General features: G+C 61.9%; 227 protein-coding genes and 7 tRNA genes (2 of these 234 running past the window's edge). 122 read left to right on the top strand and 112 right to left on the bottom strand.

The genetic code is table 11. From position 1 onward, the window contains the following. Positions 1-732, bottom strand: the 5' portion of a protein-coding gene (locus ACFOGH_RS01980) for an inositol monophosphatase family protein (protein ID WP_380071374.1). Its footprint begins 84 nt before the window's first position; 732 of the gene's 816 nt are visible here — the first part of the coding sequence; its start codon is at positions 730-732; its stop codon lies beyond the left edge, outside the window. A 62-nt stretch (positions 733-794) separates the two neighbouring features. Continuing rightward, positions 795-1,358 carry an elongation factor P gene (efp, locus tag ACFOGH_RS01975; RefSeq protein WP_380071373.1) on the bottom strand — a complete coding sequence of 188 codons (564 nt, stop codon included), beginning with the start codon at positions 1,356-1,358 and terminating at the stop codon, positions 795-797. A 216-nt stretch (positions 1,359-1,574) separates the two neighbouring features. Here efp and ACFOGH_RS01970 point away from each other — a divergent pair, with 216 nt between their 5' ends. After that, positions 1,575-1,901, top strand: a complete 327-nt coding sequence (locus tag ACFOGH_RS01970; protein WP_054004612.1) for a DUF6280 family protein — start codon at positions 1,575-1,577, stop codon at positions 1,899-1,901. A 93-nt stretch (positions 1,902-1,994) separates the two neighbouring features. Here ACFOGH_RS01970 and ACFOGH_RS01965 read toward each other — a convergent pair whose 3' ends face one another. From ACFOGH_RS01965 to ACFOGH_RS01950, 4 genes are all read right to left on the bottom strand, one after another. Next, positions 1,995-2,786, bottom strand: a complete 792-nt coding sequence (locus tag ACFOGH_RS01965) for a hypothetical protein (protein ID WP_380071372.1) — start codon at positions 2,784-2,786, stop codon at positions 1,995-1,997. A 189-nt stretch (positions 2,787-2,975) separates the two neighbouring features. Continuing rightward, a complete protein-coding gene (locus ACFOGH_RS01960; RefSeq protein WP_380071371.1) occupies positions 2,976-4,370 on the bottom strand; it encodes a TolC family outer membrane protein in 1,395 nt (464 codons plus the stop codon). A 76-nt stretch (positions 4,371-4,446) separates the two neighbouring features. Further along, positions 4,447-5,085 carry a protein-L-isoaspartate O-methyltransferase family protein gene (locus ACFOGH_RS01955; RefSeq protein ID WP_380071370.1) on the bottom strand — a complete coding sequence of 213 codons (639 nt, stop codon included), beginning with the start codon at positions 5,083-5,085 and terminating at the stop codon, positions 4,447-4,449. A 181-nt stretch (positions 5,086-5,266) separates the two neighbouring features. Further along, positions 5,267-6,241 carry a hypothetical protein gene (locus ACFOGH_RS01950; RefSeq protein WP_380071369.1) on the bottom strand — a complete coding sequence of 325 codons (975 nt, stop codon included), beginning with the start codon at positions 6,239-6,241 and terminating at the stop codon, positions 5,267-5,269. 154 nt (positions 6,242-6,395) lie between these two features. Here ACFOGH_RS01950 and ACFOGH_RS01945 point away from each other — a divergent pair, with 154 nt between their 5' ends. After that, positions 6,396-6,569: a hypothetical protein gene (locus ACFOGH_RS01945; RefSeq protein ID WP_380071368.1), complete on the top strand. Its 174-nt coding sequence runs from the start codon at positions 6,396-6,398 to the stop codon at positions 6,567-6,569. 138 nt (positions 6,570-6,707) lie between these two features. On the opposite strand, the gene ACFOGH_RS01940 is transcribed toward ACFOGH_RS01945, so the two are convergent. The 9 genes from ACFOGH_RS01940 to ACFOGH_RS01900 all read right to left on the bottom strand — a co-directional run bounded on the left by ACFOGH_RS01940 (position 6,708) and on the right by ACFOGH_RS01900 (position 15,111). Beyond that, entirely contained in the window at positions 6,708-8,327 is a 1,620-nt protein-coding gene (locus ACFOGH_RS01940; protein ID WP_380071367.1) for an AMP-binding protein, read from the bottom strand. 41 nt (positions 8,328-8,368) lie between these two features. Then, positions 8,369-8,770 (bottom strand): RidA family protein, encoded by a 402-nt coding sequence (locus ACFOGH_RS01935; RefSeq protein WP_380071366.1) that lies wholly within the window; start codon positions 8,768-8,770, stop codon positions 8,369-8,371. Continuing rightward, positions 8,767-9,177 carry an acyl-CoA thioesterase gene (locus ACFOGH_RS01930; protein WP_380071365.1) on the bottom strand — a complete coding sequence of 137 codons (411 nt, stop codon included), beginning with the start codon at positions 9,175-9,177 and terminating at the stop codon, positions 8,767-8,769. The genes ACFOGH_RS01935 and ACFOGH_RS01930 overlap by 4 nt, the downstream gene beginning before the upstream one ends. After that, a complete protein-coding gene (locus ACFOGH_RS01925; protein WP_380071364.1) occupies positions 9,177-9,626 on the bottom strand; it encodes a cupin domain-containing protein in 450 nt (149 codons plus the stop codon). The genes ACFOGH_RS01930 and ACFOGH_RS01925 overlap by 1 nt, the downstream gene beginning before the upstream one ends. A 35-nt stretch (positions 9,627-9,661) precedes the next feature. Beyond that, positions 9,662-10,798, bottom strand: coding sequence for an acyl-CoA dehydrogenase family protein (locus ACFOGH_RS01920; RefSeq protein WP_380071363.1), 1,137 nt, complete (start codon positions 10,796-10,798; stop codon positions 9,662-9,664). Between the two features lie 62 nt (positions 10,799-10,860). Further along, complete coding sequence (locus ACFOGH_RS01915) at positions 10,861-11,670, bottom strand: enoyl-CoA hydratase family protein (protein WP_380071362.1); 810 nt, start codon at positions 11,668-11,670, stop codon at positions 10,861-10,863. Then, positions 11,667-12,095 (bottom strand): MarR family winged helix-turn-helix transcriptional regulator, encoded by a 429-nt coding sequence (locus tag ACFOGH_RS01910; RefSeq protein WP_380071361.1) that lies wholly within the window; start codon positions 12,093-12,095, stop codon positions 11,667-11,669. The genes ACFOGH_RS01915 and ACFOGH_RS01910 overlap by 4 nt, the downstream gene beginning before the upstream one ends. Beyond that, positions 12,092-12,832, bottom strand: a complete 741-nt coding sequence (locus ACFOGH_RS01905) for an SDR family NAD(P)-dependent oxidoreductase (protein WP_380071360.1) — start codon at positions 12,830-12,832, stop codon at positions 12,092-12,094. Before ACFOGH_RS01905 ends, ACFOGH_RS01910 begins: the two co-directional genes overlap by 4 nt. Further along, a complete protein-coding gene (locus tag ACFOGH_RS01900) occupies positions 12,829-15,111 on the bottom strand; it encodes a bifunctional salicylyl-CoA 5-hydroxylase/oxidoreductase (RefSeq protein WP_380071359.1) in 2,283 nt (760 codons plus the stop codon). Before ACFOGH_RS01900 ends, ACFOGH_RS01905 begins: the two co-directional genes overlap by 4 nt. A gap of 103 nt (positions 15,112-15,214) precedes the next feature. On the opposite strand from ACFOGH_RS01900, the gene ACFOGH_RS01895 reads away from it, so the two are divergent. The 4 genes from ACFOGH_RS01895 to ACFOGH_RS01880 all read left to right on the top strand — a co-directional run bounded on the left by ACFOGH_RS01895 (position 15,215) and on the right by ACFOGH_RS01880 (position 19,734). Continuing rightward, positions 15,215-15,973 (top strand): enoyl-CoA hydratase-related protein, encoded by a 759-nt coding sequence (locus ACFOGH_RS01895; RefSeq protein WP_380071358.1) that lies wholly within the window; start codon positions 15,215-15,217, stop codon positions 15,971-15,973. Beyond that, positions 15,970-17,085 (top strand): 3-hydroxyacyl-CoA dehydrogenase, encoded by a 1,116-nt coding sequence (locus ACFOGH_RS01890; RefSeq protein WP_380071357.1) that lies wholly within the window; start codon positions 15,970-15,972, stop codon positions 17,083-17,085. The genes ACFOGH_RS01895 and ACFOGH_RS01890 overlap by 4 nt, the downstream gene beginning before the upstream one ends. A gap of 5 nt (positions 17,086-17,090) precedes the next feature. Then, positions 17,091-18,215, top strand: a complete 1,125-nt coding sequence (locus ACFOGH_RS01885; protein WP_380071356.1) for an aminotransferase class V-fold PLP-dependent enzyme — start codon at positions 17,091-17,093, stop codon at positions 18,213-18,215. A 232-nt stretch (positions 18,216-18,447) separates the two neighbouring features. Then, positions 18,448-19,734, top strand: coding sequence for an O-acetylhomoserine aminocarboxypropyltransferase/cysteine synthase family protein (locus tag ACFOGH_RS01880; RefSeq protein ID WP_380071355.1), 1,287 nt, complete (start codon positions 18,448-18,450; stop codon positions 19,732-19,734). A 120-nt stretch (positions 19,735-19,854) separates the two neighbouring features. Here ACFOGH_RS01880 and ACFOGH_RS01875 read toward each other — a convergent pair whose 3' ends face one another. Next, on the bottom strand, positions 19,855-20,541 hold the full coding sequence (locus ACFOGH_RS01875; RefSeq protein ID WP_380071354.1) for an SIMPL domain-containing protein: 687 nt from the start codon (positions 20,539-20,541) through the stop codon (positions 19,855-19,857). 171 nt (positions 20,542-20,712) lie between these two features. On the opposite strand from ACFOGH_RS01875, the gene ACFOGH_RS01870 reads away from it, so the two are divergent. Then, complete coding sequence (locus tag ACFOGH_RS01870) at positions 20,713-23,751, top strand: hypothetical protein (RefSeq protein ID WP_380071353.1); 3,039 nt, start codon at positions 20,713-20,715, stop codon at positions 23,749-23,751. On the opposite strand, the gene hppD is transcribed toward ACFOGH_RS01870, so the two are convergent. Then, positions 23,752-24,837 (bottom strand): 4-hydroxyphenylpyruvate dioxygenase, encoded by a 1,086-nt coding sequence (gene hppD / locus ACFOGH_RS01865; RefSeq protein ID WP_380071352.1) that lies wholly within the window; start codon positions 24,835-24,837, stop codon positions 23,752-23,754. A 132-nt stretch (positions 24,838-24,969) separates the two neighbouring features. Here hppD and ACFOGH_RS01860 point away from each other — a divergent pair, with 132 nt between their 5' ends. Together ACFOGH_RS01860 and ACFOGH_RS01855 are read left to right on the top strand one after the other, a co-directional pair. Further along, positions 24,970-25,425 carry an Lrp/AsnC family transcriptional regulator gene (locus tag ACFOGH_RS01860; protein WP_380071351.1) on the top strand — a complete coding sequence of 152 codons (456 nt, stop codon included), beginning with the start codon at positions 24,970-24,972 and terminating at the stop codon, positions 25,423-25,425. 58 nt (positions 25,426-25,483) lie between these two features. Beyond that, positions 25,484-27,445 (top strand): cation:proton antiporter domain-containing protein, encoded by a 1,962-nt coding sequence (locus ACFOGH_RS01855; RefSeq protein WP_380071350.1) that lies wholly within the window; start codon positions 25,484-25,486, stop codon positions 27,443-27,445. 58 nt (positions 27,446-27,503) lie between these two features. On the opposite strand, the gene ACFOGH_RS01850 is transcribed toward ACFOGH_RS01855, so the two are convergent. From ACFOGH_RS01850 to ACFOGH_RS01830, 5 genes are all read right to left on the bottom strand, one after another. Further along, entirely contained in the window at positions 27,504-28,013 is a 510-nt protein-coding gene (locus ACFOGH_RS01850) for a CarD family transcriptional regulator (protein WP_380071349.1), read from the bottom strand. A 290-nt stretch (positions 28,014-28,303) separates the two neighbouring features. Next, positions 28,304-28,642, bottom strand: a complete 339-nt coding sequence (gene fdxA, locus ACFOGH_RS01845) for a ferredoxin FdxA (RefSeq protein WP_380071348.1) — start codon at positions 28,640-28,642, stop codon at positions 28,304-28,306. 48 nt (positions 28,643-28,690) lie between these two features. Beyond that, positions 28,691-29,008 (bottom strand): RNA-binding S4 domain-containing protein, encoded by a 318-nt coding sequence (locus ACFOGH_RS01840; protein WP_380071347.1) that lies wholly within the window; start codon positions 29,006-29,008, stop codon positions 28,691-28,693. Beyond that, on the bottom strand, positions 29,009-31,900 hold the full coding sequence (locus ACFOGH_RS01835; protein WP_380071346.1) for a helicase-related protein: 2,892 nt from the start codon (positions 31,898-31,900) through the stop codon (positions 29,009-29,011). 15 nt (positions 31,901-31,915) lie between these two features. After that, positions 31,916-32,431, bottom strand: coding sequence for a tetratricopeptide repeat protein (locus ACFOGH_RS01830; RefSeq protein ID WP_380071345.1), 516 nt, complete (start codon positions 32,429-32,431; stop codon positions 31,916-31,918). A 108-nt stretch (positions 32,432-32,539) separates the two neighbouring features. Here ACFOGH_RS01830 and ACFOGH_RS01825 point away from each other — a divergent pair, with 108 nt between their 5' ends. Then, positions 32,540-32,827 (top strand): SCP2 sterol-binding domain-containing protein, encoded by a 288-nt coding sequence (locus tag ACFOGH_RS01825; protein WP_380071344.1) that lies wholly within the window; start codon positions 32,540-32,542, stop codon positions 32,825-32,827. Next, entirely contained in the window at positions 32,824-33,756 is a 933-nt protein-coding gene (locus ACFOGH_RS01820; RefSeq protein ID WP_380071343.1) for an alpha/beta fold hydrolase, read from the top strand. Before ACFOGH_RS01825 ends, ACFOGH_RS01820 begins: the two co-directional genes overlap by 4 nt. 56 nt (positions 33,757-33,812) lie before the next feature. On the opposite strand, the gene ACFOGH_RS01815 is transcribed toward ACFOGH_RS01820, so the two are convergent. The 4 genes from ACFOGH_RS01815 to ACFOGH_RS01800 are packed head-to-tail and all read right to left on the bottom strand — an operon-like array spanning position 33,813 to position 37,738. Beyond that, on the bottom strand, positions 33,813-34,538 hold the full coding sequence (locus tag ACFOGH_RS01815; protein WP_380071342.1) for a proteasome-type protease: 726 nt from the start codon (positions 34,536-34,538) through the stop codon (positions 33,813-33,815). A 27-nt stretch (positions 34,539-34,565) separates the two neighbouring features. Then, entirely contained in the window at positions 34,566-35,375 is an 810-nt protein-coding gene (locus tag ACFOGH_RS01810; RefSeq protein WP_380071341.1) for a transglutaminase family protein, read from the bottom strand. Next, positions 35,375-36,322, bottom strand: coding sequence for an alpha-E domain-containing protein (locus tag ACFOGH_RS01805; protein WP_380071340.1), 948 nt, complete (start codon positions 36,320-36,322; stop codon positions 35,375-35,377). The genes ACFOGH_RS01810 and ACFOGH_RS01805 overlap by 1 nt, the downstream gene beginning before the upstream one ends. A gap of 3 nt (positions 36,323-36,325) precedes the next feature. Next, positions 36,326-37,738, bottom strand: a complete 1,413-nt coding sequence (locus tag ACFOGH_RS01800; RefSeq protein ID WP_380071339.1) for a circularly permuted type 2 ATP-grasp protein — start codon at positions 37,736-37,738, stop codon at positions 36,326-36,328. Between the two features lie 222 nt (positions 37,739-37,960). Between ACFOGH_RS01800 and ACFOGH_RS01795 the strand changes: the two genes are divergently transcribed. Next, positions 37,961-39,802, top strand: coding sequence for a M3 family oligoendopeptidase (locus ACFOGH_RS01795; RefSeq protein ID WP_380071338.1), 1,842 nt, complete (start codon positions 37,961-37,963; stop codon positions 39,800-39,802). A 122-nt stretch (positions 39,803-39,924) separates the two neighbouring features. On the opposite strand, the gene ACFOGH_RS01790 is transcribed toward ACFOGH_RS01795, so the two are convergent. The 5 genes from ACFOGH_RS01790 to ACFOGH_RS01770 form a co-directional block, all read right to left on the bottom strand. Then, complete coding sequence (locus ACFOGH_RS01790; RefSeq protein WP_380071337.1) at positions 39,925-40,914, bottom strand: Gfo/Idh/MocA family protein; 990 nt, start codon at positions 40,912-40,914, stop codon at positions 39,925-39,927. 74 nt (positions 40,915-40,988) lie between these two features. Continuing rightward, the gene (gene pssA, locus ACFOGH_RS01785) at positions 40,989-41,783 is read right to left on the bottom strand and encodes a CDP-diacylglycerol--serine O-phosphatidyltransferase (RefSeq protein WP_380071336.1); all 795 of its coding nucleotides are present in this window, start codon (positions 41,781-41,783) and stop codon (positions 40,989-40,991) included. Next, positions 41,780-42,499 (bottom strand): phosphatidylserine decarboxylase, encoded by a 720-nt coding sequence (locus ACFOGH_RS01780; RefSeq protein WP_380073947.1) that lies wholly within the window; start codon positions 42,497-42,499, stop codon positions 41,780-41,782. Before ACFOGH_RS01780 ends, pssA begins: the two co-directional genes overlap by 4 nt. Before the next feature lie 87 nt (positions 42,500-42,586). Further along, complete coding sequence (rpoH, locus tag ACFOGH_RS01775; RefSeq protein WP_380071335.1) at positions 42,587-43,483, bottom strand: RNA polymerase sigma factor RpoH; 897 nt, start codon at positions 43,481-43,483, stop codon at positions 42,587-42,589. Positions 43,484-43,755: 272 nt separating this feature from the next. After that, on the bottom strand, positions 43,756-44,847 hold the full coding sequence (locus ACFOGH_RS01770; protein ID WP_380071334.1) for an RluA family pseudouridine synthase: 1,092 nt from the start codon (positions 44,845-44,847) through the stop codon (positions 43,756-43,758). Here ACFOGH_RS01770 and ACFOGH_RS01765 point away from each other — a divergent pair. The 9 genes from ACFOGH_RS01765 to ACFOGH_RS01725 all read left to right on the top strand — a co-directional run bounded on the left by ACFOGH_RS01765 (position 44,846) and on the right by ACFOGH_RS01725 (position 55,214). Further along, a complete protein-coding gene (locus tag ACFOGH_RS01765) occupies positions 44,846-45,163 on the top strand; it encodes a DUF6476 family protein (protein ID WP_380071333.1) in 318 nt (105 codons plus the stop codon). The genes ACFOGH_RS01770 and ACFOGH_RS01765 overlap by 2 nt on opposite strands. A gap of 74 nt (positions 45,164-45,237) precedes the next feature. After that, entirely contained in the window at positions 45,238-46,998 is a 1,761-nt protein-coding gene (locus ACFOGH_RS01760) for a response regulator (RefSeq protein ID WP_380071332.1), read from the top strand. 85 nt (positions 46,999-47,083) lie between these two features. Beyond that, positions 47,084-48,517 carry an amidase gene (locus ACFOGH_RS01755; RefSeq protein ID WP_380071331.1) on the top strand — a complete coding sequence of 478 codons (1,434 nt, stop codon included), beginning with the start codon at positions 47,084-47,086 and terminating at the stop codon, positions 48,515-48,517. A 180-nt stretch (positions 48,518-48,697) separates the two neighbouring features. Beyond that, complete coding sequence (locus tag ACFOGH_RS01750) at positions 48,698-49,765, top strand: ABC transporter ATP-binding protein (protein ID WP_380071330.1); 1,068 nt, start codon at positions 48,698-48,700, stop codon at positions 49,763-49,765. A 4-nt stretch (positions 49,766-49,769) separates the two neighbouring features. Then, the gene (locus tag ACFOGH_RS01745) at positions 49,770-50,681 is read left to right on the top strand and encodes an ABC transporter permease (RefSeq protein WP_380071329.1); all 912 of its coding nucleotides are present in this window, start codon (positions 49,770-49,772) and stop codon (positions 50,679-50,681) included. After that, positions 50,671-51,474 (top strand): ABC transporter permease, encoded by an 804-nt coding sequence (locus tag ACFOGH_RS01740; protein ID WP_380071328.1) that lies wholly within the window; start codon positions 50,671-50,673, stop codon positions 51,472-51,474. The genes ACFOGH_RS01745 and ACFOGH_RS01740 overlap by 11 nt, the downstream gene beginning before the upstream one ends. 58 nt (positions 51,475-51,532) lie before the next feature. Then, positions 51,533-52,555 carry an extracellular solute-binding protein gene (locus ACFOGH_RS01735; protein ID WP_380071327.1) on the top strand — a complete coding sequence of 341 codons (1,023 nt, stop codon included), beginning with the start codon at positions 51,533-51,535 and terminating at the stop codon, positions 52,553-52,555. A 36-nt stretch (positions 52,556-52,591) separates the two neighbouring features. Continuing rightward, positions 52,592-53,617, top strand: a complete 1,026-nt coding sequence (locus tag ACFOGH_RS01730; RefSeq protein WP_380071326.1) for an extracellular solute-binding protein — start codon at positions 52,592-52,594, stop codon at positions 53,615-53,617. A gap of 187 nt (positions 53,618-53,804) precedes the next feature. Continuing rightward, positions 53,805-55,214 carry an amidase gene (locus ACFOGH_RS01725; RefSeq protein ID WP_380071325.1) on the top strand — a complete coding sequence of 470 codons (1,410 nt, stop codon included), beginning with the start codon at positions 53,805-53,807 and terminating at the stop codon, positions 55,212-55,214. Here the strand turns inward: ACFOGH_RS01725 and ACFOGH_RS01720 are convergent. The 3 genes from ACFOGH_RS01720 to ACFOGH_RS01710 form a co-directional block, all read right to left on the bottom strand. Beyond that, on the bottom strand, positions 55,209-56,174 hold the full coding sequence (locus ACFOGH_RS01720) for a Stealth CR1 domain-containing protein (protein ID WP_380071324.1): 966 nt from the start codon (positions 56,172-56,174) through the stop codon (positions 55,209-55,211). The two genes, ACFOGH_RS01725 and ACFOGH_RS01720, sit on opposite strands and share 6 nt — an antisense overlap. Beyond that, on the bottom strand, positions 56,171-57,064 hold the full coding sequence (locus ACFOGH_RS01715) for a glycosyltransferase family 2 protein (protein WP_380071323.1): 894 nt from the start codon (positions 57,062-57,064) through the stop codon (positions 56,171-56,173). The genes ACFOGH_RS01720 and ACFOGH_RS01715 overlap by 4 nt, the downstream gene beginning before the upstream one ends. 76 nt (positions 57,065-57,140) lie before the next feature. Then, entirely contained in the window at positions 57,141-58,238 is a 1,098-nt protein-coding gene (locus tag ACFOGH_RS01710; RefSeq protein WP_380071322.1) for an acetoin utilization protein AcuC, read from the bottom strand. A 168-nt stretch (positions 58,239-58,406) separates the two neighbouring features. Between ACFOGH_RS01710 and ACFOGH_RS01705 the strand changes: the two genes are divergently transcribed. Genes ACFOGH_RS01705 through ACFOGH_RS01695 form a run of 3 tightly spaced genes read left to right on the top strand, consistent with a single transcriptional unit; the run spans position 58,407 to position 60,025 of the window. Further along, a complete protein-coding gene (locus ACFOGH_RS01705; RefSeq protein WP_380071321.1) occupies positions 58,407-58,907 on the top strand; it encodes an NUDIX hydrolase in 501 nt (166 codons plus the stop codon). A gap of 51 nt (positions 58,908-58,958) precedes the next feature. After that, a complete protein-coding gene (locus ACFOGH_RS01700) occupies positions 58,959-59,387 on the top strand; it encodes a DUF1178 family protein (protein WP_380071320.1) in 429 nt (142 codons plus the stop codon). After that, positions 59,387-60,025 (top strand): SDR family NAD(P)-dependent oxidoreductase, encoded by a 639-nt coding sequence (locus ACFOGH_RS01695; RefSeq protein WP_380071319.1) that lies wholly within the window; start codon positions 59,387-59,389, stop codon positions 60,023-60,025. Before ACFOGH_RS01700 ends, ACFOGH_RS01695 begins: the two co-directional genes overlap by 1 nt. A 20-nt stretch (positions 60,026-60,045) precedes the next feature. Here ACFOGH_RS01695 and ACFOGH_RS01690 read toward each other — a convergent pair whose 3' ends face one another. Continuing rightward, the gene (locus tag ACFOGH_RS01690; protein ID WP_380071318.1) at positions 60,046-60,369 is read right to left on the bottom strand and encodes a 2Fe-2S iron-sulfur cluster-binding protein; all 324 of its coding nucleotides are present in this window, start codon (positions 60,367-60,369) and stop codon (positions 60,046-60,048) included. Between the two features lie 234 nt (positions 60,370-60,603). Between ACFOGH_RS01690 and ACFOGH_RS01685 the strand changes: the two genes are divergently transcribed. The 3 genes from ACFOGH_RS01685 to ACFOGH_RS01675 are packed head-to-tail and all read left to right on the top strand — an operon-like array spanning position 60,604 to position 62,228. Then, positions 60,604-61,140, top strand: a complete 537-nt coding sequence (locus ACFOGH_RS01685; RefSeq protein ID WP_380071317.1) for a peptidoglycan-binding domain-containing protein — start codon at positions 60,604-60,606, stop codon at positions 61,138-61,140. Next, the gene (locus ACFOGH_RS01680) at positions 61,137-61,778 is read left to right on the top strand and encodes an HD domain-containing protein (protein WP_380071316.1); all 642 of its coding nucleotides are present in this window, start codon (positions 61,137-61,139) and stop codon (positions 61,776-61,778) included. Before ACFOGH_RS01685 ends, ACFOGH_RS01680 begins: the two co-directional genes overlap by 4 nt. A 3-nt stretch (positions 61,779-61,781) precedes the next feature. Then, positions 61,782-62,228: a hypothetical protein gene (locus tag ACFOGH_RS01675; protein ID WP_380071315.1), complete on the top strand. Its 447-nt coding sequence runs from the start codon at positions 61,782-61,784 to the stop codon at positions 62,226-62,228. A 267-nt stretch (positions 62,229-62,495) separates the two neighbouring features. On the opposite strand, the gene ACFOGH_RS01670 is transcribed toward ACFOGH_RS01675, so the two are convergent. The 5 genes from ACFOGH_RS01670 to rpiA form a co-directional block, all read right to left on the bottom strand. Further along, complete coding sequence (locus ACFOGH_RS01670; RefSeq protein ID WP_380073946.1) at positions 62,496-63,947, bottom strand: Do family serine endopeptidase; 1,452 nt, start codon at positions 63,945-63,947, stop codon at positions 62,496-62,498. A gap of 531 nt (positions 63,948-64,478) precedes the next feature. Beyond that, positions 64,479-65,375 carry a protease modulator HflC gene (hflC, locus tag ACFOGH_RS01665; RefSeq protein ID WP_380073945.1) on the bottom strand — a complete coding sequence of 299 codons (897 nt, stop codon included), beginning with the start codon at positions 65,373-65,375 and terminating at the stop codon, positions 64,479-64,481. Then, positions 65,372-66,541 (bottom strand): FtsH protease activity modulator HflK, encoded by a 1,170-nt coding sequence (gene hflK, locus ACFOGH_RS01660; RefSeq protein WP_380071314.1) that lies wholly within the window; start codon positions 66,539-66,541, stop codon positions 65,372-65,374. Before hflK ends, hflC begins: the two co-directional genes overlap by 4 nt. An 87-nt stretch (positions 66,542-66,628) precedes the next feature. Further along, complete coding sequence (gene gor / locus ACFOGH_RS01655; RefSeq protein WP_380071313.1) at positions 66,629-67,990, bottom strand: glutathione-disulfide reductase; 1,362 nt, start codon at positions 67,988-67,990, stop codon at positions 66,629-66,631. 371 nt (positions 67,991-68,361) lie between these two features. Continuing rightward, positions 68,362-69,150, bottom strand: a complete 789-nt coding sequence (rpiA, locus tag ACFOGH_RS01650; protein WP_380071312.1) for a ribose-5-phosphate isomerase RpiA — start codon at positions 69,148-69,150, stop codon at positions 68,362-68,364. A 131-nt stretch (positions 69,151-69,281) separates the two neighbouring features. Here rpiA and ACFOGH_RS01645 point away from each other — a divergent pair, with 131 nt between their 5' ends. From ACFOGH_RS01645 to ACFOGH_RS01630, 4 genes are all read left to right on the top strand, one after another. After that, on the top strand, positions 69,282-70,610 hold the full coding sequence (locus ACFOGH_RS01645) for an Nramp family divalent metal transporter (protein ID WP_380071311.1): 1,329 nt from the start codon (positions 69,282-69,284) through the stop codon (positions 70,608-70,610). 274 nt (positions 70,611-70,884) lie between these two features. After that, entirely contained in the window at positions 70,885-71,523 is a 639-nt protein-coding gene (locus tag ACFOGH_RS01640; protein ID WP_380071310.1) for a glutathione S-transferase family protein, read from the top strand. Positions 71,524-71,537: 14 nt separating this feature from the next. Next, positions 71,538-72,917, top strand: a complete 1,380-nt coding sequence (locus tag ACFOGH_RS01635; RefSeq protein ID WP_380071309.1) for an L-serine ammonia-lyase — start codon at positions 71,538-71,540, stop codon at positions 72,915-72,917. Between the two features lie 231 nt (positions 72,918-73,148). Continuing rightward, positions 73,149-74,069: a DMT family transporter gene (locus tag ACFOGH_RS01630; RefSeq protein ID WP_380071308.1), complete on the top strand. Its 921-nt coding sequence runs from the start codon at positions 73,149-73,151 to the stop codon at positions 74,067-74,069. Here the strand turns inward: ACFOGH_RS01630 and ACFOGH_RS01625 are convergent. Then, positions 74,008-74,676, bottom strand: a complete 669-nt coding sequence (locus tag ACFOGH_RS01625; protein ID WP_380071307.1) for a thiamine diphosphokinase — start codon at positions 74,674-74,676, stop codon at positions 74,008-74,010. The two genes, ACFOGH_RS01630 and ACFOGH_RS01625, sit on opposite strands and share 62 nt — an antisense overlap. A 233-nt stretch (positions 74,677-74,909) precedes the next feature. Here ACFOGH_RS01625 and ACFOGH_RS01620 point away from each other — a divergent pair, with 233 nt between their 5' ends. Beyond that, positions 74,910-77,327: a hypothetical protein gene (locus ACFOGH_RS01620; RefSeq protein WP_380071306.1), complete on the top strand. Its 2,418-nt coding sequence runs from the start codon at positions 74,910-74,912 to the stop codon at positions 77,325-77,327. A gap of 86 nt (positions 77,328-77,413) precedes the next feature. Here ACFOGH_RS01620 and ACFOGH_RS01615 read toward each other — a convergent pair whose 3' ends face one another. Both ACFOGH_RS01615 and ACFOGH_RS01610 read right to left on the bottom strand, forming a co-directional pair. Then, positions 77,414-77,659, bottom strand: a complete 246-nt coding sequence (locus tag ACFOGH_RS01615) for a DUF2842 domain-containing protein (RefSeq protein WP_380071305.1) — start codon at positions 77,657-77,659, stop codon at positions 77,414-77,416. Between the two features lie 69 nt (positions 77,660-77,728). Then, positions 77,729-79,021 carry an adenylosuccinate synthase gene (locus ACFOGH_RS01610; protein ID WP_380071304.1) on the bottom strand — a complete coding sequence of 431 codons (1,293 nt, stop codon included), beginning with the start codon at positions 79,019-79,021 and terminating at the stop codon, positions 77,729-77,731. A gap of 135 nt (positions 79,022-79,156) precedes the next feature. On the opposite strand from ACFOGH_RS01610, the gene ACFOGH_RS01605 reads away from it, so the two are divergent. The 21 genes from ACFOGH_RS01605 to ACFOGH_RS01505 all read left to right on the top strand — a co-directional run bounded on the left by ACFOGH_RS01605 (position 79,157) and on the right by ACFOGH_RS01505 (position 97,479). Further along, the gene (locus ACFOGH_RS01605) at positions 79,157-79,552 is read left to right on the top strand and encodes a DUF6524 family protein (RefSeq protein WP_380071303.1); all 396 of its coding nucleotides are present in this window, start codon (positions 79,157-79,159) and stop codon (positions 79,550-79,552) included. Next, entirely contained in the window at positions 79,552-79,932 is a 381-nt protein-coding gene (locus ACFOGH_RS01600) for a VOC family protein (RefSeq protein ID WP_380071302.1), read from the top strand. The genes ACFOGH_RS01605 and ACFOGH_RS01600 overlap by 1 nt, the downstream gene beginning before the upstream one ends. Then, complete coding sequence (locus ACFOGH_RS01595) at positions 79,932-80,312, top strand: VOC family protein (protein ID WP_380071301.1); 381 nt, start codon at positions 79,932-79,934, stop codon at positions 80,310-80,312. Before ACFOGH_RS01600 ends, ACFOGH_RS01595 begins: the two co-directional genes overlap by 1 nt. Before the next feature lie 191 nt (positions 80,313-80,503). Then, positions 80,504-80,956, top strand: a complete 453-nt coding sequence (secG, locus tag ACFOGH_RS01590) for a preprotein translocase subunit SecG (RefSeq protein WP_380071300.1) — start codon at positions 80,504-80,506, stop codon at positions 80,954-80,956. Positions 80,957-81,109: 153 nt separating this feature from the next. After that, the gene (locus ACFOGH_RS01585) at positions 81,110-82,753 is read left to right on the top strand and encodes a CTP synthase (protein ID WP_380071299.1); all 1,644 of its coding nucleotides are present in this window, start codon (positions 81,110-81,112) and stop codon (positions 82,751-82,753) included. Between the two features lie 167 nt (positions 82,754-82,920). Beyond that, positions 82,921-83,265 (top strand): hypothetical protein, encoded by a 345-nt coding sequence (locus ACFOGH_RS01580; RefSeq protein WP_380071298.1) that lies wholly within the window; start codon positions 82,921-82,923, stop codon positions 83,263-83,265. Between the two features lie 172 nt (positions 83,266-83,437). Beyond that, positions 83,438-84,367, top strand: coding sequence for a hypothetical protein (locus ACFOGH_RS01575; RefSeq protein ID WP_380071297.1), 930 nt, complete (start codon positions 83,438-83,440; stop codon positions 84,365-84,367). 28 nt (positions 84,368-84,395) lie between these two features. Beyond that, a complete protein-coding gene (locus tag ACFOGH_RS01570) occupies positions 84,396-85,172 on the top strand; it encodes a 23S rRNA (adenine(2030)-N(6))-methyltransferase RlmJ (RefSeq protein WP_380071296.1) in 777 nt (258 codons plus the stop codon). A gap of 230 nt (positions 85,173-85,402) precedes the next feature. After that, complete coding sequence (locus ACFOGH_RS01565; protein WP_380071295.1) at positions 85,403-86,293, top strand: PhzF family phenazine biosynthesis protein; 891 nt, start codon at positions 85,403-85,405, stop codon at positions 86,291-86,293. 39 nt (positions 86,294-86,332) lie between these two features. Continuing rightward, on the top strand, positions 86,333-86,770 hold the full coding sequence (locus tag ACFOGH_RS01560) for a tellurite resistance TerB family protein (RefSeq protein WP_380071294.1): 438 nt from the start codon (positions 86,333-86,335) through the stop codon (positions 86,768-86,770). Then, entirely contained in the window at positions 86,767-87,540 is a 774-nt protein-coding gene (locus ACFOGH_RS01555) for a phosphate/phosphite/phosphonate ABC transporter substrate-binding protein (RefSeq protein WP_380071293.1), read from the top strand. The genes ACFOGH_RS01560 and ACFOGH_RS01555 overlap by 4 nt, the downstream gene beginning before the upstream one ends. Before the next feature lie 102 nt (positions 87,541-87,642). Then, positions 87,643-88,422 carry an ABC transporter ATP-binding protein gene (locus ACFOGH_RS01550; protein WP_380071292.1) on the top strand — a complete coding sequence of 260 codons (780 nt, stop codon included), beginning with the start codon at positions 87,643-87,645 and terminating at the stop codon, positions 88,420-88,422. 38 nt (positions 88,423-88,460) lie between these two features. Continuing rightward, positions 88,461-89,180, top strand: a complete 720-nt coding sequence (locus ACFOGH_RS01545) for a transporter substrate-binding domain-containing protein (protein ID WP_380071291.1) — start codon at positions 88,461-88,463, stop codon at positions 89,178-89,180. 54 nt (positions 89,181-89,234) lie between these two features. Next, on the top strand, positions 89,235-90,116 hold the full coding sequence (locus tag ACFOGH_RS01540; protein WP_380071290.1) for an ABC transporter permease: 882 nt from the start codon (positions 89,235-89,237) through the stop codon (positions 90,114-90,116). Next, the gene (locus tag ACFOGH_RS01535; protein ID WP_380071289.1) at positions 90,113-90,940 is read left to right on the top strand and encodes an ABC transporter permease; all 828 of its coding nucleotides are present in this window, start codon (positions 90,113-90,115) and stop codon (positions 90,938-90,940) included. Before ACFOGH_RS01540 ends, ACFOGH_RS01535 begins: the two co-directional genes overlap by 4 nt. 145 nt (positions 90,941-91,085) lie before the next feature. Beyond that, complete coding sequence (locus tag ACFOGH_RS01530) at positions 91,086-92,423, top strand: glutamine synthetase family protein (RefSeq protein ID WP_380073944.1); 1,338 nt, start codon at positions 91,086-91,088, stop codon at positions 92,421-92,423. A gap of 96 nt (positions 92,424-92,519) precedes the next feature. Continuing rightward, positions 92,520-93,212 carry a type 1 glutamine amidotransferase gene (locus tag ACFOGH_RS01525; RefSeq protein WP_380071288.1) on the top strand — a complete coding sequence of 231 codons (693 nt, stop codon included), beginning with the start codon at positions 92,520-92,522 and terminating at the stop codon, positions 93,210-93,212. Between the two features lie 35 nt (positions 93,213-93,247). Beyond that, a complete protein-coding gene (locus ACFOGH_RS01520; protein WP_380071287.1) occupies positions 93,248-94,603 on the top strand; it encodes a glutamine synthetase family protein in 1,356 nt (451 codons plus the stop codon). A gap of 3 nt (positions 94,604-94,606) precedes the next feature. Continuing rightward, entirely contained in the window at positions 94,607-95,908 is a 1,302-nt protein-coding gene (locus ACFOGH_RS01515) for an NAD(P)/FAD-dependent oxidoreductase (protein ID WP_380071286.1), read from the top strand. A 179-nt stretch (positions 95,909-96,087) separates the two neighbouring features. Next, positions 96,088-97,305 (top strand): DegT/DnrJ/EryC1/StrS family aminotransferase, encoded by a 1,218-nt coding sequence (locus ACFOGH_RS01510; RefSeq protein WP_380071285.1) that lies wholly within the window; start codon positions 96,088-96,090, stop codon positions 97,303-97,305. A gap of 99 nt (positions 97,306-97,404) precedes the next feature. Continuing rightward, positions 97,405-97,479 (top strand) — tRNA-Gly (locus ACFOGH_RS01505). 102 nt (positions 97,480-97,581) lie between these two features. Here ACFOGH_RS01505 and ACFOGH_RS01500 read toward each other — a convergent pair. Further along, positions 97,582-98,556, bottom strand: a complete 975-nt coding sequence (locus ACFOGH_RS01500; RefSeq protein ID WP_380071284.1) for a GlxA family transcriptional regulator — start codon at positions 98,554-98,556, stop codon at positions 97,582-97,584. 201 nt (positions 98,557-98,757) lie between these two features. Here ACFOGH_RS01500 and ACFOGH_RS01495 point away from each other — a divergent pair, with 201 nt between their 5' ends. Further along, entirely contained in the window at positions 98,758-99,588 is an 831-nt protein-coding gene (locus tag ACFOGH_RS01495) for an alpha/beta fold hydrolase (protein ID WP_380071283.1), read from the top strand. 78 nt (positions 99,589-99,666) lie between these two features. On the opposite strand, the gene ACFOGH_RS01490 is transcribed toward ACFOGH_RS01495, so the two are convergent. The 6 genes from ACFOGH_RS01490 to ACFOGH_RS01465 form a co-directional block, all read right to left on the bottom strand. Further along, a complete protein-coding gene (locus ACFOGH_RS01490; RefSeq protein WP_380071282.1) occupies positions 99,667-100,665 on the bottom strand; it encodes an ABC transporter ATP-binding protein in 999 nt (332 codons plus the stop codon). A gap of 1 nt (position 100,666) precedes the next feature. Continuing rightward, entirely contained in the window at positions 100,667-101,698 is a 1,032-nt protein-coding gene (locus ACFOGH_RS01485) for a Gfo/Idh/MocA family protein (protein WP_380071281.1), read from the bottom strand. Beyond that, entirely contained in the window at positions 101,695-102,534 is an 840-nt protein-coding gene (locus ACFOGH_RS01480) for a carbohydrate ABC transporter permease (protein ID WP_380071280.1), read from the bottom strand. Before ACFOGH_RS01480 ends, ACFOGH_RS01485 begins: the two co-directional genes overlap by 4 nt. Positions 102,535-102,543: 9 nt before the next feature. After that, on the bottom strand, positions 102,544-103,461 hold the full coding sequence (locus ACFOGH_RS01475; protein WP_380071279.1) for a carbohydrate ABC transporter permease: 918 nt from the start codon (positions 103,459-103,461) through the stop codon (positions 102,544-102,546). Between the two features lie 84 nt (positions 103,462-103,545). Then, entirely contained in the window at positions 103,546-104,805 is a 1,260-nt protein-coding gene (locus ACFOGH_RS01470; RefSeq protein ID WP_380071278.1) for an ABC transporter substrate-binding protein, read from the bottom strand. Between the two features lie 34 nt (positions 104,806-104,839). Next, entirely contained in the window at positions 104,840-105,736 is an 897-nt protein-coding gene (locus tag ACFOGH_RS01465) for an N-acetylmuramic acid 6-phosphate etherase (protein WP_380071277.1), read from the bottom strand. A gap of 158 nt (positions 105,737-105,894) precedes the next feature. On the opposite strand from ACFOGH_RS01465, the gene ACFOGH_RS01460 reads away from it, so the two are divergent. The 5 genes from ACFOGH_RS01460 to ACFOGH_RS01440 all read left to right on the top strand — a co-directional run bounded on the left by ACFOGH_RS01460 (position 105,895) and on the right by ACFOGH_RS01440 (position 109,825). Continuing rightward, entirely contained in the window at positions 105,895-106,776 is an 882-nt protein-coding gene (locus tag ACFOGH_RS01460; protein ID WP_380071276.1) for a BadF/BadG/BcrA/BcrD ATPase family protein, read from the top strand. Further along, the gene (locus tag ACFOGH_RS01455) at positions 106,773-107,549 is read left to right on the top strand and encodes a GntR family transcriptional regulator (protein WP_380071275.1); all 777 of its coding nucleotides are present in this window, start codon (positions 106,773-106,775) and stop codon (positions 107,547-107,549) included. The genes ACFOGH_RS01460 and ACFOGH_RS01455 overlap by 4 nt, the downstream gene beginning before the upstream one ends. Beyond that, complete coding sequence (locus ACFOGH_RS01450; protein WP_380071274.1) at positions 107,546-108,571, top strand: SIS domain-containing protein; 1,026 nt, start codon at positions 107,546-107,548, stop codon at positions 108,569-108,571. The genes ACFOGH_RS01455 and ACFOGH_RS01450 overlap by 4 nt, the downstream gene beginning before the upstream one ends. Continuing rightward, positions 108,568-109,704, top strand: coding sequence for an N-acetylglucosamine-6-phosphate deacetylase (gene nagA / locus ACFOGH_RS01445; RefSeq protein ID WP_380071273.1), 1,137 nt, complete (start codon positions 108,568-108,570; stop codon positions 109,702-109,704). The genes ACFOGH_RS01450 and nagA overlap by 4 nt, the downstream gene beginning before the upstream one ends. 46 nt (positions 109,705-109,750) lie before the next feature. Continuing rightward, a tRNA-Gly gene (locus tag ACFOGH_RS01440) sits at positions 109,751-109,825 on the top strand. Between the two features lie 67 nt (positions 109,826-109,892). On the opposite strand, the gene ACFOGH_RS01435 is transcribed toward ACFOGH_RS01440, so the two are convergent. Then, positions 109,893-110,174: a DUF2218 domain-containing protein gene (locus ACFOGH_RS01435; protein ID WP_380071272.1), complete on the bottom strand. Its 282-nt coding sequence runs from the start codon at positions 110,172-110,174 to the stop codon at positions 109,893-109,895. A 132-nt stretch (positions 110,175-110,306) separates the two neighbouring features. Between ACFOGH_RS01435 and ACFOGH_RS01430 the strand changes: the two genes are divergently transcribed. Next, positions 110,307-110,380, top strand: a tRNA-Cys gene (locus ACFOGH_RS01430). A 38-nt stretch (positions 110,381-110,418) separates the two neighbouring features. Here ACFOGH_RS01430 and ACFOGH_RS01425 read toward each other — a convergent pair. Together ACFOGH_RS01425 and ACFOGH_RS01420 are read right to left on the bottom strand one after the other, a co-directional pair. Beyond that, positions 110,419-111,060, bottom strand: a complete 642-nt coding sequence (locus ACFOGH_RS01425; RefSeq protein ID WP_380071271.1) for a trimeric intracellular cation channel family protein — start codon at positions 111,058-111,060, stop codon at positions 110,419-110,421. Positions 111,061-111,186: 126 nt separating this feature from the next. Beyond that, the gene (locus ACFOGH_RS01420) at positions 111,187-111,360 is read right to left on the bottom strand and encodes a hypothetical protein (RefSeq protein WP_380074018.1); all 174 of its coding nucleotides are present in this window, start codon (positions 111,358-111,360) and stop codon (positions 111,187-111,189) included. Between ACFOGH_RS01420 and ACFOGH_RS01415 the strand changes: the two genes are divergently transcribed. Next, positions 111,310-111,555 (top strand): (2Fe-2S)-binding protein, encoded by a 246-nt coding sequence (locus ACFOGH_RS01415; RefSeq protein WP_380071270.1) that lies wholly within the window; start codon positions 111,310-111,312, stop codon positions 111,553-111,555. The two genes, ACFOGH_RS01420 and ACFOGH_RS01415, sit on opposite strands and share 51 nt — an antisense overlap. Then, entirely contained in the window at positions 111,503-111,988 is a 486-nt protein-coding gene (bfr, locus tag ACFOGH_RS01410) for a bacterioferritin (protein ID WP_380071269.1), read from the top strand. The genes ACFOGH_RS01415 and bfr overlap by 53 nt, the downstream gene beginning before the upstream one ends. Positions 111,989-112,104: 116 nt before the next feature. On the opposite strand, the gene tdh is transcribed toward bfr, so the two are convergent. The 8 genes from tdh to pdxH all read right to left on the bottom strand — a co-directional run bounded on the left by tdh (position 112,105) and on the right by pdxH (position 118,474). Then, a complete protein-coding gene (gene tdh / locus ACFOGH_RS01405; RefSeq protein ID WP_380071268.1) occupies positions 112,105-113,130 on the bottom strand; it encodes an L-threonine 3-dehydrogenase in 1,026 nt (341 codons plus the stop codon). Beyond that, positions 113,127-114,317 carry a glycine C-acetyltransferase gene (locus ACFOGH_RS01400; RefSeq protein ID WP_380071267.1) on the bottom strand — a complete coding sequence of 397 codons (1,191 nt, stop codon included), beginning with the start codon at positions 114,315-114,317 and terminating at the stop codon, positions 113,127-113,129. The genes tdh and ACFOGH_RS01400 overlap by 4 nt, the downstream gene beginning before the upstream one ends. Before the next feature lie 148 nt (positions 114,318-114,465). Beyond that, a complete protein-coding gene (locus ACFOGH_RS01395) occupies positions 114,466-115,026 on the bottom strand; it encodes a helix-turn-helix domain-containing protein (RefSeq protein WP_380071266.1) in 561 nt (186 codons plus the stop codon). Between the two features lie 104 nt (positions 115,027-115,130). Beyond that, entirely contained in the window at positions 115,131-116,540 is a 1,410-nt protein-coding gene (locus ACFOGH_RS01390; RefSeq protein WP_380071265.1) for a protein adenylyltransferase SelO, read from the bottom strand. Positions 116,541-116,655: 115 nt separating this feature from the next. Beyond that, positions 116,656-116,732: transfer RNA gene (locus ACFOGH_RS01385), tRNA-Pro, on the bottom strand. A gap of 41 nt (positions 116,733-116,773) precedes the next feature. Further along, on the bottom strand, positions 116,774-117,250 hold the full coding sequence (locus ACFOGH_RS01380) for a DUF192 domain-containing protein (RefSeq protein WP_380071264.1): 477 nt from the start codon (positions 117,248-117,250) through the stop codon (positions 116,774-116,776). After that, the gene (locus ACFOGH_RS01375) at positions 117,226-117,753 is read right to left on the bottom strand and encodes a cold-shock protein (RefSeq protein ID WP_380071263.1); all 528 of its coding nucleotides are present in this window, start codon (positions 117,751-117,753) and stop codon (positions 117,226-117,228) included. Before ACFOGH_RS01375 ends, ACFOGH_RS01380 begins: the two co-directional genes overlap by 25 nt. A gap of 118 nt (positions 117,754-117,871) precedes the next feature. Further along, entirely contained in the window at positions 117,872-118,474 is a 603-nt protein-coding gene (gene pdxH / locus ACFOGH_RS01370; protein WP_380071262.1) for a pyridoxamine 5'-phosphate oxidase, read from the bottom strand. 96 nt (positions 118,475-118,570) lie between these two features. On the opposite strand from pdxH, the gene fabI reads away from it, so the two are divergent. From fabI to trpE, 9 genes are all read left to right on the top strand, one after another. Further along, positions 118,571-119,407, top strand: coding sequence for an enoyl-ACP reductase FabI (gene fabI, locus ACFOGH_RS01365; RefSeq protein ID WP_380071261.1), 837 nt, complete (start codon positions 118,571-118,573; stop codon positions 119,405-119,407). Positions 119,408-119,429: 22 nt separating this feature from the next. Beyond that, positions 119,430-120,044, top strand: coding sequence for a LysE family translocator (locus ACFOGH_RS01360; protein WP_380071260.1), 615 nt, complete (start codon positions 119,430-119,432; stop codon positions 120,042-120,044). Positions 120,045-120,118: 74 nt separating this feature from the next. Continuing rightward, positions 120,119-120,637 carry a xanthine phosphoribosyltransferase gene (gene gpt / locus ACFOGH_RS01355; RefSeq protein WP_380071259.1) on the top strand — a complete coding sequence of 173 codons (519 nt, stop codon included), beginning with the start codon at positions 120,119-120,121 and terminating at the stop codon, positions 120,635-120,637. Positions 120,638-120,723: 86 nt separating this feature from the next. Further along, the gene (locus ACFOGH_RS01350) at positions 120,724-121,263 is read left to right on the top strand and encodes a hypothetical protein (protein WP_380071258.1); all 540 of its coding nucleotides are present in this window, start codon (positions 120,724-120,726) and stop codon (positions 121,261-121,263) included. 141 nt (positions 121,264-121,404) lie between these two features. Continuing rightward, complete coding sequence (locus ACFOGH_RS01345; RefSeq protein WP_380071257.1) at positions 121,405-121,914, top strand: DUF2127 domain-containing protein; 510 nt, start codon at positions 121,405-121,407, stop codon at positions 121,912-121,914. A gap of 315 nt (positions 121,915-122,229) precedes the next feature. Continuing rightward, entirely contained in the window at positions 122,230-123,408 is a 1,179-nt protein-coding gene (locus ACFOGH_RS01340; protein ID WP_380073943.1) for an aminotransferase, read from the top strand. A gap of 37 nt (positions 123,409-123,445) precedes the next feature. Then, complete coding sequence (locus ACFOGH_RS01335) at positions 123,446-124,294, top strand: ribonuclease E inhibitor RraB (protein ID WP_380071256.1); 849 nt, start codon at positions 123,446-123,448, stop codon at positions 124,292-124,294. Positions 124,295-124,382: 88 nt separating this feature from the next. Next, positions 124,383-126,260, top strand: coding sequence for a peptidylprolyl isomerase (locus ACFOGH_RS01330; protein ID WP_380071255.1), 1,878 nt, complete (start codon positions 124,383-124,385; stop codon positions 126,258-126,260). A gap of 30 nt (positions 126,261-126,290) precedes the next feature. Continuing rightward, positions 126,291-127,799 (top strand): anthranilate synthase component I, encoded by a 1,509-nt coding sequence (gene trpE / locus ACFOGH_RS01325; RefSeq protein ID WP_380071254.1) that lies wholly within the window; start codon positions 126,291-126,293, stop codon positions 127,797-127,799. 207 nt (positions 127,800-128,006) lie between these two features. Here the strand turns inward: trpE and ACFOGH_RS01320 are convergent, their stop codons facing one another. Beyond that, the gene (locus ACFOGH_RS01320; protein WP_380071253.1) at positions 128,007-129,482 is read right to left on the bottom strand and encodes a divergent polysaccharide deacetylase family protein; all 1,476 of its coding nucleotides are present in this window, start codon (positions 129,480-129,482) and stop codon (positions 128,007-128,009) included. Between the two features lie 177 nt (positions 129,483-129,659). On the opposite strand from ACFOGH_RS01320, the gene ACFOGH_RS01315 reads away from it, so the two are divergent. The 6 genes from ACFOGH_RS01315 to lexA all read left to right on the top strand — a co-directional run bounded on the left by ACFOGH_RS01315 (position 129,660) and on the right by lexA (position 134,502). Then, entirely contained in the window at positions 129,660-130,247 is a 588-nt protein-coding gene (locus ACFOGH_RS01315) for an anthranilate synthase component II (RefSeq protein WP_380071252.1), read from the top strand. Beyond that, entirely contained in the window at positions 130,244-131,257 is a 1,014-nt protein-coding gene (gene trpD / locus ACFOGH_RS01310) for an anthranilate phosphoribosyltransferase (protein ID WP_380071251.1), read from the top strand. The genes ACFOGH_RS01315 and trpD overlap by 4 nt, the downstream gene beginning before the upstream one ends. 7 nt (positions 131,258-131,264) lie before the next feature. Next, positions 131,265-132,077 carry an indole-3-glycerol phosphate synthase TrpC gene (trpC, locus tag ACFOGH_RS01305; protein ID WP_380071250.1) on the top strand — a complete coding sequence of 271 codons (813 nt, stop codon included), beginning with the start codon at positions 131,265-131,267 and terminating at the stop codon, positions 132,075-132,077. After that, complete coding sequence (gene moaC, locus ACFOGH_RS01300; RefSeq protein ID WP_380071249.1) at positions 132,074-132,565, top strand: cyclic pyranopterin monophosphate synthase MoaC; 492 nt, start codon at positions 132,074-132,076, stop codon at positions 132,563-132,565. The genes trpC and moaC overlap by 4 nt, the downstream gene beginning before the upstream one ends. Further along, positions 132,562-133,737 carry a molybdopterin molybdotransferase MoeA gene (locus ACFOGH_RS01295; protein WP_380071248.1) on the top strand — a complete coding sequence of 392 codons (1,176 nt, stop codon included), beginning with the start codon at positions 132,562-132,564 and terminating at the stop codon, positions 133,735-133,737. The genes moaC and ACFOGH_RS01295 overlap by 4 nt, the downstream gene beginning before the upstream one ends. Positions 133,738-133,815: 78 nt before the next feature. Then, positions 133,816-134,502, top strand: coding sequence for a transcriptional repressor LexA (gene lexA, locus ACFOGH_RS01290; RefSeq protein ID WP_380071247.1), 687 nt, complete (start codon positions 133,816-133,818; stop codon positions 134,500-134,502). Here lexA and ACFOGH_RS01285 read toward each other — a convergent pair. Continuing rightward, positions 134,496-136,613: a ComEC/Rec2 family competence protein gene (locus tag ACFOGH_RS01285; RefSeq protein WP_380071246.1), complete on the bottom strand. Its 2,118-nt coding sequence runs from the start codon at positions 136,611-136,613 to the stop codon at positions 134,496-134,498. The genes lexA and ACFOGH_RS01285 overlap by 7 nt on opposite strands. Before the next feature lie 76 nt (positions 136,614-136,689). On the opposite strand from ACFOGH_RS01285, the gene gltX reads away from it, so the two are divergent. The 3 genes from gltX (at position 136,690) to ACFOGH_RS01270 (ending at position 140,261) form a co-directional block, all read left to right on the top strand. After that, positions 136,690-138,090: a glutamate--tRNA ligase gene (gene gltX / locus ACFOGH_RS01280; RefSeq protein ID WP_380071245.1), complete on the top strand. Its 1,401-nt coding sequence runs from the start codon at positions 136,690-136,692 to the stop codon at positions 138,088-138,090. Between the two features lie 74 nt (positions 138,091-138,164). Beyond that, positions 138,165-139,460 carry a citrate synthase gene (locus ACFOGH_RS01275; protein WP_380071244.1) on the top strand — a complete coding sequence of 432 codons (1,296 nt, stop codon included), beginning with the start codon at positions 138,165-138,167 and terminating at the stop codon, positions 139,458-139,460. Positions 139,461-139,538: 78 nt separating this feature from the next. Further along, the gene (locus ACFOGH_RS01270) at positions 139,539-140,261 is read left to right on the top strand and encodes a heparan-alpha-glucosaminide N-acetyltransferase (protein WP_380071243.1); all 723 of its coding nucleotides are present in this window, start codon (positions 139,539-139,541) and stop codon (positions 140,259-140,261) included. 81 nt (positions 140,262-140,342) lie between these two features. Here the strand turns inward: ACFOGH_RS01270 and aguB are convergent, their stop codons facing one another. The 3 genes from aguB to ACFOGH_RS01255 form a co-directional block, all read right to left on the bottom strand. Further along, the gene (aguB, locus tag ACFOGH_RS01265; protein ID WP_449248435.1) at positions 140,343-141,212 is read right to left on the bottom strand and encodes an N-carbamoylputrescine amidase; all 870 of its coding nucleotides are present in this window, start codon (positions 141,210-141,212) and stop codon (positions 140,343-140,345) included. 54 nt (positions 141,213-141,266) lie between these two features. Next, on the bottom strand, positions 141,267-142,346 hold the full coding sequence (locus tag ACFOGH_RS01260) for a DUF2235 domain-containing protein (protein ID WP_380073942.1): 1,080 nt from the start codon (positions 142,344-142,346) through the stop codon (positions 141,267-141,269). Positions 142,347-142,422: 76 nt separating this feature from the next. Next, a complete protein-coding gene (locus ACFOGH_RS01255; protein WP_380071241.1) occupies positions 142,423-143,568 on the bottom strand; it encodes a type III PLP-dependent enzyme in 1,146 nt (381 codons plus the stop codon). Between the two features lie 223 nt (positions 143,569-143,791). On the opposite strand from ACFOGH_RS01255, the gene ACFOGH_RS01250 reads away from it, so the two are divergent. Both ACFOGH_RS01250 and ACFOGH_RS01245 read left to right on the top strand, forming a co-directional pair. After that, positions 143,792-144,223, top strand: a complete 432-nt coding sequence (locus tag ACFOGH_RS01250) for an Lrp/AsnC family transcriptional regulator (RefSeq protein WP_380071240.1) — start codon at positions 143,792-143,794, stop codon at positions 144,221-144,223. Positions 144,224-144,313: 90 nt separating this feature from the next. Beyond that, positions 144,314-145,075: a VOC family protein gene (locus ACFOGH_RS01245; RefSeq protein ID WP_380071239.1), complete on the top strand. Its 762-nt coding sequence runs from the start codon at positions 144,314-144,316 to the stop codon at positions 145,073-145,075. A gap of 78 nt (positions 145,076-145,153) precedes the next feature. On the opposite strand, the gene ACFOGH_RS01240 is transcribed toward ACFOGH_RS01245, so the two are convergent. Next, positions 145,154-145,774, bottom strand: a complete 621-nt coding sequence (locus tag ACFOGH_RS01240) for a DUF3592 domain-containing protein (protein WP_380071238.1) — start codon at positions 145,772-145,774, stop codon at positions 145,154-145,156. A gap of 62 nt (positions 145,775-145,836) precedes the next feature. On the opposite strand from ACFOGH_RS01240, the gene ACFOGH_RS01235 reads away from it, so the two are divergent. From ACFOGH_RS01235 to ACFOGH_RS01225, 3 genes are all read left to right on the top strand, one after another. Beyond that, on the top strand, positions 145,837-148,878 hold the full coding sequence (locus ACFOGH_RS01235; protein ID WP_380071237.1) for a valine--tRNA ligase: 3,042 nt from the start codon (positions 145,837-145,839) through the stop codon (positions 148,876-148,878). Positions 148,879-149,047: 169 nt separating this feature from the next. Beyond that, positions 149,048-149,377: a DnaJ family domain-containing protein gene (locus ACFOGH_RS01230; protein WP_380071236.1), complete on the top strand. Its 330-nt coding sequence runs from the start codon at positions 149,048-149,050 to the stop codon at positions 149,375-149,377. Between the two features lie 141 nt (positions 149,378-149,518). Further along, a complete protein-coding gene (locus ACFOGH_RS01225; RefSeq protein WP_380071235.1) occupies positions 149,519-150,622 on the top strand; it encodes a pyridoxal phosphate-dependent aminotransferase in 1,104 nt (367 codons plus the stop codon). Here ACFOGH_RS01225 and ACFOGH_RS01220 read toward each other — a convergent pair whose 3' ends face one another. The 3 genes from ACFOGH_RS01220 to gatB all read right to left on the bottom strand — a co-directional run bounded on the left by ACFOGH_RS01220 (position 150,623) and on the right by gatB (position 153,420). Continuing rightward, positions 150,623-151,021: a DUF4177 domain-containing protein gene (locus ACFOGH_RS01220; RefSeq protein WP_380071234.1), complete on the bottom strand. Its 399-nt coding sequence runs from the start codon at positions 151,019-151,021 to the stop codon at positions 150,623-150,625. It abuts the gene before it with no gap. A gap of 156 nt (positions 151,022-151,177) precedes the next feature. Beyond that, positions 151,178-151,804: a glutathione S-transferase family protein gene (locus ACFOGH_RS01215; RefSeq protein WP_380071233.1), complete on the bottom strand. Its 627-nt coding sequence runs from the start codon at positions 151,802-151,804 to the stop codon at positions 151,178-151,180. 104 nt (positions 151,805-151,908) lie between these two features. Beyond that, complete coding sequence (gene gatB / locus ACFOGH_RS01210) at positions 151,909-153,420, bottom strand: Asp-tRNA(Asn)/Glu-tRNA(Gln) amidotransferase subunit GatB (RefSeq protein ID WP_380071232.1); 1,512 nt, start codon at positions 153,418-153,420, stop codon at positions 151,909-151,911. A 179-nt stretch (positions 153,421-153,599) separates the two neighbouring features. On the opposite strand from gatB, the gene ACFOGH_RS01205 reads away from it, so the two are divergent. Then, a complete protein-coding gene (locus ACFOGH_RS01205; protein WP_380071231.1) occupies positions 153,600-154,175 on the top strand; it encodes a transglycosylase SLT domain-containing protein in 576 nt (191 codons plus the stop codon). A gap of 358 nt (positions 154,176-154,533) precedes the next feature. On the opposite strand, the gene pepN is transcribed toward ACFOGH_RS01205, so the two are convergent. Beyond that, on the bottom strand, positions 154,534-157,095 hold the full coding sequence (pepN, locus tag ACFOGH_RS01200) for an aminopeptidase N (RefSeq protein ID WP_380071230.1): 2,562 nt from the start codon (positions 157,093-157,095) through the stop codon (positions 154,534-154,536). A 280-nt stretch (positions 157,096-157,375) separates the two neighbouring features. On the opposite strand from pepN, the gene ACFOGH_RS01195 reads away from it, so the two are divergent. Both ACFOGH_RS01195 and ACFOGH_RS01190 read left to right on the top strand, forming a co-directional pair. After that, positions 157,376-158,854: an FAD-binding domain-containing protein gene (locus tag ACFOGH_RS01195; RefSeq protein ID WP_380071229.1), complete on the top strand. Its 1,479-nt coding sequence runs from the start codon at positions 157,376-157,378 to the stop codon at positions 158,852-158,854. Next, positions 158,854-159,015, top strand: coding sequence for a DUF2256 domain-containing protein (locus ACFOGH_RS01190; RefSeq protein ID WP_380071228.1), 162 nt, complete (start codon positions 158,854-158,856; stop codon positions 159,013-159,015). Before ACFOGH_RS01195 ends, ACFOGH_RS01190 begins: the two co-directional genes overlap by 1 nt. Positions 159,016-159,024: 9 nt before the next feature. Here ACFOGH_RS01190 and ACFOGH_RS01185 read toward each other — a convergent pair whose 3' ends face one another. Genes ACFOGH_RS01185 through ACFOGH_RS01175 form a run of 3 tightly spaced genes read right to left on the bottom strand, consistent with a single transcriptional unit; the run spans position 159,025 to position 160,288 of the window. Next, positions 159,025-159,480 carry an SRPBCC domain-containing protein gene (locus ACFOGH_RS01185; RefSeq protein WP_380071227.1) on the bottom strand — a complete coding sequence of 152 codons (456 nt, stop codon included), beginning with the start codon at positions 159,478-159,480 and terminating at the stop codon, positions 159,025-159,027. Further along, positions 159,477-159,950, bottom strand: coding sequence for an SRPBCC family protein (locus ACFOGH_RS01180; protein WP_380071226.1), 474 nt, complete (start codon positions 159,948-159,950; stop codon positions 159,477-159,479). The genes ACFOGH_RS01185 and ACFOGH_RS01180 overlap by 4 nt, the downstream gene beginning before the upstream one ends. A gap of 2 nt (positions 159,951-159,952) precedes the next feature. Next, positions 159,953-160,288, bottom strand: coding sequence for an ArsR/SmtB family transcription factor (locus tag ACFOGH_RS01175; RefSeq protein WP_380071225.1), 336 nt, complete (start codon positions 160,286-160,288; stop codon positions 159,953-159,955). A 195-nt stretch (positions 160,289-160,483) separates the two neighbouring features. Between ACFOGH_RS01175 and ACFOGH_RS01170 the strand changes: the two genes are divergently transcribed. Then, on the top strand, positions 160,484-162,631 hold the full coding sequence (locus ACFOGH_RS01170; protein ID WP_380071224.1) for a malate synthase G: 2,148 nt from the start codon (positions 160,484-160,486) through the stop codon (positions 162,629-162,631). A 72-nt stretch (positions 162,632-162,703) separates the two neighbouring features. Here the strand turns inward: ACFOGH_RS01170 and ACFOGH_RS01165 are convergent, their stop codons facing one another. Further along, complete coding sequence (locus ACFOGH_RS01165) at positions 162,704-162,955, bottom strand: BolA family protein (protein WP_380071223.1); 252 nt, start codon at positions 162,953-162,955, stop codon at positions 162,704-162,706. A gap of 72 nt (positions 162,956-163,027) precedes the next feature. On the opposite strand from ACFOGH_RS01165, the gene ACFOGH_RS01160 reads away from it, so the two are divergent. Further along, positions 163,028-163,660, top strand: a complete 633-nt coding sequence (locus ACFOGH_RS01160) for a DnaJ domain-containing protein (protein WP_380071222.1) — start codon at positions 163,028-163,030, stop codon at positions 163,658-163,660. A gap of 21 nt (positions 163,661-163,681) precedes the next feature. On the opposite strand, the gene ACFOGH_RS01155 is transcribed toward ACFOGH_RS01160, so the two are convergent. The 3 genes from ACFOGH_RS01155 to msrB form a co-directional block, all read right to left on the bottom strand. Next, positions 163,682-165,346, bottom strand: coding sequence for a glycosyltransferase family 4 protein (locus ACFOGH_RS01155; protein ID WP_380071221.1), 1,665 nt, complete (start codon positions 165,344-165,346; stop codon positions 163,682-163,684). Next, the gene (locus tag ACFOGH_RS01150) at positions 165,343-166,146 is read right to left on the bottom strand and encodes a hypothetical protein (protein WP_380071220.1); all 804 of its coding nucleotides are present in this window, start codon (positions 166,144-166,146) and stop codon (positions 165,343-165,345) included. The genes ACFOGH_RS01155 and ACFOGH_RS01150 overlap by 4 nt, the downstream gene beginning before the upstream one ends. A gap of 86 nt (positions 166,147-166,232) precedes the next feature. Beyond that, a complete protein-coding gene (gene msrB / locus ACFOGH_RS01145) occupies positions 166,233-166,688 on the bottom strand; it encodes a peptide-methionine (R)-S-oxide reductase MsrB (protein ID WP_380071219.1) in 456 nt (151 codons plus the stop codon). A gap of 198 nt (positions 166,689-166,886) precedes the next feature. Between msrB and cobS the strand changes: the two genes are divergently transcribed. The 4 genes from cobS (at position 166,887) to ACFOGH_RS01125 (ending at position 172,051) form a co-directional block, all read left to right on the top strand. After that, positions 166,887-167,861, top strand: a complete 975-nt coding sequence (cobS, locus tag ACFOGH_RS01140; protein WP_380071218.1) for a cobaltochelatase subunit CobS — start codon at positions 166,887-166,889, stop codon at positions 167,859-167,861. A 70-nt stretch (positions 167,862-167,931) separates the two neighbouring features. Continuing rightward, the gene (cobT, locus tag ACFOGH_RS01135; RefSeq protein WP_380071217.1) at positions 167,932-169,803 is read left to right on the top strand and encodes a cobaltochelatase subunit CobT; all 1,872 of its coding nucleotides are present in this window, start codon (positions 167,932-167,934) and stop codon (positions 169,801-169,803) included. A 64-nt stretch (positions 169,804-169,867) separates the two neighbouring features. After that, a complete protein-coding gene (locus ACFOGH_RS01130; protein ID WP_380073941.1) occupies positions 169,868-171,673 on the top strand; it encodes an aminopeptidase P family protein in 1,806 nt (601 codons plus the stop codon). Positions 171,674-171,718: 45 nt separating this feature from the next. Further along, positions 171,719-172,051 carry a DUF427 domain-containing protein gene (locus ACFOGH_RS01125; RefSeq protein ID WP_380071216.1) on the top strand — a complete coding sequence of 111 codons (333 nt, stop codon included), beginning with the start codon at positions 171,719-171,721 and terminating at the stop codon, positions 172,049-172,051. 275 nt (positions 172,052-172,326) lie between these two features. Here ACFOGH_RS01125 and ACFOGH_RS01120 read toward each other — a convergent pair whose 3' ends face one another. Beyond that, a complete protein-coding gene (locus ACFOGH_RS01120; RefSeq protein WP_380071215.1) occupies positions 172,327-172,743 on the bottom strand; it encodes a SufE family protein in 417 nt (138 codons plus the stop codon). A 118-nt stretch (positions 172,744-172,861) separates the two neighbouring features. Between ACFOGH_RS01120 and ACFOGH_RS01115 the strand changes: the two genes are divergently transcribed. Then, positions 172,862-173,311, top strand: coding sequence for a hypothetical protein (locus ACFOGH_RS01115; protein WP_380071214.1), 450 nt, complete (start codon positions 172,862-172,864; stop codon positions 173,309-173,311). Positions 173,312-173,408: 97 nt separating this feature from the next. On the opposite strand, the gene rnd is transcribed toward ACFOGH_RS01115, so the two are convergent. The 3 genes from rnd to purM form a co-directional block, all read right to left on the bottom strand. Then, positions 173,409-174,566 carry a ribonuclease D gene (gene rnd / locus ACFOGH_RS01110; RefSeq protein WP_380071213.1) on the bottom strand — a complete coding sequence of 386 codons (1,158 nt, stop codon included), beginning with the start codon at positions 174,564-174,566 and terminating at the stop codon, positions 173,409-173,411. A gap of 218 nt (positions 174,567-174,784) precedes the next feature. Beyond that, positions 174,785-175,372, bottom strand: coding sequence for a phosphoribosylglycinamide formyltransferase (purN, locus tag ACFOGH_RS01105; RefSeq protein WP_380071212.1), 588 nt, complete (start codon positions 175,370-175,372; stop codon positions 174,785-174,787). After that, positions 175,369-176,430, bottom strand: a complete 1,062-nt coding sequence (purM, locus tag ACFOGH_RS01100; protein WP_380071211.1) for a phosphoribosylformylglycinamidine cyclo-ligase — start codon at positions 176,428-176,430, stop codon at positions 175,369-175,371. Before purM ends, purN begins: the two co-directional genes overlap by 4 nt. Before the next feature lie 132 nt (positions 176,431-176,562). Between purM and ACFOGH_RS01095 the strand changes: the two genes are divergently transcribed. Next, positions 176,563-176,635, top strand: a tRNA-Ile gene (locus ACFOGH_RS01095). A gap of 8 nt (positions 176,636-176,643) precedes the next feature. Here the strand turns inward: ACFOGH_RS01095 and ACFOGH_RS01090 are convergent. From ACFOGH_RS01090 to ACFOGH_RS01045, 10 genes are all read right to left on the bottom strand, one after another. Beyond that, positions 176,644-176,862, bottom strand: a complete 219-nt coding sequence (locus ACFOGH_RS01090; RefSeq protein WP_380071210.1) for a hypothetical protein — start codon at positions 176,860-176,862, stop codon at positions 176,644-176,646. A 31-nt stretch (positions 176,863-176,893) separates the two neighbouring features. Further along, complete coding sequence (gene rpoD, locus ACFOGH_RS01085) at positions 176,894-178,888, bottom strand: RNA polymerase sigma factor RpoD (protein WP_380071209.1); 1,995 nt, start codon at positions 178,886-178,888, stop codon at positions 176,894-176,896. 119 nt (positions 178,889-179,007) lie between these two features. Continuing rightward, positions 179,008-180,981: a DNA primase gene (gene dnaG, locus ACFOGH_RS01080; protein WP_380071208.1), complete on the bottom strand. Its 1,974-nt coding sequence runs from the start codon at positions 180,979-180,981 to the stop codon at positions 179,008-179,010. Between the two features lie 161 nt (positions 180,982-181,142). Further along, the gene (locus ACFOGH_RS01075) at positions 181,143-182,291 is read right to left on the bottom strand and encodes an amidohydrolase (protein WP_380071207.1); all 1,149 of its coding nucleotides are present in this window, start codon (positions 182,289-182,291) and stop codon (positions 181,143-181,145) included. Further along, on the bottom strand, positions 182,291-182,821 hold the full coding sequence (locus tag ACFOGH_RS01070) for a sarcosine oxidase subunit gamma (protein ID WP_380071206.1): 531 nt from the start codon (positions 182,819-182,821) through the stop codon (positions 182,291-182,293). The genes ACFOGH_RS01075 and ACFOGH_RS01070 overlap by 1 nt, the downstream gene beginning before the upstream one ends. Continuing rightward, positions 182,814-185,735: a sarcosine oxidase subunit alpha family protein gene (locus ACFOGH_RS01065; protein ID WP_380071205.1), complete on the bottom strand. Its 2,922-nt coding sequence runs from the start codon at positions 185,733-185,735 to the stop codon at positions 182,814-182,816. Before ACFOGH_RS01065 ends, ACFOGH_RS01070 begins: the two co-directional genes overlap by 8 nt. A gap of 1 nt (position 185,736) precedes the next feature. Further along, on the bottom strand, positions 185,737-186,003 hold the full coding sequence (locus ACFOGH_RS01060; RefSeq protein WP_380071204.1) for a sarcosine oxidase subunit delta: 267 nt from the start codon (positions 186,001-186,003) through the stop codon (positions 185,737-185,739). Between the two features lie 12 nt (positions 186,004-186,015). Continuing rightward, the gene (locus ACFOGH_RS01055) at positions 186,016-187,266 is read right to left on the bottom strand and encodes a sarcosine oxidase subunit beta family protein (RefSeq protein WP_380071203.1); all 1,251 of its coding nucleotides are present in this window, start codon (positions 187,264-187,266) and stop codon (positions 186,016-186,018) included. Between the two features lie 123 nt (positions 187,267-187,389). Next, a complete protein-coding gene (locus ACFOGH_RS01050) occupies positions 187,390-187,830 on the bottom strand; it encodes an EVE domain-containing protein (protein ID WP_380071202.1) in 441 nt (146 codons plus the stop codon). Between the two features lie 74 nt (positions 187,831-187,904). After that, positions 187,905-189,338: a Glu/Leu/Phe/Val family dehydrogenase gene (locus ACFOGH_RS01045; protein ID WP_380071201.1), complete on the bottom strand. Its 1,434-nt coding sequence runs from the start codon at positions 189,336-189,338 to the stop codon at positions 187,905-187,907. 366 nt (positions 189,339-189,704) lie between these two features. Between ACFOGH_RS01045 and ACFOGH_RS01040 the strand changes: the two genes are divergently transcribed. The 15 genes from ACFOGH_RS01040 to ACFOGH_RS00970 all read left to right on the top strand — a co-directional run bounded on the left by ACFOGH_RS01040 (position 189,705) and on the right by ACFOGH_RS00970 (position 202,541). Beyond that, positions 189,705-191,330, top strand: a complete 1,626-nt coding sequence (locus tag ACFOGH_RS01040; protein ID WP_380071200.1) for a pilus assembly protein TadG-related protein — start codon at positions 189,705-189,707, stop codon at positions 191,328-191,330. 354 nt (positions 191,331-191,684) lie between these two features. Continuing rightward, a complete protein-coding gene (locus tag ACFOGH_RS01035) occupies positions 191,685-193,367 on the top strand; it encodes a TadE/TadG family type IV pilus assembly protein (protein WP_380071199.1) in 1,683 nt (560 codons plus the stop codon). After that, positions 193,364-193,897 (top strand): TadE/TadG family type IV pilus assembly protein, encoded by a 534-nt coding sequence (locus ACFOGH_RS01030; RefSeq protein ID WP_380071198.1) that lies wholly within the window; start codon positions 193,364-193,366, stop codon positions 193,895-193,897. The genes ACFOGH_RS01035 and ACFOGH_RS01030 overlap by 4 nt, the downstream gene beginning before the upstream one ends. A 9-nt stretch (positions 193,898-193,906) precedes the next feature. Then, positions 193,907-194,467 (top strand): TadE/TadG family type IV pilus assembly protein, encoded by a 561-nt coding sequence (locus tag ACFOGH_RS01025; protein ID WP_380071197.1) that lies wholly within the window; start codon positions 193,907-193,909, stop codon positions 194,465-194,467. A gap of 123 nt (positions 194,468-194,590) precedes the next feature. Then, a complete protein-coding gene (locus ACFOGH_RS01020) occupies positions 194,591-195,502 on the top strand; it encodes a pirin family protein (RefSeq protein WP_380071196.1) in 912 nt (303 codons plus the stop codon). Between the two features lie 321 nt (positions 195,503-195,823). Next, positions 195,824-196,051 (top strand): hypothetical protein, encoded by a 228-nt coding sequence (locus ACFOGH_RS01015; RefSeq protein WP_380071195.1) that lies wholly within the window; start codon positions 195,824-195,826, stop codon positions 196,049-196,051. A 73-nt stretch (positions 196,052-196,124) separates the two neighbouring features. After that, positions 196,125-197,414, top strand: coding sequence for a homoserine dehydrogenase (locus ACFOGH_RS01010; RefSeq protein ID WP_380071194.1), 1,290 nt, complete (start codon positions 196,125-196,127; stop codon positions 197,412-197,414). 194 nt (positions 197,415-197,608) lie between these two features. Next, on the top strand, positions 197,609-198,574 hold the full coding sequence (glpX, locus tag ACFOGH_RS01005) for a class II fructose-bisphosphatase (protein WP_380071193.1): 966 nt from the start codon (positions 197,609-197,611) through the stop codon (positions 198,572-198,574). 102 nt (positions 198,575-198,676) lie between these two features. Continuing rightward, positions 198,677-200,419 carry a single-stranded-DNA-specific exonuclease RecJ gene (gene recJ / locus ACFOGH_RS01000; protein ID WP_380073940.1) on the top strand — a complete coding sequence of 581 codons (1,743 nt, stop codon included), beginning with the start codon at positions 198,677-198,679 and terminating at the stop codon, positions 200,417-200,419. Positions 200,420-200,468: 49 nt separating this feature from the next. Then, positions 200,469-200,543 (top strand) — tRNA-Glu (locus ACFOGH_RS00995). Between the two features lie 104 nt (positions 200,544-200,647). Beyond that, the gene (locus tag ACFOGH_RS00990; RefSeq protein ID WP_380071192.1) at positions 200,648-201,442 is read left to right on the top strand and encodes a lytic murein transglycosylase; all 795 of its coding nucleotides are present in this window, start codon (positions 200,648-200,650) and stop codon (positions 201,440-201,442) included. A gap of 54 nt (positions 201,443-201,496) precedes the next feature. Beyond that, positions 201,497-201,571 (top strand) — tRNA-Glu (locus tag ACFOGH_RS00985). Positions 201,572-201,763: 192 nt separating this feature from the next. After that, on the top strand, positions 201,764-202,123 hold the full coding sequence (locus tag ACFOGH_RS00980) for a hypothetical protein (RefSeq protein ID WP_380071191.1): 360 nt from the start codon (positions 201,764-201,766) through the stop codon (positions 202,121-202,123). Between the two features lie 11 nt (positions 202,124-202,134). Continuing rightward, positions 202,135-202,323, top strand: coding sequence for a hypothetical protein (locus ACFOGH_RS00975; protein WP_380071190.1), 189 nt, complete (start codon positions 202,135-202,137; stop codon positions 202,321-202,323). A 17-nt stretch (positions 202,324-202,340) separates the two neighbouring features. Further along, a complete protein-coding gene (locus tag ACFOGH_RS00970; RefSeq protein WP_380071189.1) occupies positions 202,341-202,541 on the top strand; it encodes a hypothetical protein in 201 nt (66 codons plus the stop codon). Between the two features lie 69 nt (positions 202,542-202,610). Here the strand turns inward: ACFOGH_RS00970 and ACFOGH_RS00965 are convergent, their stop codons facing one another. The 10 genes from ACFOGH_RS00965 to ACFOGH_RS00920 all read right to left on the bottom strand — a co-directional run bounded on the left by ACFOGH_RS00965 (position 202,611) and on the right by ACFOGH_RS00920 (position 209,914). Next, positions 202,611-202,997: a hypothetical protein gene (locus tag ACFOGH_RS00965; RefSeq protein WP_380071188.1), complete on the bottom strand. Its 387-nt coding sequence runs from the start codon at positions 202,995-202,997 to the stop codon at positions 202,611-202,613. Beyond that, positions 202,994-203,812 (bottom strand): hypothetical protein, encoded by an 819-nt coding sequence (locus ACFOGH_RS00960; protein ID WP_380071187.1) that lies wholly within the window; start codon positions 203,810-203,812, stop codon positions 202,994-202,996. The genes ACFOGH_RS00965 and ACFOGH_RS00960 overlap by 4 nt, the downstream gene beginning before the upstream one ends. After that, the gene (locus ACFOGH_RS00955; RefSeq protein ID WP_380071186.1) at positions 203,715-204,077 is read right to left on the bottom strand and encodes a hypothetical protein; all 363 of its coding nucleotides are present in this window, start codon (positions 204,075-204,077) and stop codon (positions 203,715-203,717) included. The genes ACFOGH_RS00960 and ACFOGH_RS00955 overlap by 98 nt, the downstream gene beginning before the upstream one ends. Next, a complete protein-coding gene (locus ACFOGH_RS00950) occupies positions 204,074-204,349 on the bottom strand; it encodes a hypothetical protein (protein ID WP_380071185.1) in 276 nt (91 codons plus the stop codon). The genes ACFOGH_RS00955 and ACFOGH_RS00950 overlap by 4 nt, the downstream gene beginning before the upstream one ends. A gap of 109 nt (positions 204,350-204,458) precedes the next feature. Then, the gene (locus ACFOGH_RS00945) at positions 204,459-204,680 is read right to left on the bottom strand and encodes a hypothetical protein (protein ID WP_380071184.1); all 222 of its coding nucleotides are present in this window, start codon (positions 204,678-204,680) and stop codon (positions 204,459-204,461) included. 1 nt (position 204,681) lies between these two features. Further along, positions 204,682-205,287, bottom strand: coding sequence for a hypothetical protein (locus tag ACFOGH_RS00940; protein WP_380071183.1), 606 nt, complete (start codon positions 205,285-205,287; stop codon positions 204,682-204,684). A 260-nt stretch (positions 205,288-205,547) separates the two neighbouring features. Continuing rightward, entirely contained in the window at positions 205,548-207,632 is a 2,085-nt protein-coding gene (locus ACFOGH_RS00935) for an AAA family ATPase (RefSeq protein ID WP_380071182.1), read from the bottom strand. Positions 207,633-207,736: 104 nt separating this feature from the next. Next, the gene (locus ACFOGH_RS00930) at positions 207,737-208,045 is read right to left on the bottom strand and encodes a helix-turn-helix transcriptional regulator (RefSeq protein WP_380071181.1); all 309 of its coding nucleotides are present in this window, start codon (positions 208,043-208,045) and stop codon (positions 207,737-207,739) included. Positions 208,046-208,148: 103 nt separating this feature from the next. Then, entirely contained in the window at positions 208,149-208,487 is a 339-nt protein-coding gene (locus tag ACFOGH_RS00925) for a hypothetical protein (RefSeq protein ID WP_380071180.1), read from the bottom strand. Between the two features lie 104 nt (positions 208,488-208,591). After that, positions 208,592-209,914 carry a tyrosine-type recombinase/integrase gene (locus ACFOGH_RS00920; RefSeq protein ID WP_380071179.1) on the bottom strand — a complete coding sequence of 441 codons (1,323 nt, stop codon included), beginning with the start codon at positions 209,912-209,914 and terminating at the stop codon, positions 208,592-208,594. 283 nt (positions 209,915-210,197) lie between these two features. On the opposite strand from ACFOGH_RS00920, the gene ACFOGH_RS00915 reads away from it, so the two are divergent. From ACFOGH_RS00915 to ACFOGH_RS00895, 5 genes are all read left to right on the top strand, one after another. Continuing rightward, positions 210,198-211,079, top strand: coding sequence for a LysR family transcriptional regulator (locus ACFOGH_RS00915; protein WP_380071178.1), 882 nt, complete (start codon positions 210,198-210,200; stop codon positions 211,077-211,079). A gap of 108 nt (positions 211,080-211,187) precedes the next feature. Beyond that, positions 211,188-211,598 (top strand): DoxX family protein, encoded by a 411-nt coding sequence (locus ACFOGH_RS00910; protein ID WP_380071177.1) that lies wholly within the window; start codon positions 211,188-211,190, stop codon positions 211,596-211,598. Between the two features lie 21 nt (positions 211,599-211,619). Further along, positions 211,620-212,429, top strand: coding sequence for a VOC family protein (locus ACFOGH_RS00905; protein ID WP_380071176.1), 810 nt, complete (start codon positions 211,620-211,622; stop codon positions 212,427-212,429). Between the two features lies 1 nt (position 212,430). Then, positions 212,431-213,366: a glutathione S-transferase family protein gene (locus tag ACFOGH_RS00900; protein ID WP_380071175.1), complete on the top strand. Its 936-nt coding sequence runs from the start codon at positions 212,431-212,433 to the stop codon at positions 213,364-213,366. After that, a complete protein-coding gene (locus tag ACFOGH_RS00895) occupies positions 213,363-213,962 on the top strand; it encodes an alpha/beta hydrolase (RefSeq protein WP_380071174.1) in 600 nt (199 codons plus the stop codon). Before ACFOGH_RS00900 ends, ACFOGH_RS00895 begins: the two co-directional genes overlap by 4 nt. Here the strand turns inward: ACFOGH_RS00895 and ACFOGH_RS00890 are convergent. Continuing rightward, positions 213,959-214,432: an Lrp/AsnC family transcriptional regulator gene (locus tag ACFOGH_RS00890; RefSeq protein ID WP_380071173.1), complete on the bottom strand. Its 474-nt coding sequence runs from the start codon at positions 214,430-214,432 to the stop codon at positions 213,959-213,961. The two genes, ACFOGH_RS00895 and ACFOGH_RS00890, sit on opposite strands and share 4 nt — an antisense overlap. 269 nt (positions 214,433-214,701) lie before the next feature. Between ACFOGH_RS00890 and ACFOGH_RS00885 the strand changes: the two genes are divergently transcribed. The 5 genes from ACFOGH_RS00885 (at position 214,702) to ACFOGH_RS00865 (ending at position 218,553) form a co-directional block, all read left to right on the top strand. Then, positions 214,702-214,926, top strand: coding sequence for a hypothetical protein (locus tag ACFOGH_RS00885; protein ID WP_380071172.1), 225 nt, complete (start codon positions 214,702-214,704; stop codon positions 214,924-214,926). A gap of 74 nt (positions 214,927-215,000) precedes the next feature. Further along, on the top strand, positions 215,001-216,122 hold the full coding sequence (locus ACFOGH_RS00880; RefSeq protein ID WP_380071171.1) for a sulfate ABC transporter substrate-binding protein: 1,122 nt from the start codon (positions 215,001-215,003) through the stop codon (positions 216,120-216,122). A 4-nt stretch (positions 216,123-216,126) separates the two neighbouring features. Further along, positions 216,127-216,960, top strand: a complete 834-nt coding sequence (cysT, locus tag ACFOGH_RS00875; protein ID WP_380071170.1) for a sulfate ABC transporter permease subunit CysT — start codon at positions 216,127-216,129, stop codon at positions 216,958-216,960. Continuing rightward, positions 216,953-217,822, top strand: coding sequence for a sulfate ABC transporter permease subunit CysW (cysW, locus tag ACFOGH_RS00870; protein ID WP_380071169.1), 870 nt, complete (start codon positions 216,953-216,955; stop codon positions 217,820-217,822). The genes cysT and cysW overlap by 8 nt, the downstream gene beginning before the upstream one ends. Positions 217,823-217,833: 11 nt before the next feature. Next, a complete protein-coding gene (locus tag ACFOGH_RS00865) occupies positions 217,834-218,553 on the top strand; it encodes a sulfate/molybdate ABC transporter ATP-binding protein (RefSeq protein WP_380071168.1) in 720 nt (239 codons plus the stop codon). A gap of 13 nt (positions 218,554-218,566) precedes the next feature. On the opposite strand, the gene ACFOGH_RS00860 is transcribed toward ACFOGH_RS00865, so the two are convergent. The 5 genes from ACFOGH_RS00860 to ACFOGH_RS00840 form a co-directional block, all read right to left on the bottom strand. After that, a complete protein-coding gene (locus ACFOGH_RS00860; RefSeq protein ID WP_380071167.1) occupies positions 218,567-219,511 on the bottom strand; it encodes a diguanylate cyclase domain-containing protein in 945 nt (314 codons plus the stop codon). 51 nt (positions 219,512-219,562) lie between these two features. Beyond that, entirely contained in the window at positions 219,563-220,150 is a 588-nt protein-coding gene (locus ACFOGH_RS00855; RefSeq protein WP_380071166.1) for a heme NO-binding domain-containing protein, read from the bottom strand. A gap of 135 nt (positions 220,151-220,285) precedes the next feature. After that, the gene (locus ACFOGH_RS00850) at positions 220,286-221,845 is read right to left on the bottom strand and encodes a trimethylamine methyltransferase family protein (protein ID WP_380071165.1); all 1,560 of its coding nucleotides are present in this window, start codon (positions 221,843-221,845) and stop codon (positions 220,286-220,288) included. Positions 221,846-221,968: 123 nt separating this feature from the next. Continuing rightward, positions 221,969-222,655 carry an HAD family hydrolase gene (locus tag ACFOGH_RS00845; protein WP_380071164.1) on the bottom strand — a complete coding sequence of 229 codons (687 nt, stop codon included), beginning with the start codon at positions 222,653-222,655 and terminating at the stop codon, positions 221,969-221,971. 62 nt (positions 222,656-222,717) lie between these two features. Next, positions 222,718-222,999: a DUF3572 domain-containing protein gene (locus tag ACFOGH_RS00840; RefSeq protein ID WP_380071163.1), complete on the bottom strand. Its 282-nt coding sequence runs from the start codon at positions 222,997-222,999 to the stop codon at positions 222,718-222,720. Positions 223,000-223,133: 134 nt separating this feature from the next. On the opposite strand from ACFOGH_RS00840, the gene ACFOGH_RS00835 reads away from it, so the two are divergent. Continuing rightward, positions 223,134-224,525 carry a diguanylate cyclase gene (locus ACFOGH_RS00835; protein ID WP_380071162.1) on the top strand — a complete coding sequence of 464 codons (1,392 nt, stop codon included), beginning with the start codon at positions 223,134-223,136 and terminating at the stop codon, positions 224,523-224,525. A gap of 6 nt (positions 224,526-224,531) precedes the next feature. Here the strand turns inward: ACFOGH_RS00835 and ACFOGH_RS00830 are convergent, their stop codons facing one another. The 4 genes from ACFOGH_RS00830 to ACFOGH_RS00815 all read right to left on the bottom strand — a co-directional run. Next, positions 224,532-225,050 carry a periplasmic heavy metal sensor gene (locus ACFOGH_RS00830; protein WP_380071161.1) on the bottom strand — a complete coding sequence of 173 codons (519 nt, stop codon included), beginning with the start codon at positions 225,048-225,050 and terminating at the stop codon, positions 224,532-224,534. Between the two features lie 3 nt (positions 225,051-225,053). After that, the gene (locus tag ACFOGH_RS00825) at positions 225,054-225,392 is read right to left on the bottom strand and encodes a hypothetical protein (RefSeq protein ID WP_380071160.1); all 339 of its coding nucleotides are present in this window, start codon (positions 225,390-225,392) and stop codon (positions 225,054-225,056) included. Then, the gene (locus ACFOGH_RS00820) at positions 225,392-225,988 is read right to left on the bottom strand and encodes an RNA polymerase sigma factor (protein ID WP_380071159.1); all 597 of its coding nucleotides are present in this window, start codon (positions 225,986-225,988) and stop codon (positions 225,392-225,394) included. Before ACFOGH_RS00820 ends, ACFOGH_RS00825 begins: the two co-directional genes overlap by 1 nt. Positions 225,989-226,142: 154 nt before the next feature. Next, positions 226,143-226,556, bottom strand: the 3' portion of a protein-coding gene (locus ACFOGH_RS00815) for an EF-hand domain-containing protein (RefSeq protein ID WP_380071158.1). It continues 189 nt past the right edge of the window; 414 of the gene's 603 nt are visible here — the last part of the coding sequence; the start codon falls outside the window, past its right edge; its stop codon occupies positions 226,143-226,145.

The raw sequence follows: 226,556 nt of genomic DNA, 5'->3' as shown, positions 1-226,556 counted from the left end.
CGCCAGATCATAGGCGGCGCCGTCCAGAAACCGCGCCACGCCGCCCGCCGCCTGCACTGCCAGCACGCCCGCCGCATGGTCCCAAGGATGCGGATGCGGCCCCGAGATCACGAATTCCACATGCCCCTGCGCCATCAGCCGATATTCATGGCAGGAACAGCGCAAAGACGTGACGCGCCCATAGGACAGCCCCGCAAGCACCGCCGCACGCTTCCGCTCTGGCCCAAACAACCCCACCGGAATAAAGCCGCACATCTGCGCCGCGTCGCTGACGCGTGACACCGTCAACACCTGCGCCCGGCCATCCGCCTGCACAAACCGCGCAGGCCCGCCCGCCGTGACCTCAACCCAGTCATCCAACAGAGGATCATACAGCAAGCCATACTGCGCCGCGCCATCGCGCACCGCCACCGCGATCATGCCAAAATTCGCAAGCCCCTTGGCAAAGTTCCAGGTGCCATCCACCGGGTCAACGATCACCTGCCAGCCCGGCCCCGCCATCGCATCGCGCAAAGCCGGATCGGCAGCCACCGCCTCTTCGCCCAACACCCGCGCCTCGGGCCAGCTTTGTGCCAGGGCGGCGCCAATCATCGCCTCGGCCTCGGTATCGGCCACCGTCACCAGATCGGCAAAATCGGTTTTCTGCACCACCTCGCCCGCGCCCAACGCCCGAAACCGTGGCAACACCGCAGCCTTGCCCGCCGCCCGCACCGCCTGCAAAACCTGATCCATCACGCCCCCCAAAGAAAAGGCCGCCCCAACAGGACGGCCCCGATCACCCAAACAGCGCAGCCTTACGCGCGTTCCGAATATTCCATCAATTCGGTATGCACGATGATTTCCTCATCCGGGCCAATGAACGGCGGGATCATGATGCGCACGCCGTTGTCCAGAATGGCCGGCTTAAAGCTGTTGGCAGCCGTCTGACCCTTCTGCACCGGCTCGGTCTCGACAATCTTGCATTTTACCTTTTGCGGCAGCGTGACGTTCAGCGGTTCTTCACCGAAATAGTTCACGGTCGCCATCATGCCATCTTGCAGGAACGGCCGACGGTCGCCCAGCAGTTCGGCATCAATCTCAACCTGCTCATAGGTTTCAGAATCCATGAACACCAACCGTCCGTCGGTTTCATACAGGAATTGCTGGTCTTTGTTCTCCAGCTCGACGCGTTCCACCTTGTCTTCCGAGCGGAAACGCTCGTTCAACTTGCGGCCATCGCGCAGGTTTTTCAACTCTACTTGCGCGAAAGCACCGCCCTTGCCCGGCTTGACATGGTTGACCTTGACCGAAGCCCAAAGCCCCCCGTCATGTTCAATGATGGTGCCCGGTTTGATTTCGTTTCCGTTGATCTTCGGCATTTGTGGCAAAACCTTGTCAAAAGGTTGAAGTGTGTGAAGCGCTCCCTATATATCGAGTTCTGCTTCCAAGCAAGACGACTAGATACGGTAGCCCACTTTGCCAGCCATGCCGTTAGCGCATGACAGATATGCGAAAGTTAGCCCCCCGAATCGTTATCAAAACGTTACAAGCGCGGAAGTTACGGAAATACAAGAGCAAGAAAAAAGGACAATGTGATGTTGGATACGGTTGACAGCACAGCCTTCAACTTTGAGCAAGGCCAGCGGGCGCGCAAGCTTTTTGCGGCGGTGGTTTTGGCTGCTTTGGATGATGCCATTGCAGATGACAAGAAATACGGCAACGGCCCTGATCAGATCGCCCGTTGGGCACGTTCGCGCGATGGCCGCGAAGTGTTGTCCTGCTCGGGCATCGACCCGAACGAACGTGTCGTCAAGGGCTTGATGGAATTCGTCTCGAAAGGCGTGCGCACCTCGGTGGCTCTGTCGCGCGAGGAATCCGAGCGTCGTCATGCGCTGGAATTGGAGCATGCAGAAGCGGCCTAAGCCGCCCTGCCCCCAGTTAACAAACAAACGCGCCCTTGGGCGCGTTTTTTATTGTGATCATTCTAGGCTTTGGTTCGCGCGCCCTAGGTCCGCTTATTCAAATTCCTGCGCCGCCAGCGCCCGTGCGATCTCGGCGCGCACCAGTTTGCGGATATTGCGGGTGATCCGCTCACCCATCTTGCCCGCCAGTTCCTCGCGCAGCATGTCGCGCACCAATTCGCGCAACACATCTTCGTCAAACCGCATCCCCTGATCGTAGGCGTCATCCGCGTCGGCATCGGATTGGGCCAACTCGGCCAGCACGCTGGCCTCAGCCGCATCGGCCCAGACCGGATCAGGCTCGACCGTGCCTTGCAGTGGTGCTGTGCTGGCGATGTCATCATCATCCTGCGCAGCCTCTACCGCCTGTGCCCAAGCCGGTGTTGGCGCGGGTTCTGCCGGGTGATATTCAAAATGGTCGGTCGGGGTGGCATCAGCCACCTCGCTATCCTCGGCAAAGGCCTGTTCCATCGGCAATGCCCAAGGGTTTGCCGCTGCCACATCCGCAGCCAGATCCGGCTGCGGCGCCGTATCGCCTGTCTCGGCTTCCCAGTCATCCGGGCTTTCATCCACCGCAGCCCCGACGCTGGCAACAACATCGCCCAAACCACCACGCGGCGCGTCCATCAGATTGCTGCGCGGCACCGCCACGAACATCGGCATCGTATCCCCTGCAGGAGCCTCAGCCGCAGGCCCGGTCTGCACCACGCGCAGCGCAGGCGTCAGAATCAGTTTGTCCCCCGCGACCGCCACAGGTTTCGGCGTAGGCCGGGTTTCGTCCGACACCAGCCTGCGGATAGAGGACAACACATCTTCAATCTCGGTCGAACTCAACGGCTCTGACATCAGCGGCGCCCTACACGTTTCAAACTGCGGTATTAACGATCAGTCTAGCGATCAAAGCTGCACAAGACAAGGAATTGGCGCAATAGCGAGAACGATCAAGCGGATAGAGTGCCAAGCAGTTTAACGAAAACGGCCCCCGCACCGCATCCGGGCAGGGGCCGCATTCAGGGTCGTGGCGAAAAAGCCGGCTTATCTGCCGATCTTTTCCAGAATCTTGTCCAGTTTCTTGCCACGGGTCGAGGTCAGCGGCGCTTTCTTGACCGCGTTGTAATAGGCTTCGGGATCATAGGTGGTGATGCCCAGATTCAACTGCTCTGCCGTCAACTGCCCCATGGTGGAAAGCAGTTGATAAACACCGACATAACGGCTGGCCTCTGATTGCAGCTTGGCCGCGCGTGCGTTCAGCAATTCCTGCTCAGCGTTCAGCACATCCAGCGTGGTGCGTGCGCCCAAGGTCGCTTCCTCGCGCACGCCGTCAAACGCCTTTTGCGCCGCCGTCACCTGCAAGCCACCAGCCTGAATCGACGCTTGCTGCACCATCACGTTCGACCACGCTTGGCCCACGCCTTCCGACACATCAACCACCGCCTGCAACTGCGCCGCAGCCGCGGCTTCCTTGCCCGCCAGCGCCTTGCGATACAAAGCCGAGCGTTCGCCACCCTGATAGATCGTGTCGCTGAACTTGATCCCCGCGACGGTATTGCCCGTGCCCGTCCGCCAATCCTCATTGACCGTCAGCGAACTGCTGACCGTCGGCAAAAACGCGGCTTCGGCGATCTTCACACGAATATCCGAGATTTTCACCTCATGCCCGGCTTGCTTGATCACCGGATGGTTGCGCACCGCAATCGCGCGCGCAGCCTCTTCCGATTTCGCAGCATAAGGCAGCTTCGGCAGACCTGCCAGTTTGCCCGGATAGTGGCCAATCGCCGCCTTGTAACGCTCGCGCGCGACTTCCAAAGCACCCTGCGCTGCCGCCAGCCCTGACTGCGCCGCAGCCCGCCGCGCTTCGGCCAAGGACACGTCGGTCAACGTGACCTCGCCCACATCAAACCGATCTTTCGCGGCCTGCAATTCCTGGGAAATCAGCCGCACGTTGGATTCGCGCAGCGCCACAATCTCCGCCTGAAGCCGCATATCGACATAGGCCGACACTGCAGCCAGCAGCACCTGCTGTTCGACATTCACCAAAGCCTCGCGCGTCGACAGCACACTTTCCCGCGCCGCATCGACCGCCATCTTGCCGCGCCCACCGGCATAGATCAGGAAAGAGGCCGTCAGTTGCGCCGAAGCGTCGGTAGATTCCGTGTAGAACGGCCCCTGAACGCCGGTAAAAAGGCTATTGGTAAAAGCGTTGTCCAGCTTGGTCCAGGTCGCCTGCGTCGAGAACGCGATCACCGGGCGCAACTGCGCCAAGGCCACCGCCGCATCTTCATCCGCCGCCCGCAACACCGCTTGATTTTTATCCAGCAGATGCGAGGTTTTATAGGCCGAGATCAGCGCATCCGCCAAAGTCTCGGACCGCGCGGCGGGGGCCGCCACCATTGCCGCCGTCACCGCCACTGCTGTCCAGAACTTCTGCATCACGTCCTCATATATAGCTGCGCTTTGTGCGCTTGTTGTCAGCGGCGAGACCATAGCCCGCCGCCACGTCTATGCTTTACAAAGCAAAGGCCGCAGCCTTTGCAAATCCCGGCAGCACCGGGGCCGTGGCGTTAAAGCTGAAGCGCCAGTTCACCCGCCCATCGGATTTATGGCCAATCTTCACCGCGCCAAGAGCGCCCTGCATGAAAATCGCGGCAATCCGGCCACCTTCAGCCAGTTGCGCCAGCAGCGTCTCGGGCACGTCCTGCACACCGCCTTCGATCAGGATCACGTCATAAGACCCCGCCGCACCCGACTCCAGAGGCCCGGTCACAACGCAGACATTGCCGGCACCCAAAGTCGCCTGCGCAGCACCCGCCAGCCCTGCATCAGACTCGACCATAACCACCGAAGCCGTCATCTGCCCCAGCACGGCCGCGCCATAGCCCAGCCCGCCTGCAACATACAAAGCGCGATCAGTGGGTTGCACATCCAGCGCATCCAGCATCTTGGCCAAAGTGCGGGCTTCCACCATCACCCGACCGTTGCCGATTTCAAGGTTCTCACCGACATAAGCCGCTTCCGATTTCGAATGCGGCACATAGGCCTCACGCGGCACCGCGAGCATCGCCGCAATGATGGGAAATTTCGTAACATCCGAGGGGCGAACCTGAGTATCGACCATCATCACGCGGCGGGCAGAAAAATCGCTCATATGGCTAAACTCACCAGTCTAGTTTGCGTCTTATTCCTCTTGCCACATCTGATCAGACAGAGCAACGCCCCATCGCATCCGCCCACCGAAAGTGATGATCTGCGGCAATTAAAGCGGTTTGTTTTCAATCGGAATCAGATTGAAAGCAAACCAGGGCAGCACCGCCTGTAAATGTTGCACTCTAGCGTGCTGTCATGCCACCAAACCGGGCACCGGCCCAACTCGCCGCCCGCGTGCCCAATTCCTTGAACTTGTCAGTCGCGCTTTCCAACTTGCCGCGCCAGACCGGATCAGGCTGCTGGCCTTCAGTGACTTTGAAAAACACCTGCAACAGACAGGCAATCGCAAAGGGCTCAATCAGCGCCGCCTTCACCGCCCAGGCAAACAGAATGGCAAAAACAAAGCCGCCCGCCGACCATGATCCGGGGATCATGTAAACCACCAGCGCCGCGGGTGCCAACATCAGCAGAAACACCACAAACGACAGCCCATAGCTGAACAAGGTCAACCAAGCCGCATTGATCAACAAGGGCCGCGCGTTTTGCGCATAAAGCACCAACCCATCCTGCGCCGAACTCCACGGATTTTCGGCGCGCGTCTTGATGCCATGCGCCAAAATCACCTCATCCACCAGCCCGACCGCCACTTTCAAATAGGCGCGCACCACGCCCATCATCTGATCCAGTCCGGGGATCGGCAAAAAGCCCAGAATACCCTGCATCAGCCCCGTAATCACGCCGACCACACCCTTGATCAGCTTATCCAGCGCAAACAAAGCTGAGGCCTCGCCAAACCGCGCCTTCACCACAGCCGTCGCATGCTCAATCTGCCCACGTCCACCCGGCACCTGACCGCCCTGCATGATCTCGACCATCACCGCGATATGGCCTGCCTTCACGATGTAAAGAATGTAGTCGCGCACAAAGAACAGCACGCCCGCCGTCGCCGAAAAGCCGATCAGCCCACCGTAAAACGTCGAGTTGATCTGAAAATCGCCGTCGCCAAAGGCACCCACGCCCCAGCCAATCCCCGCCCCGGTGCCCGTCACCAGAATGAACGCCACCGAAATGCCAAAATACACCAGCACGCGGAACAGCACAAAAGGTGCAGTCTTGCGCATCAGGCCAAGCGCCTGCGCCATCGAAAAATCCCACATATGCGTCTCCAAATGAACTTCCTGAAACAGCTTCAGAATTTGCCGGGTGCGCCCACAATGCAAGAAAATTTATCGGCGGCGCGGACAGATGGAAACCGCACATTAACCAATCGCCCGCCATCCTGTCCGCATCACGCCTTGACAGGAGAATCCGATGCCAAGCCTCAGCCCCGCAGATGAGCTGTCCGAAATCCGCGCCACCCTCGCGCGCCTGAAAGCCCGCGAAGCCAGCCTTGCTGCCGCATTGGAACAAGCCGCGCAAAATCCCCACATCCCCGCGCCCCGGCCCGGATGGCCGATCCGACGCGCCGCGACGGATCTGCACTGAAGGCACGCCAAAATGGCAGCCATTACCAGCCAACCACAACATGATGTGGAAATTGCCGCGAAATGCGCCCAAAAGCACAAGTCATTCCCAGATGGGAAGCGTTTTGGGCAACAGACGGCGCCCAGACCGTCTGCGCCCTCAGTCCCCGTCGCGCAGGCGGAAGCGTTGGATTTTCCCGGTTTGCGTCTTGGGCAAGGCCGCCACGAAATTCACCCTGCGGGGATATTTGTAGGGCGCGATCACGCTTTTCACATGGTCTTGCAGCGCCTTGATCATCACCGCATCGCCCGCGCAACCCTGCGCCAGCACCACATGCGCCTCGACAATCTGGCCGCGCTCTTCATCCGCCCGCCCGATCACCGCACATTCCAGCACGGCGCTGTGCGACAGCAACGCCGCCTCCACCTCTGGCCCCGCGATATTGTAGCCCGCCGAGATGATCATATCATCCGATCGCGCGGCAAAATGGAACCGCCCGTCCTCATCCTGCCAGAAACTATCGCCGGTCAGGTTCCAGCCATCCCGCACATATTTCTCCTGCCGCGCGTCGGCCAAGTAACGACAACCCGTTGGCCCCCGCACCGCCAAACGCCCCACCTCGCCACGCGGCAATTCCGCCATATCCGGCCCGACGATACGCGCCTGATACCCGGTCACAGGCCGCCCGGTGCAGCCGGGGCGATGGTCCTCAAAGCGGTTGGTCAGAAAGATGTGCAGCATTTCCGTCGCGCCAATGCCATCCAGCATCGGCTTGCCGGTCTTGGCGATCCATTCCTCATAAACCGGGGCGGGCAGAGTTTCCCCCGCACTGACAGCGGCGCGCAACGATGACAAATCCGCCCCCTCGGCCATCGCCTTCAGCATCACCCGGTAAGCCGTGGGCGCAGTAAAACACACCGTCGCCTTATGGGTCTGGATCAACTCGATCATATTGCCCGGCGTCGCCTGCTCCAACAGCGCCGCCGCCGCGCCAAACCGCAACGGAAACACCGCCAGACCGCCCAAGCCAAAGGTGAAGGCCAAGGGCGGCGAGCCCACGAACACATCCTCGGGCACCACATTCAGCACCTCACGCGCATAGCCATCCGCGATGATCAGAATATCGCGGTGAAACGCCATCGCCCCTTTCGGCTCGCCCGTCGTCCCCGATGTAAACCCGATCAGCGCCACATCATCGCGCCCCACTTTCGGCGCCACAAACCGCACCGGCTTTGACAAAGCCGCGCGGTCCAGTTCCGCATCATGGTTCGCCGTGCCGTCAAACCCCACCACGGTTTTCAGAAACGTCGAGGTTTTGGCGCAACTGACCAGTTCCTCCATCAACCGCGTATCGCACAAAGCCAGCGCGATCTCGGCCTTGTCAACAATCTGGCCCAACTCGCCCGCCCGCAGCATCGGCATGGTATTGACCACCACCGCCCCCGCCTTGGTGGCCGCCAACCAACATGCCACCATCGCCGGATTGTTGGCCGAGCGGATCAGCACACGATTACCGGGCTTCACCCCGTAATCTTCGACCAACACATGCGCCAGCCGGTTCGACCAATCGGTCAGCTCCTTATAGGTCCGCTGCCGCCCGTTACCGATCAAGGCGGTATGATCGCCAAAGCCCTTTTCCACCATCCGATCGGTCAATTCGACCGCCGCGTTGAGGTATTCGGGGTAGTCAAACCCGTCCAGCAGGAAATCCGGCTGCTGATCCGCAGGCGGCAGCCGATCACGGGTGAACGTATCAATATGGCCCGTTGGTCCCAGCATATTCAGTCCTCCCAAACCTTCCTGCTTCATCTTGCCCCGCATCACGCTTGCGGAATAACCGCCGTCGCTTCGATCTCGACCTTGGCGCGATCCTCAACCAAGGCCACCACCTGCACCAGCGCCATCGCCGGATAATGCCGCCCGATCACCGCCTTATAGACCGCACCCAGACCCTTGAGGTTGCCCAGATATTCCTGCTTGTCGGTGACATACCAAGTCAGCCGCACCAGATGCTCGGGCTTGGCCCCGGCGCAAGCCAGCACCTCGACAATCCCGCGCAGCGCCGTTTCCACCTGCCCAACGAAATCGTCGGTTTCAAATTCCTGATCCGCGTTCCAGCCGATCAGCCCGCCGGTGAATACCATCCGCCCAGAAGCCGCCATGCCGTTGGCATAGCCCTTGGCGGCCTTCCAGTTTCTCGGATGCAAAGCCTCGTGGCTCATGCCGCGCCCTCCATATATGCCGCCATCCGCGCCCGCATCGGCTCGGGCCAGGCGGCCGATTTCATGCCCTCGATCCACACCAGCACCAGCGCCACCCGCAGCCGCAATTCCGCGCCCATATGGCCTTCGATGCGCAAGCTGACCGAGGATCGCCCCAGCTTTTCGATCTGCAGCGAAAACAGCACCTTGTCGCCCAACCGCGAAGGCGCGACAAATTCCGCGTTCAGCGAAACCGTCGGCACCCCGTTGTTTGCATCGCGGTGCATCGAGGCAAAACTGCGCCCCACCACATCGTTGAAAAAGTTCTCAACGACCGAGTTTGTCATCTCGAAATAGCGCGGATAAAACACGATCCCCGCCGGGTCGCAGTGGTTGAACTCAATCTGGGTGAGGCGCTGGTAGCTCATCAGTCATTGGCCTCAGGCGGCAGGAAATCCACATCATGCGCCGCCGAGGTGGCCACCACTTCGGGAATATCGGTCATGTTGTGCAGCTTTTCGAACAACGCCTCCAGCTTGCCCGCAGGCGAGACCCAGAACAGCGCGCGGCACGGCTTGTCGGATTTGTTGAAATAGCCATGCGGAATCCCCCGCGGCATCCGCACCAGATCACCGGCTTTGGCGGTCTGCCATTTGCCATCCAGCTTCAACTCAAGCTGGCCTTCCTGCACCAGAATGAACTCATCCTGCGTGTGATGGATATGCACCGGCACGAACTGCCCGGCCTCGCTGTTGGTCTCAAAGCTGTAGGTGCTGTCGCACGAGGCTTTGGGGAAATAGCGTTGGCCCAGAATGTTCAGCATCCGGCCATGATAGGCCGCGCCATTCGCGGTGATACCGCCGTCAAGATCTGCCATTTTAGTCCTCCCTGAATGAACACAAAATTATCAACCTAGCCCAGAATGCTGCGGGCAATCACCACCCGCTGCACGTCCGATGCGCCCTCATAGATGCGCAAAGCCCTGATTTCGCGGTAAAGCGCCTCAACCACCACGCCATGCCGCACGCCGTCGCCGCCATGCAGTTGCACCGCCATGTCGATCACCTTCTGCGCGGCCTCGGTGGCGTAGAGCTTGGCCATCGCCGCCTCACGGCTGACCCGCGCCGCGCCCTGATCCTTGACCCAAGCCGCGCGGTAAATCAGCAAGGCCGCCGCATCAATCTGCAACGCCATATCGGCAATATGCCCTTGCACTATCTGCAATTCAGCCAGCGCCGCCCCCTGAATCCGCCGCGATTTCACCCGCGCCAAAGCCTCATCCAGTGCCCTGCGCGCAAAGCCCAAAGCCGCAGCCCCCACGGTGGATCGGAACACATCCAAGACCGACATCGCGATCTTGAAGCCATCCCCCGCTCGCCCGATCAGCGCGGTTTCCGGCAGGATCACATCCTGCAACGCCAGATGCGCCAAAGGATGCGGCGCGATCACCTCAATCCGCTCCACCACCCGCAGCCCCGGCGTGTCGGCGGGCAGCAGAAACGCCGACAACCCCTTCGCCCCCGGTGCCTCACCCGTGCGGGCGATGATCACATAAACATCGGCAATGCCGCCGTTCGAGATATAGATCTTCTCGCCATTCAGCACCCAACCGCCCTGCCCGCGCACAGCCAATGTGCTGGTGGCCGCCACGTCCGAGCCCGAGGCAGGCTCGGTCAGCGCAAAACCCGCAATTGCCGCCCCCGCGCGCGTCCGAGCCAGCCATGCGCGTTGCACATCGCTGCCAAACAGCGACACCGCCCCCATGCCAAGCCCCTGCATGGCAAAGGCAAAATCCGCCAGCCCATCATGCCGCGCCAAGGTCTCGCGGATCAGGCACAAGCTGCGCACATCCAGTTTTTCGCCAATCCCGGCACCCGAATGCTGCAACCACCCGCCCGCGCCCAAACCAGCCACCAGCCCCTTGCAAGCCGCATCCACGTCGCCATGATCCACCGGCAGATTTTCCCCGGCCCAAGCGTCCAAAGCCGCCGCCAAAGCCCGATGACGGTCCTCAAAAAACGGCCAACTCAGGAAACTTTCATCCGACACGGTTCATCCTCTCTGCTCAAATATCCCGGGGTCCGGGGCAGCGCCCCGGGGCTTGCCCAGCCTCAATCCCCGGCAAACACCGGCTTTTCCTTGGCCACAAAAGCGCGATACGCCCGCTCAAAATCCTTGGTCTGCATGCAGATCGCCTGCGCCTGCGCCTCGGCCTCGATCGCCGCAAGCAGCCCCATATCCCATTCCTGCAAAAGCTGAGTCTTCGTCACGCCATGCGCAAACGTCGGCCCCGCAGCCAATCGCCGTGCCAGAACCAAAGCCTCGGCTTCCAGATCGGCGCTGTCATGCAAAGCATTCCAGAAGCCCCAACGCTCGCCCTCAGCCGCCGTCATCACCCGGCCGGTATACAGAAGTTCCGCCGCCCGCCCCTGCCCGATGATGCGCGGCAGCATGGCACAAGCACCCATATCGCAACCGGCAAGCCCGACCCGCGTGAACAGAAACGCGCATTTCGCCTCTGGGGTCGCCAGCCGCAGATCGGCGGCCATCGCCAAAATCGCCCCCGCCCCAACGGCCACGCCATCCACCGCCGCAATCACCGGCTTGCCGCAGGAAATCATCGCCTTGACCAGATCGCCGGTCATCCGGGTGAACGCCAGCAAATCCTTCATCGGCAAGCCGATCAGCGGCCCGATGATGTCATGCACATCGCCGCCCGAGCAGAAATTGCCGCCATTCGACGCCAGCACCACCACATCAACATCAGCCGCATAGACCAGATCGCGGAACAGATCGCGCATCTCAGCATAGGACTCAAACGTCAGCGGGTTCTTGCGTTCAGGCCGGTTCAGCCGCAGCACCGCGACGCGCTCGGACACTTCCCACAGAAAATGCAATGGCTTGCGATCCGCGAGTTTCATTTGCCCATCCTTTTCAAAATCTCGGTCAAAGCGTCCAGATCAGCCTCAGACAAGCCGCCGAACAGCCGATCCACCGCCCGCTCATGATCGCTTGCCAGCCCTTCGAATTGCGCCAGCCCCTCGGGCGTCAGGGCCACAAACACCGTGCGGCGGTCCTGATCGGATTGCGTCCGCCGCACCAAACCGTCCTTTTCCAGCCGGTCCACCACCGCCGTCGCATTGCCGTTGGAAACCAGCAGCATCCGCGAAAGCTCTGACATCGTCACGCCATCCCGCCTGCGATACAGCGCCGCCAGCACGTCAAACCGTGGCAAGGTGGTGTCATGCTTCACCCGCAAAAACTCGCGCAGATGGCTTTCCGACGCGCGCGTCACCCCCAGCATCCGGATCCACATCTTCAGCCGCCGCTTGGAAAGCTCGCTCACAATTCGCCTCCCGCAATCGTCAAAGCTTGCCCGTTGACACCTTCTGACCCCGGCCCACAGAGAAACAGCGCCATCGCGGTGACTTCCGACGGCGCAATCAGCCGCCCCTGCGGGTTCATCGCCGCCAGCACCGCCCGCGCCTCCACCAGCGATTTCCCGGTCTTTTCCGCAATCACCTCAACCGAGTGATCGGTCATCGGCGTATCCAGAAAACCAGGGCAGATCGCATTCACCGTCACCGGACGCTTGGCAATCTCCAAAGCCAAAGACCGCGTCAGCCCCACCACGCCATGCTTGGCCGCCGCATAGGGCGCGACCTTGGCATAGCCTTTCAGCCCCGCCGTCGAGGCGATGGAAATCAACCGCCCCCAGCCCTGCATCTGGTTCAACCCGTCGCGCAGGGTTAGAAAAACCCCGGTCAGATTGACCGCGATCATCGCATTCCACTGCGCCAGCGAGGTTTTCGCCATCACTGTCGAATCCGCCGCCCCGGCATTGGCCACCACCACATCGCAAACACCCGCCTGCGCGAACATCGCGCGGACCGAGGCTTCATCCGTCACATCCGCCTGCACCGCGCGTATCCCCGGCGCGCGCGCCGCCACCGCCTGCAAGGCGTCCAACCGTCGCCCAGCGATCACCACCTCGGCCCCTGCGCCAGCAAAGCCCAGCGCGAGGTTTTCCCCCGCACCCGAGCCGCCCCCGGTGATCAGCACCCGCTTGCCAGACAGCGTCATACGCGAATAGCCCCTTCCGATTTCTGCACCAGCCGCCGTGCCTGATCGCGGCCCGCCAGATAAGGCTTCGGCCATTCGGTCGCTTGATCGCCCAAGGCCACCGATTGATGCAGCGTCCAATAGGGGTCCGACAGATGCGCCCGCGCCAAGCACACCAGATCGGCGCGACCGGCCAGCAAGATCTGATTCACCTGATCCGCCTCGGTGATATTGCCCACCGCCATCGTGGCCAAGCCAGCCTCGTTCTTGATGCGGTCGCTGAACGGCGTCTGGAACATCCGGCCATAGATCGGCTTGGCCTCGGTGCTGGTCTGCCCCGCCGATACGTCAATGATATCCGCGCCTTCGGCGGAAAACATCTGCGCAATCTCCACCGCTTCGGCGGGCGTCACCCCACCTTCGGCCCAGTCATTTGCCGAGATTCGCACCGACATCGGCTTCTGCCCCGGCCAATAGCGCCGCATCTCGCGGAACACTTCCAGCGGATAGCGCATGCGATTTTCCAACGACCCGCCGTATTCATCCGTCCGCGTGTTCGACAGCGGCGAGATAAACGACGAGATCAGATAGCCATGCGCCGCGTGCAATTCGATCATATCAAAGCACGCCGCCTCGGCCATCTCGGTCGATTTGATGAACTGGCGCAGCACCGTGTCCATGTCGTCGCGGTCCATCGCCTTCGGCACCTGATTGCCCGCCTGCCACGGAATCGCCGAGGCGCTCAGCAGCGGCCAGTTGCCCGACACCAGTGGTGCATCGGCATCCGCCCAGCCAACTTGAGTCGAGCCCTTGCGCCCCGCATGGCCAATCTGGCAGCAGACCTTGGCCTGCGTCTCGGCGTGGATGAAATCCACAATCCGCTTCCAGCCCAGCATATGCTTTTCCGAATACAAACCCGGACAGCCGGGGGTGATGCGGGCATTGGCGGTCACACAGGTCATTTCGGTATAAACCAGCCCAGCCCCGCCCTTGGCGCGTTCGGCGTAATGCACGAAATGCCAATCGGTCGGCGTGCCTTCCACTGCGCGATATTGCGCCATGGGTGACACCACGATACGGTTTTCCAGCGTCATACCACGCAGTTGAAACGGCGTGAACATCGGCGCGCGCCCCGGTTTGCCGCCATATTGCGCCGCAAACCAATCCTCGGCCGAGCGCAGCCAAGCCGGATCGCGCATCCGCAAGTTTTCATGGCTGATCCGCTGGCTGCGCGTCAGCAGCGAATAGGCAAACTGTGGCGCGGGCATATCCAGATAGCGCTCGACCTCCTCGAACCACTCAAGGCTATTGCGCGCCGCCGATTGCAGCCGCAGCACTTCCACCCGGCGTTCGGCCTGATAGCGTTCAAACGCCGCCTGCATGTTGGGTTCCGAATGTAGATACTCTGCCAAGGCAATCGCGCTATCAAACGCAAGCCTTGTGCCCGAGCCGATCGAGAAATGCCCCGTCGCCGCCGCATCGCCCATCAGCACGACATTTTCGTGATACCACTTCCCGCAAATCACCCGTGGGAACTGCATCCACACTGCCGATCCGCGCAGATGCGCCGCGTTCGACATCAACTCATGTCCGCCCAGATGGCGCGCAAAGATCTTGCGGCAGGTCTCTACCGTTTCCTCTTTGCTCATCGCCTCAAAGCCCCACAGATCCCAGGTGTCGGGGTGGCATTCGACGATGAAGGTCGCGGTATCATTGTCAAACTGATAGACATGCGCCCAGACCCAGCCGTACTCGGTCTTCTCGAAAATGAAGGTAAAGGCGTCGTCAAACTTGGCATGGGTGCCCAGCCAGACGAATTTGCATTTGCGCACATCAATATCGGGCTGGAACACATCGGCATATTCGCGCCGCACCACACTGTTCAATCCGTCAGTCGCCACCACCAGATCGTAGTCCTGCCGGTACTCCTCTGCCGTCTTGAATTCTGTCTCAAACTGCAGATCGACGCCCAATTCCCGTGCCCTGGCCTGCAGCAGGATCAACAGCGCCTTGCGCCCGATGCCGGCAAAACCATGCCCGCCCGAGACCGTGCGCACACCGTTATGCACCACCGCAATATCATCCCAATAGGCAAACTGGCTGCGGATGGCATCGGTGCTGACAGGGTCGTTCTTTGCCATCCGCCCAAGGGCATCATCCGACAGCACCACGCCCCAGCCAAAAGTGTCATTGGCCCGGTTACGCTCCAGCACCACGACCTCATGCGAGGGGTCGCGCAGCTTCATCGAGATTGCAAAATACAGACCCGCCGGACCGCCGCCCAAACACAGAACCTTCATCGCCAGCCCTCCTAGATTTCCTCCAGCCTGCCACCGCGCCAAAACAATTTCAAGCTTGAAATTTCTCGCTTGAAATTTTCCCAAGCTGCCGCATAGTGCGCCCATGGAAACCCTGATCCTCACCCCGCATGACCTCTGGCTTCAGATCACCCTGAACCGACCCGAGGCCAAGAACGCGCTGAACACCGCAACGCTGGCGGCGCTGGCGGCAGCGTTGCAGGCGGCCACAGCCGATGCCAACATCCGCGCGGTGCTGCTTCACGGGGCCGAGGGCAATTTCGCCGCAGGGGCAGATATTACCGAGATCGAAGGCAAAACCAGCGCGCAAGCTGCCACCGATCCGCGCAAGGTGCATTGGGCCGCCATCCGCGCCTTCCCGAAACCGCTGATCGCCGCAGTCGATGGCTTTGCCCTCGGCGGGGGTCTCGAACTCGCCCTGATGGCCGACCTGATGATCCTTGGCGATAGCGCCAGACTCGGCCTGCCCGAAACCAACCTCGGCCTGATCCCCGGCGCGGGCGGCACGCAGCGGCTGTTGGCCCTTGCTGGCCGCGCCCGCGCCAGCCGGATGATCCTGAGCGGAGAGATCATCGACGCCGACACCGCCCACGCCTGGGGCATCGCCGCCTACCGCGCCACAGGTGCAGCCCTGCCCGACGCCATCGCACTGGCCGAGAAAATCGCCCTCCGCGCCCCCCTCGCGCTGCAAGCCGCCAAAGCCGCCCTCGTGGCCGGAGACGAATCCCCCCGCGCCTTTCCGCTTGAGCGCGCAGGGTTTGAGGCGCTGATGGACACCGCCGACAAAGCCGAAGGCATCGCCGCCTTCCGCGCCAAACGCAAACCCCAGTTCAAAGGCCAATGATGCATCCGACCATCGGCATAATCGGTCTTGGCACAATGGGCCTTGGCATCGCGCAAGTCTTTGCCCAAGCTAGCTTTCCCACCATCGCCACCGACGCCCACGCCCCTGCCCGCGACTCTGCCCGCACCCGGATGGAGCAAGCCCTGACCGCCCGCGTCAGCGCCGGAAAACTTAACCCAGAGGCCCGCGACGCCACCCTGAACAACCTGCACATCGCCGAGTCGCTCACCGATTTCGCCGCCTGCAGCCTGATCATCGAGGCAATCGTCGAGCGCGCCGACGCCAAACAAGCCCTATTCGCCGAACTCGAAGCGATCATCCCGGCCACGACGATCCTCGCCACCAACACTTCCTCCATCCCCGTCGCCACCATTGCCGCCACCGCCCAAACCCCAGACCGCATCCTCGCCCTGCATTTCTTCAACCCGCCCACCGCGATGAAGCTGGTCGAACTCGCGCCCCACGCAGGCACCGCCCAACATCACATCAACATCGCCCGACAACTGACGGAAACCGCAGGGAAAACCGTCATACAATGCCCCGACCGCCCCGGTTTCATCGTCAACCGCTGCGCGCGCCCCTATTATGGCGAGGCGCTGGCGCTCCTGTCCGAAGGCCACAAGGCCGCCGAGATTGACGCCGCCATGATGGCCGCAGGCTACCGGCTTGGCCCCTTCGCGCTGATTGATCTGATCGGCGCTGACATCAACCTTGCCGCCACGCAAGGCATGTCTGCCGCGATGCAAAAGCATCCGCGCTATCACGTTTTTCCGATCCTTGCCGCACAAGTCGCCTCGGGCGATCTGGGCCGCAAGACCGGGCGCGGCTTCATCTACCCCGCCGAGACCACGCCCGCGCCCAACCCCGACATTGCCCTGCGCATCGAAAGCACCCTGATCAACGAGGCCGCATGGCTGCTGGCCGAAGGCGGCACGACCGAACAAGGCATTGATACCGCCATGAAACTCGGCCTCAACTTCCCGCGAGGCCCGTTCGAGGCCCTTGCCCTGCACGGCCAGAACACCGTGTTGCAAACCCTGCAAAACCTCGCACAAAAAGCACCCGAGGCGCTAAAACCCCGCTACGCCCCCGCCCCCTATCTGATCCGGTGAACCCCATGTCTGAAGCCTATTTCCTCTATCATTCCATCGGCATGTATCCCGGTAAAACCGAAGATCTGGCGGCAGCGATGACCGAATTCGCCGGCGTCTGGGGCAAGCCCGATGACAGCCAATGGGCATATGCGCTTGGCAAACGCCAGAATTTCATCGACCGCTGGCGCGCGATCCTGAACGCCCCTGCGCAGTCGATCACCGCCACCGAAAACGTCACCGCCGCCTTTCATGCGCTGCTAAACTCGCTGCCCGAAGGCCATTTGAACGGCCGCAAGGTTCTCGTCGGGGCCGATTGCTTCCCGTCGAACCATTTCCTGTTGAACGGCATGGCCGAAAAATACGGCTTCACCCTGCATACCGTGCCACTGCGGCAGGGCATGGGTTACGTCGAGGATGACGATTTCCTCGACGCCTGGACGCCCGACGTTGGCCTCGCGCTGCTGACATGGGTGTCGTCGCTGACCTCGCATCGCATTGATCTCAAACGCATGGTGGCGCATGGACGCCGCATGGGCAGCCTGATCGGCACCGATATCACCCAAGCCGCAGGCCTGATCCCCTATGATGTGCTGGCACCCGAGGTTGATTTCACCATTAGCACCTCGCTGAAATGGATGTGCGGCACCCCCGGTGCAGGGATTCTTTATGTCAGCCCGCGCCTGACCCCGCATCTACATCCCGAACTGCGCGGCTGGTTCTCTCAGGCCAACCCGTTCAACTGGGATATCACCGCCTTCCAATACGCCCCCGACATCCGCCGCTTTGACAACGGCACCCCCGGCACCATGGCGGCCCTCGCCAGCCTGCCCGCACTGGATTGGCATAGCACCCAAGATCAAACCGCCCTGCTGGCCCACAACCGCCGCCTGACCGCCAAGCTGATCGAGGCCGCCGACGCGCTGAACCTGACCCTGCTCACCCCGCGCGACCCGGAAAAACGCGGCGGCTCGATCATGCTGCGGCTGCCTGACAGTCACCCCGCGGCCGAAGTCGTCACCGCCCTGCGCGCCCAAGGCATCACCACCGACGCGCGCAGCCAGACCCTGCGGCTCTCACCCGGCAATCTGACCACCATGGCAGGCACCGAGACGCTGATCGCCGCGCTGACAAAACTGCTGCGCCGCTAGCCATTCATCTTGGCAAAATACTCCCGCCGGAGGCTTCGACCCCGCCGCCAAAGCCCCCGGCACAGAACAAAAATCATCCGCCAAACCCTTAGCAAAGCCTAAACGCCTAAAACCACCCCATTGAAAAACAACAATTTTCCAAACGGTCCCAACTTGGGACCGTGACATTCTTTCCCGTTGCCCTGTTCTGCTGGTCGGCCTACCCTGCGCCCATTCATTCAGGGAGGATACCATGACCCAACCCCTCGGCTTCGACACCCTCGCCATCCATGCCGCAACGGCCCCCGACCCCGCCACCGGCGCGCGGCAGGTGCCGATCTATCAGACCACGGCCTACGTTTTCCGCGACGCCGACCACGCCGCGAAATTATTCAACCTGCAAGAAGTCGGCTATATTTATTCCCGCCTGACCAACCCCACCGTCTCGGCCCTTGCAAACCGCGTGGCCGCCCTCGAAGGCGGCGCGGGCGCGATCTGCTGCTCGTCGGGGCACGCGGCACAGATCATGGCGCTGTTCCCGCTGATGGGGCCGGGGCTGAACATCGTCGCCTCGTCGCGGCTTTATGGCGGCACCATCACCCAGTTCAGTCAGACCATCAAACGCTTCGGCTGGTCGGCCAAGTTTGTGGATACAGACAATCTGCTGGCCGTCGAACACGCCATCGACGCCAACACCCGCGCAATTTTCTGTGAAACCATCGCCAACCCCGGCGGCTATGTCAGCGATCTCGACGCTCTCGCCCGCATCGCAGACCGCGCCGGGATTCCGCTGATCGTGGACAACACCACCGCCACGCCGTATCTCTGCAAACCCATCGAGCATGGCGCGACTTTGGTGGTGCATTCCGCCACCAAATACCTGACCGGCAACGGCACGGTGACGGGCGGCGTGGTGGTGGATAGCGGCAAGTTCGACTGGTCGGCGAATGACAAATTCCCCAGCCTCAGCCAGCCCGAACCCGCCTATCACGGCCTTGCCTTCCACCCTGCCTTGGGCAGCATGGCGTTCACTTTCCACTCCATCGCCGTCGGTTTGCGCGATCTGGGCATGACGATGAACCCGCAAGGCGCGCATTACACGCTGATGGGGATCGAAACCCTTGGCCTGCGGATGCAGCGGCACGTCGAAAACGCCAAGATCGTCGCGGATTATCTGGAGCAAGATCCGCGGGTCGAGTTCGTAACTTACGCGGGGCTGAATTCTTCGCCCTACCGAAAACGCGCCGAATCCATTACGCCGAAAGGTGCCGGGGCCCTGTTCACCTTTGCGGTGAAGGGCGGCTACGACGCCTGCGTCAAGCTGGTGGATAACGTGAAACTGTTCAGCCATGTTGCCAACCTGGGCGACACACGCAGCCTGATCATCCACCCGGCCTCGACCACCCATCGCCAGCTTGAGGAAGCAGCGCAGATCAAGGCGGGGGCCGCGCCGAATGTCGTGCGCCTGTCGATCGGGATTGAGGACGTGCGCGATATCATCGCCGATCTGGATCAGGCCCTGACGGCCGCAACGGCCTGAATGGCAAAGCCCAGACCTGAGGGTCTGGGCCTACCATTCGTGAAAGACGCCCGCCGGGGGCTTTTGAGACCACTCTCGGATGCCTCCGGCGGGGATATTTAAGGACAGATGAAAATCAGGTCACTCTGCGATCTGATAGGTGATCGTGACCGAGGCCGTCATGCCGATCTGGCCCGAGGCGACGGGCACGGCGGCGGCGGATTTTTCATCGCGGAACATCGGCATCGGCGCGCCATAGCCCGCGGCCTCGGAAATCGCTTCGATCTTGCCCAGTTTGACGCCAGCAGCGGCGGCCAACAGTTCGGCGCGGGCCTTGGCATCGGCAACGGCAGCCTTGCGGGCCTCGTCCTGCACCGGGCGCGGCGATGCCAGATCAAAGGTGATGCCGTTCAGCGTATTGGCCCCATCGGTGATACTGGCATCCAGCACGCTGCCCAACTTGTCCAATTCCCGCACCCGAACGCTGAGCATGTTCGACGCCACATAGCCCGCGATCTTCGGGGTTTGCCCTGCGTCATAACCCACCCAATTCGGGTTCAGCGACAGGTTCGAGGTTTGCAGGTCACGGTCTTCGATCCCGGCAGATTTCAGCCGGTCGATCACCGCTTGCAGCGCCTTGGAATTGGCCGCCATCGCCTCGGCGGCTGATGCGCCATCGGTGGTGACACCCAGCGCAATCGTCGCCATGTCGGGCGTGACCTGAACCGTGCCTTCGCCCGTGACGGTGATCACATTATCGGCAACCGCCGGAGCGGCAAGGGGCAGAGCAAGGGCAGCAGACAACAGCAGGGCATTGAGAACACGCATGGGAACCTCCAAAAGTTATGCGTCTTAGGTGTAATGCTATGACGCGGGCCGCAAGCCATTCCTTGGTAGCGCCTTGCGTTTTTCTTTCCTTCGGCAAAAAGCTGCTATAGGAAGGGCCAAACCTTGCGGCGCGCGTTTCCTGCGGTGCCCTCCTTGTGCTAGATGCGTGAAATGAAACCAGCTTTTGCACTCGACTTCCGGGATGAAACCATCAGTTTGCTGCACCGCTCGGGCGGGGGCTGGCAGTTGGTGGGGGCCGTTCCGCTTTATACGCCCGATCTGACCGAGGCTTTGGGCTATCTGCGGGCGACAGCGCTTGGCCTGTCGCCGCGCGGGATGACCACAAAGCTGGTGATCCCGAATGATCAGATCCTGTATCTGAACGTCAATGCTCCGGGGCCTGATGAGGATGCACGGCGCGCACAGGTGGCGGCCGCACTGGAAGGCCGCACGCCCTATGACGTGGCCGATCTGGCGTTCGACTTTACGGGTGCAGGCCCCGAGGTGCAGGTGGCGGTGATCGCAAAAGAGACCTTGGCCGAGGCCGAGGCTTTTGCGGCGGAACATCGGCTGAACCCGATTGCCTTCGTTGCGGCCCCCAGCGCCGATAGTTTCGCGGCAGAGCCGTGGTTTGGCCTCTCATCGATGGCCGCTTCGTTGATGCCCGACGGCGCCGAGGTCGAGCGTGATGCTACCCCAGTTGCAATCGTGGCCCGCAGTTTCGCGGCAGCACAACCGGTTGAACAGCCCCCTGTGCCAGTTGTAGAGCCGGCGCCAGAGCCCGAACTTCCGCCGGTGCCAGAGCCCGAACTTCCGCTGGTGGTTCTGCCAGAAGATACGGCTGTTGCGGCAGAACCTGCGGTGGCCGAGCCTGTCGCAGCCGAGGTTGTTCACGAACCCGAACCGCCCGCCGAAATCATCCCCGCGCCCGAACTTGGCCAACCGGACGGTTTTTCACATGCCGAGGCGGTCGAGCCGCAGACTTATGACGATGCCCCCGACGAGATCGCCCCGCCGGTTGCCGTGGCCGAGGAAACCTGGCTTCGGCCAGAGCCGCCGCAGCAGGGCAAAGGCTTTGACCGCGTTGATGCGCCTGCATTGGATGACGACAATGCCCTGATCGCCGATCTGGCGGACACATTGTCATCGCCCATCGTCCAGCCCGCCCCGCCCCCGCCACCAGCCCCGCCGACGCGCAAGCCGGTGGTCGAGGTCGAAGAAGCCCCGATGGCGCTGGATGTCAGCGATGACACGCCCGACGCAGAAGAGGCAGAACCGCAAGGCGCGGATGTGATCCGGGCGGCGATTTCGGCCAAAACCGCGCGGGTGATTGATCCGGCGATTGCCGATGATCTGCCGCCGATGCCGCCCGCTGCGGCGCTGGGGGCGTTTTCCAGCCGCAGGCAGGCCAATGATCCGGTGTCTGGCAAGGCCCCGGCCTTGGGCGCCGCCAAACCTGGTGTGCAACGCCCTGCCGGAGCCAAACCATTGGCAGGGGTGCAGGGCATTGGCGCGCCAAGTCTGGGTCAAACGGCTGTCGGGGCGCCGCGCCCCGCTTCGGCCAAGCCAGATCTGACGGCAAAGGCGGCAAAACCCGGCAAATCCGGGCTCCGCGGGCTGTCGTCATTGGTCACTGCGCCAGCAGCGGCTGCAACGGCCAAGCCACGCAGCAAGGTTGCTATTCCTTCGGCCCTGCCACCTGTCAAATCGGCCGATCCAGCCGCCGCAGCCGTGGCAAAGCCACAGGCCAGCCGCACCAATGCCGGGGGCTTTGCAGCCCGTCCGCCGGTGCGTGGCAAGCCGCGTTACCTAGGCCTTCTGCTGACAGTGGCATTGCTGTTCTTGCTGGCAATGATTGCCGCTTGGTCGTCTTATTCCTTGGGCGCTTGGAACGACAGCACCACCGACCCAGTGCAAGTCGGCAGCGATGGCGGCGCGGGAAGCGACCTCTCGGCCACAGATGTGCCGGACGCCAATGACGAGATGCTGGCCGATATGCAGGACCCCGAAGCCCTGTCCGACACGGCCTCGGCCAGCGATCCGACGGTGCCGCAGTCCGACGAGGTAACGTCGCCCGAGGCTGCCGATCTGGCCGCTACTCCGCCCGAACCTGCTCCGGCGTTGGATGTTGCGACGGAAACCACCGCGCCCGTTAACCCGACAGCGGGCACCGATGATGAGATTTTCCTCGCCTCGATGGATGCAGCCCCGGTCTCGCCCGACCCGCTGACGCTTGAGCAACCCGTGACGCAGAGCGATCAGATGCCTGCCGCACAGCCTGCACCGCCGCCCTATGGCACGGTGTATCAATTTGCCGCCAACGGCACCATCACACCCACGCCGGAAGGCGTCATCACCCCCGAAGGCGTTTTCCTGCGTGCAGGCAAGCCTGCCCGCGTGCCGACCGCGCGGACCGAGGCCGTTATCGCAGCTGCAGCCGCAGCACGACCCGAAGTCGCAGCGGCTGTCGCCGAAGCCGTGGCCAGCGCTGGTGCAGCCCCCGCCGTTTATGCCGATCCTGCCTTGGCCGGTAAAAAGCCGAAAACCCGCCCCGCAGACCTGAAGCCGCCGGCCGATGCAGACCAAGGTGCGTTGGCTCCGCAAACCGATAGCCGTCTCGCAGGCCTGCGCCCGGCTGCGCGCCCCGACAGCATCCTTGTGGCCGGGCGTCAAGCACAACAGGCTTCGGCTGCGGCCTCGCTGACCGCACAAGCCGAGATGGCCAATCAGGCGGCAAACACGTCAAAGCTGGCGGTGGCGATCAGCCGCAAACCCGCCGCCCGCCCGCGTGATCTAAGCCGCGCCGTCGAGGCAGCAGTAGCCGCCGTCGCGCGCGAAACTCAGCCAGAGCCGGAACCCGCCGCCCAACCGCAGCCAAAACTGGCCGCGATCCCCGAAAAAGACGCCAGCCCCGAAGCTGATGGCGAGCCCGAAGTAGCCTCTGCCGCGCCGAAAATCCCGACCAAGGCGACCGTGGCGAAGCAGGCGACCTTCAAGAACGCGATCAACCTGTCAAAGCTGAACCTGATCGGGGTTTATGGCACGCAATCAAAGCGTTACGCGTTGGTTCGCACCGCGGCAGGCCGTTACAAAAAGGTCCGCGTCGGCGATACGATTGATGGCGGTGGCCGCGTGGCAGCCATCACGGCAACCGAAGTGCGCTATCAGAAAGGTGGCCGTCTGGTCGCCCTGGCGATGCCAAAGGGCTGATCAGCCAGCCTTCAGCACACCGCGATCAATCTGATCCTGTTCGATGCTTTCGAACAGCGCGCGGAAGTTGCCCTCGCCAAAGCCATCATCGCCCTTGCGCTGGATGAACTCGAAAAAGATCGGACCGATCACCGTTTTCGAGAAGATTTGCAGCAGAATCCGCGTTTCGCCGCCATCCACCACACCCTCACCGTCGATCAGGATGCCATGCTTGGCCATGGCATCCAGCGGCTCCTGATGCCCGACCACCCGGCTTTTCGACAGCTCATAGTAGGCCATCGGCGGCTTCGGCATGAACTTCAGCCCGCGCGCAGCAATCTCGTCAGTAGCGGCGTAAATATCCTGCGCACCGACCGCAATATGCTGAATCCCCTCGCCGTTATAGCGCTTCAGATATTCCACAATCTGCCCGGTCTCGCCTCGGTCCTCGTTGATCGGGATGCGGATGCGCCCACAGGCCGAGGTCAGTGCGCGACTGTAGAGACCCGAGTGCTTGCCCTCGATGTCAAAAAACCGGATCTGCTTGAAGCCAAAGATGCGGCCATAGAAATCAAACCACTTGTCCATATTGCCCTTGTGGACGTTATGGGTGAGGTGATCGAGGTAATAGAAGCCCACGCCTTTCGGCTGATCATCGGTGAAGGTGAAATCGCCATAGGGATTGGTGTCGCCGTATTGATCGACGAAATAGATCAAAGAGCCGCCAATGCCCACAATCGCTGGAACCTCTAGCGCCTTGGCACCCTCAAACGGCTCTGCGCCATGGGCAATCGCATGGGCAAAGGCATGCTGCGCATCGACCACGCGCCAGCCCATCGACGGCGCGCAAGGCCCGTGCAGATCGACAAAACGGCGGCCATGGCTGCCGGGGTCGTCGTTCAGAATGTAAGTGATGTCGCCCTGCTGCCACAACTCGATCGCCTTGGTCTTATGACGGGCGGACAGGCTGTAGCCCATACGGGCAAACAGTTCGCGCAGTTCTTGCGGATTGGGATGCGCGAATTCAACGAAAGCCATACCATCGGTGCCTGCCGGATTGGCGGCACTGATGCTGGCTTTGGCGGTGGAATGCGGAAACGGCCCCATGGTATTCCCCTTTTGACTGCGTTTCGTCATAATAACGCATTAGTGACACGGTATTTGCGCGTAGTTGGATTGTATTGCGCCGATCTGCGCGCGATACACGCGGAATATCAGAATTTGACGCGAGAAACCCGCATGCTGGACGCTACCGACTCACGTCTGCTGGCCGAGATACAGGCCAATGCGATGCTGACCGCGCAGGAACTGGGCGAAAGGTTGAACCTGTCGCCCAGCCAAGCTGCCCGCCGCAGGCAACGGCTGGAGGCCGAGGGCTTTGTGACGGGCTATGCCGCCCGGCTGTCGCCTGCCAAGGTTGGGCTGACGGTGCAGGCGTTTGTGCAGGTGCAGATGGCCACCCATTCGCCGGATGCCGCGCGCAGTTTCGGCACGCTGCTGGCCACCTGCCCCGAGATCGTCTCGGCCTGGACGCTGACCGGAGAGGCCGATTATCTGCTGCGGGTCTGGTGTGCCGATTTGCCGGATCTGAATCGGGTGATCCATCAGCTTTTGCTGCCGCATCCGGCGGTGGCACGGGTGCAAAGCCAGATCGTGATGGATCAGTTCAAGGCCGACGCCCCCCTGCCGACCTGAGCCGATTGCTATCAAATTCGTTGTTCCGCCCCTGTTATTGATTGTCTGAAAGTCCGTCATGGAAAGTTTTCTGCTGCAAGCCTCGATCTACCTCGGCACCGCGGTTTGCGTGGTGCCTTTGGCGGTGCGTCTGGGGTTGGGCTCGGTGCTGGGCTATCTGGCCGCCGGGATCCTGCTGGGGCCGATTCTAGGCATTGCAGGCACCGAAACCGCCGATTTGCAGCACTTTGCCGAGTTTGGCGTGGTGCTGATGCTGTTCCTGATCGGGTTGGAGTTGGAGCCGCGCTCGTTGTGGGAGATGCGGCACAAGCTGCTGGGCATGGGTGGCGCGCAGGTGATGCTGACCACCGCAAGTGTATCAATAATCCTGATCTGGTTTGGCATAACGCCGGCGGTGGCACTGATTTTGGGAATGATGGCCTCGCTGTCGTCCACCGCGATTGTTCTGCAAACCCTGTCGGAAAAGAACCTGATGCGCACGCAAGGGGGCCGCTCGGCGTTCTCGGTGCTGCTGACGCAGGATATCGCGGTGATCCCGATGCTGGCGATTATCCCGCTGTTGGCCCTGCCCGACCTGTTCAGTTCGCGGGCAACGGTGTTCGGCGTCTCGAACCCGCAGGATGTGGTGGAACATGAAGCGACTTCGGCACTGATCAGCACGGTGCAATCGCTGCCGGGCTGGGGCGCAGGCCTGCTGACGCTGGCGATTGTCGCGGGCATCGTGCTGGCGGGCCATTACCTCAGCCGTCCGATCTTTCGCTTCGTGCATGCCGCCAAACTGCCCGAGATGAGCACCTTCATCAGCCTGCTGATGGTCTTGGGCATCGCGTTTCTGATGATGCTGGTCGGCCTGTCGCCCGCCCTTGGCACCTTTGTGGCGGGCGTAGTTCTGGCCAACTCAGAGTTCCGCCATCAACTCGAGGCTGATCTGAAGCCGTTCAAGGGCCTGCTATTGGGGCTGTTCTTCATGACCGTCGGCGTTGGCATCAACTTCAAGATGCTGGCGCGCGAGCCGCTGACCGTGCTGGGCCTGACTTTGGGCCTTATGCTGCTAAAGGCGTTGATTCTGGTGGCGATTTCCTTCGTTTTCAAACTGAAACGCCAAGATCGCTGGCTGTTCTCACTGAGCTTGGCGCAGGGCGGCGAGTTTGGATTTCTGATCGTCAGTTTTGCGCGATCGGAAAGTGCTTTGCCGCTGGCTGCGGGGCAAATGGGGCTGCTGGTGATCAGCCTGTCCATGCTGCTGACGCCCCTGCTGTTCATCGGCTATGATTGGCTCAGCGCCCGCTTTGCCCATCGCACCCCCGACCAAACCCCGGATGAGATTGACGAAAAGGGCCGGGTGATCATCGCAGGGATCGGCAGGTTCGGCCAAGTGGTCAACCGTTTGATCCGCACCTCTGGCATCCCGACGGTGGTGCTGGACAACGATATGACCACGATTGAAACCATGCGCAAATTCGGTGTGAAGGGCTTTTTCGGCGACCCCGCCCGCCCCGAACTGCTGGAGGCCGCAGGGCTTGCCGAGGCGCAGGTGATCGTGATTGCGGTGGACGACAGCGATACCGCGACCCGCATCGTGCGCTACGCCCGTTCGCGCCGCTCGGACATTCACATCGTCGCCCGCGCGCGCGACCGCGTGCATGTGTATGAACTGTATCAGGCCGGCGCCAATGACATCGTGCGCGAAACCTTCGACAGCTCGATCCGCGCGGGCCGCTATGTGCTGGAAAACATGGGGTTTTCCGAATACGAAGCCGCGAAGGTTTCTCAGGCCTATTTCCGGGTGGATCGCGGCGCGATGCGCGATCTGGCTGAGGTCTGGGTGCCAGGCCAGCCCACCCATCTGAACGAGGCCTATATCGCGCGCGCCAAGCAACTCGACCGCGATCTGGAAATCGCGCTGATGGAGGAATTGCACGAGGTCAAACCAATGGCCGCCGAAGAACCGCCCGAAGTGCTGCAAGCCATGCTGTTCCCCGATATGGAACCCCACAGCGAAAAGCCCGCCGAGCATTGAAAACCGCAATGAAAAAGGCGGCCCCGCAGGACCGCCTTTTCCGAAAACTTACGTCCGATCAGGCCGCGCGGCCAACCAGCACATCGCCGACTTTCTTCTGCGCACCAGCTTCATCCACGCCGGAAACCGCCGCCACTTCGCGGGTCAGACGCTCCAACGCCGCCTCATAGAGTTGACGCTCGGAGTAGGACTGCTCGCGCTGATCATCGCTGCGGTGCAGATCGCGCACCACTTCGGCAATCGCCATCAGATCGCCCGAGTTGATCTTTTGCTCATATTCCTGCGCCCGACGCGACCACATCGCCCGTTTGACGCGGGCCTTGCCCTTCAGCGTATCCAGCGCCTTCGTCACCAGATCGGGAGACGACAACGACCGCATCCCCACATCGGTGGCCTTGTGGGTCGGAACCCGCAGCGTCATCTTGTCTTTTTCAAACGAGATCACGAACAGTTCCAGCACAAAGCCGGCAACTTCCTGTTCCTCGATCGACACAATACGACCGACGCCATGGGCAGGATACACAACGAACTCATTCGGACGAAAATCAGGCTTCTTCGATTTGGTCATTCAGTCGCTTCCTCGGCAGGAACCTGTTCCGCAAAAAACACAACCGTTCCGGGAAATCACCCCGATCAAACGGCTTTGCTTTTTGACTAGATTTTCACCCCAAGCGAGCAGCTTTGAGGTTTGTGCAGGCATCCGTGTTTATTTGTAACCAATGTATAACACAAAAATGCAACGATTCCAATCGCCGAGAAAGATCAACTCCTTGGCATTACAGGTTGGAATCACAGTGTTTTTGCCATCAGGCCCAAATTGGCAACGCAGCTATGCCGAATCAGCGACAGTGCAGCGCCTCAGTTGCCCTGCCCCGGTGCTTCCGAGAAATACTTCTCGCGCTTGCCGGTTTCGCCGTCACGTTCTTCGTAACCCGGCAGCGGGTCTTTCTTGGTCACGATCACCGGCCACATTTCCGAATATTTCCGGTTGAATGTCACCCAGGCATCCATATCCGGCTCGGTATCCGGGCGGATCGCATCGGCGGGGCATTCGGGCTCGCAGACGCCACAGTCGATGCACTCATCCGGGTGGATGACCAGCATGTTCTCGCCCTCATAGAAGCAATCCACCGGGCACACTTCGACGCAATCGGTGTATTTGCAGGCGATGCAGTTGTCGATCACAACGTAGGTCATGGGGCAGGCTCCTATTTCCGCGCCGCCTTACTACGAAAGTGCTACGGATCATTCAAGCGGTGCATCGGCGGTTGGCGCAAGATCGTGGTAAAGCAGTTGCGCTTCCTGCGCGGGGCCACGGCGATCTGACAGCGCCAGCACCCGGATGACACGTATCGCCCTGCCCTGCGGAAAGGTCAGCGTATCGCCTTCGGCCACGCCATGCCCCGGCTTTTTGCAACGCTGTCCGTTCAGCCGCAGATGGCCGGACTCGATCACTTCAGCAGCAAGTTCGCGGTTCTTGAAGAACCGCGCCGCGAACAGCCATTTGTCCAGCCGAAGTTTCGGCTGGACATCTTTTGAGGGTCTGGCCCCCGGCCCCGCCAATCAGAGCTTTGATTTCAACGCCATCAAAGCGGCGAAGGGGTTATCGGGGTCGATCGGCTTTTCGGCGCGCGGTGGGCGCTGTTCGTAGGTTTTCGGCTTGTTGTCACGCTCGGGCTTGCCGCCATGCGGTTTGTTGCCCTTGTAGCCTTCGCCCTTGCCATCGCGACGCGGGCCACGATCAGACTTTTCGCCTTCGGGGCGAGGTGCGCGATCAGGACGCGGGCCGCGATCCGCCTCGCCTTCCTTCTTCGGACCGCGATCTTGCCGCGGGCCACGATCCGGGCGCGGGCCGCGCTCAGTTGCGGGCGCATCGGCGCGTGGGGCGCGTTCCGGGCGCGCGGGGCGTTCCGGGCGGGGGCGCGGTTTCGGTGCCCAAGTGAAGGTGTAGAACGACTCCATCTCGGGGGCCGCTTCCGGGTCAGGCTGCACGAAAGCCGATTCGCCTTCGGGGATCGGTTGCACCGGCGCATCCGGATCAACTGCGACCGGAACCGGCGCCGCCTTGACCTTCGGACGCTCGGCCTTCTCGCCCTTATAGCCCAGACCACCCATCAGATCGCTGAACTGCTCCAGCGTCATGCCGGTGATCGACAGCATATCCGGCGTGGCTTCAAAGCCTGCGCGGCTGTCTTTGGTCCGCAGGATATCGGCCAGACGCTCCAGCATATCAATGCGGATCGCGCGCGCCCCTGCCGGATGATAGCCCGCCAAAGTATAGTGCATTTTCGGCACTGCCGGAATGTTCGGGATCGTCACCAGACCCGGAGGCGGGCTTTCGGGAAATTCATCCAGACCATTCCACAGCGACCACAACACCAGACGCAACCGCGTCGGTGCCGGTTTCAGCAGCGCAGGCAGGAACACGGTGAACTGACCAAAGCGCACGCCATGCTTGCGCAAAGCGCCGCGCGCTTCCTGATCCAACTCTTTGACTTCGTTGGCAATCGTCTCACGCGGGATCACGCCCAGCCCTTCGACCAGACGGAAGGCAAAGCCGCGCGCCAACCCGGTCAGGGTCTCATCGCGGCCCATCGCCAGCAGCGGCTCAAAATTCGCGGCCACCTTGCGGTCGATGAAATGCTGCAAACGGCGGCGCACCTTGTCTGCGACATCCGGGCCAGCCTCGTCATCAACGAAAGCCTCAACCGTTGGGCGCGCAGGTTCTGCACCCTTCACCAGCTTGCCCATGGCTTGGGTGCCCCACATCAGGCCGCCCTGCTCGGTGAAATCCAGCTCGGTATCGGGCGCGTTGTAGAACCTATCCGCCCGCAGGTGGAATTCGGGTTTCAGCGCCGCAAACGCCGCTTGCCGCAGCGTGGCGGCTTCCTCGGTTGATCCGGTCGCATCCTGACGGAAACGGAACCCCTCAAGACGGCCGACGAATTCGCCTGCAACCGTCACTTCGCCTTTGTCATTCACCTCGGCCACGAGGGTCTCCTTCTGCTTCAACCGCCGCATCAGCACGGACGTGCGCCGGTCAACAAATCGTTGCGTCAGGGCTGCATGCAGCGCATCTGACAGTCGGTCTTCTACTGCACGCGTCTCGGCGCGCCAATGGCTTTCGTTGTCCACCCAGCCCTTGCGCTGCGCAACATAGGTCCAGGTGCGGATATAGGCCAGCCGTTTCGAGATGGTATCAATGTCGCCGCCCGCTTTATCTATCCGCGCGATGGCCTTTTCCAGCCAATCCGACGGGATACGGGTTTGCGCAAGGCCCTTACCGGTCAGAAAATCAAAGATGCGGGCCAGCAAGGTGACGTGCTCATTCCCCGCCGCATTGCGGAAATCGGGGATGCGGCAGACCTCCCACAGCAGTTTGATCCGCTGCGGCGTGTTCAGCTTTTCCTTTACCTCGGACAGTTCCGACAGATATTTCAGCGCCAGCACATCATCGGCGTCGCGCGCCCGCGCCAGCCATTTGTTCTGTGTCGGCGCTTCAAGGCTGCGGATCAGCCGCTCTACGCTGCCGAACTCCAGATCATGATTGCGCCATTCCAGTTTGCGCACCGGATCAAAGCGATGCTCTTGAATGGCCTCGACGGTTTCCTCGTCCAGCGGGCGCACTTCGCCCGTCACCCCAAAGGTGCCATTCTCCTGATAGCGCCCCGCGCGACCTGCGATCTGCGCCAATTCCTGCGGATAAAGTGCCCGCATCCGCCGCCCGTCGAATTTTGAGGTCGCCGCAAAGGCGATATGCTTGATATCGAGATTAAGCCCCATGCCAATCGCATCGGTCGCCACCAGATAATCCACATCGCCGTTCTGATACAACGCCACCTGCGCATTGCGGGTGCGCGGTGAAAGCGCCCCCATCACCACCGCACAGCCGCCCTTGGTGCGGCGGATCAATTCGGCAATGGCATAGACATTTTCAACAGAAAACCCGACGATGGCCGAGCGTTCGGGCATCCGGCTTATCTTTTTCGAACCTGTGTAGGTCAATTCGGAAAATCGTTCGCGCTTGACGAACTGCACGTTATTGACCAGCCCAGCGATGGCGGGCCGCATGGTTTCAGCGCCCATGAACAGCGTTTCATGCAGACCCCGCGCCCGCAGCAGACGATCGGTGAACACATGCCCGCGCTCGGGGTCGGCGCAAAGCTGGATCTCATCCACAGCAACGAAATCCGCGCCCAGATCCAGCGGCATCGCCTCAACAGTGCAGACCCAATACTGCGCGCGGTCGGGCACAATCCGCTCTTCGCCCGTCACCAGTGCCACCACAGACGGCCCCCGGCTGGCGACGATACGATCATAAACCTCGCGCGCCAGCAGCCGCAGCGGCAGGCCAATCACCCCGGTGCGATGCCCCAGCATCCGTTCAATCGCGTAATGGGTTTTCCCGGTGTTGGTCGGCCCAAGCACCGCCGTCACCTGTCCGGCAGCCATCATATCCTTGGCCCTGCCCTATAGGTCTTTGCCCTGAAGCTCGGTTTCGATCCGGCTTACCGCTTCCACCACCCCCGGCGCATGGGGATCAATCTTTAACGTGGCCTTATAAACCTCCAACGCCTGCGCGGGCTTGCCCAGTTCTTCAAAGATCGAGCCCAAGCCCGACAACGCCCCGAAATGCCGCGGATTCAGCGTCAGCACCTTGCCGATATCTGCAATCGCCGGGCCAAACTGCCCGAGTTGATAATACGCCGTCGCCCGTGCATTCCAGCCCTCGGCGAAATCCGGCGCGTGATCGACCAAGGCCGTCAGATGCTGCACCGCCACATCCGGCTGGCCATTCGCCATCGCATCCTTGCCGCGTTGCAACAGCAGATCCATCGCCGGAGAGCCGGATTTCGACCATTCCATCCAGATATCGGATTCGATCTGGCTTGCCTCAGCCTCATCTGCCTTTTGCAGCCGCGCAAAAAGATCGTCCAGCTTGTCGGTTTGCGCGGCAGCGGGAAGGCATGACCACAAAACCAGCATAAATGCCGCAACGATACGATTGTGTAACGATGGATGCGCTTTCATAAGGGTATAGGTAACGCAACGGGCGGAAAATTCCAGCCCCGCCGGTTCAGACAGGAGAATGTGATGAGCGATGTGATCTCAACAGCCGTGGCGGCGCTGGCAAAGAAGCTGCCGAACGGCTTTGACGGCGTGGCAAAGTTCGTGCTGCTGGGCGAAGGTGCGATCATGGTTGATCCAAACGGCGCTCGCGCGGGCGATGAGGATTCGGACGTGACCCTGATTGCCGAGCCGGAAGTGTTTCAGGCGATGCTGGAAGGCGATATGAACCCGACCACCGCATTCATGACCGGCAAGCTTAAGGTCGAAGGCAGCATGGGCCTTGCCATGCAGCTTGGCGCGGCAATGTCGTGAGCGACGCGCCACTCTACGACATCGCCGAAGGCCCGGACGGTGGGCGCGGCTTTTGGCTGACGGCCGCCGATGGTGTGCGGCTGCGGGTGGGTCTGTGGAGCCACCCCGGCGCGCAAGGCACCGTGCTGCTGCTGCCGGGGCGCACTGAATATGTCGAGAAATACGGCCGCGCCGCCACTGATCTGCGCGCGCGCGGTTTTGCCACGCTGGTGATCGACTGGCGCGGTCAGGGTCTGGCCGACCGCGCGCTTGACGATCCGATGGGCGGGCATGTCGGGGATTTTGCCGAGTATCAGCTTGATTTCGATGAAATGGTCGGCTTCGCCCGCGCCCAAGGCCTGCCGGAACCCTATTATCTGATGGCGCATTCGATGGGCGGCTGTATCGGTCTGCGCGCTTTGATGCGGGGCGCGCCGGTCAAGGCCGCCGCCTTCTCGGCGCCGATGTGGGGCATCCTGATCGCCGCATGGATGCGGCCGATGGCGGTGGCTCTGACGACCGCCTCGCGCTGGTTCAAGTTTGACAGCCGCTACGCGCCGGGCACCGGAGCGAAATCCTATGTGCTGACCGCCCCTTTCACCGGCAACACCCTGACCACCGACGCCGAGATGTGGGACTACATGCGCCAGCAGGCGCTGGCCCACCCCGAACTCGGCTTGGGGGGCCCCAGCCTGGGCTGGCTGAAAGCCGCGCTGGGGGAATGTCACGCACTGACCCTGCTGCCTGCGCCGAACCTCCCGGCGCTGACCGCCTTGGGGTCGCAGGAAAAAATCGTCGATACCGCCCCAATTCATGCCCGCATGGCAGGTTGGAAAGGTGGCGCCCTTGATCTTTACCCCGGTGCCGAACACGAAGTGCTGATGGAGCGTCTTGCCGCCCGCACCCGGTTTTTCGACAGCACCACAGCCCTGTTCCGCGCGCACCGCTGATCGCGCGCGGATTTTGCACAAAATCCGCCACGATTTCTGTGCAGAAATCGGCGTGCCTACAGCGTGATCTGCGTAAACCCGTCGCGCAGCGCCTTGGACCAAGCCTCTGACATCGCGCGGAAACTTTCATCACCGGCCTCGATCCGCCGCTTACGGCTGACCCGGCAGGCGTCTTTCTCGATCACGCAAAGATCCAGCGGCATCCCCACCGAAAGGTTCGACCGCAACGTCGAATCCATCGACAGCAGCACCGCCTTTTCGGCATCGGCCAGCGAAGTCGCAGGCTTCACCACCCGGTCCAGAATCGGCTTGCCATATTTATGCTCGCCGATCTGCAAAAACGGCGTGTCCTCGGTGGCTTCGATGAAATTGCCTTCGGGGTAGATCAGAAACAAACGCATCGCCCCGCCGCGCCGCTGCGCTGCCACCAACATGCTGGCCGAGGCCCCCTGATTCATCGTGGCCATTTTCTCGTCGATCTCTTGGCGCACCAGCGACAGCATATCCCCGATGATCGAAGCGACCTTCAGCATCGTCGGCGCTTTCATGATCGATGTCGTCTCGGTCGCGTCAGGATCGTCAATCGCCTCACGCAGCCGCGCCAGCGTGGTTTGTGTCACCGACAATGATCCGGCCGTCACAATCGAAATCACCCGCTCGCCGGGTTCTTCAAAATGGAACATCTTGCGATAGGTCGCGATGTTGTCCAGTCCCGCATTGGTGCGGGTATCTGACAGCAACACCATGCCCGCATTCAACAAAAGCCCGACGCAATAGGTCATCACATTCTCCGCATGTCCGGGCGGACCCTATTGCTCCTGCGTCTGGACCGCAACCGTCACCGACAGGATTTCCGACCCCGATCCACGCGAAATTCCCCGGATCGGCGCTGCATCTTGTGCATCCAAGCCAGAACCCAGCCGGATATAGCGCGCATCCGGGCAGCACTGGTTCGCCGGGTCAAAGCCGATCCAACCGATGCCGGGCACGAACAACTCGGCCCAGGCATGGGCGGCCTCGTGATCCAGTCCGTCCTGCCCCGATTGCAGATAGCCCGAGACATAGCGCGCCGGAACGCCACCCACCCGCGCCGCCGCAATCAGTGCCTGCGCGTGATCCTGACACACGCCCTGCCCCTGCGCCAAAGCTTGCGCCGCCGTGGTCTGCACGCGCGTCGCCCCCGGCGTATAGACAATCGCCGCCGAAATCGCCTCTGACAAAGCATGACAACCCGACAGCGGCGAATCCGCCGCCGCGATGATCTGGCCAAGCTCGGTCAGCGCTGCATCCGGCACAGTGGCATCAGTGTCGCGCAGATAGGCTTCGGGTGGCACAACCTCGCGATGACCGCGCAAAATCCCGGCCAGATCCGTGGTTTGCACCAGCCCCTTCACCCGCACTTCGATCTCATCCACCGGGCCAGCCACAGTCCAGCCCTGCACCCAATCGCCCGCCCCATCGCGAAACGCGCTGCCCATGGTGCCGCCGGTCATCGTCACCGACCAATCCAGCACCTTCTGGCCGTCAAACTTCGACGGCATCAACCGATGGCTTTGCACCACGCCGCGCACCGGGCGGTCATAGCGGTAATGCGTGACATGATCGACGCTGAGCAGCATTATTGCATGTCCCCCGACAGATACGAATTATGAATGATCGCGCCCAAGCCAGCGGCCTCGCCGATGAAACGAGTCAGAAACTCGTGCAGACCCTCGTCGAAAATCTGATCTGTGGTCTGGTTCTCCAGATCGCTCAGCAACCGTGCCGCCACCGCCTGCGCCTCGGTTTCACGGCCATAAAGCTTCGCCAACCGCCCGAGATGGTTGTTCATCCCCGCCACGCAGGTGATAAGGCTGCGCGGACATTGCGGGTTCAAAATCAGGAAATGCGCGATCTTGGCCGAGGTGATCTCGCCGCCATAGGCCCAATGAAACGCGCGATTGGCCGACATCGCCCGCAGCAGCATCGCCCATTGGTCATTGTCGAGGCCACTTCCGACGTAATCCGCCCGTGGCAGCAGCACGTAGTATTTCACATCCATCAGGCGTGCAGTGCTGTCGCCACGCTCCAGATAATAGCCGATATTCAACACGTTATAGCCGTCATTGCGCAACTGCGTCGCATCAATCGCACCACGCACCATCGCCGTGTGCCGCATCACCCAATCGGTCAGCCGCGAGAGTTCGCGCACACCCGTCTGCGCCTCGATCTGGCGCAACTCTTGAAACGCGGTGTTCAGCGCATCCCAGACCTGCGTCGTCAAAGCGGTTCGAACGATGCGGGCATTCTCGCGCGCATTGGTGATGCAGGACGCCACCGAGTTCGGGTTATCACGGTCGAAAAACAGATAGGACTCGATCTGCGCCTGCGCCGGTGCGCCATATTTCGCGACATAACCATTGGCATTGCCGCTGGCGCGCAGCAGGCTGTCCCAATCGTTGCGATAGCCCTGCGCCGAGGGCAGCAGCGAAATCCGCGCGCCCACTTCCAACAGCCGCGCCGCGGTCTCGGCACGCTCCATATTGCGGGCGATCCAGTAGAGGTTGTCGGCGGTTCTTGAAAGCATGATTTACTCCGCCAAAACCCAAGTATCCTTGACCCCGCCGCCCTGCGACGAGTTCACCACCAAACTGCCTTCCCGCAACGCCACCCGCGTCAGCCCCCCCGGCACCAGTTCAATCCGCTCGCCCACCAGACAATAGGGCCGCAAATCGACATGGCGCGGTGCGATGCCTTCCTCGACAAAGGTCGGCGTGGTGGAAAGCGCCAGCGTCGGCTGCGCGATGTAATTGCTTGGGTCCGCCATGATCAGCGCGCGAAACTCCTCGATCTGCTGCTTGGTCGATTTCGGCCCCACCAGCATCCCATACCCGCCCGAGCCGTGGACTTCCTTCACCACCAGATCGCCCAGGTTCTCGGCCACATATTTCAGGTCCGACGCATCACCGCATTTCCATGTCGGCACGTTGTTCAAAATCGGTTCTTCGCCCAGATAAAACCGCACCATTTCCGGCACATAGGTATAAACCGCCTTGTCATCGGCCACCCCCGCCCCCGGAGCCGAGCAGATCGACACCCCGCCCGAGCGATACACATCCATCAGCCCCGGTACACCCAGCATGGAATCGGGGCGGAAGCACAGCGGGTCAATAAACGCATCGTCCAAGCGGCGGTAAATCACATCCACCCGCTTCGGCCCCTCGGTGGTGCGCATATAGACGAACGCGCCATCGACGAACAAATCCTGCCCCTCGACCAGTTCCACCCCCATCAAGTCAGCCAGGAACGAATGCTCATAATAAGCCGAATTGAAATGCCCCGGCGTCAGGATCACCACCGTCGGATCACGGTCGCATTTCGCAGGCGCCACGCTCGCCAAAGTCCGGCGCAGCTTGTCAGGATAGCTGTCGATCGGCGCAATCCGGTTTTCGCGGAACAGATCGGGGAACATCCGCATCATCATCTCACGGGATTCCAGCATATAGGAAACCCCGGATGGCGTGCGGCAGTTATCCTCCAGCACATAGAACTCACCCGGCCCGGTGCGCACGATGTCGATGCCAACGATATGAGAATACACGCCTTTCGGCGGAATAAACCCGCAGACCGACTTTTCATAAGCGTCGTTCTGATAGACCAGCTTGCCGGGGATACGCCCAGCCCGCACGATCTCGCCGCGCCCATAGACATCGACCAGAAACGCATTCAGCGCCCGCGCCCGTTGCTTGATGCCGCGCTCCAGCTTCGCCCATTCATGCGCTGTAAACACCCGCGGGAACATATCGAACGGGATCAACCGATCCGGGTCGCCACCCTCGCCATAAACGGCAAAGGTGATGCCGATGCGGCGGAACAAAGCCTCGGCCTCGGCCTGCTTGGCCAGACGGACATCGGCGGGCATATCCGCACTCCACCCTTCCAACCCGGCATAAGGCGGTCGCACCGCGTTATCCTGAAACATTTCGTTGAAATAAGGGGTCATGCCGTGCCGCCTTTTTGCGCTGATTGATACAAGTAAAGGCCGCCGATTTTGCGCCGTAAAGGGCAGAAGATTGAAAGCGCTTCGATTTTTGCGCATCCGCCCGAAAACGCCGCAAAACACCGCCTAAATTTTAGGCAAACCGCTTTGAACACCTTTCCGCGCGCCGCCTTGCACAACCCCGGCATTGCCCCCTAAATACATCCAACAACAAAAGAGGTTCCCATGTCGCATCCCCTGCTCCGCCCCGGCCACAAATCGGCGGTTTTTGACGCCCGCATCGGCTCGAACACATTTGGCGATCTGCCCGACTGGGATCTGAACGACCTCTACACCGCACCAGATGCGCCGGAATTGCAGCGCGATATGGCTTGGCTGGAACAGGCCTGCGCCGATTTCGCCGCCCAATACGAAGGCAAACTCGCCACCCTGACCGCCGAGCAAATGCTGGCCTGCGTGCAAGCCTATGAAGCGATTGACGTCACCGCTGGCCGCATCGGCTCTTATGCGGGTCTGCGCTATTACCAGAACACGATGGATTCGGACCGCGCCAAGTTCATGGCCGATGTGCAGGACAACATCACCAACTTCACCACGCCTTTGGTGTTTTTCAGCCTTGAATTCAACCGGCTAGAGGATGCCACGCTGGCTGGCATGACCGCCTCGAACGCGGCCTTGGCCCGCTACACCCCGGTGTTTGAACGCATGCGCGCCATGCGCCCGCACCAGTTGTCGGATGAGATGGAGAAATACCTCCATGACGCCAGCGTCGTCGGCTCCTCCGCCTGGAACAAGCTGTTTGACGAAACCATGGCGGGCCTGATGTTCACCGTGGCGGGCGAGGAAGATGAACTGAACCTTGAAGCCACGCTGAACCTGCTCACCGACCCGGACCGCTCCAAACGCGAGGCTGCCAGCCACGCCCTTGCCGCCGTATTTGACAAACATATCAAGCTGTTCGCGCGCGTTCATAACACGCTGGCGAAGGAAAAAGAGATCGAGGACCGCTGGCGCAAGATGCCCAGCCCGCAGTACTCGCGCCACTTGGCCAACCATGTCGAACCCGAAGTGGTCGAGGCCCTGCGCAATGCCGTCGTCGCCGCCTACCCCAAACTCAGCCACCGCTATTACAAGCTGAAGGCCAAATGGATGGGGCTGGATCATCTGCAAACCTGGGACCGCAACGCCCCCCTGCCCACCGAGACCCCGCGTCTCGTGAACTGGGCCGAGGCCACCGAAACCGTGCTGTCCGCCTATGCCGCCTTCGATCCGCGCATGGCCGAGATCGCCAAGCCGTTCTTCACCGATGGCTGGATCGACGCAGGCGTGAAACCCGGCAAGGCCCCCGGTGCCTTCGCCCACCCCACTGTCACCACCGTTCATCCTTATGTCATGCTGAACTACCTCGGCAAACCCCGCGATGTGATGACGCTGGCGCATGAACTGGGCCATGGCGTGCATCAGGTGCTGGCCGCAGGGCAAGGCGAACTGCTGTCATCCACCCCGCTGACCCTCGCCGAAACGGCATCGGTGTTTGGCGAGATGCTGACCTTCCGCAAACTGCTCGACGCCGCCAAGACCCCGGCCGAGCGCAAGACCCTGCTGGCAGGCAAGGTCGAGGATATGATCAACACCGTCGTCCGCCAGATCGCCTTCTACGATTTCGAATGCAAACTCCACGCCGCCCGCGCGGAAGGCGAACTTACCCCCGATGACATCAATGCTTTGTGGATGAGCGTTCAGGCGCAAAGCCTTGGCGATGCTTTCGAATTTGCCGACGGCTATGAGACGTTCTGGGCCTATATCCCGCACTTCGTCCACTCACCGTTCTACGTCTATGCCTATGCCTTCGGCGACGGTCTGGTGAACGCGCTTTATGCCGCCTATGCCGACGGCCTGCCGGATTTCCAAGAAAAATACTTCGACATGCTCAAGGCTGGCGGCTCGAAACACCACAAAGACCTGCTGGCCCCATTTGGCCTCGATGCATCTGACCCCAAATTCTGGGACAAGGGCCTGTCGATGATCGCGGGCTTCATCGACGAATTGGAGGCGATGGAGGGCTAAGGCGTAATCACTACATATAGTGGTTCTCGCCACTTTTGGCACAAGTCCATCCCAGCTGGGAAGCGTCCGAATTCACGAAAAAGCCGGCCCAGATCGCTCTGGGCCGGCTTTGAAATGTGATCTTACAGGCTGATCTCTACCCCAACCCGATACACCGTATCCATCATCGCCTGTGTGCCCTTCACAAACTCCAGCGGGCACGGATAGGCCGCGCCTTCGCGGATGGAACGGCCAAACGCCTCAACCTGCAAGACATAGTGGTTCGAGGTCGGGAAGCGCACGGTTTTCACTTCATTGCCGTTCTGATGCAGTTCAATCTCGGCAATGTCGTTGTAATTGGCGTTGAACGGGCCACCATCCAGCCGGATCATGCCCTTGTCACCCTGAAACACCACCGTCTGCCGGTTATAAAGCCGCATCGACGTCATCGAGCTATAGGTGAAGCGGCCATGGGGGCCATCCATGATGCCCGCCACCTGCGCAAACGTATCCACGCCATTTTCCAGCACCAGCCGCGCCGAAATATCCACGGGCTCTGATCCGGTGACAAACCGCGCCGAACCAAAGGTATACACCCCAATATCACGCAAAGACCCGCCGCCCGCATCGGGCCGGTTGCGGATGTTGCTCATATCCTCAAGGCAGAACGAAAACGCCGCATCGACATGGCGCAACTGGCCGATCTCGCCCGCCTCCAACCATTTCTTCGCCAACTGCCACTGCGGATGATGCACGATCATATAGGCCTCAGCCGCAAGCAACCCCGAGGCATCACGCGCCGCAATGATCTGGTCAATCTCGCTGGCCTGCATCGAAATCGGCTTTTCGGTCAGCACGTGCTTGCCCGCCGCCAGCGCCTTCAGCGACCATTCCACATGCATATGGTTCGGCAGCGGGATGTAAACCGCGTCAATCGACGGATCGGCCAGCAGCGCCTCATAGGTCGGATGCACCGTCAGGCTGGGGCAAAACGCCTGAAACCCGGCGGCCTTCTCGGGGCTGGATGTCGCCAAAGCCGCCAATTCGGCGCCTTTGGCGGCATGAATGGCCGGGGCCATCTGCTCTTTTGCGAAATTCGCAGCCCCCAGAATACCCCAACGCACTGGCTTCATGTCGATCCCCTTTATGTGATGCCGCCACGTTAAACTGCGACGCTTGTTAGCGCAATCACATACGCTTGGGGCAATTACGCCTCGGGGCCAGCCTGTTCATTGGCGGGGCGCGGCTTTTTGATAAAGCTATAGGCCAGCGCGCACAGATAGGCGCAATCCACCAGCGCCAGCGTCGTCCAGGGATAGGTCAGCAAGGCCGCGACCAACCCGACAAAGGCCAGCAACACAAAGCTGACATTCTCGGCATAAATCGTCGCGCGCTTGAACGACGGAGTGCGAAACCGCCCAACCATCAGCGCCCCCACAATCGCCATCCACAGCGCCACCAAGCCAGTGGCATGCGGCTGCCCACCGTCGATGGCAAAGGCCAGAAACATCGGCAGCATCACCAGCAATGCCCCCGCGGGCGAAGGCACGCCCTGAAAGCTGTTGGAGTCATTGTCAGGCTGCCGATTGCCAATGTTGAACCGCGCCAACCGCAACAAACAGGCCACGGCATAGATCAGGCAGGCAATCCAACCCTCGGCCCGCATCCCTTGCAGGGCCCAAAGATAGGTGATCAGCGCCGGGGCCACGCCGAAATTCACCAGATCGCACAGGCTGTCCAGCTCTGCGCCCATATCGGATTCGCTCTTCAGAAACCGCGCAAGGCGGCCATCCAGCCCATCCATCACCGCAGCCGCGATGATCAGCGCCACCGCAAGGCCAAACCGGCCCTCAATCGCAAAGCGCACCGCCGTCAGCCCCGCACAAAGCGCGGCAACGGTCATGAAGTTGGGGATCAACTGCACGATATGCAGCTTCTTGCGCGGACGTCGCCCGTTTTTCGGCGCAGGGTCCACAGGGGCTGGTCCCACAGGCATCGTCATTCGCGCACTGCCGAACGCCGCAGCATATCGCGGTCCAACTCGGCCAGAACGGTCTCACCGCCCACCATGGTTTGCCCCAGCGCCACCAAAGGCTCTACCCCATCAGGCAGATAGACATCCAGACGCGAGCCAAACCGGATCAGCCCAAACCGCTCACCGGTGCGCAGCGACTGGCCTTCCGACACAAACGGCACGATCCGGCGCGCAACCAACCCTGCAATCTGCACCACGATCAGCTTGCGACCATCCGGCAGTTCCAACAGCAACGAGTTACGCTCGTTATCCTCGGATGCCTTATCCAGCGAGGCATTCAGAAATTTGCCGGGGCGATAGGCCATTTTCAAAATACGCCCCGCGATTGGCGCGCGATTCACATGGCAATTGAACACCGACATGAACACCGAAACCCGCGTCAACGCATCATGCCCGGCCCCAAGTTCCGGCGGCGGCACCGCGCGTTCGATCAGGCTGACGACGCCATCAGCAGGCGAAACAATAAGCCCCCGCCCCTGCGGCACCGAGCGTTTTGGATCACGAAAAAAGTAATAGCACCAAACGGTTGCACCCACACCTAACCAGCCCAACGGATCCCAAATCCAGAACAGCACAAGGGTTATGACGGCAAAGATACCGACAAACTTGTAGCCCTCGCGGTGCATAGGTTTCAGGAAGGTTTCCAGCATGGTCATTGAATGCGCCCTTTTATGGCTCGGCAGTTTGATCAGACTGTCTAGACTCTGCGCAGGGGCGGCGCAACCATTGGGCGCAGGTTACGCCCAATGGTTCTTGAAAACGGGCTGCAATCAGGCCGGAACGACCATGCCCTTGCCCAGCGCCAACGTGCGCATGCGTTCTTGCAGCTTTTCAAACGCCCGCACCTCAATCTGGCGAATACGCTCGCGGCTGACGCCGTAGCTTTCCGACAGTTCTTCCAGCGTAACCGGGGTTTCGGCCAGACGGCGCTTCATCAGCACGTCTTTCTCGCGGTCGTTCAGCGCCGACATCGCCTGATGCAGCAGGTTCATCCGCATATCGAACTCATCGCGCGCTTCATAATCGCCGGCCTGATCGCTGTCTTCATCCTCCAGCCAATCCTGCCATTGCGTGCTGCCCTCGCCATCCGAGCCAACCGTGGCGTTGAGCGAGGCATCGCCGCCGGACAGGCGCCGGTTCATGTCGATGACTTCGCTTTCCGACACGTTCAGATCGGTGGCAATGCGCGCCACGTTCTCGGGCCGCAGATCGCCTTCTTCCAAAGCGCCAACCTTGGCTTTCGCCTTCCGCAGGTTGAAAAACAGCTTTTTCTGCGCCGAAGTGGTGCCCAGCTTCACCAGGGACCACGAGCGCAGGATGTATTCCTGAATGCTAGCGCGGATCCACCACATCGCGTAAGTCGCCAGACGGAAACCTTTTTCCGGGTCAAACCGCTTCACCGCTTGCATCAGGCCGACATTCGCTTCGGAAATCACCTCGGCCTGCGGCAGACCGTAACCCCGATAGCCCATGGCGATCTTGGCGGCCAAGCGCAGGTGGCTTGTGACCATCTTGTGTGCTGCGGTGCTGTCCTGATGATCGACCCAGCGCTTCGCCAGCATGTATTCTTCTTCGGGTTCCAGCAGCGGGAATTTGCGGATTTCCTGCATGTAACGGTTCAGCCCCTGTTCAGGGCTGGGTGCTGGCAGATTAGCATAGGTGCTCATGTGTGACGCTCCCTCGTTGATCCGGTGCAGTTTCGCCCCCGGACAGGCGGATTTATGTATGCCAAATGCCGACTTCAAGCATCCTGAACATAACTTGTTTAACGAAACATGGTTCCGGTTCCGTCGCAGCGAAAGGTTTGTAACATTCCGGTCACGGCAATGTCAGATCACTGCCGCCGTGGTCATCCTCTCTGCCTAAATATCCCCGCCGGAGGCTTCTGCTGCCAGCCGCGAAAGCCCCCTGCGGGGATATTTACGCGAAGAGAAAAGCCTCAGACCTGTCCGCTGCCCAAAGCTGCCAGCAGATGCTGCATGTCGTCGGGCAAGGGCGAGGTAAATTCCAGCATCTCACCCGTCACCGGATGCTCGAACCCCAAGGTCGCCGCGTGCAGCGCCTGACGTGGAAAGCTGTTGCCCAGCTCGGCCACTTCGGGCCCGAACAATTTGGGCGATACCTTTTTCTTGCCGCCATAGGTCTGGTCGCCGATCAACCCATGTCCGGCATAGGCCATATGCACGCGGATCTGATGCGTGCGCCCGGTCTCCAGCCAACATTCCACCAAGGCAGCACCCCCACGGAAATCCTCCATCACCCGCGCCCGTGTCACCGCATGGCGGCCCGAATGCCAGACAACCGCTTGCCGCTGCCGGTCGGTCTTGTGACGCTCCAGATGTGTGGCGACCTTAAGGATGCCGCCAGCCTCAAAACTTATGCCCTGAAGCCCGCGCAGGCGCGGATCATAGGCCGAGGGCACGCCGTTCACCACCGCCAGATAGCGGCGGTTGACGGTATGGGCCTCAAACTGCGCCGCAAGTCCGTGGTGGGCGCGGTCGGATTTCGCAACCACCAGCAGCCCGGTGGTGTCCTTGTCGATGCGATGCACAATGCCGGGGCGACGCTCGCCGCCGATGCCCGACAGCGTATCGCCGCAATGGTGCAACAGCGCATTCACCAAAGTGCCCGAAGGTGTGCCGGGGGCCGGATGCACGACCATGCCCGCCGGCTTGTCGATCACGATCAGATCGCCGTCTTCCCAGATCACATTCAGCGGGATGTCTTCCGGCAGGGTCGCCACATCCACCGCCGGGGCCAGAACCAACGTGTAAACATCACCCGGCTTGACCTTGGTTTTCGGGTTCGTCACCGCAACGCCGCCAGCCAGCACATCGCCGTCTTCGATCATCTTCATCAAGCGAGAGCGTGAAAGTGCCGCATCCTCTGGAACTGCCGCCGCAAGCGCCTTATCAAGACGCGGGGCTGCGTCTTCACCAATCACCACAACCAGATGGTTGCCGCCTGCCAGTTCGGCGCTGTCCAAAGCGTCATCGTCCACAGCGTCTTCGTCTTCAAAAGGGTTCGCCATGTCTGACACTCCGATCGAGCCGGGCTTGCCGCCCTCGCTCCGCTTGCTGAAAGGTCTGGTGATCGTGCTGATGATCACCATGATCGTCGGTGTCATAACCGTGGTCGCCCTGCTTGTCACCCGTATGCCGAACGCAAACACCGCAAGCCCCGCCCTGCCCGCCAGCCTGCAAATGCCTGCGGGGACGACCGCCTCGGCGATCACCCAAGGCAGGGGCTGGATCGGGGTTGTCACCAACGACAACCGCCTGCTGATCTTCACGCCACAAGGCGCGCTGCAACAGGAAATCACCATAGCGCCGCTTCCCACACCCTGAAGCCCAGCTTGGCCTTGACCCGAACCCATGTGTGATCTTTGCTGAAGCATCACGAGTGTAAGGATGCCCGCGCGATGAGTCTGTTGCGGAAATGGATGCCGGATGCGGATGCCGCAGCGCAGATCAGCAGTCAGTTGCAGGTTCTTACCGCGATGGAGCCCGCGCGGCTAATCAGCACCTCTATCGCCTTCGCGCTGATGGCGCTGTTCCTTCCGCCTTGGTTTGTGCTTGCGGCCTTTGGGATCGACATCGCGCTGGAAGGGCTTAGCCTGCAATTGCTGCGTGGGCTTGATCCGGCGATACACAAGCGCCGCTACCGCTCAGCAATTGCGGCGGTGTTTTTCACCGAAGCCAATTACGCCTTATGCTGTGTGCTGGTCTGGCAGCAGGATACCGAGTTTGCCAAGGCGGCGGCGGTAGGTCTGCTCAGCATGACGCTGTTTCAGCTTAGCACCGTGCGTGCCATCCACATGCCATTTGGGTTGGCAGGTCTGATCGCGGCCATCTTGACAGCACTGCTCGGCAACGGGTTTTACTGGCTTGAACGTCACAACGGTGTGGGCTTTGCCGCCTCATCCATTGCGCTGCTTGCCGCGATTTCCTTTGCCTTGCGCGCCATGCGATCAAACAACGCCCTGCATCTTGAAGTCAGCCGCCGCGGCCTGCGTGCCGATGCGGCCAACCGCGCCAAGGGGCGGTTTCTGGCCCAGATGAGCCACGAATTGCGGACACCGCTGAATGCGATTGTCGGCATGGGCGAGGTAGAGCTTATGCACACGCAAAGTCCGCAGACTCAGGCGCGGATGCAGACCCTGGTGGGGTCAGCAATGGATCTTGCCGCCATTCTGGACGACATCCTGCAAATGTCGGCAATTGATGAAAACCAATTGCCCATGCGCCCGGTCGCGGCCCGCCCGAGAGAGGTCATCGAGGCCACCGTCGCCTTGTTTCAACCGGTTTTTGCCAAAGCGGGCCTCTGGCTAAAGCTGGAATTTGCCACCCCTCGCATGCCCGATGGCCGTCTATCGCCAGAGCTTCCCGACGCGGCTGTGTTTGATCCACAGCGCTTGCGGCAATGCCTGTCGAACCTGCTGTCGAACGCGTTGAAATTCACTCAAGCGGGGGGTGCCACGCTGCGGGTCAGCTACCGCGACAATCCTCGTGGCTCTACCGCCAATCCTGCCAGTGGCCAGTTGCAGATCGATGTGGCCGACACCGGCCAGGGCATCCCCGAGCATGAACGCGATCTGGTGTTTCAACCGTTCCAGCGCGGGGCAAGTGCGCATAGCGGGTCGGGATTGGGGCTGGCGATCAGCCGTGCGATTGCGCAGCAGATGCAGGGCGATCTCGAACATCTGCCCAGCCAGACCGGCGCGCTGTTCCGGCTGACCTTGCGCATCCAGCCCGTCACCGCCGCAGCCGCCACGCCCGAGACGCAGCGCGCGCTGGCGGGTCAGCATATTCTGGTGGTTGACGATATCGCCACCAACCGGCTGGTGGCCGCCACCTATTTGCGTGGCATGGGGCTGGGCGTCGAAGAGGCCGACGGCGGCGCGGCAGCCTTGCAAGCCATCGTCGCGCGTCGCCCCGATCTGGTGCTGTTGGATCTGCATATGCCGGGGCTTTCAGGCATTGAAACTCTGACGCAGATCCGCAACCTGCCGGGGCCGCACCTGCCGGTGGTGGCGATGACGGCGGATGTCTCGGCGGCAGGGCGCGCGCTGTATCTTTCGGCGGGGGTCGATGGCTATCTGACCAAACCGTTGACGATGGAATCGCTGCGGCTTGGCATTGCCAAGCACCTGCCGACCGCCAAGACCAGCGCCGCCACATAGGCCATTCGCGACATGGCCTGCCGCGATGGGCGCGACACTCGCGCAGAACCAGCGTCAACTTGACCAAACAATCAGGAGAATCGCGATGATAGGGGATCTGGGCGCAGAAGACGCCACCGCATTGGCAGCCATGGTCGCATCGGGCGAAGTCTCGCCCACCGGATTGCTGGACGCCGCCCTTGCTGCGGTCGAGGCCCGAAATCCCGCGATCAACGCCGTGGTGATGCTGCAAGAAGACGCCGCCCGCCGCGCCATTGCCGCAGGTCTGCCGCGCGGCCCGTATCGCGGCGTGCCGTTTCTGTTGAAAGATCTCGGCTGCGAGGCGGTGGATTTCCCCGGCCACAATGGCTCGCGCCTGCTGATGAACACCACCTACGCCCGCGATTCCGCGATATGGGAGCGTATGCGCGCCACTGGCGTGGTGAACTTTGGCCGCACCACCAGCCCCGAAGGCGGCGTCGGCACCGTGACCGAGGCTGCGGTTTACGGCGGCCCCACCCGCAACCCGTGGAATCTGGACCATACCTCGGGCGGATCATCGGGTGGGGCGGGCGCTGCGGTTGCCGCCGGGATCGTGGCCTTCGCGCATGGTTCGGACGGCGGCGGCTCGGTCCGCATCCCGGCGTCAAGCTGTGGGCTGTTCGGCTTCAAATCCACCCGCGCCCGCCTGCCCGATGGCCCCTATGCGGGCGAAGGCTGGGCTGGCATGGCGATTGACGGCTTTCTGACCCGTTCCGTCCGCGACACCGCGATCATGCTGGATGCCTGCGCCGGCCCCGACCTTGGCGCGCCCTATGTCGCCCCGCCCTTGGCCCGCAGCCACGCCGATGCGATCAGCCGCCCGCCGCGCCGCCTGCGCGTGGCTTTGTGCGATACCACCTTTACCGGGGCCGCCATCGACCTCGAAGTGGCCCAAGCGGTGCGCGATACCGCCAAACTGCTGGAAAGCCTTGGCCACCATGTCGAACCTGGCCGCCCGACCGCAGATGTCGAGATGATGATGCGCGCCTGGACCGATATCGTCGGCGTTGGCACCGCTTTGTCGATCCAGAAGTCGCTGAACGGCCGCGCGCTGACCCCTGATCTGGTTGAAGGCATCGGTCGGTCGGCCTGCGCCTATGCCGCAACCCTGCCCCCCACCCGCTATCTCGAAGCGGTGGGTGAGATTCACGCCTTTGGCCGCCAGATGGCCGGCTATTTCGCAGGCGGCCCCGACATTCTTCTATCCGCCACCCTCGCCGAGCCGCCCGCCCGCGTTGGCCGCTATCACCACGACCGCGATGATTATGTGAACTACCGCATCGGCCCCGGCGGCATTTTCTCTTACTCGCCGTTCTGCGCGGTGTTCAACGCCAGCGGCCAACCCGCCGCCTCGCTGCCCTTGGGCCAATCTGGCAGCGGCCTGCCGATCGGAATTCACCTCGCCGCCGCCTATGGCTGCGATGAAGAATTGATCGCGCTTTGTGCAGAAATCGAATCGGCAGCACCTTGGAAGACACGTCGCGCCCCGATGGCTTAAAGCCCGCCTAAGCCTAGAAAAGCCTAAGCCTTTGCGAGCGTTATCAAAGTGCCACCGTGTTAGGCATTCGCACAACCTGAGCGGCATCTGCCCGTTCTTTCGGCAGATCGGGTGAAGTTTATGTTGCGCCGAGGCTTTGCAGCGGCCCAATATGATCAAAACCAACGGGAGCGAGTCACCTTGAGCCAACAAAACGCCGTCGAGGCCCGTAACGCCGTCAAAGCCTTCGGGCAGGGCGATACCGCCGTGCGCGCCCTGAATGATGTGTCGGTCGAAATCCGCAAGGGCGAGTTTTTTACCCTGCTCGGCCCCTCGGGCTGCGGAAAAACCACCCTGCTGCGCCTGATCGCAGGGTTTGAGATGCCAACCTCGGGCACCATCCTGCTGGAAGGGCAAGACATCACTTACCTGCCGCCGAACAAGCGCCCGGTGAACACGGTATTCCAAAGCTATGCGCTGTTTCCGCATCTGACGGTGGCGCAGAACATCGGCTTTGGCCTTGAAATGCAGGGCCGCCCCAAGGCCGAGGTCAAGGCCACGGTGGACCGCATGCTCGCACTGGTGAAATTGGAAGCCATGGCATCCCGCAAGACCAGCCAGCTTTCCGGTGGCCAACAGCAACGTGTTGCCTTGGCCCGCGCGCTTGCCCCGTCACCGAAAGTGCTGCTTCTGGACGAGCCTTTGTCGGCGCTCGATCTGAAACTGCGCCGCGAAATGCAGGGCGAATTGAAACGGCTGCAAACCGAAACCGGTATCACCTTTATCTTCGTGACCCACGATCAGGAAGAAGCCCTGACCATGTCGGACCGCATCGGCGTGATGTCGGCGGGCAAGCTGCAACAGGTCGGCACCCCGCGCGAGATTTACACACGGCCTTTGAACCGCTTTGTCGCCAGCTTCATCGGCGAGACAAACTTCGTCCCCGCCACCTCGAACGCAGGCCTGCTGACGCTGGCAGGCGGCTATCAGATCCCGGCGCCGCCTGCGACCAAATCCGGTGCTGTCACCGTCACCGTCCGCCCCGAGCAGGTGAAGCTAACCCCCACCGCCGAGCCGGGCAGCCTGCCCGCCACCGTGCGCGGCGTGGTCTATATGGGCACCGACATGAACTATCAGCTTCACCTCGCTGATGGCACCGAGATTGAGGCCTGCGTGGTTTCCGACGTAACCGGAGAGGCTGCCTTGGCCGCCGGTCAGACCGTGGGTGTCACCTTCACCCCCGGCTCTGTGCAAGTGCTGGAGGATTGACACCATGAGCGCCGCTGAAGAAGCCCAAGCCGCGCAATCCGTCCGCAATGGCTGGTTGCTGTCCACCCCGGCACTGGTGATCCTGACGCTGTTCGCTGTCGGGCCGCTGATGATCGTGGTGGTCTATTCCTTCCTTGCCCCCGGCCAATACGGCAATGTCGAATGGGCATTCTCGCTGGATGGCTGGCGCGGCATCCTGTGGACCAAGGACATCTTTGATGACACCTGGGGCATGGCCGATGCCAATGTCACGATCTTCTGGCGCTCGATCAAACTCTCGGTGCTGACCACCGTGCTGACCTTTGCGGTGGGCTTTCCAACCGCTTGGTTCATCGCCACAAGGCCTGCGAAATCACGGGCGTTGTGGTTGTTCCTGATCACCATTCCGTTCTGGACCAACCTGTTGATCCGCACCTATGCCATCAACGAGGTGATCCGCAACGAGGGCCTGCTGAACACCGTGCTGATCAAGCTGGGTCTGATCTCGGAACCCCTGCGCATCATCTACACCGACACCGCCGTGTTCATCGGCATGGCCTATGTCTATCTGCCGCTGATGGTGCTGCCCTTGTTCGCCGCCATCGACCGCTTTGACATGCGCCTGCTGGAAGCGGGCTATGATCTTTACGCCAGCCGGATGCAGGTGCTGCGCCGGGTGATCCTGCCCATCGTCAAACCGGGGATCATTGCAGGCTCAATCCTTGTGTTCGTGCCGTCCTTGGGCGCTTACGTCACCCCGCGCGTTCTGGGCGGCGGCAAGCAGATGATGATCGGCAACTTCATTGATCTGCAATTCGGACAGGGGCGCAACTGGCCCTTGGGGGCCGCCCTGTCGCTGACGCTGTTGATCATCGTGACAGTGGCCCTGCTGATCTATGTGAAATACGCCAATCGGGATGTGTCCAATGGCCACTAAAACCTTCTCTGTCTCGACCCTGCCCGGCTTCACCGCCACCGCCATTATCGTGTTCGTCGCGCTCTATCTGCCGATCCTCACGTTGGTGGCCTATTCGTTCAACGCCAGCCAATCGGTGGCGATCTGGGGCGGGTTTTCGTGGGATTGGTATGTGAAGGCGTGGAACAATGACGCCGTCAAGGATGCAACCCTGCGCTCGCTGTTGATCGCGGTGTTTGCGGCTGTGATCTCGACTGCGGTGGCCACAATGGCGGCTTTGGGCACAACACGGCGCAAGGCATTCAAGGGCCAGACATTCATCTATGTGATGATCAACCAGCCGTTGATGGTGCCCGAAATCGTCACCGCAGTTTCGCTGCTGATCCTGTTCGGCATGGTCAAACAACTGACCGGGATTCAGGGCATCGGCTATGTGATCTTCGCCCATGCCGCCTTCTGCATCCCCTTCGCCTACCTGCCGATCCGCGCCCGGCTGGAAGGCATGGACCTCACGCTGGAAACCGCCGCCGCCGACCTTTACGCAACGCCGTGGCAAACCTTCCGCCATGTCACCCTGCCGATCCTGCTGCCGGGGGTGATCGCAGGCGCGATGCTGGCCTTCGTGATCAGTCTGGACGATGTGGTGATCACCGAATTCGTCAAATCCGGCGGCCAAGACACCCTTCCCACCTATATGCTGGGCCAGATGCGCCGCCAATTAACCCCCGAAATCAACGCCATCTCGTCAATGCTGCTAGCGCTGACCATCGTGCTGCTGACCGCCTTCTTCCTGCTGACCCGCAAAGACGACTGACCCAACAATAACAATCCTCGCCCAACATCGGAGCCTCCCCCGTATGAACCTTGCCCCTATGAAAAAGCCCCTGCTTGTCGCCCTGCTGCTGACCACCGCCGGACCTGCCCTTGCCGAAGGACAGTTGAACCTGTTCAACTGGGGCGACTACACCTCGCCAGAGCTGCTGGAAAAGTTCAAGAAAGAGACCGGCATCACCGTCACCGTAACCGATTACGACAGCAACGACACGGCCCTCGCCAAGGTTTCGGCAGGCGGGTCGGGCTTTGATCTGGTGGTGCCCTCGGCGCATTTCGTGCAGATCTATGTCGAAAAGGGTCTGATCCAGAAGCTTGACCTGTCGAAACTGCCGCACCACGGCAACATCGCGCCGGAATGGATGGATGTGGAATGGGACAAGGGTCGCAACTACACGATCCCGTGGCAATGGGGCACGACCGGGATTTCCGTGGACACCTCGGTTTACAAGGGTGATCCGAACACCTCCGAGCTGTTCCTCAATCCGCCGGAAGAGTTGAAGGGCAAGATCAACGTCGTGCCCGAGATGAACGAAATCGTAGGGCTTGCGGTGATGTGGGCGGGCGGCAAGCCCTGCACCGAGGATGTCGCCATCCTGAAAAAAGCCCATGACGCGCTGATGAACGGCAAACAATACTGGACTTCGATGGACTACGGCACCACCGAACACATGGCCAATGGCGATTGGGCGGCAAGCGTCAACTGGTCGGGCGAAACCTTCCGCTCACGCCTGAAAAACCCCAATGTAGTCTATGGCTATCCGAAAGAGGGCTATCCGCTCTGGATGGATTCGGTGGCGCTGCTCAGCGATGCGAAGAACGTCGATGAGGCCTACAAATTCCTCGATTTCATCAGCCTGCCAGAAAACGCCGCGCTGATTTCCGCCTTCGCGCGCTATCCCAACGGCATCAGCGGCTCGCAGGAATTCATGCCACCTGACATGGCAACGGCACCCGAGGTCAATATCCCGGCTGAATTCAAGGCGGCTGGCCATTTCATGCCCGCCTGCTCGGGCAAGGCTTTGGAATACATGACCGCGATCTGGACCGATCTGCAAAAATAACCACAAGAAACCAGCCAAAAACCAAGGGAGACGACAATGAAACACCTGATCTCTGCCACCCTTCTGCTAATGGCCAGCACCACGCTGGCCTCTGCCGAAGGCCAGTTGCAACTGTTCAACTGGGGCAACTACACCTCGCCGGAACTGCTGGAAAAATTCAAGAAAGAGACCGGCATCACGGTGACTGTAACCGATTACGACAGCAACGATGCGGCTTTGGCCAAGGTTGAGGCTGGCGGTTCAGGTTTTGACCTTGTGGTGCCCTCGGCCAACTATGTGCCGATCTGGGTGGCGAAAGATCTGATCGTGCCGTTGGACGACAGCAAACTGCCGCACAAGGGCAATATCGCGCCGGAATGGGTAGATGTGGCTTGGGACAAAGGCCGCACCCACACGATTCCGTGGCAGTGGGGTTCGACCGGCATCGCCGTGAACACCAAGGTTTATGGCGGCGACATCAACACCTCGGCAGTCTTCCTGAACGTTCCGGACGAGTTGAAGGGCAAGATCAACGTCGTGCCTGAAATGAATGACGTCGTGAACCTTGCGCTTTGGTATGTCGGCGGCGAGCCTTGCACCGAAGATACCGAAGTGCTGAAAAAGGCGCGCGATGCCCTGCTTGCGGCCAAGCCTGACTGGCTGTCGATGGATTACGGCGCCACCGAAAAAATGTCGAACAACGACTGGGCGGCAAGCGTGAACTGGAACGGCTCGACCATGCGCATCCGTCTAGCTAACCCGGATGTGAAATATGGCTATCCGAAAGAAGGCTATCCGCTGTTCATGGACTCGGTTGCGCTGCTGAAAGATGCCAAGAACGTTGAGGAAGCTTACAAGTTCCTCGACTTCATCATGGTGCCAGAGAACGCGGCAATGATCTCGTCCTTTGCGCGCTATGCCAATGGCATCTCGGGGTCGGATGCGTTCATGCCGGAAGACATGAAAACCGCGCCGGAAGTGATGATCCCGGAAGAGTTCAAGGCTTCGGGGCATTTCCTGCCGACCTGCTCGCCGAAAGCGCAGGAATACATGACTGCGATCTGGACCGAGCTTCAGAAGTAACCTGCGTGATATGACAGCGATGCGGGGGCGACAGCCTCCGCATCATTGCTTTACTGCCCTGCTTGGAGGGGGCTTTGGGCCCCCTCCAAGCCTCCCCGACCATCCCCCCAATCTGTCTCACAGACTCACACCATTCCCTCACCCCCTACCCCCTCTCCCCGAGCCACCCAGCACACAGGATCACCACATGGCGCTGCATGAAATGTCGGCCTCCGATCTGTCGCGCATGATCGCCGCGCGCAAACTCGCGCCTTCCGAGGTGATGGCGGCGCATCTGGCGCGGATGGATGCGGTTAACCCTGCGGTGAACGCGGTGATCTCGCGGCGCGACCCAGATGAGTTGCTGGCAGAAGCCAAGCGCGCCGATGATGCAAAGCACTCAGGTTGGCTGCATGGCCTGCCCTTGGCGGTGAAAGATCTCTGCGCCACCAAGGGCCTGCGCACCACCTATGGCTCGCCGCTGTTTGCCGATTTCGTGCCCGCGAAGGACGATCTGCTGGCCGCCCGGATGCGGGCTGCGGGGGCGATCTTTGTCGGCAAGACCAACACGCCGGAATGGGGCCACGGTAGCCATTCGTTCAACCCTGTGCATGGGGTGACGCGCAATCCCTATGATCTGGCTGTCACCGCTGGCGGCTCGTCGGGTGGCGCTGCGGCGGCGCTGGCGGCGCGGATGCTGCCGGTTGCCGATGGCTCGGATATGATGGGGTCTTTGCGCAATCCCGCAGCCTTCTGCAACGTCTATGGCTTCCGCCCTTCGTGGGGGCTTGTGCCGGGCGATGCCGAGGGCGACACCCATCTTGCCACCCTCGCCACCGAGGGCCCGATGGCGCGCACGGTCGAGGATATCGCCAATCTGCTGACCGTGCAGGCCGGGGTGAACCCTGAAGTGCCGTTTGGCCGCGAGGGCCGCGATTTCGCCCGCGCGCTGGACACCGATCTGCGCGGCAAGCGCATCGCCTGGGCGGGCGATTGGGGCGGTGCTTACCAGTTCGAGCCCGGTATTCTCGACCTCTGCGAAACCGCCCTGCGCGTCTTCACCGATCAGGGCGCGAAGGTCGAGGCCATCGCCCCACCCTTCCCCGCCGAAAAGCTGTGGCAAGCCTGGACCACCCTGCGCGCCATGCTGAACGCCGGTGGCATGAAGGCGCTTTATGATGATCCGACCAAAAAGGCGCAACTGAAACCCGAAACCCAATGGGAGATCGCGCAGGGCCGCAATCTGACCGCGCAAGCCGTGTATGAGGCCAGCACGATCCGCAGCCGCTACTACGCCCATATGGCCCGCCTGTTCACCAAATATGACGCGGTGGTGCTGCCCACCGCCCAAGTCTGGCCGTTCCCGGTGGAATGGCGCTGGCCGCAGACCATCAACGGCACCGCGATGGACACCTATCACCGCTGGATGGAAGTGGTGATCCCGGTCAGCCTGATTGGCCTGCCCGCGCTGAATGTGCCCGTAGGTTTTGGCGCAAATGGCCTGCCGATGGGGATGCAGATCGCGGGGCCGGTGGGGGCGGATGCGCAGATTCTGGCGATCGGCCAAGCCTATCACCGCGCGACCGACTGGCCCAGCAAACGCCCAGCCCCGCTATAATATCCGGCGGCGCAGGAAGGCGAGAATATCCGCCTGCACCTGCGCGCCCGCCTGATCCAGACTGTTGACGCAGATGAACAAGGCATTTTCCCGCGCCTCGGCCTCGGCGATTTTCTCGCGTACCCGCTGCGGTTTATCAACATCGGCGCGGAAATACACGGTGTTGTCCGAGGGCGCGATCACCGCAGTCCCCGCCGCCAGCTCCAGATGGTTGGCAAGGCTTGCCGGGTTGAACTGGCTGCCATGGCGGAAGCGGGGTGCCATATTCGCCTCGATCACCCCGGGATGCGCGGCCTGAAACCGCTGGAAGGTCGATCGCCGCAGCGGATGCGGCGTGTGGCCGATGCTGAAAAACCGCAAGCCCCAGCCCACCAGCCGAGCTGCCCGCAACTGTTGCAGTTTGAACCCCACCGGCTGCCAATTCTTGCCGCGCCGCTTCAACCGCCCCACCGCCAGTTGCAGCAGCGGCACCAGCCCATAAGCCCGCGTCATCCACTGCCCGCGCAGCACCGGGCCTTTCTCGGTGAAGAAATCCGCCTGCTGCACCGGGCGGATCAAAAAGAAATCGTCGTTCAGATACAGATAGCGCTCGGCAAGATCGGGGATACGGAACAGCGCAGTTTCAATCGTGCGCCCGGAAAAGATCGGCAGCAAATCCTCATGCCCCGCGTAGATCACACGATGATCGACGATGCGCACCCGGTCCTGCATCGCAGGATCAGCCCATAACTCGGTCACAACGCTGGGAATTTGCCCATCCGTCACGATATGGATCCGCCGCAGCCACGGCGCAAACTTCAGCAGCGCCAGCAGACTGAAGCGAATCTCATCGCGGCTGGCAAAGCGCGTGGCCTCGACGCCCGCCGCACCAAACCCCGGATCGAACGCGCGACGCTTGGCAACATGCGCGGGGTCTTCGCCATCGACCCAAGTCAGCACCGCATCGACGGCCTCGCTCACAAGACAGCCCTCAGCCGCTCCGGGATCACCACCACCGGCGGCCCCGGCAGCGGTGCGGGCTTGTTCCAGGCCAACAACCGGCGCCTCCAGGTCAAACGCTTGCGAAAGCCATCAAACAGCGGCGCACCCTCCACCGGAGTGGCGGCTTCCACCATGCGGAACAGGCTTTCGCGGCGCTGCATATGCGGGCCCCAGCCTGCAGCGATCAGGTTCGGGTCATTGGCGCGGCCCATCGCGGTCTCATAGTCAATCATGCCAAAATGGAACACGAACAGATCGGGCGAAACATGGAAATTCCGCCGCTTCACCCGATGCAGCCCCGCGCCCCATGTCACAGGTTTGAACGCCAGCACCGGCTTGGTATAGGCGTTTGACACCACCGCCACCCGCCTTTGCGCCAGAAACGGCTGCGCGGGGTCAATCGCAGGCTCAGATTTCAGATGCTGCACCACATCCAGCCCCAGCCCCGACAGCGTCGAAGTCCGCACCTGATGCCCCTGAATGAAATCATTCAGGCTGCCATGCCGCGCCGGGTCTGCCACCAGAAACTCATCGACATCGGTCGCGATCACCGCATCGTAATCATAGCGCCACAAAGTGCGCGCCAGATCAGAGATTGCGCGGCTGCGGTTATGCTCCATCACCACGCGGCGCAGCGGCACATTGCTGACCTCTGCCGCCCAATCGCGGTGGCGCAGATGCAGAAAGTTCACGCCGTCAAAGCCCTGCGGGATCGTCTCATCCAAGCCGTCGATGATCACGAACAGCGCCTGCCGCCCGAAATTGCCGCCGTAGTAGTCGATCCATTTGCGCAAGAAGATCCGGTCATTGCGCACCGTCGTGATGCAGGCGACCTTCATGCGCGGCTCGGAAATGGCAGGGTCTGACACGGGTTTCTCCGGCTAGGGTTGCCTTGGCTTTAGCGCAAGGCCGCACATTCCGCAATTCCACCCGCCAGACCCCGCCTCACGCCCGCGCCAAAACCGCCATTCGGTCCCGCAATTCCGGCCTTATCGGCCCCTCGCGCGGGGCATCGCGCAAACTCGTCAGCAGCGCAGGCGCAGGTGGGGGCCGCCCGCCACCGCCCCAGCTTAAGCCCCGCAGCACCATGTGCGCGGCCTCTGGCAGCAACTCGGGCACCGTCTGCCCCGAAAGTTCCGCCCAGAGCAGCGCCCAGCACCGCCCCACCGACCACGGATTATAGCCGCCACCGCCCAACAGCATCAGCCGGGGCGCCATCGCCCGGATCGCCCGCAAGGCCTCGACATAGGCGTTGTTCGACAAAGCCAGCCGCGACAATGGGTCTTCCAGCAGCGAATCCGCCCCAGCTTGCAGCACGATAACCTGCGGCGCAAAGGCTTGCAGGCGCGGCAGGATCATCTCATGTAGCACCAACCGCGCCTCGGTATCATTATACTGTGCTGGCACCGGCAGATTGACGCAATTACCTGCCGCCACCCCCAAAGCCCCGGTAAAAGGCCAACGTGCCTGTTCATGCACCGAGATCAGCAGCACCTCGGGCACGCCTGCAAAAGCAAACTCTACCCCGTCGCAATGATGCGCATCCAGATCGACATAGGCCACCCGCAGCCCCATCCGCCGCAAGGCCATGATCGCCAGCACCGGATCGTTCAGATAGCAAAACCCGTTGGCGCGATCCGGCATGCCGTGATGCGTCCCGCCCCCCGGCACATGCACCGATCCGCCCTCGGCCAGCAACTCTGCCGCGAGCAGAACGCCCCCCGCCCCGGTCGCCGGGCGGCTGTAAATCTGCGCGAACACCGGATTGGACAGGGTGCCGATGTGATGCCGCGCCATCGCCTCGGCCGAGATTGTGCCTGCCTCTGCCGCTTGCAACGCCGCGATGTAATCGGCACTGTGAAACGCCCGCAACGCCGCAGGCTTGGCGCGCGGGCTGCTGCGGTATCGCCCCTCCAGCCAGCCCAAGGCGCGGCCGAGATCCATCACCGTCGACACACGTGGCACCCGCAACGGATGCGCCCCGCCATAGCTGGAGCCGCGATAAATCTCTGATCCGATGAACAACGCGGCACCCGCCACCATTTCCGCCCTTTTTGCTCGCCGTCACTGAATTGTAACGGTTTTGTAACAGCTTTTGACCAAACCTTGCACTGCACCGCTATGCAACCAACCTATGATATGCGATAGACATTGTTGAAAGCGGCTCTGAAGAACCGCAGCAAACAAAGTACGAGTTGAAGGCCGATGCAGATGAATCAAACCCTCCCCATAGCGCCCCCGGACGCCACAAAATCCGTGCCGCGCCAATATGGCGCGATTTGCTGGCGGATGCACCGTGGCAAGGTCGAGGTGTTGTTGATCACCAGCCGCGACACTGGGCGCTGGGTGATCCCGAAGGGCTGGCCGATGGAGAACCGCTCGCCCGCGCAGGCCGCGCGGCAAGAGGCTTGGGAAGAGGCTGGCGTGCGTGGCGACATCGCCGAAACCGCCATCGGCGGCTTCAACTATGTCAAACTGCTTAGCCCGACCCGCAGTTGCGAATGCGCGGTTGAGGTGTTTGCCCTGCGCGTGTCGGAACTGCTCGACAAATTCCCCGAACGCAAGGAACGCCGCCGCAAGTGGTTCGCCGCCGAAAAAGCCGCCCGCAAGGTGAACGAGCCGCAACTGCGTCAGGTCTTGCTGACCCTGAACAGCCAGTTTGCCGACGGCCTGCTGGCACCAGTGCCCGAGCAAGCGCTTGCCACCGCTTGAAAAACGGCGCAGCCTGATTAGGTAACACCCTATCCTCGCGCTGGCCCCGGCATGATCCGCTATAATCTTCGATGCAGCAAAGACCATGGTTTCGAAAGCTGGTTTCAGTCCGCTGAAGCCTATGAAACCCTGCTGTCCGCAGCCCAAATCGCCTGCCCGGTCTGTGGCGACAGCAGCATCGAGAAAACGCTGATGGCCCCCGCCGTGCGCCCCGCGCGCAAGGCGGGCGAGGCCAAACCAAAACTCAGCGAACCCACCAGCGAAATTGAGGCCGCCATGGCCGAATTGCGTCGTCAGGTCGAGGCGAACTCGGATTACGTCGGTCTGAACTTTGCAGCCGAAGCCCGCCGCATGCACGAGGGCGAAATCGACCAGCGCGCGATTTATGGTGAGGCAAAGCCCGAAGACGCCCGCGCTTTGCTGGAAGACGGCGTGCCCGTAGCACCCCTCCCCTTCATGCCGCGCAGAAAGGCCAACTGATGACCACGCTGATCACTGGCGCAAACCGTGGCATCGGCCAAGCGCTGCTGCACCATTATCAGGCCGCAGGCGCGCAGGTGATCGGCACCAGCCGCAAGCCCACGCCCGGCCTGCGCGTGCTGGATGTGACCGACGCCGCAGGCCAGCGCGCCTTGGGCCAAAGCATTGATGCGCTTGATCTGCTGATCTGTAATGCCGGGGTCTATCCCGATCGCGGTCAGCGGCTGGATGATGGCTATGCGCCCGAACTTTGGGCCGAAGGCTTTAACACCAACGTGGTGGGGGTGTTTCTGACCATTCAAGCCCTGCTGCCCGCCCTGCGCCGCGCAAAGGGCAAGATCGCGATCATCTCGTCGCAAATGGCATCAGACACCCGCGCGCCCGGTGGCAGCTATATCTACCGCGCCTCCAAGGCCGCGGCGCTGAACTTGGGCCGCAACCTCGCCACCGATCTGAAACCGCAAGGCATCGCGGTGGGCATTTACCACCCCGGCTGGGTGCAGACCGAGATGGGCGGCAGTGGTGCCGACATCACCGAGGCACAATCCGCGCACGGCCTCGCCACCCGCTTCGCCGCCTTGTCCTTGGCGACGACGGGTTGCTTTGAAACATGGGACGGGCAGGCGCATCCGTTCTGAGCGGCGCGCCAGCCCCGGCTTCAGATCTGCTTTTGCGGCATCTGCACGCGCAAGCCATCCAGCGCATCGCTGACCTTGATCTGGCAGGTCAGGCGCGAGGTGACCTGATCAGGCTGCCAGGCGAAATCCAGCATGTCTTCTTCCATCGCGTCTTTCTTCGGCAAACGATCCACCCAAGCCGGATCGACATAGACATGGCAGGTCGAGCAGGCGCAGGCGCCACCGCAATCGGCCTCGATGCCCGGAATACCGTTGTCGCGCGCGCCTTCCATCACCGTCAGGCCATTCGCCACGTTGACCACGTGTTCCTTGCCACCGAATTCGACATAAACGATCTTTGCCATGCTGCATTCCCTGTGTCTTGCTATAGCGCATATTTTCGCCTTGCGGCTCTGACGCCGACATAGGCCAAAGCCGCAGCATTTGCCAGTGCAGCGCCGTCACACTGCGGTGCAATTCCGTCAACCGACCGCATCGCTTCCGCAAGCCTCTGCCTAGGCATCTTTGCACAGCCCGGGTTTGCGGTTAAGCTTGTCGCAACATGGCCCGGCGCAACCGGGGCGCAATATGGGCATGGCATGATTTTTCGTCTGATTTTGGGCTGCGCGGTTCTGGCGCTTGGCGGTTGTGGCCCGCAGGTCTCGGTGCAGGCCCCTTCGAAGAGCAATCTGTCCGTTGATATTTTGCGGCTGAAAGAGGGTCAGCAACCGCCGCAATCCGATGGGGCCTGCTGGGCGAAAGACACCACGCCGGCGGTGATTGAAACCACCACCGAACAGATCATCGTCACCCCAGAGCAGCGCGATGCCGCGGGCAAAGTCACCACCCCCGCCGCCTATCAGACCAAAACCCACCAGCGCCTGCTGCAAGATCACGAGGAGGTCTGGTTCCGCGCGCCTTGCCCGCAGGATATGACGGTAAACTTCGTGGCGACCTTGCAACGCGCCCTGAAAGCGCGCGGCTATTACCTTGCCCCCGTCACCGGCGTCATGGATGCCACCACCACCGAGGCCGTTCGCCGCTTTCAGGCCGAGCGTGGCCTCGACAGCCCGGAACTTTCACTTTCTGCCGCCAAGGAACTTGGCATCATCGCAACGGATATCGCAAAACTATGACCCTTGCCGCAGCCCAAAGCCGCTATGAAGCCGAAGTCAGCCGCCAATGGGCGGCGCATCCTGCCGATGGCGCGCATGATCTGGGCCATCTGCGCCGGGTCTGGGCGCGCGCGCAACTGATCGCCTTTGACGAGCCTTGCGATATGGCCGTGCTGCTGGCTGCCTGCATGTTTCACGATCTGGTCAACCTGCCGAAATCACACCCCGACCGCGCCCGCGCCTCGACCCTTTCGGCCGAGGCCGCCTGCCATTTCCTGCGGCAAGATGGCTTTCCCGAAGACAAACTCTCGGCTGTTGGCCATGCCATCGCCGCGCACAGCTTTTCGGCGGGGATCAAACCCGTCACCACCGAAGCCCGCGTGCTGCAAGACGCCGACCGGCTTGAGGCTTTGGGGGCCATTGGCATCGCCCGGATGTTCCATGTGTCGGGCGCGATGGGCGGCGGGCTGTTTCACGCCGATGATCCGATGGCGCTGCACCGCCCCTATGACGACCGCGCCTATGCGCTGGACCATATCGAAACCAAGCTGCTGAAAATCGTTGAGACGATGCAAACCGCCCCCAGTCGCGCCATGGCGACTGAGCGTGCCGAATGGATGCTGTCATTCCGGACCCGGCTTTTGCACGAGATCGGCTAAGCCATGCTGGCCCGGTTGTCGCTGCGCTTTGTGCTGATCCTGTTCTTGACCGGCGCTGCCACCATCGCCCTTGTCACCATGTTCGAGGCGATGATCCGCGCCAGTTTAAGCTTTGGCACCGCCCTCGTCGTGGTCTTGCCGCTGTTGGTCGCCGCGCGGTCTTGCGGCGCGGCTTGGGTCGCGCACAACCAATCCCCCGCCGGAGCACGCCCCGCCCTGCGCTATGGCGCGTGGTTTGCGCTGGTGGGGCTGATGGCCTACGCGGTTTTTGGGGCGGCGCAGCGCCTGTCGCTTGGGATCGACCCTAGCGAAACTGCGCGCATGCTGGCCGGTCGTCCGCTGACTGCAGGCATAATTGCGGTGCTTGCGTATGCGACCTTCGCCTTGATCACCTGCACCGGCTTTGCCTTGGGCGCACGCGCGCAGGGGCGGTTGCTGCCGCAGCGGTAGCCCGTGGGCAGGTTGTGTCCCGCACCGCTGGCTGATCCGGCGGCGCTTGGCAGGATGATGCCACTTCCATGCTGCATTTTGTCTTCCCATCTGGGAATGACTTGTGCTTTTCACCGATAGAATCCGCGAATTACACAACATATAGTGTTGTCGCCTTGAAAGTGCGGTTTTGTGGCCAGTTGCTGCGATGTGCCACAAAGCAAAATGCGCGCCCTGTGGGGCGCGCATTGCATGAGCATTTTCGTCGCTGGTTGTGCAGCGTCAGGCCTACTGAACTGACAGCGCCACAAAGCGCGGATCACCCTCCCGCCGCACCAGAAGCAGGATCGACTTGCGCCCCGCCGCCTTGGCCTCGGTCAGCCGGTCTTGCAGATCGTTGATGCTCATCACCTTCTGCTGCCCGGCCTCGACGATCACGTCGCCGGGGATCACGCCTTTCTCTGACGCTTCAGACGCGCCATCGACATGGGTGACAGCCAAGCCGGTGGCCCCCGGTGACAGTTTCAGATCCTTGGCCACCTGCTCATCGACCGGCACCAAGGTCAGCCCCAGCACTTCCGCCTTCTTCGGCTCGACCGGGGTGTCTTTTTGCGCCGCTGGCACAGGCTTGCCAGCCTCATCGGTCTCACGACGGCCCAGCTTGATCTGCAAGGTTTGCTGTTTGCCGTCACGCAGCACCACGGCGGGCACTTCCTCGCCAATCGGGCTGTCGGCGACGGTGCGGGTCAGGCTGCGGACATCGGTGATTTCCTTGCCGTTGAAGCTTTGGATCACGTCACCCGCCAGCAAGCCACCCGCCTTGGCCGGGCCATCCGGCACATCGGTGATCAGGGCACCCTTGGCTTCGGTCAGACCCATGGCTTCGGCCACATCCGGCGTCACATCCTGAATCCGCACGCCGAGCCAGCCGCGCCGCGTCTCGCCGTATTGCTTGAGCTGATCGACGACATGCGACACCACGTTCGACCCCATCGAGAAGCCGATCCCGATCGAGCCGCCGGTCGGCGAAAGGATCGCGGTGTTCACACCCACGACCTGCCCGTCCATATTGAACAGCGGACCACCCGAGTTGCCTTTGTTGATGGCGGCATCGGTCTGGATAAAGTCGTCATAGGCACCGCTCAACTCGCGCCCACGGGCCGAGACAATCCCGGCCGAGACCGAAAAGCCCTGCCCCAGCGGGTTGCCCATCGCCATCACCCAATCACCAACCCGCATCTTGTCGGAATCGCCGAAACCCACAAACGGCAGCGGCTCGGGGCTATCCACCTTCAACAGGGCGATGTCGGTTTTAAGATCGGTGCCAACCAGCTTGGCTTTCAGCTTTTTGCCCGAGAAGAATTCGATCTCGATATCATCCGCGCCCTCGATGACGTGGTTGTTGGTGACGATATAGCCATCCGCAGAGATCACGAAACCCGAACCCAAAGCCTCAGACCGCTGCGGCTCGTTGTTGCCTTGGCCGTTCTGGTCCATGAAATCCTTGAAGAAATCTTCAAACGGGCTGCCGGGCGGCACCATGGGCGAGCCATCGGTGGCCGAGGCCACCATCGACGAGGTGGTGATATTGACCACCGAAGGGCTGATCTGCTGTGCGAGATCAGCAAAACTGTCAGGCGCAGCAAAGGCCATGGCCTGATGCGCAGGGCCGGTGGCCAGCGCCATCGTCAGACCAAGACCCAAGGCCAGAAGCAACCGGGGACGCTTAGGTGCAACCATGGCCGGAACCGTCAGCGCACGCGCGGGGGATAGGTGAAGCACGTCCGAACTCCTTTTCGTATAGCGGGGCGCGATCCACATCGCCCGCCCCATCGGATCACATCCGCATAATCATTTATGGGCCAAATTGCGCAATGCAAACCAGATCGCGCGGTCTCAACCCTACGTGAATGAATTTGTCACCGACGTGAGGCCCAGCGCAAGCGCCATCGGCATCATGCGCCAATCACCGCCATGAAATGGAAAGGGCTGGTGCGGCGCACCGGCCCTCTTGTTGGCTGGGGCAGAGGTGAGGTTCGGGCGGAAACAGGAAACGCATTGCGTTTCCCCGCCCGCGTGTGCGGCTTGAACGTGAAGTCAGATCAGCGAGAAACCCGGTGAGGCCAGCGCCTGACCCGGCGGGCGAGGAGCGCCCGCCGAGGGCGGGGCGGGCGCTGGCCGGGCCTTTGGGGCCCGGCGGTTTCGGCTACACCCGCACCGCGTGGCGAAGGTGAATGGCGATCCACCCAAGCAAGCCTTGCAGTTGCCCAGTTACTGCGCCGGGGCAGCGGGGGCGGCAACCGGGGCTTTCTCGGTGCGCAGATAGTCGAAGAACTCGCTATCGGGCTGCATCACCATCGACGAATTGCCCGCCTGCAAGGCCCGCTCGTAAGACGTGAGCGAACGCGTGAAGGCGAAGAACTCCGGGTCTTTGCCGAAAGCCTCGGCATAGATCGCGTTGCGTTTGGCGTCAGCCTCACCGCGGATCACCTCGGCCTCTTTGCTGGCCTGCGACACGATCTCGACCTTGGAACGCTCTGCGGCTGCCCGCACGCGCTGTGCGGCCTCGTTACCGCGGCCAATCTCATCCGCCGCTTCGCGATCCCGCTCGGCCCGCATCCGGGCAAAGGTGGCCTCAAGGTTCTGCTCGGGCAGGTCGGTGCGGGTCAGGCGCACGTCGATCACGTCCACACCCAAGCCCGCCGCCTTTTCGCGGCTGTTGTCGCGGATCTGGTTCATCAGCAAGGTGCGGTCTTCCGACAGCACCTTCTGGCTGTTCACCCCACCCAGAACCTCACGGATTTCGGCGTTGATGATCTTGTCAAGGTTGCTGCGCGCAGCATCAACCCCGCCAGACCCCACCGCACGGCGGAACGCTTCCAGATCGACGATCCGCCAGCGCGCAAAGGCATCGACCACCAGGCGGCGGTCATCCAGCGGCGTCACTTCCAAGGGCTGCGTCGGCAGGCCAAGAATACGGTCGTCATAGCGGAAAACTTCCTGCACGAACGGAATCTTGAAGCCCAAACCGGGCTTGTCGACCACCTGCTTGACCTCACCAAACTGCAAGACCAGCACCTTTTCGCGCTCGTCCACGATGAACACCGACGACAGCAGCAAAGCCCCTGCCAAGATCAGACCGGGAAGAATGTAAATCGCACGCATCAGTTTGACCCTCCGGCAGGGGTTGCAGGTTTGGCCAGACCCTCCAGCGGCAGGTAAGGCAGCACGCCCTGCCCATCCTTGCCCGAGACGCCATCAAGGATCACCTTGTTCATCCCGCCCAGCACTTTCTCCATGGTTTCCAGATACATCCGCTTGCGCGTCACCTCTGGCGCCTTGACGTATTCAGCATAGATCGAGCTGAACCGGCTGGCTTCACCCTCGGCGTTGTTGATCACCTGCGCGCTGTAGCCGCGCGCATCTTCCAGCAACTGCGCCGCTTGCCCGCGCGAGGCTGCGCCAATCGTGTTGGCATAGGCGTCGGCCTCTTTCTCCAGACGATCGCGCTCTTGCTGGGCGGCCTGCACCTTGCGGAAGCTGTCGATGACTTCGCGCGGCGGATCGGCTTTGTCAAAGTTCACCCGGATCACGTTGATCCCGGCATCATAGCTGTTCAGCGTGTTCTGGATCGCCGTCGTCACCTCAGAGGCAATCACCCCCCGGTCACGGTTCAGCACCGGAGACAGTTCCGACCGCGCAATGATGTCGCGCATCGCCGATTCAGAAACCGCGCGGATGGTGTCTTCGGGGTCGGCAAGGTTGAACAGGAATTTCGCCGGATCGCTGATGTTCCAGACCACCTGGAACTCGATATCGACGATATTCTGATCGCGGGTCAGCATCAGGCCATTGTCCAACTCGCCCGCAGCGCCATTGCCGATATCGGTGGTGCGCTGTTTGCGGGCCTCGACGATTTCGGCGGTCATCACCGGCCAGGGCGCGAAATGCAGGCCCTCTTCGGTGACACCGCTGAACTTGCCCAGCATCAGCGTCACAGCCTGTTCTTCCGGCTTCACCGAATAGGCCGACGACCAGACCCAGACGCCCAGCGCCACCAGCACGCCCAGCGCGATGCCCTGCTTGGAAAACATCGGCCCCGCGCCGCCCGGCCCCGCCGGACCGCGACCGCCATTTCCACCCCGCCCGCCCATCAGCACGCGCAGGTGTTCCTGACCCTTTTTCACCAGATCATCAATTTCCGGCATCTGCGGGCCTTCGCCCGGCCTACGCCCGCCGGGGCGCTGACCATTCCGGTCCTCTGGCCGCTGGCCGTTCCGGTCTTCACCGCCCGAACCGCCATTTCCGCCCCAAGGGCCGCCGCTACCCGCCATTGATAAACCTTTCGTTCTTTTTACACTGTCCCTGAATTGGGCACGCGGCGCGGAAAATCAAGCAGATACACCGCGCAAATTGCCGCATCACACCTGTCGGGTTGGCTTTCGCATTGTCACTAGTTCTTCCGACACCGTTGGATGCACCGCTACCGTGCGGTCAAAGTCGGCTTTTGTCGCCCCCATCTTCACCGCAATCGCCGCAAGCTGGATCATCTCACCCGCCCCCGGACCGACAATATGACAGCCGAGAACCCGCTGCGTTGCCTGATCCACCACCAGCTTCATCAGCACGCGATCCTGCCGCCCCGCGAACAGGGTTTTCATCGGGCGGAAGCTGGCCGAGAAAATCTCAATCGGCCCATTGCCCTTGGCGGCTTCCTCCGACAGCCCCACCGAGCCCAATTCGGGCTGGGTGAACACCGCCGAGGCCACCAGCTCGTGGTCGGCCTTGGTCGGCACGCCGCGAAACACCGTATCGGCAAAGGCATGGCCTTCACGGATCGCCACCGGCGTCAGGTTGATCCGGTCGGTCACATCGCCCACCGCATAGATCGAGGGCACTGCGGTTTGCGACCACTCATCCACCACCACTTGGCCCCGCGCGCCGATCTCAACGCCCAAAGCCTCCAGCCCCAAACCATGCGAGTTGGGTTTGCGGCCCGTGGCATAAAGCACCAGATCAACCTCGCGCACACGGCCATCCGTGCCATGCGCAAGGATCGCCTCCGCGCCCTTTTCCAACCGCGCCACATCGACGCCGCATTGAATATCAATGCCCCGCGCCACCATCGCCGCCGCAACAAGGCCGCGCGCCTCGTCGTCGAAGCCGCGCAAGATCGACGCACCGCGATACATCATCGTCACCTGCACACCCAAGCCATGCAGGATGCAGGCGAATTCGCTGGCAATATAGCCGCCGCCCACCACCAAGGCGCGCTTGGGCAAGGCCTCCAGATGGAACATCTCATTCGACGTGACCGCCAGTTCCGCCCCCGGCACCTCCGGCACAAACGGCCGCCCGCCGGTGGCGATCAGGATATGCTTGACGCTGAACTCCTCGCCCGAGGCCAGACGCACCCGATGTGGGTCCACCACCACGGCGCGTGTGTCATAAATCGTGACGCCCGCATTCATCAGCGTGCTGCGATAGGCCCCTTCCAGACGGTCCAACTCGCGATCCAGCGTGCCGCGAAACCGTCCCCAGTCAAACGCGCCCAGCGTTGCATCCCAGCCATAAGCGCGCGCGTCCTGCACCTCCGAAGGGTATTCCGACGCAAACACCATCAGCTTTTTCGGCACACAGCCGCGGATCACACAGGTGCCGCCCATCCGGCTTTCCTCGGCCAGCGCCACCTTCGCGCCACCCTCGGCACTGGCAATCCGCGCCGCCCGCACCCCGCCCGAGCCACCACCGATGACGAAAAGATCGTAGTCAAAGCCAGCCATCGCGCCCTCCAGAAACCCGGCCCATCTATTCCACGCTTCAACGGGCTTTGCCATACGCAGCTAAGCATCGGCGGCGCGATTTGCGAGGGGCGCGTATGGCGCAGACCAGAGGCCCCGGATCAAGTCCGGGGCGGCGTGGGGTGGAGTGACGGGGGCCATCGCCCCTGTCAAAGCGCAACGTTTCGGCCCTACCCCCGGTGGTCAAAGCCACCGGGCAGCGCCCGCCCCGCCCTCGGCGGGCGCTTCTCGCCCGCCGGGTCAGGCGCTGCCCTCTGACAATGGTGCTTGAAGCGGTTTACAGAACAGGTTCCCACATGGCCGGGGCCGATCCTCCCCCGGAGGATCGCCTGTTCCCGGCCAAAGAGATCGCCCTATTCCCCCAGATCGACGAAAATATTATCCGTCGGGGCGAACAAGATCTGATCATCCGTCTCGGATCCCGAGTTGATGTCGCGCACCGTCACCCGGCCATCGCCGTGGCCGATGATCACGATATCGCAGATATCAATGAACAGCCCGTTCTCGACCACGCCCGGAATCTGGTTCAACACCAGTGCCAACTGCCGCGGATTGCCGATGCGCTTCAGATGCAGGTCCAGAATATAATTGCTCTCATCCGTCACCAGAGGCCGGTCGCCGTTCATCCGCAATGTCACATCGCGTGCCAGCACATCCATCGACACCAGCATTTCTTCGACCAAAGCCTTCGAGGTCTGCCAGCCAAACGGAATGATCTCGATCGGCAGCGGAAACGCGCCCAGTTGCTGCACTTCCTTGGCGGCATCGGCGATCACGATCATCTGGTCGCTGGCGGTTGCGACAATCTTTTCCTGCAACAAAGCCGCACCGCCGCCCTTGATCAGCGCGAGCTGCTGATCAAACTCATCCGCGCCGTCGATGGTGATATCCAGCCATTTCGCCTCATCCAGCGAGGTGACGTGAATCCCCACCTGCCGCGCCAGTTCCGCCGTGCGTGTGCTGGTTGGCACGCCGACAATCTTCAGCCCCTCCTCGCGCACCCGCTCGCCCAGACAGCGCACCATCCACGCCGCCGTCGAACCCGTGCCCAAACCCACCTTCATGCCGTTTTCGATAAAATCCACCGCCCGTTTGGCAGCGACGAATTTGGCTTTGTCGATGGGGGAAAGGTCGGCTGGCATCTGCGGCTCCTAAGTCTGTTGCGCCCTTATAGGCAAAGCACAGCGATGGGGCGAGGGGGGAATCACATGGTGCTTGACAGAGTCCATCGCAAAGCTACATTGCGAATAATTCTCAATATCAGAAAGTCGCCATGCCCCCGCCCTTCGATCTTTCCAACGATTGGAAACAACCGCGCGGTGATGCCGCGCTTGCCGATGTACATCGCTCGGTCAACCTGCCGAAAGGCGCCTGGCGCCGCTTTGCCGCCTTCTTGGGCCCCGGCTATATGGTGGCAGTGGGCTATATGGACCCCGGCAACTGGGCGACCTCGCTCGCCGGTGGGTCGAAATTCGGCTATACGCTGCTGGTGGTGGCGCTGATCTCGAACCTGATGGCCATCGTGCTGCAATCACTCTGCGCGCGGCTTGCCATCGCTTCGGGCCGCGACCTTGCGCAAGCCTGCCGCGACGCCTACCCGCGCTATATCTCGATCCCACTGTGGCTGGCGGCTGAAATCGCCATCATCGCCACCGACATCGCCGAGGTGATCGGCACCGCCATCGGCCTGAACCTGCTGTTTGGCATTCCGCTGGAACTGGGCGTGTTGATCACCGCGCTGGATGTGTTCCTGATCCTGTGGCTGCAAACCAAGGGCTTCCGCTGGCTTGAGGCCTTCATCATCACCCTGCTCGGCGTCATCGCGGTGTGCTTTGGTTTGCAAATCGCGATGGCGGATCCGGTCTGGTCAGACGTGATCAAAGGCTTCGCCCCCACCACCGAAATCCTGCGCAACCCCGAGATGCTCTATCTCGCGCTGGGGATTCTCGGGGCCACGGTAATGCCACATAACCTCTACCTGCATTCCGCCATCGTGCAAACGCGTGCCTATGGTGACAGCGTCACCGAAAAGCGCGAGGCGCTGAAATTCGCCACCATCGACAGCACCGTGGCGCTGACCTTCGCGCTGTTGATCAACGCTTCAATCCTGATCCTTGCCGCCGCCTCGTTCAACACCGCAGGCCAGACCGAGATCGCCGAACTGGGCGATGCACATCAACTGCTTGGCCCCCTGCTCGGATCAGGTATCGCCCCCAGCCTGTTCGCCATCGCGCTGCTAGCCTGTGGTCTGAACTCCACCGTCACCGCCACCCTCGCAGGCCAAGCGGTGATGGAGGGCTTCCTGCAAATCCGCCTCGCGCCGTGGCTGCGCCGCCTGATCACCCGCGCCATCGCCATCATCCCCGCCGCCGGAGTCACGCTTTACTACGGCAGCGCGGGCACAGGGCGGCTGCTGATCCTGACGCAAGTGGTGCTGTCGCTGCAACTCTCCTTCGCCGTGGTCCCTTTGGTGATGTTCACCGCCAACCGTGCCAAGATGGGCGCCCTAGCCGCCCCACGCTGGCTGGTGGCGCTGGCCATCCTGATCGCGGCGGTGATCATCGCGCTGAACCTGAAACTGCTGTGGGATTTCATTGGGTAGTGGCAAGCCAAACGCTCAAACAAGATTAAAATTTGCGTCCCGCCCCGGCGGCCTCGACCTTTCAGGTCTTGGCCGCCAAGGCAATTTCATCTTGGCTTAAATACTCCCGCCGGAGGCTCCTCTGGCATATGTCGGATGCCTCCGGCGGGAGTATTTAAGCCAAGATGAAACACAAGGCCGGCAAGCCCGCGCCGCTGCGCACCAAATTGTGTCGGTTTCTGCATGGTGTCCGCGCCGCCTTGCGCCATACTGCCGCGAAACCAAGGAGAGCGCGATGTATATCCTGCACCACACGCCAGACTCGGCAGCCCTGATCGTCCGACTGGTGCTGGAAGAGTTGGGCCTGCCCTATCAGATCGCGCCCATCGACCGCGCAGGCGGCGCGCTGGATAGCCCAGCCTATCGCAAGCTGCAACCTTTGGGCAAAATCCCCGCCCTGCAAACCCCGGATGCGACGCTGTTTGAAACCGCAGCGATCCTGCTGCATCTGTCGGAAGTTACCGGCAAACTCGCCCCCGCCCCCAACACGCCCGAGCGCGGGCCGTTTCTGACGTGGCTGTTCTTCACCTCGAACAACCTGCATCCGGTGGCGATGAACTATTACTACCCCGAGCGTTTGGCAGGCGCCGAGAACGCCGCGGCGGTGAAGGCGATCGCGGCCGCACAGCTGAAATCGCTGGTGGCGACGTTGGAAAACATGGTGGCGCTCGACGCCCCCGACTGGCTTTCGACCAAACCGTCGATCCTTGGCTATTATGTCGCCGTGCTGATGCGCTGGCTGGCCGAACCCTGCCCCGCCAGCGACCATCCCGCGCTGCACAAGATCCTGCTGGCGCTTGAGGCCACCCCCGCCGCGCAAACCTGCGCGCAGGCCGAGGGTCTCGCCACAACGCTGTTCTCAAACCCCTACTGATCGGACCCTTCCGCATGTTTCTCTCTGTTTTCGACATGTTCAAGGTCGGCGTCGGCCCGTCCTCGTCGCACACCATGGGCCCGATGGTGGCAGCGGCGCGGTTTCTCGATCTGATGCGCGCCTCGCCGTTCCAATTCGGCGGCGTCAAAGCCTCGCTGCACGGCAGTCTTGCCTTCACCGGCATCGGCCATGCGACCGACCGCGCCACTATTCTCGGCCTCGCGGGCTTTCATCCGGCGACCTATGATGCCGCCAAGGCCGAGGCGACGCTGGCCGCGATCAACGACAGCCACACCATCCACGCCGACGGGCTGCCGCCCTTGCGCTTCAACCCGAAAGCCGATCTGACGTTTGACTACGGCCCCGCCCTGCCCGGCCACGCCAATGGCATGATCCTGCGCGCCACTGACGCGCAGGGCGACGTGATCTTGCAGGAAACCTATTACTCCATCGGCGGCGGCTTTGTGCTGACCGCCGCCGAACTCGCCGAAGCGGGCGCGGGCAAGGCTAAAGCCAAGGCCGACGTGCCCTATCCGTTCGAGACCGCCGCCGAAATGCTGGCGATGGCGAAAACCTCGGGCCTGTCGATCGCGCAGATGAAACTCGCCAACGAGCTGAAATTCCGCAGCAAGGCCGAGATCGACCAAGGCATCGCCCGGCTGTGGGAGGTGATGAACAACTGCATTTCCCGCGGCATGGAGGGCACCGGGATCCTGCCCGGCGGGCTGAAAGTGCGCAGGCGGGCCAAAGGCATCCACGATGCCCTGTTGGCCGAGCGTGGACTGAACATGACCGCACCGCACACAATCAACGACTGGATGTCGCTGTATGCGATGGCGGTGAATGAGGAAAACGCCGCTGGCGGCCAAGTCGTCACCGCCCCCACCAATGGCGCGGCGGGCGTGCTGCCAGCGGTGCTGCGCTATTATCTTGATCACGTTCCCGGCGCGTCCACCCAAAAGATCGCTGAGTTTCTACTCACCGCGTCGGCCATCGGCGGTCTTTGCAAACACAATGCCAGCATTTCCGGCGCCGAATGTGGCTGTCAGGCCGAGGTTGGCTCTGCCGCCGCGATGTCTGCCGCCGCCTTGGCCGCGGTGCTGGGCGGCACGGTGATGCAGGTGGAGAACGCCGCCGAAATCGCCCTTGAACACCACCTTGGCATGACCTGTGATCCCGTCGCGGGCCTCGTGCAGGTGCCCTGCATCGAGCGCAACGGTCTGGGCGCGATCAAGGCCGTCTCGGCTGCCAGCCTTGCCCTGCGCGGCGATGGCGAGCATCTGGTCTCGCTCGATGTCTGTATCGAAACCATGCGCCAGACCGGCCATGACATGCATGAGAAATACAAGGAAACCTCGCTCGGCGGCCTTGCCGTCAACGTGCCGAACTGCTGATCGCGCAGATCGCTGGTTGGTGGCCCACGATAAGCAGGGCCACCGCCCATCCTCTGCGCGCAAATATCCCCGCCGGAGGCTGCAACGCCCCCTCTAGTCCCCCGGCCCGCCGCAGTTCTCCGCCCTTGGTGCATCCTCTCTGCCCAAATATCCCCGCCGGAGGCTCCACCATCACCGCCCGAGGTCGCTTTCAGACCTGACACCCCGCCACCACCCCGCTAGCCATAGGGCATGACCCAAGACCGTATCCTTCCCGGCATTCTGCTGATGCTTGCCTTCTGCGTGCTGGCCCCGCTGCTGGACACTGCATCGAAACTCGCTACCGCGACGATCCCGGTCGGGCAGATCACCACCGCCCGCTTTCTTGTCCAAGGCGCGCTGATGCTGCCCATCGCCCTGCTGATGCGGCTGCCCCTGCGCATCCCGGGCAAAACCGCCGCGCTGATCACCCTGCGCGCGATGTTCCTGATCGCCTCGACCTATGGCTTTGTAGCCGGCGTGCAAGTCATGCCCATCGCCGACGCGCTGGCCATTGTGTTCATAGAACCATTCATCCTGCTGCTGCTTGGCAAAATGCTGTTCGGCAACCCGGTCGGCCCGCGCCGCATCATGGCCTCCATAGTTGGCTTTGCCGGAGCGTTGCTGGTCATCCAGCCCTCGCTGACCCACTACGGCACCGCTGCCCTTTACCCGCTGATCTCGGCGTTCTGCTTTGCGTTTTACATGCTGATCACCCAAGCCATCGCCACCGGGATGCACCCTGTGACGCAACAACTGCACACGTCGATTGCCGGAAGCCTGATCTGCCTGCCGATCATGCTCTGGGCCAATGGCAGTGGCATCACCGAGCTTGACCCGGTGATGCCGCAGGGGCTGACCTGGCTTTGGCTGTTCGGCGTCGGCTTTTGGGCGGCGGCCTCGCATATGTGCATGACCGTGGCGCTGAAATTCGCGCCCGCCTCTACCCTTGCGCCCTTGCATTATCTGGAAATCGTCACCGCCGTCACCCTCGGCTATCTGGTGTTCGGCGATTTCCCCAATGCGCTGACCTGGGCGGGCATCGCGATTATCGTGGCTTCGGGGCTTTACGTCATCCACCGCGAGCGGGTGACGCAACACCAAGCCCGCGCAGTGCTGCCGCCAGAGATCTGATCGGCAGGATCACCAGCATCTTGCGCGCCGAAAACCGCATCTCGACCGGGCCGCTGACCTCGTTCGAGGTGCCGATCATGCCATCGGGGGCGAAATCCAAGCCCTGCAACGGCCAGCGCAGACCTTGGCTTTCCCCCGTCACCGGGGCCATCGGAAACAGCGAGAACCGGCTGCCCAGCGGCAAATCCAGCCGCAGCGCGGGCGGCGCCAGAAAGATCACATCCTGCGGCGATAGTACCAGACAGCGCTGCTCGGGCGCGCGCGCAAGCGCATTCAGAACCGCCAATCCGTGATCCAGCCGCGCCCCGGCAAAGCCGATTCCCAGCACGAAAGGCGCTGTGATCGAGCGCAACGCCTTGTCGAAATCGGTGGTGACTTGTTCTGCAATCGGAAACAACCGCCCCGCCAGCCGTGCGCGCGCCTGATCGCTGATCGAATCCATGTCGCCGATCACTGCCTCAGGCTCGACCCCCAGCGCCAAAAGCCGGTCCGCCCCGCCGTCAGCCCCAACAATTCTTGGGGCAAATCGCAACGCACGGGTAAGCTGCGCCTTGCCGAACGGCCCGCCGCCCGCCAAAGTTACCCCCTGCTTTGAGTCGACAATCACCTGTATTATCCCGATACTGTTCTTCGAATTGCGGCAGAAATCCCCTGCCGTGGACACAATCAATCCTTCAAATTACCCTGTTCTGTCCACGGAATTGAACAAAGCGCAGTGCAGGTTGACGACGTGAACTTTGTAAAGGCGGCATCCCGATGATCGGTGCAAGTAAAATTCTTACCGTATCTTACGGAACTTTCAGTTGCACACTGGAAGGTTTCGACGAGCCCTTCAACACCATGAAGGCCATTGCCGAATACTTCCGCGATCTCGCCGCCGAAGACCGCTATTTCGGGGCCGAACCGCCCACCCCCGATGCCGCCATGCTGCACCGCATTGCCGAGCGTGAAATCCAGCGCCGGGTTGAGGCGAAGATTCAAGACAACGGCGTGATCCTGCGTGCCGGCGACGCCGATGCCCCAGCACTGGTCGCCCCCGCCCTTGCCACCCCAGCACCTGCGCCCACCCCATCTGTTGCTGGCACCGCCGCGGTGGATGGCAATGGCGAAAGCGTGGCTGAACGGCTGTCCCGGCTGCGCGCTGCACAGGCAGCTCCTGCTCCGGCCCCCGTTGCCGCGGCTGTGGCCGAAGTCGCCGCCGTAGCCGAACCCGCCATCCATCATGTCGCCGAAGCCGCCGCTTTGGCTGATGAAGATTACAGCGAAGATCAACATTCCGACGATATCCTCGCCAATATCGCCGCCTTGGCCGCACCCGAGCCCGAGGCTGTGGCCGAAGTGGCTGAACCTGCGCCCGCCGAGGATGATCTGATCGCAGCCGCACCGGCCATTGATCACATCGACGCATCAGAACCCGAAACCGATGACGCCGATGACGCCGATCTGGCCGATCTGGCCGATCTTGCAGCGCTTGACGCAGTGCTGCCCGCTGCCGACGCAGGCTATGACGAAGACCTCAGCTTGGCGCCCGCAACCGATTCCGATCTTGCCGCCGCGTTCAGCGATGATCTGCCCGAACCGCAAAGCCTGATCGCCAACGAAGACCTGGTGATCGAAGACACCGCCGCAACCGCGCAAGACGATCTTGCCGCCGAAGATTACGACGATGAGATCCTGGCCGATCTGCTGCCCGAGCATGACCCTGTGGTCGAGGCTGCGGCCTATGCCGATGAGGATATGCTGGCCAATCTGGGTGCCCTGATCGCCGAGAACGATCAACTGCAGGCCGATGCTGATGCAGCCGCGGTGGAAGCTGATGCGCAAGACGAATCCCTGATCGCCGCAGCCGATGCTCTGGTCGCCGAAGATGACGACAGCGAAGACGACATTCTGTCGTCTGTGCTGGAAGCCGCCCCAGCCGCAGCCATCGCGCCGCAAACATCGGCCCCGGTTGAAGCACACGAGCCTGAAGTTGCCGCCGAGCCTGTTGCCGCCGAACCCGCACGCGAACCCGGCGAAAAAATTCAGCGCGCCCGCGCCCGTGTTATCAAGATCCGCCGCGCCGACGCCCCACGCGCGCCCGAAGCTGCTGCACCGCCCACCACTTCGCTGCTGTCGCCCGAGGCCGAGGCCGCCCTGCAAGCCGAACTCGCCGCACTCGAAGCCGAGGCTCCGGCTGCGCCAGCCCCGGTGCGCCCGACGCGCCCGGTCCGCACAATCACCCCGCGCACGGTCGAGACCGCGGCAGAGGACGACGCCCGCCTTGCCGCCGCCCTCGCCGATGCGCCCGCCGCACCACAACCCGAAACCAACGCCGAGGCGGATGCCGTTGCAGCCCTGCTGAACGCCGAAACCCCAGTCGCCGCCGAAGCCACCGAGGCCACGCCGCAGGCCGAGGCCCGCAAACTGCTGGAAACCGAATCGGATGACGATGCCGTCACCCGCCTGATGGCCGCTACCAATTCGGTGATGGATGATGAAGACAACCGCCGCCGCCATGCCGCGATCTCGCATCTGAAAGCCGCCGTCGCCGCGACCGAGGCTGAACGCCAGATCAAAGCCGCCAACCCCGGCCGCCCGCAACCCGACCGTCAAGACATCTACCGTCACGATCTGGAAAGCGTTGTGCGCGCCAAGCCTGCTGACAGCAGCATCGAAGCCCGCGCCGCCGCCAATGCCGAACGCCTGTCGCCGTTGGTTCTGGTGTCGGAACAGCGGATCGACCGCCCGAAACCCGCCCCGGCCCTGAACGCAACCACCGCGCCAGCAGCCATCGCCCCCGTCGCGGCACCTGCCGCGCCCCGTGTGGTGATGCCCGTGCGCCCCCGCCGTGTCAGCGGTGCGGCCAGCATGGCCGCCATGCAGGCGATGCCGGATGAAGACAGCCTGATCGGCGGCGAAGCCGACGATTTCGACGATGAAGACACGCTGAGCGCCGAAGACGACGGCAATTTCTTCGCCGATGGCCAGAACTTCGCCGATTTCGCCGAGAAACTGGGGGCCAATACCCTGCCAGAACTGCTGGAAGCCTCAGCGGTCTATTGCGCGCAAGTGCTGGGCCGCCCGAACTTCAGCCGCCCGCTGGTGATGCGCCAACTCGAATCGCTGATCGACGAACCTGATCACAGCCGCGAAGACCGCCTGCGCGCCTTTGGCACCCTGCTGCGCCAAGGCCGCATCGCCAAAGTCAAACGCGGTCAATTCTCGATGACCGAACATTCGCCCTTGCTGGCCGAAGCACTTCGCTTTACCGCCTGAGGCAACCCGACAGGGCCGCGGCTGCCACGCGCGCCCCATGAAACAGCCGGAACGTTGGGGAACGTTCCGGCTGTTTTCGTATCTGATCACTCTTGCCGATCAACGGGCCGCTCAACCGGCGCATCCGGGTCGACCTGCCCAATACCCAGAAACACAGAGCGGAACGGCAAAATCCACGCCACCCCCAACACAATATAGGCCGGAACCTCGGCCCAGATCGGCAGACGATCTATGCTGTCGATCAGATTGACCGCAATCACCACGTAAATCGGCATCCCGACCAGCAGGATCAGCAGCGACAACCGCTTCCGGGCCTTGTAACTCAGCGCCATTGCACCCTCCTGAAACCAAAACGCCCCCTGCATCGCAGCAAGGGGCGCAGTGTAAGCTAAACCGGCAGATCAATCCGCAAAGGGGTCCGTCACCAGAATCGTGTCATCCCGTTCAGGGCTGGTGGACAGCAGCGCCACCGGACATTGGATCAATTCCTCGATCCGGCGGACATACTTGATCGCAGCCCCCGGCAGATCGGCCCAAGACCGCGCGCCAGCGGTGTTCTCGCTCCAGCCTTCCATTTCTTCATAGATCGGCGTGCAGCGCGCCTGCTGATCGGCAGCGGTCGGCAGGTAATCCAGCCGAACACCGTCCAGATCATAGCCCACGCATATCTTCAGCACCGGGAAACCGTCCAGCACATCCAATTTCGTCAGCGCAATCCCCGACACACCGCTGGTCGCACAGGTCTGGCGCACCAGAACCGCGTCAAACCAGCCGCAGCGACGTTTGCGCCCCGTTACCGTGCCAAACTCATGCCCGCGCTCGCCCAGACGGTCGCCATCGGCATCAAACAATTCCGCCGGGAACGGGCCTTCGCCGACGCGAGTGGTATAGGCCTTCACGATCCCCAACACGAAATCAATCGCCGTCGGCCCCAGCCCCGTGCCCGTTGCCGCCTGCCCCGCGATCACGTTGCTAGAGGTCACAAACGGATAGGTGCCGAAATCAATGTCCAAAAGCGCACCCTGCGCGCCTTCGAACAAAATCCGCTTCCCCGCCTTGCGCGCCTCGGTCAACACCTTCCACACCGGCTTGGCATAGGGCAGCACTTGGGGCGCAATCGCCCGCAACGCTTCCAGCAATGCCGCGCGATCAATCGGCGCGATCCCCAGACCCCGACGCAAAGCGTCATGGTGGCCCATCAAACGGTCCACCCGCGTCTCCAGCGTCGATTCGTCGGCCAGATCCGCCACCCGAATGGCGCGACGACCGACTTTATCCTCATAGGCCGGGCCAATACCGCGGCCGGTGGTGCCGATCTTGGCAATACCGACAGCGCCTTCGCGCGCGCGGTCCAACTCACCATGGATCGGCAGGATCAGCGGCGCATTCTCGGCAATCATCAGATTGTCCGGGCTGATATCCACCCCCTGCCCGCGCAGCTTTTCGATTTCCGTCACCAAATGCCAAGGGTCCAGCACCACGCCATTGCCGATCACCGACAACTTGCCGCCGCGCACGATCCCGCTGGGCAGCAGGCTCAGCTTGTAGACCTTGCCGTCAATGACCAGCGTATGCCCGGCGTTATGCCCGCCCTGAAAGCGCGCAATCACGTCGGCCCGCTCCGAGAGCCAATCGACGATTTTCCCCTTACCTTCGTCGCCCCATTGGGCGCCGACGACAACAACATTGGCCACGGCATATCCTTCGCGTTCTGGAAAAACCGTGCGACCTATAGCGACACATGCCGGGCGATGAAACCGCTAAATCACGCAAGGTCGCTGGACAGGCGCGCGCAGATGCGCCACCAAAGACCAAAAGAGGGCAAAACCATGGGCATTATCCTGCGCTGGCTGGGGGCATTCATCCTGCTTGCGGCCACCTACAACCCGACGCAATGGAACTTCACCCGCTGGGCCGAGGCGAACTGGCAAACCCAGATGCCGCTGACGTTCCTGCTGGGTCTGCTCTTGGGCGTGGGCTATCTGGTCTATATAGGGGCCACCCTGCGCTCGATCGGGGCGTTCGGCATCGTGCTGGTGGCGGCCATCGTCGGCGCTTTGGTCTGGGTGCTGATCGACTACCAGATCCTCACCCTGCAAAACCCGTCGCTGAACCTCTGGCTGGGCATCTTCGCTTTGTCGGTGGTGCTGGGCATCGGCCTGTCGTGGAGCATCATCCGCCAGCGGCTTTCCGGCCAAGCCACGGTGGACGAGGTGCAGGAATAGTGCTGCTCTACCTGACCCTCGGCAGCAACGATCTATCCCGATCCAAACGCTTCTACGATGCGGTGATGCCGCATGTGGGTCTGATCTTGCGCGCCGAGGAAGACGCCGAGATCGGCTATGGCCTGCCATCCGACCGCATCCGGCTCTGGATCACCCAGCCCTATGATGGCCAAGCCGCCAGCTTTGGCAACGGCACCATGCCCGCCTTTGACGCCTCTACCCGCGCCGCCGTCGATGCCTTTCATGCCGCGGCCTTGGCGCATGGCGGCAGCGATGAAGGTGCCCCCGGCCTGCGCCCGTTTGGCCCATCTTTCTACGCCAGTTACGTGCGCGACCCCGATGGCAACAAACTCTCCGCTGTCTGCGAAAGGCCCCTTTAATGCTGCTCTACATCACCCTCGGCACCAACGACCTCGCCCGATCCAAAACCTTCTACGATGCCACCCTCGCCACCATCGGCCTGCATTTCATGGGCGAATTTGATGGCGAAATCGGCTATGGCCCCACGGGCGCCGCAAAGCCGCTGGTCTGGATCAACCCGCCCTTCGATGGCAAACCCGCCACCGTCGGCAATGGCTCGATGCCCGCCTTCACAGCCGCAACGCGCGCGGCGGTGGATGCCTTCCACAGCGCAGCCCTTGCCCATGGCGGTACTGACGAAGGTGCCCCCGGTCTGCGCTACGACCCTAACTTCTATAGCTGCTATGTCCGCGACCCCGACGGCAACAAGCTCTCTGCCGTCTGCACCGCCGCAGAATAGCCGCCGTATAGCAGCCGTCCAGCGCTTCATCTTGGCATAAATACTCCCGCCGGAGGCTTCTTCGGCTGGCCGAGAAAGCCTCCGGCGGGGATATTTGCGCGCAGAGGATGACCCGAGAACCCCGAAGGGCTTGCGCGCCTGCCCGCATCCGCCTATCTAGGCCGCGACCTTTTGAGAAAGCCCCGCCCGTTATGGAAAACGTCATCCTCACCATCCACCTGATCCTCGCCCTTCTGTTGATCGGCGTGGTGCTGTTGCAACGGTCAGAAGGTGGCGGGCTTGGCATGGGCGCATCCGGCGGGGCGATTTCGGGCCGCGCCGCAGCGACCGCCTTGGGCAAGATCACATGGGTTCTGGCGGCGATGTTCATCGTGACCTCGATCAGCATGACCATCCTCGCCTCGCGCTCGGCTTCGACCGCGTCGGTGATCGACCAGATCGGCGCAGAACAACCTGCCGCCAAAACCCCCGCTCCGGCGCTGCCCGCAGGCGGTGATCTGTTGCCGCCCTCGACCGACGGCACCCCGGCAGCACCGCCCGCCGCCACGGCTCCGGCGACCCCGCCCGCAGCGACCGCTCCGGCAACCACCGCCCCGGCAACCCCGGACGCCACCGCCCCCGCAGCGCCGCCTGCCTCGAACTGACACCAACTGTTGCTGCGCAACACCGCCAACCGACAGCATCTAGCGGTCGGGTTGCGCATTGGCTTGGCTTAAGCTATTGCTCAACTCCCGTGATGCTGTGATTCCACGCTGACGAATCAGAGCCGTTTCAACCAAATTCACGGGGGCCCCCACATGGCACGCTATATTTTCATCACCGGCGGCGTGGTGTCCTCACTTGGCAAGGGCCTCGCTTCGGCGGCTTTGGGAGCGTTGTTGCAAGCCCGCGGCTATACCGTCCGCCTGCGCAAACTCGACCCCTATCTGAACGTCGATCCCGGCACGATGTCGCCCTTTGAACATGGCGAAGTGTTCGTCACCGACGACGGCGCCGAGACCGACCTTGACCTTGGCCATTACGAGCGCTTCACCGGCGTTCACGCCCGCCAGACCGACTCCATATCGTCGGGCCGTATCTATTCCAACGTGCTTGAGAAAGAGCGGCGCGGCGATTACCTTGGCAAGACCATCCAGGTCATCCCCCACGTCACCAACGAAATCAAAGACTTCCTGCGCATCGGCGATGAAGAAGTCGATTTCATGCTGTGTGAGATCGGCGGCACCGTCGGCGATATCGAGGGCCTGCCGTTCTTCGAATCCATCCGCCAGTTCATCCACGAACGCCCGCGCGGCCAGTCGATCCTGATGCACCTCACGCTGCTGCCCTACCTTGCCGCCAGTGGTGAGTTGAAAACCAAGCCCACCCAGCACTCGGTCAAGGAACTCCAATCCATCGGCCTCGCCCCCGATGTCCTCGTCTGCCGCTCGGAACACCCGATCCCGGAACGCGAACTGGAAAAGATCGCGCTGTTCTGCAACGTCCGCAAAGAGGCCGTTGTCCCCGCTTATGATCTGAAAACCATCTACGAAGCCCCCCTCGCCTACCATCGCGCTGGCCTCGACCAGGCCGTGCTGGACGCGTTCGGCATCACCCCCGCGCCGAAGCCGAACCTCGCGCGCTGGACCGATGTGATGGACCGCCTGACCCATGCCGAGGGCGAAGTCCGCGTTGCCGTGGTCGGCAAATACACCCAGTTGGAAGACGCCTATAAATCCATCGCCGAGGCGCTGACCCATGGCGGCATGGCCAACCGCACCAAGGTCCGCGCCGAATGGATCGACGCCGAGATCTTTGAACGCGAAGACCCCGCCGCGCATCTGCAAGACTTCCACGCCATCCTCGTCCCCGGCGGCTTTGGCGAGCGTGGCACCGAAGGCAAAATCAAGGCCGCGCAATTCGCGCGAGAGAAAAAGGTGCCATACCTTGGCATCTGTCTAGGGATGCAGATGGCGGTGATTGAGAGCGCCCGCAACCTCGCAGGCCTCACAAACGCCGGTTCTGAGGAGTTTGACCACGAGGCCGGGGCGAAACGCTTCACCCCCGTCGTATATCACCTGAAAGAGTGGATCCAGGGCAACCACGTCGTCGCCCGCAAGGTCGGCGACGACAAAGGCGGCACCATGCGCCTCGGCGCCTACACCGCCGCCCTGACCCCCGGCAGCCATGTCGCCGAAATCTACGGCAGCACCACCATCGAAGAACGCCACCGCCACCGCTACGAAGTCGATGCGCAATACATCACGCAGTTGGAAAAATGCGGCCTGATCTTTAGCGGCATGAGCCCGGATGGGAGGCTGCCCGAGATCGTCGAAGTCAAAGACCACCCGTGGTTTATTGGCGTGCAGTTCCACCCGGAGTTGAAAAGCAAACCCTTCGCGCCGCATCCGCTGTTTGCGGATTTTGTACGGGCGGCGAAAGAGGTGGAGCGGTTGGTGTAGGCTGCGTGATCTCACGCACCGATCCCGCCCCGCTGCACGCCGATTTCAGACCCGACACGAAAGAAGCATAACGGACTCCCGCACGATTTCTTGCCACAAAACGCAGCATCCGATAGCGTTATCCATGTCTGGTGCTGTCTTGATAAGTCCATGTTGGAAGATGTCCAATGTTCCGCCTGAAGTTTGTTGCTCTGGCTTGCCTGACCTGCCTTGCTTCGCCGTCATCTGCCGAAGTGGATGTCGCCCGCCCCGCTGATTGTAAGCTGACCATCAATGGCAAGGCGATCATCAAGGGCAAATGCGTCTTTACCCCCACCGATACCGACGGTTCTTTCATCATTGCAACCAAGGATGACCGTTTCTTTGCGGTCGTGCTGGTGAATACCCCCGGCAAGGCAAGTGGTTACTGGAACGAAACGCCCTTTTCGGGCCATGCTCACACGCCGCTGGGCGATCTGGTGCAGGATGGGGCATGTTGGCTCAACGATGACGCTTCGATCTGCGCTTATTAAATCTGCCTCTGACAAAACGCCCCCATCCCCGGCAATCGCCAGCAGACGATCCTTGATGCCTTATTGCTAAGATTTCCCCGCAGCCGAAACGACGCGCGCGCCATGTTCCCCAAGGAACAGCCCGCATTCCGGCCCCCTGCTAAACCTCTCCTACAAGCAACAGGAGATCATCATGGGCCGCCAAATCACCCTTACCGCAGGCAACGACAGCTTCAGCCAATCCGCCGTCGCCGATAACGTCGCGCTGCAGATACTCGGGCTGGCGGGCGATGATACCATCATCCTCAACCGCACCGACGATCTGGGCGGCAGCAACCGCGTCGATGCCGGGATCGGCAACGATGCCGTGGTCAATCACAAGGAATTCGGCAACATCATCCGCTTGGGCGACGGCAATGACACCTATGTCGGCCTCGGCTTTGGCTCGTTCAGCACCGACCGCGCCGATCAGGTGTTTGGCGGGGCGGGGGCGGATACTTTTGCGGTGCAGACCTTCAAAAGCCTGTATTTCGGCGAGGCGGGCAATGATCTGTTCCACTCGGTCGGCTGGGCAAACACCTTTCACGGCGGACCTGGTTCGGACACCATCAGCTACCTGCCCCGCAGCGATGAGACCAGCGTGGGCGTCACCGTCGATCTGGCCGCTGGCACCGCTTTGACCAGCGCCACCCGGCAAGAGCGGCTGATCTCGATCGAGAATGTGATCGGATCGAACAACAACGATGATCTGATGGGGACGAACGGCGCCAACAGACTGACCGGCGGCTTGGGCTTTGACGTGCTAGAGGGGCGTGGTGGGGCGGATCGGTTCATCTTCATATCCGCCGCCGATGCGCCGATTTCGGCGACGCAGGCCGATATCATCATGGATTTCAGCCGCGCCCAGAATGACAAGCTCAACCTGCAGGCCATCGATGCCAACGTGCAAGTGGCGGGCAATCAGGCCTTTACCTTTATCACCACTGATTTCACCCGCCACGCTGGCGAGTTGCGCTTTGATGGCGATTTTGTCATGGGCGATCTGAACGGCGATGGCCGTGCTGATTTCCGCATCCTGATGAACGAGGTTGCCAGCATGCAGGCTTCGGATTTCATCTTGTAACCGTCTGCGCCCCTGATAGGACAGCGTCATGCTGTCTTATCAACACCTGTTCCATGCTGGAAACCTCGCCGATGTTCAGAAGCACGCGCTTCTGGCGGCGATGCTGGATTACCTGATCCAGAAAGACAAACCGCTGACCTATATCGAGACCCATGCAGGTCGGGGCCTTTATGATCTAGGCAGCGAGGAAGCGCTGAAAACTGGCGAGGCCGAGGCCGGCATCGCGATTGCGGAAGGCTGGTTCGCCAAGGATCACCCCTACCGCCAGCGTCTGAATGAGGTGCGCGCCAGCTATGGGCCGATGGCCTACCCCGGCTCTCCGCTGATCGCGGCGCTTTCGTTGCGCGATCAGGATACGATCCATCTGGCCGAATTGCATCCGCAGGAACATCAGCACCTGCGCCATGCCCTGAACCCGTGGTCTGCGCATATCTACCAGAAGGACGGCTTCGAACTGGCGCTTGCCATCACCCCGCCGACACCGCGCCGGGGGATGATGCTGATTGATCCCAGCTATGAGGTGAAGGCCGATTACGACGCCATCCCCAAGCACATCGCCAATATCAATCGCAAATGGAACGTCGGCATCATCGCGCTGTGGTATCCCTTGCTGGTGGGGGGGCCGCATGGGCCGATGCTGAAGGCGCTGCAGGCGCAGTTCCCGGAAGGCCTGCGATCAGAGGTGCGCTTTCCGCCTGCGCGTGAAGGGCATCGGATGGAGGGGTCGGGGATGTTCATCGTCAATCCGCCTTACGGTCTGGCCGAGGAAGCCGCGCGGATCGAGGCGAAGTTCAAGGCGTTGTAAGGCACGACCGCCTTTGGCCTTTGGCGGTTGCCTTCGGCTGGCGCTGCATCATTCCCAGCTGGGAATGACTTGTGTTAAGCCGCCAATTTCCCCCCGCTTTCCACAATATGTAGTGGTTTTGCTTCAAATCCTGAGAAACGCTGTGCGTTCGATCCCTGTGGCAGAGCTTGCCGACTGTGCCTATGCTGCACCGACATAGGCGCAAACATCGACCGGAACGGGGCTTTCACATGCTGGAATTTCATACGCTTGACGTGTTCACGGAAACCGCGTTTTCGGGCAATCCTCTGGCGGTGGTTCTGGGGGCGGATGGGTTGACGACTGCGCAGATGCAGACCATCGCGCGCGAGTTCAACCTTTCGGAAACCATCTTTGTGCAGGCGCCGCAAAACCCCGCCCACACGGCGCGCGTCCGCATTTTCTTCCCCACCGCTGAAATCCCGTTTGCGGGCCACCCCACCGTTGGCTGCGCCATTCATCTGGCGCGCATGGCGCAGAGTGGCGATTTTGAAACGCTAATCACGTTGGAAGAAGAAGCGGGCCTTGTCCCGGTGCAAGTTGTGCAGAAGGGCGGCCAGATCACTGCGGAATTCACCGCCCCCGTCGTGCCCTTCACGGTGAAAACCGATCTGCCGCGTGATCTGATCGCGGCGAGCCTTGGGCTTGTGCCAGGCCAGATTGGCTTTGCCAATCACCGCCCCGCCACCCATCAGGGCGGGCCGCGCTTTCTGTATGTGCCGGTGGATAGTTTGGAAACGCTTGGCAGCGCCAAGCCGCACGAGCCGCATTGGTCGGCGTTGATGGCGCTGGCCGAGGTGGACAGCGCCTATCTGTATACTGCCGGCGACGGATGCGATTATCAGGCGCGGATGTTTTCGCCCACCGCAGGCATCCCGGAAGACCCGGCCACCGGATCGGCCAGCGCCATTCTTGCCGCCCAGCTTTGGGCCAGTGCTGCGATCGGCCCCGGCACCACCAGCCTGACGCTGCGCCAAGGCATCGAGATGGGTCGCCCCAGCGTGGTCGGGCTGAGCATCGATGCAAGTCCGCAAGGGCCGAGTGCGGTGCGGATCAAGGGCAGCGCCGTGGCGATCAGTTCGGGGCAAATCCGCCGCCCGTAACCGCTTGGCATCCGCAAAATGCCCGCCTATTCTGCGGGTATGTTTGCAGAAATCCTTCGCAGCCTTCTGGCTCCCGCCCCACCCCGTTTGGCCGACCCCGATGCGCGGTTGGCGCTGGCGGCACTTTTGGTGCGCGTCGCGCGCACCGATGGGCTTTACGCCGCCGAAGAGGTCGAGCGGATCGAGAAAATCCTGATGACCCGCAACGGCTTGGATGCGTTCGAGGCCGCAGCCTTGCGGGCGCAGGCCGAGGAATTGGAATTGCAGGCGCCCGATACCGTGCGGTTTACCCGCGCGCTGAAGGCCGCTGTGCCGGTTGAGGATCGGGCCGGTCTGCTTGAGGCGCTTTGGTCGGTGGCGCTTGCCGATGGCCAGCGCGATGCGTCGGAGGATCAGCAAATGCGGCTGCTGGCCAATCTGCTGGGGCTGACGGATGTCGAATCAGCGCAAGCACGGCAAAGGGCGGATAGACCATGATTGCATCTTTGGGCATGTATGACCGGGCTGAGACGGCGGCCGCCAATGATCGGCTTTGGGTTGCGATCCGCGATGGCCTGCGTGCCGAGGGGATTGCCGCCCCCGATGCGCTGACACGCGGAGAACATGCGTATTGGGATGCGTGGCAATCGCCGGAACTGGTGTTCTCGCAGACCTGCGGCTTTCCGTTTCGCGCCAAGCTGCACGATCAGGTGACGCTGATCGGCACACCGGATTATGGCCTGCCGGGCTGCCCGCCGGGGCATTACAATTCGGTGTTTGTCGCCCGTTTTGATGACGCCCGCAGCACTTTGGCCGAGTTTTCGGGCGCGCGTTTTGCCTATAACGAGGACCTCAGCCAGTCGGGTTGGGCGGCACCACAGAACCATGCGGCAGCGCATGGGCTGGATTTTCCGCCCAGTTTGCAGACCGGCGGGCATCGTTTGTCGGCGCTGGCGGTGGCGGATGAGCGGGCCGATCTGGCGGCGATTGATGCGCTGACCTGGAAGTTGCTGACCACTTACGAGCCGTTCGCCGCGAAGCTGCGCGAAATCGCCCGCACCGAGCCGCCGACCCCGGTGCTGCCCTATATCACCGCCAAGGGCGCGGATGCGGCGCTGTATTTCCGCGTGACCGCGGCGGCGATTGCGGGTTTGAGCGATGCTGACCGCGCCGTGCTGCATCTGAAGGGGTTGGTGGCCATTCCGGCCAGCGCCTATCTTGCGGTGCCCACCCCGGCCTCACCTGCGCAGCTTGCGCACAAGTCTTAGGCAAAACGCCCAAAGCCTTGCCAAAATGCGCGGGGAAACCCGTTGCAATGACGCGCATTATGCGCCCTATTCAATCACCTGCCCTCAATTCAAGGCCCCCAAGTGAACGAATCTGCCGAGACACCCGTCATTGCGATCCACGATCTGCACAAAAGCTACGGCTCGCTTGAGGTGTTGAAGGGCGTCGATCTGACCGCCCCGCGCGGGCATGTGGTGTCGCTGATCGGCTCGTCCGGGTCGGGGAAATCGACGCTGCTGCGCTGTTGCAACCTGTTGGAAGACAGCCAGCAGGGCGAGATCCGCTTTGAGGGCGAGCCGGTGCGCTGGAAGGGTCAGGGCCTTGGCCGCCACCCGGCGGACCGGGCGCAGGTGACGCGGATGCGGACCAATCTTTCGATGGTGTTTCAGCAGTTCAACCTGTGGTCGCATATGACGATTCTGCAGAACGTGATGGAAGCGCCGGTGACGGTGATGAAGCGCGATCCGAAAGAGGTTGAGGCGAAGGCGCGGGAATATCTTGCCAAGGTGGGCATTGCCGACAAGGCCGATGCTTGGCCTGCGATGCTGTCGGGCGGGCAGCAACAACGCGCCGCGATCGCGCGAGCCTTGTGCATGGAACCGCGTGCGCTGCTATTTGACGAGCCAACTTCGGCGCTGGACCCCGAGTTGGAGCAAGAGGTGATCAAGGTGATCAAGGCGCTGGCCGATGAGGGGCGCACGATGATCCTGGTGACGCATGACATGAAACTGGCGGCCGATGTCTCGGATCACGTGATCTTCCTGCATCTGGGCAAGATCGAGGAAGAAGGCCCGCCGGCTGAGCTGTTCGGCAACCCCAAGACCGAGCGTCTGCGCGGCTTTCTGTCTGCGGGCGCGCATTAAACCAAACCAAACGACGACTAACCAACTGGGAGACGACAATGAAAAAACTGCTTCTTGCGACGGCCTTGATCATGACCGCGGGCTTTGCATCGGCTGACGTGGTGCGTCTGGCCACCGAGGGCGCTTACCCCCCCTTCAACTTTATCGACGACAAGGGCGAAGTGGCAGGCTTCGAGCGTGAGTTCGGCGATGAGGTCTGCAAGCGGGCGGCGCTGGAATGCACCTGGACCACCAACGAGTGGGACAGCATCATCCCCAACCTGCAATCGGGCAACTACGATGTGATCATCGCGGGCATGTCGATCACCGATGAGCGGTCGAAGGTCATCACCTTTTCGGAAAACTACTACCCGCCAGCCGCTTCGGCCTATCTGGCTGCCAGCGCCGATGCCGATGTGAAAACCGGCATCGTCTCGGCACAGGTTGGCACGATTCAGGCGGCTTATGTCGCGGAATCGGGTGCCACGCTGCTGGAATTCCCCACCCCCGATGAAACCGTGGCTGCGGTGCGCAACGGCGAAGCTGCGGCGGTGTTTGCCGACAAAGATTACCTGCGCCCGTTCGAGGCTGAGTCCAACGGTGCCCTCGTTTTCGTGGGTGAAGATATCTCGATCGGTGGCGGCGTTGGTCTGGGTCTGCGCCAGTCCGATACCGAGTTGAAAGGCAAACTCGACACCGCGATCAAGTCGATGAAAACTGATGGCAGCCTGAACGCGCTGATCGAGAAGTATTTCGGTGCCGAAGGCCTGAAGTTCTAATCCGCAAAGGCCCCCTGCCACGCGCGGGGGGCCGCTTTATTCCGGGCAGATCAGATGTTTGCAGCTTGCGCCGACCCCAAAGCGATTGAGGGCCTGACTTGGGCCACATGCTACCTGACCTCGGGGAAGCATCTCGATTTCTATTGGTCTTTTGTCACCGTCTTGCTGTTGCTGGCGATCACCGCCCCGGTGGCGATGGCCTTGGGCTTTGGCGGTGCTATGGCCGCACGCAGTCAGATCGCGCCTTTGCGCTGGCTGGGCAAAGCCTATTCAGCGATGGTGCGCGGGGTGCCCGATATTGTCTATTTCCTGTTTTTCGTCATCGCCCTTGATCAGGGCATCGAATATCTGAACTTTCTGCGCGTCTGCCCCGACACCAGCCTGCCGGTGTTTCGCGGCATGGAATTCCACGTCTGCCCCGAGGCAAAAGTGCCGCTTGCCACGGCCTCGGCCTTCGTCAATCAGGCCTATGGCTTTGGCCTTGCGGTGATCACCTTTGCCATCGTGTTCGGCGCGTTCGTGGCCAATGTGATCTATGGCGCGATGCAGGCGGTGCCGCGCGCGCAGCTGGAAACTGCCGAGGCTTATGGGATGAGCCACGGTCAAGTGTTTCGCCGCGTGCTGGTGCCGCAGATGTGGACTTACGCCCTGCCCGGCCTGACCAACCTGTGGATGATCCTGATCAAGGCGACGCCGCTGCTGTTCCTGCTGTCGGTCAAGGATATCGTTTATTACGCCCGCGAATTGGGCGGCACCAAGACCCAAGCCTATGATTATCCACACCCCGACTGGCGGCTGTATTACTTCCTTGGCCTGCTGGTGTTCTACCTGCTGATGACCAAAGTTTCGGAGATCGTGCTGAGCTGGATTGCCAACCGGCTGTCGCGCGGCCAAGCCACCGCTGCTGGCGAAGCGATGCGAAAGGCCGCGATATGAGCTGCTGGGAAACCTTCACCGATTACGCGCTGCGCTCCATCGGGATTGGCGCGAAACTGCTGCCGAAAACCGATTTCACTTTGTGCCAGCAATTCACCCTGATTGGTTCGGGGCTGATCTGGAACGTGTATTTCGGTGTCTTGGCGCTGCTGTTCGGGTTCTTTCTGGCCAATGCGCTGGCCTTGGCGCGCATTGCCCATAACCCATTTGTGCGCAAACCTGCCGAATGGTTCGTGTTTGTGTTTCGCGGCTCGCCTTTGTTCATCCAGTTCTTCCTTGCCTATGAATTGCTTGTGACGCTGCCGCGCGCAGGCATCGAGGTGTTCGGCCTGACCGTAACCGCGTCCTGGCTGACCAAGGCCTGGGCCGGGGCGCTGATCGTGCTGTTTCTGAATACCGCCGCTTATTCCGCCGAGATTTTCTACGGTGCTTTGCGCTCGATCCCGAAAGGCGATCTTGAGGCTGCCGAGGCTTATGGCATCACCGGATGGAACAAGTTCCGCCGCATTCAATGGCCGACCATGCTGCGGCTGGCATGGCCCGGCTATACCAACGAAGCGATTTTTCTGTTTCAGTCCACGACCTTGGTGTTTTTCTCGGGCTTTCCGGCGCTGAGCCAACAGGGCGATGCGCTGTATTATGCCAACTATTTCGCGGACAAAACCTTTAACCCTTTCATCCCGTATCCGATTGTCGCGATGTATTTCGTGCTGCTGACGCTGGGCCTGATCTGGGTGTTTGGCCGCATCAACCGGCATCTGAACCGGCATCTGCCACAAAACATCCGCAGCAGAATTCGCTTGCGTCCTCAGCTTGTCCGATAGTAAGCTGAATTTGATCAAATTGCGGGACTGCTATCGTGGCAGCCGCCGGGATCAGAAAAAAGGATAGGATCAAGGGCATGATCCGATCTGTCCGCTGGCCGTTGTGGCAAGTGTGGGCGGGGCTGTGCCCTCCTGATGTGTAATGATGAAAGACTGGCTGAGAAAGCATCCCGACGTGCGGACCATTCGTGTCGCCGCGGCGGATTTGAACGGGCAAGCCCGTGGCAAGCGCGTGCCTGCGCGCTTTGCCGATAACGTGGTGAAAAGCGGCACAAGATTTCCGTTTTCCGTGCTGAACCTCGACATTTGGGGCGAAGATATTGACGACAGCCCGCTGGTGTTTGAACAGGGCGATCAGGATGGCATTCTGAAGCCGACCGAGCGGGGCTTTATGCCGATGCCATGGCTGGAGGCGCCGACTGCGCTGCTGCCGATCTGGATGTTCCGCGAAAACGGCACGCCGTATGAGGGCGATCCGCGTCATGCGCTGGCCACGGTGGTGAATCGCTTCAAGGCCAAGGGTCTGACCCCGGTTTGCGCGATGGAGCTGGAGTTTTTCCTGATCGACGATTCCGGCAAGAACCTGCAGGCCCCGGCCTCGCCCCGCTCTGGCAAGGTGCGCAAGGCGGCGGAAACGCTGTCGATCCGGGCTTTGGATGCGTTCGATACGTTCTTCACCGATCTTTACGACGCCTGCGAGGCGATGGACATTCCCGCCGACACCACCACCTCGGAAACCGGGTTGGGGCAGTTCGAGGTCAACCTGATGCATTGCGACGACGCGCTGCGCGCCGCCGATGATGCCTGGCTGTTCAAGATGCTGGTGAAGGGTCTGGCGCGGCGCCACGGCTTTGCTGCCAGTTTCATGGCGAAACCCTACCCGGAATATTCCGGCTCGGGTCTGCACACCCATTTCTCGGTGATTGATGAGAAGGGCGATAACGTGTTTGACAGCGGCGGCCCGAAAGGCACCGCGATGATGAAGAACGCGGTGGCGGGATGTCTGAATGCGATGCACGATTCCGCGCTGATCTTCGCGCCGCACCAGAACAGCTATGAACGTCTGGTGCCGGGCAAACATGCCCCCACTGCGATTGCCTGGGGCTATGAGAACCGCACCGCGGCGATCCGTATTCCGGCGGGCAACCCGACCGCGCGGCGGATCGAGCATCGCGTGGCTGGTGGCGATGTGAACCCCTATCTCATGCTGGCGGCCATTCTGGGTGCGGCTTTGGACGGGATCGAGCAGCAGATGGAAGCGCCCAGCCCCATCGTCGGCAATGCCTATGCTGTCGAAGGCCTGGCGCAGATCCCCACCAGTTGGGAGGCTGCGATTGACGCGCTGGAGCAATCCGAGATCGTCAGCCGCTTTATCCACCCCGAGCTGATCAAGAACCTCGTTTCGACCAAACGGCAGGAACACCACTATATCGGTGAGTTGACCGACGCCGAGCGGACCGAACTTTATCTGGACACGGTGTAAACCGCGGCCAGTGTGTGCCATCAAAGCCTTCGCGTCCCCTCTTGACCAAAATGGGGGGCGCGGCGCAAACTTCGTTTTCAGCAACACGGAAATTTCATGCTTATCGGCATCTTGCAAACAGGTCTGGCCCCCGACGCTCTGGTGGAAACCTCGGGCGATTATCCTGACATGTTTGCGCGCCTGCTGGCGGGCAATGGTTTCACCTTCCGCACCTATCGCGTGGTGGAAAACCAGTTTCCGGCCTCGGTTTCGGAATGTGATGGCTGGCTGATCACCGGCTCGCGCCACGGCGCTTATGAAGATCACGACTGGATTCCGCCGCTGGAGGATTTCATCCGCAACGCCTATGCCGCGCATGTGCCGATGGTTGGCGTCTGCTTTGGCCATCAGATCATCGCGCAAGCCATGGGTGGCAAGGTAGAGCGTTACGCCGGTGGCTGGGCGGTGGGGGCGACCGATTACGATTTCAACGGCCAGCACATCACGCTGAACGCCTGGCATCGCGATCAGGTCACGGAAAAGCCTGCCAATGCGAAGCTGTTGGCGACAAACGAATTCTGCACCAATGCGGCACTGCTTTACGACGACCGCATGTTGACGGTGCAAGCCCATCCTGAATTTCGTCCCGAATTCATTGATGGCCTGATGCAGACTCGGGGCAAAGGTCTGGTCCCCGACGAGGTCATGTCGGCAGCCGCAAAGCGGCTGTCAGACCCGATACAGGATCAGACGATGGCGGCGCAGATCGCTGCTTTCTTCAAGGCCAAAAGACAAAACGTCCCCGCCTGACCGACGGGGTTAACCCGAACCAACAGTGTGAAAACATGTCCAAATGGACCGACCAGCTGCCAGAGGCAGCACGTAACTACATCGGTGATCGCCGTGTGGATGAAGTGGAATGTGTGATTGGCGATATCGCCGGCGTGGCGCGTGGCAAGGCGATGCCTGCGGGCAAATTCGCCCATCAGGGCAACTACTTCCTGCCCAATTCGATCTTTCTGCAAACCATCACCGGCGAATGGGCGGACAATCCGTTCGATGCCTTCACCGAGCCGGATATGATCCTTGAGCCGGATTTCACCACCGCCACAGCCGCGCCCTGGACGGCGGATGTGACGTTGCAGGTGATCCATGATGCCAAGGATCAGCAGGGCAACCTCGTGCCCTTCGCGCCGCGCAACGTGCTGCGCCGGATCATGGATCTCTATGCGGCGCAGGGCTGGACGCCGGTTGTGGCCCCCGAGATGGAGTTCTTTCTGACCGCCCGCAACATCGACCCCAACCAGCCGGTTATTCCGCCGATGGGGCGTTCGGGGCGGCGCGCGGCGGGGAAGCAGGCCTATAGCCTGTCAGCCATCGACGAATACGGCAAGGTGATTGACGACATTTACGACTTTGCCGAAGCGCAAGGCCTTGAAATTGATGGTATCCTGCAAGAAGGCGGCGCGGGCCAGATCGAGTTGAACTTGGCACATGGCGACCCGATCCGGCTGGCCGATGATGTCTTCTTCTTCAAGCGGATGATCCGCGAGGCAGCCCTGCGCCACGATTGCTTTGCCACCTTCATGGCGAAACCGATTGCGGGCGAACCCGGCTCGGCCATGCATATCCATACGTCGGTTGTGGATAGCAAAACCGGCAAGAACATCTTTTCGGGCAAGAAGGGCGAGGAGACCGAGGCGTTCTTGCATTTCATCGCCGGGATGCAGAACCACCTCACCGGGGCCATCGCCCTGCTTGCGCCATATGTGAACAGCTATCGCCGCTATGTGCCGGATTTTGCGGCGCCGATTAACCTGGAATGGGGCCGCGACAACCGCACCACCGGGTTGCGCATTCCGATCAGCAGCCCGGCGGGCCGCCGGGTGGAAAACCGCCTGCCGGGGATGGATTGCAACCCCTATCTGGGTATCGCCGCGACGCTCGCCTGCGGCTATCTGGGCCTGATGGAGAAGAAAAACCCGCGCCCGGAATTTGCGGGATCGGCCTATATCGACAGCGACGATATTCCGGTCAATCTGGGCGATGCTTTGGACCTTCTGGAAGAGGACAAGGCGCTGTGCGAGGTGATGGGGCCTGAGTTCATTGCGGTTTATGACTCGGTGAAACGCAACGAATACAAAGAGTTCCTGCAAGTCATCAGCCCGTGGGAACGCGAGCATCTGTTGCTGAACGTGTAAGCCATGAACTTGCTGCACGCGAATGATCAGACGGGGGCATATCCCCCGTCTTACTATGCTGCGACGCGCACGCCGCTGGCCCCCTTCCCCGCCTTGCAGGGTGAGACGCGGGCCGATGTCTGCATCGTCGGTGGCGGTTATACTGGCCTGTCGGCGGCGCTGCATCTGGCCCAGCGCGGCTATGATGTGGTGCTGCTGGAGGCGCATAAGCTCGGCTTTGGCGCGTCGGGGCGCAATGGCGGGCAGGTTGGCTCGGGCCAGCGGCAGGATCAGGATTGGATCGAGGCCGCAGTGGGGGCTGAGGCCGCGCATAAGCTGTGGGATCTGGCAGAGGAATCAAAGGCTTTGGTGAAGAACCTCATCCAGAGCCATGCGATGCCGGTGAGGTTTTACCCCGGCATCGCCCATGCCTGCTGGACCGATGCCGAGGTGCGCCACACCCATGCTTATGCCGAAAAGCTGCAACGCGATTACGGCTATAGCCATCTGGAGCTGCTGGACCGCGACGGGATTCAGGCTCTGATCGGATCGAAGGTGTATAAGGGCGGCGAGATTGACCGGGATGCCGGGCATTTGCATCCGCTGAATTATGCGCTGGGGCTGGCGCGTGCGGCGGCGGATGCGGGGGCGCGGCTGCACGAGTTGTCGGAAGTGATCCGCATTGATCATGGGGCGGCACCGGTGGTGCATACCGCGCGAGGCGTGGTCAGGGCCAAGCAGTTGATCCTGGCGGGCAATGGCTATCTGGGCAATCTTGCGCCCAAGGTTGCGGCCAAGGTGATGCCGATCAACAACTTCATTCTGGCGACCGAACCGCTTGGGGAGCGTGCCCGAGATATCCTTTCGCAGCCGGTGGCGGTGGCGGATACCAAGTTTGTGGTGAACTATTGGCGGCTGTCCGAGGATAATCGGCTGCTGTTTGGCGGCGGCGAGTCTTATGGCTATCGCTTTCCCGATCTGATCAAGGCGGTGTCGAAACCGATGTTGCAGGTCTATCCGCAACTGAAAGATACCAGGATCGACTATGCCTGGGGCGGGACTTTGGCGATCACCATGAACCGGATGCCGTGCTTTACGCGGCCCTATGCCAACACGCTGTCGGCCTCGGGTTATTCCGGGCATGGCGTGGCGATGGCGACGCTGGCGGGGAAAATCCTGGCCGAAGCCACTGCCGCGCAGTCGGAACGCTTTGATCTGATGGCCAGCCTGCCGCAGCCGCGCTTTCCGGGCGGTGTGGCCTTGCGCTGGCCGATGCTGGTGCTGGCGATGACGTGGTATTCGATGCGGGATCGGTTGGGGTTGTAGCCGATTTCTTCCCCCTGCCGCCCGCCTTATAGCGGGCAGCAGCTGCCAATCCCCCAGATACAGCAAAAATCTGCCCATTTGATCGGCGGATTTCGCCGCAGGCCCGCGAATGTCACTAGCCTGTCACTGACCTTGCGTTTAAAGCTTTCCTGAAGAAGAGTTTAAGGAAAGCTGTGATCATGGCCGCAGACGGACAGACCCGCGCCCCCGATACCCATCAATCCGAAGCGATCCCCGAGGCCGCGCGGGCCGAGATTGAGCGCCTGCTGACCTCGGGCGATCTGTTCCGCTACACCGCCGCCGAGGGTGCGCCGGTTGCCCTGCTGGAGCAGGAATTTGCCGATCTGCTGGGCAGCAAATATGCGCTGGCCGTGGCTTCGTGTTCGGCGGCGCTGTTCCTTGCGATCAAGGCACTGGATCTGCCGCGCGATGCCAAAATCCTGATCCCGGCGTTTACCTTTGCCGCTGTGCCCTCTGCCGTCGTCCATGCCGATTGCACGCCGGTTCTGGTGGAAGTGGGCGAGAATTACCGCGTTGATATGGCGGATTTCGCCGCCAAACTGCCCGGTGCTGCGGCGGTGCTGATCAGCCATATGCGCGGGCACACCAGCGATATGGATGCAATCATGGCGCTGTGTGATGCCGCAGGTATCCCGGTGATCGAGGATGCCGCGCATTCGCTGGGCACCACATGGCACGGCAAGAATATCGGCACCATCGGCAAGGTCGGTTGTTTCAGCTTCCAATCCTACAAGCTGGTGAATGCGGGCGAAGGCGGGATTCTGATCACCGATGATCCCGAAATCGCGGCGCGCTGCGTGATCATGTCGGGCGCGTATGAGCAGAACTGGAAGAAACATCCCGGCATGCAGAACAGCTATATGCTGTGGCAAAACAAGCTACCACTTTACAACATGCGGATGCAGAACCTGTCTGCCGCGGTGATCCGCCCGCAACTGCCCGAGGTTGCCACCCGCGTCGCCAAAGGGCGCGCCGGGCATGACCGCGTCGCCGATCAGTTGAATGCCTCGCCCCACCTGACCGTGCCACCCGCCCTGCCCGCAGAGCAACGCGCGCCCGATTCCATCCAGTTCAATCTGCTGGGTGAGTGGAGCGATGCGCAGGCGCATGCGTTTCAGGCGCATGCCAAGCAACGCGGGGTGACGGTGCAGATCTTTGGCCTGACCGAAGGCAATGCCCGCGCGTTCTGGAACTGGGAGTTCCTTGGCCCTGCCCCCGATCTGCCGCAGACCCGCGCGATGTTGATGCGCGCCTGCGACGTGCGCTTGCCCACCCGGCTGACCGAGGCCGAGTTAGATTTCATCGCAGAGGCCATCCTGCGCGCCGCCGAAACCGTCAAGGCCCCGGCGAAATCGGCGGCGATTGCCTCGGCCTGAGGGGCGGTGGGAAATCATCGCGAGAAATCAGCGGGGTGCTTGCATTTTTGCTCTTGCAGCCGCCCCGCCCCTCGCTTATTTCACCGCCATCCGACGGTTGCGGGCGTAGCTCAGGGGTAGAGCATAACCTTGCCAAGGTTAGGGTCGTGAGTTCGAATCTCATCGCCCGCTCCATCGGAATGACAGACGACTGCATAAAAAGCGTCCCTCGGGGCGCTTTTTGCATAGGTGACCTCTGCCTGAACCGCATTGCGATCCGGTCGGGGGCATGCAGGCTTAGGCCCCCTCGGCGGTAATGCCGAACTGCTGACGATAGGCGGCGGGCGACAGTCCGGTCAGTTTTTGGAACAGCTTGCGAAACGCGGCGGGGTCGGCGTAGCCCACATCCCACGCGATACGGTCCACCGGGGTCAAGCTGCGCTCTAACGCTTCGCGCGCCTTGGCGATGCGCACATGCTGAATGTATTCGACCGGACGAAACCCGGTAGCGGCACTGAACCGTCGCAGAAACGTGCGCCCGGTCATGCCAGCGGCAGCTTGCAGATCGGCGACGCCCTGCAGGGTGGTGGCATTGGCATGGATGTGGTGCTGGCTTTGCCGGATCGCATCGTCGCCATGATCAAACCGCGGAATGAATTGCGCGAAGGGCAACTGGCTTTGGCGCGGCGGTTCGACCAGCAGAAACCGTGCCGTCGCCAGCATGGTGGCGGGGCCAAGCAAACGCTCGACCAGGGTCAGGCCAAGATCGGCCCAGGCCAGAATACCGCCCGCGGTGATGATGTCGCCCTCATCCAGCACCATATGCTGCGCTGCCAGATGCACTTTCGGAAAGCGCTGCGCCAGTTGCTGTGCAAAGGCCCAGTGCGTGGTGGCGCGGCGGCCATCTATCAAGCCGGTCTCTGCCAGCACAAAGGCGCCCGCACAGACCGAACACAGCGTCGCCCCCGCCGTATGCTGCTCGCGCAACCAGATCGCCGCCGCAGGGGCTGGGGCCATATTTTCGGGCATGATGATGCTGGGCGGCGCGATCACATGGGTCAGTCGGTGCGGCGCGCCGGGAAGGCTATCCCAGATGCAAGAGACGCCGTCTTCTGTGGCCTGCCAATGGGTGACGCGGATTTCGCGGGGTGGATCGCCGCTCCACTGCACAGCGATGCGGAACAGGTCTGTCAGGCCATAGATCGCCGCCAGTTGGCAGCCGGGGTAGATCAAAAGACCGATTTGAGCCACTGGGCCAGAGTCGCGCGCCATGTCCGTTTTCCCCCGATCATTGTCCGTTCCGCCACTCGTTACCCTGCGACGAGATGCGTAGATTTGTCCATGTCGAAACCGAAAGGACAGCCGATGCACACAGATGTTACGCGACGCGCTATGATGATGATGACGGCTGCGACCGCGGCGGTCATCGCGCTGCCGAAGATGAATTTTGCTCAAACCCAAGGAGATCTTCAGATGGCTACGATCAAAACCCAAGACGGAACCACGATCTTTTACAAAGACTGGGGCCCGAAAGATGCGCAGCCGGTGGTGTTCCACCATGGCTGGCCGCTGTCCAGCGATGACTGGGACAACCAGATGCTGTTCTTTCTGGCGCAGGGCTATCGCGTGATTGCGCATGACCGGCGCGGTCATGGTCGGTCGGACCAGACCGATACCGGCAACGATATGGATACCTATGCCGCCGATGTGGCCGAACTGGCCCGCGCCTTGGATCTGCGCAATGCCATCCACATCGGCCATTCCACCGGGGGCGGCGAGGTTGCCCGCTATGTGGCCCGCGCCGAAGCCGGTCGGGTTGCCAAGGCGGTACTGATCAGCGCCGTGCCGCCGGTGATGGTGAAATCTGACGCCAATCCCGATGGTGTTCCGATGGAGGTTTTTGATGGGATCCGGGCCGGAGTGCTGAACAACCGGGCGCAATTCTTCCTCGACCTGCCGTCTGGCCCGTTCTACGGCTTTAACCGGGAAGGTGCCAAAGTCAGCCAAGGCCTGATCAACAACTGGTGGCGGCAGGGCATGTCGGGGGGCGCCAAGGCGCATTACGACTGCGTCAAGGTGTTCTCGGAGACCGATTTCACCGAGGATCTGAAGGCGATCAGCGTGCCGGTGCTGGTGTTGCATGGCGAAGATGATCAGATCGTGCCGATTGCCAATTCGGCGCACAAGGCGATCAAATTGCTGCGCAATGGGGCGATCAAGACCTATCCCGGCCTGTCGCATGGCCTGTTCGCCACCCATCCCGAGGTGATCAACCCGGACCTGTTGGCCTTCGCCAAGGCCTGAGACTGCGCTGAATGCAAACGGGCGGGCGGGGATTATACCCTGCCCGCCCGACGCGTTGCGGCGATCTTGGCGCGGCGCTTAGCGCATCCGCAAACCGTTCGCGTCAAAGCGGAAGGCGCGTGCGGCGTCGGCGGTGAGGTAGACGGCTTCATCCACCGCGAAATCCTGCTCGCCAAACTGCCGCACTGTCAGCAGGCCGTGGGGGTCTGCGCGCACGTAAACCAAGGTCTCGCTGCCCAGCTTTTCGACATGGCTGATCCGGCCCGGAATTGCGCCGCTTTCGCGTGAGATCGCCAGATGTTCGGGACGCACGCCCACCGTTTCGCCCGCCTCGCCCAAGGCGGCGGCCTTGAGGAAGTTCATTTTGGGGCTGCCGATAAAGCCCGCGACGAAGGCGTTGTCGGGGTCGTTATACAAATCCATCGGGCGGCCGACTTGTTCTACCCGGCCTGCGTTCAATACCACGATCTTGTCGGCCAAGGTCATCGCCTCAACCTGATCATGGGTGACATAGACCATGGTGGCCTTCAACTCGCGGTGCAGGCGGGCGATTTCGATGCGGGTGTTGACGCGCAGCGCGGCGTCGAGGTTTGAGAGCGGCTCGTCAAAGAGGAACAGTTTGGGGGTGCGCACGATGGCGCGGCCAATCGCCACGCGCTGACGCTGCCCGCCTGACAACTCCGCAGGCCGCCTGTCCAGCAGCGCATCCAGCGACAACATGCCAGAGGCGCGCGCCACGCTTTGCGCCACCTGCGCCGAGGATGAGCCTGCCTGTTTCAGCCCCAGCCCCATGTTGTCGCGCACCGTCAGATGCGGATAAAGTGCATAGGATTGGAACACCATCGCGATTTCGCGCTTGCTGGGTGGGGTGTTGTTGACCGGCACGCCATCAATCTTGATCTCGCCGCCACTGGCATCCTCAAGCCCCGCGATGATCCGCAACAGGGTGGATTTGCCGCAGCCCGACGGGCCTACGAAGACGCAGAACTCGCCATCCTCAACGCGCAAATTGACGCCCTTGATCACATCGGTTGTGCCGAAGCTTTTGGTCACATTGGTAAGAGTCAGATTGCCCATTTCAGGCTCCCAGCTTGACAGGTTGGCCCGAGCGCACGCTTTCGTCCGCCGCAAGGCAGATCGCCAAAGATTGCACCGCATCATTCATATGCCGGGTCAGATCGAGGTTTTCGGTGATCGCGCGGGCGACATAGGCCGCCTCGCGGTTGCACAGATCCTGATGCCCCGGCTCGTCCGCCATCGAAATATCGGTATCCCCCGAGGCCACCTTATGCACCCGCAGCAGCGAGGTCTTGGTGTGGGTGTCGATATCATCCGAGCGCGCCGAGTCCGGCATACGGATGGAAACCGCGCCATTCGGGCTGACCACATCTTTGACGAAAAACGCGGTGTCCGACATCATCGGGCCCCAACCAGCCTCATACCAGCCAAGGCTGCCATCAGCGAAAATCACCTGAAAATGGCCGTAGTTATACATATCCGGCGCGATTTCGGGCGACAGCCGCAGGCCCATGCCGCGCACCTCAACCGGCTGAGCATCGGTGATCTGGCACATCACATCGACGTAATGCACACCGCAATCGACAATCGGCGGGGTGGTCTGCATCAGCGCCTTATGCACCTCCCATGTCGGGCCAGACGATTGCTGGTTCAGGTTCAACCGGAACACGTAAGGCCCGCCCAAAGCCCGCGCCTCGGCGATCAGCCGGATCCAGCTTGGGTGATGCCGCAGGATGTAGCCGACAACGACCTTACGCCCGGTTTCCACCGCCATCGCCTGCACCCGGCGCGCATCGGCGACGGTGGTGGCAAGCGGCTTTTCGACAAACACATCCGCCCCGGCGGCCATCGCGGCACAGGCGTAGTCGGCGTGGGTGTCGGAATAGGTCGCCACGCAAACAAAGTCCGGTTTCAGCGCCGCCAAGGCCTGTGCATAGTCGGTGTGCAGCGGATAGCCCTGCAATTCGGCAGGCAGTTCGACCTTTGAGCGATTCACCAGCCCGACAATCTGGAACGCCGGGTCAAGGTGATAGGCCAAGGCATGACTGCGGCCCATATTGCCCAAGCCTGCGACAAGAACGCGAATGGTCATTTGACGGCTCCTGCGGTGATGCCGCGAATAAGTTGACGCGAGAAGATCAGATACAGCACCAGCACCGGTAGAATGGCGAGGCTGAGGGCGGCGAGCACGGCGTTCCAATCGGTGACGAACTGGCCGATAAACACCTGGCTGCCCAAGGTGATGGTTTTGGTGGACTCGGCCGGGGCTAGGATCAGCGGGAACCACAGATCATTCCAGATCGGGATCATGGTAAACACTGCCACAGTCGCCATAGCGGGTCGCACCAAGGGCAGCACCAGCCGGAAGAAGATGCGATATTCTGACAGCCCATCAATCCGGCCTGCGTTTTTCAGATCATCCGACACCTGCCGCATGAACTCTGACAGGATGAACACCGCCAGCGGCAAGCCCTGCGCGGTGTAAACCAGCACCAGCGCCGTCAGCGTGTTCACCAGCCCGCTTGCCACCATCAACTGCAAGATCGCCACCGTGCCCAGCCGGATCGGGATCATGATGCCCAGCGCGAGATACAGCCCCACCATCGTATTGCCCTTGAACCGATACTCAGACAGCGCAAACGCTGCCATCGCACCAAACAGCAGTACGAAGAACAGGCTGCCCACGGTGACGGTCATCGAGTTCAGGAAATACTGAAAGAAATCGCCCTGTTTCAGCACGGTCTGGAAGCCGACCCAATCCAAAGTCTCGGCATTCGGCAGCGCCAAGGGATGCGCAAAGATCGCCTTGCGCGACTTGAAGGCGTTGATCACGATCACAAAAACCGGGAACAACGCGATCAGCGTGTAAATCAGCAGCACCGCATGGGCAGCGACGCTGCGGGCGGGGGAATGGCGTGAGACAGACATGGTCCCCCCTTAAAACTGATAGCGGCGCAGCCGCGTCTGGATGGCGAACAGATAGATGCAAACGCCGACCAGAATGATGAAGAACATCGCGGTGGCAATCGTCGCCCCCATGTTCGGATCGCCCAATTGCAACTGAAAGCCGAAGAAGGTGCGATAGAGGAAGGTGCCCAGAATGTCGGTGGCAAAGTTCGGCCCCGCCAGCGCGCCTTGCGCCGAATAGATCAGATCGAAGGCGTTGAAATTGCCGACAAATGTCAGGATAGAGATAATGCCGATGCTGGGCAGGATCAGCGGCAGCTTGATCTTCCAGAATTGCGACGCGCCCGTTATACCGTCCATCTCGGCGGCCTCAATCACCTCGTCGGGGATGCTCAGCAGGGCCGCATAGATCAGCATCATCGGGATGCCGACAAACTGCCAGACCGAGATCAGCGCCAAGGTTGTCAGCGCATATTGCTCTTTGCCCAGCCACGGCGCGAACAGGGATTTCAGCCCGACGGCGTTCAATAGGTCAGGCGCGACGCCCCAGATGGGTGACAGCATCAGCTTCCAGACGAAACCCACCACCACAAAGCTGAGGATGGTGGGCACGAAAATCGCGGTGCGGTAGAACGCGGCCCCGCGCAGGCGGGGGTTGGACAGGATCGCCGCCAGCAGGATGCCGATCGGGTTTTGCACCAGCATATGCACGATGAAAAACCAGGTGTTGTTGGCCAAAGCGTTCCAGAAACTCGCCGACCAGCGCGGGTCGCCAAACAGCGTGCGGAAGTTGCCCAAACCGTTGAAATGCGACACCCGGTCTACCGTGGTGAACAGCGACAGGTTCAGCGTCGCGAACAGCGGGATGATCATGATGGCGGTGTAGACTAGCACGGCGGGGGCCAGGAACACCACGATGTGCCAGCGGAAGGGTTTGCGGTCGGACATGCGGTCAACCTCGGGTTCGCAGAAAAAGCGCCAAGCAGGGGACCGGGGGGCGCGAAGCCCCCCGGCGTTTGGGTCAGAGCAGGCTTACTTGGCCTTCTGCGGCTCATACCAGCTGGCCAGACCCTCTTGCAGACGGGCGGCAGCGGCTTCCGGCGTCTCGGTGCCCTTGATCACATTGGCCGAGGCGTTCCAGGTTTCGTTTTCAAGGTTCGGGGTGCCGCGCGACAAGATCTGATAGGTTGAGCGGATCGACGACTGGCACTTGCCGCGCCACGAGACGAACTCTTGCGCCAGCGGGTCTTGCATCTCCACCGGGGTCGAATTCAGGCTGAAGAAGCCCGGCAGCGCGTTGGCATACATCTTGGCAAATTCAGCCGAGCCTACCCATTCGAGGAACTTCTTCGTCTCCTCAGGATGCGCCGATTTCGCATTCATTCCCAGCGCTATATCGGTGTGATCCGAGATATAGCAGGTGTCGCCAGCGGCCTGCACTGGCGGCGCGAAGGCCCCCATCTTGAAGGTCGCTTGCTTGTTGAAGCCCGAGATTTCCCACGACCCCGCCGGATAGACCGCAGCACGGCCCAAGGTGAACAGGTTCTGGCTGTCAGGATAAGTCTGCGCTTCAAAGCCGTCGCCCAGATAATCCTTCCAGCGTGCCAGTTCGGTGAACGGGGCCACCCAATCGGCATCGGTCAGTTTCTGATCGCCCTTGATCAGCGCCAGACGGCCTTCTTCACCCTTCCAGTAGTTCGGGCCAATGTTGTTATAGCCCATGGTGGCGGCTTCCCACTGGTCATTGGTGCCCATCGCCATCGGGATATAGGTGCCGTCGGCCTTGATCTTGTCGAGCGCGGCAAAGAATTCGTCGCGGGTGGTCGGCACGGCGATGCCCAAAGCGTCAAACGCGTCTTTGTTGTAGATAAAGCCGTGGATCACCGAGGCCATCGGCACGCAGAAAGTGGCCGCGCCATCATCCGTCTGCCAAGCCGATTTCGCCACCGGCGAGAAATTCGCCATCGCAGCAAGGCCACTCAGATCGGCAAGGTTGCCTTTCTTGTAAAGTTCAAGCGAGGCATCGAACGGACGGCAAGTTACCAGATCGCCCGCGGAGCCCGCGTCGAGTTTCGAGTTCAGCACGGCGTTATATTCGGCAGGCGCGGTCGGGGCGAACACCACCTTGATGCCCGGATTTGCGGCTTCGAACGCCGGAATGATGGTGTCTTGCCAGATCAGCACGTCGTCATTGCGCCAGCTTTCAATCGTCAGCGTCACATCCTCGGCATAGGCCGCGCCTGCAAGCAAGGTGCTGGCAAGCAAAGCGCCGATCAATTTGGTCTTGGTCATGGGAAACTCCCTTTGTTGGTTAAGATTTCCGGCTTCAGTTGCCGTTTTTGTGCCCGCGCGCGATCGCCGCGCGCAGATTTCCGTGGGTTTCGCTCAATAGATCTTGCGCCGCTTGCGGGCTTTGCCCCAAGGCGATCAAGACTGCGGGCTTTACCGCCCCTTCTGCCGCGCGCAGCGCCTGCAATGCCGTCTCTGCCGCAACGCCCGCGATCTGCGCGACCATGCCTGCCGCCCGTCCGCGCAGCTTTTCGTTATCCGCGACCAAGCCGACCATCATGCCATCATGCACCTGGCCCAGCTTGATCCCCATCAGGGTGGACATCATGTTCAACGCCACTTTCTGTGCCGTGCCCGCCCCCATCCGGGTCGAGCCTGCAATCACCTCGGGCGGGGTGGGCAGGCAGATCGCCACATCGGCATGCTCAAACAGCGCGGCCCCGGCGACATTCGCCACCGCAATCACCTGCGCCCCCTGCGCCCGTGCCGCCTTGGCCACGGCCAAAGCATAGGGCGTGCGCCCCGAGGCTGCGACCGCGATCACCACATCGCCCGCACCAATCCCCGCCGCCGCCCGCGTGCCATCCTCGGCATCGTCCTCGGTATCGCCCGGCATCCGCGCATCGACCGGCAAGCCGCCGGCCATCCGCAGCAGCACACGCTCGGCAGGCACGCCGAACGTTCCGCCCAGCTCCAACCCATCCGAAACCGCCATCAGCGCCGAAGACCCGGCACCCGCATAAAGCAGCCGCCCCTGCCCCTGCAAAGCCGTAGCCATCAGCGCAGCACCCTGCGCGATCTGCGGCAAAGCCTGCCCCACCACCTGCAAGGCGGCGGCTTGGGCTGTCCACAAATGCTCCAGCACCGCAATCTCGGGTAGCGTGTCCAACCCCGATGCGGCAGGATGCAAATGTTCAGTCGCAGACAACGCCATACGAATCTCCCCCTCTGCGACCATGAGATACCTATTCAATACCTCTTGTCCAATAAAATCTGCATACCCCGTAAGAACACCACATAAAGCGCGTAATTTCTGACATACGTCTGAATAAATCCGTTGCATTTTTTGAAAGGTATCATAATGGTATTGTCATGGCACATACAAACACAGACTCGAACGGCCCTTATCTGATCGGCGTGGATGGTGGTGGCACCTCTTGCCGTGCCACGTTGCTGGCCGGGCCAAACGCCCGTTATGACGTGGTGCTGGGCCCTGCCAATGTCTCGACCGATTTTGATGCGGCGCTTGATACGATCAACGCGGCGCTGGCCCAACTTGCCGAACGCGCGGGGCTTGGCATGGCCGACCTGGCCCAAGCCCATGCGCATCTTGGCCTGGCAGGCGTGATGAACACCGCGATTGCGAACCGTGTCGCCGCGCACCTGCCCTTCCCGCAGGCCCAAGTCACCGACGACCGCCCCACCACCATCGCCGGAGCCTTGGGCGAGGTGGATGGCGCGCTGGCTGCCATCGGCACCGGATCTTTCATCGGGCGGCAAGTGGCGGGGCAGATCCACGGCGTCGGCGGCTGGGGGTTTTATATCGGCGATCAGGCCTCGGGCGCGTGGCTGCTGCGTCGCTGCCTTGAGGAGGTGATGCTCGCCGTCGATGGCTTTGCCGCCCATACCGAGCTTTCACGGGCAATCCTGAAAGAGCATGGCGATGATCCGGGGCAGATCGTGCTGTTCTCGCTGAACTCGCAGCCCGCCGATTACGCCCGCCTCGCCCGCGATGTGGTCGCCGCCGCGGAAGCGGGTGATCCTTTGGGCGCGCGCCTGATGCAGGAAGGTGCCGCCTATATCCGCCGCGCGCTGGACGTGGTCGGCTGGACGGGCTCGGAAGCGTTCTGCCTGACCGGCGGCCTTGGCCCCGCCTATGCCCGCTGGCTGAACCTGCCCAGCATTGCCCCCAAAGGCACCGCCCTTGATGGCGCCTTGGCGCTGGCCGCCCGCGCCGCCGGAGTGGTGCTATGAATATCGCCGAGTTTCTCAGCCCCGCGCTCTGGCTGAACCCCGCCGCAGGCCCGCTTTACGTGCAACTGCGCAAGCGGCTGGAAAGCGGCATCGACAGCGGGTTTCTCGCCCCCGACACGCCCTTGCCGCCGGAACGAGAAATCGCAGCCCTGACCGATACCTCGCGCGTCACCGTGCGCAAGGCGATTGCCGATCTGGTCGGCAAGGGCATTGTGGTGCAAAAACAAGGCTCTGGCAGCTATATCGCGCCACGCCAATCCCGCGTGCAGCAGTCTTTGTCGCGGCTGACTTCGTTCACCGAAGACATGGCGCGGCGCGGACTTACCACCGAATCGCGCTGGCTGGAGCGTGGCTTGTTCCTGCCTACCCCCGAGGAAGTCATGGCGCTTGGCCTTGCCGCGCAAGATCGCGTGGCGCGGCTGGAACGCGTGCGCACCATTGACGGACAGCCGATGGCGATCGAACGCGCCTCACTTTCTACCGCGATCCTGCCCGATCCGACGTCCGTGGAACGCTCGCTTTACGCCACGCTGACCGCGCGCGGCCACCGCCCGGTGCGCGCCGTGCAACGCATCTCGGCGGCCAACCTTGGCAAGCGCGACGCCGAGCTTTTGCATGTGGCGATGGGCGCCGCTGGCCTGCGGATCGAGCGGATTTCCTATCTGGCCTCTGGTGCCGTGGTCGAGTTCACCCGCTCGCTCTATCGCGGCGATGCCTATGATTTTGCAGCCGAACTTCAGATCGGCCCCGAAGACGAAGGACAAAGCACATGACCCAATCCCATATGGCGCGCGAAGTCGCGGAAATTCCGCAGGCGGCGCAGCGGTTTCTGACGCAAAGCGCAGCACAGGTGAAGGCCGCAGCCGCTGCGATGCAGGCGACCGACCCCAAGCTGATCGTCACCGTGGCGCGCGGATCGTCGGACCATGCCGCGACCTATCTGAAATATGCGGTGGAACTGCTGGCGGGCATTCCGGTGGCTTCTGTCGGCCCCTCGATTGCCTCGATCTATGGGCGTCCGCTGCATCTGGCGGGCGCGGCCTGTATCGGGATTTCGCAATCCGGCAAAAGCCCCGACATCGTGGCAATGACCGAAGCCGCCCGCGCCGGTGGGGCGCTGACGCTTGCCATCACCAATTTCGCCGACGCCCCGATGGCGCAGGCCGCCGCCCATTGCCTGCCGCTGGCGGCGGGTGAGGAGAAAAGCGTCGCCGCCACCAAAACCTTCATCAGTTCGGTGGTCGCGGGCCTTGCCCTGCTGGCCGAATGGCAGAACGACACCGCCCTGCGCGCCGCCGTGGCTGATCTGCCGCGCGCCTTTGCCGAGGCGTTGGCGCAAGACTGGTCGCCGCTGTCGAACCGTCTGTCGCGCGCGCAGCAAGCCTTCGTGCTGGGCCGTGGCCCCGGCTTTGCGATTGCCTCTGAAGTCGCGCTAAAGTTCAAGGAAACCTGCGGCTTGCACGCCGAAGGCTATTCCGCCGCCGAAGTGTTGCACGGCCCCTCTGCCATCGTGCAAGAGCGTTTTCCGGTGCTGGCGCTGGCGGTGGATGACGCCGCTTTACCGCAGATCAAAGCCACTGCCGAACGCTTGGCGGCGCAAGGCGCAGACGTGTTCATCACCGGGGCCGCGGCGGCAGGCTGCACCACCCTGCCCGCCGTGCAAAATCTGCACCCGCTGGTGGCACCTTTGGTGAATGGCGTCAGCTTTTACCATTTCGTCGAGCAACTCGCCCGCCGTCGCGGCTTTGACCCCGACACCCCGCCGCATCTGCGCAAAGTGACACAAACGCTATGAGCCGCCTGATCCTGACCGCCGCCCAAGTGTTTGACGGCACGCAAATGCTGCCCGATCATGCCGTGGTCATCGAGGGCGGTGAAATCACCGCAGTGTTGCCCAGCGCCGAGGCCCCGGCTGCTGAGCGGCAGGCGCTGCAAGGCACGCTTGCCCCCGGCCTGATTGATCTGCAAGTCAACGGCGGCGCGGGGATGATGCTCGACGGCAGCGCCACGCCGGAAACAATCGCCACGATCTGCGCTACCCATGCCCGGTTGGGGGGAACCGGTATCCTGCCCACCCTGATCACCGATACCCCCACCGCCACCAGTGCCGTTATCGCCGCAGGCATCGCTGCCGCAACCGCCTGCACCCCCGGTTTTCTTGGCCTGCATCTCGAAGGCCCCCACCTCGACCCGCGCCGTCAGGGCGCGCATGACCCTTCCCTGATCCGCCCGATGTCCGAAGCCGATCTGGCCGAGCTTTGCGCCGCCGCCGCCCAGCTTCCCGCCCTGATGCTGACGCTTGCGCCCGCTTCGGTCACACCCGCGCAGATCGCAGCACTGACCCATGCCGGGGCCGTGGTCTCGCTCGGCCATACCGAAGCGACCTATGCCGAGGCCAATGCCGCGACCCAAGCCGGGGCGGCCTGCGTCACCCATCTGTTCAACGCCATGTCGCAACTTGGCAACCGTGAGCCCGGTCTGGTCGGCGCGGTCCTTTCCGGACATCTGCACGCGGGCATCATCGCCGACGGGCTGCACGTTCACCCCGCCAGCCTGCGCACAGCCCTCGCCGCGCGGCAAGACGGCCTGTTTCTGGTGTCGGACGCGATGGCGGTCGCAGGCACCGACCTGACCGAATTCACCCTCGGCAACCGCCGCATCCTGCGCCAGAACGGGCGGCTGACCCTTGCCGATGGCACCCTCGCCGGCGCCGACCTCAGCCTGCCGCAGGCCATCCGCCTGCTGATCACCCAACTGCACATCGCCCCTGCCCGCGCGCTGGCGATGGCCACCAGCATCCCCGCCCGCCTGATCCGCAGCCCAGCGGGCACCCTCCGCGCAGGTCGGCCCGCCGATCTGGTGCATCTGACCCCGGATTGGGCGCTGCAAACCGTCTGGCAAAACGGCGTGAAAATTCCGCAGAATTAGCCCTTGCGCCGCCCCCAACACCTCGCTAAATACCCCGCTACGGAGTGCGGGCGTAGCTCAGGGGTAGAGCATAACCTTGCCAAGGTTAGGGTCGTGAGTTCGAATCTCATCGCCCGCTCCAGTATCAAAAAGGCCGCTCGGTTGAGCGGCCTTTTTGGTTTTTCACGAGCCTGCCGTGCGGTGTTCGCCTAGTCTTGCCAATTCATCGCGGTAAAGCCTTCACGGAAGGCAAAGCGTTCCAGATGGCGGTCGATCACCGATTTTGCATCGGCACGCGCGGCATCCGCCACATCGGCAAACCGCACCTGCAAGGCCTCGGCATTGGCGCTGACCTCGGCCACACCCAGCGTGAACGGGATACGCCCGCTGGTTTCGTCAAAGCTGACGTCGATCTTGTGGGCAAAATGCTTGCACAGTTGTTGCAGGTATTTCGAGGCGTTCGGGGTGGCAAAAGTTCCAACAAGCTGCATCGCAGGGCTTTCTCTGACTGTTTCTATCGGGAAATATAACCGCACTGTCGCCAACCACAAGCCCCGCCGCCCAATTCCCACAAACCCCCTTGCACCCCCCCGCCATATCCCCTATTTCAGCCAGACCTAAGGGGCGGGTGGGCAGGCAGGCTATGCGCTGGATTGCAAATCCATGTAGATCGGTTCGATTCCGATACCCGCCTCCAAGGTCATTCTCCCACAAGACCAGCCGATAAAAACCTGCTCAGATGTCGTCGGGGTTGCGCCCCGGTCTGGGGCGATAGACCGGCAGTGACCAATCCAGCGCAATGGCAAGGCCACGAATGGCAAAAGCCGTCACCGCGCCCAGCGCCATCGCCATTGGCTGCGGCACGTCAACGGCATGGGCCGCGATGAACACCGCTGCCCCCGCAGCCGAGGCCGTCACATAGATCTCGCGCCGCAGCACGATCGACGGCTCTTGCCCCAAAACATCGCGGATGATGCCGCCGACCGAGGCCGTGACCACCCCCATCACCACCGCAATCAGCGGACCAGCCCCGGCATCGGTGGCCTTCGCGGTGCCCGCCACCGTCACCAGCGCCATCCCCACCGCATCCAGCCACAACAGCACACGATAGCGTGACGCCACCAGATGCGCAGTGAAATGCACCAGCCCCGCCGCCAGAAGGCACAACGCCATCGGCGCGGGGTTCGCCACCCAGAACACTGGCAACCCCAACAGCAAATCGCGCACCGTGCCGCCACCCACCCCGGTGATCGCGCCCAGCCAGAGAAACCCCAGAATGTCCATTTCCTTGCGCGATGCCACCAGCGCGCCCGTGGTGGCAAACACCACCGCCGCCGCCAGATCGACCACCGGCATGATCTGATCGAACCCGTTCACCCCTGCCCCCGTGTTGCTCACCGCTTTGGCGAACTGTCTCAGCCTGCCTTGCCGCCGTCGAGGGTCAATCGCCGCAAAGGGCACCCAAATGTGAACGCTGCAAATCCCCAAGTAAAAGAATCAGATTTACATTTCCGAGCGTTTCTCTAGGTTAAGGCCGAAACCCGCCTTGAAAGATTGGGTGCCCAAGTGATCGTCTGCCACTGCCAAGCCATTTCGGATCATGACATCCGCGCCGCCGTCACTTGGATGCGCGCCGCCGATCCCGACACCATCATCACGCCGGGCAAGATCTATCACGCCTTGGGCAAACGCGCCGACTGTGGTGGCTGCATGCCCTTGTTCCTTGACACCATGCGGCAATCTGCGAATTTTGGCGTTGCATCCGCTGCGCCTGCGGGCCAGCAGATCCCCAACCTCGGCCGCAGAAAAGGAATTTCCCATGAAGGGCGACCCCAAAGTCATCGAGTATCTCAACGCGGCGCTGCGCTCTGAACTGACTGCCGTCAGCCAGTATTGGCTGCATTACCGCCTGCAGGATGATTGGGGCTTGGGCCATCTGGCCGCGAAAAGCCGCGCCGAAAGCATCGAGGAGATGCAGCACGCCGACCGGCTGATCGCGCGAATCATTTTCCTCGAAGGCCACCCGAACCTGCAAAAGCTCGATTCGCTGCGCATCGGCCAAACCCCGCGCGAAACGCTGGAAGCCGACCTTGCCGCCGAACACGAGGCCCGCACGCTTTATATCGAGGCGCGGCGCTATTGCGATCAGGTCGGCGATTTCGTCACGCGGTCGCTGTTTGACGAGCTGACCGCGGATGAAGAAGGCCACATCGACTTTCTGGAAACCCAGCTTGGCCTGCTGGAACGCATGGGCGAAGAGAAATACGCCCAACTGAACGCCAAACCCGCCGATCAGGCCGAGTAGAATGATTGCGGGGGAGGCCGTGGCCTCCCCCAATTTCACAAAGATTATCAAAGTCTGAACGATGGCACGTAAGCCCCTGATTTAGGGCAATATCCCGATGGTCCCAACTCGGGACCTCAGCCCCAGTCCAACACCACCTTGCCCGATTGCCCCGACCGCATCACCTCAAACCCGGTCTGGAACTCATCCACGCCAAAGCGATGGGTGATCACTTTCCGCACGTCCAGACCGTTTTCCAGCATCGCGATCATCTTGTACCAGGTCTCAAAAATCTCGCGGCCATAAACGCCTTTGATGGTGATCGCCTTGAACACGATCCGGCTCCAATCCACCGGCGATTTGCCTGGCGGAATCCCCAGCATTGCGATCCGCCCGCCCATCACCAAAGCCTCGACCATCTGATCCAGTGCCCGCTGATTGCCCGACATTTCCATGCCGACATCAAAGCCCTGCACGATCTTCAGCCGCGCCATCACATCCTTCAGATCTTCGCTGGCGACGTTGACCGGGGTCACATCCGCCACCTCCGCCGCCAATGCCAGCCGCGCCGGGTTCACATCGGTGATCACCACATGCCGCGCGCCGACATGCCGCGCCACCGCCGCCGCCATGATGCCGATCGGCCCCGCCCCGGTGATCAAAACATCCTCACCCACCAGATCAAAGCTCAGCGCGGTATGCACCGCATTGCCCAAGGGGTCGAGGATCGCGCCGATCTCGTCATCAATGCTGTCGGGCAAAGGCACGACATTGAACGCGGGCAGCCGCAGATATTCCGCAAAAGCCCCCGGTTCATTCACCCCAATCCCCCGCGTCGCCGGATCAAGATGAAACTTGCCCGCGCGACTTTGCCGGGACAGCTTGCCAATCAGATGCCCCTCACCCGAGCAACGCTGACCAATCGAAAGCCCTTCCACCAGCGCCCCCTTGGCGACGATCTCACCGGCAAATTCATGCCCGGTCACGAGGCCAACCGGCACCGTCCGCGCAGCCCACTCGTCCCAATTCCAGATGTGAATATCAGTGCCGCAGATCCCGGTTTTCTTCACCTTGATCAGCACATCCTCGGGCCCGATTTCCGGCACGCCGCGTTCCTGCATCCACAGCCCGACCTCGGGCTTGGCCTTGACCAGAGTTTTCATCGGATCGCCCTCACTTCCTTGCCCGCTGCCTCAAACGCGGCAAGCGCAAAATCCAAATCATCCGTCGTCAGCGCCGCATTCATCTGTGTGCGGATCCGCGCCCCGCTATGCGGCACCACCGGATAGAAAAACGCCGAAACCATTACGCCGCGCGCATCCAGTGCCCGCGCAAAGGCCTGCGCCAAGGGGGCATCGCCCAGCATCACCGGAATGATCGGATGTTCCCCCGGCAACAGCCGAAAGCCAGCAGCCTCCAACCCCGCCCGCCAATAGGCCGCGTTGTGAAACAGCCGCGCCCGCAGATCATCGGCACCTTCGACAATATCCAGCGCCGCCAGCGCCGCCCCCACCACCGCAGGCGGTAGCGCGTTGGAAAACAGATAGGGCCGCGCCCGTTGCCGCAGCAGGTCAATCATCGGCTGCGGCCCGGCGATATAGCCGCCCAGCGCCCCGCCCAAAGCCTTGCCCAGCGTGCCGGTCAGCACATCCACCTTCACCCCGGCATGGGCCGGTGTGCCGCGACCCTGCGGCCCCATGAATCCCGTCGCGTGACAATCATCCACCATGGTCAGCGCACCGTATTTCTCGGCCAAAGCCGCGATCGCCCCCAGATTGGCCAAAGTGCCATCCATCGAGAACACGCCATCGGTGGCAATCATGATGAACCGCGCGCCATCCTTCACGGCGGTGGCAAGCTGCACCTCCAGATCCACCATGTCGTTGTTGGCAAAGCGATAGCGCTTGGCCTTGCACAGCCGCACCCCGTCGATGATCGAGGCGTGGTTAAGGCTGTCCGAGACAATCGCATCCGCCTCACCCAAAAGCGGCTCGAACAGTCCGCCATTGGCATCGAAACAGGCGGCAAACAGGATCGAATCCTCCATGCCCAGAAAACCTGCAATCCGCTGCTCCAACTGGCGGTGCAGATCCTGCGTGCCACAGATGAACCGGACCGAGGCCATGCCATAACCATGGCTATCCATTGCCGATTTGGCCGCAGCCACCAGCCGAGGATCATCCGCCAAACCCAGATAGTTATTGGCGCAGAGGTTGAGCATCTCACGCCCCGCCACCCGCACCCTTGCGCCTTGACCACCTTCAATCAACCGCTCCCGCTTCATCAGGCCGTCAGCCTCGATGCCCGTCAGCGTATCGCGCAAATGGTTCAGAAATCGTGTATCTGTCATGGCAGAATTTCCTCCAACTTAGCGGATATAACGGCAAGACGATTTCAAAGTCAACATAACGGAAAATCATCCGTCAAACCGGATTCTATTTCACGTTGGCCTAAATACTCTGGGGGTCTGGGGGCTAGCCCCCAGCTTTCCCGAAATTTCAGCTGTCCTGAACGATCAAAAGCGCGCGCGCGGCACCTGCTTCGGCGGCAATCGCGTGGTTACGGTCGGCCATATAGCGTGCGGTGTCGCCCGGCCCCAGCACCTGCTCATCCTCGCCCGAGCGCACGCGGATCTGGCCCTCGATCACTGTCAGATGCTCGCGGCAGCCCGCACTATGGGGTTCCGAATCGAGCAAACCATTGGCCACAAAGCGCAAATCGTAAACCTCATGCTCGCCCACCGCATCAGCGGGCGATAGGATACGGATCGAGACACCCACGCCGCGCCCACCAATCACCGGGGCAGCACCGGCGCGGATCACCTCGATCCCGGCCTCGGCGCGGCCTTCCAGCAGGCCTGCAAAATCGACCTGCAACGCTTGCGTCAGGTTCCAAAGCGTCGCCACGGTCGGCGAGGATTCCCCACGCTCGATCTGACTGACCATCGAGCGGCTGACGCCCGACAGCTTTGCCACTGCGTCGAGGCTGAGGCCGCGGGTTTTCCGGGCTTCGCGCAACGAAGCAGCCAACCTGTCATGGATGTCAGACCTTGGATTCATGCCAGCACCCTGCATAGCCAAAGGTCATCCGTCAACGCCCCTGCCCGCGAAGCGGCGATTTCCGCGCGGAAATCGTGCCGGAATTTGCGCAAATTCCGCCCGGCTCAGGTGCCGCAATAGGTGACATAGCGCCCAAACCCGCTGGGCGCAGGCAGGGTGAAGGCCTCGCGCCCCGCCTCTGGCCCGAACGGATCGCGCACCTGCGCCAAAAGCGCGTTGAACGGTGCCATATCGCCCGCCGTGGCCGCTTGCAGGGCAGCTTCGACCAGATGGTTGCGCGGCACCACACTTGGGTTCACCGCGCGCATCGCCACCGCAGCATCGGGGTGCCGCCGCGCATGCCAGCGCGGCAGCCATGCTTTCAGCAGCGTCGCATCCTCGAACAAGGCCAGATATGCGGCCTCATCCGATACCGCCCCGGCCAGACGCCGAAACGCCAGCGTCCAATCAACGCCTTGGATCGCCAGCAGAAAATCATCCGCCAGCGCACCATCGCAAGCCTCTGCACCCTGCAGACCCAGCTTGGCACGCATCACATCGACCCAAGCGTCACGGTAAAGCGCCGCGATCCCGCCCAGACGTTCGTTCGCAATATCAACAGCCTTGTCCGCATCCGAATCGAAAAACCCCAACAAGGTTTCCGCCAGCCGCGCCAGATTCCAGCCCAGAATCAGCGGCTGGTTGGCATAGGCATAGCGCCCCTGCCGGTCGATCGAGGAAAACACCGTCCCCGGCACATAATCCTCCATGAAGGCGCAGGGACCATAGTCAATCGTCTCGCCCGACAGCGCCATATTATCGGTGTTCATCACGCCATGCACGAAGCCCACGCCCATCCATTGCGCGATCAGCCGCGCCTGCGCCTGCGCCACCGCGTCAAACAGCCCCAAAGCGCCGTCCACCCCCGGATAATGCCGCGCGATGGTGTATTCCATCAGCGCCCGCAGCTTGTCGCCCTCACCCCGCACATGGAAAAACTGAAACGTGCCGACCCGGATATGACTGGCCGCCACCCGCGCCACCACAGCCCCCGGCAAAGCGCCATCCTCGCGCCGCACGGATTCCCCTGTCGTCACCACCGCTAAGGACCGCGTGGTGGGAATAGCCAGCGCCGCCATCGCTTCCGAGATCAGGTATTCCCGCAGCATCGGCCCCAAAGCCGCCTTGCCATCGCCGCCGCGCGAAAACGGTGTGCGGCCCGAGCCTTTCAGTTGCAGATCCCAGCGCCGCCCGTCCGGCCCCAGAAATTCACCCAACAAATGCGCCCGCCCATCGCCAAGGCTGGGCGAGAAGCCACCAAACTGATGCCCGGCATAGGCCAAAGCTGCCGGATCAGCCCCCGGCGGCACCAAGGCACCGGAAAACCAGCCCGCTGCATCGTCGATCTGCAAGCCGAGCGTGGCGGCGAGGGCCTCATTGAACACCACCACTTCCGGCGCGGGGGCAACATCCGGCGCCTGCCGCAGATAAGTTCCCGGCAAATCGCGCAGATAGCTGTTGTCAAACTGGATCATCGCAGCGCTCCTTTGCCCACATATGGGCTGCGGCGCAGCATCGGACAAGCCAGCACAGCGCGCACGGCTCAAGCAAAGTGCCCAAACCCTTACGATCCTTCGAATTTCTGGAAAGTGGTCGGGGCGAGAGGATTCGAACCCCCGGCCTACGGTACCCAAAACCGTCGCGCTACCAGACTGCGCTACGCCCCGACTGACGGCCTCTTACCCGGCTTTTGCGGGATTGAAAAGCACTACTCGTCGCCACAAGCCCATGCGGCAACAGATTGATCAATTGCGCTGCTGCGCATCTCAGCACCCGGCGCAATTCCCATGCGTTTGGCGAGACCTGCGTTGATCTCCAGCACCACGGCCACATCCGGGCCGCCATCAATTGGTGTTTCATCCATCGGCACAGCATTGCTATGCACCGCCGTCACCCGCCCCGTCGCATCGGCGAATACCATGTCCAGCGGCAACAGCGTGTTCTTCATCCAGAAATAGGCGTGTTTGGGTTGCTCATAGACAAACAGCATGCCCGCAGAGGCGGGCATCTTTTCGACAAACATCAAGCCCTTGCTGCGTTCCGCCTCGGAATCGGCAATCTGTACCGAAAACCGCTGCACGCCCGATGGGCCGCGCAGCTCGACAGTATCGGGCGCGCAAGCCGCGTGGGCCGCGCCTGCCCAGACCACCGCCAAACCGATCAGGAATGAACTGCCGCTTCCCATGACAACACCTGCACCGCCATACGCCCACGTTTGCCTTCGACGATGCGCAGGCACACGGCCTCACCCGCCGAAAGATCGGCAAAACCGGAATGGCGCAGCACTTCGACATGCACGAAAACGTCTTCGTTGCGGCCAAACACATTGGCAAAACCAAAGCCCTTGCCCTTGTCGAACCACTTCACCCGTGCCGGTTCCATCGGCAGGATAGCGATTTCTTCCGGCGTTGTATGCTCGGCATCTTCCCCAAGCGGAAATACCGACCCTGCAGGTGGCTCGATCTTCAAGACCTCTACCGCCTGCACACCCCGTTGGGTTTGTTGCACTTTAACCGTGATCCCGGCGCCATCAGCGACCGAGCTTTGCCCATAATTCCGCAGCACATTGGCGTGCAGCAATATATCCCCAGAGTGTCCCTCTGCGACTATAAAGCCAAAACCCTTGGCTGGATCGAACCACTTCACGAGGCCATGCAGAACTTGCACGTCCATTTCTTCTTCATTCATAGAAGGACCGTTTCCCCAGATTAAGCCCCTAGGGTCTAGTCATGCAGGCATAATTACCGCCGTTGCAAGCGCAATCTTTTCCACATTTTCGCACAGATCATTTCACGCTTCGTGAAATTTACGGGTTAAGTCGTGAAATTTCCCACGGCTTTTCAATAGCTTGTCGCGTCCATCGAAACCGATCATGCAACCTAAAGTTGCCATCAGCCCAGAACTCCATCTCTAAAGGAACAATGCGGAAGCCGCCCCAAAACGGCGGACGGGAGGGGTTTGGCCCTTTGGCTGCCGTAACTTTTGCCACCTCTGCCATCAGATTAAGCCGCGAAGAAAGTGGCTGCGACTGATCGCTGGCCCAGGCACCCAAGCGCGACTTCAGGCTGCGGCTGGCATAGTAATCATCCGCCGGTTTGCCCTCTTCGCGGCTGACCAGACCACGCACCCGGATCTGGCGGCGCAGTGATTTCCAATGCAGCACAAACGCGGCCTTGCCCGAGGCGTCAATCTCGCGCCCCTTGGCCGAGCCATAGTTGGTGTAAAACACAAAAGCTGCCGGCTCGATGTCTTTCAACAGCACCATGCGGACATTAGGCATGCCCTCAGCATCCACCGTCGCCAAAGCAATCGCATTGGGATCGTTCGGCTCGGTGGCTTCCGCCGCCGTCAGCCAGCTTTGCGCCAGTTGAAACGGGTCATCGCCCGCAAAAATCCCACTTCTGTCCATGATCTTCCTTCTCTGACGATATGCCGCACCCTTGATGCAGGGCAGCCTTTCGCCTACACAGCTTTTTCAGGAAATATGGTGGACGGGGAAGACCGAATGTCAACTGGACTCGTGACGGGCACGCTGATGGCGGGCAAACGTGGGCTGATCATGGGGCTGGCCAATGACAAATCTATCGCCTGGGGCATCGCGCAAGCCATCGCCGCCCAGGGTGCCGAGATTGCGTTTTCCTATCAGGGTGAGGCGCTGAAAAAGCGTGTCGAACCGCTCGCGGCGTCGATCGGGATGAACACCTTTGTCGAATGTGATGTGTCAAACGAGGAATCGATTGATGCGCTGTTCGCACATTTGTCCGAAGCTTGGGGCAAGATTGACTTTGTCGTCCACGCCATCGGCTTTTCCGACAAGAACGAATTGCGTGGCCGCTATGTTGACACTTCCCGCGCCAACTTCCTGATGACGATGGATATTTCCGTCTATTCCTTCACCGCCGTCTGCCAGCGCGCAGCAGCGATGATGAACGAAGGCGGCAGCCTTTTGACCCTGACCTATTACGGCGCGGAAAAGGTCATGCCGCATTACAACGTGATGGGCGTGGCCAAGGCCGGGCTTGAAGCATCGGTGAAATATCTTGCCGAAGACTTGGGCAAAGACGGCATCCGGGTCAATGCGATCTCGGCAGGGCCGATCAAGACGCTGGCCGCATCGGGTATCGGCGATTTCCGCTATATCATGAAGTGGAACGAGTTGAACTCGCCGCTGCGGCGCAATGTCACGCAGGAGGAGGTCGGCAAGGCCGCCCTTTACCTGCTGTCCGATCTGGGCTCTGGCACCACCGGCGAGAATTTGCACGTTGACGCAGGCTATCATGTCGTCGGCATGAAAGCCGTCGATGCGCCAGATATTGATGTGGTCACGGGCCGCAAAGACTGAGCTTTGGATTAGGACGCATGTGATGACCCTCGCCGCCTTTCTCGCCGTCGCCTTCCTGCATCTGATGGCCGCGATCAGCCCCGGCCCCGCCGTGCTGATGTCGGCGCGCACTGGCGTGACCGAGGGTCTGCGCACCGGCTTTTTTCTGGCCTGTGGCATTGGCATTGGCGGCGTGGTCTGGGCGATGGCGGCCTTGTTCGGGCTGAATCTGGTGTTTCAGGCTGCCCCCACCCTGCTTTACGCGCTTAAAATCATCGGCGGGCTGTATCTGATCCATATGGCGTGGGGCATGTGGAAAACCGCCGACCAGCCGCTTGATATGACCGAAACCGCCCGCCCGCCGCGCACCGCGGCATCCGCCTTCCGCCTTGGCCTGATCACGCAACTCGCCAACCCGAAACCCGCCGTGCTGTTCTCTGCGATCTTCGTTGGCACCGTGCCGCCGCATACCCCGGCTTGGGTCTACGGCGCGCTCTTGCTGGTGGTGTTCCTGAATGAGACGGTCTGGAATACCCTCGTCGCCCGCATCTTCTCGTTCAACCGCTCTAAAGCCGCGTACATCAGCCTGAAATCCATCATCGACCGCTGCTTCGGCGGCATGCTTGCCATCCTCGGCATCAAGATCGCCGCGACCTGAGTTTCATCTGTCCATAAATATCCCGGGGGTGCGGGGGCTGGCCCCCGCGTCTTGCCACCTAAAGGAGCCACGCCATGACCGACCGCTTGCCGCATGAAAAAGGCTTTCATGTCTCGTGGGATCAGATGCACCGCGACGCCCGCGCGCTGGCGTGGCGGCTGGATGGCAAAGGCCCGGACAACGGCGCATGGAAGGCCGTGGTCGGCATCACCCGCGGCGGCCTCGTGCCCGCGATGATCGTCGCGCGTGAGTTGGACATCCGCGTGGTCGATTCCATCAGCGTGAAATCCTACCACTCCGGCGGCGGCAAGGCCGATCAGCGCCGCGAAGCGCAAGTGATCAAAGCCCCGCAAGCCGATGTGATGGGCGATGGCACCGGCATCCTGATCGTCGATGATCTGGTCGATTCCGGCAAGACGCTGGAGCTGATCCGCGGCCTTTACCCAAAGGCGCATTTCGCCTGCGTCTACGCCAAGCCCGAGGGCGAAAAGCAGGCCGACACCTATATCACCTCTGTCAGCCAAGACACCTGGATCTTCTTCCCCTGGGATATGGCGCTGCAATACGTGCAACCCTTCCGCGGCGCGGATTGATCGCGGGCCGCGAAGCAAAATTCTTGACGGAATTTGCGGCATCATTAACCTTCACAAATCCGTGAAAAACAGGATGAGGGGAGGATATGGTGAAAGTCGCTTACGTTGTATTGCTTGCGCCGCTGCTCATGGCTGGTTGCCCCGATCCCAATCAGACAACCACGCAGCCTTCAAGAGATGCGGCCATCTCTGCGAATGATTCCAAAGGCTGCGAACTGAAGAACCCCACGGGCACTGGTTTTTGCGAAGATGGGCGCCATGGCACGGGCAGCACCGCTGCCGAAAGGGCGGCGCGAAAACAGCCTTCCGATCCTTACGCAGGCTTCACGCCCTCGCAATGCGAAACTGGCATGGGCGCAATGGGTGGGTTTTGGGGCAACCTCGGCCGCGTGAAACAATGGCAAGCCTATTGCGCTGCGCTGGAGAATGGCGAGTTGAATAATGCGCCAACCTCAAATGCGGCAGCAACGGCCCGTCCCGCACCCCAAGCCGCGGCACCGATTGATGATGGCGATCACAGCGGCACCTGGTATTGCGACGACTCGGTCGATGGCGCAGGTAACTATGGCACTTGGGAGATGACACAGCACCCCGAGCGCTTTTATGACTGCAAACGGGTCAACTGATCGCACAACGCGGATCACCTTGCCGACAGCCCTACCCCGTGCGGTGCACAGGGGCTTGCAACTGTGGTCTTTCTTGCCCCATATCGCCGGGCAAATGAAAGGCCGCAAAATGCCCTGCGCGCACATCTCGTCCGGTCTGGTATGAAGCCCCCCGCCCGCCCCAGCCGCGCCAGCCTGCTGCATTGGCTGTTTGAAACCAGCCTTGCGATCAAGGGCCTGTTGTGTTCGGCCGAGTTTCTCGCCGGGTTTGGCCTGCTTGTCACCCCCAACGCGCCGATTGCGCGGCTGATCTATTGGCTGACGCATTTCCAGATTGCCGAGACGCCGACCGATACGCTTGCCGCTTGGACCCAGCGCGCGATGGAGGGATTTCCGGTTGCGACGCAGGATTTCTATGGCTGGTATCTGGCGCTGCATGGTGGCTTGAAGCTGGCGATGGTGGTGATGCTTTGGGCGCGCATCCTCTGGGCCTATCCTGCGGCGATGGCGGTGCTGGCGGGCTTTGTGATCTACCAGATTTTTGAGTTCCAGCACTCCGGCTCGCCGTTCCTGCTGCTGCTCGCGTTCTTCGATCTGCTGATGATCGGGCTGATCTGGCAGGAATACAAAGCGCTGAAGGTCAAACGCGCGGCGAAGGCCGCGACCACTTGAGCATTTCCCCGGCGACCAGCTTCCAGTGGCAGGGGCCATCGCCCCTGCCATGCGGAACGCCCCCAAACCACCCCGGAGGCCCAAAGCCTCCGGGCAGCGCCTGCCCTGCCCATGGCAGGCGCTTCTCGCCCGCCAGGTCAGGCGCTGCCCTCTGCCATCGCGGCCTGAGGCGGTTTATCGCAAGCGCGCCACGTGACCGGGGCAAACTCTCCACCGGAGAGTTTGCTGATCCCGGCCAATCGCTTGCCCCTTGATCTCGCCCGCGCATCCATCAACACTGAAGCCAGCACGACCCACCCCAACCCCGAGGCCCCGATGATCCACCCGCTCAACCCCGCCATGGCCGCCACCGATCCGCCCCCGGTGATGGAGGCACGGCGTTGGCTGCAAGGTGTCACCTTCCCGCCCGAGCGTCCGCTGATCAACATCTCCCAAGCTGCCCCGGTCGAAAGCCCGCCTTTGGGCCTGCGCCAAGCCCTTGCCGAGGCCGCGCTGAACAATCCCGACGCGCATCTCTATGGCCCGGTCCTTGGCCTGCCCGCTCTGCGCGCCGAAGTCGCGAAGCAATGGTCCGCGGCCTATGGCGGCAGCGTGCTGGAAAGCCAGACCGCAATCACCCAAGGCTGCAACCAGGCCTTTTGCGCGGTGATGTCCACGCTGGCCGGAAAAGACGATGAAGTGATCCTGCCAACGCCTTGGTATTTCAACCATAAAATGTGGCTGGATATGCAGGGCGTCAAATGCGTCCCCCTCGCCGCAGGCCCCGGCCTGATCCCCGAGGCCGAGGCCGCCCAGCGTCTGATCACCCCCCGCACCCGCGCCATCGTGCTGGTCAGCCCGAACAACCCCGGCGGCGTCGAATACCCTGCCGAGACGCTCTCCGCCTTCCGCGATCTGGCCCGCGCCAACGGCATCGCGCTGATCGTGGATGAGACTTACCGCGACTTCGACAGCAGGACAGGTCGCCCGCATGATCTGTTCCTTGATCCCGATTGGCACGACACCCTGATCCAGCTTTACAGCTTTTCGAAAGCCTACCGCCTGACCGGCCACCGCGTCGGTGCCGTCACAGCCTCGGCTGAACGGCTGTTCCAGATCGAGAAATTCCTCGATACCGTCGCAATCTGCCCCAGCCAGTTGGGCCAGATCGGCGCACTTTGGGGGATGCAGAACCTGTCGCAATGGGTCGCAGGCGAACGCGCCGAAATCCTCGCCCGCCGCGCCGCCGTGGTCAGCGGTTTCTCGGCACTGCCCGATTGGAAACTGCTCGGCTGCGGCGCCTATTTCGCCTATGTCGAACACCCCTACCCCCTCGCCTCTGACGCCCTGTGCAAACGCCTTGTCTCCGAAGCAGGCCTCTTGATGCTCCCCGGCACCATGTTCCAACCCGAAGGCTCTGCCTCCGGCAAACGCCAAATCCGCATCGCCTTCGCCAATGTCGATCAGGCGGGGATCGCCGAGACATTCCGACGGCTGGCGGGGTTTAAGGGGTAAATGCAGTGCATGGGTGGGCAGGCGAGGCGCCCACTCATTGGCCACATCAGCATCGGAAGAGACCGAAGTGATAAAGAAGATTGCCGCACTGATTATTGGGCTTTTCGCCGTGTCGCAACCTCTCATGGCCCAGACAGCCGCCACCGACAGCGATATCTGGATAGTCTATGACCGTGTGGCGTCCGACGGTAGGCCCTTGGTGATCTTTGCCAGAACTGGCAACATTCGGGCACAGACCTTGCTGCAGAATGGCCGCGCAACCGTCGTGGCCTGCCGCGCCGATGCAAAGGACGTCGATGGCAATGGCATGCCACAAGAAACCAAGCGCCTATACGTGCTCGAAGATCGACTGGCAGACGATCCTGCGCTGCGAGAGGCGGGCATGATCCACCTCGCAAGCGTGACAGGCCAAGGTCAGCGCCGCATATTTTTCTTGCATCCCGAGCAGCTTGATTTGTCACAAATTCTGCAAGCCACCCCGATCAGCGGTTATTCCTGCGATGCGGAAGATGTCCCGGATCGTCTGACTCTTAGCCAACTTGTCACGCCTACCGCTGCCGATATACAACTGAGCGGCGACCAAAGCGTGATTTTCGATCTTGGGAAAAACGGCGACGATGGCAGTGCGGCCCGAAGGACCGATTTCTGGTTCTACGGACCACGGGCATCACTTGATCTGCTTGCTGCCGATCTCAGCACCGAAGGATTTACTGTAGAACGATGGCTGACAGGTCCGGATGGCGTGGTACTGACGCGCGACATGTCGATAACGATGTCAACGTTTCGGGTGCTGACCCCGATAATCGTCGATGCCGTGCAGAAATCTGGCGTGGACTACGACGGTTGGGAGACTATGGTGATCGCACATGGGTCAACGCAGCCCTAGCATCGGTCAACCCACCACACCCCACCCTTGCCCCCATCCCCGCAACCGCTTAGACAAGCGGCCAAACCTTTGTAAGACAGGCAGACCCATGGCCAAGGCACCGCACTCTGACGACGACACCCCGAAGAAAAAGCGCCGGGGCGCTTCCGTCATGGCTTGGGTGCTGCTGGCGATGATCGTGGGCGGTTTGGGCGGCTTTGGTGTCACCAATTTCGGCGGCGGCACCACCTCGATTGGCACCGTCGGCGACCGGAAGATCGACGTGAATGACTATGCGCGCTCCATGCGGCAAGCGATGGATCAATTCTCCAAGCAGATCGGCCAGCCGGTTACGCTGCAACAGGCGCAGGCGATCGGGCTTGACCGTCAGGTGCTGCAACAGGTGATGGACCGCGCCGCCTTGGATAACGAGGCCGACCGCATCGGCCTGTCGGTGGGTGATGCCACCGTCGCAAGCAAAGTCTCGGCGATCCCCAGCTTTCAGGGCGTCGATGGCTTTGACCGCAATGCCTACCGCGAGGTTCTGCGCCAGAACAACCTGACCGAATCCAGCTTTGAATCCGGCCTGCGTGCCGACACCGCGCGTCAGCTTTTGCAAACCGCGATCAGCGGCGGCCTTGGTGCGCCGCAGACCCTGACCGACACCATCGCAGCCTGGGCAGGCGAGCAGCGCGGCTTTTCCATGCTGCGGCTGACCGAAAAATCGCTGACCAAACCGATGCCGCCGCTGAGCGATGCCGATCTGCAGGCCTATTACAAGGCGCATATCGAGACCTACACCCGCCCCGAGGCCAAGCGGATTTCCTACGTCGCCCTGCTGCCCGATGCCATCGCCAAGGATATGCCGCTGGACGAGGCCGCACTGAAAGCCACCTATCAGGCCCGCCTGTCGACCTACGTGGTGCCGGAAAAGCGGCTGGTCGAACGCCTTGCCTTCGCCACTGAAGCCGATGCCGCCGCTGCAAAAGCCCGCATCGACGCAGGCACCTCGTTTGAAGATCTGGTGAAAGAGCGTAACCTGACGCTGGAAGATGTCGACATGGGCGATGTCTCGGAAAAAGAACTCGGCGATGCCGGGGCGGCGGTGTTCGCGCTGAAAGATCCGGGCGTGGTCGGCCCATTCAACTCCTCCATCGGCCCGGCGCTGTTCCGCATGAATGCGGTGCTGGCCGCGCAAGAGACGACGTTCGAGCAAGCCAAACCCGATCTGGCACTGGAACAGCAACTTGAAGCCGCCCGCAAGGAAATCTCGGGCAAGGTCGAGGCTGTGGATGATGCTCTGGCTGGCGGTGCCACCTTGGAAGATGTCGCGAAAGAACAGGGGCTGACCCTCGCCACAACCGATTACGCTCCGGGCGCGGACGATAATGACCCGATCACCGGCTACAAAGGCTTCCGCGATGCCGCAGCCAAACTGGCCGAAGGCGATTTCCCCGAAGCCATCGTGCTGGATGACGGCGGCTTGGTCGCCATGCAGCTTGATAGCACCGTGCCACCCGCCCCGGTTCCCTTCGACAAGGTGAAGGAAAAAGTCACCGCCGCCGCCACCGCCGAGGCTTTGGCCAAGGCACTGTCCGATGAGGCCACCCGCATCAAGGCAGCCGTCGAGGGCGGCGCCAGCCTCGGCGCGTTCGGCATCGTGTCGCGCACCACCCAGATTGACCGGCAGGGCGTGGTGAAAGACGCGCCCCCGGCCGTGGTCGAGGCGGTGTTCCAGATGCAGCCCAATGATCTGCGCGTGATCGAGGCCCCCGGTTTTGCCGCCGTGGTGCAACTCAACAGCATCACCGCCGCCCCCACCACTGGTGAAGATGCCACCGCTCTGCGCGAGGCGATCAACGTCAACGCGGGCCGCGCGATTGCCGATGATGTGATGGCGCTTTATACCGCGTCGCTGACCGCCTCTGCCGGGATCACTCTGGATCAGGCGGCAATCAATGCGGTCAACACCCAGTTGAGCAACTGACCCTCTCTACTTTGAACCCAAGGCCCTGCGATGAATCTTCTGCCGTCCTTCGAACAGTTTGAACGCGGCTGGGCCGAGGGCAAGAACCAACTGGTCTATGCCCGTCTGGCGGCTGATCTCGATACGCCGGTTTCGCTGATGCTGAAACTGGCCGAGGCCCGCACCGACACGTTCATGCTGGAATCGGTGACGGGTGGCGAGGTGCGCGGGCGCTATTCCGTGGTCGGCATGAAGCCCGATCTGATCTGGAAATGCCATGGTGAGGCAGCGTCGATCAACCGCGACGCGCGCTTTGACCCGCAAGCCTTCACCGCCCTGCCGGGGCATCCGCTGGAATCGATGCGCGCGCTGATCGCCGAAAGCCGCGTCGATCTGCCCGAAGGCCTGCCCGCGATTGCAAGCGGCCTGTTCGGCTATCTCGGCTATGACATGATCCGGCTGGTCGAACACCTGCCCGATGTGAACCCCGATCCTTTGGGCCTGCCCGATGCCGTGCTGATGCGCCCCTCGGTGGTGGCGGTGCTGGACGGCGTGAAGGGCGAAGTCACCCTTGTCGCCCCGGCTTGGGCGGCCTCGGGTCTGTCGGCGCGTGCCGCCTATGCCCAAGCCGCCGAGCGGGTGATGGACGCCTTGCGCGACCTCGATCGCGCCCCCGCCGCCCAGCGTGATCTGGGCGAAGCCGCCACCGTGGGCGAGATGCGCTCAAACTTCACCCATGACGGCTACAAGGCGGCGGTTGAGAAGGCCAAGGATTACATCCGCGCAGGCGACATCTTTCAGGTGGTGCCAAGCCAACGCTGGGCGCAAAGCTTCACCCTGCCCCCCTTCGCGCTCTATCGCTCGTTGCGCCGCACCAACCCCTCGCCCTTCATGTTCTTCTTCAACTTCGGCGGCTTTCAGGTGATCGGGGCCAGCCCGGAAATCCTCGTCCGCCTGCGTGACGGCGAAGTCACCGTGCGCCCCATCGCAGGCACACGGATGCGCGGCGCCACGCCGGAACAAGACAAGGCGCTGGAGTTGGATCTGCTCGCCGACAAGAAAGAACTTGCCGAACATCTGATGCTGCTGGACCTTGGCCGCAACGATGTGGGTCGGGTGGCAAAGGTCGGCACTGTCCGCCCGACCGAGCAATTCATCATCGAACGCTACAGCCACGTCATGCACATCGTCTCGAACGTGGTGGGTGAAATTGCCGAGGGCGAAGATGCGCTGTCAGCCCTGCTGGCAGGCCTGCCCGCAGGCACAGTGTCGGGCGCGCCGAAGGTGCGCGCGATGCAGATCATTGACGAGTTGGAACCTGAAAAACGCGGCGTCTATGGCGGCGGCGTCGGCTATTTCGCCGGCAATGGCGAGATGGATTTCTGCATCGCCCTGCGCACTGCGGTGTTGAAGGACGAAACCCTGTATATTCAGGCGGGCGGTGGTGTGGTCTATGACAGCGACCCCGAAGCCGAATATCAGGAAACCGTCAACAAATCCCGCGCCCTGCGCCGCGCCGCCGAAGACGCAGGCCTGTTCGTGCGCAAGGGCAACCTGTAACCAAGTGCCGCCTCGGGGGCCATCGAGGCCCCCCTCAGCGGCGCTGCCGGGGATATGTTCTGCAATTTCCAGCGGCCTGCATTGGCTTGGGAAGCCTCCGGCGGGGATATTTATGAACAGATGAAATTGCGTGCGTGAGTGATTTCATCTGTCGTTAAATATCCCCGCCGGAGGCACCCGAAGCTGATGCCAAGCACGCGGGCAAAGTTAGTTGACCTTCAGCACTGCCGAAATCGGTGCCAGGGCCACCGATGCGCCTTTGCCTTCGATGCTCCATTCCATCAGCGCCGCAATCGTCTCGGGGCGCGTGGTGCCCACCACCACCACCCGGCCTTCCTGTGCCGCCTTGAAGGCTGCGCGGTCGAGATAGCGGCGGATCAGCGGCGTATCCTCGCCCCCCGCATCCAGATCGCGGAAGATCACCGCCGAGGGCACATCCTCGCGCCTGGCCACCTGATCTGCGGCGTTCAACCCGGCATCAAAGGTGACAAGACCGCGCCCCTGATCCTTGATGATCGGCACCACCATCGAGGCCAGCGGGCGGTTGTCCTGAAAGCCTTTCGCGCCCAGATCCATCACCGCCACGGCTTCGGGCAGCACGGCGGCATTGGCCTGAAAGGTCTGTTCCAGATCGCCCGCCACCGCCCCGGTCGGGATTCCAGAGGCCAGCATCACCACCTCTTTGCCCGCAGCGCGATAGGTGGCCGCCGCTGCCGCAGCACCGGGATCGAGCGGATCAATCACGAAACTGACCGGAAACGGCAGTGCTGCCAGCTTGGCGCGGTCAAGATCCGCCGCGCCATTATCGACCAGCAGCACCGCAAATTCGGGCTTGCCGAGGTCGTTGGTGAAGGCTGCGGCATATTGCGCGATGGGCCGCTTGTCGATCACCGGCACAGGTGCCTCTGCCGGGGCAGTCTCGTCAGTGGGGGCCGCGATGCTGGGCAGCCGCCCCACCGTCACGCCATCGACCGATTTGGTCAGCCCGGTGCTGGGGGCCAGTGTTTCGGGTTTGCTGGTGTCCAGCACGGTGGGCAAAGGCGCAGCGGGCGCAGGTTCCTCGGGCGCAGGCGGCGGGTCCATCACGATGGTCGAGGGTGTCGCCGCCTCGGGGGCTGGTGCGGGCGTCAGCAGAGTCTCAGTCGTCTCTTGCGGCGCAGGCGGCGGCAGGTCTGCCGGAGCGGGGGCTGCATCAGTTGCCATATCTGCCGGAAGTCCTGCGGGGCTGGCCGGGCTAGGGGCCATATCGCTGCCCGCCTGCACCTGCGGCGGTGCTGCCCCTGCGGCGGGGTCGTTCAGGCCCGCCGGGGCCTCGGCACTGGCTGATGGCGGTTTGGCGGGCAGTTCTGTCGCGGGCGCGGTGATTGGTGCGGGCAAAGGTGCCGCCGCTTCGGTCTGCGGCTGCGCGGCGGGTGCCACCGCGGGCGCATCGGCGGGTTTCGCGTCTGGCGCGACCGCTGCCGGTTTGCTCTCGGCTGCCGGCTTGGCCTCATCCACCACTGCCGGGGGTTTTGGTGCCGGTTCTGCAGCCTTCACCGCATCCTGTGGGGCCGCTGGTTTCTGCTGACCCGCCATCACCTGCCCTGCAGGTTTTGGCAACGGGGCCAGTTGCGACACCACCCCCAAGCCTGCCCCGGCAACCACACCACCCACGACGATCCCTGTCACGAAATTCCGGATCATACCTGCCTCCACCCATTATGAGCGCCACTTGCCCTTGACGCCGCTTTGCCGCTAGGCCCATCTATAGCCGACTGAAAACCAATCCAGAACCGCCCAAGACCCAAGGCCTGCCACCATTGGCCCCTCTATAAACCGAACCGCCGCCACCTTCATCCCCTTTTCCGCCGGACCCTGCACATGCTTCTGCTCATCGACAACTATGACAGCTTTACCTACAACCTTGTGCATTACTTGGGCGAATTGGGCGCGGATGTGCGGGTGGTGCGCAACGATGCCATGTCGGTGCAAGAGGCTTTGGCGCTGCGCCCAGAGCTGATCGTGCTGTCGCCCGGCCCCTGCGATCCGGCGCAGGCGGGCATCTGCATTCCGCTCACAAAAGCCGCCGCAATGGCCGATGTGCCGCTGCTCGGCGTCTGCCTTGGCCATCAAACCATTGGCGAGGCGTTTGGCGGCAAGGTCATCCGTTGCCACGAGATCGTGCATGGCAAGATGGGTGCGATGCACCACAAAGGCCAAGGCATGTTCCGCGACCTGCCCTCACCCTTTGCCGCCACCCGCTATCATTCGCTGGTGGTCGAGAAGGAAAGCCTGCCCGATTGCCTTGAAATCACCGCATGGCTGGAGGATGGCACCATCATGGGGCTGCGCCACCGCGACAAACCGATTGAGGGCGTGCAGTTTCACCCCGAATCCATCGCATCCGAGCATGGTCATCAGTTGCTGAAGAATTTTCTTGATACTGCCCGCGCGCGTGTGCCCGCATGAGCGATATTCTCAAACCGCTGATCGGCATTGCAGCCACTCGTCCCCTCACCCGCGCCGAGGCGGAAGCGGCCTTCGGGGCGCTGTTCGACGGCGCTGCCACCCCGGCGCAAGTCGGCGGCTTCCTGATGGCCCTGCGCGTGCGCGGCGAGACGGTGGATGAATACGCCGCCGCGGCATCGGTGATGCGCGCCAAATGCAACGCCGTGCGTGCGCCCGATGGGGCCATCGACATCGTTGGCACCGGCGGTGATGGCAAGGGCACGCTGAACATCTCGACCGCCACCGCCTTTGTCGTGGCAGGCGCGGGCGTGGTGGTCGCCAAACACGGCAACCGCAACCTGTCGTCGAAATCCGGCGCCGCCGATGCGCTGACCGAGATGGGGCTGAACGTCATGGTCGGCCCCGAAGTGGTGGAACGCTGCCTGAACGACGCGGGCATAGGCTTCATGATGGCGCCCATGCACCACCCCGCGACCCGCCACGTCATGCCGGTGCGGGCCGAGTTGGGCACGCGCACGATCTTCAACATCCTCGGACCGCTGACCAATCCCGCTGGGGTGAAACGGCAACTGACGGGCGCATTTTCGCCCGCCCTGATCCGCCCGATGGCAGAAACCCTGCTGGCTTTGGGCGCCGAAAAGGCATGGCTGGTGCATGGCGGCGACGGCTCCGACGAAATCTCCATCGCCGCCCCCACCGCCGTCGCAGCCTTGGAAAATGGCGCGGTGCGCGAGTTTACCCTGCACCCCGAAGACGCGGGCCTGCCGGTCTATCCGTTTGAGGCGATCCAGGGCGGCACCCCCGCCGAGAACGCCGTGGCCTTCCGAGCGCTGCTGGATGGCGCGAAAGGCGGATTCCGCGATGCCGTGCTGCTCAACGCGGCCGCCGCCCTGCTCGTGGCCGACAAAGCCGCCAGTTTGCGCGAAGGCGTCGAGATGGCGCAGGCCTCTATCGACTCCGGTGCCGCGCGCGGCAAAATCGAGGCGCTGAAGCGTCTGACCAATCAATAGGACGCTCATGACCACCATTCTTGACCGCATCAAAGCCTACAAGCTTGAAGAAATCGCCGCGCGCAAGGCGCAGATGGCGCTGGCCGATCTGGAACAAGCCGCCCGCGCCGCCCCGCCCCCGCGCGGCTTTGCCAAGGCGCTGTCGGATGCCACCCTGTCAGGCTATGGCCTGATCGCCGAAATCAAGAAAGCCAGCCCCTCCAAAGGCTTGATCCGCGCCGACTTCCACCCGACCGAACTTGCACAGGCGTACGAATCAGGCGGTGCCACCTGTCTTTCGGTGCTGACCGACACCCCCAGCTTTCAGGGCAAGGACACTTTTCTGACCGAGGCTTCGCAGGCCACGACCCTGCCCTGCCTGCGCAAGGATTTCCTTTATGACACCTATCAGGTCGTCGAAGCCCGCGCCTTGCACGCCGATTGCATCCTGATAATCTTGGCTTCCCTCACCGATGCGCAGGCCGCCGAACTTGAGGCCGCCGCGTTTGAACTCGGCATGGATGTGCTGCTGGAAGTGCACGACCGCGCCGAGTTGGACCGCGCCTGCCTGTTGAAATCGCCGCTGATGGGCATCAACAACCGCAACCTGCATACGTTTGATGTGACGCTGCAAACCACCCGCGATCTGGCCCGCCACGTTCCCGAAGACCGCCTGATCGTGTCGGAATCCGGCCTGTTCACCCCTGCCGATCTGGCGGATGTTGCGGCCTATGGCGCGCGCTGCTTCCTGATCGGCGAGGCGCTGATGCGGCAAGACGATGTGGCCGAAGCCACCCGCGCCATCCTCGCCAAACCCCTGTCGTCCGAGGCCGGGGCATGAGCCATCCCGAATCTGGCCTGACGCATTTCGACGATCAGGGCCGCGCCCATATGGTCGATGTCTCGGACAAACCCTTCACCGCGCGCATCGCCGTGGCACGCGGGGCGGTGAAGATGTCTGCCGAAACCTTGGCGCTGATCACCGAAGGCCGCGCGAAAAAGGGCGATGTGCTGGGTGTGGCAAGGCTGGCGGGCATCATGGCGGCCAAGAAAACCGCCGATCTGATTCCGCTGTGCCATCCGCTGCCGATCACCAAAGTCGCGCTCGATCTGACCGTCGATCCCACCCTGCCGGGCATCGTGGTCGAAGCTACCGTCAAGACCGGCGGCCAGACCGGGGTTGAGATGGAGGCGCTGACGGCAGTCTCTGTCGCCTGTCTTACGATCTACGACATGGTGAAGGCGGTTGAAAAATCCATGTCGATCGAAGGCATCCATCTGATCCTGAAAGATGGCGGTAAATCAGGTCGTTACGAGACAAAGCTATGATATCGGTTCAAGAGGCCCTTCGCCGTTGCCTCGCGCTTGCACACCCCACTGGCACCGAAACCCTGCCGCTGCGTCGCGCCTTTGGCCGTGTCATGGCAGCCCCCGCCACCGCGCAAATCACCCAGCCCCCCTTCGCTGCCTCAGCCATGGATGGCTACGCGGTGGGCCGTGTGGCATCGGCTGGCGACAGCTTTGACGTGATCGGCGAGGCCGGTGCGGGTCATGCCTATCAGGGCATCCTTGCCGCGACCCAAGCCGTCCGCATCTTCACCGGCGCACCGCTGCCCGCAGGCGCCGTCAGTGTGGTGATCCAAGAGGAAATCGCCCGCGACGGCGACCGCATCACCCTGCGCACGGCCGCCGCTGAGGGCGACAATATTCGCCCGCGCGGGCAAGATTTCGTGCAAGGCCAAACCCTGTCGCCCCGCCAGCTCCGCCCCAATGATCTCGCCTTGTTGGCCGCGATGAACGTGGCCGAGGTTTGCGTCCACCGCCGCCCCGTCGTCGCCCTGATGGCCTCGGGCGACGAATTGGTGATGCCGGGAGAGACCCCCGGCCCCGACCAGATCATCGCGTCGAACACCTTCGCCCTCGCCGCCATGGTCGAAGCGGCGGGCGGCGAGGCCCGTGTGCTGCCGATTGCGCGCGATACCGAGGCGAGCCTGCGCACGGTGTTTGCGCTGACCGAAGGCGCCGATCTGATCGTGACCATCGGTGGCGCATCTGTCGGTGATCACGATCTGGTCGGCAAAGTCGCCAGCGACCTTGGCCTTGACCGCGCCTTCTGGCAAATCGCCATGCGCCCCGGCAAGCCGCTGATGGCCGGGAAAGTGCTGGGAATCCCGATGCTTGGCCTGCCCGGCAATCCGGTCTCGGCGATCGTTTGCGGCCATCTGTTCATGGTGCCGTTGCTGAAGGCGATGCAGGCGCTGCCGCCCGAACCCACCGTGCTGCGCGCCCGGCTTGGCGCGGATGTCGCTGCGAATGGCCCGCGCGATCACTACATGCGCGCCCGGCTTGGTGTGGAGGCTGGCCAGCCCACCATCACCGCCTTTGCGCGGCAAGACTCCGCCCTGCTCACCATTCTGACCGAGGCCAACGCTCTGCTGATCCGCCCGAAAGACGACGGCCCGCGCGCGGCGGGCGAGATAGTGGATTACATCGCCTTGTAACGAAATGGCGCAAAGCACTTGACACAAAGCAAGAACGCGGGCAGAACATAGCAACAACACCTGCATGAAGGTTGGGCAATGCTGACGCGCAAGCAACTGGAACTTCTGGATTTCATCAAGACCCGCATGGATAAGGATGGTGTTCCGCCGTCCTTCGATGAAATGAAGGATGCGCTGGACCTGCGCTCGAAATCCGGCATCCACCGCCTGATCACCGCTTTGGAAGAACGCGGCTTTATCCGCCGTCTGGCGCACCGCGCCCGCGCGTTGGAAATCGTGAAACTGCCCGATGCGATGGAGAAACCCGGCTTCTCGCCCAAGGTCATCAAAGGTGACAAGGTCGATCCCCCGCGCGACGCGATGCCGATTGCTGCGGTTTACGCGATGGAACTGCCGGTGATGGGCCGCATCGCTGCCGGTGTGCCGATTGAAGCGATTTCGCATATCTCGCACCATGTCGCGGTGCCGGGGTCGATGCTGTCGGGCAACGGCCAGCACTATGCGCTGGAAGTCAAAGGCGATTCGATGATCGAGGCGGGGATCAACGATGGTGACATCGTGGTGATCCGCGAACAGAACACTGCTGAGAACGGCGATATCGTCGTGGCCTTGGTGGAAGATGCCGAAGCCACGCTGAAGCGCTTCCGCCGCCGTGGCAGCATGATCGCACTCGAGGCTGCTAACCCCGCCTATGAAACCCGCGTGTTCCCCGATCACATGGTCAAGGTGCAGGGTCGCCTTGTCGGCCTGATCCGCAGCTATTGACGTGCCAGTGTCTCGGCGGGTTTGCGCAAGGTCTGCGCAGGCCAGATCGGGTTGCCTGACATCCATATCCTCGCTGCGGCGCGGGTGGGCGTGATCGTCAGTTGATCGCCGTTGAAGTCAAGCGCCAGCGCCCCCGTCTGATCCAACATGCGCCGATCAATCACCACGCAACCTTTGGGCGCAGGCTGAACGGGCGCGATGGCTGCCGGCATCACCACCAGATCAGCGCCCGCACAGGCCGTTGGCAAAACTGCGCTCGCAGCTTTGCCGCTTAGCGCCACGCCGCGCCAATCCCCGATGACAAAACTGCGTGCGCCCTTCGGCCCGGTGAAGCCAACGCGCGCATTGGCCTCGGTCTGCAAGGCCAGATCGCCATCGTCTTGCAGCCAGGATGACGCGGCAAACCCCGCGCCGCGCGCCACCGACAGCGCCCGCCCGCCCTCGCCCATCAGGCCCACCAACGCACCATCCGCCGAAATCAGCAACGCCGGACGCCCCGGCATCATCCATAATCCCAGCGCCACCACCATCGGTGCCAGCGCCACCCATCTCACCCGCCCCTGCCATAGAATCGCCCAAGCCCCCGCCAGCGTGATCAGCGGCATCACCCAAGGCCCCGGCTGCACAATCGGCGTCACCGCCCCCTCCAGCCCCGCAACCCAATGGGCAATAAACAAAATCCAACGCCCCGCCTGCTCCATCACCCACAGCGCCGGGCCAGACAGGCCCACCGGAGCCAGCAGCGCCGCCATCGCCCCCGCCGCCATCAGTACCGACATCATCGGCACCGTCAGCACATTGGCAAGCAAGCCATAGTCGGTGAACCGATTGAACGTCGCCGCCGCAAAAGGCGCCGTCGCAGCCCCCGCCAGAACCGAGGTCAGCACCAGTGTAAACACCGGCATCAGCCAGCGCGGCAGCCTTTCGCGCAAGATCTGCCGGTCAAGCGCCCCGAATCCCGCGATCAGCACCACCGTGGCGGCGAAGGATAGCTGAAACCCCGGCTCCAACAGGCTTTCCGGCTGCGCCAACAGCAAGATCACCGCCGCCAGCGCCACCGAGCGCATACTCAGTCCCCGCCTGTCACACAGCACCGCGCCCAGCATCACGCAGACCATCAGAAACGCCCGCACCGTCGCCACATTCGCGCCCGACAGCAGCAGATAAAACAACGCCACCGCAAAAGCCGCCACCGCCGCCACCTTTTTGGTATTCACCCGCAGCGCCACGGGCGGGATCAGCGCCAGCCCATAACGCACCAGCGCAAATACGAACGCCGTGATGAAGGCCATGTTCATCCCCGAAATCGCCAGCAAATGCGCCAGGTTCGAATCGCGCAACGCCTGCACCGTATCCAGCGAAATCGCCGAACGGTCGCCGGTCATTGCACCCGTCGCAAACGCCCCCGCCTCACTCGGCACTTCGGCCAGCATCGCGCGGGTCAGATCGCTGCGCAGGCGGTTGATGTATTGCGTGCCCGGCGCAGCCTCGGACCACAGCAGCACCGGACTGCGGCTGTAGCCCACCGCGCCCAGTTGCTGAAAATACGCCATGCGGCGAAAGTCGAATCCCCCCGGCTCGGCCGGGCCATCGGGGGCGGCAAGATAGGCCGTCAGCAGCACGACCTGCCCCGGATCAAAGCGAACATCCTTTCCATGCAGGGAAATCCGCACATTCACCGGCGTTTGCGCCGGCGGAACATCCTGCAACACCACCTGATCCAGCGTGATGCGCAACGCATCGGATTGCGAGCGGTCAATATTGATCACCCGGCCTTGAACGGCACCATAAAACCGCCCCTCCAGCATCGGGGCGGCCACCAGATGCGCGCGAAGGCCTGCCGCCAGCATCCCCATCAGCACGCAAGCCAGCATCACGAACACCGGATGCCACAGCTCTGCCCCCCAGCGATGCAGTGCCGCCAGCGCCAGAACAGCCGCCCCACAGGCCACGTAGAACGGCAGTTCCGGCTCAAACGGCAGCGCAAACCACAGCCCGATGCCGCAGCCGAGGAACACCGGCACCCAAGGAAACAGCAACCCGCGCGCCTCTGCCAGCACATGCAGCGGCCACAGCGCCCGGCTGAGAACATCGTCCCTGGCCTCCGCCACCTTGTTTTGCCCCCCGCATTTGCCTAAAGCTGCCGCGATCCTACTTCCGTTCAGGTTTCCGAAAGGTTAACGCCAGATGTCCCGCCCAGTTGTCACCCGCTTTGCCCCCTCGCCCACCGGCTATCTGCACATCGGCGGCGGACGCACGGCGCTGTTCAACTGGCTTTACGCGCGTGGGCGCGGCGGCAAGTTCCTGCTGCGGATTGAGGACACCGACCGCGAACGCTCCACCCCCGAGGCGACCGCCGCCATCCTGCGTGGCCTGACCTGGCTTGGCCTCGATTGGGACGGCGAAGTGGTCAGCCAGTTCGAGCGTAAGGACCGCCACGCCGAAGTGGCCTATGCAATGCTGGCGCGCGGCACCGCCTATAAGTGCTTCAGCACGCAGGAAGAAATCGCAGCTTTCCGCGCCGAGGCCGAGGCACGCGGCAGCTACGCCCTGTTCCAAAGCCCGTGGCGTGATGTTGATCCCGCCGACTATCCTGATGCGCCCTTCGTGATCCGCATGAAGGCTCCGCGCACCGGCGAGACGGTGATCGAAGATACCGTGCAGGGCCGCGTGGTGATCCAGAATTCGACGCTGGATGATATGATTTGTTTACGTTCTGATGGCACACCCACCTATATGTTGGCCGTGGTTGTCGACGATCACGACATGGGTGTCACCCATGTCATTCGGGGGGATGACCATCTGAACAACGCCGCCCGCCAGCAAATGATCTATGATGCGATGGGCTGGGAGATCCCGGTTTGGGCGCATATCCCGCTGATCCACGGCCCCGATGGCAAAAAGCTGTCGAAACGCCATGGCGCGACGGGGGTCGAGGAATATCAGGCAATGGGCTATCCTGCCGCCGGAATGCGCAACTATCTGACCCGTCTGGGCTGGGCGCATGGCGATGCCGAAATCTTCACCACGGCCGAGGCCTTGCAGATGTTTGATCTGGATGGCATCGGGCGCGCACCTGCGCGGCTGGATTTCAAAAAGCTGGAAAACACCTGCGGCCATCACATTGCCATGGCCGACGATGCTGCACTGCTGCATGAAGTGATCGCCTATCTTGCCGCCGCGGGCAAACCCGCCCTGACAAATACGCAGACTGCTCTGCTCAAATCTGCACTATACTGTGTGAAAGACCGCGCGAAGACCTTCCCGGAACTGCTTGAAAAGGCTCACTTTGCTTTGATATCGCGACCCGTGGTTGCGGATGAGGCTTCGGCCAAATCGCTGGATGCGGTATCCCGTGGTATACTGAAAACATTGACGCCGCAGTTGCAAAATGTTAGCTGGACAAAGGACGCGTTGGAGCCGATCCTGACCCAAGTTGCCGCAGAAAACGGGATCGGTTTTGGCAAGCTTGCCAGCCCCCTGCGCGCGGCCTTGGCGGGGCGCTCTGCCACGCCAAGCGTATATGACATGATGCTGGTCATCGGTCAGCAAGAGACGATAGCCCGGCTGGAGGATGCGGCGGCGTAAAGCAGCCCTTCACGGCCGAACCGGAACGCAAGGCCACCCTCTGCCGTAGGGTGGCTGTTATTGGGGGACGAAAGATGGCCGAACAGACCAAGACTGCCACGCTAAGCCTTGACGGAAAATCCTACGACTTTCCGGTATATTCGCCGACGCTCGGGCCGGATGTCGTCGACATTCGCAAGCTTTACGATCAGGCGGATGTGTTCACCTTTGACCCCGGCTTTACCTCGACCGCCGCTTGCGAAAGTGCGATCACCTATATCGACGGCGACAAGGGCGAGCTTTTGCACCGCGGCTACCCGATCGAGCAACTCGCGAACAAATCGTCTTACCTCGAAATGTGCTATCTGCTGCTGTATGGTGAGCTTCCGAATGCGTCGCAGCTGTCGGATTTCGAGGGCCGCGTGACCCGGCACACCATGGTGCATGAACAGATGCACAACTTCTTCCGTGGTTTCCGCCGCGACGCGCATCCGATGGCCACCATGGTGGGTGTGGTTGGCGCAATGTCGGCTTTCTACCATGACAGCTTGGACATCAATGACGAATGGCAGCGCGAAGTGGCCGCCATCCGCATGGTCGCCAAACTGCCGACGATCGCGGCGATGGCCTACAAATACTCCATCGGCCAACCCTTTGTTTATCCGAAGAATTCTTTGTCCTACGCGGGCAATTTCCTGAATATGTGTTTCGCGGTTCCTGCCGAGGAATATCACGTCAACCCGATCCTCGCCAAAGCGATGGACCGGATCATGATGCTGCACGCCGATCACGAACAGAATGCCTCGACCTCAACCGTGCGTCTGGCGGGCTCGTCTGGTGCCAATCCGTTTGCCTGCATCGCGGCAGGCATCGCCTGCCTGTGGGGTCCGGCCCATGGCGGCGCCAACCAGGCCTGCCTTGAAATGCTGCGCGAAATCGGCACGGTAGACCGCATCCCGGAATACATCGCCAAGGCCAAGGACAAGAACTCGGGCTTCCGCCTGATGGGCTTTGGCCACCGCGTCTATAAAAACTTCGATCCCCGCGCGACGGTGATGAAGGAATCGGCGGATGAGGTGCTGGATCTGCTCGGCATCCACAACAACCCGACCCTGCAAGTCGCCAAGGAACTGGAACGGATTGCCCTCTCGGATGACTATTTCATCTCGAAAAAGCTCTACCCCAATGTCGATTTCTATTCCGGCATCATCCTTGATGCGATGGGCTTCCCGACATCGATGTTCACGCCGATCTTCGCGATCTCGCGCACCGTCGGCTGGATCGCGCAGTGGAAAGAGATGATCGCCGAGAAGAACCAGAAAATCGGCCGCCCGCGTCAGTTGTATGTCGGTGAAAAGCAACGCGATTACGTTGATGTGAAGCATCGCTAATTCATGAAAGGGCGGCGTTGAGCCGCCCTTGCCACTTTCCGGGCAACCTGCGACTCTCGCGCCAAACCCGAGGGGCCCATGCCGCAAACCACCCGTATCCCATTGATTGATCTGGCCCGCACCGCCGCCCTGTTGGGCATGGTTGCCTTCCATTTCAGCTATGATCTGCTGATGTTTGGCCTGATCCCCTATAACTACGCCTATACGCCAACCTTCTACTACCACGCCCGCATCGTGGCGGGAACGTTCCTGCTGCTGTCGGGCCTGGGTCTCTGGCTTTCACATGGAGCGGGCATCCGCTGGCCCGCATTCTGGCGTCGCTTTGCCAAGATCGCCGGGGCGGCAGCCTTGGTCAGCGTCGCGACCCGTATCGCCATGCCGGAGTTTTACGTCTATTTCGGTATCCTGCACGCCATAGCGCTTTACAGCCTGCTCGGCCTTTTGGCACTGCGCCTGCCCGCCATCGTCACCGCCGCCCTCGCCGCCGTATTCGTTTATGGCAGCTATCACTGGCACACCGAAGCCTTGAACGCCCCGCTGCTGCGCTTCGTAGGCCTCGCTCTCGACCCCGCCACCACGATGGATTTCGAGCCGATCTTTCCGTGGTTCGGCGCAGTTCTGGCCGGGATCGCCTTGGGCAAACTCGGCAGCCAGACCGGGCTATGGGCCCGCCTTGTCGGCAAACCGACCGGCAAATGGGTGCAAATCGCAAGCTGGCCCGGCCAGCACAGCCTGCTGATCTACCTGATCCACCAGCCGATTCTCATGGGCCTCGTCTGGCTTTACAGCCAACTGGCCTAGCCCAAGCTTCCGACTTCATCTTGGCAAAAATACTCCCGCGCGGAGCGCATCCGACATCAGCCGCCCGGCTACGGCGGCAGATCAGCGCCCATCCATCCCCGTCACCGCACCATAAGTCTCAGGCCGCCGATCCCGGAACAACCCCCACGAGGCGCGCAAATCCGCAATCGCATCCAGATCAAAGCTGCCCACCAGCACCTCCTCGGCATCGCGCCCCGCCTTGGCCACCAGTTGCCCGGTGTGATCGGAAATGAAGCTCGAGCCATAGAACGTCACATCCCGCCCCCCCGGCGCCACCTCGCGCCCGATCCGGTTTGACGCGATCACCGGCATGATGTTGCTGCCCGCATGGCCACGCATACAGATTTCCCAATGCGGCTGGCTGTCATAGCCGGGAGCTGGCGGTTCCGAGCCGATCGCAGTGGGGTAAAGCAACATCTCGGCCCCCATCAGCGCCATCGAGCGCGCGCATTCCGGGAACCACTGATCCCAGCAAATGCCGACGCCAATCTTGCCAACCGCGGTTTCCCACACCTTGTAGCCGGTATCACCGGGAGAGAAGTAGAACTTCTCCTCATAGCCCGGCCCCTGCGGAATATGGCTTTTGCGGTAATTGCCCAAGACGCGCCCGCCCGCATCAATCATCGCCACCGAATTGAAAAATGCCTGCCCGGCCTTTTCAAAATACGAACACGGCAACACCACGCCCAATTCGCGCGCCAGATCGGCAAACCGCGCGATCAGCGGGTTGCCCCGCATCGGCGCGGCCAGCGCGAAATACTGTGGCAGTTGTTCAATGCAGAAATACGGCGCCGCAAAAAGCTCTTGAATCAGAACCACTTGCGCGCCTTTGGCAGCGGCTTGCCGGATCAGCGCCTCAGCGCGGTCCAGATTGGCGGGCAAATCCCAAGAACAGGCGAATTGCGTGGCGGCGACGGTGACAGTGCGCATCAAAATCTCCTTTTCGCCGAAGCTATTTGATCAAACCCGGCAAGGAAAGCCCGATCAGCGCCCGCGTGGCAGCGGCCAGAACAACCAGCCCGCACGACGGCCCTGCTGCACCGAAGGATGAACATGCTCGGACGCATCGCGCCCCACCACCCGCCTGCGGCGCAGCAGAAACCACAGCCCCCAACCGCGCATCGTGCCCACCATCGGCGCTTTCGGATCACAGGGATATCGCGCGCGCCAGCCCTCGGGCAGCGCCAGACCCACCCGTTCGGCCTGCTCCAGCATCCAGACCAGCGGGATATTCGCCAACGGCCGCGCCGTCGGATCATTGCCGATCATGCCGCCAATATCGCCATGCGCACCGCGAAACCACATTTGCTGCACATCGCCCTGCCAACCCGGCGGGCATTCCCACAGCACCGGCTCGAACACCGCGCGGGTCTCATGCAAGGCCAGCGCGTGAAAGCCGTGCTGGATCGAGGCGCCAAGCCGGTGATTGTGAAACTGATGCTGTTGTTCCGTCAGCATCCACAGCAGCGGCAACCGCAGGCCCAAGGCCTTGACGGTATCAAACACCCCCACCATCTGAATCGGCGCGTGCAGATGGCAGAACCGATGCGAGAACGCCGCACTCGCCGCAGGGTGGCTGTCGTGGCGATAGTGCCGGTAGGCCAGCGTCACCCCGCGCTCGGTGGCATGTTCGCGCTTCAAAAGCCCCACCCGGTCGATCACCCCGGCCAAGGATCGCACCGCAAAGGCCCCGCGCGAATAGCCGATCAGATAAATCCGGTCGCCCTCGCGGTAATGGCTGGCCAGCCAGCCATAGGCCCGCCGGATCTGGCTGTTGATGCCGCGCCCCTGCACAAGGTTCATCCCCTTGCGCCAGCCCTGCCATTGCAGCCCCGGCTCGTAATACACCGTGCGCTGCGCCGAGCGGCCTTGCGCGGTCAGCAGCTTGTAGATCAGGCCGCAGTTGCCCTCTTGCCCCGGCTCCAGCGTCGACAGCGTGCCGTCCAGAATGATCACATGGTCAACCACACCCCGCTTGCGCCCCGGCGGCGGTGGCGCTGCGGTTTCGGTTTCCACGGTCGGCTGACCGCGCCACCACTGCTTGATCCGGCTGAACAGCGACAGCGCCGCCTCCTGCAAACAAAAACGCTCTTGGCAAGTTTCCCTGCCAAGAGCGTAGGTTAACCAGATTACGGTGAAGTTAAAGCTTTTGTGACAGCACCGTCACCATGCCCAACTCGCCAAAGCCGTTGAAGCGGCTGTTGGTCACGGTCGAATAGGCCCCCATGCCATGCACGATGACATAATCGCCCTCGGCAATATCGGCCGGGAACGGCACGTCACCCGGCAGACGGTCCACCGAATCGCAGGTCGGGCCAAAGCAGATCCGCGGCAGGATCGCCCCGGTGCGGCGCACGCCTTCGGGCGAGATCACTTCGATCCGGTCAATGATGCCGATCTGGCCCAACTCAAACAGCGAGCCATAGACGCCATCGTTCAGGAACACATGCATGTCGTCGCGCACAGCCTTGACGCGCGCCGCCAGTGTGAACGCATCGCCACACATCGCACGCCCCGGCTCACACACCAGCGCCGGACGCTCAGCACCGAAAGCTTCGGTCGCCACACGGTCGATGGTGGCAAAGGTCGCATCCAGTTGCGGCTCCACGCCCACGGCGCGGTGGTTCGGGAAACCGCCACCGACGTTCAGCCGCGCGATCTTGACACCGGCGCGCTTGGCGATCACCGCCGCTTCGCGGATATACGACGCCCAGGCCGCAGGATCGGTGCATTGCGTGCCGGGGTGGAAGGTGATCGAGGCGATAAAGCCCGCCGCCGCCACTTCCTTCAGCAGTTCAACCGCCACTTCCTCGGTCGCGCCGAACTTGGCACCGAAGTTATAGGCAGCCCCCGCCACCGGCAGCTTGAAGCGCACCGAGATTTCGCAGTTCTCAACCGGAACCATCTCGATCAGCTTGGCCAATTCGCTGTGCGAATCCACCGAGTAGGATTTTACGTTGCGCGCAACCGAATGTGCGATCTCGGTCCGCGAGCGCACCGGGTTGTTGTAATGGATCGCCGCATCCGGGGCCAAGCGCCGGATCAGATCAATCTCGAACGGCGAGGCACAGTCAAAGCCCTTCACGCCCGCGGCGATCAGGTTCTCGATCACTTCCTCACCGGGGTTCGATTTGACCGCATAGGTCACAAGCCCCGGAAATCCATCAAGAAATTTACGGGCAACCGATTGGACGGCCTGCGGTGCAAAAAACAGCACCGGATTCTCCGGCTGCTGATTGCGCAGATATTCGGTCGGATTGGTCCAGATTGTTTTGGACAGTCCCATCGGCGTATTCCTTTCTGCCAACAAGATGCCAGTCCCCTTTCGATGCCTGCAAAGGGCAGCGATGGCTCAGAGGACCAGCACGGTTTTCCAACCAGGCCAGGTGCGTATGAGCCGCCCTTTTCCTGCAACGTAGGATGCCGCATATGGGGTACAACTTCACCGAACAAAACTATATAACTGCCGGATTTCTTCGTTATAATGACGAAAAAAGGATACAGATTGCATGGATGAACTCGATCGCAACATTCTGACGCTGCTGGGGGCGGATGCACGCATGTCGGTGGCCACTTTGGCACGTCGCCTGAAGGTGGCACGCTCCACCATTCAGGCCCGGCTGGAGCGGTTGGAAACCTCTGGCGTCATCGCGGGCTACACGCTGAAACTCGGCGAAGCCGCCCGCCAGGGACGCCTGCGCGCCTCGGTTCTGCTGACGATCGAGCCGCGCTCTCAGGCCGCCATCCTGACCCGCCTGAAAGGCATTTCCGAGGTCGAACGCGTCTTCACCACCTCGGGCCGCTTCGACCTTCTGCTGCAAATCGCCGCCAGTAACACGCAACTGCTGGATCAAGTGCTGGACCAGATCGGCGCGCTGACCGGGGTAAAGTCCTCGGAAAGCCTGATCCATCTCAGCACAAGGTTGGACAGGGCCGTCTGATCAGCCAAAGCCCGCCTGCTGGCAGGAATCATCTTGTCGTGGCAGCCTGTGCCGATTTACATTGATATCAAACAATCAATGGAGATCCCGATGTCCTTTCACGGCCTGCCCTGCTGGTATGAACTCGCCAGCCCTGATCTGGATAGCGTCAAAGGCTTTTACGCGGGCCTGCTGGGCTGGACATGGGCCGACAGCGGCATGCCGGGGATGACCTATCTGCTCGCCGCGCGCGATGGCGATATGGTGGCAGGGCTGTTTCCGCCAGACCCCGGTATGCCGGTGGCGTGGACCTGCTACACCGCCGTCGACGACGCCGACGCTACCGCGGCAAAGGCCAAAGACCTCGGCGCAACCATTGTCGTCCCACCCACCGACATTCCCGGAACCGGTCGGTTCTCGGTGCTGATTGATCCGCAAGGCGCGGTGTTTGGCATCCTGCAACCCGAACCGATGGAGGATGGCACAGCGGGCGGGGCGTTCAACCAGCAGAAACCCGGCCACGGCAACTGGCATGACCTTGCCACCCCCGACACCGCCGCAGCGCTGGCCTTCTATGGCGCGTTGTTCGGCTGGGCGCAAACCCGCGCGATGCCGATGGGGCCGGATATGGTGTACACCGTGATCAACCGCGATGGTCAGGACATCGGCGGCATTTTCACCGAAGCCTCAAAGGCCGGCCCGGCGAAATGGACGGTGTATTTCGGCACGCCTTCGGTAGAGGCCGCCATTGCCACCGTCAAAGCATCCGGCGGCAAAGTGCTGCACGACGCAGCCCCCGTCCCCGGCGGTGCCTTCATCACCCATTGCATCGACCCCAGCGGCGCAGAATTTGCCCTTGTCGGTCCAGCCTGAAATCAGGGGCGACCCGAAACCAAGAGCGGCCTCGGGGGGCATCGAGCCCCCCTCACCCGCGCTGCCGGGTCTGCGGCATCAGGGTCGCCGCATATAAACCCGGCGCAACCGCACCTTGGGCCGGGGCATCTGTGCGGTCGCTGCGGCTTGGGCGCGTTCGAGCAACCCACTGTAGGCCAGCCAGAAGCTGACCGCAGCACCCACCGCAAGGATCATGGCGATCGCCCCCGCGACAAACCCGCTGCCCGCGAATTCCTTGTCATAGACCTCAAATTGCAAGGGCTGCACCGGGTTCACCCGCAGCAGCACGGCATCCCCCACGTGATGCGCGACGGTATAATCCAGAAGAACCTGATGCGGCGTCACAAACTGCCGCCCATCCGGCATGGTATAGGCAAAAATCATGGTCTGATGTGCCAACACCAGCGGCCCATGCCCAACCGCGACGTCACGCAGACTGCGGGCCGCACCCCTGTCAGCCCTGATCGCCGTGATCCGCGCCTCGACCACCACGCCCTCCGCGTGCAGAGCCTGCTCATAAAGGAAAAACCAGCCCGAGACGCCAAACGCCACCAGCGCCGCCAACGCCAACGCCACCCCCTGCACGATCAGCCGCATCGGCATCCCCAAAGCCCACAGCACAGGCTTATCGCGGCTTATTGGCAAAACTTTGGCCAGCATTTCGCCGCGCTCTTGCATCTGACGCTTGGCCTCGCCCCCCCGATTGGATAGGACAGGCCAACGCTTTAAGGATGCCTGATATGCCGATGGAAAAGACCTTCTCCCCCGCCGAGGCCGAGGCCCGGATTTCCAAACTCTGGATCGACCGCAAAGTCGGCGCTGCGGGCGCGAATGCCAAACCGGCGGCCGAGGCGTTTTCGATCATGATCCCGCCGCCGAATGTCACGGGCTCTCTGCACATGGGACATGCCTTCAACAACACGCTGCAGGATATCCTGATCCGCTGGCACCGGATGCAGGGCCACGACACCCTGTGGCAAGTCGGCACCGACCACGCCGGCATCGCCACGCAAATGGTGACAGAACGCGACATGGCGCTGCATCAGGAACCCTCTCGCCGTGAGATGGGGCGCGAGAAATTCCTCTCCCGCGTCTGGCAGCAAAAGGTCAAATCGCGCGGCACCATCATCGGCCAACTCCAGCGCCTTGGCGCGTCCTGTGATTGGGACCGTGAGGCGTTTACCATGTCTGGCGCGCCGGGTGCCCCCGCAGGCGAGGACGGCAATTTCCACGACGCCGTGATCAAGGTTTTCGTGGATATGTATAACAAGGGCCTGATCTATCGCGGCAAACGCCTGGTCAACTGGGACCCCCATTTTGAAACTGCGATTTCCGATCTCGAGGTCGAGAATATCGAAGTCGCAGGCCATATGTGGCATTTCAAATATATTCTGGCTGACAAGCAAACCTATGAATATATTGAGAAAGACGAAGACGGCAACGTGACCCTGCGCGAGACGCGCAACTACATCTCCATCGCCACCACCCGGCCTGAAACCATGCTGGGCGATGGCGCTGTGGCCGTGCATCCGTCCGACGCGCGCTACCAGTCGATCATCGGCAAGATGGTGCATCTGCCTTTGTGCGACCGCCTGATCCCGATCATCGCCGATGAATACCCCGACCCCACTTTCGGCTCGGGCGCGGTGAAAATCACCGGAGCACATGATTTCAACGACTACCAGGTCGCCAAACGCAACAACCTGCCAATGTATCGCCTGATGGACACCCGCGCCCAGATGCGCGCCGACGGTGCCCCCTATGCCGACGCCGTCAAGCGCGCGCGCGAAATCGCCGCCGGTTCGCCCACCGACGAGAACGAAGTCGATGCCCTCAACCTCGTGCCCGAGAAATACCGCGGCATGGACCGTTTTGACGCCCGCAAAGCCGTGGTCGCCGACATCAACGCGCTTGGCCTTTGCGTCTCGACGCTCCACTCCGAAATCGACCCCGAAACCGGCAGCGAACACCTGACGCGAGAGCCGTTTGTCGAGGCGAAGAAGATCATGCAGCCCTTCGGCGACAGATCGAAGGTGGTGATCGAGCCGATGCTGACCGACCAATGGTTCGTCGATACCGCCAAAATCGTCGGCCCCGCGCTGGATGCCGTGCGTTCGGGCGCGACCAAGATCATCCCGGAGTCGGGCGAAAAGACCTATTTCCACTGGCTGGAGAATATCGAGCCCTGGTGCATCTCGCGCCAACTCTGGTGGGGCCATCAGATTCCGGTTTGGTATGGGCCGAGAAAAATTGGCGCAGGCGGCGTCGTTTCACTGGATCTTTCCGATCCCGTCGCCTTTTGCGCTCCCACGTTCAGGGAGGCCTCGTCACTAGCTCTCGCCTACTATCGGGGCGATAGCGGAAACGATGTCGACGCGCGGAACTTCGAGCAGTTTTATCAAGGCGACATTGAAGAAGTGTCGACTTACGACGAGGCAAAACAAAAGCTCGCGAATGAAACTTGCCCGCCGATGCTCTACCGCGACCCCGACGTGCTCGACACATGGTTCTCCTCCGGTCTCTGGCCGATCGGCACCCTCGGCTGGCCGGAGCAAACGCCTGAATTGCAAAAGTATTTCCCGACCTCGACCCTGATCACCGGGGCCGATATCATTTTCTTCTGGGTCGCCCGCATGATGATGATGCAACTGGCCGTGGTCGATGAAGTCCCGTTCAAAACCGTCTACCTGCACGGCCTTGTCCGCGACGCCAAGGGCAAGAAAATGTCGAAATCGCTCGGCAACGTCATCGACCCGCTGGAAATCATCGACGAATTCGGCGCCGACGCGCTGCGCTTCTCCAACGCCGCGATGGCGAGCCTTGGCGGCGTGCTGAAACTCGACACCGCCCGCATCGCAGGCTACCGCAACTTCGGCACCAAACTGTGGAACGCCTGCCGCTTCGCCGAAATGAACGGCGTTTGGGAAGGCCACGCCACCCAAACCACCCCGCTGAAAGCAACCGCCACCGCGAACCGTTGGATCATCGGCGAAACCGCCCGCGCGCTGTCGGAAGTCAACGCCGCCCTGAAAGACTATCGCTTCGACAACGCTGCCGACGCGCTTTACAAATTCGTCTGGGGCAAGGTCTGCGACTGGTATGTCGAATTCGCCAAACCTTTGTTCGATGGCCCCGACGCCCCCGAAACCCGTGCCGTGATGGCTTGGGTGCTCGACCAGTCGATGATCCTGCTGCACCCGATGATGCCCTTCATCACCGAAGACCTCTGGGGCACCACCGGAACCCGCGCAAAATTGCTGGTCCACACCAATTGGCCGACCTATGGCAGCGATCTGATCAACGCGGAAGCCGCCTCCGAGATGACCTTCGTCACCACCTTGATCGAAGAAATCCGCTCCGCCCGCGCGCAAGTCCACGTCCCCGTCGGCCTGAAATGCGATCTGGTGGCGACCGAGCTTTCCCCCGCCGCCCGCACCGCTTGGGGCAACAACGAGGCGCTGATCAAACGCATGGCCCGCATTGATGGCTTCAGCGAAGGTGCGGCCCCCAAAGGCTCGATCATCGTCGCAGTCGAAGGTGCCTCTTTCGCCATCCCGCTGGCAGGCCTGATCGACATCGCCGAGGAAAAAGCCCGCCTGACCAAGACCATGGACAAGCTGGCCAAAGAAATCGGTGGTCTGAAAGGCCGCCTCAACAACCCCAATTTCGCGGCCTCGGCCCCGGAAGACGTGGTGATGGAAGCGCGCAGCAATCTGGAAGCCCGCGAGGATGAAGCCGCCAAACTGCAAGCCGCGCTGAAACGGCTGGCTGAACTCGGCTAAGGCAGCACCGGGCCGATCTGTCGGATGCCTCCGGCGGGAGTATTTTCACCAAGATGAAGCCGCTTCATCTTGGCTCAAATACTCTCGGGGGAGCCCGGAACGGGCGGGGGGCAGACAGCCCCCTTCCCTCAGCCGCCGCAAGCGCCTAGATTTGCCGCAGGAGGCCGCTATGTCATGGCTGAACAAACTCGCTGAACGTCAGATCGCCCGCGCCCGCGCCAAGGGTGAGCTGCAGGGCCTTGCGGGCGAAGGCAAACCCTTGCCCGATCGCCCCGGTGATGCTTTCGTCTCGGCAGGTGATGCCGTGGGCTTTCGCATCATGGCCGAGGCAGGCGTGCTGCCCGAGGAAATCACCCTGAAAAAGCAGGCCGCCGCGCAGCGTGCGCATCTCGCCACCCTGACGGATGAGCCCGCGCGCAAAGAGGCCATGGCGAAACTCGCGCAGCTTGAGATGCGCCAGGCCATCGCCGAAGAAGCCCGCCGCAAGTTTCTGCGCTAGGGGCCTGCGCAGCAAAGTGTTAAAAATCCCTTAAACCAGCCATGCCATCCCATTGATAACGCATCACCTTTTTTGGTCCCGCGTTGGGACCATGCCAAATCCCCCTTGCCAGCCCACCAAAAATCCGCCCAAATCGCGGCCATGAAAGCCCCCATCCTCACCCCGCTTGCCACCGCGCTGCCCGCCACCGTCCCTTTCACCGGGCCCGAGACGCAAGAGCGCCGGCAAGGCCAGCCATTCATCGCCCGCCTCGGTGCCAATGAATCGATCTTCGGCCCCTCTCCCGCCGCGATCCGGGCCATGCAAGCCGCCGCGTCCGAGGCCTGGATGTATGGTGACCCCGAGGTTTTCGCCTTGAAAGCCGCCCTCGCCGCCCATCACCACTGCGCCCCCGAGAACATCGTGGTCGGCGAGGGTATTGACGGGCTTCTGGGCTACCTCGCCCGCCTGATCGTCGAACCCGGCACCCCGGTTGTGACCAGCCTTGGCGCCTACCCGACCTTCAACTTCCATGTCGCAGGCTACGGCGGCACCCTGCACCGCGCGCCCTACAAGGGCGATCATGAAGACCCCGCCGCCCTGCTGGCCCTCGCCCAGCAGACCCAAGCCCGGATGCTGTACCTCGCCAACCCCGACAATCCGATGGGCAGCCACCATGCGGGGGCTGCGATCCAAGACCTTCTGGCCAACCTGCCCGAACAAACTCTGCTGGTGCTGGACGAAGCCTATATCGACCTTGCCCCCGCAGGCACAGCGCCGGAAATCGACCCCGACACCCCGAACCTGATCCGCTTCCGCACATTCTCCAAAGCCCACGGCCTTGCTGGCCTGCGGGTCGGCTACGCGATCACCTCCGCGCCCTTGGCGCAGGCCTTCGACAAGGTGCGCAACCATTTCGGGTTGGGTCGCATCGCGCAAGCAGGGGCTTTGGCGGCGTTGCAGGATCAGGCTTACCTGAGCGAAATCCGCGCCAAAACCACCACTGCCCGCACACGCCTGTCCGGCATCGCCCGCGCCAACGGCCTGATCCCGCTGGCCTCGGCGACCAATTTCATCACGATGGATTGCTCCCGCGACGGCGACTATGCCCGCCGCGTCCTTGCCGAGTTGCTCGCGCGCGGCATTTTCGTGCGGATGCCGGGGGTTGCGCCCTTAGACCGCTGCATTCGCGTCAGTCTGGGCGACGAGACTGCGCTGGCGGCATTTGAGGCCGCCCTGCCCGAGGCGCTGAAGGCCGCAGGCTAGTTATTCTGCCGCCACACTCGGGTTGCTGACCGCCGGGGCCACCGCATTGGCAGGCCCCAAGGCCGGTGCCACCCCCGCCACGGGCGCTTCGGCAGGCCCCAGACGCGGCAGCGCCGGCGCTTCCTCGACCGCCAGCAGTTTTGGTGGCGCACCCGCCTCAGCCTCGATCACCCGGCGAAACACCAGCATGTTCTGAAAGCTGGTTTTGACCCCACCGGTAAAGCCCGCGCGTTCGTCCACCGGCAGCGTATCGGCGCGGATATATTCCCAACCATCGCGGCCCAGATCATTCATCACCATGGTCAAAGCCAGCGCAAAGCGGTCTTCGGTGGTTTTGACCCCGCGCGATTTCTCGCCCCTGCGCGGGGCCGGAATCACCTTGTATTCGTAACGCTGCATCGGGTCGCTCCTGAAACTTTGGCGCATAATACGAAGAACGCCCGATAAGGCCAATCACAGAAAGGATTTTCGGCCAATGCCGCGCGGATTTCGCCACAGCGCAAGATCATGTAGCGCTGTGCCGCATCACCGCTAAACCTTGCCCGGCAGAGGCGGCTATTCCGGGGTATTCAGCCCCGCGAACGGATCAGACCAGGCCGGGCGGGCGGCAATCCGCCCATACCAGGCCGCGATCTGCGGATAATCCTCAATCGGCAGACAGGCCGCATCATTGAAGGCCAGATAACTTGCCATGCGGAAATCGGCATAGCTGAGGCCACTGTCCAACAAGTAATCCCGCCCCGTCAGATGCGCATCCAACTGCGCGGCGTTTTCGCGAAAATCCGCCAACCCCTGCGCCACCGCGCCCTCATCAATCGGGCCAAAGCCATAGCGCTGTTTGGTGCCACGCTCAAAATGCACTGCATCACAGGCACGCACGAAATGGGCATTGCCCCAGGATATCCAGCGGATCATCTCGGGCATCTCGGCCCCCATCCGCCAGAAATCCGACCCGGCGTCCATCGACAAGCGGCAGGCAATCGCATCGGCCTCCCACAAGGAACGACCATCCTGAACCAGGATTGGAATCCGCCCCGAGGGGTTCAGCGCGCGGAATTTCTCGCGGTATTGCGGGTGAAACGGCATGGCGAATTCAAACGTCACATCCGATCCCAGATGCCGCGCCACAGCCACCGCCAGCCGCGGATTGGGATTGCGCGAGTAATACAGCGTCGCTGTCATGGCAGCCTCCAAATTACATTGATATCAATTTAACTCGGAGCCGAACAATGTCGATGAAAAAAGCCCCCTTGGCGACCAAGGGGGCGATTCTTTGCGAAACCGGCTTACAAGCCCAGCTTTTGCGCCACCATCGCGCCGACAACCGCCGGATTGGCCTTGCCGCCGGTGGATTTCAGCACCTGTCCGGTGAACCAGCCCGCCAGTTTGGCATTGACCTTGGCCTTTTCCACCTGATCCGGGTTGGCCGCGATCAGAGCATCCAAAGCCGCCTCGATCGCGGCGGTATCCGTCACCTGCTGCATCCCGCGCGCGGCGGCCACTTCCGCCGGATCGCCGCCTTCGGTCCAGATGATCTCGAACAGGTCCTTGGCCATCTTGCCGGTGATCGTGCCCTTGGCGATCAGATCCAGCACGCCGCCCAACTGGCCCGCCGACACCGGGCTGTCGGCAATCGACTTGCCCTCTTTGTTCAGCCGCCCGAACAATTCGTTGATCACCCAGTTCGCCGCCTGCTTGCCATCACGGCCCTGCGCCACGGCCTCGAAGAACGCGGCACTTTCCAGATCGGCGGTCAGCACATTGGCGTCGTAATCGGTCAGGCCGAAATCGCCCATGAAACGGGCTTTCTTGGCATCGGGCAATTCCGGCATCGAAGCCGCAATCTCATCGACCCAAGCCTGCTCGATCTCCAACGGCAACAGATCAGGGCACGGGAAATAGCGGTAGTCATGCGCTTCTTCCTTGCTGCGCATCGAACGGGTCTCGTTCTTGTCCGGGTCATACAACCGGGTTTCCTGTGTGACCGATCCGCCATCTTCCAAAATGGCGATCTGACGGCGCGCCTCATAGTCAATCGCCATCTGAATGAACTTCATCGAGTTCATGTTCTTGATCTCACAGCGCGTGCCAAGATGGCTAAAGTCTTGCGTGGCTTGATATTTCTCATACTGCCCCACCCGGCAGACCGAGACGTTCACATCCGCGCGCAAGTTGCCGTTCTGCATGTTGCCATCGCAGGTGCCGAGGTAGCGCAGGATCTGGCGCAGCTTGACGACATAGGCCGCAGCCTCCTCTGGCCCGCGAATATCGGGGCGGCTGACGATCTCCATCAGCGCCACACCCGTGCGGTTGAAATCGACGAAAGACATCGTCGGGTCCATGTCATGGATCGACTTGCCCGCGTCCTGCTCCAGATGGATACGCTCGACCCGCACCCGCCGCGCCACGCCCGGCGACAGTTCCACCAGCACCTCGCCCTCACCCACGATGGGGTGATAAAGCTGGCTGATCTGATAGCCCTGCGGCAGATCGGGGTAGAAATAGTTCTTGCGGTCAAAGGCCGAGCGCAGATTGATCTGCGCCTTCAGCCCCAACCCCGAGCGCACGGCCTGTGCCACGCAATACTCGTTGATCACCGGCAACATCCCCGGCATCGCCGCATCCACAAAGGCCACATTGGCATTCGGCTCGGCACCCACCTGCGTCGATGCCCCCGAGAACAGCTTGGAATTCGATGAGACCTGCGCATGAATCTCCATGCCGATCACCAGTTCCCAATCGTGCTTGACCCCAGCAATTACCTTGGGTTTGGGCGCTTCATAGGTCAGATCAAGCATGGCGGCACTCCGTGATTTTCGCCCCCTGTTTAGGCAGGCGGCGCGATTGCTGCAAGGGTGACGCGGGCGGAAAGCTGCCGATATTGGCGCAAGCTGGCCCGCCAAACTTGTTCAACAGCGTTTTTGCCCCGATACGCGTCAGGTCGCCATGCAGGTGCGGCGCTACTTGTGACGGATCAATGCGGGTTACTTTCCTCTTCGGCGCGGCCTTCTCGGTGTTCTTTCTCGGTCTGGTCCCGGCTGCTATGGCCGAAGTCTTGCCCAAGATGCGCTGGGATCATGTGCCAGAGGCGGCAAACTGGACCAACGCAGCCCTGGTTTCGGTCGAGAAATACGACAGCAAGCTGGCAGCCCAAGTGCCGCGTGACATTGAAACCTGGTGTCCCGGCTACGAGACAGCCTCGATGGATGATCGCCGCGCCTTCTGGGTGGGGGTGATGTCGGCAGTGGCCAAGTATGAAAGCGGCTACAACGCCCGCGCTGCAGGGGCTGGCCGCTACTATGGCTTGATGCAGATTTCCACCCAGACCGCCAACGCCTATCGCTGCGAGGCCAACACCGGCTCGGAACTCAAAAGCGGTGCAGCCAATCTGGAATGCGCCGTGAAGATCATCGCACGGCAAGTCGGCCGCGACGGCATGGTGTCCGGCAAAGGCAACCGCGGCGTTGCGCGCGATTGGGGCCCGATGAGCAAATCCCGCGTCCGCGCCGACATCGCAGCATGGACCGCCAAGCAGGCCTATTGCGCGGGTTGACAGCAGCCCAAACGGCACCACACCACAACATCTTGTGAAAAAAGTTACCAAAACCGACGGTTTCCACAAGTCATTCCCAGCAGGGAAGGATGTTTGCGGCTCCAGCGATAGTCTGGCGAAGGCCCCCGCCTTCGCCACGCGGTGCAGGGGTCGCTGAAACCGCCGGGCCTCAAAGGCCCGGCCAGCGCCCGACCCGCCGATGGCGGGCGCTTCTCGCCCGCCGGGTCGGGCACTGGCCTTTGGCGTTTCTTGCCGCACCGACTACAGGCTGCAACCGCCCACGCGGGCGGGGAAACGCAATGCGTTTCCAGCTCCCGCCCGGATTTGGCCGCGCGAAGCGCCTCAATGTCGCTCCACCCTACCCCAGCATCCGCCCCGCCATCTCGGACAGATCGCGGCTCAGCCCCGGTGCCGCCATGATCCGCTGCAACGCGCCCCGCATCATCGCTTGACGGTCGGCATCATAGCGCGGCCAGGATTCAAACGCGGTCGACATCCGCGCCGCCGTCTGCGGGTTTTTCGGGTCGAGCGTGATCAGCCAATCGGCCAGCAGCGCATAGCCCTCGCCCGAGGCATGGTGAAAGCCCGCGTGATTGCCGGAAAGCGCCCCGATCACCGCACGGAATCGGTTGGGGTTCTTCCAATCAAAATCCGCCCGCTGCGTCAGCTTGCGCACCACATCCGCCACCTTGTCGGGGGCCGCCGCGCTGACCTGCACCGCGAACCATTTCTCCAGCACCAGCCGGTCCTGCTGCCACTTCGCGGCAAAATCGGCCAGTTCCGACTCCCCTGCACCAATATCCAGCAGAATCGCCAGACTGCCAAAACTCTCGGTCATATTATCAGCCGCCCGATAGGCCGCCCGCGCCGCCGCCCCGCCGTCCAGCCGCGCCAGCAGCGACAGGCTCGCCAACCGCAGCGCCCGCTTGCCCGCAGCAGCGGCATCCGGCGAAAACGCCCCCGGCACCCGGCAGGCTTCCTCCAACGCGGGCAAACGCGGGCCAAGATGCTCGGCCAACGCCAGATGCAACGCGCGACGCGCCGCGTAAATCCGCGCCGGATCGGGCACATGCCCCGCCGCGTGCAAAGTCGCCGCCATGTCATCCTCGCCCGGCAAGCGCAAAGCCAGCGCGCGGAAGGCCGGATCAAGCCCCTCGTCAAAGGCAATCCGGCGCAAGCCATCCAGCAAATCCGCACTGGGTGCTGCCCCATCAAGGATCATCCGCGCCAGCACTTCCTTGGCCAGACTGCGCCCCGCCTCCCAACGGTTGAACGGATCGGTGTCATGTGCCAGCAAAAATGCCCGCTCCGCCGCAGGCACCACCCGCTCCAGCAAAACCGGAGCCGAGAACCCGCGCAGGATCGAGGCCACAGGCCGCGTCGCCAGCCCCTTGAAGGCAAAGCTTTGGCGCTCCTCCGTCACCTCCAGCACCATCGTCGGCACCACCTCATCGCCATTCGGGTTCAGCAAGCCCACCGCCACCGGAATGACCTTCGCCGCCTTCTGCGGCTGCCCCGGCGTCGGCGGGTTCACCTGGCCGAAGGTCAGCGTGAACACCCCATCCGCCCAATCCTCGGTCACGCTCAGCCGCGGCGTGCCAGCCTCGGTATACCAGCGCTTGAACTGCGAAAGCTCGCGGCCCGTGGTATCCTCGAACACCTTCAGCCAATCCTCGATCGTCGCCGCCTGCCCGTCGTGGCGGTCAAAATACAAATCCAGCGCGCGGGCGTAATCGGCATCCCCCACCAGCCGCTTCAGCATCCCGATCACTTCCGCGCCCTTTTCATAGACCGTGGCGGTGTAGAAATTGTTGATCTCGACAAAGCTGTCAGGCCGCACCGGATGCGCCAGCGGCCCGCCATCCTCGCGGAACTGCCGCGCGCGCAGCATCAGCACATCCTCGATCCGCTTCACCGCATGGCTGCGCAAATCGCCCGAGAATTGCTGATCGCGAAACACCGTCAACCCTTCCTTCAGGCAAAGCTGAAACCAGTCGCGGCAGGTGATGCGATTGCCAGTCCAGTTGTGGAAATACTCATGCGCGATGATCGCCTCGACCCGTGCAAAATCGTCATCCGTCGCAGTCTCGGGCGAGGCCAGAACGGCCTTGGAGTTGAAGATATTCAACCCCTTGTTCTCCATCGCGCCCATGTTGAAGTCATCAACGGCGACGATATTGAACACATCAAGGTCATAAGCCCGCCCATAGACCCGCTCATCCCACGCCATCGAGGCTTTCAGCGCCTCCATCCCCCAGGCACAGCGCCCCTCATCCCCAGGCCGCACCCAGATGTTCAGGCTGACCGCCCGCCCCTCCATCGTGGTAAAATCCCCCGGATGCGCGCGCAAATCCCCCGCCACCAGCGCAAAAAGATAGCTGGGCTTCGGCCAAGGATCATCCCATTCGGCCCATCCCGCCCCCTGCCCGACCGGATTGCCGTTCGACAAAAGCACCGGCAGATCGCTTTCAATCCGCACATGAAACCGCGCCATCACATCGGGGCGGTCGGGGTAATAGGTGATCTTGCGAAAGCCCTCCGCCTCGCATTGCGTGCAATACATGCCCTTCGACATATAAAGCCCCTCCAGCGCAGTATTCCCCTCGGGCGCGATCTCGACCTCGGTTTCCAGCACGAACGGCTGCGCAGGCAACACCCCCACCGCCAGCGTCAAGCCGGTGGCATCAAGGATGGGCTGCACCGCCCGCCCATCAATCGCACAAGAGATCAGCCGCAGCCCTTCGCCATCCAGCCGCAAATCCTGACCTGCCCGCGCCGCCGGATTGGCAGCCATATGCAGCGCGGCCCGCACCCGCGTCGCGGTGGGATGCAGCCGGAACGTCAACTCCACCCGCTCGACCAGATGGCTATAGGGCTGGTAATCGGCCAAACGAATGGTGCGCGGATCATCAAGGCTCATGGCAGTCTCCTTTTGCGACCCAAGCTTTCGCAATCATCCGCGCTTCGCAAGCCCCAAGCGCCACGCCCAGCGCTTCATCTTGGCCCAAATACTCCCGCCGGAGGCTCCAGCCATGGCCGCGATTCGCACAAGCCCGCCATTCGGGCCCACCATCGCAGCCGGAACGCCCTCAACGCGCGGGGAAATTCCATCAACAAATCCAGCGTTTCCGCCACCCCTCGCCCGCCTTGCACCGCATCCACCCTTTACAGCCGCAAATCCGCCGCTATCTCTACGTTCCATGAATGTTCTCATCTGGTTCAAACGCGATCTGCGCACGCATGACCACCCAGCCCTGACGCTTGCAGCAGGGCTGGGCGCAGTTTTGCCGCTGTATATCGTCGAGCCTGACTACTGGGCGCTGCCCGACACTTCGGCGCGGCAATGGGCCTTTACTGCCGAATGTCTGGAAGATTTGCGCACGCAATTGGCCAGTCTCAACGCCCCGCTGGTCGTCCGCGTCGGGGATGCGCAGGCGGTGCTGGAACGTCTGTGCCGCCAGCACAACATCACCCGCATCGTCAGCCATCAGGAAACCGGAAACGCCTTCACCTATGCCCGTGATCGTCGCATCGCCGCTTGGGCGCAAAGCGCGGGCATCCTCTGGGACGAGGTGCCGCAATCCGGCGTGGTGCGCCGTTTGGCCAACCGCAGCCAGTGGCAAGACCTGCGCGATGGCTTCATGGCCGCCCCGCAGCACGAGGCGCCCGCCCTGAATGCGCTACCCGGCCTTGAACCCGGCCTGATCCCCACCGCCCGTGCCTTGCGACTGGCCGAGGATACTTGCGCCCATCGTCAGCACGGCGGGCGCAGCACCGGGCTTGATCTGCTGGAGTCGTTCCTGACGCAGCGCGGTGCGCCTTACCGCCGCGCGATGTCCTCGCCCATGACGGCCGAGCGCGCCTGCTCGCGGCTGTCGCCACATATTGCGCTGGGGTCACTGTCGCTGCGCGAAGTGGTTCAGGCCACGCAAATCCGCGCCGCAGCCCATCCGGGGGGCGGTTGGAGCGGCGCCTTGGCCAGTTTCCAAAGCCGTCTGGCATGGCGCGATCACTTCATCCAGAAGCTCGAAGATCAGCCCGCCATCGAATCCCGCTGCGTGCAAACGGCGGCAGAGCTTTTGCGCCGCAGCAGCGATCCCGCCCGCCTGCAGGCATGGACGCAAGGTGAAACCGGCCTGCCGTTTCTGGATGCCTGTCTGCGCTATCTGGCGGCGACCGGCTGGCTGAATTTCCGCGCCCGCGCCATGGTGATGGCCTGCGCGTCCTATCATCTGTGGCTGGATTGGCGCGTCACCGGCACGGTGCTGGCGCGCCGGTTTACCGATTACGAACCCGGCATCCACTGGCCACAGGTGCAGATGCAATCGGGCGCCACCGGCACGCATGTGCCGCGCATCTACAATCCGGTGAAACAGGGGCTGGACCAAGACCCGACAGGCAGCTTCACCCGGCGCTGGATTCCCGAATTGCAAGCTGTGCCAGACGCTTACCTGCAAGCGCCTTGGCGGTGGACGGGTGCTGGCCGTGTGCTGGGCCGCCGCTATCCCGAGCCGATCGTCGATATCACCACCGCCCAACGTGACGCGCGTGAGGCAGTATGGGGCCTGCGCCGCAAGCCCGCCGCACGTGTCGAAACCGTTGAAGTGATTGAACGTGCTTCCCCCCGCCCGGCCAAACGCGAACAGCCCAGCCACGGCCAGCTTAGTCTGGATCTGTAATGCCGAAAATGCGCAAGAAATCTGACCTGCCCGTCAAAACCTGCGCCGCCTGCGGCCGCCCGATGGTCTGGCGCAAGGCTTGGGAAAAGACCTGGGATCAGGTGAAATACTGCTCGGACGCGTGCCGCAAAGGCAAGGCCGAGGCAAAGCCCCGGCCCTGATCTGGGATTTCACAGCTTTTGCGCCGCAGCCTCCAGCTTGGCCAAGGTGGTCTGGCCCAGCTTGTCCGCGCCAAAGGCCAAGGCCCCTGCCCGCATTTCCGCCGTCGGGAAAGTCATCGTCTGCGTGATCCGCGTGCCGCCCGCTTCGGGTTCCAGCACAACCACAACCCGCATCGGCTCGTCCGCGTCGTCGCCGTCATCCATCAGAAATTCCAGCCGTTTCGGCGGATCGTAAAGCGTATAGCGATGGCGGTTGATCCAGACCTTGCCATCCGGCCCGATCATGTCAAAGCTCCACTGACCGCCCTGCCGCAGGTCAATCGTCTTGGTCACACAGGAATAGCCCTCGGGGCCAAACCAGCGCGGCAGGATGTCGGGGTCAGTCCAGCATTGCCAGACCTTCGCAGGTGATGCCGCGATCAACCGGGTCAGCACGATTTGCCGATCAGCTTCAGAAACACTCATTTCAGACCCTGCGCATATTCCTCCAACTGCGTCACCACCGTGCCCCAGCCATCATAGAACCCCATCTGCTTGTGGGTTTCCGCCGTCTCTTTGCTGCGATGCCGCGCGACCGCCGTATAACGGGTGCGGCCATTGCCGATGTCTTCAAAGGTCAGGATCGCCGTCATGAACGGCTCGGGATTGGGTTTCCAGCCTTCGGTGTAAGTGTCTGTGAACACCAGCTTTTCATTCGGGATCACCTCAAGATAAACGCCGTCGTTCGGCATCTCGACACCGTCCACCTCGAACGTGGTGTTGCACTTGCCACCGGGCCGCACATCCAGTTCGCAGGCCGTCACTCTATGCGGCTTGGGCACGAACCAATGCACCAGATGCTCGGGCGTGGTCCAGCATTTGTACAGGATTTCACGCGGCGCGTTGATCTCGCGGGTCAGCACCAGATCGGTTTCGGAGTTCAGATCGAGGGACATGTTCAGGATTCCTTCATCAATTTCGCAACATAAGCTTCCAAACGGTCGGTGCGCGCTTCCCAGATCGCGCGCTGTTCGGCCAACCAATCGGCGGTGGCGGCCAAAGTCTCGGGGCGCGCATGGCAGATCCGCGTGCGCCCGGTCTTTTCGGTGCTGATCAGCGCGGCATCCTCCAGCACGGCAAGGTGGCGCATCACGGTCGGCAGGGCCAATCCAGTGGGCCGCGCCAGTTCTGAAACCGGCACCGCCCCCAGCCCGATCCGCGCCAGCATGGCCCGCCGGGTCGGGTCAGCCAAAGCCTGAAAGATCAGCGAAAGGTCGGGGTCATATTTAGCCATATGGCTAAGTAACAGCCTTCGAGATTTGAACCAACAGAAACTTAGCACAACCACTAACTATTTGGCGAAACCCTGCCATCATCAAGAATCTCAAAAAAGTGCTTTCGTCTTTTCCGAGAAAATCAGCCGCTTCAAAACTTTCGCAGCCCGCGCAATTCTGCTATCCGCAAAACAAAGCCAAACAGCGAGGGTCCGATGGTTACGCGCGTCACACGGCACGGTTTGCAAGTGGATCAGGTGCTGGCAGATTTCATCGAACAGCGCGCCCTGCCGGGCACGGGTGTGGCGGCAGATCGGTTCTGGGCGGGTCTGTCAGATCTGGCGCAAGTCGAGGGCGCGCGCAACGCAGCCCTTTTGGCCAAGCGCGAGGATCTGCAAGCGCAGATCGACACCTGGCACAAGAACCACCGCACCGCCGCGCATGATCCGGTGGCCTACAAGGACTTCTTGCAGGAAATCGGCTATCTGCTGCCAGAACCTGCCGATTTTCAGATCGACACCACCAACGTCGACCCCGAGATTGCGACCACCGCAGGCCCGCAACTGGTCGTGCCGATCACCAACGCCCGCTATGCGCTGAACGCCGCCAATGCCCGCTGGGGCAGCCTGTATGACGCGCTTTACGGCACCGATGCGATGGGCAGCCCTGCCCCGGCGGGCGGCTATGAACGCGGTCGCGGCGCGCGCGTGGTGGCCCGCGCGCGGGTGTTTCTGGACGAGGCATTTCCGATTGCGGGCACCAGCCACGCCGATGCGCGGCGCTATTATGTCGCCAATGGCGCGCTGATGGTCGATGACCTGCCCTTGGTGCATCCTGCAAAATTCGCCGGATACCGGGGAAACCCCAAGGCGCCGGACTCGGTGCTGCTGGTCAACAACGGCCTGCATGTCGAACTGGTGTTCGACCGCGCCCACCCGATTGGCAGCCGCGATCAGGCCTTGCTGGCCGATGTGGTGCTGGAATCCGCACTCTCGGCGATCATGGATTGCGAAGATTCGGTAGCTTGCGTTGATGGCGAGGATAAGACCCTCGCCTATGCCAACTGGCTTGGCCTGATGCAGGGCGATCTGACCGCCGACCTGAGCAAAGGTGGTCGCAAGATCACCCGCGCGCTGAACCCTGACCGCAGCTTTACCGCCCCCGATGGCAGCACGCTGACCCTGAAAGGCCGCGCCCTCCTTTGGGTGCGCAACGTCGGCCATCTGATGACCAACCCGGCAATCCTGCTGCCCGATGGCTCGGAAATCTTTGAAGGTCTGATGGACGCCCTGATCACCAGCCTGATTGCCATGCACGATCTGCAAAAGACCGCAGGCCTGCGCAATTCGCAATCGGGTTCGGTCTATGTGGTGAAGCCCAAGATGCACGGGCCCGAGGAAGTCGCCTTTGCCGATCAGGTGTTCAGCAAGGTCGAAACCATCCTCGGCCTGCCCGCCAACACCGTCAAACTGGGGGTGATGGACGAAGAACGCCGCACCTCGGTCAACCTGAAAGCCTGCATCCACGCCGCCCGTCACCGGCTGGCCTTCATCAACACCGGCTTTCTGGATCGCACGGGGGATGAGATTCACACCTCGATGGAGGCTGGCCCGTTCAGCCGCAAGGATTTCATCAAGCGCAAGGCGTGGATCGGGGCCTATGAGACGCAGAATGTCGATATCGGCCTTGAATGTGGTCTGCAGGGCCGCGCGCAGATCGGCAAGGGCATGTGGGCGGCCCCCGATCTGATGGCCGCGATGCTGGAGCAGAAGATCGAGCATCCCAAGGCCGGGGCAAGCTGCGCCTGGGTGCCCTCGCCCACCGCCGCCACCCTGCATGTGCTGCATTATCACAAGATCGACGTGGCCGCCGTGCAGACCAGGCTGAAGGCAGGCGGGCGGCGCGGCTATGTCGAAACCGTGCTGGAAATCCCGCTCGCGACCTATCAGAAATGGACCGAAGCGCAGGTGCTGCGCGAGGTCGAGAACAACGCCCAAGGCATCCTCGGCTATGTGGTGCGCTGGATTGATCAGGGCGTGGGTTGTTCAAAAGTGCCCGACATCAATGACATAGGCCTTATGGAAGACCGCGCCACCTGCCGGATTTCCGCCCAGCACATCGCCAACTGGCTGCATCATGGCATTGTGTCCGAGGCGCAGGTCGATGCCGCCATGCGCAAGATGGCAGAAGTGGTGGATCGCCAGAACGCAGGGGACGCTGCCTATAGCCCGATGGCCCCCGGCTTTGACGGCATCGCCTATCAGGCCGCCTGCGATCTGGTGTTCAAGGGCCGGGTACAGCCGTCAGGCTATACCGAACCTGTGCTGCACGCACGGCGGCTGCAACTAAAGGCGCGCGGCTGATCCCGCGCAGCGATTTCCGGCGCGGAAATCGGCCCGATTTCTGTGTCAGAAATCGTGGTGCAGCGGCAGCGTTCAGCCAATATCCAGCGCCAGCGCGTGAATGCGCTGGTTCAGATCGCCCAGCGCCTGATGCACCGCGCGGTGCCGCGCCACCCGGCTCATCGCAGCCAAGGCCTCCGACCGGATCAGCACGGCGAAATGGCTCTCACCCGTGCCATCATCGCCACTGTGGCCCGCATGTTTGTGGCTTTCATTGACCACCTCCAGCCGCGTTGGTGAAAAAGTGATCGTCAGACGCGCAATCAACTCGTTCTCAATGCTCATTTTTGACCTTTGCCCCTTCAATCTGCCGCCCAAATCTATATTGTCTTGCCTTCAGTTCGGAAAGGCCTCTGCATGTCCACGCGTCCCCCCTTTGAGTTTGATATCCGCGTCTCGTCTGACAAGGCCAAGCGTAAAACCACGCGCCGGGGTATGTCTGGGGCGTTTGAAACCTCGAACAAGGCTTGTGACTATCCGGGCTGCAAGGAAAAGGGCGCGTATCGTGCGCCGAAATCCCCCGATCATCTGGATGAGTATTTCTGGTTCTGCCGCGACCATATCCGCGAATACAATCTGAAGTGGAATTTCTTCGGCAATGCCACCGATGAAGAATTCCAGAAGCTGCTGGAAAAAGACCGCCTGTGGGAGCGTGAAACAAAGCCCTTCAGCCGCAAGGATGATGGCAACGCATGGCATCGTTTGGGCGTCGATGATCCGATGGCGCTGCTGGGTGAAAACGCCACCCGCAACCCCGGTAAGCCCACCTCGAACGCCACCCGCAAACTGCCCGCAACCGAGCGCAAGGCGGTCGAGATTCTGGATGCGCGCGACACCTGGACCAAGGCCGAGATTCGCAAGCAATACAAAAGCTTGGTGAAAGATCTTCACCCGGATATGAACGGCGGCGACCGCTCGGACGAGGACCGCCTGCAAGAGGTGGTCTGGGCTTGGGATCAGATCAAGGACAGCCGCTATTTCAAGGAATAAGCGCGGTTAGGCCCATCACACTCAAGCCCGTCGCACAAAGCCATATTTCAGCAGCCAGATCGCGATGCGTTCCAGGCCTTGGCCTTTCAGCCCGGATGCCGCCTCTAGCTGCACCAGATCGCAGCCCGCCGTCCCCGCCGCGATATAGGCGCGCAGCACCTGCGCGATATGCTCGGGCGAAGCGAACATCCGTTTCAACCCTTGGTAATTGCGCGCCGCCAGCACATCGGCAAGGCTGGGGCGACCCGTGGGGTCGGCCAGCACCAGCCGGGTGTTGGCAAAGGTGACTTGCGCCGTCGGATAGCTGCCGAACAGATGCATCGGCGAAGGCGCAATCGGCAGCGCATCGGCCAGATACCGGCGCGACGCCGCGACCGAGGCCTTGCGGCGCGCGTCTTGTTCCCCCCACAAAGCCTGCATTTGCGGCACCACCTGCGCCCAATCATACAAAGCCTGCACCCGCGCCCGCCCCGCCGCGCCCATCTTGCGCCGCAGATCAGGATCACGGGACAACTGCACGATCCGTGCCGTCAGTTCGGGCAGATCAAGCTCGGTCAGCGCCGAGGTCGCCGCGCAATACTGCACATAGCTGTCGGTGCCGCCCTGATAGCGCAGCGCCTCTTGCGCATAATACTGCCCCGGCAGCGTGCGGGTGGTGATGCGGAACCCGACATCTTCGGACACGGTATCGCGCATGCCGTCCCAGTCTGACACCAGCAGCGGCAGGCCTGCCGCCATACCTTCCAGCGGGGCGAGGCCAAAGGTTTCCTGAATGTTATCAATCAGAAACATGAAGACATCGGCACCCGACAAGGCCGCCTTGCGATCATCCGCCGAGGCCCCATCCAGCAGCGCAAAACCGACATCCGGCATCAGCTTGGCCGCACCCTCGGTGAACACCTTGCGCGAATAGTCATCACGGAACTGCCCACAGAACGCCACGAACAGCTTTTGCCCCGGCAACTGCCTTTGCGCCGCCTGCATCGCGAGGTAAATCGGCAGCGGATCGAATTTCTCATGCGGGGTCAGCCGCGCAATGGTGGTGAACACCACATCATCCGGCCCTGCCCCCAAGCGCGCCCTCAACGCCGCCCCCTTGCCTGCATCCGACGCGAAATCGGCAACATGCACCCCCAGCGGGATCACCGGCAGCATCGGGCGCGGCGGCGGCGTGGCCTTGAGATGGCCGCGGATATGGTCGTCAATCCGGTCCATCTGATAGCTGACCGAGGCCAGCACCGCTTGGCTGGTGCAGATCACCGCATCCCATTCCGTCACCGGGGCCATGCGCAGATCGAAAAACCCCTGCATCACCGCATGGGTCGAGGTGGTGTGGGTAATCCCGCAGATCGACCACGCCCCAGTGCCATAAGGCGCACGCCGCCAGCTTTCCTGAATGTAATTCGGGCTGGGAAAGAACACGGTTTGCACCGGCGCAATCGAATGGGGCCGCAACAATGGCGCGTGCCGCACCGCCTTGCCGGGGCGCAATTCCGCCGCCAGCGACTTGACCGGCTGAATCTCGCCCGCGCCATGCGACAGCAGCACGAATTCCTCAACATCGGCGTGGCGCAGAAACCCCTTCAGGAACGACTCTCCGGCCACCCTGCGGCCATTGATGCCCTTGGCGGTGGGATCAAACCCATCCTGCGCATACCAGATTGCCGCGTTGCGTTCTGCGCTCATTTCTTCACCATCCACAGCCACGGCGTCGGGCCCGAGCGCCATTCCCACAAGGCCACCAACCGATCGAGATCAGACAAAGCCTCCATCCAGTCGGGCAGGCCGGAATCGTCCAGATGCCGCCCGATCACCCGGATGCGATGCGTGGCCTTGAACCGCTCGACCAGCATGTGACTAAGGCCGTGATGCATGCAATCATGCGCCTCGACCAGAATATCCGCCGCACGCAGACCGGGCGCGCGCACCGGGTCCAGCAACTCGGCCTCGGCACCCTCGATATCGCAAACCACCAGCGTTTTCTGCCCGCTGCACAGATCGAAATCGGCATGGCCCATCAACCCGCCAATCTCCACCCGGTCGGCCACGCCATTCGCCGCCGCCAGCGCCGCACACAAAGCCTGCGCCCGCGGATTGGCATCGCGCGCCAGCACCCGCGCTTTCGGCAAGCGCCGCGCCAGACCCACCGCGTAATACCCCTCGGCCGAGCCGACGTCGATCACCACCGGATAGGCCCTGGTCACGATTTCCTCGATCACCGGCGCAAGCCCGGCCTCATAGGCCCCCAAAAGCCGCGCCGACCGCGACCCTTCCGAGGCCCGCACCGGATAATCCATCCCCTTGAATGGCCCCGACAAAACTTTGGTGCCCGAGCGTTCGGCCAACGTGTTGGAAATCAACTCGGATCGCCATTTCGCCAGATGCCGGAACGCCTGCTCTAACCGTGCCACATCGGGCGGGCCGTCCAGCAGCCGTTGCAAGGCAGCAGTGGCAGAAATCGTCAAAGGCGAGGCGGGTTTGGCCAATGCAGGCACTCCGAACAGGGCGCGGGCATCTTCCCGCTTGGCCCTATCGGTAAACGTGCCGCCTTCGCCTGTCTATCCCGCCCGCGCTATGCGGGCACAAACTTGAGCGCCAGTCCGTTCATGCAATAGCGCAGGCCCGTGGGCGGTGGGCCATCGTTGAACACATGCCCCAGATGGCCGCCGCAACGACGGCAATGCACCTCGGTGCGGGTAGAGAACAGCGTGTTGTCCTCTTTGGTGCCAATCGACCCCTTGATGGGCTGATAAAACGACGGCCAGCCGGTGCCACTGTCAAACTTGGTCTCGGACGCATACACCGGCAAATCACAGCCCGCGCACAGAAAGGTGCCGCGCCGATGCTCGTCATTCAGCGGGCTAGAGCCTGCGCGTTCGGTATTCTCCTCGCGCAGCACGGCATAAGCGGCGTCGCCCAGTTTGGCACGCCATTCTGCCTCGGTCATGGTGATTTCAAACGTCTCGGCCCGCAACGGCGGTGCATAGGCAAGCAGGGCAAAAACGCTTAGGAAACTGCGGCGACGCATGGCAATTCTCCGGTTATGTGCAGTGATTGTATCCTAACAACGCAAGGCCGCAGCGATAAGTTTCACCATGGCGCAGATACGTCCTTTCGTGTCGTCCCTTGCCCTTGCAGCCCTGCCCGTTATGTTCCACAAACAGATAGGATCGCGGGCCCCTTCCAAAGGCATTGGGCCCGCCAGTTTTGATATGGGCGACGGGCAATGGCAGATATGATGATGAAACCCACCGAAGAAATCTCGGTCCGCGAGGTCTTCGGGATCGACACCGATATGAAGGTGAAGGGGTTCGCCGAAGCCACCGACCGCGTGCCCGCGATTGATCCGACCTATAAATTCGACCCCGACACCACTTTGGCGATTCTCGCAGGCTATGCCTATAACCGCCGCGTGATGATCCAAGGCTATCACGGCACCGGCAAATCGACGCATATCGAACAAGTCGGCGCGCGGCTGAACTGGCCGACCGTGCGGGTGAACCTTGACAGCCACATCAGCCGGATCGACCTGATCGGCAAGGATGCGATCAAGCTGCGCGACGGCAAGCAAGTCACCGAATTCCACGAAGGCATCCTGCCTTGGGCTTTGCGCAACCCCGTTGCCATCGTGTTCGACGAATATGACGCAGGCCGCGCCGATGTCATGTTCGTGATCCAGCGCGTGCTGGAGCATGACGGCAAGCTGACCCTGCTTGATCAGAACGAAATCATCACGCCGCACCCGTCGTTCCGCCTGTTCGCCACCGCGAACACCGTGGGCTTGGGCGACACAACCGGGCTTTACCACGGCACCCAGCAGATCAACCAAGCCCAGATGGACCGTTGGTCACTGGTGGCCACGCTGAACTATCTGTCCCACGACGCCGAAGCTGCCATCGTTCTGGCCAAGCGCCCGCATTACAACACCGCCGAGGGCCGCAAGAAGATCAGCCAAATGGTGACGGTCGCCGACCTCACCCGCACCGCCTTCATGAACGGCGATCTCTCCACCGTGATGTCGCCCCGCACCGTGCTGAACTGGGCCGAAAACGCCGAGATCTTCCGCAACGTCGGCTACGCCTTCCGCCTGTCGTTCCTGAACAAATGCGACGAGTTGGAGCGTCAGACGGTGGCCGAATTCTACCAGCGCTGCTTTGCCGAAGAACTGCCGGAGTCGGCAGCCTCGATGGCGATGAAGTGATGCAGGGCGGGGTTCACCCCGCCTTCCCGAAGCGGTGGGGTGTAACCCCACCCTACGTTTTGGACGGACCATGAATAAGCCCACCGACAACCCCGCCGATCCGTTCAAGAAGGCCCTCGCCGAGGCCACCAAGACCATGGCGAACGATCCCGAAATGACCGTCACCTATTCGGTCGATCCGGCGGGGATGAACAAGGAAGGCATCCGCCTGCCGCAAGTCAGCCGCCGCATGACGCGGGACGAGGTGTTGCTGGCCCGTGGCACCGCCGACGCTTTCGCGCTGCGCCGCAAATTCCATAATGAGCAAACCGCAGCGAAATATGCCCCCACCGGGCCGCTCGCCCGTGAAATCTATGATGCGATGGAAACCGCCCGGTGTGAGGCCGTCGGCGCCCGCGCCATGCCCGGCACTGCAGGCAACATCGACGCCAAGATCGCCTATGAGGCGGATCGCAAAGGCTATTCCAGCATCACCAAGCGCGAGGATGCACCGCTGTCCGTCGCCGCAGGCTACCTTGTCCGCCATCTGGCAACGGGTCGCGCCATGCCAAAAGGCGCTGCCAATGTCATGGAGATGTGGCGCGACTTTATCGAAGGCCAGGCCGCTGGCACGCTCGACAGCCTTGATGACGTGCTGGACAATCAGGCCGCTTTTGCCCGCCTGACCCGCAAGGTCATCTCCGACCTTGGCTATGGCGATCAGTTGGGCGACGACCCCGACCAGCCGGAAGACGACGACTCCGGCGACGAAGCGCAAGAAGATCAGGACGCGCCCGACAGCGAAGGCAGCGAAGAGCAGGATTCCGAAGACTCTGAGGCTTCGCCCGAGCAAAGCCAAGAAGACCAGCAAGACCAATCCCAAGCGCAAGTCACCATGGAAGACAGCGCTGATATGGAACAGGGCGACGAGGCCGAACTGCCCGAGGGCGAGGCCCCGCTGGACCCGCCACCGCCCGCGCCCTATTCCGACGCCGACCCGAACTACACTGTCTATACCACGGATTTCGATGAAGAAATCCGCGCCGAGGATTTGGCCGAACCGGCTGAACTCGAACGCCTGCGCGCCTATCTCGATCAGCAGTTGGAACCGCTGAAAGGCGCTGTCAGCCGCTTGGCGAACAAATTGCAACGCCGCTTGCAAGCCCAGCAAAACCGCTCATGGCTGTTCGATCTGGAAGAAGGCACGCTCGACGCAGGCCGCTTGGCCCGCGTCATCGCCAACCCGACGACGCCGCTGTCGTTCAAGCAGGAAAAAGACACCGAATTCCGCGACACCTGCGTGACGCTGCTGATCGACAACTCTGGCTCGATGCGTGGCCGCCCGATTTCCATCGCCGCAATCTGCGCCGATGTCTTGGCGCGCACATTGGAACGCTGCTCTGTCAAGGTCGAAATCCTTGGCTTCACCACCCGCGCCTGGAAAGGCGGGCAAAGCCGTGAACGCTGGCTCGCCCAAGGTCGCGCCCAACAACCGGGCCGCCTGAACGACCTGCGCCACATCATCTACAAATCCGCCGATGCCCCGTGGCGTCGTGTGCGGCCCAATCTGGGCCTGATGATGAAAGAGGGCTTGCTCAAGGAAAACATCGACGGCGAGGCGCTGGAATGGGCGCACCGCCGCATGACCGCCCGCCCCGAAGCCCGCCGTATCCTGATGGTGATTTCCGACGGTGCCCCGGTCGATGATTCCACCCTGTCGGTCAACCCCGCGAATTTCCTTGAAAAACACCTGCGCGACGTGATCGCCATGGTCGAACGCAAAAAGGCAGTGGAGTTGATCGCCATCGGCATCGGCCATGATGTGACCCGCTATTACCAGCGCGCTGTGACGATCACCGATGTCGAGCAACTCGCGGGCGCGATGACAGAACAACTCGCTGGCCTGTTCGAGGTTGATCCGAAGAAACGCGCCAAGGCTTTGGGGATGCGCAAGGCCGGGTAGAGGGGGCTCGCCCCCTCGCGCGTGCCGCGCTCACCCCGAGGATATTTGAGCACAGAGGATGACCATGTTTCAAAGTTTTGATACCCATGCCAATCCCGCCCAAGGCCCTGCGCGTCTGGCTGCATTGCGGCAGGTTCTGGCGGCTGAGGGCTTGTCGGGCTTTCTCATCCCCCGCGCCGATGCGCATCAGGGCGAATATGTCGCGGCACGGGACGAGCGTCTGCAATGGCTGACCGGCTTTACCGGCTCGGCAGGTTTCTGCATCGTGCTGCCCGCCATCGCGGGGGTGTTCATCGACGGACGCTATCGCACGCAGGTCAAGGGTCAGGTTGATCTGGCCCATTTCACCCCCGTGCCTTGGCCAGAGGTCAGCGCGGGCGCTTGGCTGAAACAGCATATCTCGGAAGGCGTTGTCGGCTTTGACCCTTGGCTGCACACGGCAGATGAAATCGCCAAGCTGGAGGCCGCACTGGAAGGCACCGGCGTTATTCTGCAACCTTCGGCCAACCTGATCGACCGGATCTGGCCCGATCAACCCGCAGCGCCACTGGGCCACGCCTTCGCGCATCCCGACAGCCTTGCGGGCGAGACCAGCGCCGAGAAACGCGCGCGTCTGGCCGCCGCCTTGGGTGCGCAGGGCCAGTCGGCCGCGGTGATCACCCTGCCCGACAGTCTCTGCTGGCTGCTGAACATCCGCGGTGCCGATGTCCCGCGCAACCCCGTGCTGCACGGCTTTGCCATTCTGCATGAAAACGCCCATGTCACTCTGTTTGCCGATGCCGCGAAGTTTGACGACGCCACCCGCGCCCATCTGGGAGCCGAGGTGCTGTTGCGCCCGGTTTCTGCCTTCGTGCCCGCCCTGCGCACCCTGCATGGCGCTGTGCGGGTTGATCGTGGCACCGCGCCGCTGGCGGTTTCCACTGAACTGACCGAAGCCGAGATCACCGTGGCTTGGGGCGATGACCCCTGCCGCCTGCCGAAAGCCTGCAAGACCGCCGCCGAAATCGCAGCCACCCGCGAGGCGCATCTGCGCGACGGTGCCGCCATGGTCGAGTTTCTGTGCTGGTTGGACGCTCAGACGCCCAAGGGCGGCCTGACCGAGATTGACGTGGTGCGCGCACTGGAAGGCTTTCGTCGCGCCACCAACGTGCTGCATGACATCAGCTTTGACACCATCTGCGGCTCGGGGCCGAATGGCGCCATCATGCACTACCGCGTCACCGAAGAATCCAATCGCGCGATTGGCCGCAACGAATTGCTGCTGGTGGACAGCGGCGCGCAATACCGCGATGGCACCACCGACATCACCCGCACCATGGCGGTGGGTGATCCCGGCGACTACGCCCGCGCCTGCTTTACCCGCGTTCTGCAAGGTACCATCGCGATCAGCCGCGTGCGCTGGCCCGCAGGCCTTTCGGGCCGCGATCTTGACCCGCTGGCGCGCTATGCGTTGTGGGTGGCGGGGCAAGACTTCAACCACGGCACCGGCCACGGCGTAGGTGCCTTCCTGTCGGTGCATGAAGGCCCGCAGCGGATCAGCCGCCTGTCCGAGGTGCCGCTGGAACCCGGCATGATCCTGTCTAACGAGCCCGGCTATTACCGCGAGGGCGAATTTGGCATCCGGCTGGAAAACCTGATCGTGGTGCAGCCCGCCCCGCAGCTTGCGGGCGGCGACCCCGAGCGCACTCAGCTTTGCTTTGAAACCCTGACCTTCGTGCCCTTCGACCGCCGCCTTGTGCTGGTCGATCAGCTTTCCGCCGCAGATCGCGCATGGCTGAACGACTATCACGCCGAGGTGCTGGCAAAACTTGGCGACCGTCTGTCGGCCGAGGCTCTGGCATGGTGCCAAGCCGCCTGCGCGCCATTGTAAAGCCCAGCCGCCGCGCTATCCTTCTGCCATCAGCAGGAGGATAGCATGGCCTATATCACCATCACCCCGCACCCGACCCCGCTTGTCATCACCGCGGGCGGCACGTCACTGGGCCAGACGACTGGCGCGCTGGAGCTGCGCGAGGGCAGCTATCCGCCCGTGCTCTATATCCCCCGCGATGATGTCGCGATGCAGCGCCTGACCAAGACCGCGCGGCAAACCACTTGCCCGCACAAGGGCCTGTGCAGCTATTACTCGATCCAGACCGACGCGGGCCTGCTGGAAAACGCCGTCTGGTCCTACGAGACCCCGATTGACGCCGTAGCCCCGATTGCGGGCTATCTGGCGTTTTATCCTGACAAGGTCACGCTGGGCTAAAGAGTCGCGGCAGTCATTGCGGACAATCTGGCGAAGGCCATCGCCTTCGCCATGCGGTGCAAGCGCCGATGGAACCGCCGGGTCTCAAAGGCCCGGCCAGCGCCCGACCCGCCGATGGCGGGCGCTTCTCGCCCGCCGGGTCGGGCGCTGGCCTCGGTGGGTTTCTCTTTGAACCGACTACAGAGTGAAACCGCACGCGCGGGCGGGGAAACGCAATGCGTTTCCTTACTCCGCCCGAACTTCGGCAGACCCAAGCGGGCGAAACCCGATCGCCCCTAAGCCTGCGCCGCCGCCGCCGCCGTCTGCCGTATCCGCTCCACCATCGCCCGCAGCCCGTTCGAGCGTTGCGACGACAGATGCTCATTCAGCCCCAACCGCCCCAATTCCGCCGGGGCATCCACCCGCCCCACCTCGGCCACCGGCAAGCCAGCATAAAGCGCATGCAGCACCGCAATCAGACCACGCACGATCATCGCATCCGACTCGCCCTGAAACTCGAACCGCCCATCAGCAATCATCGGCCGCAGCCAGACCTGCGACGCGCAGCCATCGACCTTCAGCGCCGGCACCTTGAAACTGTCGTCCAGCGGCGGCATCGCTTTTCCCAGATCAATCACATGACGATAGCGGTCTTCCCAATCGTCCAGAAACGCGAATGTCTCGGCAAGGTCTTCAAAGGCGGGCGTGGCCATGGCTCTCTCCATCAATGTTGCTGAGCTAGTGCGTCAAGGCCCAAAGGTCCAGCCCAAGCGGGCTTTTCAAACCGCCCTCAATCGGCTACCGATCTTACACCGCCAAAGGGATTTTCACATGCGCTTTCGCCTGCCCATCGCCATCCTTGCCCTGACCGCCCTGACCGCCTGCGGCGGCTCTGCAAGCCGGTTGAACCCGTTCAAATGGTTCAAGCGTTCGGCCCCGGCACCTGTGGTCAGTGTCGAGACGCCAGCCGATCCGCGCCCACTGGTCAACACCGTGTTGTCGATGCAGATCGAATCCTACCCAGGCGGCGCCATCGTGCGTGCCACCGGCCTGCCGCCGACGCAAGGCTATTGGAGCGCCGAACTCGTGCCGCGCCCGGTCGATGAAAAAGGCACGTTGGTGCTAGAGTTTCACGTCTTCCCGCCAGTGGGGGCCGCAGCCGTGGTCAACCAGCAATCGCGTGAAATCACCGTTGCCTACAACCTGTCCGACATCAAGTTGCAACAGATCAATGAGATCGTGGTGCAAGGCGGCAGCAACGCCCGGTCCAGCCGCCGTTAACCGATTTTTCGCTGATTCCGGCCATTCAACCACAACATCTGGTGGTCGAATGGCCCTTGCGCCACAAGTCATTCCCAGCTGGGAATGCGCAAAACCGCTACAGCCGCACCACGCGCACGTCATTGCCCTTGGCCGACAGCGCAATCTCACCCCGGCAGAGCCGCATCGCATCATCACCAAACGCCTCGGCGCGCCAGCCCTTCAGCGTTTCCAGATTGCGCTCTCCCGCGGCAATCGCATCAAGGTCCGAAGCCGAGGCGATCAGCCGCGGGGCCACCCCCAGACTTTCCGATTTCGCCTTCAGCAACACCCGCAACAGATCAGCCAACGCCGGATTGACCTGCATCTGATCCTTCGACAGATCAGGCTTCGGCAAATCCTCCTGCCGCATCTCCATCCCCGCCTTGATCGCCGCCAGAATCCCCTCGGCAATCTCCGACTTGCGCCCCTCGCGCAAAAGCAACCGCGACCGCCCCAGTTCTTCGACATTGGTCGGCCGGGTCGAGGCCAGTTCGAGCAGAGCGTCGTCCTTCATCACCCGACTGCGCGGCACATTGTTGCCCTGCGCATATTCCTCACGAAACCGCGCCAATTCCTTGACCACCCCCAGAAACCGCCCCGAGGTGGTGCGCGTCTTCACCCGCAACCAAGCTTCATCGGGATGCACCGTATAGGTCGCCGGATCGGTCAGCACCGAAAGCTCTTCCTCAACCCAAGCCTGACGCCCGTTCTTGGCCAGTTGGCTCGCCAGAAATTCGTAAATCACCCGCAGATGCGTCACATCCGCCAAAGCATATTCGCTCTGCGCCGTGGTCAAAGGCCGGCGCGACCAATCGGTAAAGCGCGAGGTCTTGTCGAGGTTTTCCTTGGCGATCTTCTTCACCAAAGTCTCATACCCCACCTGCTCGCCAAAGCCGCAGACCATCGCGGCCACCTGCGTGTCGAACAGCGGCTTGGGGAACACTTTGCCCTCGACGAAAAAGATCTCCAGATCCTGCCGGGCCGCGTGAAACACCTTCACCGTCGCCTCGTGGCGGAACAGATCATACAAAGGCTCCAGCGACATCGCCTCGCCGACAATCGGGTCAACCAACACCGCATCGCCATCCTTACCCGGCAGCGCCATCTGGATCAGGCAGAGTTTCGACCAATAGGTCCGCTCACGCAGAAACTCGGTGTCGATGGTGACATAGGCCTTGGTCTTGGCAGCAGAACAGAAAGCGGCAAGGTCTTCGGTGGTGGTGATCGTGCGCATGGGCGTCTTTCGCAAAGGGCATACGGGGGCATCCCGCTTCTTCGCTATAGGCAGCAATGCGGCACAAGAAAAGCCCCGCCGCCTTCATCTTGGCCCAAATACTCCCGCCGGAGGCATCAACAGCACCATCAGGACCGGAATTGCAGAACCCCTCCGCCAGCGCCACCCGCACCAAAGCCTGCGAGCGGTGGCTCGATGCCACCCAAGCAGGCCCCCGCTTACAGGTCCAACCGGCTGCGATCCCCCTGCGCATACCGCCGCAGCACCGCCGGATACAACCGATGCTCTTGGCGTAACACCCGCTCGGCCAGCGCAGCCTCAGTATCCCCCGGCAAAACCGGCACGCGCGCCTGGCCCAAAATCGGCCCCGCATCGAGTTCCGCCGTCACCTCATGCACCGTGCAACCCGCCTCGGTATCCCCCGCAGCCAGTGCCCGCGCATGGGTGTGCAGCCCCGGATATTTCGGCAAAAGCGAGGGGTGGATGTTCAACATCCGCCCCTCAAACCGGCGCACGAATTCTGGCGTCAATACCCGCATGAACCCGGCCAGACACAGAATATCCGGCTCGGATGCCAAGATCGGGGCCAGCATGGCTGCCTCAAACGCCGCACGATCGCGCCCAAACGGGCGATGATCCACCGCCGCCACCGCCACACCCAGTTCCGCTGCGCGCTGCAATCCCGGCGCGGTCGGATCGTTCGAGCCGACAAACACCGCCCGCCCCGGATGATCGCCCACCATATCGCGCAAAAGGGCCAACATATTCGACCCGCCGCCCGAGATCAGGACGGCAACGCGCTTCACAGCAGGCGGCCTTGGTAGATCACGCCCTCGCCCGCCACCACGCGGCCCAGCGTCACCACCGTCTCACCCTCGGCGCGCAGCAGATCGGCCAAAGCCTCGGCCCGGTCCGCCGCAACCACGGCAATCATGCCGATGCCACAGTTGAAGGTTTTCAGCAGTTCCGGCTGGCTCATATTGGCCGTCGTCGCCAGCCAACGGAACACCGGCGGCAATTCCCAAGCCGACAGATCAATCGCGCAAGCCAGCCCTTCCGGGATCACCCGCGGCGGATTTTCCGTCAAACCGCCGCCAGTGATATGCGCCAGCGCATGCACGCCGCCCGCCCGCACCGCCGCCAGCGCCTGCTTCACATAAAGCCGCGTCGGTGCCAGCAAAGCCTCGCCCAAGCTGCCTTCCGAGAACGGCGAGGCCGCATCCCAGCCCAGACCCGAAAGCTCCACCACCTTGCGCACAAAGGAATAACCGTTGGAATGCACCCCGTTCGAGGCCAGCCCCAGCAGCACATCGCCCTCCACCACGCCGCTCGGCAAATCCGCGCCACGCTCCATCGCACCCACGGCAAAGCCCGCAAGGTCAAAATCGCCCTTGTGATACATCCCCGGCATCTCGGCCGTCTCACCGCCGATCAGCGCACAACCGCTGGCCTCACAGCCAGCCGCAATCCCGTTGATGATCCGGGTGGCTTCCTCGACATCCAGCTTGCCGGTGGCGAAATAATCCAGAAACAACAACGGCTCGGCACCTTGGCACACCAGATCGTTGACACACATCGCCACCAGATCGACGCCAATCGTATCGACATTGCCGGTATCAATCGCAATTCGCAGCTTGGTGCCAACGCCATCCGTCGCCGCCACCAGAATAGGGTCTTTGTAACCCGCCGCCTTCAGATCGAACAAAGCGCCGAACCCGCCCAGCCCCGACATCGTGCCCGGCCGCTGCGTGCGCTTGGCCGCAGGCTTGATCCGCTCCACCAGCGCATTGCCCGCATCAATATCCACGCCTGCATCGGCATAGGTCAGGCCGTTATGTCCGGTTGCATCTTCTCCGGTGGTCATGCGCAGATTCCCCAAGCTGAAAGGCGGTTTCCGCCCCCATAAGCCATCCCGCGCGCCCACGCAACGCGGGCTTGCGGATTTGTCACCACAGCGCTTGACCCCGCCCCCGCATCTGATAGGCAAAGCCTGTGTGGGACTGTAGCTCAATGGTTAGAGCCGGGCGCTCATAACGCCTTGGTTGGGGGTTCGAGTCCCTCCGGTCCTACGCGCGTCCTATCCTGCCAGACCCGTGCCAAGCGATGCGCCCAAGCCATAAGCCATCGCGGTCAGCCCCAGCGCAAACAACAGCCTTATCATCCACCCCAGCCGACCAATCAGCGGAATGAAGCGGCTGATCAGCGCCAGCATGGCGGCAAAGGGCAATATCAGCCAAGCCGGAGCCTGCATCGCCCCCGCCACCACAAGCGCGCATAGAAAAAGCGCGCCGATCATGGCGCGCTTTTCCTGATTTCAGGCAGCAATTTCACTGGTCGAGGAACGACCGCAGCTTGCGGGAGCGGCTCGGATGTTTCAGCTTCCGCAGCGCCTTCGCCTCGATCTGGCGGATACGTTCGCGGGTCACAGAAAACTGCTGACCGACTTCTTCCAGCGTGTGATCGGTGTTCATACCGATGCCGAAACGCATCCGCAGCACACGTTCCTCGCGCGGGGTCAGGCTGGCCAGAACGCGGGTGGTGGTCTCCTTCAGGTTTTCCTGAATGGCGCTGTCCAGCGGCAAGATCGCATTCTTATCCTCGATGAAATCGCCCAGTTGGCTGTCTTCCTCGTCACCAATCGGGGTTTCCAAGGAAATCGGTTCCTTGGCGATCTTCATCACCTTGCGAACCTTCTCCAGCGGCATTTGCAGCTTTTCGGCCAGTTCCTCGGGCGTCGGCTCGCGGCCGATCTCGTGCAGCATCTGCCGACCCGTGCGCACCAGCTTGTTGATCGTCTCGATCATATGCACCGGGATACGAATGGTGCGGGCTTGGTCAGCGATCGAACGGGTGATCGCCTGACGAATCCACCACGTCGCATAGGTGCTGAACTTATAGCCCCGGCGGTATTCGAACTTATCAACCGCCTTCATCAGGCCAATGTTGCCTTCCTGAATCAAATCAAGGAACTGCAAGCCGCGGTTGGTGTATTTCTTGGCAATCGAGATCACCAGACGCAGGTTGGCTTCGACCATTTCCTTCTTGGCCTGCCGGGCTTCTTTCTCGCCCTTCTGCACTTGGTTCACGATCCGGCGGAATTCCGAGATATCGACGCCGATATAAGTGCCGACCTGCGCCATTTCGGCCCGCAGATCTTCCACCTTGTCACGGCTTTTCTCGATCAGCGCCTGCCAGCCCCGGCCCGATTTGGCAGCCATCTTGTCCAGCCAGTTCGGGTCAAGCTCGTAGCCCTGATATTCGTCAATGAACTCGCGGCGGTTGATCCGCGCGGCATCCGCCAGCTTCACCATGCCCGAGTTGATCGCCATGATCTTGCGGTTGATGCCGTAAAGTTGGTCAATCAGCGCTTCGATCCGGTTGTTGTGCAGATGAAGTTCGTTCACCAATACCACGATTTCGCTGCGCAATTTCTGATAGGCAGTTTCCTCGGTCGCCGAGAACCGCGATTTCTCCGACAAGGTTGCCGACATCCGCAGGTCTTGCATTTCCGACAGCTTGGAATAATCCCGCGCGATCAGGTCGAGCGTTTCCAGCACCTTCGGCTTCAGCGCGGCTTCCATCGCTGCAAGCGACATCGAGTTGCCGTCGTCTTCCTCGTCATCATCGTCCGAACGCATCAGCGGATTGCCATCGGCATCCAACTCGGGCTCGTCCCCGCCAGCACGGCGCGGCGCGGCTTCCACCTCGACGCCTTCCAGATCGGCACCCACCATGCCCTCTTCGCCGTCCAACGACCGCCCGAAGGTGGCCTCAAGGTCGATCACATCGCGCAGCAGAATGTCTTCCGACAACAATTCGTCGCGCCAGATGATAATGGCCTGAAACGTCAGCGGGCTTTCACAAAGCCCGGCGATCATCGTGTTGCGACCGGCCTCGATGCGCTTGGCAATCGCGATCTCGCCTTCGCGCGACAGCAACTCGACGCTGCCCATCTCGCGCAGATACATCCGCACCGGGTCATCGGTGCGGTCCAGCGCCTCGGTCGTGGTGGTGACAACCGCCACATCCCGCGCGCCCGATCCGGTTTCCACCAGATCGCCGCCAACCACCGCCTCGCCTTCCTCGACATCCTCGTCTTCAATGACGTTGATGCCCATCTCGGACAGCATCGACATCACATCTTCGATCTGCTCGGACGACACCTGCTCGGGCGGCATCACGTTGTTGAGCTGTTCGTAGGTGATGTAGCCCCGCTCGCGCGCATCAGCGATCATCTTCTTGACGGCCGCCTGGCTCATATCAAGGGAAACATCCGCTTCATCGGCTTCGGGTTTGCCGTCGTCGGTGTCTTTCGAGGCCATGAGCATTCCTTGGTCAAAACGGGGTGGTCGGGTGGTATCAAGCGAATCAGAATCCGCCAAATCGAATCAATAGCGCGAATCACAGCAGGGGAAAGCCGAATCAGTCAGATTTCCCCGATCTAGCGCTTCGGGCCGTCCTTAGAGAACTGGATACTGTCCCACAAGCTGCGGGCACCCTCCAATTCGTCCTTATCCATCTGCACGCCATTGCTGGCCAGCACACCTTCGGCAGTCTTGCCCTGCGGGCCAGCCAGTGCCGAAAACCGTGCCACGTTGGCCTGGGCGATACGCCAGGTCAGGCCCTCATCGGCCAGACCCTCGATATCTTCCATCGCCTCGGCGATCTCGCGCCGCGCCCCACGGCTGGCTTCCAGATGGGCAAAGCCCTCGGCAATGCAGAACTCGGCAAGATCGTGGTCGGCGCGGTTCCTGACCGGCGGTGCGATCTGAACATGGGGGCGGGCCAGCAAAGCATCAAGGGCAGCGGGCGCTTGGGCTTGAATTTGTTCATAAAGCGCCGCCGCATCGGCATCAGGCCCGTTCAGCAACTGGAAACGCAGCGCCTCATGGCCCTCGCCGATCAACTCGATCCGCTCCAACACCGACTCAAAGCGCCGGATCAGCACCGGATGAAAGATCAGCGCCGCCAGAATAACCGCCTCGCGCAGCACTTCCTCCACCCGCTCGGGCGCTGTCGCCAGCAATGATCCCTTGGTCGATGGCATCGGCGTAACCGGGCCATCCTGCGCAAAGCGCGGATTGCGGCCACGGCCCATTCCCGGCTGAAATGGCTTGGCGGCACGCGAGCGCTGACCGAACAACTCCATCCGCAACTGCTTGATGTCTTCGCCATAATGCGCGCGGATCGACGGATCGACGATGCGCTTCAAATGCGCGCGCAGGCTTTTGTCCAACGCCGCCTTGCGCTCGGGGCTATCAAAGGTCTTGCCCTCGATCTCACGGTTCCACAGCAGCTTGACCATCGGCAGCGCGCCATCCAGCACCGCCTTCATCGTGCCAGCACCTTGGGCCTTGATCAAATCATCCGGGTCCATCCCCCCCGGCATCACCGCAAAGCGCAGGCCCTTGCCCGCCTCGAGCAGCGGCAGCGCCAGATCAATCACCCGCAGCGCCGCGCGAATGCCCGCCGTGTCGCCATCAAGCGCAATGATCGGCTCGTCCGAGATCCGCCACATCAGCCGCAACTGATCTTCTGTCACCGCCGTGCCCAACGGCGCGACCGAGGCTTTGAACCCGGCCTCTGCCAGCGCAATCACATCCATATAGCCTTCGGCCACCACCAAAGGCGCACCCTTGCCCGCCGCCTCGCGCGCAGGCGCATGGTTGAACAGGTTGCGGCCCTTGTCGAACAGTTCCGTCTCTGGCCCGTTCAGATATTTCGCCCGCGCGTTCGGGTCCATCGCCCGCCCGCCAAGGGAAATCGCGCGGCCACGCCCGTCGCGGATCGGGAAAATGATGCGGCCCCGGAAACGGTCATAAGGCGCGCCGCCGTCATCCGGTTTCGCACAAACGCCCGAGGCCACGATCAGATCATCCGCCACGCCCTTTTGCCGCAGCGCCAGATACAGCCCCTGCCGCGCATCCGGCGCAAAGCCGATCTCCCAGCGCTCCTGCGCCTCAACCGACAAACCGCGCTTGGCGAGATAGGCCCGCGCATCGCTTGCCGCCGAAGTGCGCAGTTGCAGGCGGAACCACTTCACCGCCTCCTCCATCACCTCGGCCAACTGACTGCGCCGATCCGCCACCTGCGCCGCACGCGGATCGCGCGCCGGCATCGGCATCCCGGCCTCGCGCGCCAAAACCTCCACCGCCTCCATGAAGCCCAGATTGTCGGTTTCCTTGATGAAGGTCAGCGCATCGCCTTTGGCATGGCAGCCAAAGCAATAGTAAAATCCCTTGCGGTCATCGACGTGGAAGCTGGCGGATTTTTCCTGATGGAACGGGCACGGCGCCCACATGTCGCCCTTGGCCTGATTGGATTTGCGCAAATCCCAAGTGACTTTCCTGCCCACGACCGAGGACAGCGAGACGCGATTGCGCAGTTCGTCAAGGAAACCGGGAGGCAGACTCATACCCCGTTATATCAGCACCCTCCCCCCCCAAGTCCAGAGCCACCCTGCGGCTTCATCTTGGCGAAAATACTCCCGCCGGAGGCTCCTGTGGCCAATGTCGGATGCCTCCGGCGGGAGTATTTTCGCCAAGATGAAGCAATTTTAGTCAAATTGTTGGCAATTCAGCCCAACAGATCGCGCAGCACCTGATGGAAAATCGCAATCCCCGGCGCCAGCAACGCATCGGGAAAATCATAGTCGGGGTTATGCAGGGCCGGATGCGTCTCTCCCGCGCCCAGAAACAGCATGGCCGACCGCGTGCCCGCCTGCCCGAACCGCCAAAAATCCTCCGAAGCCCGCATCGGCAAATCGCCCGCATCATGGGGCATCGCCAGCGCATCCAGCGCCTGGCTCAGCACAGCCACCGCCTCGACATCATTCACCGAGGCCGCGAAATCATCGTGATGCTCGAACCGGATGCCAAGGCCCTGCGCCGCGGCCTCGCCCTGCGCGAGATCCATCGCAGCATCCCGCAAGGCCGCCATCTGATCGTCGCGCATCGTGCGCAAGGTGGCCCATAGTTCCGCCTCGCCCGGAGCAATCCCGAATGCCGCCTCGCCCAGCCTTGCATGGGTGATCGTGACCAGCCGATAATCCGGCCCCAGCGCGCCACCCTGCCCCAGCCCCGCAATCGCCGGGATCAACCGCGCCAGCGCCAGCCCCGGCGACACCCCAGTTTCGGGCAAGGATGCATGCGCCGTCTTGCCGCTCAGGATGATTTTCAATCCCTGGGAAGCACAGTTCACCGCCCCCGCCTTCAGGCTGGAATGGCCCAGCGGCAGCCCCGGCATGTTATGGATCGCAAAGGCCCAATCCGGCCGCAGGTCCGCAAAACGCGGGTCCGCCACCACCGCAGCCGCGCCCGAGCCATCTTCCTCGGCGGGCTGAAACATCAACACCACACGCCCACGCGCCGGACGCGCCCTGGCGATCAACCGGCCAAGGCCCATAAGCAGCGTCATATGCCCGTCATGGCCACACAGATGCCCGCTGCCGGGGATGGTCGAGCGATACGCCGCCTGCGAAATCTCGGTGATCGGCAGCGCGTCCAACTCGGCGCGGAACATCACCGTTGGGCCATCCGCCGCGCCATTGAACACCGCCGCCACGCCATGCCCGCCCAAACCCGTCTCCACCTGATCGGGGTTCAGCCCCGCCAAAGCCTGTACCACCCGCCCCGCTGTCGCCGCCTCGTGCCGCGAGACTTCGGGGAAGCGGTGCAGCTCGTGCCGGAACGCTGTCAGGTCGGCCAGATCACCCGCGCCCAGCATCAGGCTGCGCGCGCCGCGAGGGTTTTCAGCGCCACTTCGATCTCATGCCAAGCTGTGCGCGCCATGGAGCGGAACAGCATGAGCCGGAAGCTATCCGCGCCCAGCCGGATCAGCACCATCGACATATGATACAGCGGCGTGCGCGCCGCCTGCCCGACTGGGAAGGCGCTTAGCCGCAAATCCATCGGCACATAACGCGCCAAGGCAGCCACCGCCAAAGGCCCCTGCAACGACAGGCTAACCCAGCCCCCCGATTGATCGGTCACAGCCGCCAAGCCCGACAGATCGGGACAATCCGCGCCAATCAGAAACGCCTGCTCGCGCCCCGACCAGACGATCATCGCGTCGCCATGCTCGGCAAAGCTGTTCACCGCCGGAAACTCAAAGCCCAAGGCTGCGCTGACGGCCCCGGTCTGCCCCGGATAGGGCGCGATCGAGGTGACAGTGCCGGGATTGACCTCGGCCAGAGTGGTGCCAGCCACCACCAGTTTCTTCCCCGCGAGGGCGGTTTTTGCGATCAATTCAGGCACGCAACTTCTCCCCATCCTTGTCGTGGAACACCGGATCACAGACCTCGGCCAGCACGTCGATGCCGCGCAGACGGTCCACCACCCGCACCGTCTCGCCATGCCGCGCACGGCCATTCACCAGAAAGCCCAGCGCCAGATCGCGGTCAAACAGCGGCGAATAGCCGACCGAGGTCAGATAGCCCTGGCTGTTCACCCGTGTCAGATCCGCCCCTGGCACGAATAGATGCGCGCCCGAGGTGATCTTTTCGGCGGCCAGCGGCTTCAGCCCCACCATCTGCTCACGCTCTGACCCCAGCAGACCGGGGCGTGTGGCTGCCAGCTTGCCGATGCAGTCTTTCTTGGCCGAGATCATCTTCTGCGCGCCGATATCAAACGCCGTCACTCGGCCATGAATCTCGGCATGGGTGATCAGGCCCTTCTCAATCCGCAGAACGTTCAGCGCTTCCATCCCGTAAGGCCCGCCGCCCATGGTTTCGGCCCGCGCCACCAGATCACGGAACAAAGCCTCGCCATAGCGCGTCGGCACCGCGATCTCATAACCTTCCTCGCCCGAGAAACTGATGCGGAACAGCCGCGCCGAGACACCCCCGACCGAGACATTGCCCGCTGCCATGAACGGAAAATCGCCTAGCGGCTGATCGAGATAACCGTTCAGCAGCGCGCGCGCCTTTGGCCCGGCCACCGCAAACTGCGCCCAGCTTTCGGTGACAGAGATAAACCGCACATCCCAATCGGCACATTCGCTTTGATGCACGAAATCCAGATGCCGCATCACCAGACCCGCCGCCGCCGTGGTGGTGGTCATCAGATAGTGGTTTTCACCCAAACGCGCCGTGGTGCCATCGTCCAGCACATAGCCATCCGCCCGCAGCATCAGGCCATAGCGCACCCGACCCACCGCCAAGGTGCTGAACATGCTGGTATATACCAGATCAAGGAAACGCGCTGCATCCTTGCCCTGAATGTCGATCTTACCCAAAGTCGAGACATCGCAAACGCCGACTGCGCCGCGCACATAGCCGATTTCGCGGTTACACGACTCGAGCCACGTCGTCTCACCCGGTTTCGGGAAATAGCTGGGCCGATACCACAGCCCCGCCTCGATCATCGGCGCGCCACGGTCGCGGCTGGCTTGATCCGAGGTCAAAAACCGTTGCGGCGCAAAACCCGCGCCACGCCCGCCTGCCCCCATCGCGGCGATAGAGGTGGGAATGAACGGCGGGCGGAATGTCGTGGTGCCCGTCTCAGGAATCCCCCGCCCGGTGGTATCGGCCAGCACCGCCAAAGCCCCGACGTTCGAGTTCTTGCCCTGATCCGGCGCCATGCCTTGCGTGGTGTAACGCTTCATATGCTCGACGGATTTATAGCCCTCTTGTGCGGCCAGCTTCACGTCTTTGGTGGTGACGTCATTGGCAAAATCCAGCCATGCCCGGCCCTTGCCCGCCACCTGCCACAGGGGTGCGATGACGTAAGGCAGACCTTCGGCCTTAGGCAAAGCCGCATCCGCCGCCGCCATGTTCAGTGCGCGCAAGGCGGCCTGAGCGGCGGCTTGGCCCTCGCTCAGGCAGCCAAGCGTGTCAAACACGCCATTGCACGCCCCCGCCGCCGTCAGATTCGGCACCGCATCGGCCAAGGGCACAAACGCCGCCAATGACGCTTCCCACCGGGGCCGCCCGTTCAGATGGCAGGTGATGTGCAGCGTCGGGTTCCAGCCGCCCGACACCGCCAGCAGATCGGTTTCCAGCGCGAATTCGCCGCCGACATGACTGCCTGAGATCATCCGCAGGCCGTGGCGGCCCTTGGTATCGGTCACTTGCGCGCCCAGATACACCGGGCAATCTTCCACCGCACTGGCATCGGTCCGGCTGTCCAAAATCGCCGCCACCGTCACGCCCGCCGCGATCAACTGCCGCGCCACGTTGCGCGCGCCGTCGTTGTTGGCAAAAACCGTCACGCGCTTGCCCGGCACCACGCCGAACTTGTGAAGGTAAGTCTGCACGGCACTCGCCAGCATGATCCCCGGACGGTCGTTCATCGGGAAGGCGATCGAGCGTTCCAGCGCCCCCGCCGCCAGCACGGTTTTCGCCGCCGTAATCCGCCAGAAACACTCACGCGGCAGATCCGGGCGCGGGCCCTTGTGCAGGCCCACCCGCTCTAGCGCCGAGAATTGCCCGCCATCATAGGCCCCCGTCACCGTGGTGCGCGGCATGATCCGCACATTCGGCAGCGCCTTCAATTCCGCCTCGACCGCGGCCAGCCATTCGGCGGCAGGCTTGCCATCAAGCATCAGATCATCGGACAGCAAGCGACCGCCCAACAGGCGATCTTCCTCGCACAGGATCACATCCGCCCCGGCCCGGCCCGCCTCCAAAGCCGCCATCAGACCGGTCGGCCCCGCACCGATCACCAGCAGATCGCAGAAGGCAAAGGCCTTCTCATAATGGCCTTCGTCATGCTTGCCCGACAGGCTGCCAAGGCCCGCAGCACGGCGGATGATCGGCTCGTAAATCGCCTCCCAGAATGCGCGCGGCCACATGAAGGTCTTGTAGTAGAACCCCGCCGACAGGAAGGGCGCTGCCAGATCGTTCACCGCCATCAAATCAAAGCGCAACGACGGCCAGCGATTCTGGCTGCGGGTGTTCAGCCCCTCGAAAATCTCTTGCACGGTGGCGCGGACGTTCGGGGTCTGATTGCTGGCCCCGATCACCTCGATCATCGCATTGGGTTCTTCCGACCCAGCCGTCAGCACCCCGCGCGGGCGGTGATATTTGAAACTGCGGCCCACCAGACGCACGCCATTCGCGAGCAGCGCCGAAGCCACGGTATCACCCTTGAAGCCCTGATAGGTCTTGCCGTCAAACTTGAAATTCACCGGCTTGGTGCGATCCACCAGCCCTTTGCCTGCAATCCGCATTTCAGGCTTCCTTCTTCTTGGCAACCAGTTCCGATCCCAGAACTTCATGCGTGACCGTGTTCCGCGTGACCACCATCCAGGCCCCGCACCCGGCCTCGTGATACCAGACATCCCGCGTCACCCCCGCCGGATTGTCACGCAGGAACAAATGGTTATCCAGATCATCAATGCTGCCTTGATCGCTGGGCCGCTTCAGATAATCCTCCGAGCCATAGTAATAAAACTCACGCCGATCACGGCTGCCGCACAGGGGGCAAGGTATACGCATGTCTTTACTCCCTCAATGCAGGTTATGTTGGCTGCCGGTGCCTTCTTCGTCCATCACATGCCCGGTGCGGAAGCGGTCAAGGCGGAAGCGTTTGGCGACCTCATGGCTTTCGCCAGTGGCCATCAGATGCGCCATGCACCAGCCACTCGCCGGGGCCGCCTTGAAGCCGCCGTAGTTCCAGCCGGCATCAACGAACAGCCCCTCGATATGGGTCTTGTCGATGATCGGGCTGCCATCGACCGACATATCCATGATCCCGCCCCAAGACCGCAACACCTTGGCCCGCCCGATCATCGGCATAAGCGTCATCGCGGCTTCCATCACATGCTCGACCATCGGCAGGTTGCCGCGCGCCGCGTAGCTTGCATAGAAATCGAGATCCCCGCCGAACACCAAGCCGCCCTTGTCGGACTGGCTGATATAAAAATGCCCCATCCCGAACGAGATGATACTGTCGATCACCGGCTTCAGCCCTTCGGTCACGAAAGCCTGCAACACATGGCTTTCAATCGGCAACCGCATCCCCGCCATTGCCGCCACCTGCGATGAACGCCCCGCCACCACCATGCCGACCTTCTTGGCGCGGATCGCACCGCGCGTGGTCTGCACGCCTTTGACGACGCCGTTTTCAATATCAATCCCAGTGACTTCGCAGTTCTGGATCAGATCAACGCCGCGTGCATCCGCCCCGCGCGCATAGCCCCAAGCCACCGCATCATGCCGCGCCGTGCCGCCGCGTTTGTGCATCAACCCGCCATAGATCGGAAAGCGGGTCTGCGCATAATCCAGATAGGGCGCGAATTCCTTGACCTGATCCAGCGTCCAAAGTTCCGCATCATCGCCCTGATTGATCATCGCATTGCCACGCCGCGCCAGCGTGTCGCGCTGGCCGTCGGAATGCGCCAAGATCAACTGGCCGCGCTGGCTGTGCATGACGTTATAGTTCAGCTCTGCCTCAAGCCCTTCCCACAGCTTCAGCGAATGGCTGTAAAACTCGCTGTTCCCCGGCATGTAGTAATTCGCCCGCACAATCGTGGTGTTGCGCCCGATATTGCCAGAGCCGAGATAACCCTTCTCCAGCACCGCGATATTGGTCATCCCATGGTTTTTCGCCAGATAATAGGCCGTCGAAAGCCCATGCCCGCCACCGCCGATGATGATCGCATCATATTCCGCCTTGGGGGCCGGATCGCGCCACGCGGGCTTCCAGCCCTTGTTGCCGAACAGGCCCTCGGTGATCACCTTCAACCCGGAATAGCGCATGGGTGGCTCCTTCACTGCATGCGGGCCAGTGAACCCGCTTTGCAGGCGTTATTCAACAGCCCGAGGGGCAAAACTGTGCCATCCACGACAAAATGCGTCGCGGACTGCGCGAGAAAGCGCCACTCAGCCCGCCAAAGCCGCCAGTTCTGCCGCACAGCCCATCGCCTGCGCAATCACCGCCATATCGGCATCCGCAATCGCCACCAACCCAAAGCGAAACGCATAGCCCCAGTTGGCGCGGCCTGCAGTAAACTCCAGCCGATCCAGCAGCGGTGCAATCGGGGCCGGATGGGCATCGAACCACACCACATCGCGGCGGTAAGGCGTGAAATCGCCCGCCATCACGCCGATATAAGGCTCTCCAAGCCGCACCCGCCCCATCGCGGTAAAGGCCTGCAACGGGCTGCGGGTGCCGTAGACCTCGACCGGGGAATAATAGGCCACCACATCGCCCGGCCTGATCCGCCGCAGCGGTGCCGCCTTGCCATGGTTGACCTGCATGAAGCCTTCGGCCCTGCCCCGCGCCACATGATTGGCCGCAGCCACCCCGATCCAACTTGCCATTCCCGCCTCCTACCTGTGTGAGGTCAGAATAATCCGCCGCCGCTGACAAAAACTGTCAGCAGCGGCGCGGCCGATCAAAGCCCCTTCGACTTGTAGGTCGCAGCAATCCGGCTGATCGAGACGATATAGGCCGCCACGCGCAGATCGCCCACTTCAGGCCGCCCATGCCAGATTTCGCGCATCGCCTGATAGGCCGTGCGCATGGTGTCATCCAAGCCTGAGCGCACCAGCGCCAATTCGTCCGAGCCTTGCAGGAATTTCTTCTTGAAATCCGGCGTCAACTGCCAGCCCAGATGCTGGTCGTTCGACAGGCGCTCCAACTCTTCGACCAACAGACGCGAGCGGGCTTCCTCGGCACGGCGCTGCATCCGGCCAAAGCGGATGTGCGACAGGTTCTTCACCCATTCGAAGTACGACACCGTCACACCACCGGCGTTGGCGTACATGTCGGGGATGATGACGCAGCCCTTGCCGCGCAGGATTTCATCCGCGCCGTAGGTGATCGGGCCGTTCGCCGCCTCGATGATCAACGGTGCCTGAATCCGCGCAGCATTGCCAAGGTTGATCACCCCCTCCAACGCCGCCGGGATCAGGATATCGCAGGCCATTTCAAGCACCTTAGCGCCGTCAACCACATGCTTGGCCTTCGGATATGCCGCCAACAGGCCGTCATTGCGGTTCATCCATTGCCGCACATCTTCCACGTCCAAGCCGTCTTCGTTGATCAGCGCACCATCGCGTTCAATGATCGCAATCACCTTCGCGCCATCTTCCTCCGACAGGAACTTGGCAGCGTGATAGCCCACATTGCCGAGGCCCTGCACCACCACGCGCTTGCCGTCGAGATCGCCCGACAGCCCCGCCATCGCCGCATCCTCCGGGTTGCGGAAGAATTCGCGCAGAGCATATTGCACGCCACGGCCCGTAGCCTCGACCCGGCCCTGAATACCGCCCGCATGTGGCGGCTTGCCGGTCACACAGGCCTTGGCGTTGATGTCGGTGGTGTTCATCCGCGCGTATTGGTCGGCGATCCACGCCATTTCACGCTCGCCGGTGCCCATATCCGGGGCGGGCACGTTTTGCGCCGGGTTGATCAGATCGCGCTTGATCAGCTCATAGGCGAAACGGCGGGTGATCTGCTCCAGCTCGTGTTCATCCCATTGGCGCGGGTCGATGCAGAGCCCGCCCTTCGAGCCGCCAAACGGCGTCTCCACCAGCGCGCATTTATAGGTCATCAGCGCCGCAAGCGCCTCAACCTCGTCCTGATTGACGCCCAGCGAATAGCGGATACCGCCCTTGACCGGCTCCATATGTTCGGAATGCACCGAGCGATAGCCGGTAAACGTCTCAATCTTGCCCCGCAGGCGTACGCCAAAGCGCACCGTATAGGTCGAATTACAGACCCGGATCTTTTCCTGAAGACCTGGGCCAAGGTCCATCAAAGCGGTCGCCCGCCGAAACATCATATCTACGGATTCGCGAAAACTCGGCTCGCCTGCAACGCTCATGCTCATTCCTCCCTGAAGGCCGTCTCTCAACCCGGCGGGCGTCTGTGACGCCTGCCCAACACCTACCGCCATTTGCTTAATAAACCAGCAAACATTGAAGACAGATTTTAACCGCTTTTGACCAAAAGTGATTCGGAATCTTCCAATTTGGGCGATACTGCGGCGCATTCCGCGATCTTTTTGACAGCTTACTGTCGCGCCATTTGAGACAGTGATTTTGCCCGCCCACCAGTGTTTCCACCTACCCCCACAATGCCCCCGACTTGCCAAGGTTGCCACAATTTTGCCATAACTTCTGGGCAGCAAAGTGGCCAAAGGATGTGTTTGCGGGGGCAGCATCCGGTGTGGCTTGTAAAGGAATAGACCGTGATTTTTGCCCCCTCCGCCCGTGCGCTGATGCGCAATCTGGTTAATCGCAGCCAGCAATTTCACCGCGACGAAGACGGCGCGCTGATCATTTTCGCCCTCGTGCTGTTCTTGCTGATGGCAATGATGGGCGGCTTTGCGGTTGATCTGATGCGCTACGAAGGCTCGCGCACCGCCCTGCAAAACACGCTGGACCGCTGCACGCTGATGGCCGCAAGCCTGGATCAGCGCCTTGATCCGCAATCTGTGGTGACAGATTGCGTCGAGAAAGCCGGGTTCGGAGAGGATCTTGAGGGCGTCAGCGTGGTGCAATCGCTGAACTCGCGCAACGTCGTGACCAAGGGCCGCGTCGATACCAAACCGTTCTTCATGCACATGATCGGCATCAACAAGTTTGACGCCCTTGGCACCTCTGGCGCAGAACAAGCCATCACCAACGTGGAAATCGCCTTGGTGCTCGACGTGTCCGGCTCGATGAGCGGCGCAAAGATCGCCAACCTGAAAATCGCCGCGACGGAATTTGTCGACAACATGCTGGCGAATGACCCGAACCACCGCATCTCGATCAGCATTGTGCCTTACAATGCCCAAGTGAACCTTGGCTCGGTGCTGCGCGCGAAATATCAGGCGGTCAACCTGCACGGCGTGGCCGATGTGAATTGCCTTGAATTGCCGCCATCGGTGTTCAACGCCCCCGGCATCCCGCGCAATGTCGATCTGCCGATGATGGCCTATGCCGACCACTACTACGGCACCAGCCTGACCAATGCTGCGGTATCGCCCACCGGGTCGAATGCGCTGCCTGTTTACAATGCCGCCTACTGCACCAAACAGCCTTCGAACATCGTGCGCTTGCCCAGCCAGAACGCCACCACGCTGAAATCGCAGATCAACGGTCTGGTTGCAGGTGGCAACACCTCGATCACGCTGGGGATGAAATGGGGCCTGGCGCTGCTCGATCCTTCGGCACGCAACATGTATAACGAGTTGATCGGGGCCAATCAGATGGGCACCAACCTGTCAGGCCGCCCGTTCGAATACACCGACCCCGATTCGATCAAAGTGGTCGTGCTGATGACGGATGGCGAGCATGTCGCCCACAACCGCGTCACCAATCCCTACAAGACCGGGCCTTCGCCGATCTACAAAAGCGCAGGCGGCGATTATTCGGTGTATCAGCCATCGCACGCTGGCAACAAATACTGGGTGCCGCATCTGGGGAACTGGTCAGCGACCCCCTACAATGGCGGGGTCCAGCAAAACTGGGAGACCGTCTGGACCAATCTGAAGGTCAGCTATGTCGCCTGGCAGTTCTATGCCCGCGCTTTGGGCAGCACCAACAGCCAGCGCAACACGATCTACACCAACCAGATGAATGACATGGTGCAGATCTATGACTCGGTCAGCGGCATGGACGCCTCGCTGCAACAAAGCTGCGGTCTGGCCAAGCAGAACAAGGTGCTGGTCTATGGCATCGCGTTTGAAGCCCCCGCCAATGGCCAGACGCAGATTTCCCGCTGCGCCACCTCGCCTGCGCACTACTTTGATGCACAGAACGGGGCCGAAATTCAGGCCGCTTTCCGCACCATCGCCTCGAACCTGACCCAGTTGAAACTGACGCAATAAGCCTCGCCCCCCCGGTGAAAACCGGGGGCATCGTTACCCTGCATCGGTCAACTCCCATGCCCATGCCAGCACCGAAATCTGATTCGTCATATCCCCGGCAAGGCCACCTTCCGCGACCCTCCCCCTCAGGTATTTTCCGCGTTTCTACCTGTGATTGCGCGGGTTTTGGCAACAATCGGGCGATAGGCCCGCATTTGTCACCGCAAACAGCCCTTTCGCCACATACCGCCCACAATCTGAAACACCAAAGCCATAGTTTTGCCCAAGCCCAAGCGCCTTATGCCGCTTCAAGGTGTGTTTCTATGCCTCGTCGCCGTGTGCGCCGCACATGCCGCCACGAGCAGGAGTTAGGGTATGTCCATGTTCTCGCTGAACGATGGGTTTCAACACGATGGCAGATCACAACCGCGCTTTGCGGCGCTGCATCGTTTACGCAAAAGCCAGGACGGGTCGCTGACCATTCTGGCCCTTACGCTGTTTTTGCTGATGGTGATGATGGGAGGCCTCGCGGTTGACCTGATGCGCTACGAACAAACCCGCACCACCCTGCAAAACACGCTGGACCGCGCCACGCTGGCCTCGGCAGCCCTGACACAAACCCTGAACCCCAAAAGCGTGGTGGCCGACTATTTCACCAAGGCCGGGATGGACAAATACCTCAAGGGCGTCACCGTGTCCGAGGGCATGAACTTCCGCAATGTGACCGCCGACGCAGCCGCGGCGACCGAGCCTTACTTCCTGCATCTGATCGGTCAGCAAGACATGGATGCCAAAGGCCATTCGATGGCCGAACAGCGCGTTACCAATGTGGAAATCATGCTGGTGTTGGACGTGTCGGGTTCGATGGCGTCGAACAGCAAACTGGCCAACCTGAAAACCGCCGCGAATGAATTTGTCGATACCGTGCTGTCCAGCGATGCCGAACATAAGATTTCAATCGGCATCGTGCCCTTCAATGGGCAGGTCAACATCGGCCCGGATCTGCGCGCGAAATACACCGCGCTGACGGATGATCCCGCCGTCTCCAACGTGCAATGCGTCGACATGCCAAGTTCGGTTTACAATTCGACTGCGCTGCCAACCAGCACCTCGATGTCGATGACAGCACATGCCGACACCTATTCGGGCACCAACCAAACAACGTCCTGGGTGTCCTACACCGACACAAACTATGCCATCGGCTATAATGCGACCTACAACTCTGGCAACGTCTGGTGTCCGCCGATCGGGGGCAACATCATCCGTTTGCCATCCGAGTCGATCTCCACGCTGCAAAGCCAGATCAATGGCTTGGTTGCTGTTGGTGCGACCTCGATCAACGCGGGTCTGAAATGGGGGCTGGCCCTGATGGATCCTTCTGCGCAGCAAATGTATGCGCAATTGATCGGTGCAAACAAAATGTCCGCTGATCTTGCAGGCCGTCCTTTCAGCTTCACAGACCCCGAGGCCATGAAGGTGATCGTGCTGATGACCGACGGCGAACATTTTGCCGAAGAGCGGGTGAATTCGGATTACAAAAGCGGGCCGTCCGATCTCTACAAGAGCAACAATGACGGCAACTATTCGGTCTATCTGCCGACAGCCAGCAACAGCAACAAGTATTGGGTGCCGCATCTGAGCAAGTTCCAGGCCACACCTTGGACGAACTCGTCCAACAACGGCACCTACACCCGGCAAACCTGGCCGCAGGTCTGGAGCGCGATGCGCCTCAGCTATGTTGCATGGCAGTTTTACGCGCGCGGTCTGGGCAGCACGTCTTCGGCACGCAACACCGAATATACCAACCGCATGGCCGCCTTCCGCAGCCAGACCGCAACCACCTCGATGGACAGCCAGTTGCAGCAAATTTGTGCGCTGGCCAAGGGACAGGGCGTGATCGTTTACGGCATCGCGTTTGAAGCCCCCACCAACGGTCAGACCCAGATCCGCAACTGCTCGACCTCGGCTGCGCATTACTTCAACGCCGCGGGCCTGCAGATCCGCACGGCCTTCCGCGCCATCGCCAGCAATATCAGCCAGTTGAGGTTGACCCAATGATCCGCCCGTTCAAACGCCTGCTGCGCGCGTTCCGGCGCGAAGACGGCACCGCCGCGATGGAGTTTGTCCTCGCGGTGCCGCTCTTGATCATGATCTTTATGGCGTCTTTCGAAAGCGGCTTGTTGATGATCCGCTCGATCATGCTGGAACAATCGGTCGACATGACAATGCGCGAATTGCGCTTGGGCCACTACACCCTGCCCGATGCCGCGCTGTTGAAGAGGGAAATCTGCAAACGCACGGTGATCTTCAAAGACTGTGAGACCAACATCACCATCGAGATGACCCGCATCAGCACCTCAACCTGGTCGCTGCCGACAACGGGCGTCGCCTGTATCGACCGTTCTGAAGACATTCAGCCCGTCACATCGCTGCAAATCGGCCAACAGAATGACATCATGCTGGTGCGTGTCTGTGTCGTGCAGGATGCGCTGTTCCCCACCACGGGGATCGGCCTTGGCCTGCCGAAAGACGGCGAGGGTGGCTACGGCGTGATTGCGACTTCGGCCTTTGTGACCGAACCGAGTTAAGGACACATGATGAAATCGCTTCGCAATCTGTTCCGCCATTTTGGCCGTGACGAAAGCGGTGTGCTGATGGCCGAGGCCGTCATCGTGCTGCCGGTCATGCTCTGGGCTTATCTGGCGCTGTTCGTCTATTGGGATGCCTTCCGCTCGGTCAACACCGCGCAAAAGGCCGCCTACACCATTTCCGACATGATCTCGCGTGAGATGGTGACGCTGCCCACCAACTATGTCACCGGCATGCGCGATCTGATGCGCTATCTGATTGACGGCGATCAGACGGTGAAAATTCGCGTAACCTCTGTCACCTGGTCAAATGCCAATGCCCGGTTCGAGGTGGATTGGTCGCGCTCGCCCGACAGTGCCATGCCGCAACTGACCACGGGAACCATTGCCAACTACGCCTATCGCATCCCCGCAATGGCCGATGGCGACCGCGTGATCATCGTGGAAACCGAAGTCAGCTATCATCCGGCCTTTGACGTCGGCATGAACGACGAGGTGCTCAAGCAATTCGTGGTGACGCGCCCGCGCTTCATTCCGAAACTGTGCATGACGGGTGTCACCTGCTCCTGATCGCAAACTGCGATCAGGGTAGCGCGACTGCGCAAAATCGCACAGCAGACCTGTGCATTCAAGTCTTGCTGCATATCTGCACAAGACCTACCTTTGCTCCAACGCAATCAAAGGAGCAAGTTGATGTCCCTCCGCCCCGTTCTCAGCCAATCCACCGCCCAGCCCCATATCGAAGGTGCCGGCGTGCATCTGCACCGCGCTTTCGGCTTTGGCGATCCGACCCAGTTCGACCCGTTCCTGCTGTTCGATGATTTCCGTGGCGAGTCGCCGCGCGATTACATGGCAGGCTTCCCTTGGCACCCGCACCGCGGGATCGAGACGATCACCTATGTTCTGTCCGGCTCGGTGGAACATGGCGACAGCCTTGGCAACCGTGGCACCCTGAAAGGCGGCGATGTGCAATGGATGACCGCAGGCTCGGGCATCCTGCATCAGGAAATGCCGAAAGGAAACGCCAAGGGCCAGATGCACGGCTTTCAACTTTGGGCCAACCTGCCGTCGCATCTGAAAATGACCGCGCCGCGCTATCAGGATGTCAAATCCAACGACATCCCTGAAATCATGGATGACGATGGCAGCATCGTGAAGGTGATCGTTGGCAGCTTCTGGGGCAAGACCGGCCCGGTCGATGGCATCGCCGCCGATCCGCAATATCTCGATGTCTTTGTGCCACCGGAAAAGAAAAAGACTTTCAAAATCGACACCCGCCGCCATGCCTTCGCCTATGTCTTTGAAGGCGCTGGCAAGTTCGCCGACAGCGCCCGCCCGCGCGGCGTGCTGTTGGAAAAGGAATACAAGGGTGAAGAGTTGAACATCCGCGATCTGTCGGGCAACCGCACGCTGATCGAATTCGGCAAAGGCGATGAGATCACCGTGCAGGCCGGGCCAAATGGCATCCGCTTTCTGCTGGTCTCGGGCGCACCGATACAAGAACCAGTGGCATGGCATGGCCCGATCGTGATGAACACCAAGGCCGAATTGCAGCAGGCCATGACCGAACTGCGCAACGGCACCTTCATCAAGCCTGCGCATTAACCACCGAAAGAACGCCGCCCCGGACATGATCCGGGGCAGCAGCTTACGCCAAGAAATCGCTACATGTATGGCCAAGCGCGTCGACGGGCCAAACTGCCGTCCCGCAGGCCTTTGCAGACCACAAGCACAATATGTTGTGGTTTTCACCCCAAAACTGGCGCAAATACACAAGTCATTCCCAGATGGGAATGACCTTTCGCGCCGCGCCTTGCCGATTGGCCTGCCCCAGAAAACCACCGTCACAGCGCAGGCCATCCCGCTTGGCAAGCCCAGCCGCAGCCACACGTTGCCCCGCCCGGCAACTCGGTCTATGCTTGCGCCATGATGCGTCCCCTTCTGCTGGCCTTTGTCCCTCTCCTTGCTGCCTGTGCCGAGTTTCCCGAAGTGGATGCCGGTGCGCGCACCAATCTGCCGACGCCCAGCTTGCTTCCCACCGATCAACTGATCGCAGGCACAGATCAGACCAACCCGCCCGATCCGCTGGCCGGACCCGTCTCAGCCCTGCAAGCCCGCGCCACCGCTTTGCGCGCCCTCGACAGCACCCGATAACCTCACGCCCGCGTTGCACCGCGCACCGCCTTGGGCTAACACCCGGCGCAAGCAATCTGAAACGGAGTTCCCCATGTCTGCCAAACCCCTGCGCATTGGTCTCGCTGGTCTTGGCACCGTGGGGATTGGCGTTGTGAAAATCGTGCAGCAGCACGCCGATCTGATCACCAAACGCACCGGCCGCGCCGTGCAGATCACCGCCGTCTCAGCCCGCGACAAGACCAAGAACCGCGACGCCGATCTGTCGGCCTACGCGTGGGAAGTCGATCCGGTGGCATTGGCCAAGCGTGACGATGTCGATGTGTTCGTCGAGGTGATGGGCGGCCACGAAGGCCCCGCCAAACTGGCCACTGAAGCCGCCATTGCCGCAGGCAAAGACGTGGTTTCCGCCAACAAGGCCCTGCTGGCCCACCACGGCCAAGCCCTCGCCCTTGCCGCCGAAGCCGCGGGCGCGGTGATCCGCTTTGAAGCTGCCGTTGCAGGCGGCATCCCGGTGATCAAGGCGCTGACCGAAGGCTTGGCGGGCAACCAGATCAAACGGGTGATGGGCGTGATGAATGGCTCGTGCAACTACATCCTGACCCGGATGCAGAACGAGGGCCTGTCCTATCAGGCGGTGTTCGATGCCGCCCAGCAACTCGGCTATCTCGAAGCCGATCCGAACCTTGACGTGGGCGGCATTGACGCAGGCCACAAGCTTTCGCTGCTGGCCGCCATCGCCTTTGGCACGCAGGTCTCGTTCGATGCGGTCGAGCTGGAAGGCATCGGCGCGATCTCGATTGACGACATCAACCTCGCCGCCGACATGGGCTATCGCATCAAACTCTTGGGCGTGGCGCAGATGACCGGCCGCGGGCTGGAACAGCGCATGACCCCCTGCCTCGTCCCCGCCGACAGCCCCTTGGGCCAGTTGCAGGGCGGCACCAATATGGTGGTGCTGGAAGGCGATTCCGTCGGCCAGATCGTGCTGCGCGGCCCCGGTGCTGGCATGGGCCCCACCGCCAGCGCCGTGATGTCAGATGTGCTGGACATCGCCCGTGGCCTGCGCCTGCCAACTTTCGGCCAGCCCGCCGCCACCTTGGCCAAACCGCAAGCCGCGCAATCGGCGACCCCGGCCAGCTATTACCTGCGCATGACCTTGCTCGACAAACCCGGCGCTCTGGCGAAAATCGCCACCTGCCTCGGCGACGCGGGCGTCTCCATCGACCAGATGCGCCAGTATGACCACGAGGGCGACAAGGCCACCGTGCTGATCGTCACCCACAAAGCCACCCGTGCCGATATCGACCACGCCACCGGGCGCTTTGCCGCAACCGGCGTCATGGTCGGTGCACCCGTGGCCCTGCGCATCGAAGAAGTCTGATCGCGATTCGCCCAATCTGCCGCCCGCCGCATAAAGTGGCTGGCGCGCAGCGTTGCATCACCGCCATGTCGCCAAAACCGTGTTACCGCGCAGATTAGTTCTGCCCGGCCACAGTGTTAGCGCGACCATCCTTGCCGCCCTCACCGCCCCCGGCTAGACGAAGGAAACCCTCCATTTCGCCCCAAGGACATCCCATGGCCGACGTTACCGAATTTCAAGACCGCCTGCTTTCCCTCGGCCTCGCCCGCGTGTCCGAGGCCGCAGCACTCGCCTCGGCCAAACTGATCGGGCGCGGTGACGAAAAGGCCGCCGATCAGGCCGCCGTCAACGCCATGCGCGACCAGTTGAATTTGCTCGATATTGCGGGCGTCGTGGTGATCGGCGAAGGCGAGCGGGATGAGGCCCCGATGCTTTACATCGGCGAAGAGGTTGGCACCGGCAACGGCCCGGCGGTGGACATCGCGCTTGACCCGCTGGAAGGCACCACGCTGACCGCCAAGGATATGCCGAACGCCCTGACCGTCATCGCCATGGCCCCGCGCGGCACCCTGTTGCACGCCCCCGACGTCTATATGGAAAAGCTGGCGATTGGCCCCGGCTTTGCCCCTGACACCGTGACGCTCGACATGGCCCCCGCCCAACGCGTCCGCGCCCTGGCCCGCGCCAAGGGCGTGGCGGCAGATGAAATCACCGTCTGCATCCTCGAACGCCCCCGGCACGAGGCGCTGATCGCCGAAGTCCGCTCCACCGGGGCCGCGATCCGGCTGATCACCGATGGCGACGTGGCGGGTGTGATCCATTGCGCCGAAAGCGAAATCACCGGGATCGACATGTATATGGGTTCCGGCGGCGCCCCCGAAGGCGTGCTGGCAGCCTCGGCGCTGAAATGCATGGGCGGCCAGATCTACGGCAAGCTGCTGTTCCGCAACGACGACGAAAAAGCCCGCGCCTTCAAAGCCGGTATCACCGATCTGAACCGCGTCTATACGCGCGACGAGATGGTGACAGCCGATGTGATCTTTGCAGCCACCGGCGTGACCCAAGGCTCGATCCTGCAAGGCATCAAGATCGAACCCGGCTGGGTGACAACCGAAACCATCCTGATGCGGTCTAAAACCGGATCAGTGCGGCGGATGCTGTATAAAAGCCCAATGAAATAAGACCCCATATCAATGAAAGACCCGATTTCTGATGCAGAAATCGGCCCGGAATTTTTCAAATTCCGCCTTGCTCCGCGCCGCGCTGTCGGGCACACCCAAGCCATGACAGCGCGCGCATTTCTTTCCGTCGAACACTCGCTCACCCAGCGCCGCTGGATCGGCCCCGGCGATGAAGCCGAGCGTCTGGCCGAGGCGATGGCCCAGATCACCCGCCTGCCCTTGGCCCTTTGCGCCACGCTGGTCGCCCGTGGCGTCACACCGCAAGACGCCCCAGCCTTCCTTGCCCCGCAACTGCGCGATCTGCTGCCCGATCCGTTGAAACTGCGCGATATGGCCCGCGCCGCCGCCCGGTTTCTGCACGCCGTCAAAACCCGGCAACGCATTGCGATCTTTGCCGATTATGATGTGGATGGCGGATCTTCCGCCGCCCTGCTGATCATCTGGCTGCGCGCGATGGGGGTGCAGGCCACGCTCTATATCCCCGACCGCATCGACGAAGGCTATGGCCCCAACGTGCCCGCCATGGCGGAACTTGGCCGCCAGCACGACCTGATCCTCTGCGTCGATTGCGGCACCCTCAGCCATGACCCCATTGCCGCCGCCAAATGCGATGTGGTCGTGCTGGATCACCACCTTGGTGCCGAAACCCTGCCCCCCGCCTTTGCCGTGGTGAACCCCAACCGGCAAGACGAAGACGGCGATCTCGGCCATCTCTGCGCTGCATCCGTGGTGTTCCTGATGCTGGTCGAAGCCAACCGGCAACTGCGCGCAGATGGGGCGCAAGGCCCTGATCTGATGGCGCTGCTTGATCTTGTCGCCCTCGCCACCGTCGCCGATGTGGCGCCCCTGATCGGCGTCAACCGCGCCTTCGTGCGCCAAGGCTTGAAGGTGATGGCACGGCGCGAACGCGCAGGCCTGCGCGCACTGGCCGATATCGCGCGGATGGATCAGGCCCCCACCCCCTATGCTTTGGGCTTCCTGCTCGGCCCCCGCGTCAACGCAGGCGGTCGCATCGGCCAAGCCGACCTCGGCGCGCGGCTGCTCTCAACCGACAGCCCGACCGAGGCCATGGCCCTCGCCGAACGGCTTGACCTACTGAACACCGAACGCCGCGATATCGAGGCGCGCGTCCGCGAAGAAGCCCTCGCGCAAGCCGAAATGCGCGGCATGGATGGCCCGCTCGTCTGGGCGGCTGGCGACGGCTGGCACCCCGGTGTGGTCGGCATCGTCGCCGCCCGCCTGAAAGAGGCCAGCCACCGCCCCGCCGTGGTGATCGGCTTTGACGGCGATGAGGGCAAAGGCTCGGCCCGATCGGTCGCAGGCGTTGATCTGGGCGCTGCCATCCACCGTCTGGCCACCGAGGGTTTGCTGTTGAAAGGCGGCGGTCACAAAATGGCTGCTGGCCTGTCCGTCACCCGCGAAAAACTGCCCGCCGCGATGGAGCGTCTTGCAGAACTGCTGGCCAAACAAGGCGCAGGTGCGGCTGGGCGCGAGGATCTGCGCGTCGACAGCCTGCTGATGCCCACCGCCGCAACTCCAGGATTTGTCGAGCAAATCGAATCCGCTGGCCCCTTCGGTGCCTCTGCCCCCGCCCCCCGCTTTGTCTTCGCCGACACCCAACTCACCACCCGCCGCGTTGGCGAGAAGCACCTGAAATTGTCGTTTGGCGACAACATGGGCGCGCGGCTGGAAGGCATCGCTTTCGGCGCTTTCGACACCGCCCTTGGCCCCGCGCTGGAAAACGCTGGCCACCAGCGCTTTCACCTCGCCGGCCGGCTAGAGCTGAACACATGGGGCGGCAAGACCCGCGTGCAATTTCGCTTGGAAGATGCGGCAAAAGCGTGATTTTTCCTCTTGCGAAGCGCAAGCACAGCCCTTAAACACCGCCCTCAGTGGCCCGTTCGTCTATCGGTTAGGACATCTGGTTTTCAACCAGGCAAGAGGGGTTCGACTCCCCTACGGGCTGCCACTTCTGACAAATCCCTGTTTTTGCTGATGAATGTCAGCCCCCTTGCACAAGTGTGCTGCGTGGCTATTCTGCCCGCAACAATTCCTTGCTGGGTGCCCAACGTGTTGAACAAATCTCTTGCCGCCGCAATTCTGTCCCTGACCCTGGCCGCCCCGGCCTTTGCGGCCACCTGCAGCAATACCTCCGCCGGGTTTGATGCGTGGAAAGCCGAGATGGCGCAAGAGGTCAAGGCCGATGGCGTCGGTCAGGCCGGACGCGCTGCCCTGCTCGGGGCCAGCTATTCCAAGGCCACCATCGCTGCTGACCGCAATCAGAAAAGCTTTAAGTACACCCTGCAGAAATTCCTGAACGTGCGCGGTGCCGATGCGATCATCTCGCAAGGGCGCGCGCGCAAAAAGAAAAATCCCGATTTCTATGCCGGGCTTGAGGCGCAATATGGCGTGCCTGCGGGTGTGCTGCTGGCAATTCATGGCATGGAAACCGGATTCGGCAATTTCATGGGCGACACCAATGTCGTCTCGGCCATCGCCACCCTGACCTTCGACTGTCGCCGCACCGATTTCTTCCGCCCGCATCTGATCGGCGCGCTGCTGCTGGTCGACCAGGGCTCGATCTCGGCGAAGTCGGTGGGCGCGAAACATGGGGAACTCGGCCACACCCAATTCCTGCCCGGCAACGCGCTCAGCTATGGTCAGGATGGCAATGGCGACGGCCGCATTGATCTGACCAACATGACCGATGCGCTGGCCACCACCGCGAACTATCTGCGCCAGAAGGGCTGGCAGCCGGGTCTGGGCTATCAGGAAGGCGAGCCGAACTTCGCCGTGATCAAGGAATGGAACAGCGCCAAGGTCTATCAGCAGGCCATCGCGCTGATGGGCGCAAAAATCGACGGCTAAGGCGCTTTTCCCCTCTTGAACCCCGCGCGCCAACCCCTTAGGAGGTGCCGCAGTGGCCCGTTCGTCTATCGGTTAGGACATCTGGTTTTCAACCAGGCAAGAGGGGTTCGACTCCCCTACGGGCTGCCACTTCCTTCTGTAAGCTGTTGATTTTGCTGCGAAATTCCAAAGCGCCAAAATCCTACTACAGAACTACTACAGCGAAAAATCCGCCCCTTTTGACCTGCCGAAGCGCCGGAACCGATCACGCGAACGTGAACAGCTTGCTTGCGTCGAACGTCGGCAAGGCTGCATATTGCGGCGAAGAACACGGGGAAACGCATGACGATAGACCGCAAGACTGTTGACGCGATGGAAGCTGCGGGCATTTCTTTGGTCGGTTCGGTGCCCGCGCCTTGGGGCGGGATAACGGTAACGCTTGCGCCGGAAGATGTGCAGCCCTTCGTTCAAGACCGCGAAGAATGGTTCGCCCGAAAGAACGGTGCCTTCAAGCAACAGTATCTTGATTGGGTTGCGACAAGCGGCGAACCACGTTGCGGCGCGACTACTTCGAAGGGAACGCGATGCAAGAACTCTGTCAGCGGCGGCATACAGCGACCGTTTGAAGTTTGGCTTCAAGAAGACGGCGGGTTCTGCCATGCTCACGGGGGCGCATCTAGCAAGGAAGCGCGGGAACTTTAGAGGGGTGAAATTTGGAAGACCGCGACGAAATTCTTCTGGAAGTTGCCCGCCTGATTTGGCGGCGCAAAATCACTATTGCCGAATTTTACGAAGTGCTTGGCGTTGATCTTGACGACGTTCAACATAGCGACCCGAACAACGTTGTGACCGAACTAGCGGGCATCTTCACAGGCTGGCACAACCCGCCGCCGCAGACTTGAACCTTGAAGGAAAAACAATGGTAGATGAAGCGCAAATTCAGGCGCGTTTGACCCAAATACACAACCGTATCCAATGGCTAGCGGATGCAGAAGCAAGAGCCGCTTGGGTCAATGGTGCCGCAGCGGACGGCAGGTTTTGGCCCGAAAAGCTAAAGCTTCTAGATGAAGCGGACGCCCTTCTTGATAAGCTTGAAGCTGGCATCCTGACCAAGAAGTAGAAAAAAGACCCCCGAAACTTTGCGGCAACGGGGGTCAGGTAGCTTCCTCAGTGGCCCTGTGGAAGATCGTTAGAAAGCGGCTGCGGGGATGCCCACAAGGGGCGCGTCGGGGTCGATGTCCGCTGCGGTGCAGGCTTGGCGCATGGTGGCCCCTGTGGCGATCCGCAGGACGGCAACAGCGGGGAAATCCGGGCGTCCTGCTCCTGCCAGCCAAGCGACGTGCTGCGCCCTGTCTGAAAGCCGTTGCTGCCCCTCTGGCGCGGCCCATGTGGGCACGAAACCCGATGCCAGGGTGAACAGGGGCAAACAGCCCGCAGGCGCTTCTGGCGGCACGTCGTCAAGCCCGACCGTGACCAATTCCCCGAACGGGCCGCGAACGATCAAGTCACCCTTGGGGCTGCGGTCGTTCTGCGACGAAGCGGCAAGCCATGCGGCGATTTCGGCGGCGGCGGTCACTGGCCTTCCCCGGTCGAAAGCGGGGCGTCAACTTCGACGCGGGTTTGCATTCCAGCTTCGACGCCGGGGCTATAGAACGAACGCGGGATTTCCATTGCGACGCTGGCAAGGCTGCGGTCAAGCCCGGCGATTTCGGATGCAACGCGAACACGTTCCGAAGCTTCCGGGGCATGGGCAAGGGCGGCGTTCATGCGAAGGGTGTTCATGCGTTCGGGCGAAATGCCGGAAAGCGCGGCGGGCGCTTCAAAAATCGCAGTTGCAAACCGAAGGTCGCTTTCCACCAAGCCCCGCAGTTCGGTGATGAAATCAGGGTCGCCCTTCTTCGACAGGACGAAGGCGCGGATTTCCGACCGAACGACTTGCGCGGCGGTATCAATCGAAGGGGCAAGCGCCCGGTCAATTTCGGCCATTGCTGCGTTCGTTTCGTTTTCCGTGTAAGCTTTCAGTTCGGCGCGGGTCTTGTTGATTTCGGCAACGACGGCTTCGGCGATCTTGCGGGCGGCTTGGTGGCGCTGCGGTTCGGAACGGGTCTTGTCCCATTCAAGGGCCGAAACTCTTTTCACCGCGTCGTCAATAGCATGGTGCAGTTTCGCAAGCTTCGTGCCGGGCACAGCATCGAATTTTGTCCAATCCCCGCACATGGCTTTTCGCCCGCTATCGGTCGATAGGAATTGCATGGTTTGCAGGGCTTGGGGGGTTTTAACTAGGGCCATTTTGTCAGTTCCTTGTGAGAGTAAAGGCGTCGATTTCGCGCCCATGTGCTTCGATGAAACGGGGGCGCTTCTTTCCGGCGGGAAGCGGCGCAAGGCGATCATTGCCCACAATGGCCGGGGCGTCGGGCGTGTCTTCTTCACCAAGAAGGGCGGCAAACCCGCGAAGCTGTTCTTGCAGTTCGGCTTGCTGATAGCGGCAACGTTCGGCCCATTCGTCGTGTTCATAACGGGGCAGACAGTGAAGAACCCCGTCGCGCATAACTTCGCGCCACATCGGCGTTCCATCGACTGAAATGCCAAGAACCTTCGGCACGACGCGCTTCGCAGCTTCAAGGCGGTCAATCCGGGCGGCAAGGTTCCGGGTCATGCGGCACCTTCCAAGCGACGAAGCCGTTCTTCCAAGTCGGAACTTTCAAACGAACGCTGAATTAGCGAAAGCATGTGAATTAATTTCGACGCATCATCGACCTTAATTTCACCGCGCCTTGCCTCTTTGAATATGCGAACCATGTGATCGCGAACCTGAATTAAGTTCCCGATAGGCTGAATACGCTTCTTCGCTTCCGGGGGTATGGGGGTCACTGGCGAAGGCCAAACAGGCTTGGGGTTTTCCATCGAAATACCGTTCAAATTCGACATGCAGGGCGGGGTTAAGGGCCACTTAGGGCGGTCGTTTTTAGGCTGGCAAGGGGGCAAATTGGGGTCAGACAACGGCAGACAAACCGGGACAAAAGAAAGTTTCTGCGCCCTATCCCCATGCCGATTTCAGCTTGCGAAGATCGGCCCGGCGCTGCCTTGCCGCTTCGTTCCGGGCTGTTTCTTCGCCATTTGACCCGCCCGCGTTTTGCAGGCGATTGCGGCGTTTGGCTGCGGTCGAAGCGTCTTTCTTCATGGCTGCGGCCATATCAGCAAGGTCTTGGTCGGTAAGCTGCGCCGGGTTCACGAAGGCGTTGCGAAGACGGGCGTTCATGTCAGTTGCCTTTGCCGATCATTCGCCCGGAACTTCCAAGCGCCCGCATACGGCGTTCAAGATGCGCGGCGGGAACCTTGGCGGCGTCATAGTCCAAACCGCGACGGCGCAGTTCGCGGTTCACTTCTTCCCGAACGCCCGGAAGGCTTGCGGCGGCAAGATGCAAAATGCCGTTGAACCCCGCGCCAATTAAAACGCTGTTGTCGGGGCGATGCAGTTCTTCGGTATAGCGTTGCGTCAAAATCGGACGGTAGCGAGGAAAATACGTTGCGGTATGAAACGACAACTGATTTCCGCAAGCCCGAAGCCTATTTGGTCGAAGAAGCCGTCGTATCGGATGCGGCTTATCGGTAAAACCGCCGACGCACTTCAACAGGAAGTTTTCGGCACCTTCGGTTGCATCGCATTGCAGAAACCACGAAGCGCCCTGAACCATTCCGGCGACTTCTTCGATGTAAAAACGACAAAGGTATTCTTCGATTTCAATAGGGTCTTCAATTTGACCTTCAAGCAACTTGTCTTCGGCAACGTTAAGAACCTTCCTCACATCTTCATGCGCCCGGTCGTCAAACAAGGCTTCTTTGTCGCGGTCGATTTTGGCTTTCATTTCGGCATTTCCTTAGTAGGGATGTAGTAGGTTTCTTCGACGGTCAATTCGGCGTTGTTTTGTAGTTGTGTTTGGCAGCCGGGCGCTCTGCCATCATGCGCTTGCCCACATGGGGGCCATAGGGTCGCGGCAGCCGTGGCACCGTGACTTCCGAGCGTCAGTTAAATCTGTCCGAGTAGTTCCCCCATACCCCCTGAGTAGAGAACTCACGGGGGTTGTATGGGTTCGAAGTGACGGTATCGTTAGTTCCGAACTCACGGTCACGCCCCCTTGCCATACCGGGGGTCGTCAGGCTGCAAAACACCCCATGAATGGAAGTGGTTTCCACTTTTCCATTCTTTTAGCTTTGTAATGCGACCGCTTGCGGACAGCCGTTCGATTGAAATTCGGACCTTTCGCCGTGTTTCTTTGTCGCCGTCGGGATAATCTTTTCCGAACATTTCGGCCAAACACTGATAGAAGTTCCTTGACCCCGTTAGCGATGTTCGAATGGGTTCGCCCCGCTTGTGGGCCAATTCGATGTGGGTAAAGACCTGTTCAACAAGCGGCGACAAGCTTTCGTCAATCGCATCGGCAATTTCGTGATTGGACAGCGACGATAGAACGCCGTTTTCCGGGTTGCGCTTCAACCGGACAGGTTCGGCAAGCGCCCCGTAGTTCGTCTTTTCGTGCGACACGACGACGTGTTCGGGAATGCCGTTTTCGGCTGGCACTTTCCGAATGAACATGCGCGACCTGAAAGCGTTGTTCCAAGCAACCGTGCCCGAATACGTCTTAGTGATCGGGCCGAACTTCGTTGAAGCCGTTTCGGCGTTGACGTGCGCTAGAAGCACAATCGCGCAATGGTTTTCCCGCGCAATTCGGCGCAGTTCTGTTGCAAAGGCGGTAACTTGAACTTGGTCGTTCGGGTTCGCTTGAAACAAGTTGCTGGCATTGTCCAAGACGACAAGCCTTGCCGAAGTTGCGCGAATGTCGGCGGCTAGTGCTGCCATTGCGGGCGTAGGTTTTCCCGCTGGATTGTCACGATCAACAACCCACAATGCGGCCCCTAGCACGTCGCGGCATTTGATATTAGCAAGACTTTGCGCCGCCCATTGACCGCAGCTTGCAATATGGCGCGACTTTTCGATGTGCTGAAAACGTTCGTCTAGGATTTTCAGCGTGTCTTCGGCGGTCCAGATTAAGACGGGGCTAACACGATCAACTTTGCCGATTATTTCGCCCGAACCTGTTCCGACATAAACGGCGACTTGCTGCATAAGGTATGTCTTACCCGTGCCGCCATCGCCGGATAGAAGGGTTGCTTCCCCTTCCGGTATTCTGCGGTCGATTACGAATGCTTGCGGCGGTTCGTTTTTGAACTTGGTTCGCATTTCGACAAGGCTCATAAGCCCATCGCCCGTGGTGCCCCCCTGCCCGCTGGCAGGCTGCCCTATGGCTGCCGCTATCTGCGCCCCATGTGCGGCTGCCTGCGCCTGCTGTTGCCGTTCCTGCGCCCCCCGGCGGGCTGCCTTGGGGTATTCAGTTGCCCACAGTCGTTGGACCTTCTGCGCCCGCGTTTCGCTGCCCTTGGGCGGGCTGTTCTGGACAAGGGGGCTTGCCATGACCACCCGGCGAACCTGTTCTTCGTCGCTGGAAAAGAGGCAGGCGGCGCATGTCAGGGCGAAAGTAGCTTCCGACATGTTCGTTTTGGCAAGGTCGCTTGTGCCGTTGTAATGGGCCGCGTTCGCGGGCGAACCGCAGACAGTATCCCGCAAGGCTTCGTCAGTGATCGGCGCAGCCGGGTTCGGGTCGTTGATCGGGGTTTGCACAGTGTGGGTATCGAAGGTCGAAGCCTGTCGTGACGAAACCCATTCGGGGCATGGCGCAGGTTCTGCCCAATTTTCGACCGTGTATATTCCCCCCGCAAACGTCGAAGGGGCAAGCATGATGTAGCCGTTATGCTTGATTTCGGTCGCTTCGCAGAGTTTACCGGGATACTTCGCAGCGTCTTCCGCCCGAAAGATCAGGTGAAACCCGCCCCGCGCTGATTTCTGCGTCAGGGTTGCGGGCAGGTTGCGGCCCTGCATGAAGGCGTTGAACTCGCATTCGGGCTTGTAAATGTCGGCATCGACCGCGACCAAACCCGATTTAGCAAGGTTGCAGCCGATATTAGCGTCAGAATTATCCGTCCACCATTGTTTAACTTGCGCCAAATCATTCGACGCAACAGTTTGCCAGCCGCCCGCAAGAAGCTTGTCTTTCGTTCCGTTCTGGACAGGGAAGACGCAAAGGCCAAGTTTGGCCCAATGAAGCGCCATTCGGCCCTTTTCGGATAGCTGTTGGTTGTGGGTATCGGACTGCATTTCGGGCCATTCTGTATTAGGTTCTTAATAGCAATCGCGGGCAAGATTTTTCCCCTTTTGCTTCAAACTCTTAGTTGATATTTCGGCAGCCCACACGGCTGCCATTACGCGCAATGCTTGCGGGCTTCGGTCAGTTGAACGACCAAGGCGCGGATTTCGTCGTCAGACTTTCCGGCGATACGGGCGGCAAGAATGGCGTTCACTTCCGAAGCCGGATACGCCGAAGACTTCGACCCCAACTTAATCGCTGGAACCATCAACCCGGACGAAATCCAGACATAGATTGTCGCCCGTGATGCGCGGCAAACGCTGCACAAATCAGCGGTCCCTAACAGGGCGTTCGTCACAAGCGACGCGGGGGTGAACTTGGGGGCTTCCGCCGGGGTGGCGGTCGAATTGGTCAAGGCGTTCATCTGGGTCACTCCACACATGTTTATGTGTGTCAACCTAGCCGCTAGGGCACCAATTCAGGAAGTCGGGGCTTGTCCGGCAAAGACTGGATTTGCCGGACAATTATTAGTTTTCAGATACTTGCAGGTATTCGCGTGAAGGCAGTTGCGAAACAAACGAACGGTCTAGCCATGCGTTGACAGTGCTGCGGCTTGGCAACGTTGTGACCCCGCCCGCGACCATTTCGCCTATCAGCGTCTTGAAGGCGTTGCGCGGTTGATAGGCTTTCAGTTCGCCATATCGCGAAGACCAATGCGCCTTGAATATCGCCGAATACTTCCCGTCGTCGCCGACCGCATTCAACAGCCCCAATGCCCGCATGAAGCGGTCGGCGTTGATTTCGCCTTGTGGCGTCAAACCGATTTTCACGGCTTGGAAGAACCAAAGCGCAAGTTCGGGCGGCACGGGTTGCCCACAGGTCATGGCGTTTGCAATCTGCACAAGACGGTTGCCCGCTTCTTCGCCGGAATGCGGCAAGGTCGCGTCGAACCCGCCGAACGGTAACAGGGTCATTGCGCAACCCCCGCCCGCAGTTGAACGACCTTTGCGGCGACCGCTTCGCCCTGACAGAAGCCCGCCCAAGCCGCCATCATGGCCCGGCGCTGTTCAACAAGATCGGTTCGGCGATAACGCTGTTCGACTTCGTTGCCGACGCGATGCGCTAGGGCGATTTCGGATTGAATGTTGTCGATACCCGCTTCGGTCGCCCAATCCTTGAAGGTGCTGCGAAGGCCATGCGGCACGGCGGGGCGCGGTTGCGGGGTTTCGGCGGGGTCTTCGGGTTGTGTCAGAACATGCGGGTCAATCCAGCCCTTGCCGTTCTTCTTCGCCTTGGCTTCGTTCATGCGCTTCATAACGGCGGAAATCGTGGCGTCTGACATTTCGCCACCACGGGGGGCCGGAAAGACAAGCGCCTTCGGGTCGTTGTGATCGGCTTCGAAGTTCGGAAGCGCCTTCAAGACGGCAATCGCGGCGTCGGACAAGGGCACCGAATGCGGCTTTTTCATCTTCATGCGAACGGCGGGGATAGTCCAAATCTTCGTCGCAAGGTCGATTTCGCCCCATGTTGCGCCGCGAACTTCGCCCGACCGCGACGCGCAAAGGGTCACAAATTCTAGCGCCCGTGCTGCCATGCCTTCGCGTTGGCGAAGATCGGCGAACCATGTGGGCAAGTCGGCTTGCGGGATAGCAGGATGGTTCTGCGCTTCGGCCTTCTTTTGGTTCCCTATCCAGACTTCAAGCGTCTTCGGCGACGCCGGGTTGTCTGTTTCGCGGCAACCTTCGTCAATCGCCCAAGCGAACACGCTTTCCATACGACCGCGAACCCGGCGGGCCGTGTCGGTCTTCGTCGCCCAAATCGGCTTCAAAACTTCCTTCACGTCGTCAATCGTGATGGTGCCCACATCCTTGTCACCGATCTTCGGCACGGCATGAAGGTCAAGGCTTGCCCGCCATTGCTTGCGGTGCTTGTCGCTGCGGAAGTCTTCGATGCGGCCCGACTTCATGTATTCGTCAAGCGCGTCGGCAAAGGTTACGACCTTCGGCGCGTCAGGCACGACCTTCTTTGTGCGGCGTTCTTCGACTGGATCACGCCCTTCCCGAACGACCACCCGAAGCCGATCAACTTCAATGCGGGCTTCTTTCAACGAAACGTCTTCATACGACCCAAGGCCCATGCCGCGCATTTTGCCGTTGATGGTGTAGCGGAAGACCCAAGACTTCGTGCCCCAAACCGACACTTGCAGGTAAAGCCCCCTGCCGTCGCGGTAGTGACCGGGCTTCGTCTTGGCCTTCACCGTCTTGTCGTCCAGAAGATCGGAACCCCGTGCCATGTGCTATCCTACTCAATTCCTACTACAGAAATTTGGCAGAAACAGGTGGACAACACAAGACGGCGGCAGACGACACAATGGGGCAAGCGATTGGAAACAATGGGGATTTTAGACGGTCCTAGACGCTGGCAGACATACCAATGGAAGCCCTACGGGCTGCCACTTTTCCCGAATGTTCTGAACATCTCCTGCGGCTTGCGCAATTCCAGCGACGTGTGGCGTTGCTTCCCAAACCGCAGCAATCGCGCTACCCTTCACCCGATTACCCATTGAAAGCGCACGCATGGATCGGTTGCTGAGCGAACGGATGTTCGTCACTGTGCTGGAAACTGGCAGCTTTGCGGCGGCGGCGCAGCGGCTGGGCACCAGTTCGGGGCAGGCCTCGAAACTGGTGGCGAAACTCGAATCCGATCTTGGCGTGCGGCTGATCCACCGCACTACCCGCGCTTTGTCGGCGACAGAAGCCGGACAGGCTTACTTCGACCGCCTGCGCAGCCTGATTGACGAATTTGACGCGCTGGATACCCAGACCCGCAACGCCGCCCTGCTGCCACGCGGCAAGATCCGCCTTAGCGCGCCGCTCAGCTTTGGCACCATCCGGCTTGCCCCGCTGCTGGCCGATTTCGCCAAGGCCTATCCCGACATCGCACTTGAAGTGCATTTTTCCGACCGTCTGGTGAACCTTGTCGATGAAGGCTTCGACATGGCGGTGCGGGTGGGCAAGCCCCGCGACACCACGCTGATCGCGCGCAAACTTTGCACCTCGCAACTGATCGTGGCTGCTGCCCCCGGCTATCTCGCGCAGCGCGGCACGCCGCAGACACCGCAGGATCTGGCCAGCCACGATTGCCTGATCGACACCAATTACCGCGACCCACACCGCTGGAGTTTCTCGCAAAATCAAAGCGTTGCCGTGACAGGTCGGCTGACCTTCTCCAACGCCTCTGCCTGCATGATCGCCGCCGAGGCAGGGCTTGGCATCGCCGCCTCACCCGATTTCGTGCTGGCGGAAAGCCTTGCCAGCGGGCGGTTGGTGCGCCTGCTGACGCAGCACGAAGAACCGCCGATGGCGGTGTTTGCGCTTTATCCCTCCGGCCGCCATCTGGCGTTGAAAATGCGGGTGCTGATTGATTTTCTGGCGCAGCACCTGCCACAAGCCGCTTGAAGCATTCCTTCCCATATGGATGCAATGATCTTCCATGCCGCACAATTATCAACCACAGCGGCAAGAGTTATGTTGCGATCATCCGACCAAACCCAAAGGATCATCGCCATGACCGCCCTGCCCTCTCAAAACCGCCCCGATCTTGCCGCGCTTATCCTGCGGGTCAGCCTTGGCGCGCTGTTTCTCGCCCATGCTGGCCTGAAAATCTTCGTGTTCACCCCCGCAGGCACCGCAGGTTTTTTCCAAAGCATCGGCCTGCCCGGCCCGCTCGCCTATCTGGTGATCGCTGTTGAGCTGCTGGGCGGCCTTGCGCTGATCGCGGGCTACCGCACCCGCATCGTCGCATTGGCCTTGATTCCGGTGTTGCTGGGGGCCATCGTCACCGTGCATTTCGCCGCTGGCTTCTGGTTTTCCAACGAAAATGGCGGCTGGGAATACCCGGCATTCTGGATCGTCGCCCTTGTGGTGCAAGCCCTGCTGGGCGATGGCGCAGCCGCACTTGGCCGCAAACTGAACTGACCTCACAATCGGAGAATCGACATGTCCACTGCATCAGCTCCCATGGAAATCGGCCGCGTCGCCCTGACGGTGAATGACATCGGGCGTGTCGCCTCCTTTTATAAACAAGCGCTTGGCTTGGTCGAACTGGCCAATGACGGCGAAACCCTGCGCCTTGGCGCGGGCAACACCACGCTGCTGGAACTGCGCGCCGACAAGGCCGCGCGGCGGCGCAGCCCGAAAGAGGCGGGGCTGTTTCACACCGCCTTCCTGCTGCCCAGCCGCGCCGATCTGGGCGCGTGGCTGCTGCACGCCTCGCAAACCCGCCTGCCGCTGGAGGGGGCTTCTGACCACCTGGTCAGTGAGGCGATTTATCTGTCAGACCCCGAAGGCAATGGCATCGAAGTCTATGTCGACCGCCCCCGCAGCGCGTGGAAACATCAGAACGGCCAGATCCAGATGGCCACCATCGGGCTTGATCTGAACAACCTCGCCGCCAGCGCGAAGGCCCCTTTCGCCGAAGCCCCGGCGGGCACCGTGGTGGGCCATGTCCATCTGCAAACCGGCGCTGTGCCCGAGGCCGAGGCGTTCTACAACGGCGCTTTGGGGTTTGAGATCACCACCCACTACCCCGGTGCTGCCTTCTACGGCGCGGGCGGCTACCATCACCATTTGGCGACCAACACCTGGAACAGCCGTGGCGCTGGCCCGCGAAATTTCCCATCCACTGGGCTGGCCGATCTGGAGATTCTGGTGGACCCTGCCCCACTTGCCGCCCTGCGTGCCAAACTCCCCGCCGCCCTGACCGACCCTTGGGGCACCCCGATCACCCTGTCACCGAAAGCGGCGTAACATGCTGGTCGATGGCAAATGGCAGGAAAACTGGCAGCCGGTGCAGGCGAAAGACGCGCAAGGTGGCTTCGTGCGCCAGCAATCGAGCTTTCGCAACTGGATCACCCCTGACGGCGCATCCGGCTTCAAGGCCGAGGCCGGGCGCTATCACCTTTACGTCGCGCTGATCTGCCCCTGGGCCTCGCGCACCCTGATTGCGCGCAAGATCAAAGGCCTCGAATCGGCGATCAGTGTGTCGGTGGTAGAGCCCACGCTGACCGATCAAGGCTGGCGCTTTGGCAGCTATCCCGGCAGCACGCCCGATCACCTGCACGGGGCCACCTATATGCACGAGCTTTACACCCGCGCCGATCCGCATGTCTCGGGCCGCGCCACCGTGCCGGTTCTGTGGGACAAACAGACCGACACTTTGGTCAACAACGAATCGGCGGACATCCTGCGGATGCTGAACTCGGGCTTTGGCAACCTCGCCTCTGGCCCCGATCTTTACCCCGAAGCGCTGCGTGCCGAGATCGACGCGCTGAACGATGCGATCTATCCCGCACTGAACAACGGCGTCTATCGCGCGGGCTTTGCCACCACCCAAACCGCCTATGAAGCCGCCTTCGCCGATGTGTTCGCCTGCCTCGACAGTCTGGAAGCCCGCCTCTCCGACAACCGCCCCTATCTGCACGGGGCCGCCCTGACCGAAACCGATATCCGCGCTTTCGTCACCCTGATCCGCTTTGACGCGGCCTACCACGGCCTGTTCAAGACCAACCTGAAACGCATCGCCGATTACCCGCATCTGCAAGCCTATATGCTGCGCGTTCTGGCTGTTCCCGGTGTGCGTGAAACGGTCAACATTGACCATATCAAGCGCGGCTATTACTCGATCAAAACCCTGAACCCGGTCGGCCTTGTGCCAGTCGGCCCCGCGCTGGATTGGAACACATGAGCCGCAAGCTGCTGATAACGCTGCACGGTGTCGGCAGCAACGGCGCCGACCTCGCCCCGATTGGCGCGCAGATCGCGCAAAGCCTTGGCGCGCAGACCGAAAACCCCGACGCGCCAGAGCCCTATGATTTCGGCGGGCCGGGGCGGCAGTGGTTTTCGATCGCTGCCGTCACCGCCGCCAACCGCCCCGCCCGCGTAGCCAAGGCCCGCGCCGCATTCGATGAAATCCTGACCGCCATCATCACCCGGCACGGCATGGAGAACCGCCTGCAAGACATCGCTCTGCTGGGCTTTTCGCAAGGCTCGATCATGGCGCTGGATGCCGTCGCCTCTGGCCGCTGGCCGGTCGGCGCGGTGGTCGCTTTCTCGATGCGTCTGGCGACGCCGCAGCCGCTGACGCCCGCCCTGCATACCCCGGTGCTGCTGATCCACGGCACCGCCGACCCGGTGATGCCCACGACCGAGGCCACCACTGCCGAAGCCGCGCTGACCGCCGCAGGTGTCAACACCACGCTGCATCTGCTGCCCGGCGTTGGCCACAGCATCACCCCGGCAGGCATCGAGCTTGCGCAAGATTTCCTGCGCCACAGGCTTTAGCGGCGCTGCGTATCCACCGGATAGGCGGTGCCGTATTTCATCCGCTCCATCACGAAATGCGAGGTGAAATTCTTGATCGCGACCGCATCGGTCAAGCGTTTGTAAAGCGCGTCAAAATCGGCGGTATCGCCCACCGATATCCGCAGCAGATAATCCATTTCCCCGGCCATACGGTAAACCTCCATGATCTCGGGGATAGATTCGGTCGCCTTCAGGAAGGCCTCGCGCCATTCCGCAGAATGGTCTACCGCTTCCACCTCGACAAACACCGTCAGGCCAAATCCCAGCCGCGCCGGATCGACCATCGCCACCCTCCCCGTGACGATTCCCGTCGCCTCAAGCCGTTGAATCCGCTTCCAGCACGGCGTTTGTGACAAGCCCACCCGGTCAGCAATCTGCGCCACCGGCAGCGTCGCATCGCGCATCAGCTCGGCGACAATCTTGCGGTCAATCTGATCAAGTTCGGCCATGATCGCCCCCCTTCTGGTTCGCCTCTTAGGATGAGGTAAAAATTCTAAATGTCTATCATTTTTATCGTGATATATTCCAAAAATATTACAACATATTGTTTGTAAATAACTATTTTACAAATCCTGGCGCAGAACCACCTCAAACCACGCCCTAACCCCCACAAGAGAATTTTCTTCTAAAATCACGACAAAAAAGAGCGTTATTTTTCCGTTGCTAAACTCGACTAACTCTGTCGTTATTAAGGGATAGACAGACACAGGAGAGCACCATGTTCGCAGCACCCCAATCTGACTTCAGCCGCGCAGTTCCGATGTCCTGCGCCTATCAGGTCTCGCTGATCGACCGCCGCACCGGGCGCGCGCACCGTGTCTCGGGCAGCCCGCTGGTCCGCTTCACCCGTGATCCGCAATCGGCGGTGCAGGAATTGCTCCACGGCCGCGACACCCGCCTGTGGGAAGCCCGCGTCGAACCCCTGGACCCCTACGCAAGATGAGCGCCCCCATCCTCGGCCTCATCCCCGCCCTTCCCTTTCCGGCCAAACGCCAAACCATCCCGCAGGAGAAACCCATGCTGACCACCGTCACCCTCGCAGGCCAGATCACCGCCCAAGGCACCGTCACACAGCGCCACGCTGATGGCCGCGTCACCATCACCACCGGCGAGCGCGAGTTCACCGGCTTCCCGGTGCGCGAAAAATGGCTGGGCAAAGCCGCGCTGATCGCGCTTTCCGCGCTGTATCTGACCTTCACCGCAGCCCAAGACGCCCGCGCCGAAACCCTGCTGAACGTCAGCTACGACCCGACGCGCGAACTCTATAAAGACCTCAACGCCGCCTTCATCGAAAGCTACACGAAGGCAGGCAACCCCGCGCCCACCATCGAGGCCAGCCACGGCGGTTCCGGTGCGCAAGCCCGCGCGGTGATCGAAGGTTTGGATGCGCAGGTCGTCACCCTCGCCCTCGCCGCCGACATCGACAAAATCGCCAAAGAAGGCAAACTGCCCGCAGACTGGCAGACCAAACTGCCGCACAACTCCTCGCCCTACACCTCGACCATCGTGTTTCTGGTGCGTGAGGGCAACCCCAAGGGCATCAAGGATTGGGGCGATCTGATCAAGGACGACATCGAGGTGATCACCCCCAACCCGAAAACCTCGGGCGGCGCACGCTGGAACTATCTGGCCGGCTGGGCTTGGGCGGAAAAGAACGGCACCGATCCGCAAGCCTATGTCAAAGCCCTGTTTGAACACGTCCCGGTGCTGGACAAAGGCGCGCGTGACGCCACCACCACCTTTGCCCAGCGCGGCATTGGCGATGTGCTGCTGGCTTGGGAAAACGAGGCTTACTTGGCCGAAAAGGAACTCGGCGATGATCAATTCGACATCGTGGTGCCTTCGGTCTCGATCCTGGCCGAACCGCCCGTTGCCTTGGTCGAAGCCAACATCCACAATGACGAGCAGCGCAAACTCGCCGAGGCCTATCTGAACTTCCTCTACACCCCAGAGGCCCAAGCCATCATCTTCAAAGACTTCTACCGTGGCTGGGATACCTCCAAGGCCGATCCGGCTGATGTCGCCCGCTTCCCGAAGCTTGATCTGGTCGACATCACCCACTTTGGCGGCTGGGCCAAGGCGCAGAAAGATCACTTCGCAGATGGGGGCATCTTCGATCAGATCTACACTGCGAAGTAAGCTCATGCGCCCATTGATCAACCGATCCCCGCTTCCCGGCATGGCCCTCAGTGCCGGGATCACCCTCACCCTGCTGTCCCTCGTGGTCCTCCTCCCCATCGGCGCCCTTCTTTTGAAGGGCGCCACGGCTGGTTTTCCAAGCCTGTGGGCCGAGGTGAACACCCCCCGCATCTGGGGCGCGCTTTACCTGTCGTTCCGGCTGTCGTTCATCGCCGCCGTGATCAACCTCGTGTTCGGCGTGGCGCTGGCATGGGTTCTGGTGCGCTACCGCTTCCCCGGTCGCCGCCTGCTTGACGCTGCCGTTGACCTCCCCTTCGCCCTGCCCACCGCCGTCGCAGGCATCGCCCTGACCGCCCTTTACGCCCCGAACGGCGCATTTGGCTCTATCGCCCGCGACCTCGGCTTCAAGATCGCCTACACGCAATGGGGCATCCTGCTGGCGCTGATCTTCGTCGGCCTGCCCTTCGTCACCCGCACCGTGCAGCCCGTGGTCGAGGAAATCGAGCGCGAGGTTGAAGAAGCCTCCGCCACCCTCGGCGCCACCCGCGCCTACACCCTGCGCCGTGTCGTGCTGCCGATGCTGACCCCCGCCGCCCTGACCGGCTTTGCCCTCTCGCTCGCCCGCGCGGTCGGAGAATACGGCTCGGTCATCTTCATCGCGGGCAACATCCCGCTGAAAACCGAGATCGCCCCCCTGCTGATCGTGATCAAGCTCGAAGAGTTCAATTACGTAGGCGCCACCGCCATCGGCATCGCCATGCTGTTGATTTCCTTCGCAATGCTGCTGATGATCAACGCCATCCAAGTCTTCAGCCGCCGGAGGATTGGCTATGTCTGACACCCCCCAAATTCAAACTGCGCACCGCCCCGTCACCACCGAAACCCCGGCCTTCCGCGTAGCCCTGATCCTTGTGGTCGTGCTGTTCCTCGCCCTCTTGCTGTTCGCCCCCCTCGTCGCCGTCTTCGCCGAGGCTTTGTCGAAAGGCGCGGTTGAGGCGGTGAAATCCCTCGCCAACCCCGAGGCCGCATCTGCGATCAAATTGACCCTGATCGTTGCCGCCATCGCGGTGCCACTGAATGCGGTGTTCGGCATCGCCGCCGCATGGTTCATCACCAAATACGATTTTCGCGGCAAAGCCCTGCTGATCACCCTGATCGACCTGCCGTTTTCCGTCTCGCCGGTCGTCGCAGGCCTCTGCCTTGTGCTGACCTTCGGCGCCAACACCGCCGTCGGCGGCTGGCTGGTCGCGCAGGGCTATCCCATCGTCTTCGCGCTGCCCTCGATCATCCTCGCCTCGATGTTCGTGACCTTCCCCTTCGTCGCGCGAGAGCTTATCCCCGTGATGATCGAACAAGGCCGCGCCGAAGAGGAAGCCGCCCTCACCCTCGGCGCATCCGGCTGGCGGATTTTCTTCACCGTCACCCTGCCCAACATTCGCTGGGCGCTGCTTTACGGGGTCCTTCTGTGCAACGCCCGCGCCATGGGTGAATTCGGCGCGGTCGCGGTGGTCTCGGGCAAGATCCGCGGCCAGACCGCCACTATGCCGATCACCATCGAGATGCTGTATAACGAATATCTCTCGGTCGCCGCCTTCAGCCTTGCCGCCGTCCTCGCCCTGCTGGCTTTGCTGACCCTCACCCTGAAAACCCTGCTGGAATGGCGCTATGCCGATCAGCTTGCCGCCGCCCATCGCCCGTGAAAGGTGCCCCCATGCAAATCGAAATTGATCAGATTTCCAAAGAGTTCGGCGCAACGGCTGCCCTGCATCCCGTCTCGCTGTCGATCCCCTCGGGGGCCTTGGTGGCGCTGCTCGGCCCTTCGGGTTCGGGCAAAACCACCCTGCTGCGCATCTTGGGCGGGCTGGAGTTTCCAACCGCAGGCCGCGTGCTGTTCGATGCCGCTGACGCCACCAACCTGACCGTGCAGCAACGCCGCGCCGGGTTCGTGTTTCAATCCTATGCCCTGTTCCGCCATATGACGGTGTTTGAAAACATCGCCTATGGCCTGCGCGCCCGCCCCCGCGCCCAGCGCCCCGCCAAGGCCGAAATCGCCCGCCGTGTCACCAAACTGCTGGAGTTGATCCAGCTGCCCGACATCGGCGCGCGCTATCCCAGCCAACTTTCGGGCGGTCAGCGTCAGCGCGTCGCCCTCGCCCGAGCTTTGGCCATCGAGCCGCGGATGCTGCTGCTGGATGAGCCGTTCGGCGCGCTTGACGCCCGCGTGCGCAAAGAGTTGCGCGCGGGCCTGCGCGAGATTCACGACACCACCGGCCTGACCACGGTTTTCGTCACCCATGATCAGGACGAAGCCATGGAACTCGCCGATCTGGTGGTGGTGATGTCGATGGGGCGCATCGAACAAATCGGCCGTCCGCAAGACATCCGCGCCAAGCCCGCCACCGCTTTCGTCAAAGAATTTCTGGCGGTCTGACCCGCAGCCCGCGTCACGCCGACAGCAGATCATCGTCAGACCCTGCGTGAAACTGCGCCTGCCCCCGCCCCGCCCGTTTTGAGGCGTAAAGGGCGGCGTCCGCATCACTCAACATCCGCTCGGCCTCGGGCGGATCATACAGCGTTGAGATTGTCAGGCCGATCGAGGCAGAAATCCGGCAAGGCGTGCCTTCAAAATCAATCGGTTGCGACAGCCGTTCGATAATCCGCCGCGCGATCTGGCGCAGACGGTCTGGGTCGGACAGGCCCGGCAGCAGCACAACAAATTCATCCCCACCAACACGTGCGACAATATCCGATGTTCGGGTTTCCACCGCCAAAGCCTTGGCAACTTCGCGCAGCACAAGATCGCCCGCCGCATGGCCCAGCGTGTCATTGACCTGTTTGAAGTAATCCAGATCAATATGCATCAGCCCGAAAGCCATCCCCTGCCCGATCAACGCCGGCAGCGACAGATCCAGCGCCCGCCTGTTGCGCAAGCCGGTCAGCGTATCGGTCAGCGCCTGTTCCTCGGCGGTGGCTTTGGCACCCTGCAAGCGCAGGTTCAGCCGCCGCAATTCGGTCATCACCGCCTGCTTGACCTCAACCAGATAGAGCATTTCCACCGCCATATCGGTGGCGGCAAAATCCGCATCGGTCAGCGCATGTTGGCGCACAGCCTCAATCAGCCGGATGCCGAATGACAGGTTCAACAGAAGCCCACCATCGCCCGTCGGCACTGCAAGTCCGCGAAAGGTATCGCCTTTTCCGCGCAGATCAACGTGCAGTCGTTGCCCCGCCCGCGCCCGCAAATCCTCCATCGTGGTGATGCCCGCAGGCCTGCGCACCGCGAACACTTTCAGAAACGCCACGCCTATCGGGCTTGGCCCTTCGATCAGCTTGGCGAGCGTCGGGCCAATCGAGTTGATCTTGCCCGACGCCGTCAACCCGATATGCATTGGCATCATCCGCGACAGCGCGGCTTTGGTTAAGGTCGCCCCCGGCACCGTTCAGCCCCCCGGCATGGCAAGCTCAAACCGCCGCCCTTCTGCATAGGCATGGTCCAGCAGATGCACCGAAACCACCTCGCGCCCCGCCTCTACACCGGCATGTTCCAGCACCACCAGTGCGCCATAATCATCCGCCATCGCCCGCAGCAGGCCAACTGCCACATGCCCAACGCCGTCAATCAATTGCGACACATGCAGCAAGAACCGCCCGTCACCCTGATCGGTCAGCGCGAAATCCGGCACCTCCAGATCGGGCAGGCCCAGACGGCCATGTTCCGGCAGATCTTCCATCGAGTGCAGAAAATCCAGAAAACTGACCCCGCCAAAGCGCAACAGCCGTCGCAACGCCTCAAGATTGGGATGTGACACCAGATATGTGCCCAGATCTTCCAGCACGGTTTCGCGCGGGCGCTGCAAATAGCCCGCCGCCGCCGCGATGACATTTTCGGTCAGCGCGGTGTCATAGATCATCAACGGCTCAAAGTTATCAAAGCCCAAGCCCGCAGCGCCCGCAATCGCCGACCAACTGGCATTGCCATAGGTGTCACGCAGAAAACACTGGATCGAGCGGTTGATCAGGCCGTGCATCGGGATACTCGCAATATGATTCGCCCGTTCAGCTTAGGCGCAGGGCGTTAACAATTGCCAAACCGCTGCTAGCCCCCGCAAGCAAAAGGCCCGCGCAATGCTTTGCACGGGCCATTTCTAACCTGTTGTTATCAATCAGAAATCTGTCGGCGCGCCGCCCTCTTGCTTGCGCTTTGCCACGAATTGCCGCAATTCTTCCTGATGATCGCCGTTCATTTCTGGCGCTTCAAATTCTGCGATGATCTGCTTGTAGATGCGGTGCGCCCGCTCCACCGTCCAGATCGAACCGTCCTGCTGCCAAGCCTCATAGTTGCGCCAGTCTGACACGATCGGGGCATAAAACGCCGTCGCATAGCGGTCCTGAGTATGCTGGCAGCCAAAGTAATGCCCGCCAGGCCCGACGCCCTTGATCGCATCAAACGCCAGATCGTCCGGGGTCGTCGCCGTCACCGAATCCTCGAAATAGCGCTGGATCATCTGCAACACTTCGCAGTCCATGATGAACTTTTCAGGGCTGGCGATCAGCCCGCCCTCCAGCCAGCCCGCCGCGTGATAGACCATGTTGGTGCGCGATTGCACCGCCGCCCACAGGCTGTTCGAGGTCTCCCACATCGCCTGACCATCCGGCACGTTGGCCGCACAGGTGCCGGAAGAGCGCATCGGCAGTTTGTAATGCCGCACCAACTGCCCGGTCATCTGCGTCGCGCGCATATATTCCGGGGTGCCGAACGCAGGTGCGCCCGATTTCATATCGACGTTGCTGGTAAAGGTGCCCAAAGCCACCGGGCAGCCGGGGTTGATGAACTGCAACAGCGCCACCGCCGCCAGGCCCTCGGCCAGCGACAGCGTCACCGCACCCGACATCGTCACCGGCGCCATTGCCCCGGCCAATGTAAACGGCGTGATCACCACGGGTTGGCCGCGTTTCGCCAACCGCATCGCGCCGTCCAGCATCGGATAGTCGTGCTGCAACGGCGAGACCGAGTTGATGTTGGTATACATCCGCGGCTTGGCTTCAAATTCTTCGTGGGAAAGACCGCCCGCGATGCGGACCATCTCCATCACATCCTCGACCCGCTCGGCGCCCAAGCTATAGGCGTGGACGACCTTGTCGGTCAGCGTCAGCTTTTCATACAAGCAATCCAGATGCCGGATCGAGGCGTGGATATCCACCGGCTCCACCGGATAGCCGCCCGCGATATGGATACAGTTAAAGTACTGCGTCAGCTTCATGAATTCCTTGAAGGTCGCAAAATCGCCGGTGCGTTTGCCACGCTCCAGATCCCAGGCGTTCGGCGGAGACGACACGTTCACGAACAGCATATGCTTGCCGCCCATGATCAACTCACGCTCGGGGTTGCGCGGGGTAATGGTGAAGCTTTCCGGCGCGTGGGACAGCATCTCCATGACGAAATCTTCGTCCATCTTGACGTTTGTGCCGTTCACCACACAGCCCGCGCGCTTCAGATGCGCCACCGCGTCAGGGTTCAAAAACTCGATGCCGATTTCCTTCAGAATCCGCATCGTGGCCTTATGAACCGCCTGCACGCCCTCGGCATCCAGCGGTTCAATCGGGCGATCTGGGTTAACCGGAATCCGCCATGGCATCTGATCAATAATCGCGGTGCCTGCGCGGCTTTTGTTGCCCGCGCGGCCTCCGGCACGGGCACGTTTGCGGCTTGCGTCATCGCTCATCTGGCGTCTCCATTCCTGTAACCAAAACCTTGGTCACTGCTGGAGCCTAAGATGAACGAAACCAAAGCGCTTAGCGCACCACGTTCCCGACGCAAATGTGTCGTTTTTTGCGCGACACTCCGCTTAGGCGGCGTTCAAGCCGTCAATCCAAGGCCCCAACTCGCCGATATTGGTCAGCACCACATCAGCATGGGCCTCAAGATCAGCGCGCGTTGCGATCCCGGTCAGCACCGCCACCGCTTTCATGCCAGCCGCACGGCCCGCATCCAGATCATGCAAACTATCGCCGACCATGGCAACCCGCGCGTGCGTCAAACCGCATTGCGCCACAAAAGCCAGAAGTTGCCCCGGCGCGGGCTTGCCGCCAAAACCAGAATCACAACCCGCCACGAAATCGAACAATTCCAACACCCCGGCCCCCGCCAGATGCCGCCGCGCCGGAATCTCGGTGTCATTGGTCGCCAGCCCCAGCTTGATCCCGCGCGCGCGCAAAGCGCCCAGCACCGCAGGCAGATCAACCGCAGGCACCATCGGCGCATCCGCCGCAAGCTGGATCATCCGCTCCAGCAGTTCCGACAGCGGCAAACCCGGCAGATGCGGCAGCAGAATATCGGCGATTTCCGGCGTCGTCATCGCGATCACCGGGCTACCCTTTGCAAAATCATTGCGCGCCGCATCATAGCCCAACACCTGCGCCAAGCGCCCATCGGCATCGCCCAATTCGGCCAGCAGGTTGCGCGTCCACGCCCCCCAGGACAGCCGGAAATCAAACAACGTGCCGTCCTTGTCGAAAATCAGCGCCTCGATCATCCTCAGCTCCATCAGGGTCTCGCATTTGGCTGCAACCTGCCCGCAACCCTGGCAAAACGCAATCAGGTCCAGTTCGGCAACTCGCCCCCCGGCAAGCCCATCCGCGCTTGCATCACCGCGGTATAGGGCAAGGCCGCGCTGTCGCAAAAACCGATCACCCGCGCGTCATCTTCCAGCAGAAAGTCCAACACCGCGCCCAGAAACACCGGGTCTTGCGCCAGACTGGCCAAATCGCCCTGCGTCGCCCCGGTCGCGTTAAGGAATATTCCCACCAGATCATCCTGCGCCAGCAGCCAGGCAAAGGCCTGCAAGGCCAGCGTTTCAGCAGATTCCCGCCTATTCATGCTGTTTTTCCCAAGTTTTGCACATGTCGCACGAAAATTGCGGCGCAAAGGTTATGTTTTCAGAAAGGATTTCTTAACCCTTTCGGCGGCACAGTGGAACGATAAGCTTAACCTTTAACGCGGGCGTTTCGACAATGGTCGGCAAGATTCTCATCGTGGACGATGTTGCGACGAACCGCATCGTCATGAAGGTCAGGCTGACGGCTGCTGGCTATACTCCGGTTCTGGCCGCAGACGGTGCAAGCTGTCTGAAACTGGCGCAAACCGAAGCGCCGGATCTGATCCTGCTGGAACTCGCATTACCCGACATGCCGGGGTTGCGGCTGTTGGAACGGCTGCGCGCCGAACCGGCCCTGCTGCATGTGCCCATTGTGATCTGCTCACCGCTGCCCGATGCCAAGGCACGCTGCGCCGCGTTTCGCGCCGGGGCCGATGATTTCCTGCAAAAACCGATTGATGACCAAACCCTGCTGGCCCGTATCCGCAGCTTCATGCGCGCGCGCGACGAGGTGGCGGGTTTCGCCCAGCATCACGACGGCATCGCCATGCTGGGTCTGGCCGAGGCCGCGGCCCCGTTCTACCAACCCGGCATGATCGCGCTGATCACCCAGCGCAGCGAAACCGCGCTGAAACTGCGGCGGGAAATGGCACCGCATCTGGCCGAACGCGTCATCGCGATCACAGCCGAAGAAGCAATGAGTGATGGCGCAGGCCCCGGTGCCACGCCGGATGTGTTTGTGATCGAATCCGATTTCAACGGCCCGGGCTCGGGCTTGCGGCTGATGTCCGACCTGCGCTCGCGCACACATACCCGCCATGCGGCGTTTTGTGTGCAATCCAGCGTTGGCGCGGCGATTGGGGCGGCGGTGGTTTTCGATCTTGGCGCGCATGATCTGGTGGCCCCCGGCATCCCCGCCGAAGAACTCGCATTGCGGCTGTCGCGCCTGCTGGCGCGCAAGCGTGCTGCCGATGCGCTGCGGGCCTCGGTGCAAGACAGCCTGCGCCTATCGGTGATTGACAGTCTGACCGGCCTGCACAACCGCCGCTATGGCATGGCGCAACTGGCCGCGATTGCGGACATTTCGCGCCGCTCGGGGCAGGAATATGCGGTGATGGTGGTCGATCTGGATCGCTTCAAATCGGTGAACGACCGCTGGGGCCATGCCGCAGGTGACGCTGTGTTGATCGAAGTGGCGGCGCGGCTGAACCGCAATCTGCGCGAGGGCGATCTTCTGGCCCGCATTGGCGGAGAGGAGTTTTTGATCGCCCTGCCGGAAACCACATTGGCAGATGCCCGCGGCATCGCCGAACGCCTTTGCCACGCAATCGAAGAAACGCCTGTGCGGATTGGCGATATGGGCAGCCTGCGCGTCACCGTCTCGATCGGGCTTGCGACTTCGGCCGATGCCAACCTGCCTTGCGTCAAGGATGCCTTGGCCGATCTGATAGGCCGCGCCGACCGCGCCCTGCTTTACGCCAAATCCGCAGGCCGCAATCAGGTCACGATCAGCCGCACAGCCGCCTGACGCGGCTTATGGCTTCGGCGGTGGTGCGGCCTCATACCCCTCCGGGCCGCCTTTCGGATCATGCTGCAAGCGCTTCTCCAGCCGATCCGCGAATGCCTGCCGCGCCTCGGGCGTCATGCCCACCAGCAGATCGCGCATCAGCTCTTGCCCCACCTCGAACCGCCCCGCCATCCGCGCCCGCTGCGCTTCCAACAGTGCCGTCAGTTGCGCGGGATCAAAAGGTGTGGCGCGCAGCACCGCCAGCAGGTTCTGCGCATCCTGCCGCGCCTCACGCCGCGCCAGCCGCATCTCGGGCATCTTCGCCATCAGGTTCGCCCGCAGCGCCCGCCGATCCTCGCGGCTTAACGCCTCCGAGAACGGGCCAAACCCGATCTCGCGCACCCCACGCGGCCCGCCATCCTCGTGATCTTTCAGCAGCGATCCGGCAAACATCCCCGCCACCGCCAGATTAAGTGCCACCGACACCGCCAGCGCGATCCGCAAGCCCCTGCCCGCCGCTTGCTTCGGCATCCCTGTCTCGCTCATCGCCTATTCCTCTGCCAAAAGCACATCAAGCTGCGGCATCAGATCCACCTGCACCACCGCGGCCTCTGCCCACATATCCGCCACCGCCCCAATGCCATCGGGCTGCACAAAACCGAAAAACAACCCCACCACCGCCGCCGTGGCAACGCCCGCCAGCGAGCCGATCCCGCCGAACACCCCCGCCAACTGCGCAAACCAACCGGCGCGCGCCACCGCAGGCCGCACCGTCACAAACCCCGCCTGCACCTGCGCCGCATCCGCCAGAACCCGTGCCAGCAGCGCATCGGAAGGCGGCATCGACACCGCTTTCGCGCCCGTCAACAGATCGTCCAGATCATCCATCACTCCGCCTCCTCATAGCCCAGTTCCGCCCGCTGCCCCGCCAAAACCGCCGCCAGCGCCCGCTTGCCCCGCGCCGTCAGACTTTCCACCGCTTCCACACCAATCTGCAAGATCTCGGCAATCTCGGGATTGCTGAAGCCCTCGATATGCCGCAACACCACCGCTTCGCGCTGCCGCTCGGGCAAAGCCGCCAAGGCCCGGTCCAGCGCCGCCATCCGGTCCGCGGCGATCATCCCCGCCACCACGCTGGCCGCGCCATCCGCAGGTTCGGCCACATCATCCAACGCCTCGGCCCGATGCCGCCTGCGCGCGCGCAAACGGTCGGTGCACAGATTGGCAACCACGCGGTAGATCCAGGTCGAGACCTTCGCCTCGCCCTGCCGCCACTCAGGTGCCACCCGCCACAGCCGCAGCATCGCCTCTTGCGCCACATCCTCGGCCTCGGCCCGCTCGCCCAGCATCCGCGCCGCATAGCCCATCACACGCGGCAACAGCCGCCCGGCCAACAGCCGCGCCGCATCCGGGTCGCCATGGGCATAAAGCACGACCAGCGCCTCATCCCCCAGATCTGCAAGCGTATCACGCGGCATCGTCATCCTGCTGCAAAGCCGACCCCTCAGGCTGCGGGCAACCCCATGGGCCAACAGCTTTCTGCTATATGGATGCGAAGCCCGCTCTCTGCAAACCCCGCATCCCAGACCAGACCCGTCGCGGTGCATCACCGCTGTCTGGCATACCGCATCAGATCACTCAGTTGGCCGGATCGGGGGCATCATCCGGCCCGCCCATCATGTCGTCTTCCATCGGAGGCCGCGGCTTGTGATGCTTGCCATGGCCCTTGCCATGCTTTTCGTGCATCGCCTTGTGTGCCGCATCGACTTCTTCCTGCGTCACCGCGCCATCCTTGTTGGCGTCGATGCGGTCGAACAGCATTTCCGGCCCCGGACGCGCCGCCATCTCGGCGGCTGACAACTGCCCGTCGCCATCCGTGTCCAGCTTCTTGATCATATCTGCAGAGCGGGTCTTGATCCGCTCGGTCACCGCTGCAATGCGCGGCGCAGACATTTCGTCAGCCGAAATCTTGCCATCGCCATTGGCATCCATCTCCTTGACCTTGGCGGCGCGGAACGCCTCCACCTCGGCCTTGGTCACTTTGCCGTCCTT

The sequence above is a fragment of the Cypionkella sinensis genome, from assembly GCF_042646385.1.
GTDB lineage: Bacteria > Pseudomonadota > Alphaproteobacteria > Rhodobacterales > Rhodobacteraceae > Cypionkella > Cypionkella sinensis.
The sequence above is the reverse complement of the archived record's forward strand: the minus strand, read 5'-3'. Positions and strand labels throughout refer to the sequence as shown.

Coding starts and splice junctions, on each gene's coding strand:
- efp (WP_380071373.1), bottom strand. CDS start 1,358: ATGCCGAAGATCAACGGAAACGAAATCAAACCGGGCACCATCATTGAA.
- ACFOGH_RS01970 (WP_054004612.1), top strand. CDS start 1,575: ATGTTGGATACGGTTGACAGCACAGCCTTCAACTTTGAGCAAGGCCAG.
- ACFOGH_RS01965 (WP_380071372.1), bottom strand. CDS start 2,786: ATGTCAGAGCCGTTGAGTTCGACCGAGATTGAAGATGTGTTGTCCTCT.
- ACFOGH_RS01960 (WP_380071371.1), bottom strand. CDS start 4,370: ATGCAGAAGTTCTGGACAGCAGTGGCGGTGACGGCGGCAATGGTGGCG.
- ACFOGH_RS01955 (WP_380071370.1), bottom strand. CDS start 5,085: ATGAGCGATTTTTCTGCCCGCCGCGTGATGATGGTCGATACTCAGGTT.
- ACFOGH_RS01950 (WP_380071369.1), bottom strand. CDS start 6,241: ATGTGGGATTTTTCGATGGCGCAGGCGCTTGGCCTGATGCGCAAGACT.
- ACFOGH_RS01945 (WP_380071368.1), top strand. CDS start 6,396: ATGCCAAGCCTCAGCCCCGCAGATGAGCTGTCCGAAATCCGCGCCACC.
- ACFOGH_RS01940 (WP_380071367.1), bottom strand. CDS start 8,327: ATGCTGGGACCAACGGGCCATATTGATACGTTCACCCGTGATCGGCTG.
- ACFOGH_RS01935 (WP_380071366.1), bottom strand. CDS start 8,770: ATGAGCCACGAGGCTTTGCATCCGAGAAACTGGAAGGCCGCCAAGGGC.
- ACFOGH_RS01930 (WP_380071365.1), bottom strand. CDS start 9,177: ATGAGCTACCAGCGCCTCACCCAGATTGAGTTCAACCACTGCGACCCG.
- ACFOGH_RS01925 (WP_380071364.1), bottom strand. CDS start 9,626: ATGGCAGATCTTGACGGCGGTATCACCGCGAATGGCGCGGCCTATCAT.
- ACFOGH_RS01915 (WP_380071362.1), bottom strand. CDS start 11,670: ATGAAACTCGCGGATCGCAAGCCATTGCATTTTCTGTGGGAAGTGTCC.
- ACFOGH_RS01905 (WP_380071360.1), bottom strand. CDS start 12,832: ATGACGCTGTCTGGCAAGCGGGTGCTGATCACCGGGGGCGGCTCGGGT.
- ACFOGH_RS01900 (WP_380071359.1), bottom strand. CDS start 15,111: ATGAAGGTTCTGTGTTTGGGCGGCGGTCCGGCGGGTCTGTATTTTGCA.
- ACFOGH_RS01895 (WP_380071358.1), top strand. CDS start 15,215: ATGGAAACCCTGATCCTCACCCCGCATGACCTCTGGCTTCAGATCACC.
- ACFOGH_RS01890 (WP_380071357.1), top strand. CDS start 15,970: ATGATGCATCCGACCATCGGCATAATCGGTCTTGGCACAATGGGCCTT.
- ACFOGH_RS01885 (WP_380071356.1), top strand. CDS start 17,091: ATGTCTGAAGCCTATTTCCTCTATCATTCCATCGGCATGTATCCCGGT.
- ACFOGH_RS01880 (WP_380071355.1), top strand. CDS start 18,448: ATGACCCAACCCCTCGGCTTCGACACCCTCGCCATCCATGCCGCAACG.
- ACFOGH_RS01875 (WP_380071354.1), bottom strand. CDS start 20,541: ATGCGTGTTCTCAATGCCCTGCTGTTGTCTGCTGCCCTTGCTCTGCCC.
- ACFOGH_RS01870 (WP_380071353.1), top strand. CDS start 20,713: ATGAAACCAGCTTTTGCACTCGACTTCCGGGATGAAACCATCAGTTTG.
- hppD (WP_380071352.1), bottom strand. CDS start 24,837: ATGGGGCCGTTTCCGCATTCCACCGCCAAAGCCAGCATCAGTGCCGCC.
- ACFOGH_RS01860 (WP_380071351.1), top strand. CDS start 24,970: ATGCTGGACGCTACCGACTCACGTCTGCTGGCCGAGATACAGGCCAAT.
- ACFOGH_RS01855 (WP_380071350.1), top strand. CDS start 25,484: ATGGAAAGTTTTCTGCTGCAAGCCTCGATCTACCTCGGCACCGCGGTT.
- ACFOGH_RS01850 (WP_380071349.1), bottom strand. CDS start 28,013: ATGACCAAATCGAAGAAGCCTGATTTTCGTCCGAATGAGTTCGTTGTG.
- fdxA (WP_380071348.1), bottom strand. CDS start 28,642: ATGACCTACGTTGTGATCGACAACTGCATCGCCTGCAAATACACCGAT.
- ACFOGH_RS01835 (WP_380071346.1), bottom strand. CDS start 31,900: ATGATGGCTGCCGGACAGGTGACGGCGGTGCTTGGGCCGACCAACACC.
- ACFOGH_RS01830 (WP_380071345.1), bottom strand. CDS start 32,431: ATGCTGGTTTTGTGGTCATGCCTTCCCGCTGCCGCGCAAACCGACAAG.
- ACFOGH_RS01825 (WP_380071344.1), top strand. CDS start 32,540: ATGAGCGATGTGATCTCAACAGCCGTGGCGGCGCTGGCAAAGAAGCTG.
- ACFOGH_RS01815 (WP_380071342.1), bottom strand. CDS start 34,538: ATGACCTATTGCGTCGGGCTTTTGTTGAATGCGGGCATGGTGTTGCTG.
- ACFOGH_RS01810 (WP_380071341.1), bottom strand. CDS start 35,375: ATGCTGCTCAGCGTCGATCATGTCACGCATTACCGCTATGACCGCCCG.
- ACFOGH_RS01805 (WP_380071340.1), bottom strand. CDS start 36,322: ATGCTTTCAAGAACCGCCGACAACCTCTACTGGATCGCCCGCAATATG.
- ACFOGH_RS01800 (WP_380071339.1), bottom strand. CDS start 37,738: ATGACCCCTTATTTCAACGAAATGTTTCAGGATAACGCGGTGCGACCG.
- ACFOGH_RS01795 (WP_380071338.1), top strand. CDS start 37,961: ATGTCGCATCCCCTGCTCCGCCCCGGCCACAAATCGGCGGTTTTTGAC.
- ACFOGH_RS01790 (WP_380071337.1), bottom strand. CDS start 40,914: ATGAAGCCAGTGCGTTGGGGTATTCTGGGGGCTGCGAATTTCGCAAAA.
- pssA (WP_380071336.1), bottom strand. CDS start 41,783: ATGACGATGCCTGTGGGACCAGCCCCTGTGGACCCTGCGCCGAAAAAC.
- rpoH (WP_380071335.1), bottom strand. CDS start 43,483: ATGAGCACCTATGCTAATCTGCCAGCACCCAGCCCTGAACAGGGGCTG.
- ACFOGH_RS01765 (WP_380071333.1), top strand. CDS start 44,846: ATGTCTGACACTCCGATCGAGCCGGGCTTGCCGCCCTCGCTCCGCTTG.
- ACFOGH_RS01770 (WP_380071334.1), bottom strand. CDS start 44,847: ATGGCGAACCCTTTTGAAGACGAAGACGCTGTGGACGATGACGCTTTG.
- ACFOGH_RS01760 (WP_380071332.1), top strand. CDS start 45,238: ATGAGTCTGTTGCGGAAATGGATGCCGGATGCGGATGCCGCAGCGCAG.
- ACFOGH_RS01755 (WP_380071331.1), top strand. CDS start 47,084: ATGATAGGGGATCTGGGCGCAGAAGACGCCACCGCATTGGCAGCCATG.
- ACFOGH_RS01745 (WP_380071329.1), top strand. CDS start 49,770: ATGAGCGCCGCTGAAGAAGCCCAAGCCGCGCAATCCGTCCGCAATGGC.
- ACFOGH_RS01740 (WP_380071328.1), top strand. CDS start 50,671: ATGGCCACTAAAACCTTCTCTGTCTCGACCCTGCCCGGCTTCACCGCC.
- ACFOGH_RS01735 (WP_380071327.1), top strand. CDS start 51,533: ATGAAAAAGCCCCTGCTTGTCGCCCTGCTGCTGACCACCGCCGGACCT.
- ACFOGH_RS01730 (WP_380071326.1), top strand. CDS start 52,592: ATGAAACACCTGATCTCTGCCACCCTTCTGCTAATGGCCAGCACCACG.
- ACFOGH_RS01725 (WP_380071325.1), top strand. CDS start 53,805: ATGGCGCTGCATGAAATGTCGGCCTCCGATCTGTCGCGCATGATCGCC.
- ACFOGH_RS01710 (WP_380071322.1), bottom strand. CDS start 58,238: ATGGTGGCGGGTGCCGCGTTGTTCATCGGATCAGAGATTTATCGCGGC.
- ACFOGH_RS01705 (WP_380071321.1), top strand. CDS start 58,407: ATGAATCAAACCCTCCCCATAGCGCCCCCGGACGCCACAAAATCCGTG.
- ACFOGH_RS01700 (WP_380071320.1), top strand. CDS start 58,959: ATGATCCGCTATAATCTTCGATGCAGCAAAGACCATGGTTTCGAAAGC.
- ACFOGH_RS01695 (WP_380071319.1), top strand. CDS start 59,387: ATGACCACGCTGATCACTGGCGCAAACCGTGGCATCGGCCAAGCGCTG.
- ACFOGH_RS01690 (WP_380071318.1), bottom strand. CDS start 60,369: ATGGCAAAGATCGTTTATGTCGAATTCGGTGGCAAGGAACACGTGGTC.
- ACFOGH_RS01685 (WP_380071317.1), top strand. CDS start 60,604: ATGATTTTTCGTCTGATTTTGGGCTGCGCGGTTCTGGCGCTTGGCGGT.
- ACFOGH_RS01680 (WP_380071316.1), top strand. CDS start 61,137: ATGACCCTTGCCGCAGCCCAAAGCCGCTATGAAGCCGAAGTCAGCCGC.
- ACFOGH_RS01675 (WP_380071315.1), top strand. CDS start 61,782: ATGCTGGCCCGGTTGTCGCTGCGCTTTGTGCTGATCCTGTTCTTGACC.
- ACFOGH_RS01670 (WP_380073946.1), bottom strand. CDS start 63,947: ATGGTTGCACCTAAGCGTCCCCGGTTGCTTCTGGCCTTGGGTCTTGGT.
- hflK (WP_380071314.1), bottom strand. CDS start 66,541: ATGGCGGGTAGCGGCGGCCCTTGGGGCGGAAATGGCGGTTCGGGCGGT.
- gor (WP_380071313.1), bottom strand. CDS start 67,990: ATGGCTGGCTTTGACTACGATCTTTTCGTCATCGGTGGTGGCTCGGGC.
- rpiA (WP_380071312.1), bottom strand. CDS start 69,150: ATGCCAGCCGACCTTTCCCCCATCGACAAAGCCAAATTCGTCGCTGCC.
- ACFOGH_RS01645 (WP_380071311.1), top strand. CDS start 69,282: ATGCCCCCGCCCTTCGATCTTTCCAACGATTGGAAACAACCGCGCGGT.
- ACFOGH_RS01640 (WP_380071310.1), top strand. CDS start 70,885: ATGTATATCCTGCACCACACGCCAGACTCGGCAGCCCTGATCGTCCGA.
- ACFOGH_RS01635 (WP_380071309.1), top strand. CDS start 71,538: ATGTTTCTCTCTGTTTTCGACATGTTCAAGGTCGGCGTCGGCCCGTCC.
- ACFOGH_RS01630 (WP_380071308.1), top strand. CDS start 73,149: ATGACCCAAGACCGTATCCTTCCCGGCATTCTGCTGATGCTTGCCTTC.
- ACFOGH_RS01620 (WP_380071306.1), top strand. CDS start 74,910: ATGAAGGCCATTGCCGAATACTTCCGCGATCTCGCCGCCGAAGACCGC.
- ACFOGH_RS01615 (WP_380071305.1), bottom strand. CDS start 77,659: ATGGCGCTGAGTTACAAGGCCCGGAAGCGGTTGTCGCTGCTGATCCTG.
- ACFOGH_RS01605 (WP_380071303.1), top strand. CDS start 79,157: ATGGGCATTATCCTGCGCTGGCTGGGGGCATTCATCCTGCTTGCGGCC.
- ACFOGH_RS01595 (WP_380071301.1), top strand. CDS start 79,932: ATGCTGCTCTACATCACCCTCGGCACCAACGACCTCGCCCGATCCAAA.
- secG (WP_380071300.1), top strand. CDS start 80,504: ATGGAAAACGTCATCCTCACCATCCACCTGATCCTCGCCCTTCTGTTG.
- ACFOGH_RS01585 (WP_380071299.1), top strand. CDS start 81,110: ATGGCACGCTATATTTTCATCACCGGCGGCGTGGTGTCCTCACTTGGC.
- ACFOGH_RS01580 (WP_380071298.1), top strand. CDS start 82,921: ATGTTCCGCCTGAAGTTTGTTGCTCTGGCTTGCCTGACCTGCCTTGCT.
- ACFOGH_RS01575 (WP_380071297.1), top strand. CDS start 83,438: ATGGGCCGCCAAATCACCCTTACCGCAGGCAACGACAGCTTCAGCCAA.
- ACFOGH_RS01570 (WP_380071296.1), top strand. CDS start 84,396: ATGCTGTCTTATCAACACCTGTTCCATGCTGGAAACCTCGCCGATGTT.
- ACFOGH_RS01565 (WP_380071295.1), top strand. CDS start 85,403: ATGCTGGAATTTCATACGCTTGACGTGTTCACGGAAACCGCGTTTTCG.
- ACFOGH_RS01560 (WP_380071294.1), top strand. CDS start 86,333: ATGTTTGCAGAAATCCTTCGCAGCCTTCTGGCTCCCGCCCCACCCCGT.
- ACFOGH_RS01555 (WP_380071293.1), top strand. CDS start 86,767: ATGATTGCATCTTTGGGCATGTATGACCGGGCTGAGACGGCGGCCGCC.
- ACFOGH_RS01545 (WP_380071291.1), top strand. CDS start 88,461: ATGAAAAAACTGCTTCTTGCGACGGCCTTGATCATGACCGCGGGCTTT.
- ACFOGH_RS01540 (WP_380071290.1), top strand. CDS start 89,235: ATGTTTGCAGCTTGCGCCGACCCCAAAGCGATTGAGGGCCTGACTTGG.
- ACFOGH_RS01535 (WP_380071289.1), top strand. CDS start 90,113: ATGAGCTGCTGGGAAACCTTCACCGATTACGCGCTGCGCTCCATCGGG.
- ACFOGH_RS01530 (WP_380073944.1), top strand. CDS start 91,086: ATGAAAGACTGGCTGAGAAAGCATCCCGACGTGCGGACCATTCGTGTC.
- ACFOGH_RS01525 (WP_380071288.1), top strand. CDS start 92,520: ATGCTTATCGGCATCTTGCAAACAGGTCTGGCCCCCGACGCTCTGGTG.
- ACFOGH_RS01520 (WP_380071287.1), top strand. CDS start 93,248: ATGTCCAAATGGACCGACCAGCTGCCAGAGGCAGCACGTAACTACATC.
- ACFOGH_RS01515 (WP_380071286.1), top strand. CDS start 94,607: ATGAACTTGCTGCACGCGAATGATCAGACGGGGGCATATCCCCCGTCT.
- ACFOGH_RS01510 (WP_380071285.1), top strand. CDS start 96,088: ATGGCCGCAGACGGACAGACCCGCGCCCCCGATACCCATCAATCCGAA.
- ACFOGH_RS01500 (WP_380071284.1), bottom strand. CDS start 98,556: ATGGCGCGCGACTCTGGCCCAGTGGCTCAAATCGGTCTTTTGATCTAC.
- ACFOGH_RS01495 (WP_380071283.1), top strand. CDS start 98,758: ATGGCTACGATCAAAACCCAAGACGGAACCACGATCTTTTACAAAGAC.
- ACFOGH_RS01490 (WP_380071282.1), bottom strand. CDS start 100,665: ATGGGCAATCTGACTCTTACCAATGTGACCAAAAGCTTCGGCACAACC.
- ACFOGH_RS01485 (WP_380071281.1), bottom strand. CDS start 101,698: ATGACCATTCGCGTTCTTGTCGCAGGCTTGGGCAATATGGGCCGCAGT.
- ACFOGH_RS01480 (WP_380071280.1), bottom strand. CDS start 102,534: ATGTCTGTCTCACGCCATTCCCCCGCCCGCAGCGTCGCTGCCCATGCG.
- ACFOGH_RS01475 (WP_380071279.1), bottom strand. CDS start 103,461: ATGTCCGACCGCAAACCCTTCCGCTGGCACATCGTGGTGTTCCTGGCC.
- ACFOGH_RS01470 (WP_380071278.1), bottom strand. CDS start 104,805: ATGACCAAGACCAAATTGATCGGCGCTTTGCTTGCCAGCACCTTGCTT.
- ACFOGH_RS01465 (WP_380071277.1), bottom strand. CDS start 105,736: ATGGCGTTGTCTGCGACTGAACATTTGCATCCTGCCGCATCGGGGTTG.
- ACFOGH_RS01460 (WP_380071276.1), top strand. CDS start 105,895: ATGGCACATACAAACACAGACTCGAACGGCCCTTATCTGATCGGCGTG.
- ACFOGH_RS01455 (WP_380071275.1), top strand. CDS start 106,773: ATGAATATCGCCGAGTTTCTCAGCCCCGCGCTCTGGCTGAACCCCGCC.
- ACFOGH_RS01450 (WP_380071274.1), top strand. CDS start 107,546: ATGACCCAATCCCATATGGCGCGCGAAGTCGCGGAAATTCCGCAGGCG.
- nagA (WP_380071273.1), top strand. CDS start 108,568: ATGAGCCGCCTGATCCTGACCGCCGCCCAAGTGTTTGACGGCACGCAA.
- ACFOGH_RS01435 (WP_380071272.1), bottom strand. CDS start 110,174: ATGCAGCTTGTTGGAACTTTTGCCACCCCGAACGCCTCGAAATACCTG.
- ACFOGH_RS01415 (WP_380071270.1), top strand. CDS start 111,310: ATGCGCGCCGCCGATCCCGACACCATCATCACGCCGGGCAAGATCTAT.
- bfr (WP_380071269.1), top strand. CDS start 111,503: ATGAAGGGCGACCCCAAAGTCATCGAGTATCTCAACGCGGCGCTGCGC.
- tdh (WP_380071268.1), bottom strand. CDS start 113,130: ATGAAAACTCTGGTCAAGGCCAAGCCCGAGGTCGGGCTGTGGATGCAG.
- ACFOGH_RS01400 (WP_380071267.1), bottom strand. CDS start 114,317: ATGACAGATACACGATTTCTGAACCATTTGCGCGATACGCTGACGGGC.
- ACFOGH_RS01395 (WP_380071266.1), bottom strand. CDS start 115,026: ATGAATCCAAGGTCTGACATCCATGACAGGTTGGCTGCTTCGTTGCGC.
- ACFOGH_RS01390 (WP_380071265.1), bottom strand. CDS start 116,540: ATGATCCAGTTTGACAACAGCTATCTGCGCGATTTGCCGGGAACTTAT.
- ACFOGH_RS01380 (WP_380071264.1), bottom strand. CDS start 117,250: ATGGGAAGCGGCAGTTCATTCCTGATCGGTTTGGCGGTGGTCTGGGCA.
- ACFOGH_RS01375 (WP_380071263.1), bottom strand. CDS start 117,753: ATGAATGAAGAAGAAATGGACGTGCAAGTTCTGCATGGCCTCGTGAAG.
- pdxH (WP_380071262.1), bottom strand. CDS start 118,474: ATGGACAGAAGTGGGATTTTTGCGGGCGATGACCCGTTTCAACTGGCG.
- fabI (WP_380071261.1), top strand. CDS start 118,571: ATGTCAACTGGACTCGTGACGGGCACGCTGATGGCGGGCAAACGTGGG.
- ACFOGH_RS01360 (WP_380071260.1), top strand. CDS start 119,430: ATGACCCTCGCCGCCTTTCTCGCCGTCGCCTTCCTGCATCTGATGGCC.
- gpt (WP_380071259.1), top strand. CDS start 120,119: ATGACCGACCGCTTGCCGCATGAAAAAGGCTTTCATGTCTCGTGGGAT.
- ACFOGH_RS01350 (WP_380071258.1), top strand. CDS start 120,724: ATGGTGAAAGTCGCTTACGTTGTATTGCTTGCGCCGCTGCTCATGGCT.
- ACFOGH_RS01345 (WP_380071257.1), top strand. CDS start 121,405: ATGAAGCCCCCCGCCCGCCCCAGCCGCGCCAGCCTGCTGCATTGGCTG.
- ACFOGH_RS01340 (WP_380073943.1), top strand. CDS start 122,230: ATGATCCACCCGCTCAACCCCGCCATGGCCGCCACCGATCCGCCCCCG.
- ACFOGH_RS01330 (WP_380071255.1), top strand. CDS start 124,383: ATGGCCAAGGCACCGCACTCTGACGACGACACCCCGAAGAAAAAGCGC.
- trpE (WP_380071254.1), top strand. CDS start 126,291: ATGAATCTTCTGCCGTCCTTCGAACAGTTTGAACGCGGCTGGGCCGAG.
- ACFOGH_RS01320 (WP_380071253.1), bottom strand. CDS start 129,482: ATGATCCGGAATTTCGTGACAGGGATCGTCGTGGGTGGTGTGGTTGCC.
- ACFOGH_RS01315 (WP_380071252.1), top strand. CDS start 129,660: ATGCTTCTGCTCATCGACAACTATGACAGCTTTACCTACAACCTTGTG.
- trpD (WP_380071251.1), top strand. CDS start 130,244: ATGAGCGATATTCTCAAACCGCTGATCGGCATTGCAGCCACTCGTCCC.
- trpC (WP_380071250.1), top strand. CDS start 131,265: ATGACCACCATTCTTGACCGCATCAAAGCCTACAAGCTTGAAGAAATC.
- moaC (WP_380071249.1), top strand. CDS start 132,074: ATGAGCCATCCCGAATCTGGCCTGACGCATTTCGACGATCAGGGCCGC.
- ACFOGH_RS01295 (WP_380071248.1), top strand. CDS start 132,562: ATGATATCGGTTCAAGAGGCCCTTCGCCGTTGCCTCGCGCTTGCACAC.
- lexA (WP_380071247.1), top strand. CDS start 133,816: ATGCTGACGCGCAAGCAACTGGAACTTCTGGATTTCATCAAGACCCGC.
- gltX (WP_380071245.1), top strand. CDS start 136,690: ATGTCCCGCCCAGTTGTCACCCGCTTTGCCCCCTCGCCCACCGGCTAT.
- ACFOGH_RS01275 (WP_380071244.1), top strand. CDS start 138,165: ATGGCCGAACAGACCAAGACTGCCACGCTAAGCCTTGACGGAAAATCC.
- ACFOGH_RS01270 (WP_380071243.1), top strand. CDS start 139,539: ATGCCGCAAACCACCCGTATCCCATTGATTGATCTGGCCCGCACCGCC.
- aguB (WP_449248435.1), bottom strand. CDS start 141,212: ATGCGCACTGTCACCGTCGCCGCCACGCAATTCGCCTGTTCTTGGGAT.
- ACFOGH_RS01255 (WP_380071241.1), bottom strand. CDS start 143,568: ATGGGACTGTCCAAAACAATCTGGACCAATCCGACCGAATATCTGCGC.
- ACFOGH_RS01250 (WP_380071240.1), top strand. CDS start 143,792: ATGGATGAACTCGATCGCAACATTCTGACGCTGCTGGGGGCGGATGCA.
- ACFOGH_RS01245 (WP_380071239.1), top strand. CDS start 144,314: ATGTCCTTTCACGGCCTGCCCTGCTGGTATGAACTCGCCAGCCCTGAT.
- ACFOGH_RS01240 (WP_380071238.1), bottom strand. CDS start 145,774: ATGCAAGAGCGCGGCGAAATGCTGGCCAAAGTTTTGCCAATAAGCCGC.
- ACFOGH_RS01235 (WP_380071237.1), top strand. CDS start 145,837: ATGCCGATGGAAAAGACCTTCTCCCCCGCCGAGGCCGAGGCCCGGATT.
- ACFOGH_RS01230 (WP_380071236.1), top strand. CDS start 149,048: ATGTCATGGCTGAACAAACTCGCTGAACGTCAGATCGCCCGCGCCCGC.
- ACFOGH_RS01225 (WP_380071235.1), top strand. CDS start 149,519: ATGAAAGCCCCCATCCTCACCCCGCTTGCCACCGCGCTGCCCGCCACC.
- ACFOGH_RS01220 (WP_380071234.1), bottom strand. CDS start 151,021: ATGCAGCGTTACGAATACAAGGTGATTCCGGCCCCGCGCAGGGGCGAG.
- ACFOGH_RS01215 (WP_380071233.1), bottom strand. CDS start 151,804: ATGACAGCGACGCTGTATTACTCGCGCAATCCCAATCCGCGGCTGGCG.
- gatB (WP_380071232.1), bottom strand. CDS start 153,420: ATGCTTGATCTGACCTATGAAGCGCCCAAACCCAAGGTAATTGCTGGG.
- ACFOGH_RS01205 (WP_380071231.1), top strand. CDS start 153,600: ATGCGGGTTACTTTCCTCTTCGGCGCGGCCTTCTCGGTGTTCTTTCTC.
- pepN (WP_380071230.1), bottom strand. CDS start 157,095: ATGAGCCTTGATGATCCGCGCACCATTCGTTTGGCCGATTACCAGCCC.
- ACFOGH_RS01195 (WP_380071229.1), top strand. CDS start 157,376: ATGAATGTTCTCATCTGGTTCAAACGCGATCTGCGCACGCATGACCAC.
- ACFOGH_RS01190 (WP_380071228.1), top strand. CDS start 158,854: ATGCCGAAAATGCGCAAGAAATCTGACCTGCCCGTCAAAACCTGCGCC.
- ACFOGH_RS01185 (WP_380071227.1), bottom strand. CDS start 159,480: ATGAGTGTTTCTGAAGCTGATCGGCAAATCGTGCTGACCCGGTTGATC.
- ACFOGH_RS01180 (WP_380071226.1), bottom strand. CDS start 159,950: ATGTCCCTCGATCTGAACTCCGAAACCGATCTGGTGCTGACCCGCGAG.
- ACFOGH_RS01175 (WP_380071225.1), bottom strand. CDS start 160,288: ATGGCTAAATATGACCCCGACCTTTCGCTGATCTTTCAGGCTTTGGCT.
- ACFOGH_RS01170 (WP_380071224.1), top strand. CDS start 160,484: ATGGTTACGCGCGTCACACGGCACGGTTTGCAAGTGGATCAGGTGCTG.
- ACFOGH_RS01165 (WP_380071223.1), bottom strand. CDS start 162,955: ATGAGCATTGAGAACGAGTTGATTGCGCGTCTGACGATCACTTTTTCA.
- ACFOGH_RS01160 (WP_380071222.1), top strand. CDS start 163,028: ATGTCCACGCGTCCCCCCTTTGAGTTTGATATCCGCGTCTCGTCTGAC.
- ACFOGH_RS01155 (WP_380071221.1), bottom strand. CDS start 165,346: ATGAGCGCAGAACGCAACGCGGCAATCTGGTATGCGCAGGATGGGTTT.
- msrB (WP_380071219.1), bottom strand. CDS start 166,688: ATGCGTCGCCGCAGTTTCCTAAGCGTTTTTGCCCTGCTTGCCTATGCA.
- cobS (WP_380071218.1), top strand. CDS start 166,887: ATGGCAGATATGATGATGAAACCCACCGAAGAAATCTCGGTCCGCGAG.
- cobT (WP_380071217.1), top strand. CDS start 167,932: ATGAATAAGCCCACCGACAACCCCGCCGATCCGTTCAAGAAGGCCCTC.
- ACFOGH_RS01130 (WP_380073941.1), top strand. CDS start 169,868: ATGTTTCAAAGTTTTGATACCCATGCCAATCCCGCCCAAGGCCCTGCG.
- ACFOGH_RS01125 (WP_380071216.1), top strand. CDS start 171,719: ATGGCCTATATCACCATCACCCCGCACCCGACCCCGCTTGTCATCACC.
- ACFOGH_RS01120 (WP_380071215.1), bottom strand. CDS start 172,743: ATGGCCACGCCCGCCTTTGAAGACCTTGCCGAGACATTCGCGTTTCTG.
- ACFOGH_RS01115 (WP_380071214.1), top strand. CDS start 172,862: ATGCGCTTTCGCCTGCCCATCGCCATCCTTGCCCTGACCGCCCTGACC.
- rnd (WP_380071213.1), bottom strand. CDS start 174,566: ATGCGCACGATCACCACCACCGAAGACCTTGCCGCTTTCTGTTCTGCT.
- purM (WP_380071211.1), bottom strand. CDS start 176,430: ATGACCACCGGAGAAGATGCAACCGGACATAACGGCCTGACCTATGCC.
- ACFOGH_RS01090 (WP_380071210.1), bottom strand. CDS start 176,862: ATGATCGGCGCGCTTTTTCTATGCGCGCTTGTGGTGGCGGGGGCGATG.
- rpoD (WP_380071209.1), bottom strand. CDS start 178,888: ATGGCCTCGAAAGACACCGACGACGGCAAACCCGAAGCCGATGAAGCG.
- dnaG (WP_380071208.1), bottom strand. CDS start 180,981: ATGAGTCTGCCTCCCGGTTTCCTTGACGAACTGCGCAATCGCGTCTCG.
- ACFOGH_RS01075 (WP_380071207.1), bottom strand. CDS start 182,291: ATGCTGGGCGCGGGTGATCTGGCCGACCTGACAGCGTTCCGGCACGAG.
- ACFOGH_RS01065 (WP_380071205.1), bottom strand. CDS start 185,735: ATGCGGATTGCAGGCAAAGGGCTGGTGGATCGCACCAAGCCGGTGAAT.
- ACFOGH_RS01060 (WP_380071204.1), bottom strand. CDS start 186,003: ATGCGTATACCTTGCCCCCTGTGCGGCAGCCGTGATCGGCGTGAGTTT.
- ACFOGH_RS01055 (WP_380071203.1), bottom strand. CDS start 187,266: ATGCGCTATTCCGGGTTGAAGGTGATCACCGAGGGCCTGTTCGGCAAC.
- ACFOGH_RS01050 (WP_380071202.1), bottom strand. CDS start 187,830: ATGGCAAGTTGGATCGGGGTGGCTGCGGCCAATCATGTGGCGCGGGGC.
- ACFOGH_RS01045 (WP_380071201.1), bottom strand. CDS start 189,338: ATGAGCGTTGCAGGCGAGCCGAGTTTTCGCGAATCCGTAGATATGATG.
- ACFOGH_RS01035 (WP_380071199.1), top strand. CDS start 191,685: ATGTCCATGTTCTCGCTGAACGATGGGTTTCAACACGATGGCAGATCA.
- ACFOGH_RS01030 (WP_380071198.1), top strand. CDS start 193,364: ATGATCCGCCCGTTCAAACGCCTGCTGCGCGCGTTCCGGCGCGAAGAC.
- ACFOGH_RS01025 (WP_380071197.1), top strand. CDS start 193,907: ATGAAATCGCTTCGCAATCTGTTCCGCCATTTTGGCCGTGACGAAAGC.
- ACFOGH_RS01020 (WP_380071196.1), top strand. CDS start 194,591: ATGTCCCTCCGCCCCGTTCTCAGCCAATCCACCGCCCAGCCCCATATC.
- ACFOGH_RS01015 (WP_380071195.1), top strand. CDS start 195,824: ATGATGCGTCCCCTTCTGCTGGCCTTTGTCCCTCTCCTTGCTGCCTGT.
- ACFOGH_RS01010 (WP_380071194.1), top strand. CDS start 196,125: ATGTCTGCCAAACCCCTGCGCATTGGTCTCGCTGGTCTTGGCACCGTG.
- glpX (WP_380071193.1), top strand. CDS start 197,609: ATGGCCGACGTTACCGAATTTCAAGACCGCCTGCTTTCCCTCGGCCTC.
- recJ (WP_380073940.1), top strand. CDS start 198,677: ATGACAGCGCGCGCATTTCTTTCCGTCGAACACTCGCTCACCCAGCGC.
- ACFOGH_RS00980 (WP_380071191.1), top strand. CDS start 201,764: ATGACGATAGACCGCAAGACTGTTGACGCGATGGAAGCTGCGGGCATT.
- ACFOGH_RS00970 (WP_380071189.1), top strand. CDS start 202,341: ATGGTAGATGAAGCGCAAATTCAGGCGCGTTTGACCCAAATACACAAC.
- ACFOGH_RS00960 (WP_380071187.1), bottom strand. CDS start 203,812: ATGATCGCCTTGCGCCGCTTCCCGCCGGAAAGAAGCGCCCCCGTTTCA.
- ACFOGH_RS00955 (WP_380071186.1), bottom strand. CDS start 204,077: ATGACCCGGAACCTTGCCGCCCGGATTGACCGCCTTGAAGCTGCGAAG.
- ACFOGH_RS00950 (WP_380071185.1), bottom strand. CDS start 204,349: ATGTCGAATTTGAACGGTATTTCGATGGAAAACCCCAAGCCTGTTTGG.
- ACFOGH_RS00945 (WP_380071184.1), bottom strand. CDS start 204,680: ATGAACGCCCGTCTTCGCAACGCCTTCGTGAACCCGGCGCAGCTTACC.
- ACFOGH_RS00940 (WP_380071183.1), bottom strand. CDS start 205,287: ATGAAAGCCAAAATCGACCGCGACAAAGAAGCCTTGTTTGACGACCGG.
- ACFOGH_RS00935 (WP_380071182.1), bottom strand. CDS start 207,632: ATGCAGTCCGATACCCACAACCAACAGCTATCCGAAAAGGGCCGAATG.
- ACFOGH_RS00930 (WP_380071181.1), bottom strand. CDS start 208,045: ATGAACGCCTTGACCAATTCGACCGCCACCCCGGCGGAAGCCCCCAAG.
- ACFOGH_RS00920 (WP_380071179.1), bottom strand. CDS start 209,914: ATGGCACGGGGTTCCGATCTTCTGGACGACAAGACGGTGAAGGCCAAG.
- ACFOGH_RS00915 (WP_380071178.1), top strand. CDS start 210,198: ATGGATCGGTTGCTGAGCGAACGGATGTTCGTCACTGTGCTGGAAACT.
- ACFOGH_RS00910 (WP_380071177.1), top strand. CDS start 211,188: ATGACCGCCCTGCCCTCTCAAAACCGCCCCGATCTTGCCGCGCTTATC.
- ACFOGH_RS00905 (WP_380071176.1), top strand. CDS start 211,620: ATGTCCACTGCATCAGCTCCCATGGAAATCGGCCGCGTCGCCCTGACG.
- ACFOGH_RS00900 (WP_380071175.1), top strand. CDS start 212,431: ATGCTGGTCGATGGCAAATGGCAGGAAAACTGGCAGCCGGTGCAGGCG.
- ACFOGH_RS00895 (WP_380071174.1), top strand. CDS start 213,363: ATGAGCCGCAAGCTGCTGATAACGCTGCACGGTGTCGGCAGCAACGGC.
- ACFOGH_RS00890 (WP_380071173.1), bottom strand. CDS start 214,432: ATGGCCGAACTTGATCAGATTGACCGCAAGATTGTCGCCGAGCTGATG.
- ACFOGH_RS00885 (WP_380071172.1), top strand. CDS start 214,702: ATGTTCGCAGCACCCCAATCTGACTTCAGCCGCGCAGTTCCGATGTCC.
- ACFOGH_RS00880 (WP_380071171.1), top strand. CDS start 215,001: ATGCTGACCACCGTCACCCTCGCAGGCCAGATCACCGCCCAAGGCACC.
- cysT (WP_380071170.1), top strand. CDS start 216,127: ATGCGCCCATTGATCAACCGATCCCCGCTTCCCGGCATGGCCCTCAGT.
- cysW (WP_380071169.1), top strand. CDS start 216,953: ATGTCTGACACCCCCCAAATTCAAACTGCGCACCGCCCCGTCACCACC.
- ACFOGH_RS00865 (WP_380071168.1), top strand. CDS start 217,834: ATGCAAATCGAAATTGATCAGATTTCCAAAGAGTTCGGCGCAACGGCT.
- ACFOGH_RS00860 (WP_380071167.1), bottom strand. CDS start 219,511: ATGCATATCGGGTTGACGGCGTCGGGCAAGATCAACTCGATTGGCCCG.
- ACFOGH_RS00855 (WP_380071166.1), bottom strand. CDS start 220,150: ATGCACGGCCTGATCAACCGCTCGATCCAGTGTTTTCTGCGTGACACC.
- ACFOGH_RS00850 (WP_380071165.1), bottom strand. CDS start 221,845: ATGAGCGATGACGCAAGCCGCAAACGTGCCCGTGCCGGAGGCCGCGCG.
- ACFOGH_RS00845 (WP_380071164.1), bottom strand. CDS start 222,655: ATGATCGAGGCGCTGATTTTCGACAAGGACGGCACGTTGTTTGATTTC.
- ACFOGH_RS00840 (WP_380071163.1), bottom strand. CDS start 222,999: ATGAATAGGCGGGAATCTGCTGAAACGCTGGCCTTGCAGGCCTTTGCC.
- ACFOGH_RS00835 (WP_380071162.1), top strand. CDS start 223,134: ATGGTCGGCAAGATTCTCATCGTGGACGATGTTGCGACGAACCGCATC.
- ACFOGH_RS00830 (WP_380071161.1), bottom strand. CDS start 225,050: ATGAGCGAGACAGGGATGCCGAAGCAAGCGGCGGGCAGGGGCTTGCGG.
- ACFOGH_RS00825 (WP_380071160.1), bottom strand. CDS start 225,392: ATGGATGATCTGGACGATCTGTTGACGGGCGCGAAAGCGGTGTCGATG.
- ACFOGH_RS00820 (WP_380071159.1), bottom strand. CDS start 225,988: ATGACGATGCCGCGTGATACGCTTGCAGATCTGGGGGATGAGGCGCTG.